Genomic DNA, 230,686 nt, shown 5'->3' with positions numbered 1-230,686 from the left:
GGATAACTAATAATAACTTGTAGTTAGGATCAATCAAAAACTCAAATAATTCCATGGTAACTGATATCCATAGTTAGCTTATAAGTAATATTTAATATTCTTTAGTTACTAAATTCAATAGTGATCTATTTATGCTATTTGTTAAGTTTGTTTTTAGTGTTATTGATGTTATCTTAGATTTATCAAGATATTCATTGTGGGTTATGGCTTTGTATAGAATAGAAACTGATAGTATGGGGGAAGTCAAAGTTGATGACAGATATTATTGGGGTGCTCAAACTCAGCGATCTATAGAGCATTTTTCTATAGGTAAGGATTTGATGCCTATTGAAGTTATTAAGGCTTTAGCCATTATCAAAAAAGCAGCGGCAATTACCAATAATGAGCTAGGTATTTTGCCTACAAATAAGCGAGATATCATTGTTACAGTTTCTGATGAGATAATTTCCGGCCAGCTTGATAATCACTTTCCACTACATGTTTGGATGACCGGCAGTGGTACGCAGTCAAATATGAATGTCAATGAGGTTATTTCAAACAGAGCGATTGAGCTACTAGGTGGCAAAAAGGGTAGTAAATCTCCTATTCATCCAAATGACGATGTCAACATGTCACAATCATCAAATGATGCCTTTCCAAGTGCGATGTATATTGCTACTGTTTTTGAGATAAATAAACAATTATTACCAGCTCTCGAATACATGTTTGAGGATCTAAAAACAAAGAGCAACGACTGGCAAGCTATCGCTAAGATTGGCAGAACTCATATGCAAGATGCTGTGCCGCTAACTCTCGGACAAGAATTTTTAGGCTATGCAGCTTTACTTGAGAAAAATATTCAAAGAATCAAAGAATCTTTAAAAGGTGTATATGAGATAGCTCTGGGAGGAACAGCTGTTGGTACTGGCTTAAATGCGCCTGATAGTTTTGCTGAAATTGTAGCGAAACATATTGCTTCTATTACTGGGTTACCATTTGTTACAGCTACAAATAAATTCGAGGTGCAAGGTTCGCATGATGCATTAGTTGCGATTATGGGGCAACTCAAAACTTTAGCAAATTCATTATTTAAAATTGCTAATGATATTCGCCTATTAAGCTGTGGTCCTAGAGCAGGGTTTCATGAGTTGTTAATCCCTGAGAATGAGCCTGGATCATCAATTATGCCAGGAAAGGTTAATCCTACACAATGTGAAGCTATGGCAATGGTTGCTGCTCAAGTAATGGGTTATGATGTTTCTGTTGGTATCGGTGGTTCTGCAGGATACCTTGAAATGAATGTCTATAAGCCCTTGATTATTTTTAATATTATTCAATCGATTAAGATTATTTCAGACAGTTGTGTAAACTTTACAAAATATCTTTTGGAAGGAATGACGCCAAATCATGACAAAATAGATTTTTATCTCAAAAATTCATTGATGCTTGTTACAGCTCTTAGTCCGGTGATAGGCTATGATAAAGCTTCTAAAATGGCGCATTATGCAGATAGTAACAACTTATCGTTAGCTGAGGCAAATAATGCTCTTGGTTTTTTATCTGAAGAAGAGTTTAATAAAGTAGTTGATCCATACAAAATGACAAAAGGTGGTATCTTGTAGTGAGTAATTCTTTTCAAGAAATAGCATCTTGATTAGATATGCTAACACTTATTAATCGTTTGCTTTAACCCTTGCAAGAAGCCCGTTTCTAGTTTAATCTTTAAGCAATTTTATATTCAAGGTATTTTGTTATGATTACAACAAGATTTGCACCAAGTCCAACAGGCTTTTTACATGTTGGTGGGGTACGTACAGCACTTTTTAGTTGGCTTTATGCTAGACACAATAACGGTAAGTTTTTATTAAGAATCGAAGACACAGATCTTGAGAGATCTACTCAAGCTGCTGTAGATGCTATTTTAGATGGTATGAGCTGGCTTGGTCTAAAAAATGATGAAGAGATCTATTATCAAACGAAAAGATTTGATAGATATCATGAAGTTATTAAGCAATTAATAGCAGAGGGTAAGGCATATTATTGTAACTGTTCTAAGGAAAGATTAGATGAGTTAAGAGAGCATCAGCAGGCAAATAATCTTAAAACTGGCTATGATGGTAAATGCCGTGATGCAAGCTATATTCCTCAAGAAGGAGATAGTTTTGTAGTACGTTTTAAAAATCCGCAAGATGGTCTTGTCAGCTGGAATGATGCTGTAAAAGGTAGGATTTCAATTTCAAATCATGAGCTTGATGACATGATTATCCAAAGAACAGATGGCTCGCCGACATATAATTTTTGTGTGGTTGTTGATGATATTGATATGGCTATCACGCATATTATTCGTGGTGATGATCATGTTAATAATACTCCTAAACAAATCAATATTTATAAAGCCTTAAATGCTCATATTCCGGTATTTGCACATGTTCCAATGATTCTTGGTCCAGATGGGGCAAAGTTGTCTAAACGACATGGTGCGGTCAATGTTATGCAGTATCGTGAAGATGGTTATTTACCTCAGGCTATACTTAACTATTTGGTTAGACTTGGGTGGTCGCATGGAGATCAAGAGATTTTCTCTATAGATGAGATGATAAAATCTTTTAATTTAGAGCATATCAATGCTTCGCCTTCACGTTTTGACTTTGATAAGCTTAAGTGGTTGAACAAACACTACATCAAAGAATCTAAATTTGAGGATATTAGGACAGAAGTTGAATATCATTTTGCAAAATCTCGTTTGGATATTGCTAATGGTCCTGATCTTCAAGACCTTGTAGCTGTGATGGCAGAAAAAGTTGATACACTAGTAGAGCTTACGGAGAAATCGAGCTACTTTTATAGTGATGATATCGTCTATGATGAAAAAGCAGTCAAAAAGCATGTTAAAACGACAACAGGCGAGATATTTATTAAGCTTTTAGGAAATTTTGAAGCTCTAGAAACTCAGCAATGGCAAGATCCAGATACTTTGCACAACGTAGTCGCATCAACAGCAGAGCAGTGTGAAGTTGGTATGGGTAAAGTAGGTATGCCCTTGCGTATAGCTATCACAGGTTCAGGGCAATCTCCTGATATTGGTATTACTTTGAAGCTTTTGGGGAAAGAAAAAGTACTATCTAGATTACAAAGAGCAATAAAAGAACTATGTAATTCATAAAAAAACAAAAATATTAACAAAAGGGCTTGACTAAGCCATAAAAGTCATTATAATACACATCATATCGCTGAAGACAGTGATTAAAAGTCTTAAGTCCCGTTCGTCTAGAGGCCTAGGACACCGCCCTTTCACGGCGGCAACAGGGGTTCGAATCCCCTACGGGATGCCAAATTAAAAAGCCACCTTAAGTGGCTTTTTTATGTCATTAAGAGATGTTTGTTCTATTTATTTCACATGGCTGAATTAATTTTTTTTGAGTTGATTGGTGAACTATCTTTGTTTGTATAGGTAATGCAGTAGTATATGCTTCCATGCTTTCTGTTATTACACTATTTGGTGATATTCTGCAGTGTTTGCCAATAGTTATATTACCTAAGATTTTAGCACCGGCTCCAATTATTACTTCATCTTCAACTGTTGGATGACGTTTTGTGTATCTCAACTTTGGATTTCCAGATGAACCAAGAGTTACACCATGGTATAGTGATACATAATTTCCAACTATTGCTGTTTCACCAATTACAATGCCCATACCATGATCAATGAAACAATATGAGCCGATAGTTGCCCCAGGATGTATTTCGATTCCTGTCAGGAATCTAGATATATGAGATAAGAGTCTACCTAAAAATTTTAATTTACAACGCCATAGTAGATTTGCGGGTCTGTGAAGTAATATTGCATGTAATCCAGGGTAAGCAAATATCGTTTCAAGAATGCTTGGAGCAGCAGGATCTTGTTGTTGATAGTATCGTAATAGTTTGATCATAAGACTCCAAAGTGTTGTTTTGATTTTAATATACTATTATAAAACCAATGTTTTAGCCATCTAAATAAGATAGAATGGCGGTAGATTATTGTATGAATATAAAAGGTTATAGCTATGAATATATGTAACAATTTTACTGAAACTATTGGTAAGACTCCTATGGTTAGGCTTTGTAAAATAGAGCAGCTGTTTGGCTTAAAAGTTAAGTTGGTTGCTAAACTAGAATTCTTTAATCCATTATCCTCTGTCAAGGATAGGGTGGCTCTAAATCTTATTAAAAGTGCAGAGAAGGCTGGTAATATCAAGCCAGGTGTTACAACGTTGATAGAACCAACATCGGGCAATACTGGGATAGGGCTTTCATTTATTGCTGCTGCAAAAGGTTATGACCTAATTATTACTATGCCAGAGAGTGTATCCGTTGAAAGACGTAAGTTGATACAGCACTTTGGTGCTAAGCTTATTTTAACACCTGCAGCTGAGGGTATGGCTGGAGCAATTGCCAAAGCTAATGATTTATTAAAAGAGCTTAATGATGGTGTTATATTGGGTCAATTTACTAATCCAGCCAATCCACAAGCACATAGAAATACAACGGCTTTAGAGGTTTGGCAAGATACTGATGGTGAAGTAGATATTCTAGTGGCGGGTGTCGGTACCGGAGGTACTATTACAGGCATTGCTGAAGTTCTCAAACAGAAAAAACCTACTATCAAAATTGTAGCTGTAGAGCCTAAGTCTAGTCCCGTTTTGTCAGGTGGTAAGCCAGGCTCTCATAAAATTCAAGGGATAGGCGCTGGCTTTATTCCAGAGATTCTAAATACATCTATAATTGATGATATTGTTACAGTTAGTGACGTAGATGCTTTAGAGTATGCACGTTTAGTAGCACATAAGGAAGGTGTGCCTGCTGGTATTTCATCAGGAGCAGCATTAAAAGCGGCGATTGAGATAGCTCAACGTACTGAGAGTGAGAATAAGATGATAGTGGTTGTTTTTGCTTCTAGTGCTGAGAGATACTTATCTACAGCTTTATTTGCGGAAGATTAAGTAGAGGATTTTTCATATACGGCAAACGTGAAGTCAAACTCGTTTTTATCATCTTTTTTGAATTGTTTATGGCCTATGCGTTTGTATTTAGATTTGTCCCACTTAGGAAAGAAAGCATCAAGATCACTCATTTCTGTATCGACTTCAGTTATGTATAGTCTATCGGCATATTGCAAAAATTCTTTATAAATCTGAGCACCACCAATTATAAAAATCTCATAATGAGGTTTTGATTGCGCGAAGTTTAGAATTTCTTGAACACTGTTAATTATTAAACACTTATCCTGCTTGTAATCTTTATCTCTAGTTAAGATAATGTTTTTGCGGTTTGGCAGAGGGCGACCGATTGACTCAAAAGTTTTTCTACCCATTACAATATAATTATTCTCGGTTATCTTTTTGAAGTTTTTCAGGTCTTCAGAAAGTTTCCATGCTAGAGTATTTTCTTTACCTATACCTAGATTTTTGTCATAAGCAACTATTAATGAAATCATTTTTGATCTCTATTTTTTTAATTTATTTTGTGACATTTTAGCATTTTAAATAAATATAAAATACCTTTTGTAATTTATAAATTAAGTATGATAAAATTTCACGGCTTGTATTATATATGAGCTAATGTTTAACTAATAAATCATGTATCTTCAAAATTAGAAGTTGTGCCAAAGGGTGTCTCATATGATATTTGGCATAACTAAGATACTAGATATAACCCAAATAAGGAAAATCAAAATGTCTTTAATGAAAGAAATGTTATCTGCGGGTGTTCACTTTGGACACAAAAAAGCTTTCTGGAATCCTCAAATGAAAGAATACATCTTTGGCATTAACCATGGTGTACACATTATCAATCTTGAGAAAACAGTTCCTCTTTTCCAAGATGCAGTTAACTTTGTTGGTAAGACTGTAGCAAATGGTGGAAAAGTTCTTTTTGTTGGTACAAAAAGACAAGCTCAAGATATCATAGAAGCAGAAGCTAAAAGATGTGGTATGCCGTTTGTTAGCCACAGATGGTTAGGTGGTATGCTTACTAACTACAAAACTGTTAGACAATCTATCAAGAGACTTGCTCAGTTAGAGAAGATGAAAGAAGACGGTACTTTTGGATCGTTAACTAAAAAAGAGATGCTTCAAAATATCAGAACTATAGAGAAGTTAGAAAAAGTTCTTGGCGGAATCAAAGAAATGGGTGGTTTACCTGATGCTATCGTTGTTATTGATAGTAACAAAGAGCACATTGCTATTCAAGAAGCTCAAAAGCTAGGTATTAAAGTTGTATCAATTGTTGATACTAACTCAAACCCTGAAGGTATCGATTATATTATTCCTGGTAATGACGATGCTGTTAAGTCAATATCTTTCTATATGAAGAAATTTGCTGATGCTGTTATTGATGCTCAAGGCTTAGATAGAGCAGTAGAAGCAAAAGCTGAAGAAACTACAGAAGCATAATAAACAAACAAGGATAGAACAATGTCAAATATTTCTGCTAAATTAGTAAAAGAACTTAGAGAAAGAACTGGTGCTGGAATGATGGAGTGTAAAAAAGCTCTAGTTGAAGCTGCTGGTGATATTGAAAAAGCTGCTGAAGAAATGAGAATTTCTGGACAAGCAAAAGCTGACAAAAAAGCTTCACGTATTGCAGCTGAAGGTGTTATCGAAGTTTATGCTGCTGATGGTAGAGCTGTTTTACTTGAAATCAACTCAGAGACAGACTTTGTCGCTAGAGATGATACTTTCAAGAAGTTTGCTCAAGAAGCTGTAAAAGCAGCTCATGCGGCAAAAGCAGAGACTATCGAAGAAGTTTTAGCTGCTAAGACTTCAACTGGTGAAACTGTTGAAGAAGCTCGTAAATCACTAATTGCTAAAATCGGTGAGAATATTCAAGTTCGTAGAGTTAAGACTGTAGCAGCTAGTACTTTAGGTGCTTACATACATGGTGGTAAGATCGGTGTTGTTGCTGCTCTAGAAGGTGGTGATGAAGAGCTTGCTAAAGATGTTGCTATGCACGTAGCAGCTGTTAATCCTATGGTTGTATCTGGTGATGAAGTTCCTGCTGATGTAGTAGCAAAAGAGAAAGAAATTTTCACAGCTCAAGCAAAAGAAAGTGGTAAGCCTGCTGAAATCATCGAGAAAATGATTGTTGGTAGAATTCGTAAGTTCTTAGATGAAGTTGCTCTTTTAGGTCAAGATTTCGTTAAAGATCCTAGCATCAAAGTTGAAAAACTTGTTAAAGACAAAGGCGCTAAAGTTGTTAGCTTTATCCGCCTAGATGTTGGTGAAGGTATCGAGAAGAAAGAAGAAGATTTCGCAGCAGAGGTGATGAGCCAAATCAAAGGTTAATATATGTCTAATGATTCGTTAGAATGTTCTCATAATACTCCAAAGCTTAAGAGGGTTCTTCTTAAGTTAAGTGGAGAGTCTTTATCGGCAGATCAAGGTTTTGGTATAAATGTTGAATCTGCTGCTCCTATCATAAATCAAATCAAAACACTTGTTAACTTAGGTGTTGAGCTTGCGATAGTCGTTGGTGGTGGTAATATCTTACGCGGAGGTAGGGCTGATTTTGGAGACAAAATTAGAAGATTTACAGCTGACTCTATGGGTATGATTGCTACTATGATTAATGCTTTAGCTCTTCGTGATATGCTTATCAGTGAAGATGTTGATGCTGAGATTTTTTCAGCAAAAGGTGTTGATGGTTTGTTAAGAGTTGCTAGTGCGCATGAGTTTAATCGAGAGCTTGCAAAAGGCACGGTTTTGATATTTGCGGCAGGTACAGGCAATCCGTTTGTAACAACTGATACTACAGCTAGCCTTAGAGCGGTTGAGATTGGTGCGGATGCTTTGTTGAAGGCTACGACTGTTGATGGTGTGTATGATAAAGACCCAAATAAATATTCAGATGCTAAGCGTTTTGCTAAGGTTACTTTTTCCGAAGTTGTTAGTAAGGAGCTAAATGTGATGGATTTGGGAGCATTTACTCAGTGCAGAGATTTTGGTATACCAATATATGTGTTTGATTTGACTCAGCCAAATGCTTTGGTTGATGCTGTAGTTGATTCAAAGCATGGTACTTGGGTCACTTTAGACTAATTAATTTTCAAAAAAAAGGATTGTTTTTATGATAAACGATATTCTAAAAGATGCTGAAAATAGAATGAGTAAAACTTTAGAAGTTTTAGCTGATGATTTAGCTAAGATTAGAACTGGGAGGGCTCATCCTGATATTTTAGCTCATGTAACTATAGATTATTACGGTTCTGCTACGCCGATTACTCAGGTGGCTAATGTTACAGTTCTTGACGCTAGGACTCTAGGTATTACTCCTTGGGAGAAAGGGCTTGCAGGTAAGATTGAGAAGGCTATTATAACTTCTGATTTGGGGCTTAATCCAACTAACTTAGGTGATAGTTTGAGAGTTCCTATGCCAGCACTTAATGAAGAGCGTAGAAAAGAGCTTGTTAAACTTGTTAAATCTGAGACTGAGAGTGGTAGAGTTTCTATCAGAAATATACGCCGTGATGCTAATGGCGATATCAAAGAACTTCTCAAAGAGAAAGAGATAACAGAAGATGAAGCTAAAAGAGCAGAGGATAATATTCAAAAAATTACTGATAAGATGATTGCACAGGCAGATGCTCTTGCTGTTAAAAAAGAACAAGATTTAATGGTGGTCTAATTATTAGATTTCTTAATAAAACTTGTATTTCTCTTTATTCTTTCTTATTATTTATCTAGTTTAAACTTTATATTTTACTCATTATGAGCTTGGCTAACGAAAATGCTCTTAAGCATGTTGCTATAATTATGGATGGTAATGGGCGCTGGGCCAAGAGTAGATTGAAGCCAAGGATATTTGGTCATAGAAATTCGATATCTAGTGTAGATGCTGCTATAGAGTATTGTGTTGAGCGTAATATTCAGATGTTAACTCTCTTTGCATTTGGTAGAGATAATTGGCTTAGACCAGCTAAAGAAGTTTCTGATCTAATGGATCTTTTTTATAAAACTCTCAAAGATAAAACTCCAAAATTACATAGTAATAATATTGTCCTTAAAGTTATTGGAGATAGGTCTAGATTATCAGATAAGCTTATACAAATGATTGATTATAGCGAGTCTGTTACTAAAGATAATACAGGACTTCAGCTTAGGCTAGCAGTTGACTATGGTGGGCGATGGGATATTATTAGTGCTATGAAATCTATCATTGACGATATTGGCAATGGTAAGATAGCGCTGGATAATATATCGGAGGATAATTTCGGAAGTTATACGGTCGCTGGTCAAATGCCGGTTGACTTACTTATTAGGACTAGTGGTGAGATTAGATTAAGTGATTTTATGTTATGGCAGTTGTCTTATGCTGAGATGTATTTTACTGATCTTATGTGGCCTGAGTTTACAAAGTCAGAATTTCAGAAAGCAGAAGAGTATTTTTACTCGCGCCAGAGAAGGTTTGGTAAGAGTGGTGAACAACTTGAAATGAGGGATGTATGAAAGAGAGGATAATAACTGGTTTATTGTTGGTAGTTTTTGTTTTTGCAGGACTTGTGTATGCAAATGACTATCTTTTTGGTGTTGGTGTTTTTTTGGTTGCGATGCTTTCAGCATATGAATGGCTTAAGTTTACAAAGATTAGTCAACAAGAAACAATAAATTATCTTGTGATATTCATGATAGTGTTGTTTGTTGTGTCAGAGTTCTTTGTTTACATTCAGTATATTTTCCCAGTATTTTGGCTGTATGCGATTTATAGACTTAGTGGATATGAGCGCCAAAAGTTTGATACATTATCTGTTAATGAAATGTTGATACTCGGCTTATTTGCAATCTCACCATTTGCAGCATCGTTGTACGTACTTCATAGTAATTCTGTTGCGTGGATATTCATGTTTATATTGGTTGTTGCAGGTGCTGATAGTGGAGCCTATTTTACAGGTAAAGCAATGGGTAAGCGTAAGATGCTTCCGCGATTGAGTCCAAATAAAACTATCGAAGGTTTGTTGGGTGGGATGGTTTGTGCTGTAATTATCGCTATAGTATTTTTGCTATTTATGAATTTAAGTATTTTTGAGTACTTATCAATGGTTATTATTTCAGCTTTAATAGCAGTTTTATCTGTTGTTGGCGATGTTTTTGAGAGTATGATGAAGCGTATCGCTGGAGTTAAAGATAGTGGCAATATCTTACCAGGTCATGGTGGAGTACTTGATAGGTTGGATGGTTATATGCCTGCATTACCTATTTTTGTGACACTTGGTTATTTGGCTGGTGTGTTTGTTGTATAAGCGGGGGATTTGTTTTGAATATAGAGTTGAAGCTGTTGAATAAAGAAATTATTAAAGAAGTACCTGAGTATGGTACAGAAGGGTCGGCAGCGGTTGATTTAAGAGCTTGCTTATCTGAAGCAGAGTTCTTGAGTCCTGGTGAGTGTAAGTTGATAGGTACTGGAATTGCTATCAATATAGCAAATCCAAATTATGCGGCAATGATTCTGCCAAGATCTGGTTTGGGTCATAAAAAAGGCTTAGTGCTAGGCAATGGTACTGGTCTTATTGATTCTGATTATCAAGGAGAATTAATGGTGTCTTGCTTTAATCGTTCTCAAGAAGTTATCGAAATTGAGCCTATGATGAGATTTGCGCAGCTTGTGGTTGTTCCAGTGGTTCAAGCAAAATTCGATATTGTAGAGGAGTTCTCTCAGCGGACTATTAGATCTGCTGGAGGATTTGGACATACTGGGGTTTAATATATGTTTTTCAATATCCCTAATATTTTAACTTTTGGTCGCTTGGCGTTAATTCCTTTTATAGTTATATGTTATTATTTTGAGTTTCCACACCATCATGGTATTACGGCTACATTATTTTTATTGGGCGCAGCTACTGACTGGTTGGATGGCTATTTGGCACGCAAATGGGAGCAGACAAGCAAGTTAGGAGCATTTTTAGATCCTGTTGCTGATAAGTTGATTGTTGCTACTGCTCTTTGTTTGTTTATTGAAATGTACCCATATTGGTGGGCTACTATTCCAGCGATTGTGATGATTTGCAGAGAAATTGTTGTTTCTGCATTGCGAGAGTGGATGGCTGAGCTTGGGCAGCGTAGTGTTGTCAAGGTTGGTGTATGGGGTAAGATCAAAACTACGGCTCAGATGGCCGCACTTTTTATATTCTTAATTAAGCCCGCAATAGATTTTAGACATTCGTTAGACTACGCTAGTTTTAATACATGGTTTATTCTTTTGGGGTTTTTGATGCTCTATGTGGCTGTAATACTTACTGTTTATTCTATGTGTAATTATCTTTATGTTGCTTTTAAATCTGTTTTTGGCAATTCTCATAAATAATACTTTTTCTTTTCTTTTTTTTGCTTTTTTGTTATTATGTCTGTCTAATGCTATTTTTGCATAGGTGCTTCCTCTGCTTGGCATTTGAAATTATTTAAATCAAAAAAACTGATAAAAAACGGAGAATAATAACTAATGGCAACTATAAATCAGTTGGTGAACAGCCCTCGCAAGAGATCGGTTGTTAAGTCTAAGGTTCCTGCGTTAAAGGCGTGTCCTCAAAGAAGAGGTGTATGTACAAGGGTATATACTACTACTCCTAAGAAGCCTAACTCAGCACTTAGAAAAGTAGCTCGTGTAAGATTAACGAGTGGATTTGAGGTTACAAGCTACATTGGTGGTGAAGGTCATAACCTACAAGAGCACAGTGTTGTGCTTATCAGAGGTGGTAGGGTTAAAGATTTGCCAGGTGTGCGTTACCACATTGTTAGGGGTGCTTTAGATACTTCAGGTGTTAATAATCGTAAGCACGGTCGTTCAAAGTATGGTACTAAGCGTCCTAAGTCTTAATTTGTGTTTAAAGTTTAACATTTGAAGAAGGTGTAAAAATGTCTAGAAGAAATAGAGCTCCTAAAAGAGATATTCTACCTGATCCTAAGTTTAAGAGTCAGGTTGTTGCTAAGTTTGTAAACCATATTATGCTAGATGGTAAGAAGTCTATTGCAGAGAAAATTGTATATGGTGCGTTTGATAAGATTAAAGCTAAAGATGCTTCTGCTAATGAAGTTGAAGTTTTTGAAAAGGCTTTAGATAGTGTTAGTCCTATGGTAGAAGTTAAGTCACGCCGTGTTGGTGGTGCTACATATCAAGTTCCTGTAGAAGTTAGACCAGAGCGTCGTCAAACTTTAGGTATGAGATGGATTATAGATGCTGCGCGTAAGAGAAAAGAGAGTACTATGGGTGATAGAGTTGCTGCGGAGATTCTAGAAGCTATAGAGGGTAGAGGCGCTGCTGTCAAGAAAAGAGAAGATACTCATAAGATGGCTGAAGCTAACAAAGCATTTGCTCACTTTAGATGGTAATAGGAGATTAGAAAATGCCTCGTAATACAGCTTTAGAAAAATATAGAAATATTGGTATCTGTGCTCACGTTGATGCTGGTAAAACAACAACTACAGAGCGTATCCTTTTCTATACAGGGTTATCTCATAAGATCGGTGAGGTACATGATGGTGCTGCTACTATGGACTGGATGGAGCAAGAGCAAGAAAGAGGTATTACAATTACTTCTGCTGCGACAACTACTTTCTGGTCTGGTATGGATCAGCAGTTTGATAAGCATCGTATAAATATTATTGATACTCCGGGTCACGTTGACTTCACTATTGAAGTAGAACGTTCTCTTCGTGTACTAGATGGCGCGGTTGTTGTGTTCTGTGGTTCATCAGGTGTTGAGCCTCAGTCAGAAACTGTATGGCGCCAAGCTAACAAGTACGGTGTTCCAAGAATTGTATTTGTAAACAAGATGGATAGATCAGGTGCTGACTTTGAAAGAGTTTGTGGCCAAATCAGAACTCGTCTTAAGGCTAATGTTGTCCCTGTTCAGTTGAATATTGGTGCAGAAGAAGACTTTAAGGGTGTTGTAGATCTTATCAGAATGAAAGCGATCATGTGGAATGAAGCAGACCAAGGTCTTACTTATGATCTTGTTGATATTCCAGCTGAGCTTCAAGATAGAGCAGAAGAGCTTCGCATGGAGATGATGGAGGCTGCAGCTGAAGCTTCTGAGGAGCTTATGGATAAGTATCTTGAAGAAGGCGAGCTTTCTAATGAAGAGATTAAGCAGGGTCTTCGTGCTAGAGTGTTGGCAAATGAGATTGTTCTAGCATTCTGTGGTTCTGCGTTTAAGAACAAGGGCGTTCAAGCGGTTCTTGATGGTGTTGTTGAATACTTACCAGCTCCAAACCAAGTTCCTGCTATTAAGTGTGAGACTGAAGATGGTGAACCAGCTTCTAGATCTTCATCTGATGATGAGCCATTTGCAGCTTTAGCATTTAAACTTGCTACAGACCCGTTTGTAGGTAACTTAACGTTTATTCGTGTTTACTCTGGCGTGCTTAAGTCTGGTGATGCTGTATATAATCCTGTTAAAGGTAAAAAAGAGCGTGTAGGTCGTATCGTACAGATGCACGCGAATAAGCGTGAAGAGATTAAAGAGGTTCGTGCTGGCGATATTGCTGCTTGTATAGGTCTTAAAGATGTAACTACTGGTGATACTCTTTGTGATCTTGATAAGCCGGTAATTCTTGAGAGAATGGATTTCCCAGAGCCAGTAATTTCTGTTGCTGTTGAGCCTAAGACAAAAGCAGACCAAGAAAAAATGTCTATAGCTCTAGGCAAGTTGGCTGCAGAGGATCCATCTTTCAGAGTTAAGACTGATGAAGAGTCAGGTCAAACAATTATTTCTGGTATGGGTGAGCTTCACTTGGATATTATTGTTGATCGTATGAGACGTGAATTTAAGGTCGAGGCTAATGTGGGTAACCCTCAGGTTGCTTATAGAGAGACTATTCGTGGAACTGTTGAGCAAAATAGTAAGTTTGTTCGTCAGTCAGGTGGTCGTGGTCAGTATGGTCACGTTGTGGTTAAGTTTGAGCCTTTAGAAGTCTCTACTAACGATGCTGGTGAAGAAAAGATATTTGAGTTCGTTGACGAAATTGTTGGTGGTGTGATTCCTAAGGAATTCATTGGTCCTGTTGCTAAAGGTATAGAAGAGCAAATGACTAATGGTGTGTTAGCTGGATATCCTATGATTGGTGTTAAGGCTACTCTATTTGATGGTTCATACCATGATGTTGACTCGTCTGAGATGGCATTTAAGATTGCTGGTTCTATGGCTCTTAAAGAAGGTGCAAAGAAAGCTAATGCTTGTATACTTGAGCCAATTATGAAAGTTGAGGTTGTAACTCCTGAAGATTATCTTGGTGATGTTATGGGTGACCTTAACAGAAGAAGAGGTATCATTGAGGGTATGGATGAGAATCCAAGTGGTAGAGTGGTTAGTGCTCTAGTTCCTCTTGCTGAAATGTTTGGTTATGCTACTAACGTTCGTTCTATGAGCCAAGGTAGAGCATCTTTCTCAATGGAATTTAAGAAGTATGCAGAAGTGCCAAACAATATTGCAGATGAAATCATAAAATCACGTAACTCATAATTAAAAGGATAAATTTAAAATGGCTATAAATAATCAGCGTATTAGAATTAGATTGAAAGCCTTTGATCATAAGCTTATCGATATTTCTACTCAAGAAATTGTTGATACAGCTAAGAAGACAGGGGCGCAAGTTAAAGGGCCAATCCCTTTACCAGTTCGTAAAGAGAAATTTACAATACTTATTTCTCCACACGTAAACAAAAAGGCAAGAGATCAATATGAAATCAGAACTCACAAGAGATTGATTGATATTGTAGAGCCTACAGATAAAACTGTAGATGCTCTAATGAAGCTAGATTTAGCATCAGGTGTTGATGTTCAGATCAGTTTAAGCTAATATATACGTTACTTTTTTGAAAATCTTTCAAAAACGGTATCAATTAGGTCTTCACGGTCAATCGTAATCGTGAAGTTAATATAATAATAATAGAGGATATAATAATGTCTTTAGGATTAGTTGGTCGCAAATGTGGTATGACTCGTATATTTACTGAAGATGGTGTTTCTATTCCTGTAACAGTTGTTCAGGTTGAGTCAAATAAAGTAACTCAAATAAAGACTACTGAAACAGATGGTTATAATGCTATTCAAGTAACTACTGGTTTTAAAAAGCGTTCTAATGTAAACAAGCCTATGGCGGGTCACTATGCAAAAGCTAGTGTTGAGCCTGGTAGAGGTTTGTGGGAGTTTGCTATTGATAATGCTTCTGATTATGAAGTAGGTGCATCTATTGATGCTACTATTTTTGAAGCGGGTCAGAAGGTTGATGTCAGAGGTGTATCTAAAGGTAAAGGTTTTCAAGGTGGTGTTAAGCGTCACAACTTTGCAACTCAAGATGCTACTCATGGTAACTCTCTTTCACATAGGGTTCATGGTTCTACGGGTCAAAACCAGACTCCAGGTAGAGTGTTTAAGAACAAGAAGATGGCTGGTCACTTAGGTAGCGAGAATGTTACTATTCAGTCACTTGAAGTTGTGAGAGTAGACGCGGAAAATGGTTTATTGCTTCTAAAAGGCGGTATTCCAGGTTCAGTTGGTGGAGATGTTATTGTTACTCCAGCTGTTAAAAGTTAGTAGATAAGTATTAATTATACCGGAGAGTTGTTGTGGACTTAAATATAAAATCTTTAGCTGGTGCAGAGGCTGGTGTAGTAGGTGTTGCAGAAGGAGTTTTTGCAGCAGACTATAATGAATCTCTAATTCATCAGGTTGTTGTTGCTTATATGGCAGGCGCTCGTCAAGGTACTAAAGCTCAAAAAACTAGATCAGAAGTGTCTGGTGGTGGAGCTAAGCCTTGGAGACAAAAAGGTACAGGTAGAGCAAGAGCGGGTACTATCCGTTCACCTATCTTCAGAAAGGGTGGTGTTACATTTGCAGCTAAGCCTAAAAGCTATAAGCAAAAAGTGAATCGTAAGATGTACTCAGGTGCAGTTAAATCTATATTATCTGAGCTTGTAAGATCAGATAGAATGACTGTGGTTGAGTCATTGAGATTAGAAACTCCAAAAACAAAAGAATTCAAAGCAATTGTGGATTCTTTAGGTGTTAAGGATGTTCTTTTTGTTGTTGGTGTGGAAGAGTTTAATGAAAATTTATACTTATCTTCTAGAAACCTTAAGAATGTAGCAGTATGTGATTCTGTGGAAATTAATCCAGTTTCTTTAGTTTGTTTTGAAAATGTGGTTTTCACTAAGCAAGCTATTAAAGAAATAGAGGAGAAGCTAGTATGAATTCTCAAGAAAAATTATTAAAGACAGTTGTGAGACCTCATGTTTCTGATAAGACTTATGGTTTATCAGATGCTAATTCAACTATAGTGTTCGAAGTAGCTAGAACTGCAACTAAGCAGGATGTAAAAAGTGCTGTAGAGAAGCTTTTTGAGGTAAAAGTTGAGTCTGTGAATATCCTTAACGTTAAGGGTAAAGCGCGTAGATTTGGTCGTGTTGAGGGTAGAACAAAAGCATGGAAGAAGGCTTATGTAAAACTTGCTGAAGGACATGACATCAATTTTGTTGGTGCAGAGTAACTTAAAGAAGGTTTATAATCATGATTGAAATAAAAAAAGCTAAACCTACTTCACCTGGCCGTCGCCACGTAGTGAGCGTAAAGAATACAGAATTACATACAGGTAAGCCATTCAAAGGTTTGGTAGAAGTTAAGAAAAGTAAAGCTGGTAGAAATAATACTGGTAGAATTACAGTTCGTCATCAAGGTGGCGGACATAAGCAGCATTATCGTATTGTTGACTTTAAGAGAAATAAAGATGATATCGTAGCTAAGGTTGAGAGAATCGAGTACGATCCTAACCGTAGTGCAAACATTGCATTAGTATTGTATGCTGATGGCGAGAGAAGATATATCATTGCTCCTAAGGGTCTAAAGAAAGATATGTCTGTTGTTTCAGGTGAAAAAGTAGATGTTGCGGTTGGTAACTGTATGCCTCTGAGAAATATTCCTCTAGGTACTGTTATTCACAACATTGAAATGAAGCCTAAAAAAGGTGCGCAAATGATTAGAAGTGCTGGAACTTTTGCTCAGTTGGTCGGTAAGGATAATGCTTACGCAATTATTCGTCTAAGATCGGGTGAGATGAGAAGGGTGCTTTTAGATTGTAGAGCGGTTATTGGTGTTGTTTCTAATTCTGAGCACAACTTGAAGTCTTTAGGTAAAGCTGGTGCGAAGCGCTGGAGAGGTATAAGACCTACTGTTAGAGGTGTGGCTATGAACCCAGTAGATCACCCACATGGTGGTGGTGAGGGTCGTACATCTGGTGGTAGACATCCAGTTACACCATGGGGTATCCCAACTAAAGGTTATAAGACGCGTAAAAATAAGCGTTCTAATAAGTTGATTGTTCAAAAACGTAAGTAATTAGGGAGAAAGTTGTGCCTCGTTCATTAAAAAAAGGACCTTTTGTAGATCATCATCTTTTAAAGAAGGTTTTTGAAGCGCAAGAAAGTAATTCTAAAAAGCCAATCAAAACATGGTCAAGAAGATCATTGATTGTGCCGGATATGATAGGTTTAACTATAGCTGTACATAACGGTCAGCAGCATGTGCCTGTTCTCATGACTGAAGAAATGGTAGGTCATAAGTTAGGTGAGTTCGCTGTTACTCGTAACTACCGTGGTCATGCAGCTGATAAAAAAGCTAAGAAGAAATAGTTGAGGTTAGGATACATGGAAGTACAAGCTAAATTAAAATTTGCAAAAATCTCAGCTCAAAAATGTAGATTGGTTGCTGATCAGATCAGAGGTCTACCTGTAGAGAAAGCTATTAATCTTTTGACTTTTAGCAATAAGAAAGCAGCAGTGTTGATTAAAGATGTTTTAAATTCAGCAATTGCTAACGCAGAACACAATGACGGTATGGATGTTGATTCTTTATTTGTTTCAACTGTATTTGTTGATGAGGGTCCTACTATGAAGCGTTTTGAAGCTAGAGCAAAAGGTCGTGGTAATCGTATTTTAAAGAGAACTTCACATATTACTGTGAAAGTTGCTGAGAAAAATTAAGAGGTGTAGTAAAAATGGGTCAAAAAGTAAATCCTAATGGAATTCGATTAGGCATAGTGAAAGAGCATAATTCAACTTGGTATGCTGACTCTTCTGACTACGCTACTAAGCTTAATGAAGATATTAAGGTTAGAGAGTTTTTACATAAGAAACTTGCTTCAGCTGCAGTTAGTAAAATCCAGATTGAGAGACCTGCTCAAAATGCTAAGATTACAATTCATACAGCAAGACCTGGAATTGTGATTGGTAAGAAAGGTGAAGATGTAGAGAAGCTTCGTGCTGATGTTAATAAGTTGATGGGTGTACCTGTACAGATTAATATCGAAGAAGTGCGTAAGCCAGAAATCGATGCTAAGTTGGTTGCTGATAGCGTAGCGCAGCAATTAGAAAAAAGAGTAATGTTCAGAAGAGCTATGAAAAAAGCTATGCAGGCTGCTATGAAATCTGGTGCTAAAGGTATCAAGATAATGGTTAGTGGTCGTTTAGGTGGTGCTGAGATTGCTCGTTCTGAGTGGGCTAGAGATGGTAGAGTTCCTCTACAAACTTTTAGAGCGGATGTGGATTATGCTACATCAAAAGCTTTGACTACTTATGGGATTATAGGTGTTAAAGTTTGGATCTATAAGGGTGAAGTTCTTCCTGGTCAAATGAATCAGAAAAATAATAAAAAAGGAGCTAAATAATGCTACAGCCTAAGCGTACAAAGTTTCGTAAACAACAAAAGATGCGTAATAGGGGCTTGGCTCACAGAGGTAACAAGGTAAGCTTTGGTGAGTTTGGTCTTCAAGCAACATCTAGAGGTAGAGTAACTGCTAGACAAATTGAGGCGGGAAGAAGAGCGATAAGTCGTCACATTAAGCGTGGTGGTAAGATCTGGATAAGAATTTTCCCTGATAAACCAATTACACAAAAGCCTCTTGAAGTTCGTATGGGTAAAGGTAAAGGTTCAGTTGAATATTGGGTAGCTCAAATTCAGCCGGGTCGTGTACTATATGAAATTACTGGTGTAAAAGAAGAATTAGCGCGTGAGGCTTTTGCTAGAGCAGCGGCTAAGATGCCAGTACAGACAACTTTTGTTGAAAAGCAGGTGATGTAATGAAAAGAAAAGATACTTTAAAAGATTTTAGAGGTAAAAGTATTGACCAATTGCAAGAAGCGAAAATAGAGTTATTGCAACAGTTATTTTCTCTTCGTATGCAGAAGGGTACAGGGCAATTAAAGAAAAATCACTTGTTCAAAAGTGCTAAAAGAGATATTGCTCGTATAAATACAATAATATCAGAAAAGAATAAATAGGTGCCTTGAAGATGAGCGATAAAATTAGATTGTTAGAAGGTAAAGTTTCTAGCGTAGCTATGGATAAAACTGTAGTTGTAAGAGCTGAAAGATATGTTAAGCACCCTTTATATGGTAAGTTTGTTAAAAAAACTACAAAATACTATGTTCATGATGAAAAAAATGAATGTAAAGAAGGTGATGTTATCAAGTTCAAAGAGACTAGACCATATTCGAAAACTAAGAAGTGGTGTCTAGTTGATATTATCAATAGAGAAAAATAATAAATTTGATTTTATTATAGTTTATTGGTATATTTATCGGACTGCAAAATACTCAGCAGTCCTGTATAATAATAATTAAGGGTTATTTGTATGATTCAAATGCAAACAGAACTTCAAGTTGCTGATAATAGTGGCGCTAAGAGAGTTGAATGTATTAAAGTTTTGGGTGGTTCGCACCGTAGATATGCATCTGTAGGAGATGTTATAAAAGTTACTGTGAAAGAAGCTGCTCCAAGAGGTAAAGCTAAAAAAGGATCTGTATATAATGCTGTTGTTGTGAGAACTGCTAAAGGTGTGCGTAGAAAAGATGGTTCTAAGGTCAGATTTGATGATAATGCAGCTGTGCTTCTAAACAATAATGGTCAGCCTATCGGAACTCGTATCTTTGGTCCTGTTACTAGAGAATTGCGTACAGAAAAGTTCATGAAGATCGTATCTTTAGCACCAGAAGTACTATAGTCATATTTATTGAGGTGTAGATAATGAATAGATTAAAAAAAGGCGATGATGTAATAGTTATTGCTGGTAAAGACAAGGGTCGTAGAGGCGTTGTTAAGTCATTCGCTAAAGGCGGTTCTTTAGTTTTAGTGGAAGGTATTAATATTGTTAAAAAACATGTTAAGCCTAATCCTAACAGAGGTGTAGAAGGTGGGGTTGTTGAAAAAGAACTTCCTGTTGATGCTTCTAACGTTGCTATCTTTAACCCTGCTACTGAGAAAGCAGATAGAGTGGGTTATAAGTTTGTTGATGAGAAAAAGGTTCGCTATTTTAAATCTAATGGCGAGCTTGTAGACTTATAGGACTAAGTTTTTATGGCAAGATTAAAAGATTATTATCAAAATGAGGTTGTAGCTAAGTTAAAGTCTGAGCTAAATCTAGATAATATAATGGAAGTGCCTGCTATTAAGAAAATAACTCTTAATATGGGTGTTGGTGATGCGGCAAAAGATAAAAAAATAATGACTTTTGCGTTAAATGATTTGACAGCTATTGCTGGTCAAAAACCAGTTGTTACTATGTCTAAGAAATCAATTGCTGGTTTCAAAATTCGTGACGGATGGCCTATAGGTGCTAAAGTTACACTGCGTGGTGAGCGTATGTATGAATTTTTAGATAGACTTATAACAATTGCTATTCCTAGAATTAGAGATTTTAGGGGTTTAAGTGCTAAATCTTTTGATGGAAGAGGTAATTATAGTCTAGGTATGAAAGAGCAGATCTCTTTTCCAGAAATTGATTATGACAAAATTGACTCTATCAGAGGTTTAGATATTTCGATAACTACTACAGCTAAAAATGATGATCAAGGAAGAGCTTTGCTTAAAGCATTTGGTTTTCCTTTTAAGTCTTAATTTAAATTGGGGTTTTAAATGGCAAAAAAATCAATGATTCAGAGAGAATTAAAGAGAGAGAAACTAGTAGCTAAATATGCTCAAAAAAGAGCTGAGCTTAAAGCTATTATTCTTGATATAAATTCTACTGAAGAACAAGTATGGGAAGCTCAAATTAAACTGCAAAAGTTACCGGTAAATTCTTCAGCTTCTAGAGTTCAAAGAAGATGTAAGGTTACAGGTAGACCACATGCTGTATACAGAAAGTTTGGCTTATGCCGTAATAAGCTTAGAGAGTATGCAATGGCAGGTGATGTTCCTGGTTTGAAAAAAGCTAGTTGGTAATAAGGAATTTAAGTTATGAGTATGCAAGATCCAATCGCGGATATGTTTACAAGAATTAGAAATGGTCTTTCTGCAGAGAAAGAAGTTGTTTCTGTACCATTCTCTAAAATGAAAATGGAAATCGCGAACTTTTTAGTTAACGAAGGTTATATTAAGGGTTGTTCTAAAGGTACAACTTTAGCTGGTCATCCTTCAATTGAGATTGAGCTTAAGTATCATGCTGGCGCTCCTGTGATTGAAATGATAAAAAGAGTTTCTAGACCAAGTTTGAGAATTTATAAATCTCATGAAGAGCTACCAAAAGTATATGGTGGTTTTGGCGTTGCTATCATTTCTACATCTAAGGGTTTAGTAAGTGATAGAAAAGCGAGAGATCTTGGTGTTGGTGGCGAAATTATCGGCTACGTAGCTTAAGTTAGCAAGGAGATTTGATATGTCAAGAATAGGTAAAAAACCTGTTGCTATCCCAAGTGGTGTTACGATAAATGTTGCTGCTGGAAATCAGGTTGAAGTTAAAAGCACTAAAGCAACTTTAAATAAGACTTTTTCTGCAGATGTAACTTTCAATATTGAAAATGGAGTTGCAACTGTATCACCTAAAAATAATAGCAAAAATGCTATTGCTCAATCTGGTACTGCAAGAGCAATACTTAACAATATGGTTGAGGGTGTAAGCAAAGGGTTTGAAAGAAAGCTTAAAATTATTGGTGTTGGTTACCGTGCTAAAGCTCAAGGTAGTGAACTAAATCTTACATTAGGTTTCTCACACCCAGTAGTTTACAAATTACCTCAGGGTATAACAGCTGAAACTCCAGCCCCTACAGAAATTATTCTAAAAGGAGCTGATAAAGAAGTTTTAGGTAAAGTAGCTTCTGAAATTAGAGAATATAGAAAACCTGAGCCATATAAGGGCAAAGGGGTTCGCTATGAAGATGAGTATGTAGCGAAAAAAGAAGCTAAGAAGAAGTAGTTAGGTAAGGGATAGTATTATTATGGATAAAAAAACTGCTCGTTTAAGTCGTAGTAAGCGTACTAGAATTAAACTAAAAGAGCTTGGTCATACTAGACTGTGTGTTTATAGAACGCCTAGACATGTATATGCTCAGGTTATATCTGGTGATGGCTCTACTGTATTAGCTGCTGCATCTACTGTAGAGAAAGATGTGAAAGCTAAATGTAAATATACAGGGAATGTTAATTCTGCTGCAATTGTTGGTGAGGTTATTGCTAACAGATGTAAGGAAAAGGGTATTTCACAGGTTGCTTTTGATAGATCTGGATATAAGTATCATGGACGTGTTAAAGCTTTAGCAGAAGCTGCTAGAGAGCATGGTCTTCAGTTTTAATAAATAAAATATGGATGATTATTCATTATGTCTAATGAAGTGAAAAAAAACGAAGAGCTGATTGAGAAGTTAGTTAGTGTTAAGAGACACTCAAAGACAGTTAAAGGTGGTAGAATTATGAGCTTTGCCGCTTTAACTGTTGTAGGTGATGGTAAAGGTAGAATTGGTGTTGGTAGAGGTAAGTCAAGAGAAGTGCCTGCTGCTATCCAAAAAGCTATGGAAAACGCTAAAAAGAACATGGTATCAGTTAACTTAAATAATGATACGTTATGGTACCCTGTAATGTCTAATCATGGTGCTTCTAAAGTATTTATGCAGCCAGCTTCTGCTGGTACTGGTATTATTGCTGGTGGTGCTATGCGTTCGGTTTTTGAAGCTGTTGGTGTACACAACGTTTTAGCAAAAACTTATGGCTCAACTAATCCAGCTAATGTTGTAAGAGCAACAATTGCAGGTTTGGCAAAAATTAAATCACCAGAAGAGATCGCTGAGAAAAGAGGTCTATCTGTTGAAGAGGTTCAGGGGTAATTAGAAATGACTCAAGCTAAAACTTTTAAAGTTACTTTAACAAAAAGCTTAATTGGTCGTAAAGAAAACCATATAGCATCAGCTAGAGGTTTAGGACTAAGAAAAATAAACCATACTGTTGAAGTATTAGATACTCCAGAGAATCGTGGTATGGCAAACAAAATATATTATATGGTTAAGATAGAGGGGTAGTATAAGATGAAATTAAATACAATTGCTCCTGCTGCTGGCTCTAAAAGTGCTCCTAAAAGACTAGGACGTGGTATTGGAAGTGGCTTAGGTAAAACTTCTGGTAAAGGTCATAAAGGTCAAAAAGCACGTTCAGGTGGCTATCATAAAGTAGGTTTTGAAGGCGGACAGATGCCTATACAAAGAAGATTACCAAAATTTGGTTTTACTTCTGCGTCAAAAAGATATGTTGCTGAAATCAGGTTGCATGAATTGAATAGTTTAGCTCTTGAAGAAGTAACAGTAGATACTTTAAAAGATTCTGGTCTTATAAGAAAAGATATCAAATCAGTAAAAATAATAGCTAGTGGAGAAATCCAAAAAGCTGTTAGCCTTAAGGGTATAGCTTGCACAAAAGGTGCTAAAGAAGCTATTGAAAAAGCTGGTGGTAAGGTAGAGTAAGATTTAAGATATGTCAAAGTATAATAGTGCTTCTGGTACAACAGGCGAATTAAAATCAAGACTAATCTTTGTAGTCATAGCTATATTGGTGTTTAGATTAGGAGTTTATATTCCTATACCAAATATTGATCCTACTAAATTAGTTGAGATTATATCAAATCAACACTCATCAACAGGTGGCTTGATGAGTATGTTTAATATGTTCTCTGGTGGCGCTCTTACTCAAATGAGTATCTTTGCATTGGGTGTGATGCCTTATATTTCGGCATCTATTATTTTTCAGATGCTTTCTGCTGTATATCCTAAGTTTATAGAGCTAAAAAAAGAAGGTGAGTCTGGTCAAAAGAAAATAACTCAATATACAAGATACTTAACACTTGCTTTGGCTATAGTACAATCATTTGGTATTGTTGCGTTTGTATTGCATCAGGATGGTTTAGTTACTACAAACAATATGGGGTTATTTTATTTGACCACAATTGTTTCTGTAACTACAGGTAGCATGTTCTTAATGTGGTTAGGTGAGCAAATTACAGAAAGAGGTGTAGGTAATGGTATATCACTACTAATCTTTTCTGGTATCGTTGCAAACTTGCCATTTGAGATCTCTAATACGCTATCACAAGCTAACCAGCATGTAATATCGTACTTATCTGTTTGGGTTCTATTGATACTTCTTTTGTTAGTAATCGCTTTTGTAGTATTTATGGAGAGTGCTCAAAGAAAAATTACAGTAAATTATGCAAAGAGACAGCAGGGTAGAAAAATGTTTGCTGCTCAAACTAGCCATTTGCCATTAAAGTTAAATATGGCGGGTGTGATCCCAGCGATCTTTGCATCATCAATACTTATGGTGCCTGGTGTATTGCTTGGTTGGTTGTCTAACTATAATTCACTTGGTTGGTTTGCTGATGTTGCAGAAATGTTGCAACCCGGTAGTATTGTATACACTGTAGTATTTGCTGCGACAATCATTTTCTTTTGTTTCTTCTATACTTCATTGGTTTTTAATCCAAAAGAAACAGCAGATAATCTTAAAAAATCTGGTGCTTACATTTCTGGTGTGAGACCTGGTGAGCAGACAGCTAAGTATATTGATGCAGTTATGACTAGACTAACTTTGGTTGGTTCGTTGTATATCACAGCTATATGTTTATTGCCAATTTTTGTGGTTAAGTTCTTTGCTCAAGGACTATCATTTACATTTGGTGGTACGTCTTTGCTAATTGTAGTGGTTGTGATGATGGACTTTATGGCTCAAGTTAGATCTCATATGATGTCAACACAATATGATTCTTTACTAAAGAAAGCAAATCTTAGTGGTAAGAGAAAATAGAGAAATATTTTTGGAGAAATATAATGAAAGTTAGAGCTTCAGTTAAAAAAATGTGTAGAAACTGTAAAGTTATCAAGCGTAACAGAGTCGTTCGTGTGATATGTACAGACCCTAGACATAAGCAAAGACAAGGTTAGTCAATCAAGCAAATTAAATAAAGCTTGATTATTTGTTTTTAAAAAGCTATCCTAGCAAGTTACAAAATGCAGCAGATAGCAACTAAATTAAGAATAATTATTAGGAGTGAAGTAGATGGCTCGTATAGCTGGTGTTAATATTCCTGTTCATAAACATACAGTGATAGGATTAACTTCAATTTATGGAATAGGTAAAACAAGAGCGCAACAAATTTGCCAATCTTGCAAAGTAGATCCAACTGTTAAGATTAAAGATTTGTCTGAAGAACAGATTGAAACTTTAAGAACAGAAGTTGCTAAGTTTACGGTAGAAGGTGATTTACGCCGTGAAGTTTCTATGGACATAAAAAGACTTATGGACTTAGGTTGCTTCAGAGGTAGAAGACATCGTCGTAGCCTTCCTGTAAGAGGACAGAGAACAAAGACTAATGCGCGTACTCGTAAAGGTCCAAGAAAGCCAATTAAGGCGTAATACAATTATAACTATAAAGATTAAAGGGTAGATTATATGGCTAAGTCTGTTAGATCATCAAAGAAAAAAGTAAAAAGAGTAGTGACTGATGCAGTTGCTCATATTTACTCATCTTTTAATAACACTATAGTAACTATTACTGATAGACAAGGTAATGCATTATCTTGGGCTACTTCTGGTGGTAGTGGCTTTAGAGGTTCAAGAAAAAGTACACCTTTTGCTGCTCAAGTAGCTGCTGAAAGAGCTGCTGATATCGCAGCTGAATATGGTGTTAAAAACGTAGATGTTTTAGTTAAAGGACCAGGTTCAGGTAGAGATTCTGCTGTTAGAGCTTTAAATGCTAAAAACTTAAAAGTAACAAGCATAACAGATGTGACTCCATTACCTCATAATGGTTGTCGTCCTCCTAAGAAACGTCGTGTTTAATATTTTAAAGGGAAATTAATAATGGCTAGATATCTAGGACCAAAATGTAAGCTTTCTAGAAGAGAAGGTACAGACTTATTTTTAAAAAGTGGCGTAAAAGCTAACGATGAAAAATGCAAAATGAATACTGCACCAGGTCAGCATGGAGCAAGAAGAGCGCGTCTATCTGACTATGGTTTACAGTTAAGAGAAAAGCAAAAAGTTCGTCGTATGTATGGTGTTTTAGAAGGTCAATTCAAAAAATACTATGTTGAAGCTAATAGAAGAAAAGGTAACACTGGTGCTACTTTACTAGAAATATTAGAATCAAGACTAGACAATGTTGTTTATAGAATGGGCTTTGCTGCTACACGTGCTGAAGCTAGACAGCTTGTTGTTCATAAAGGTATTATGCTTAATGGACATACTTGTAATGTGCCATCAGCTCAAGTTAAAGCTGGTGATGTAGTCGCAGTTAGAGAGAAATCTAAAAAACAGCTAAGAATTCAGAACGCTATTGAACTTGCTAAGCATAGAAAAGAACTTTCTTGGATTGATGTAAATACTGATTCTTTAGAAGGTACTATGAAGTCTTCACCAGACAGATCAGAATTATCTGCAGACATAAATGAACAATTAATCATCGAGCTTTACTCTAAGTAATAATTTATTATTTTTTAAAGACTCGTATATAGCCTTATTTCAAGGAGATTTTTTTAGTGAGTAATAATAATTCAAATCAGGAATTTGTACCTAATATACAGCTTAAAGAAGAGTTAGGGGCTTTTGGATATAAAATTCAAGTTTCTCCTGTAGAAAAAGGTATGGCTCATATCCTTGGTAACTCTATTAGAAGATTTTTGTTATCTTCATTATCAGGTGCTTCTATTATTAAAGTTAATATAGATGGTGTTCTTCATGAATATTCGACTTTAGAAGATGTTAAAGAGGATGTTGTTGAGATTGTTTCTAATTTAAAGAAGGTTGCAATAAAACTTGATAAAAATGTATCAAAAGTGGAATTAGAACTATCAGTAACTAAATCTGGCGTTGTGACTGCTGGTGATTTCAAAACTACTCAAGGTATTGAAATAATTAACAAGGATCAACCTATTGCTACTCTAACTAATGAGAGAAAGTTTAGTTTAACAGCTACTGTTAGCGTAGGTAGAAATGTTGGAATTCTTTCAGCATTACCAACTGAGCTTGAAAAAGTAGGAGATATAGCGGTAGATTCTGATTTTAATCCAATAAAAAGAGTTGCTTTTGAAATCTTTGATAATGGCACTAATGAAACTCTAGAAGTATTTGTGAAAACAAATGGTACTATCGAGCCACTAGTAGCTGTTACAAAAGCTCTTGAGTATTTCTGTGAACAGATATCTGTATTTGTATCTCTTAGAGTACCTAGTAATGGTAAAACAGGTGATGCATTGTTGGATTCTAATATTGATCCTATATTGCTTAAACCAATTGATGACCTAGAGTTAACGGTTAGATCATCTAATTGTTTGAGAGCTGAAAACATCAAGTATCTTGGTGACTTAGTACAGTATTCAGAATCACAACTTATGAAGATACCTAATTTAGGTAAAAAATCTTTAAATGAGATCAAGCAAATTTTAATAGACAATAACTTATCTCTAGGTGTTCAGATTGACAATTTTAGAGAACTAGTTGAAGGAAAATAACATATAGTAATCATATAATATTAACTATAAAGGAGTAATTACTATGAGACATCGTAAAAAAGGTAGTAAGTTTGGAAGAACTAGTAGTCATAGAAAAGCTATGTTTAAAAACATGTCAGCATCATTGATTAACCATGAGCTTATCAAAACTACTTTACCGAAAGCTAAAGAATTAAGAACAATAGTTGAGCCTTTAGTAACATTAGCTAAGAGAGAATTCAAACTAAGAAATGAATTAGATGTAAATTCTAATGAATTTAAAGCACAATCAGTTGCTCTTAGAAGACAAGCTTTTGATTTCTTAAGAAACAAAGCAGCTGTGACTAAGCTTTTTGAAGAGTTTGGTGCTCGTTATGCAGAAAGAGCAGGTGGTTATACTAGAATTCTTAAGTGTGGCTATAGATTCGGTGATAAAGCTCCTATGGCTTTCATTGAATTGGTTGATAGACCTCAAGTCGAAGAAGCTGTTGAAGCAGAATAATAATTTTTTCAATACTTTACATTCTCAATAAAATATTTCTATTTTAAATTTAACTAATAATTATAAAATTTTGTTAAACTCTTGATATAAGAGTTTTCGAAATGCTGTTATATGTTACAAAAAATTTACCAAAGTATAATTATTGTTTTTGTTGTTATAAATTCTTTCACTCTAATTGCTCAGATCGATTATGGAGATACTGATTATCTTAATTACATTAATATAACATTTTCGGCTATATTCTCTATTGAGTATATTATCAGATTAATTATTGCTCGTAGAAAGTTAGTTTTTATTTTTAGCTTTTATAATGTTATTGATTTCATAGCTATATTTCTACCATTAATATTATCGTTGTTTGGTATTAATTCTCATGAGTTAATAGTTTTGAGATTACTACGAGTATTCAAAATTTTCCAAAATACAGCGATAATGAATAGATTGATTAATGTTTTTAAGAAAATTTATTTAGAGCTATTGGTTTCATACTGCTTAATTTTTGTTATATTGATAATATCTTGTATCTTGATGTTCTATGCTGAGCATGAAGCTCAACCTCAGGTTTTTTCATCTATATCTAATACTTTGTGGTGGGGTGTTATTACTCTAACAACAGTAGGTTATGGAGATATGTATCCAATTACACTCTTAGGTAGGTTAATAGCAGCAATAGTTTCTATGTTGGGAATTGGAGTTTTTGCTATTCCAAGTGGTTTGATTGGAGGTGCTTTTATTGATGAAATACGTCAAGAAAGAGAATTAACTGCTAAAAATAAACAAAAAGTAGAATAATTATCTAAAAATGCATTTTTATATGCTAAAAAATCTTGAAAAAATAGTAATAACTCTCATATACATACTTGTCATAAAGTTATTTGAAAAAGTATAACAAAAGAGGGTTATATAAATGTCAGAGAAAAAATATACATTTGAAACAGAAGTTGATAAATTACTTCATCTTGTGATTCATTCATTATATTCAAATCGTGAGATATTCTTAAGAGAGCTTGTATCTAATAGTTCTGATGCTATAGAAAAGCTAAGATATGAGAGTATCTCAAATGCAGCTTTGAATGAAGATGATACTGATTATGCTATTAGAATTGATTTTGATAAAGATGCAAAAACAATTACTGTTAGTGATAATGGTATTGGTATGACTGAAGAAGAAGTTATTGAAAACCTTGGTACAATTGCAAAGTCTGGAACGAAGAAGTTTTTAGAAAGTCTAACTGGCGACAAGAGTAAAGATAACGAGTTGATAGGTCAGTTTGGTGTTGGTTTTTATTCATCATTTATTGTTGCTGATAAAGTTACAGTTAGAACTAGGAAAGCAGGGCAAGATAAATCTCAAGCTACTAAATGGGTTTCTGATGCTCAAAATGGTTTCACAGTTGAGACTATTACAAAAGAGAAGCGTGGTACAGAAATAACTCTTCATATTAAAGAAGATCAGTTAGATCTACTAGATTATCATTTATTAAAAGGTTTGGTTAATAAATACTCAGATTGTATCAATACGCAAATTCAAATGAAGAAAGTTGAGCATGATAAAGATGGTAAACAAATTATCAAAGATGAGTATGAAACAGTAAATAATACTAAGGCTATATGGCTAAGATCAAAAGATGAAGTGACTGATGAGGAATATCAAGAGTTCTATAAGTATATTTCCCATGATTTTGCCGATGCTTTAATGTGGATACATAATAAGGTTGAAGGTAATCTTGAATATAATAGCCTACTTTATATTCCACAAAATAAACCTTTTGATTTCTGGAACAGAGATAAAGACTATGGTCTATCACTGTATGTACGTAGAGTCTTTATTATGGAGAATAAGGAATTATTACCTCCATATTTAAGATTTGTTAAGGGTGTGATTGATTCTGCTGATTTACCACTTAATGTATCACGTGAGATATTACAGCATAATAAAGTTATTGATAAGATTAAAAAAGCAATAACGACTAAAATCCTAAGCGAACTTAAGAAGCTAGCTAGTAAAGATACAGAAAAATATCAAAAGTTCTGGGATAGTTTTGGTCAGGTGTTGAAAGAAGGTGTTTCTGATGATTACTCAAACAAAGAAAAGATCGCGGGCTTATTAAGATTTGCGACTACTGAAAGTGGTGATGCTAAGCAAACAGTTTCTTTAGCAGACTATATCTCTCGCATGAAAGAGGGGCAAGATACTATCTACTATATTACATCAGATAGTTATAAGGCTGCTGTAAATAATCCGCAACTTGAAGCATTCAAGAAGAAAGGTATTGAAGTTATCTTGATGACAGATAGAATCGATGAATGGATGATGTCTACTTTGACTGAGTTTGATGGTAAGCATATGAAGTCTATTATTAAAGGTGATATCGATCTTGATAAATTTGAGACTCCAGAGAACAAAGAGAAATTTGAGAAAGAAGCGAAAGACTTTGAGAAAGTTTTAAAAGAAATTAAAGAAGTTCTAAAAGATAAGGTTGAAGATGTACGCTTGTCTAAGCGTTTGACAGATTCTCCAAGCTGTGTGGTTGTAAATGACTATGGTATGAGTCTACACATGCAGAAGATGATGGAAGAAGCTGGTCAAGGATTTATGCCTGGTATGGGTATGAAGCCTATCTTAGAGCTTAATGCAGAACATAATTTAGTTCAAAAGCTTAAAAATGAAGCAGATACAGAAATATTTGCTGATTTATCTGAGCTTTTACTTCTTCAGGCGATGTTTGTTGAAGGTGCTAAGATAGAAGATCCAATGGCTTTTGTTAAGCTTGTGAATAAATATATAAAATAGTATTTCTTTTATTCTTTTTTCTAAATTGTCTTCTTTAGAAGTATATCTTTTTAATTCGTTTTAATATTTCCCAATATCATATATAAAAGTGCTTTTTGCACAAATTTTCTATTTAAACTTTGTTGGAAGATAGCAGAACATTTATCATCTGGGAGATCTTCGCTAACTTCTTTGCCTCTTTCCATAGGCATACAATGCATAAAGATAGCATTATCATTTGCATATGACATTAGCTCTTTATTTACCTGAAATCCTGCAAAAGCATCTTCTGCTGTTGGTTCAAAGCCCATGCTACACCAAACATCAGTATATACAGCATCACATCCTTTGACAGCTTCTTTAGGGTCATCAAAACATTTAACAATACTTAGATCTTGAAGTTGATCTAAAATCTTTTGATCTGGTTTATGACCTTTTGGACAAGCGTAGTGTACCTCTAAGCCGATAGTATTAGCTAATAATAACAAACTGTATAAGATATTGTTAGAATCACCTATATAAGCTATTTTTAGGGAGTCTAAACTACCAAAAACTTCTTTTAATGTTAGTAAGTCTGCTAATGTTTGACAAGGATGATATAAATCTGTCAAGGCATTTATAATTGGAACTTTAGAGTAAGAAACCATTTCCTCAACATCGCTATCAGCGAAAGTTCTAATAACAACGGCAGAACAATAGTTTTGTATAACTCTAATAAAATCTTTAGGCTGTTCATTTTTTCTAGAGGCAGAGACGCTCTCGATTAGATTACCACCCATCTCGATAATAGCAGCAGAAAAACTAAAACGAGTTCTAAGAGATGGTTTATCAAAAATCAGTGCAATTATCTTATCTTTTAAGGCATTGTTATATTTTTGAGGGTTAGTTTTCATATCTTGGGCTATTTGAATTATATTTTCAAAATCCTTAGTTGTTATTTCTGCCCCTGAAAGTAGATGATTAAAAGATAGGTTTTTCATATTCCTCCTCCAAATACACAAGTTGTTCCTAGTTCTTCTGCATTAAATAATATTTTTTTGGTTAAAATTTGCTCTTGATTACCATTTAGTATGCTGATGGTTTTCTTTGAGCAATTTAAAAAGTTTTTTATTGAGTCAAGCTTGATACTCATTCCACCAACAGCTGTTTTATTTTCAATTAGTTTTGAAATATCTTTTACAGATAGGCTTTTGATTAAATTACCATTATTATCAAGTACACCATTTTGATCAGTTATATAGATAAGCTCATCGACATCACAAATAATAGCTAGCTCTGATGCAACATTATCTGCATTGACATTTACTGACTCAAATTTATCAGTAAGACAAATCGTTGCAACTATAGGTATTAGCCCTTGAGGTAGAGCTTTTAGAATAACTGTAGGATCAACATCTTTGACTAAACCGACATAGCCATATTTATCTTTATCGATTAGGCTACAAGTAATTAAGTTACTATCCTCACCAGATATGCTAATACCATCTAAATTGATACTACTAAACATTTGCGAGAGCTTTTTGTTAACTCTGTATAGAGCCATCTGAATTATCTCCATATGTTCTTTTGGAGTAACTCTAAAACCATCTAGAAATTTTGTTTGAACATTGTGCTTTTCTAGACACTTGGTTATAAATTTACCACCACCGTGGACAATGATTATTTCTGCCCCAGCTTCTTTTAGGTTTTTTATATCAATACATAGGTTTTTCATCACTTTTTCATCTTCAAGTACTGAGCCACCTAGTTTTATTAAGATTCTTTTATTTGCTAATTCTTTCATGATAAATAATCCGCATTTATATTTACATATTGCTGAGTTAGATCACAGCCCCATGCTATTGCTTGTTGGTTTCCTTGAGAAAATGTAACATCAATGGTTACAGTATCTTCTTTCATGGCATTTTTAAGATTTGTTAAATCATCTGAAACAGGTAGACCATTTGCGAAGATTTTTTGTCCTTGCATAAATATCTGACAACTTTCTAGAGTTTGCTCATCTATATCAACTTCGCCAATTTTTGCTAAAACTCTTCCCCAATTTGGAGATTCGCCATATATGGCTGTTTTGACTAAAGAGCTAGAGATTATTTTCTTTGCTAACTCTTTGGAAAGTGTTTCATCGTTTAGACCTGTAACTTTTGCCTCGATAAGCTTGGTTGCTCCTTCGCCATCACGAGCTATGCTTTTAGCTAAAATCACAGCTATTTCATGTAATGCTTCTTTAAATATATTTATATCTTCATTAGATGAAACCTCAATACCACTTACGCCATTTGCCAGCATAAATACACAATCATTAGTAGACATATCACCATCTACTGAGATCATATTGAAACTGTTATCACTTGACTCTCTAAGGATTTCTTGAGCTAAACGAATATCTATATCAGCATCTGTGAGAAAATATCCAAGCATTGTTGCCATATTTGGGTTTATCATTCCAGAACCTTTGCAAATTCCAGTAATTGTGATTTCCCCTGTGGATAGCTGTATTTTCTTATAGACAGATTTAGGTAATAGGTCTGTTGTTAGTATTGAGATTGCAAATTTATCAGCAATATTCGATACGCTGTTTATTAGTTTTGGTATAGCAGATGTTATTTTATCAATAGATATTTGCTGACCAATAACACCTGTTGAAGCGATCAAGACTTGCTCAGATGAACAGTTTAGTTCTGTCGCTAAACTATCAACTACTTGCTGGTTGTGTTGATCGCCTATTTCTCCTGTAGCGGCATTGGCTTGACCACTATTTGTAATGATCGCTTTGATATTATCTGCTGGTAACAAATTCATGCAATATTTAACTGGTGCGGCTTTACATTTGTTTTTTGTAAAAACTCCTACAGCTTTACAGTTTTTTTCTGAAATTATAACTCCTAGATCTGGACGATAGAGCCTAACACCACAATTTACACCACCTGCTAAAAATCCTTTTGGTAATTTTGTTCTAAATAAGCTCTCCATATCTATCTCCTTTTTTATAATCCTGTGGTTATAGGAAGCCCGTAATAATTGTTTAAATTCTCAATTGCTTGAGTAACAGCGCCTTTAAATAAATTGTCTATAAAAGAAAAAACTATGATTTTATTATTTTTAATCGAAAATCCTAAATGAGTGTTGGGTGTGCCAACGATACCTTTAATTGATAAAAATGATGATACTTCTGTACTATCTGTCTCTGCTGCTATATCAATGAATTTAAATAAAGGGTACTCAGCATATTCTTTGTTATAAGCATCACTAACTAAATCACTAATATTCTCTTCTGAAGTTGTAGATTCTAAATTTAAATCAGCATAAATTGTCATCGCAATGCCAGAATGAATCGGTAACATACTTGTGTTGAAATAAAGCTCATCTTCTTTAATATCAAACTCTGTTAAAGCTTTTAGAATCTCAGGAATATGTTGATGTTTACCAATCTTATATGGAAAAAAGTTGTTAAGCATCTCTGAGAACATTAAATCTTGTCTTGGTTTTTTCCCTGCTCCAGAGACTCCTGATTTGGCATCTATAATTATATTGTTGGGTTTTATTAGATTATGCTTTAATAGGGGAAGTAGTGATAATAATGCGCATGTCGCATAGCATCCAGGGTTCGCTATTATAGTATCTTGCTGAGTAAATTTAACATATGGGGAAAGTCCATATTTTGCACCTTGTTCTATTCCTTCAATAGAGTGAGATAATCCATACCAAGATACTAATAAACCTTTATCTAGTCTAAAAGCTCCGCTTAAATCTAAGACCTTTGTTTTTATATTCTTCTCATAGAGTTTTTGTAGTATCTTTATAGAAATCTCTGCTGGTGTAGCTAATAATAAAAAATCCACATCGAAGTTTTCAGCACTTAATTCATCCAAAGAATATGTGTATTCTTTATTTTCTTGCTTAGATATTCCTAAGCTCCCAGCTAATTCAAAATTTGGGTGTTTACTTATTAATTCTTTAAGAAGCTGTCCGGTGTAACCATTTATTCCAGCTATGCATATTTTCGAAATCATTATTTATCCACAACTAATAATATTTGATGAACACTGTAACATTTTAAAAACTTGCTGTGAATAATTATTTACCAAAAAAGAATAAAAATTTACAATAAAGGTTAATTTGTGTTTATTTATTCATTTATTATGGGGGAGAAAGTTATGAAAGCAGTTATTGATATTACAAAGCAGTATGGTGCAAATATAGTAGCATCCATGCCTATAAATATAGTTAAAGGGGAAAATGCTTACGTATATGATGGTTTGGGTAAAAAATATATTGATATGGCAACAGGTATTTCATCTGTAAATTTTGGACATAATAACCCTAAAATTTTGTCAGCTCTGTTTGAGCAAGTGAATAAAATTTCAGTTGTGCCAAGACTTTTTCACAATGAGCCGTTGGCAAATTTATTAAAAAAAGCTTGTGAGCTAACAAATATGGATAAGGCTATAGTTATGAATAGCGGTGCTGAAGCCATAGAAACGGCAATAAAAGTAGCTAGAAAGTGGGGATATGTAAAAAAGCAGATTCCAGATGGTTTGGTAGAGATAATAACGTTTGATAATAGCTTTCATGGTAGAACAATAACGGCAATAGGGACATCATCGAATCATGTGTATAAAGATAAGTTTGGTCCAATGCCTCAAGGTTTTATCTCAATACCTTATAATGACTTAGATGCCCTTGAAAAAGCTATTACAAAAAATACAGCAGCAATAATTATTGAGCCTATCCAAGGTGAGGGTGGAGTGATTATTCCAGATGAGGAGTATTTGTATAAGTGCCAAGAAATTTGCAAAAAGAATAATGTGTTGTTTATTCTAGATGAGATACAAACAGGTATGGGGCGTACTGGCAAAAATTTTGCTAAAGAGCATTATGGTTTAGATCCTGATGGGATGACATTGGGGAAATCTTTGGGAGGAGGAGTTTTACCTATTTCACTATTTCTAGGCAAAGAAGATCTTATGGAAGTGTTACACCCTGGCGATCATGGTAGTACTTTTGGAGGGAATCCATTGGCTTCTGCGGTGGCGTATAAGGCTCTTAATATTTTGGATGAAGAGGCTTTAGCTGATAGAGCAGGAGTTTTAGGAAGCTTATTTGTAGATCAGTTAAAAAAAATAAATTCTAAATATATCCAAGAAATAAGAGCAAAAGGCTTATTTATTGCTTTGCAAATATATCCGCAATATTTTGAGAGCTTTTATCAAGAACTTTTAAATCTAGGAATACTTGCTGTAAAAACTAGAAATAATACTATTCGTTTATTGCCACCACTAACTATAGACAGAGAAACTCTTATTGAAACTATAAATATATTAAAAAATCTAAAACTTTGAAAATAAGAAGTTTTCTATGTTTGTTTTTAGTTTTTTAATATTTTTGATTGATGATGGAGCAACAAAAATTGTATCATCTCCAGCTACTATACCGATTATTTCAAAGCTATTTTTGTTGTAGTCTAAAGTTCTAGCAACTAATTGTGCAGCACCTGGAGCAGTATCTATTACTACAACAGCTTCATTTGCGTCAATTTTGATAACTAATGATGAAATATTATCAGTCATTATCGGAGGAGCTGGCTCATTAGGTATTCTATATACTAGAGTGCTTTTTTCATTTTTGACTTTAACGGCACCAATTTTTTTGAGCATTCTATTAACTTTTGACTGGCTAGCACTATAGCCTAAGCCCTCCAAAGTATCACAGATATCGTTCTGAGAAGAAAATTCTTTGCTAAGAATGAGCTGTCTTAAATCGTTATAAATATCAGATTTATCCATAAATTTTCCTTAAATAAACTAACTTCAGCTTTCGTTATTTTAACGATATTGAGATATCGCAATTATAAGCTTTTCAGAAGAATATATCTATTTTTTGCAAAAATACTAGAATTATTTATTTAGTTTAAGTTTGATAGCTACATAAGCATCACGGAAAGACAGACCTTGTTCTACTAATTTATATACTTCTTCGGTAGCATACAAGTCAGGGGTCATCGCTTGCTCTAGCTTATCTATATGAACATTCAAATCCTTGATTGTTGAGTTAAATAATAAAGCGGTATCTTCGATTAGAGTTATAGCTTCAAAGAATGGTAGTTTTGTTAGTTGGTAGTCACGATTATAACCACTAGGGACACTATCAATTATAGACGTGATTTGTTGGAGGTAACCTTGATACAGTTTTGCATTGCCTCTCATAATTTCAAATAAATCATAATTACGCTTTTGAGGCATAATTGATGACCCTGTCGTATATGAGTTGCTTAGACTAAAGTAATCAAATTCTGCCATTGTAAATAACATCATATCATTAGCAAATCTTGAGTAGATGCTTATAGGGTTTGAGAATGTTTGTAGTGCCAGCTTTTCAAAATATCCTCTAGAGAATGCACAATAAATAGGGTTGTCTTGTGTTCTATTAAAGCCAAGTAGTTCGGTAGTATATTCTTTATCATGTTTGAAGTTGCTGATACCAAATCCTGATGCTGATCCTAGGGGGTTTTGGTTAATAACTTTGCTAGTAGCTGATATTAATAATAGAGTGTCTGCTAGCGCATCAGCAAAAGAACCCAACCAAGTTGCAACCGTAGTTGGCATTGCTTTTTGCATGTGCGTATAGCCAGGCATGGGTATGTTTTTGAATTTACTAGCTTTAGAGCGAAGAGTGTAGATATTCTCTTGAATAGTTTTTTCTAAGAATTGAATCTTATCTATCATGAAAAGACGTAGCATCACTAATGACTGATCATTTCTACTTCTACCTGTGTGTATCTTTTTGCCAACTTCACCATAATGCGTACATAAATACTGTTCAATTGCAGTATGACCATCTTCTTGATCTTGAGTTATTCTAAATTCATTGTTAGATAGGAGCTCTTGTATTTCTTGTAATCCTTTTTTGAGAAGATTAAGTTCATCTTTAGTAATGACTTTCATCTTATAAAGCATTTTTGCATGAGCTAAACTAGCTTGTAGATCGTATTTTAATAGTTTCTGATCAAGTATATAGTCTTGACCTACAGTATATTTTTCAACTATAGGTAAGAGCTTATCTGTTTCTGTTTGCCAAAGTTTTTTGCTCATAATATTATTTCTTATTTTTCATTATTGAATATGCTGTACGTTGAGCTAAGCTATGAAGTTCTATAAATCCGGCAGAAGCATTATGATTAAATAAATCGCCACCAGCTTCAAAAGTTGCTAACTCAGGTTTTAGCATAGAAAATGGTGATTCGACGGCTACTACTTCTATATTACCTTTATATAAAGATACAGTCACTTTTCCTGTTACTTTTTTATTTTGCTCTTCGATAAATGCAAGAATATTATTCATAACAGGGTTATACCATTCAGCAGCGTAAGCAAGGTAAGCCCATTTGTTGTCCATAAATGTTTTTAGCTCATTTTCCTGACGGGTAGAAACAAGTTGCTCAAGCTTTTTGTGAGCAGCTATTATAATGCTAGCACCTGGGTTTTCATAAATACCTCTAACTTTTAGACCAATCAATCTATCTTCAATAAGGTTAAATACCCCAACACCATGTTCGCCACCTATTTTATTAGATTGCATTATTAGCTCTGCTAAAGGCATAGCTTTTCCATCTAGCTTGGTTGGTATACCTTCGACAAACTCTAGGGTAATATTTTGTGGTTTATCAAGGGCATTTTCGGGAGTCTTACACCATTGTAAGATAGCCTCTTTAGGAGCAATTAAATTTGAATGTTCTATTTCGCCACCTTCTGCGGTATTACCCCACATATTTTCATCATATGAGTATGGCTTGTCTTTTTGTTGCTTAACTGGAATACCATGTTTTTCGGCATATTCTAATTCTTGTTCTCTTCCCATTCCCCATTCTCTAACAGGGGCGATTGTTTTTATATTATCATCTAATGTTGTTAGATAGCTTTCAAAACGAATTTGATCATTGCCTTTGCCCGTACAGCCATGGGCAACCACTTGGCAATCATATTTCTTAGCTACTTCAACAGCTATTTCTGAAATAATAACTCTGCCAAGAGGAGTTGAAAGAGCATAACCACCTTGATAATCAGCATTTGCTTTAATAGCTTTGCTTATAACCTCATCTGCAAAACGATCTTTGGCATCATATACCACAGCATCTATCGCACCTAAGTTGATAGCTTTTTGTTTTATTTGTTCTAGATTATCAGCAACTTGACCAATATCTATAGTTAAAGCAACAACTTCAACACCATATTCCTCTTGAATCCATTTGAGCATGACTGATGTGTCAAGACCACCTGAGTATAATAGAAGACAACGTGTAAAATCACCTTTTTTTGCTTCATGACTTGCAACTTTTTGATATGAAATAGACATTTTAATTACCAATTATTTTGAATATTTATTCATTTTATCAAATTAATATTTGACATCAAGGATTTTATCGCGGCTATAGTGAATAAATATTTATATGGTTGTAGCTTTATTTGTACCCTATATACACAGCTATAATTATCATAATAGTACTTAAAGTCATTAGATAGAGATAGAATTTAAAGATGAATTTTAGCCATAGCCCATAAGGTATCCTAGCAACACCAAGCACAGCCATAAGTGTAGCTGATGTAGGCATTAAGCAATGTGTCCAGCCATCACCAAGTTGGAATGCTAAGACAGCAATTTGCCTACTTAGGCCCGTTAGGTCTGCTAATGGTGACATAATTGGCATGGTAAGAGCTGCTTGACCTGAGCCAGATGTGACAAAGAAATTAAATATCGATTGGAAGAAAAACATCCCTATAGCAGATACATATTCATTGGTGCCTGAGATGGCTTCTGAAGCATAGTGTAATATAGTGTTTAGCATTGTGTAATCTTGAGGATTAGAGCCTCCCATAAGATATATCAGACCATAAGCAAAACCAATGATTAAACAGACAGGCAAAAGATCTTTGGCACCATTTTTGAAAGCATCAATAGCAATGCTTAAGTTCATGCCATTTACTTTACCAACTATAGCAAACAGTCCAGTTAATAGTCCTAGTATTGTAAAAAGTGTCGCAATTTCTGGGATATAATAGCCTAGCTCTACTACGCCATACACTAGCCATATTATCGTAGCGATTAAACTCAAGAGTATTAACCATGAGTATATACACATTTTTTGTGTTTGCTCTAAACTATGTTCATCAGAATTTCTATAGAAATTATCATAAATATACATAGGTGAGGATTGAGGTTTCTTTTGTATTTTTAGTGCATAGATGATTGCAAAAATACTTATAGATAGAGTAAATATAAACCACATAATAATTCTAAAAAGGCTACCTGATAATATTGGAATTTCTGCAATTCCTTGAGCAATACTAACTGAGAAAGGGTTCATCCAAGAAGTTGCAAACCCAATTTGAGTTGCTAAGTAGATAACCACAGTGCAAGTCAGAGCGTCAAACCCAATAAGTACAAAAATTGGCACAAGCAACATTATAAAAGGAATCGTTTCCTCTCCCATACCAAATACAGCGCCACCTAAAGAAAAAATAAAACATAAAACGGGTAGTAGAATGATTTTGTTATTTTGGAATTTATTCACTACTCTGAGAATTGATTGATCAATAACTTTTGTTTTAAGAAGAACTCCGAAAGAGCCTCCTATAATTAATAAGAAAGCTATAATTGCAACAGCACCACCATCTTTTGAGCCTGAAGTTATACCATCATATATAAAATTAGTAAAACCTCGACTTTGACTATTTTCAGTTGCAAAGACTTTGACAGGAGATGTTTCTGGATTACCTTGAGAATCTAATTTATATTGAAAGCTATCAGCAACTAATACATTTCTAGAATATGTTTGACCATCTGAAGAGTATTGAATTTTTTTTACATCAAACTTGCCAACTGGTATGAAATAGCTTGTGATAGCTACGAGGATCGCGATACAGAATAGTATTACTAAAGTATCAGGCATTTGTATTTTTTTTTGACTTCTCATCTATGGAATAATTTTATTATGAGTGTTTATTTAGATTATCAGTATTTGATAAAAAGTAGGTATAAAAATTAACAAAGATTGTCATATTTTCAAATAGCAACATGCCTCTAAAAATGTTATTATTGTGTTCCATGATTTTTTATATTTTCATGTGTTCAAATGAATCCTAATACTAAAATTATTTTTGTGACTGGTGGTGTTGTATCATCATTGGGTAAAGGCGTAACCGCAGCCTCTTTGGCAACTCTTTTAGAAAGTCGTGGCTTAAATGTGACTATGATGAAGCTCGATCCGTATATAAATGTTGATCCAGGTACTATGAGTCCACTACAACATGGTGAAGTTTTTGTAACCGAAGATGGAGCAGAAACTGATCTTGACTTGGGTCACTATGAGCGTTTTATTCGTAATAAAATGACTCAAGCAAGCAACTTTACAACGGGTAAAGTTTATCAAAGTGTTCTAAGAAGAGAACGTAAGGGAGACTATCTTGGAGCTACTATACAGGTAATACCGCATATTACAGATGAGATAAAAAGACGAGTATGTGAAGGGATTGCTGAAGATGTTGATGTGGCAATTGTTGAGATTGGTGGAACTGTTGGAGATATAGAGTCTCAGCCATTTTTGGAGGCAATAAGACAACTAAGAATTGAGCTTGGTAGAAATAGAACATTATTTGTACATTTAACTTTGCTACCGTACATAAGAGTTGCTGGAGAATTAAAGACAAAGCCAACACAGCATTCTGTCAAAGAATTAAGAGGTATTGGAATTCAAGCGGATGTTTTGGTATGTCGTTGTGAGAAAAGATTTGATGATAGTGAGAAACGTAAAATTGCTCTTTTCACAAATGTTGATCAAGACTGTATATTCACAGCTGAAGATGTTGATACAATTTATGAGGTACCTCTTAGATATAATCAACAAGGTTTTGATGCAAAACTTGTAGAACTTTTGAATTTAAATACAAAAGAAGCTGATCTATCCGAATGGCAAAATGTTGTAAATACTATCAGAAGCACCAAGGGTGAAGTAACAATTGCAATGGTTGGTAAATATGTTTCTCTAACAGAGGCATATAAGTCTTTAAATGAAGCTCTTTATAATGCAGGGTATAAGAATGGTGTTAAGGTCAAAATAAAATTTGTTGACTCTGAAGAGGTTAATGACACTAATGTAGAGTCATTCTTTAATGATGCTGATGCCATTTTAGTTCCAGGTGGTTTTGGGAGTAGAGGAGTTGAGGGTAAAATAGCATCAATTAAATATGCTAGAGAAAATCAGATTCCTTTCTTAGGTATTTGTTTGGGAATGCAGTTAGCAGTTGTAGAATATGCTAGAAATGTATTAGGTATACAAGATGCGCACTCGAGTGAGCTAAATCCATCAACTACTAATCCAGTCATAGGCCTAATAACGGAGTGGCAAGCAGAGGATGGTACTATACATCAAAGAACACATGACTCAGACTTAGGTGGTACAATGCGTCTAGGTGGATATAAATGTGTATTAAAAGCAGGTTCTCGTGCTAGAGAAATTTATCAAGCAGATGAGGTAATTGAGAGACATCGTCATAGATATGAGGTTAATAATAACTATGTTGATCGTTTAGAAGATGCAGGTTTAATTTTCTCAGGAAGATCTGAAGATAATAAACTAATGGAGCTAATAGAAATTCCTGAACACAAATGGTTTATAGCTTGTCAAGCTCATCCAGAATTTACATCTACTCCTAGATATGGGCATAAATTATTTGAATCGTATATTCATGCAGCGGTCGAAAAATCTAATAAATAATCTCTAGTTTTGAAATTTTGTCAATAAAAGTGATATAATCTGAATTAACTAAGAATTGGAGAATTAATTAAAATGAATAAACAAAGAACTTTGTCTATTATCAAACCTGATGCTGTAGAAAAAAATATAATTGGTGAAATCTATAGACGTTTTGAGAAGTCTGGGTTAAAAGTTGTTGCTGCTAAAATGAAGCATTTGTCAAAAGCAGAAGCTGAAGGTTTTTATGCGGTACATAAGGATAGACCATTTTTTAGTGCTCTTGTGGAGTTTATGATCTCAGGTCCTGTGATGATACAGGTATTAGAAGGTGACAATGCTATAGCTAAAAATCGTGAGTTAATGGGTGCTACAAACCCTAAAGAAGCTGAAGCGGGAACTATTAGAGCTGATTTTGCTGACAGTATTGATGCTAATGCTGTCCATGGTTCAGATGCTCCAGAAACTGCAGCACAAGAAATTAAATATTTCTTTAGTGATATAGAGATCGTTGGCTAAGCCAGTCTATATCGAATAATATCTAGGAGGAGATTGATAATGAGTTGGTTAACTAGAGTAATTGGTAGAAGTCTTGGTTTAGAAGCACAGAAAAAAGATATGCCTACAGGAGTTTGGAGTCAATGCCCAAGCTGTGGAGTAACATTGTATTCTGAGGAGTTGCACAATAATAAGTCAGTATGTCCGAGCTGTAACTATCATTATAGAATATCTGCTAGACATAGATTGAATTTATTCTTTGATAGAGAGAGTACAAAAGAGCATTTTGCTAATATCTCTCCTGTTGATATGTTGAAATTTAAAGACACTAAATCTTATAAAGATAGGCTGTCACAAGCGCAGAAAAAAACTGAAGAGCAAGACGCACTAGTTGTGATGGAAGGGACTGTAAAAGGATTCCCAGTAGTTGCTGCAGCTTTTAACTTTATGTTCCTAGGTGGATCTATGGGTTCAGTTGTGGGTGAAAAATTTGTCAGAGGAGTCAAACTTGCTATTGAGAAGAAGGTTCCTTTTGTATGCTTCACAGCAAGTGGTGGAGCTAGAATGCAAGAGTCATTATTCTCATTGATGCAGATGGCAAAAACTAGTGCTGCTTTACAAAAATTGGCAGAAGCTAAGCTACCATACTTAGTTGTACTGACAGATCCTACTACAGGTGGTGTGTCTGCATCTCTAGCTATGCTTGGTGATGTACATCTTGCTGAGCCAAAAGCTCTGATAGGCTTTGCTGGACCTAGAGTAATTGAGCAAACAGTAAGAGAAAAACTACCTGAAGGATTCCAAAGAAGTGAGTTTTTAGTAGAAAAAGGCATGGTAGATATGATCGTTGATCGTAGAAACTTAAGAGAAGAAGTTGCGAAGTTAATAGACAAGCTTATGCCTAACCTGACTAAAATTAATTATAATCATTCTCTAGAATATAAAACTGAACAACAAGCATAGTTCTTAATAAAAAAAATGAGCATCGAAGTTAAAATAGCTAAAATAATGGCTAAGCCAGATGCTCGCAATTGCGATCTTTTAGATTTACTACTTATCCTCGATAGATTTAATTTTACCAAGAAGTTTAAAGTAATAACCATTGCTGGAACAAATGGTAAAGGTACTGCAGTAGCTATGTTAGAAGAGCTGTTAGTGTCGAATAATAAACAAGTGCTAAGTCATACATCTCCTCATGTTTTCAAATTTAATGAAAGAATTTCTTTAAACAAGCAGTCAATTGCCGATAATGTTCTTTTGGAGCTTTTGGAAAGATTAGATGAGATAACACCAGAGTATCGACTATCCTATTATCAGATAGCTTTCTTATGTGCTTGTATGTACTCACAAAGAGTTGCTATTGATTATCTGATTTTAGAAGTCGGTATAGGCGGGCGTTTAGATGCTGCAAATCTAATAGATGCTGATATAACAGCAATTACAAATATCGATTTCGATCATTGCGAGATTCTTGGTGATACTCTAGATAAAATAGGGCGTGAAAAGGTTGGTATAGCTAGAGCAGAAGTTCCTTTGTTTTTGGGTACAAGTATGCCTAGTAGTGTTTATGAGTATGCACAAGCATGTGGCGCAATAATTTGTGAAGAAACTCATGAGTATAGTTCTAAAGATTGTTTTGTTCATAGTTATAATATTGCGATGGGTATCGCTGATTATCTTTTCAATAGATTGTTAATATCATATATTCCAAATTTAGAAGGTATAAGAGCTAAAGCAAGGTTTGCGACTTTGAAAAGTGACTCTATAGATAATAGTTATATTGTCGTAGATGTTGCACATAACCCAGCTTCTGTAAGACATCTGTTTGAGCTTTTAGATTCAAAATTTGGCGATAAAAGTATCAGGTATGAAGCAGTCTTTGGAATTTTGGCAAGTAAGGATCTCCATGAAATATTAAATATTGCAAAATCTCATATATATAAGTGGGATATTGTTGATCTTGGATATCTAGATAATCGAGCAGCAGATTTGGATAAAATAAAGCAAGAGTTTAAGTTACAGCAAATTGTGAGAGTTGATTTTAACAAAGACTTAAGTAGTATATATCTGTCAAAAAAAGACACAGTAACAGTTGTGTTTGGATCATTTGTATTAGCTGGAGAGTTTATAAAGCAGTATGAAAAGCATAATAGTGAAAAGTGAAAAGCAGATGTTTGAGTTTGCTCAAGAGTATGCTAAGAAACTCCAAGCAGGTCAGATTATATATTTACATGGGGACTTAGGTGCTGGTAAAACTACTTTTGTAAAAGGCGTGCTTAAGTCTTTGGGTTATAAAGGTAATGTCAAAAGTCCAACTTATACCTTGGTTGAGAGTTATGAGTTTGATAATTTTAATATTTATCATTTTGACTTGTATAGATTAGCCGATCCAGAAGAGTTGGAGTGGATAGGTATTCGAGATTATTTAAATGATAACTCTATTTGTTTTGTGGAGTGGCCAGAAAAAGGTAGGGGATTTTTACCAAAAAATAGTATTGATATATATATAAAATACTTGTCGGAAGGCAGGCAAGTAGATTTTTGTTAAAAATCTCTACAAATATGGTACGAAAGTATATTATACTGTTAAAAATATTTGTATTTATATTACTTGTCTGTGGGAGAGAGGGATGAAAGTTAGATTTGTAATCACCTTTTTATCAGTTATGTTCTTTGGTTCATCGTATGCAACTCTAAAAGAGTGTTATAAAGATGGTGTTGATCAAGAGTATGAAAAAGTTTTGGAATCATGTAAGCCGTATCTTAAAACTGATGCTAGAGCTACAGGATTATTAGCTGAAGCTAATGTTCAGCTTGATATGAGCGATAAAGATGCGCTAGATTATGCGTTGTGGGCTTCAGATTTTTATGAAAAAAATGGTGCTCCAACTGATCCTGAAGGAATTAGATCTTATTCTTATTTGGTATATTTGATTGGTGAGTTATATTTCTTTGGTTCAGAAGATGTTGATGTTGATCAGCCAAAAGGCATTGAGTATATAACTAAATCAGCGGATCTGGGTTATGATGTTGCGCAGAATCAGCTAGGTAATTTATATGTAAGAAATGATAAAGTGCCTGGTATGAATGTGGCAAAGGCTTATAAGTGGTATAAGCTTGCTATAGCTAATGGTAGTTTAGAGGCTAGAGGAGCTTACTTGATTAATAATCAGCAAAAATTTATTCAGGAGTATCCTTACTGTATGTCTCTGGGTAGGGCTTTTATCGCTGATGCATATTTGAATGGTAAAGGAGGTCTTCCACAGAGTCCTGAGTATGCTATCAAATGGTACCAAAAAGCATATGACTTAGATCATTCGGCTGAGATAGAAGCTGGTTTGGCTGAAGGATATTATAATGAGTATAAGAATATTAATCATGGTAAGCATGCATTTAAGCATGCAGGAATGGCTCAAGCACTTATCGCGAAAAATGATAAGCAACGGGCATATAAGTATGCACGTGAAGCTATAACCCAACCATATGCCCCAGCATTTGCTATTATGGCAGAATTGACTGATAACAAAGTTGCTAAGTATGCTTATTTATCAGAGGCTATCAAGTTATATAATAATCCGTTGTTTGGCTTCTGGCGTCAGTTTAATCCTTACTGTATGCCAAATCTTTCTGATAAGCGAGGACTAAAGAAAGCAGAGCAGGAGTTAGCTAAAATAAAGCTTACATCAGAGGAAAAAGACTTGGCAATCAAAGAACAAGAGAGTCTAGAAATTTACTGGAATCCTAATGTTAAGCAAGAGCAACCAGTGCAAGAATCCTCTCAAATACAGCAACAAGCTAGTGAAAAAACACAAGTAGAGTCAAGTCAGCCTTAATGAATAAGTTTGCGATTTGAGAAAATGAAAAAGTTCTTCTCAAATAGTTTAATTGTATCTATATTTTTATTTTTATCGAAACTTTTAGGTTTTGTCAGAGATTTATTATTAGCTAGCTTTTTTGGTAGTGGATCTGCTTTACAAGCATTTTTGGTAGCTTTTAGATTTCCTGAGTTTATGCGTAAAGTGACTTCATCTGGAGTTTTGACACAAATAGTTAATCCATATCTTGACGGTAATGCTAACGATAAAAATAAAAAATTTATTATAACAGTGCTTTATTTTATAGCATTGTTGTTGTTGATTATAACTGTTGTAGCAATCGTATTTAGTAATATCTGGGTTGAGGTATATGCATATGGTTTGGTCGATGATAGTAATACTCTAAGCTTGGTTAGAAGTATGTTTGTCATCATGATCCCATACTTGCTGTTTAATGGTGTTATGGGAGTAATATCAGCAGTATTGAATAGTTATAGTAAATATCTTATATCATCAATATTACCGATAGTGTTAAATATTGTCATGATAATTGGTGTAATCATATCGCCTAGATTTAGTATTCCTATATTTGCTGTTGCTTATGCTGTGTTGTTAGCAGGAGTAATTCAAGTTGTTATTGGTGGGTATAGTCTTATAAAGCTAATAGGTAAATTTAAGCTTGATAAAGGTATAGTTCTAGTCAAAGATGTGCGAGCAAGGACTTTTCTCAAAAAGCTTCCTTCAGCATTTTTTGGAACAGCAATATTGCAAATAAATGGATTGATAGAAACTTTTTTTGCATCATTTTTGATATCTGGAAGTTTAGCTTGGTTGTATTATGCTGATAGAGTTAATCAGTTTTTATATGGTGTCTTTGGCACAGCAATTGCAACGGTTATGATTCCATACTTAATTAGTTGTAAAAAGGATAAGCAAAAATTTTTTCAAACATTGGGACTAATTATAAGATTTACTTTGATAGTTACAGTTCCTGCTGTAGTAGGTTTGCTCATATTAGCTAAGCCTGTGGTTATTTCACTATTTTTTTATGGTAGGTTTAGTCTTCAAGATGTTGATTTTACTTATTTAGCTATGCTTGGTTACCTTGTATCACTATTTTGTTTTGTGCTTGTTAGAGTGATTGTCTCAGCACTATATACACAGAATAAAACATCAATAGTTTTTTATATTGGTTTAATATGTCTGATAATTACTATAGTTGCTGATATGTTAATTGTGAATTTGTTTGCAGGCGATGATCATGCATTTTTATATTTAGCATTGGTAAGCTCGTTTGTGGCATTGTTGAATTTGTTTATTCAGCTGTGGGTTCTTTGCGACTTAAGCTTTAGACTATTTATCAAAAGCTATTTACATTTTATGACAATTTTAAGAATAACAGTTGCGAGTATATGTATGGTTTTAGTATTAAAATCATTTAATCTAAGTGATAGTTATTGGATTACTTTATCAATGTTTGATAGACTCAAAAGTATAGCTCTAATAGTTTGTGCTGGTGTGTTTGTTTATTCTGTGATTATGATGATACTAGGAGGCTTAGGGTCTTTTAAAGAATTGAAGCGATAATTTAGTTGAATAGTTTATTAAGTGATCAGAACAAATTTATTTAGGATAAAAATGTACGACTTTAAAAAAATAAATAATCTTAGAGGAATAGAAAGAGAAACTCTAAGGATTAGTCATAATGGAGCCCTTGCTAGCTCTAATCATCCGTATGCTCTCGGGCATAAACTAACTAATAGTAGTATAACAGTAGATTTCTCAGAGAATCTCCTTGAGTTAATCACAAAGCCTCACGACAGTATTGAAAGTGCTTTTTGTGAGTTATATGATCTTTCGGCTTTTACTTTAGCTAATATGGATAGTAATGAGATTATTCTCAACACTAGTATGCCATTATCAGCTAATGAAAGCGAAATACAAGAGGCTAACTTTGGCCGTTCAAACTCTGGGCAAATGAAAAGAGTTTATCGTAAGGGGTTATCTGCTAGATATGGTAAGATTATGCAGATAATATCAGGTATACACTATAATTTTTCTTTTGATAAGAAATTAATACAAAGTATTGCTGATGAAAAACAGATTTCAACCTCAGATGTTTATTTTGACGTTCTTAATAAATACTTTGAATTTATGTGGTTATTACCATATCTGTTTGGCGCGAGTCCAATATGTGCTAAAACTTCGGTTAAAAGTAAGCCTAGTTATTTATCAGATCTAGATGAAGAGTTCTATATTGGTAAATATGCTACAAGTTTAAGGATGAGTGATTTGGGATATACAAGTCCAGCACAAAAAGATTTGGCTATATCTTATAATGATGTTAAATCTTATGTTAAAGATTTAATACATGCTACAGATGACACTTTTAATGATTATAAAAAATTAGGTCTGTATGACACTAGCGGTCAAAGAATACAACTTAATGATAGTATTTTACAAATAGAAAATGAATACTACAGTGCGATTAGGCCTAAGCAAATTGCTAAAAGATGCGAAAGACCTGCGTGTGCTTTATATAATCGTGGTGTTGAATATATTGAAGTTAGAGTTCTAGATGTCGATCCTTTTGCACCTATTGGGATAAGTAAGAATACAGCTCTTTTTGTCGAAGCAATGCTGATGACATGTTTAGATGAAGGTAATATAAGATATGATAAAGAGCAAATTAAACAAGCTAAGCAGAATTTAACAGCTGTAGCAATAGCAGGGCGTAATCCGGATCTTAGGCTTAATAAACTTGGAGATTTTAGTGAAATTTCACTAAAAGATTATGCATTAGAGTTATTCAATAAAATTGAGATGGTAGCGAGTAACATGCCACTAGAGTATCTAGAAGCTGTAAAACTAGAGAAGCAGAAAGTTTTAGATGTTAGTAAAACTCCATCCGCTAAAATAGTTAGAATTGCACAAAAGCAAGGATATAAAGATTTTGCACTGGATGTATCTCAAAAAGTATCTCAAGAATTTAGAAGCTATAAACTATCTGCAGATGTTAAGTCTAAATTACAAAATCAAGTTTCTACATCAATAGTTACAGAAAAAGAATTGGTGACAAGTGATAATATATCTTTAGATGAATATATTAGTCGATATTATGAATCATCAAAAGGATGTTATTAATTATCTTAAACTACGATTGTCTTTATTATTTGTAAATCATTAGGTATAAAAAAACCAGCATAAAGCTGGTTTAGATATTTTGATATAAGTAAAGTACAATTATACTTTCTTAATACCACCGAATCTCTTCTTGAACTTATCAACACGACCAGCTGTATCAACGATTCTTTGCTTACCTGTATAGAATGGGTGACATTCTGAACAAATATCAATATTTAAATCATTTTTACCGATAGTTGATTTAGTAACAAAAGTGTTTCCACAACTACAAGTTACTGTCACTTCAGTATATTTAGGATGAATTTCTTGTCTCATTTTTATAGTTTCCTTATATTTATAATCTGACATCGCCACTTAGACTATCTCATCTAAGCACCATATCCCTTATTAGAATAGCTCAGAGATTGTAGCTTAAATTATCCACAGTATCAAGTTTAATTAGAAGAAATGTATTTCTCTCTACGTACGCTTTTAGGATTGAAACCAGCATTTGTCAGCATCTCATAAGATTGGTCGATCATATTAGGATTACCACAAACATAAACAACATCAGTCTCTGGATTTAGTCCTATAGTATCAAATTGATTTTGTACATATCCAGAGATTTCATAATCTTTAAGATCTTGTGTTTCTCTACTAAGGCAAAGTTTAAAATGAATATTGTGATGCTTCTTCGCAAACTCTACAAATTCATCTTGATAAAGAGCATCCTTACGATATTGAACACCTAGAAGAATATGAATTTCAGTGTTATCAGCTTTCTCTAGTAGTTCTGGGAACATCGATTTGTACGGGACGATACCAGTACCAGTACCAACCAGAACTAGTTTGTTTATTTGCTCATCCTTTAGGACAAGTCTACCAGCAGGCCCCATAGCTGGTGCTGTATCACCAACTTTCATATTGAAGAACGTATCAGTTGCAATACCACCTTTTACATAAGTGATACCTATTTCTAAAAGCATATTGTCAGTAGGTAGGGAGCCTAAGCTATAGCTTCTACGCTTAAGATTGCCTTCTTCATCAGTAAGTAAAAAGGTAATGAATTGTCCTGCGATAAAGTTAAGAGGTTTACCATCAGTTCTTTTAAATGCAAAGTGTCTAACATTATCAGTGATATCTTTAAAAGAAACTAATTCAAGTTCAAATTTTTCTAAAGCCATTTTATTTAAAACTATTATGATTTATAACAGCAGTAATTATATACCCAAAATACCTAGAAATATAGATATCTACAAAATCTAAGTCATTAGGATATAGCATATATACTGATTGATACAAAGTTATGCATTTAGTCAGCTTTTGTGTATATAATTACCTTATATGGGTCGTGATTTTATACTTTGAGAATGTATCGAATATTAGTGCTTTTGTTGTTTTTTCCATATTTTGGGCTGGCAGAGATGACTCAGGCTGAGATAGATAAGATATATACAAAACCTATTGTTCTAGATAGTAAACAATATACTTTTAATATCGAGTTGCCTGTGGATTCAATAGATGGATACAGATGGTTTCTTATCCCACCGGATTATGATTATGTAGATGATACTGGTTACTCTCATGAGAGTATTGATGTTGAAAATTCAAAATGGGGCGGTATGGATAATTTTAAACTTAAACTTACTAAGAAATTTAGAAAAGTGCCTCATAAGATTGTATTACATTTTGAGTGTTTTCGACCATTTGAGGAACGCCCTAAGATTTTAACAAAAGATGTGACAGTATTATCACTTTTAGACTAGGAGTATATATGAAGAAAATATTTATAATGATATCTACAATGTTGATTGCTTTGAGTGCAACTGCTATGGATTGTAGTGATAAAAGCTTTGATTCAATAAGAGCTAAAGCTAGGCAAATGGAGCAAGCTTGGGATTCTGCAGATCTTGAAAAAGTAGTTTCCTTTTATAGTGATGATTTTATGTATATGAGCGGAGGTAAACCTTATACAACTAAAGATGCTGTATTAAAGCATTACGTTGATGGATTTGCTGCAAATAAAACTGGTAAAAGAGATATGGGTAAGTTAAAACTTAACTATGAGTATTGTAGAAACCTTGATGAAAATAATCAGCTAGTCATATTAAAGTTTATTTGGACAAGTTCTGATGGCAAAGTTGCTTCAGGGCATGATTTACTTGTTTGGCAAAAAGATAGTGAGAATAACTATAATATAATAGTGGATTTTCCACAGTCATAATTTATGTAATATAGGGAGATGTTTATGTTTTTTTAATATTTTTGGTAATAATTTCTATATTTTTACTGGCTTTCTCAATAAGTATAGTTGAGACTCAGTCTGTAAATATAATAGAGAGATTTGGTAAGTTTGTGAGAATCCAACGAGCAGGACTTAACTTTAGAATACCTTTTATCGAGAGAATAGCTGGTAGAGTTAGTTTGAGAGTTCAGCAACTTGATATCGTTGCAGAGACAAAAACAAAAGATAACGTATTTGTGCATATGAAAGTATCGGTACAATTTTTAGTTGAAGAGTCGAAGGCTGTAGATGCTTTTTATAAACTAACGAATGCTAGAGCTCAAATGGAGTCATACGTTTTTGATGTGATTAGATCATCATTGCCGCGTATGAGCTTGGATGAGTCTTTTGAAAATAAAGATGCAATAGCACTAGATATTAAAAAAGAGTTATCAGAAGAGATGAGTACTTATGGATATACGATAATTAAGTCATTAGTTGTTGATATCAATCCTGAGGAAAATGTTAAACGTTCGATGAATGAGATCAATGCCGCGCAAAGACAGCTTGAGGCTACAAAAGCAAAAGCAGAAGCTGAGAAGCTTATCAAAATCAAAGAAGCAGAAGGGCAAAAAGAGTCAATGAAGCTACTTGGTGAAGGTATAGCAGAGCAGCGTAAGGCAATAGCAAGAGGTTTGCGTGTGTCTATAGAAGATGTTAAAGAAGGTACGGGTGGAAATATTTCTTCTGAATATATTTCATCTCTAGTAATGATGTATCAATATTTAGATACATTAGAGAATATGACGAAATCTGGCAAATCAAATGTGATCTTTACACCAAACTCACCAAAAGGCTTCAACAATCTAACTTCAGAAATGATAAGTGCCTTGTCTGCGGTTAAAGATATTTAATTTTTTTAAAATATAATTATTGCATATTAGTATTTCATGAATGAAAAATATATATAGAGAAGTAATATTACCATATCGGTATTGCTATTTTGCAAAGTTCAAATTGAATTTGTGATATTAGTGAATACTATTTTCTACTATAAAATTGTTTATGTAATTTAGTCCCATGTGAGTATATGGAGTTAACAAGTATTTAGTCTAGGGGAAAACTTGTGGTAGCTATGACTGGACTTGAACCAGTGACCCCAGCATTATGAATGCTGTGCTCTAACCAACTGAGCTACATAGCCACAAAAGATGAAACTTATTATATGTAATTTATAAAAATTGTCAATATTAATTCATATTGATGTTAAAAAAAATATTACTGATGTTTTATTGCTTGCTAAATATAATAGTTTTGTAGTACGATATAAACCAACTATACACAGGGTTTACCCTATATAACTATTAATAAAATAAAGAAATGTCTGAAGGTAGAAATAAATTAAACGATTTTTCATTGTTACAATCACTGTTAGGTGGGTCGTCTAAAATAGAAGAAAAGACTTCTAGAATGAGACAAGCTAGAGATAAGAATATTTCTAAAAGTAAAAATATTCCAAAAGCTCCTGCTAAAAAAGTTGAAGAAAGAGATACTTCTTTTATTCGTATTCCACAGTATGGTCATAGAATAAATAATAAAACAGTAGATGAATTGCAGAATCCTCAATTAGAAGATGCTCAAGAAATTGTGATAACTGTTGATGTTGAGAAAGAAAGACAAAAAGAAGAAGCAAAACTGTTCAAGTGGTTGTGTCTTCGTTTTCCTAAATGTTTCGATCCGATCAATAAGAAGCCACTTAAAATCGGTATAAGTGAAGAAATAGAAATAATTTATCAAAATGAGCATTTTGCTCCAGTAGATAAAATGGTTCTCAGAAATGTATTACGTCGTTATGTTGGTGATACGCGCTATCATAAGGCTGTTTTCGAACTCAAGCAAAGATTTAATCTACAGGGTCAACCAGTTGAAGATTACTCTCCTGAACACGTTGAGTATTCTAAAAAGCGTCTTGATGAAATCGCTGAGAAAGCCGAGTTTAGGGCAAAGGGCTTGACTATGAAAGACTATTACGAGTACAAAAAACAGCAGCAAGAAGAAAAAGTAGACACTGAAGAATAAGTTTTTAAAATCACTGTAAATTATTGCCTCTTTTGCCTTTTAGGTTTATTCTTTTATTCATGAATTATCAAATCTGATTATTTGACAGTATGATAAAAATATTTTTTTCTAGAAAGTTTTTGGTAGTGTTGCTTCTATCTGTATCATTTCTCTTGAGTGGCTGTTCTACTACCGGTGATGGCTATCAAGGGCAAGTACTTCCGATTATAAAGCATGGTCATTCAAAGAAAAAACAGACAGCTTATAATATATACGGTTTTAAGTTTGAAAATACTCCTAGTGGTATTTATAACATTCTTGATAAAAAGCCTACTGAGTTTTTGGTTAATGTATATATTGGTGATAATTATGGTTGTAAGTTTACTTATACTATGGATAAAGAAGGTAAAAAAGAAGAGATTACCAAAACTAGTTCTTTTGTATCATACTTATCAGGCAGTAATGAGTTACTGAAATTAGAGTGTAAAGGTGAAGACTCAAATATTGACTATAAGATTGTCGTTTATGCTAATAATGTTGAATATGATAAGGTAGGAAATCTATCTTACTTAGCTGCTTCAGGAGGTTTGTAGTAGTATTATTTTCTCCAAAAATCTGGCATGAATAGTACTAGGATTGTAAATATCTCAAGACGTCCTGCAATCATTGCGAAGTCACATATCCATAGAGCTTCCTTAGGTAAGCTTTTGAAGTTAGAACCAATTTCTCCTAATCCTGGACCGACATTCGATAGTGTTGTTGCGATAGTAGAGAATGCTGTGGTTACATCTAAGCCACAACCTAGTAGCGCTAACCAACCACCGGCAAAGATTATGATATAAACAGAAATAAATCCAGAAACTCTATTTAAAGCTTGTTCAGATATATGAATGTCTCCAAGTTTAACAGTGAAGACTCCTTGAGGGTGGATTACTCTTTTAGCCTCTAGGATAGCTTTTTCTTTAAAAAGAATGGCACGAATCATTTTCAAACCGCCGGCAGTTGAGCCACCACAACCACCAATTATTCCGATAAACATTAGCATTATTGGTAAGAAACTAGGCCATAAATAATAGTTTGTGTCAGAAACAAAGCCGGCACTTGAAGATATTGATATAACTTGAAAAACACTATTTGTAACTATACTAAAGACATTTGACAAGTCATCAGTATGAGCAATCATAGTTATACACACTATGAAAGAAGCAAAAAATACGAAGTAAAAGTATGCTTTAAATTCAATATTTTTGAAATAGTGGCTTATTTTGAATTTCGATAAAGCTATATAGTGAGCTTTGAAACTAGTAGCTCCCAAGAAAAGAAAGATTCCACAAACTAAAATCATTCCAAAAGGCTTGTCAGCCATGCTTGAATCAGAAGGTGCAAAACCACCTGTAGATACGGTAGAGAATGTATAGCATATGGCATTAAAAGGATCTACACCAACTAATAAATAAGAAATAAAGCATAAGAATGTTAGCAATAGATATACTAGCCATAGAGCTTTGGCAGTACTTGAAATTTTTGGAGCGATTTTGTCATCTTTCCATTGTCCAGATATTTCAGCTTTATAGAGCTGCATACCACCTACACCTAAAAGTGGTAAGATGGCAACTGATAAAACGATAATCCCCATACCGCCAAAAAATTCAGTTTGTTGACGATAAAATAGTATACTGTGTGGCAGTTTGTCTAGTCCTTCAATTACGGTACCGCCTGTAGTTGTAAAGCCAGAGACTGATTCAAATACAGCATCAGTGAATGAGAGGTTTAAGCCCGGAAAGGACATGTAGGGAATGGCACCAAATACGGTCACAAACATCCAAACTAATGTTACTATTAAAAAACCATCTCTGTTAGAAAGTTTCTTTTGCGTATTTCTAGAGATGAACCACAAAAAGAAGCCACAAGAAAAGGTCACAGCAAAGCTTAAAATATAAGGATAAGCATTTTTTTCGGCATATATGTAGTCAACTAATAATGGACTAAGCATAGTGATGCTTAAAAACATTAAGAATATACCAATTATCTTTGGTTTTTGACTCAACATAATCTGCTAATACTTAAAAGCTTAATGTTTTATATATGACTTTGATGTTTAGTTTAGTATAATTACACACAAGCTACAAGATAATTTATATTTAGTATTTTAGGAGAAGTCGTCGTATGATGAAGCTTATATTGCGTTTGGCTCACTTGTTCGATAACAAAAAAGATAGAGCTTATGTGAGTGAAATAGATCAGTTTTTACAGGAATTCGATAAAGCTAACCCACAGAAGTCAGAATCGCAAAAAAAAGAAATATTAAAGCATAGAAATATCTACAAAAGAGAAGCTAAGCCTAAAACAGATTTTCTTGATGGTTAGTTTTTTTGCAAAAGTAACTTTACACAATTAGTCAGTTCTACATTTACAATCAGCTTTTATTAGCATCTCAAATATAATACACTTAGAGTATATTTGTGTATCTTTTTGATTATTAGTAAGTTATGAAAAAGAAGTATTTTATTATCGCTATTATATCGGTTTTTATAGTTGCATTTTTTTTGCTTTTAAATTATCTGCAACCAATGAGGGCAGATGATTTTGGTAGAGCTAATACAGATACCCTAGCAAAAGGGTTAATAATTATGGTTCACTCTATTCAGGCTGATTATTTTACGTGGACAGGCAGAGTTTCTGCTCAGGCTTTAATCTACTTCTTGATGAGTAAAACATATATAACTTTGTCGCTATTTATAGTCAATGTGGTTAATTCGATAGCGTTTTATATATTTATGTTGCTGACTTTCAAAATAATCACTTATGATAGAGGCAGAATATTATCTAAAGATTTTGTTATATATAGTTTTTTCTTTGTTTTTGTCTTTTATCAGACAGGATTTATGGCAAATATCCTATGGAAAACAGGAGCTATTCAGTACTTTTGGGGATTAATATTACTTACTGTTTTATACTATTTCTCCATAGTCAAAAATAAAAATAGTATGTTGCTTGGCTTATTTATTGGATCGATTATTGGTTTATATAATGAGATATTTGTATGTGTCAGTATTTTACTTTGTCTAGCATACTTTTTTGAAAGAGTGCTTACAAAGAAAGTTATAAATGATACGATTGTTGCTTTTTTTGTAGCGTGTGGAATCGGAGGGATTGTATTAATAACAGCACCTGGAAACTATGCAAGGCTGGATCATTTATCATCAGGAGTTCAGTCGTCACTATTGCAAAATGTTACTCGCTTGATAAGTGAGCTAATATTTACGCCACAGTATACGCTTATACTGTTGATTATGATTGTGATCTTTTTAATATTAGCTTTCACTAATAAAAATTTCAAAAAACTATCAGTAGTTGTATATTCTGCAGCACTTGTATTATCACTGTTTGTATTAGTGCCAGTGGCAAAGTCATACGATCTAAATCAAAGAGTATTACTTATTTATTATGCGATATTTTTTATGGCTGCTTATATGCAAATTTATAGTCATAGTGGTTTATTTGTTATTAAACTATATGCAGCTCTCAAAAAGCTAAGTCCGATATTTGTGTTATTGTTGGTAGCACAATTATATTTAATATTTAGTATGAGTTTGTTTTTTTATAACTTCGAGCAAAAGCGTAATGTCTTAGTGGCTCAATACCAACACTCCGGAGTTACTGATCCAACATTACCGTGTATAGTTGATTATATATCACCAACTGTTTTTATTGATGATATTACACCTAATAAAGATCTTTATAATAATCAAGCGTATGCTGATTTTTATGGTTTTAAAAGTGTTGCTTGTAAGATTGTTGGTTAACTAAAAGCTAGGATATGAAATAATGTTAAATAAGAATTTTTTTATAAAAATATTGCTACTAATTGTTTTTGTTATAACTTTTTTTATTGTTATTGCAATTTATAGTTATGTGTTCGCTAGAGTGCAAAATTCGACAATATTTTTTAAATTTTTAGATGTTATCAGGGTGCATAGTTTAGCTCAGATACTATCTTTTGTGTGGATTACTTCCTTACCAGTATTATTAGCTATTTACTACTATCTTTTTTTCGGAGTGATATTTAAGAAGTATATAAAATAAAACTATCAATCTTTAGTTTCATCAATTACATCAGTATCTTTAGGAATGTCAAAATCAAATTTAGTATTATCTATGTCAATATCGGTTTTTAGATCTGAGAAAGAGATTTTAGTAAATTGATTTAAAGAAGTAGATATAGCTAGGTATTCAAGGTTTTCATTATCAGAGAATTTAATTTGTATACTATCAATCATTTGATCATTTTTTGGTTTTAGTAGGTATGTGTTCTTATCTAGTTCTCTAACAGTAAATAGTTTATTTATATTGTCAGTGTTTTTAGAAAGCAAAATAAGATAAGGGAACTGTGCGATATTGTTAGATACTTTTTTTATGATGACTTGTTCTAAGTCGCCATCATAGATCCAAAGCTTTGATCCATTTGAGATGATTTCTTGATTATTAGGAGAAGTAGTTATCCATCTAAAGAACTTAGGCTTTTTTAAACTCATATAGCCTTTTGAGCTAATATTATCACTAGCTCTTCCACCATTAATGAGTTTTTGATCAAAGCTTGCGCTCATTGAGTGAATGTTTTTGATTTTATTTATAAGATCATCACTAGCATTAGCAAAACTATAGTTGATGCTAAATACAAGAGTAACGAGTAAAACTATTTTTTTCATTTAAGAGTCTCTTTTAATTAAAACTTCACGCATGCCGTTTTGGTTCATTTCAGAAACAATACCGTTTTCTTCCATTTCTTCCATCAATCTTGCAGAGCGGTTATAGCCTATCTTTAATTTGCGCTGGACTGCCGATATAGATGCCTTTTGTGTTTTGATAACAATTTCAACAGCTTCGTTGTATAAAGGGTCTTCACTATCTCCACTACTACCAGAGCCCCCACTGCCATTATCAGCATCCTCAGAGGCTTCTAAAATATCTTGTACATAGTCAGGCTCGCCATACTCCTTCCATGACTCTACTACTCTATGTACTTCATTATCATCAACAAAGGCACCATGAATACGCATAGGAGCTCCAAAGCCGGGCTTTAAATAGAGCATATCGCCTTGTCCAAGAAGTTGCTCAGCACCTTGCTGGTCAAGGATTGTTCTAGAGTCAATTCTTGAAGATACCTGGAATGACATTCTTGTTGGAATATTTGCTTTGATTAGTCCTGTCACAACATCAACAGAAGGTCTTTGAGTTGCTAGAATGATATGAATCCCCGCAGCACGAGCTTTTTGAGCAAGTCTTGCAATTAGTTCCTCAACTTTTTTACCGACAACCATAATCATATCGGCAAACTCATCTGCAACAACTACAATGTATGGCATTTTTGTAAGAGTTGGAGCCTCGTGAGCTCTTTCTGGATTCATTTTGATAAACATTGTGTCTTTGAGAGGTCTGCCAGCTTTTTCTGCCTGCTCAATTTTGTCATTGAGTAATGCGATATTTCTAACTCCAGCAGCAGACATTAGCGCATAGCGACGCTCCATCTCTTTAACACACCAACGCAAAGAGTTAGCAGCTTCTGTCATATCTGTAACAACTGGTGTTAGTAGGTGAGGTATGCCATCATAGATAGAAAGCTCAAGCATCTTAGGATCAATCATAATAAACTTAAGCTCATCAGGACTACACTTGTATAGCATGCTAAGAATCATCGCATTTACACCAACAGATTTACCTGATCCGGTTGTACCAGCTACTAGTAAATGAGGCATTTTAGCAAGCTCAGCAAATGTTGGCTTACCGGATATATCAACACCTATCCCCATTAGGGTAGGGGCTTTTGATTTTATAAATTCAGGTGAGGCAAGTACTTCCTTGATGCGTACCATTTGTCTAGTTGGATTTGGTAATTCTAAACCTACATAAGGCTTACCAGGGATTACTTCTACAACTCTAACAGCTGTAGTTGATAAGGCTCTAGCTAAGTCTTGAGCAATATTGGTAAGTTTGCTAACTTTTGTACCTCTTGCTAAATCTATCTCGTATCTGGTAATTACAGGACCAGGATAAGCAGCAACAACCTTAGCATTTATATTAAAGTCATTTAGTGTTTGTTCAAGTAAAGATGATGTTTCATTAAGTTGTGTTTGAGAAATAACAGTTTGCTTAGGTTCAGGTTCAGTTAATAGATCTAATGATGGTAAATTTGCTTTTTTTAAAGGTTTAATAATAGGTTGAGTTTGGGTGATTGCTCTTAAATCTTCCTTGGTCATTTGTGGTGAAGTCGACTCTGAATCAAACAGATTGCTATCCTCGTTGTCATCAAAATCAATATCAAGTTCCGAGATAGTTTCTTCATGTATATCTGTGCTGGATTCTTTTTTAGGATCTTTAAATGATAGTTCATTATCAACTTTAGTACTTTCTAAAACATCACGGAAGATATCATCCTTTTTAGAGTTTTCATCTTTTCTTAAGCTAATAGAGGCTTCTTGAGAGTTGTTTTTTTCAAGATTCTTTGTTGTAGTCGTTTGTCCCTCAAAAGCATCAAAACCATTTATGTCTGGAATATCTTTATCATCTTTAGGTCTAGCTTTTGTTAAGTAGTTTAGAGCTCGACCTAAAAACATTATTATATTTTTGAAAATATATATCCATGTAGTGCCTGAATATAGTATTAAGCCGATAGACAATGTTATCAGTAGTGTGAAAGAGCCACCTACTGTGCCTAAGTATTTTATAATAAATTTTGCGGTTTCATATCCTAATATTCCTCCAGAGCGCTGAGGTACCCAGTAATTAAAAAAGTTTAGGTAAAGCTCAGATAATCCACAGCAAGAAAGTATAAAAGTAATAATACCAATTGTTTTGATTGTAAACATCAAGTAGCTTAGGCTTTCTTGTTTTCTTTTTAGAAGTAGGATTCTGACAAAATCGATAAGTAGAAAAGGCAGAATGAAGCCAATAATTCCAAAAATTGCGAGTATAAAACTGGATATGTATGCTCCAACTGGACCAGCGTAGTTTTTGATTGTAGTCTCAGAAGATATACTGCTCCAGCCTGGATCATTTATATTAAAGCTAAATAGTGCTATGAAAAGATAAATTATTATGGCAGTCAATATAACTATAAGAGTTATCTTTAGTCTACCTATCGCATGATTTGTTTTATTTATATTGTTGTCAGCCATAGTTTTATAAAATGTTTAAAATTTAATGATAAAAACCAATTCATAATTCTAACAAAAAAAACTCTAAAAATGTTAGACTATACTACTAATTTATTGAGCTTAAGGTTTAAAGGGGCAAGATTTGGCTAGATTTCATATTATTTTAGGATTTATAGTTTGTTTTTTTGCGTGGATATTTTTTCTAATATTTCCACATCTTGATATACAAATAGCGAGTCATTTCTATAACTTATCTGTGCACCAATTTATTGGTGGATATGATGGTTTTTTAGGCTTTTTGCATTGGTTTGCAAGGTTTTTTCCGATATTTTTCTCTATAGCTGTTATTTTGTTCCTATTAGGTTCACTTTTTATTGATAAATTCAAGATTAAGTATAGGAAAGCGATATTTTTTGTAGCTGTGTGTCTCTGGGTCGGTCCTGGTTTGGTTGTTAATTATGTATTCAAAGATCATTGGGGTAGGCCTAGACCTGTTATGGTACAAGAGTTTAATGGCGATAAAGTATTTCAGCCACCATTTGTAATATCATCACAATGTGATAAAAACTGCTCTTTTGTATGTGGAGATGCTTCAATGGGCTTTTGGATATTTGCCTTTATGCCATTAGTAGCTACACGTAGAAAAAAAGCTATAGTGTTTGCCGCTGCAATATTTGCTGGAGGTGGCTTAGGGTTGATGAGAATAGCTCAAGGAGGGCATTTCTTTAGTGATGTGGTGTTCTGTGGCATATTTGTCTATATATGCACATGGATCGTTTATGCGGTTATGTATCGGCAAAAATAACATTGATTTATAGGTCATAAACATACATAATTGAAAATTGAAGATATTGGTTGGAGTAGCATTATGGATTTAGGTTTTATTTTTATGGCTAAGATTTGGAATATTTAGAACGTAGACAAATACGTCTCTAATATTCTATTGATTTCATCGCTTTTAAAAAATCTTAAAACTCCTTAGATACCAACCGTAATAGTGAAGAGCAAGTTTTTACTTTTGATTCTTCGAATTTTTAACAATGCCTTTGGGGAGAGAAATAGTAGATGTCACAAAAGCTCAAACGTGGATTACATACTCGACATATGTCAATGATAGCCTTAGGTGGCTGTATAGGTACAGGCTTATTTGTAGCACTTGGTGGAGCCATAGCAGATGCAGGACCTGGTGGTACGGTTTTAGCATATATTATAATTGCTGTAATGGTTTATTTTTTGATGGCTAGTCTTGGTGAGATGGCTGCTCATAGTCCTGTTAGTGGAACATTTTGTGAATATGCAACTCGTTATGTTGATCCTGCTTTGGGTTTCAGTACAGGTTGGAGTTATTGGTTTAACTGGGCGATAACTGTAGCAACAGAAGTAATTGCGGCTGCGATAATTATGCAGTACTGGTTTCCAGGAAGCTCTATATTATTATGGAGTGCATTTTTCTTTGTACTGGTATTTGCTTTGAATATATTCTCAGTGAAAGTGTACGGTGAGGTTGAATATTGGTTATCATTTATCAAAGTTTCAACAGTTATTATATTTATTATTGTCGGTTTCTTATCGATTCTTGGTATGGTTGGAAATCATGGCAGTGTAGGTTTTGAAAATTGGCGTATAGGCGATGCACCATTTCATAATGGCTGGTGGGGATTTATCTCTGTATTTATGATTGCGGGATTTTCATTTCAAGGGAGTGAACTTATAGGTGTGACAGCTGGTGAAGCTAAAGATCCTGATACATCTATTCCTAAGGCTATTAAACAAACTTTTTGGCGTTTGTTTATATTTTATATATTAGCAGTAGTGATAATTAGTTTCTTGATTCCATATAATAATCCTTCTTTGATACAGTCTAGTGCTGGAGATGATATTTCGGTTAGTCCGTTTACGATTGTTTTTGAGAGCGTTGGCTTAAGCTCAGCAGCTACTATTATGAATGTGATTATTCTTACTGCGATAATATCGGCATGTAATGCTAGTATGTACAGTGCAACTAGAGTTTTATGGCATTTAGGTAGAATTAAGCAAGCACCACAATTTTTTGCTACTACTAATTCAAAAGGCACGCCAATGATTGCTCTTTTAATTACAGCTTTAATTGGTAGTTCATTTTTCTTTGTGTCATTTGTTGGTAGCGGACAGATCTTTACATGGTTAGTTAATGTATCAAGTTTGGCTGGATTTATAGCATGGTTTACAATTGCTCTGAGTCATTATCGTTTTAGAAGAGCATATATCAAGCAAGGAAAGAGTCTAAGTGATTTGCCTTTTGTCGCTAAGTTTTTTCCTTGGGCACCTATTATCGCATTAATTTTGGTTTCTGTTGTTATAGTTGGGCAAGGTGTAACTATGCTGACAATGGAAGGTAGAAGTTGGTCGAGTGTTATAATTGAGTTTCTATCAACTTATGTAGGTTTCTTTGCATTTGTGATACTATATTTTGCATATAAGTTTATTAAAAAAACGAAACTGATAAAATTAGAGGATTGTGATCTTTCAAGAGAGTCATAGTTTTAGTTATTATGAACACTTTTTTTATTCAAGGTAAGGCTGGCCGGATTGAAGCAGCCTATGATAAAGTCAAAGATGCTAGTCAAGAAGTCGTGGCTGTAGTATGCCACCCTCATCCACTATATCAAGGTAGTATGCACAATAAGGTTGTAACTACTATCTCTAGAGCTATGAAAACACTTAATATTGAGTCGTATAGATTTAACTATAGAGGAGTTGGGGATAGTCAAGGAGAGTACGGAGATGGGGCTGGTGAGTTAGAGGATCTGATTTCTGTCTGTGATTGGATTAGGGAAAATACTCACTTTAAAAAAATCATATTGTGTGGATTTTCATTTGGTGGAGCCATAGCATATATGAGTTTAAATAAGATGGATAATGTTGTGGGTTTAATAACTATAGCACCAGCAGTTGATAGATTTGATTTGACTAAATTTGATGAGCCTAAGAATCTTCCATGGTTAGTCATCCAAGGTATAGATGATGATACTGTAAACCCTAATTCTGTTTTTGATTTTACTCTTAAAACAGTTAAATCTGAGTTGACATTGGTTAAAATGAACGAGGTTGGGCATTTTTTTCATGGTAAGCTTATACAGTTAAAAGATGAAATAGAAAAATTTCTTATACCAATTGTAGATAAACTATAAAACAAAAAGGATCAAAGCAAATGAATAGAAATGTGGCACTAGAGGCAGTAAGAGTTACTGAGCTAGCAGCTCTAGCATCATGGAGTCAGATGGGTAGAGGTGATAAAATTGCTGCAGACCAAGCAGCAGTTGATGCAATGAGAAAAGCACTAAATGAAGTGGCAATCGATGGTACTGTTGTTATTGGTGAAGGTGAGTTAGATGAAGCGCCGATGTTATATATCGGTGAAAAGGTCGGCTCTGGTGGGTGTGAGGTTGATATAGCTTTAGATCCGTTAGAAGGTACGACTATAACATCTAAGGGTGGTCCAAATGCTCTTACAGTTTTAGCAGTAGCTGATAAAGGTGGATTCTTAAATGCACCTGATGTATATATGCAAAAAATTGCAGTTGGAGGTATTGGTGCTCCTAAAGGTATTGTCGATTTGGATGATTCTGTTACAGAAAATTTAAGAAGAATAGCTGAGTTTAAGGGTGTACACATGTCTGCACTAGTTGTTTGTACTATGGATAGACCTCGTCATGCACACATCATTAAAGAAGCACGTGAATGTGGTGCTAGAGTTGTTCTTATTGATGATGGTGATGTATCTGGAGTTATCTCTACAGCTACAGAAGGCTCCGGTATAGATGTTTTTATAGGTACCGGAGGAGCTCCTGAAGGAGTTCTTTCTGCAGCTGCTCTTAAGTGCCTTGGCGGTCAAATGCAGGCTAGATTAGAGTTTCATAGTGATGAAGAAGTCCAAAGAGCTCATAGGTTAGGTATAACAGATCTTAATAAAAAATATGATATTGATGATTTAGCATCTGGAGATATTGTTTTTGCAGCTACAGGTGTTACAGATGGTAATATGCTTAGAGGTGTTAAGAGAGTTAACAGTACTCGTAGAGGCTCATATGCTGTTACTCATAGTGTAGTTATGCGTTCAACAACCAAGACTGTTAGACATATTACCGCAGAGCATAGCTTTGATTTTAAAGATGGTGTCGAAAAATTCATGTCTTAATAATCATCTGAATATTTTAATTTTCTTTTATTTAACTTGCTAGTAAATATTATTAAATTAGTATTTTAAAATACTTTGTCAAGAGAATCTCTAATTTAAACTTCTGTTGTAAAACTTTCAAATAGCATTTGAAAATGTTAAGTTTATAGAATGTGTTTTTAAAATAGTCATTAGGTAATGAGTCAAAATAGCATACTTTGGGTTACATTTGTAATATATATTCTAATTGTATTTAGCATCGGAATATATTCGTATTTTCAAACGAAAAAAGTTTCGGATTATATGTTAGGAGGTCGATCCTTAAGTGCGCCAATAGCAGCATTAGGTGCCGGCGCTTCAGATATGGGATCATGGTTACTGTTAGCTCTACCAGGGGCTTTTATGGTTTCTGGTTTTAACCAAATATGGTTGCCATTAGGTTTATCCTTAGGAGCTTTTGTTAACTGGGGTGTTATCGCTAGAAGGTTACGTATTTATACGGAAATTGCTAAGGACTCCATAACAATCCCAGCATATTTTGAAAATAGATTTCATGATAATAAAGGTACAATAAGATCATTGACAGCAGTAGTAGTTGTTATTTTCTTCACTATTTATACAGGAGCGGGATTTGTTTCTGGAGGAGTGTTGTTTAGCTCAATGTTTGGTATCTCCTATCATGAGGCTTTATTACTAACAGCGACGATTATATTTGTCTATACATGTGTGGGTGGTTTTTTAGCAATATCATGGATAGATTTCTTTCAAGGAACTTTGATGCTTTTAGCTTTGTTGATTGTACCAGCAGTTGTTTATTTCAATTTAGGCAGTACAGATATTTCAGCTGCGTTATCAAATATAAAAGTGGATGGTTTCTTTGATGTAACCTCTGGAGTTCCTTTGATCACTATAGTGTCATTACTTGCGTGGGGATTAGGATACTTTGGTCAGCCTCATATTATTGTGCGATTTATGGCAATAAAAGATCCGAACAAGACTTCGCAAGCTATGTGGATTTGTATGACATGGATGATATTGGCATTAATAGGAGCCGCTTGTGTAGGTATACTTGGTGCTGCATACTATAGTGATAGTTTAGCTAATCCAGAATCTGTATTTTTGAAATTATCATCAGTGTTTTTTAACCCTTGGATGGAGGGTGTACTATTAGCAGCTGTACTATCAGCGGTGATGAGTACATCATCTGCACAATTGCTATCATTATCTAGTGCTTTTTCGGTAGATGTATATGCTAAGTTTATCAGAAAGAATGCCTCTCATAGAGAGCTTTTGAATGTAAGTCGTTTGATAGTATTATTAGTGGCAATATTTGCAATTATCTTGTCATATAATCCTGAGACGAGTATTTTGAATTTGGTAGGTTTTGCTTGGGCGGGTCTTGGTAGTTCATTTGGTTCAGTAGTGATATTTTCATTATTTTGGTCTAGGATGAATAAAAATGGTGCTATTGCCGGAATCCTTGTGGGTTCATTGACAGTTTTAGTTTGGCCACTATTTGGTCATTTAGGTGGCTGGTTTAAGGTTTATGCTATGGTTCCAGGATTCGCTTTGAGTAGTATATGTATAGTGGTATTTAGTTTATTAACCTCGAAGCCAGAAGAATCTGTGCAGTTAGAATATCAAAAATATAAACAATCATTATAATTACTTATTGTTAGTGGTACTTTTTTGGAGTAAAATTCTCATCATTTGGATTCTATGATTTTTTATGAAAAAACTGTTATCTCTTATAGCAGCTTTACTAGTTCTTTATGGTCTTTCACAAGTTGGTGAGACTCTTGCAAGTATAGCGCTACTATCTTTTTTGTGTTGTTTTGTTGTCTATCTATTCGTGACATCTAAGTCTCGCAAGTTAAATCTTATAACGATAATATATGTATTGTTAAGTTTTGTGTTTGTTGTATTTACTACATGCGCGATATTGAGTGTTGATTATAACTCTCATCCATTTGTATCAATGTTGATATTGTGTATATTGTTACCTACTTTCTTTTTACTTGGTTATAGAATTATTTTGAGCATTCATTGTTTCATTGATAGTCTTTTCGGTAAAAATAAAAAGTTTGAGGAAACTGATGAAGAACTAGGGTGCTCTGTCGTTATAACCACACGTAATGAACCTTTTGATGTTTGTAAATTAACTTTTGATTCGGCATATCAACTTGATTATCCTGCTGATAAAATCGAGATAATAATAGTTGATAACAGTGATTTAGATCATTCAGACTTCTTGAATTGGCAAGGTTATGTTAACAAGCATAATATGCAAGATGGTATAAGTTGTAAGTTTATCCATAGAAATGGTACAGAGGGTTTTAAACCACGCAATCTTGATATTGCAATGCAACATATTAATTTTGATTATGTATTGTTTTTGGATGCTGATTCGACTTTACCTCAAAGTGCATTAAAAGTAGGGTTACCAGAGTTTAAAAAAGATAATAGACTTGGTTTTGTTAGTTTCTTGATAGAAAGTACTAACTATAGTACTAATTTAGTTACTAAGGTCGCTAGTATTTTCCAAAATACAATTCGCTATTTTAATGAGTTTGTAGGTAAATATGGCTATTGTAATTATCAAGGGCACAATGGTATTTGGAGTAAACAAGCGTTACAAGCAACATCTAAATGGGAAGAATATTATAAATCTCAAGTTATGGTTACAGAAGATATTGCGGCTGGATTTAGGTGTTATGAAGCAGGATTTAATAGTAAGCCTATTTTTCTTAAAACAGGAGAGTGGGTTCCTACATCTCTCAAAGAGTTTGAGAAAATGTGGTTAAGATGGTCTTTTGGTGGTATGCAAGTAATGCATAAATATATGTCAAATATTATAAGCTCATCTAATCTAAATTTTAGAGTGAAGCTTGATATGTTATATTTACTATTTAAGGTTGTAGCTTCAGGTTTTCCAATATTTGCACTATTATTGGTTATTTTCCCAAGAAATAATATAGCTTTTGTGTCGATAGTAAATGTGACACTTATTCCATTGCTTATACTAAGTGTTTGGTATTATTTATACGGTGATATAAAAGGTAGTTTTATAAGTAAAGTTTCTCAAATTTATATTGCGATGTTTATGTTGTCTTCATTTGTATTTTGGTGTGGTATAAAAGCAGAAATAAATTATTATCTAAATAAGCCTCAGGGCTGGAAACCAACAAGTAAGGTCTTTGATAAAGTCGAAGGTTGGGCGCAAGTTATATATGATAATATTGGTAAGTTAAGCTTTTCTTTGGTTGGTTTGACTATAGCTATTTATTCTATTTTTACACTTTATTCTCAAACTGACTTTTATTTGTATATGTTATGTATGCTGCCGAGCATATTACTTTTTTTGAATACTATTTTATGTGTGCTAGTATTAGGTAGAGCGAAATACTAGAGAAATATTAATGATTGAATACGATAATGTTGTCTATCTAATTGTTGCTTTTGGCTTTGTTTTACTTAATGCTTTTTTTGTTATCGCTGAATTTTCACTAGTTAAAATAAGAAGCTCTCAGGTTGAGATTTTAAGTAAGAAAAAAGGGTTAAAAGGTAAGATACTCTATAAAGTTCATACTAATATTGATATTTATCTTTCAGCTTGTCAATTTGGTATCACACTAGCTTCATTAGGTTTGGGTTGGATTGGTGAGCCTGCTTTTTCTGAGCTTTTGGAACCTGTTTTTATGTTTTTTGGAGTGACAGGAAGTCTCTCAAAAATTATTGCTTTTGCAACTGGGTTCGCGATTATATCATTTTTGCATATAGTGATTGGTGAGCTTATGCCTAAATCGATGGCTATTAGACAAACAGAAAAACTATCCTTATTGACGTGTATACCATTGTATGCATTTTACTGGTTAATGTTTCCTTTTATATGGGTACTAAATATTACAGCGAATAAGCTTCTAAAGTTGTTTAAGTTAGATACGGTAGCAGAGGCTGAATATGGTTATACTACAGATGAAGTCAAAATTATCCTAAAGAGTAGTCATCTTAAGAAGCCACTTACAGAAGAGCATAGGGATATATTACTTAGGATGGTTGAGTTTTCGCATTTACAAGCAATTGACGCTATGAGACCTATCGAAGAGATGGTTGTGATTAATTATAGTCTATCAAATAGAGAAAAGCTTGAAGTAGTTAAAGAAAACTTGTACACAAGATATCCTGTTTATCAAGGCAATAAAAATAATATTATTGGAGTTATTCATACAAAAGATATTCTTTGTGCTTTAGATAATGACTTACAACAAGAGAATCTTAGACCAATATTGAAAGTATCTCATCATGATCAGTTGATTGATGTTTTACGTAAATTTCAACAAGGTAAACCACACTTTGCATTAGTTTACAAAAAGAACAAGCTTATAGGCTTTATTACATTAGATAATTTGTTAACAATAATGATTGGTAGAATTTCAGATGAGTTCCATCTTGTTAAAGAGCCATGGATAACCTTGGCAAATAATAAGTTTTTGATAAAAGCTAACGCACCTGTGTACGCAATAGAAAGATTAGCAGATGTTGACCTATCTGAATATCTGGTAGATACAGTTATTGACTTATTAACTAATTTATTCGGGCACTATCCATCTGTAGATGATATTTGGGAGCAACAAATGTTCATCGTTCGACCATATCGTTTTGAAAACGGTTCTTTAGAAGAAGTTATTTTAGAACTTAAATAGGATATTTAAAATTAAATCTCTGAAAAAGTGACTTAAAAAAATAGCTATGTTAGTATATGGCAGAAATTTTCTTAACAAAATGATTGAATGTTTAAGTATAAGCTTTATAAGGCGAATAAACAAAAAGGAGTATCTCTGGTCGAGAGTATAATCTCATCAGGATTGATTTTGTTTGTTTTATCATCATCATTCTTGATAATAAACTCATCAATAACGACTTCAGTAATAGCAGAAAAGAAAACACAGCTAATACAGCAGTTAGATAAAAAAATAGCTGTTTATATTTTAACAGGTAAATTTAATACAAAAGCTATTGGCGATGATTATTTCTCTCAGAAAAGAGTTAGTGATTCTAAAATGACTAAGTTTGTCGCTAAAAATAAAGATTTTAATATATGTGTTGCTAAGGAAATTATCAAATATGGCTCAAACTTATAGAAACCGAATTACTTGGGGTTTTACATTAGTTGAGCTTATGGTTGGTATTACTATTTCGATTATTGTAATTACAATGGCTGTTAATATATATATTTCTATCAAAAAAAGTTACAACAAAGCCAAGCTTAATACCGAGCAAAATATAAAAATCATTTCCGCTCAGAAAGTATTATCAGATGCTATCATCAATGCTGGACTATCATGTAAATATGGAGATAATCATCAGACCTACGTAAATCGAACTGGAGAAAATCCTCAAGAGTTTAAATTTTTGTATGATACTTCATCAGTTAGAGTGGGAAAGATATCGTCGATTGAAGGATTTCTTCAACAGTCTCTGTATACTAAACAAAGATTTTTGTATCAACCAAATACAAATTACTTAATGATTAAAACAGACAGCTCATCTAGCGAGCTTACTCAAAAACCATTAAATTTAAGCTTATATTTACAAGATTTTCAGCAGTGGCAAAAAGGGGATTATTTGGCACTATGTAATAATGATTATATTGATATTGTAAAAGTACTAAAAACTGATAATACTACAAAAACGATTAAGCTGGTTTCAGCACCAACTAACGAATTTAATAAAGGTGATTATGTAGGTAAGATAAATATCCAAATCTTTTATACAGCTGCGGTAGCTAATCTAAAGAATCCGGGTAAATATACTTACTCTTTATATATGTTTGTTAAAAGTGGTGATAACAATGCAGTTACATATCCCCTTGTGGAGGGTGTTTCTAATCTTAAGTTGGCTTATGCAATACTAGATAAAGATAAACTTAGTTGGAAAGAAATATTACAAGATACTAATATTGATCAAATAGATGCAAAAGCTCTAAAAATATCGTTTCAATCCAACAATCAATATTATGATAAAGTAGTGCTAATATGAGTTATTTTGGCTTAGTAAGTTTTACAAAAAAAACAGGATCATCATTGATGCCTGCGATGATATTTGCTTTTGTGGTATTAGTTACTGTATCAAGTCTTACCTATCTTGTTAGATATAATTTATTAAGTATAAAAAGTTTGCAATCACAAGAGATAGCATCGACAGTAGAGCAACAATATATCCAAGAAATATCTCAAAAAGGTGTTATTGCTATAGGGGATACTAGCTTTGGGAGCTACCATATAGAAAATACATTACAAGATAGTCAACCTATATTTTCTAATAGAAATGTCACGATAAACCTCTATGATTCACAACCTGCGGCTATAAGTGTGGATATAAAACATAAACTTTTCTATAGAGATGAATTAATGTTAAACAAGGAGATTTTGTATAAAAAATTACCGTATCACTCAATGATTAATTATGATTCATCATTAGTGCCGATCAATGTTCCGTATATTGACGTTGCCAGAATGAATAGTTTACAGAAGTTCTATAGGCTTAATTCAAGTGAGCAAATTAGTGATACAGAGCGAGGTTATATAGGTTTTATTAAGAAAGAATATGACTGGCTATTAATATCAGTGAACAAAAATGTTCAAATAATAAGTCTAAAAAACTTAGATCTTTCTGAAAACTATAGCTTAAAGATTGGTTGGCAACTTAGTAAGGGTAGTTGGCAAATGTTATTAGCAATATATGATAAACAACATTTGTATATATTCAAAACTAAGCTTAGTAATCTAATAAATAATTTACCTAAAGCAATCTTAGATTTATCAACACCAATCAAAATGACCGATACACCAAAAGATATAGTAACATTAGATTGGTATTATCAGTCAAATGAGTCAATGCCAAGTCTAGTAATTTTGTCTACGCGCAAAGATAATGCAGGCAATATAAATGTAATTGTCCAAGATGTTGAGTATGATCAATCTAACAGCAGGTATATCATTTCAATAAAAGATATCATAGATACTAGAGTGGAGATTAGTGATAATAATATTTATGTGCAAGTATTAGATCCAACAAGAACTCTCGCAAAAAGCTTTTTATATCTTTTTATCGGAAATAAACTTGTAGTATATGGTTTAGGCAACTCTTTTGATACTAGTAAAAAACAAGTGAACTTAGATAGAGTTGTAGAAAATGCTCCAATAATTGTTAGAAAGAATCAGTATAGCAACTATATTTTAGTCTATGAAGGAGATCATTATTATCAGTACTTATATACTACTAATACAAAGCTCATAAGCATATCAAATCCAGTAGTATATCCTAAACAAAAGATCCAGAATATAATAGTTAAATACGGTTTAAAATTCATAGTTACTGATAGCAAAATATATATAGAAAATTTTAATAATCAACGAATTGAAACGGTTCAAATATAGATAAATAATATGTTAAAACTAAAATCTGTCTTATTGATATCTATTTTTATTTTGGTTTCTAATTTAGTGTATGCTATTAATTGTCAACTTATTGATAGTCAGAGTGGTTATAAAGGATTTATAGACTTTAGTTGTGATACAGATATATCATTAGATGATAATAAAGCGATTTTTTATTTAATTGGTGATAATGTTGATATCAAGTCTATAGATGTTTCTGATGCAGATGTTAAATATAGTATTGATACTATTGCTGAGAATATCAAGAGAGTTAGTTTGAATCTTTCTAAGAAAACATTATTTGTTGATTTAGACTATACTGCATATAAAGATAAACCAATAAAGATAACAATAACTGCCAAAAAAGATACTAATCTAGAATATAAGATTCTTTGGGGAGGGGTTGTAAAAAACTCATACAAAATTCAAAAAAGTAGTGGTAATAATCTTCAATTTTATAGAACTACATCAAGAGAGCTTTTTGCTGTTAAAGACGGTTTGGGATGTACTATAAAAGCGGATTGTGATGATAAAATAAGTCTTTTAAATCAAGATGGTTTGCAAATGGATAAGCTGGCTAAAGATATTTCAGGTTATTTAAGTTTTGGAATTATTCATCAAGAATTAATTTAAGATTAGGATTAAGATGGTTTGGAGCTAAATAAATATTTTTATGTTAAAATACTATTTACTAATAACTGCTTATTTGATGTGATTATATATTTTGAGACGATGTAAAAAGAACATAAGTGTTAAAAATCCTAAAGGATTTACTTTTATTGAGGTATTAATAGCTTCAATATTAGGTATATTTGTTCTTATGGCGGCTTTCTATGCTATTGGAAATATATTATCAAATGCAGTTTTGACTGAGAAAAAAGTTGAGTTAGCAAATGAGCTAGAGTCTAGAGTAGATAACTATATGCTAACTGGAAGTTTTGATGATAGTTCATTAGGAGATTTGACTTTTAGTAGAGTTGATAGTGGTAGTGGTATACGTGAGTTTGTGGGAACGAACTCTAGCTTTTCATTACAAATTATCAAGAGAGCTTATGTACCTACAACAGTTGCTGAGATTATTGATCGTGAGCTTGGCCCCTATATGCGTCGTGCAAATGAGATATATATTGAGAAAAATGCAAGTGTAATTGATGATCCAGCAGTATTAGCGGATATAGAGATAGCGAGGAATCAATACTTGTCCGATAGTACGAGTAAGTGGTCATCAAGTACAGCAGTGCTATTGAATCTAGGTACCACTCAGATTGTGACAACAGTTCCATTAGCCGATGCGCCACTTGGTTCTGGAGCTTATATAACTGTAGCACCATTTACTAATGCTGATATTACCCCTGCTATTTTATGGCACTGTACTGCTTTTGGTTTTGATTCTGATTTGCTTCCTTCTTGGTGTGTTTTATAGTAGAGGATAGAGATGCTAGCATTTTTGAACAAAAGAAATAAAAAAGGCTTTACTTTAACAGAACTATTAGTTGCTACGGTGATTGCAGTAATTGTACTTTCTGCATTGATTAACACATATATGGGAGTTAAGCATAGCTACACAGAGTATAAGGATAAAACAACTACAGAAGCAAAGGAATTACTTGTTAAGAACTTTTTATATGATTTTATCAAAGATGTTGGTTTTGCTTGTAACTTCGGTAGTTTAAATCAAACATATTATGATAGTACTTCCGACTCTCTTGATAACTTTTTTTATAGTTCAGCAATGATTCAAGTAGGCCAGTTGCCACTACCAACTTCTGATCATCTATCAGGGGCTTTAGAAAATGGATGCTCAGGAGAGTGCTTTAAAAGTGGTACAGACTACATAATGATCAAGAAAGAAGAAAGTCGTGCTTATCTTACACAAATAAATTCTTCTAGTTCAGAATTACATACTACTTCAGTAGAAGATATATCTGCTGGAGATTATTTGTTTCTGTGTAATAAAAAGCATATTAATCTTGTGAAAGCGACTAGTATTAATAGTGGAAGTAGTATTGTTGATCTCTCAAGAGCCCCTCAGGGCGGTGATTATTATCCTGGAGACTATGTTGGTAAATATTCTTTACAAGTTTTGTATGTTAGAGATAGTGGTGTGATAGATGATAATGGCCAAAGCATCTATTCGTTATATGCTTTTATCAAAGATAGTAATTCTAATGGTGTATCTCATGAACTTGTAAGAGGCGTTGATAATCTAATAGTTGAATTAGCAACAGTTAGTAGTGGTAATGTAACATGGAATAGTGTTTCTACTGATATAGATGTCAGTGCCTCTAATTATCTATCACTTAAGGTATCTTTTGATTTAGATGGGCAAACATTTCGTAAGATTATTAACTTATAGGTTATTAAAATGACAAAAAAAATTAAAGGCTCTGCACTATTAGCATCTTTAATATTTGCCTTCGTAATACTAGTAGTAGTATCAGCACTTGCGTATAACTACAGGATGGATTCTTTAGCGGTTAGTACTATGCTTGATCAAAAGCAAAATATAGGTGTAGATGAAGGATATTTTGGTAGTATTATAGGTAATTTAGATACTTCACAAGATAAAGAAGAAACAATAGATAGTTATAAATTTCAGACAACTATTGACTCTTCAGGTATGAAATTTTTGTATGAAGATAGTAATGCTGGTTTATACGAATCAGAGCCGTATCTACTTAGTTATAAATATACTCATCGATTTTTTGAGGGAGAAATTAATAGGTATGTAAGAGAGTTTATCTATAATATATTGCCAGGTTCTTCTGTTATGACTCAGTATGACAGATCAGTTATTCCTCTAAATCTACCATATGTTAATGCTGAAGCTATGAGTCAAGCAGAATATAATTATAAAATTGGAAGTCAAAATGCAGCTCCCGTTGAAGGTGGTTATATTGGGTATTTACGAAAGCCAATAATAGATGGATATGATGGTACTGGCTCAGAGTCTGATTATATTGTTGAGCAAGGCAATGGTAATATAAAGTATATTTTATGTCATAAGCCAGAGGACGGTGGAAATAGAATAGTTGTATCAGAGAACTCTTGGGATGCTCACCATGATCATGGTGATTATAGGGGACCTTGTTTGGATAATGGTTCACGCAGTTTTACTATCAACATATATGGCAATACTCTTACTATGACTTTCCCTGATGTTTTGGCTTTGAGTTATTATCATTTTAGTATAGGTTGGGGTCTTGAGGGTGGTCAATGGACTCTGTATTTAGCTGTGTATGATTTGGATAGGGTTTATACTTCTTCAGCTACTCTCAATGATATCAAGAATAATCCATCAACAGCGGAAGTATCTTTATCAAACTGGAAAGAGGTCTCTGGATTAGAAGAGTTTGATGGTGGTGATATTGTTAATGTGACATGGTACTTTGATAATGTAGAAGATGTACCGAAGTTAATGATTTTGGAGAAATTTCTTAGAAGTGGTAGTTACAATATAGATGTCTATCGGACAATATATGTCTCAATTACTAAAACTTATGTGGCTACACTAACAGATAGCTTTGTCACCGGCTCAACCAATTTTAATGATAAAGAGGTTTTTACAGTCGTTCCGGATAGTTTATTTACACTATTTGGTGCAGTACCATTAATTTTTCAAGGTACTAATATTATAGATTTTAATTATGATGCTCCTTATACACTGGGTGATGGAGTAGGTTCAACTAAATCAATTTTAACAGCTAATGTTACCAATAAGCCAGTTATTATCAAGAAAAATGCAACACAATTCTATATATTTTATTACAGTGGTAATACTAGATATAAATATCTCTATAATTATGGAGTGGGAGCACCATCACTAGTGTTACCAAATAATAGTTTCTCTGGACAAACTATTCAAAAAATTATAGCTAAATATGGAGCATTATTTATTATCACTAATAGTAATATATATGTTGAAAATATCTCAAATTCAGCACTGATAAGCAGAGTGGCTATATATGGAGCAAATTATCAAATTGCTAGAGATAGTAGTGGTAGGATTTATGCAATGCCAGATGGTTTTACTTGTACTATCAATGGCAATTGTAATACTTCTTCTAGGGTTTATCTTGATAGTGGATGTGGAGCATATAGTGGTGGTTGTGATACAATGGCTGAGCTTAATAATGTTTCACCATATTTGAATATAGTTTATAAGAACTTCAGTTATTAAGATTTTTTCCAAAAATATTAAAATTTAGTTATACTGATAACTTATATTATAAGATTCTAGAGATGGACTTTTAGTTTATGATTTTTTATAACTCTTTATCTGGTAAAAAAGAAGAATTTAAGCCAATTGAACCTAACAAAATCAAGATGTATGTTTGTGGTATTACGGTTTATGATGATTGTCACATTGGACATGCTCGTACAAATATAGCCTTTGATGTTATCAATAGATATTTTAAATATCGTGGTTTTGATGTTACTTTTGTACGTAATATTACAGATATTGATGACAAGATTATCAAAAGAGCTAATGAAAATGGTGAAACAACAGATCAGCTAGTTGAGAGAACTATCAAATCAATGCACGATGCTTTTGATAAGTTAAATATCCTACGACCGACAAAAGAGCCAAGAGCAACACAAACTATCCCTGAAATGATAGCTATGATTGAAACTCTTGTTGAGAAAGGATTCGCCTATCAAGGTACTAATGGAGATGTGTTTTATCGAGTTGCTAAGTTTGCTGATTATGGTAAATTAAGTAAACAAAACCTTGAAGCACTTGAGCAGGGTTCGAGAGTTGATGTTGTTGAAGAAAAAGAAAATCCTATGGATTTTGTACTTTGGAAAATGGCAAAAGAGGGTGAGCCTGCTTGGGATTCACCGTGGGGAGCTGGTCGTCCAGGTTGGCATATTGAGTGTTCTGCAATGTCTAAGAAACTATTAGGGGATACTTTTGATATCCATGCGGGTGGTTCTGATTTAAGATTCCCTCATCATGAGAATGAAATAGCACAATCAGAAGCTTGTAATGAATGTACTTTTGCTAATTACTGGTTACATTCAGGTATGGTCAAAGTTAATGCTGAAAAAATGTCAAAATCTTTAAATAACTTCTTTACAATCAATGAAGTGATAGAAGAATATCATCCTGAGGTTATAAGATATTTCTTGGCATCTACTGTATATAGAAGTGAGATTAATTATTCAAAAGAAAATCTAGATAACGCTAGAGCATCGGTAGAGAGATTATTTAATGCTCTTCGAGATATAGAGCCAGTTGAGGTAAATCTACCAGATGATGCTAATGAGTATGAAGAGAAGTTTATCAAAGCTATGGATAATGATTTTAATACTCCAGAAGCTTTAGCTGTTTTGTTTAGCCTAGCTAAAGAAATAAATACTCTTAAGACAGTAAATAAATATAAAGCTAGTGGTTATGCGTTTTTGTTACGTAAGCTTTGTGATGTTTTAGGTATTCTATTTACGGATATAGAAGAGTATTTCAAACAGGGTGACGGTATTGATGTTAGTGAAATTGAGAAGCTCATAGCAGAACGTGCTCAAGCTAAAAAAGACAAAAATTATGCTAGAGCTGATGAGATTAGAAATGAGCTTCAAAATCAAGGCATAATATTAGAAGATAGTGCAACTGGTACTACGTGGAAGAAAGGTTAATAAATGTATTCAAATGAAAAACAACAAGATATTATAGATAATCTACATACAATTAGAGATTATATCCGTTGGACAATCTCCGAGATGACCGCAAATAATGTTTATTTTGGTCATGGTTCTGAGTCTATTTGGGATGAGGCAGTACACCTTGTACTTAGTGCAATAAATATATCTCATGATATTGATAGTAATATGGTTGCTGCAAGACTTTTAAAAGAAGAAAAGCAAAAAATCATAGAGTATGTATACCAAAGGACATGTCAGCGTAAACCATTGCCATATATCTTAAAGAAAGCATGGTTCGCAGGTATGGAGTTTGATATTGATGAGCGAGTTATTATTCCTCGTTCTCCAATAGCTGAGCTTATACGTAATGAGTTTTCACCATGGATTAATGATATTGATGATGTCACTAATGTATTAGATTTGTGTACTGGTAGTGGCTGTATTGGTATTGCTTGTAGTAATGTCTTCGAAGATGCGAATATAACTTTGGTGGATATATCCGATGATGCTTTAGCTGTAGCAAATCATAATATCAAGAAACATCAGTTAAGTGATAGGGTAAAAGCTGTTAAGTCTGATCTATTTGATAATCTTCAAGGTCAAAAATATGATTTGATTGTCTCGAATCCTCCGTATGTTGATAGAGAAGATTTAAATAGTATGCCACAAGAGTATCATTATGAACCTAAACTTGCTCTAGAAGCTGGAAATGATGGTTTAGACTTAGCAAAAAGAATAATTCTTGAAGCTGACCAGTATATGACAGAGAAAGGAGTATTAATAGTTGAGGTTGGCAATAGTCAGTATGCACTTATGGACTTATGTCCAGATATTCCATTTACATGGTTAAGCTTCGCAGATGGTGGGGATGGTGTGTTTTTACTTACTTATGAGGAGTTAGTTAAGTACAAAGATTCATTTAAAAAATATTTCCAAAACTAATACTTAGTCTATAATCTCTTAAAAATTTAATGTTTAAAAAAAACTTAGGATTAGCATATGTCTAATGATCCTTTTAAAAAAATATCATCTGATAAAACAGTTATTCTTATAATTTGCTTTTTTGGTTTGATGTCACAATTTGCTACTGACAGTTTTACACCATCGCTACCACATATCGCAGACTATTTTCACGCAGCTGCTAAAGATATTAAACTGACTGTTGGGATATACTTCTTTGGTATGACATGTTCAATGCTTGGTTTTGGTTATTTATCAGATAAGTATGGACGTAAGCAAGCATTACTAGCAGGATATTTGGTGTTTTGTGTTGCAAGTATTTTGTGCATGCTAGCTCAAAGTGAAAAGCAGTTATTATTTTTTCGCTTTTTACAGGGTATTGGAATGGGTAGTTCTTTTGTGTCTTTTCGTGCAATTATGAAAGATGTTTTTAAAGATAGTCAATCTCTTGCAAAAGCTAGCCTTGTAATCACTAGTATAGTCTCATTAACTCCACCTTTAGCACCAATAACTGGGGGTATTATTCAAGAGACTATAGGCTGGCGTGGTAACTTCGCTTTACATTCGATAATGGCACTTGCTATTACAGTTTTGATTGTGAAGTATTTACATCTAGAAGCTATACCAAAAAGTAGCTATAAACTTCTAGAATCATATAAGAAAATATTATCTCATAAAGTCTTTGTCCTTAATGCAATGTGTAGCGGTTTGGCGTTGTCGTTGGTTTTTGTATTTGCAACACTTTCACCATTTTTCTTTCAAGTAAAGTTAGGGTTTTCACCAGTAGAGTTTTCATTTTTATCAGCAGCAGTAATTATACCTTCAGCAATATTTTTAATAATCTTTAAAAATAAGATTAGTAAACTAGATATGGATAAGGTAATACTTTATTGTGGGTCTTTTTCTGCGCTAAGTGGTATATTACTTGCCTTATCCTATTTTATTTTTGGATTAGATGCTAAGGTAATTGTTGTATTATGTGCTTTAGCCTTTTGCGGAAATGTCTTTCAGTATACAGCTACTTACATTTGTGCTTATAAGGATATACACACAGAGATTGGCGTAGCATCGGCAATATTTGGATTTATACAAATAGCTGTGACAACTATTTCATCGTCACTTGTTTCTAGTATTAGCCTTAATAATCAATTTTTATTTGGATTATTGATGATGGTACCACCATTATTGATAGTGATTTTAAAAATAATTGATCTTAAAAAACTCTTGTAAATTAAATGTTATGAAGCTATAGGATTTGAGAAAACTATAGAAGAATATATTGATATTCCTAGTTTAAAAGAAAAATGGAAGATAATCTCAATGGAGATTGAGATTTAAGAAAAGATTATCCTTCTATAACAATATTTGGGAAGTGAGCTTTAACACATTTAGTATAGTCACCTTCCGTAAATGCTGAGTATGGTGTTTGATAACCAACCAATTTACAAGCAAATGCTTCGCCATTAGGATTGCTTGCTATCCAACTAGAATCCTTCTCCCAGTATATTTGTGTAGCACCTGCACCATTGGCATCAAATTGTTTCATACCTTTACAACCAAGAACTTCAGTACTTGGAATATTTAAGCCAAGATAGTTCATAAAGTTACCATAATAGTCTATACGATTCATAGATTGAGCAACTTCTACACTACCACCACACTCTACACCACCATTGATGATTTGTGTAGTTACCCCAAACCCTGGTGTTAGGTTATTTGCTTTATCAGCAGCATTTGGTTGCCAAGTACCATCGATAACATGAAGCATAGATGGCTTTGGTGGCTGTGGGTATACAAAAAAGAATACTGCAGATGCTAAATTTAACCATGTATCAGCAACCATATCAGGATTATCCAGTAACACTCTTACATCACCAAACATAGCTTGTGAGAATGGCCCATAGTTATAATTATAACTTAGCTGTTTTGCACCACGTCCGAAGTAAGATTTGAAATCACCATTTTCAAACTTGCCACATGGCCAAGTTTGACCTTGCCATACATCTGGATTACACTCACCATTATAACCACCACGCATATTTTCATCCCATCCCATTTCACGTACATGGACTAAGCCTTGACGCCATTCTGGTACATCCCACCAACTAGTATGTCCGCCTGTTTCTTGAGTAAAGTGAGCAAACATAGTAGCTAGAGACTTGCGACAAATGGCATCTGAATCTCTACCATCTGTGTAAGTACCACAGAATGCTGGGAATTTAGCCACTGCCTTTAGGAAGTTTTCATATGTATATTCTGGCGAACGTTCTGGGAACATATAATTCCATACACCTTCAGCAGATTTTGTTTCAATGGCATTATCTTTTATAGCTACTTCAGTGAATATTTTTTCAACTCTTTTAACATTATCAGGATTATTTGGGTTACCTGCAGTTACAGCTTCAACCACACTATTATCTCTTGTCTTAATAGACTCTTTCACTTGGCTTAAAACTGTTCCACTTGTTAATTCAGCTTCTTTTGCATCAAGTTTAGCTTGAGTCGTAACATATTCATCAGAAGTTGGCTCATCAGGATCTGTAGGATCTGTAGGATCAACTGGCTCATCAGGATTGCTAGGATCGTATAAATCCCAAGCAGTCTCCCAAGCAGTACCAGAGCCTGGAGCATAAGCCCACCCAGCAGCGCTCGAACACCAAGCAGCGACACCAGCTTTACATTTGTATAATTTACCATCAGCAGAGACTATAGTACCACTTTCATATTTTGTACCAGCAACATAGTTCTGATAATCTCCACTTGGAGGATCAATCGGATCTACTGGGTCAATAGGGTCGACTGGATCCTCTGGATCTGTAGGATCAACAGGGTCGTCACTACCACCATTACCAACTGAAAAGCTTTCAACATTAAATACAGGAGCGCTTGGAGAGAAACTGAAGCTTGCAGTACTACCCGCTGTAACAATAGTTGGCTGACCACTCCATTGCTTAGAAGTAATCGATATAACTCCTCCATTTGACTGAGTCATACTAGCATTGCCGATACCCCAAATACTACCAACTTCTACACCATTGCTCAATTTAAATGAGATAGGATTTTCCTCTAGATTCGTATTTTTATCGCAGCTAAAAGTTATTTTACCTGTCCAACCTTTTTGTACATCTTCTAGTTTGCAATTAGCAAAAGCTAAAGATCCCATTAAAGTTAAGGTAAATGCTGATAAGATTTTTATCTTATTATTCATTTTTAGTTTCCTTATAATTTTTAAGATTATTTAATAATTATTAAGTAATTGTTATTACTTATTTAGCTCAAATATTTTTTATTTGAGTTGTGATTAATTATATATTAAGCATCGTGTGTGCGGGTATATTAGAATTTGATAAGGCTTGTTAAAAATTGATAAATGAATTCTAATGATTTAATGATTCAAATCAAAAATCTACTGCTGTTTTCTGGTGTGAATTATCTATATTGCGCGAAATATTAAGCTTATTATTTGATGTTTCTTAAATATATAAAGCTTTGACTTTATATTTTCTTATTGTACTATTTTTCTTACTCTCAGAGCGTTAAGCTTAGTAAGTGCTTCATCTTTAGTTATATTGTACATATTGGCATGTTGTTCTAAGCTCAAGCTATTAGGTCCAAATAGTTCAATCATATCAAGCATTTTTAGTTGATGTTTAATCGCTGATATATCTACGTATAAATAATCCATATTTATTGATAGGATAGGGCACTTAGTAGCATTAATAAGTAGATATGAGTCATGATGAATTTCACAACCTAAACCATCGGCATAGCCAATATTTAAAATAGCTACAGTTGTATCTTTATTACAGAAATATTCATTACCATAACTTATATATTCTCCTTTGGGGATATCTCTGATAGAGATAATACAAGCCTTAAGAGATAAGCTAAACTTGATTTCTTTAGGCTCTTGGTCATAGCCTAATACTGCCGAGCTAGAACGGATATACTCTTGTAGAAAATCGGTATCAAAAAGAGAAACTGGTGAGTTAGAAAAAGTATATTTAAGTTTGGTTTCTTCAGCTAACAAAAGAATTTTATCAATATATTTTTTAGATCTATCATAGCCATTATAGCCAGTTGGAATATGTGAGAATAATATTATGTTTGAAAATCCGGAAATTTTTAGCATATCAAGATGTTTTATAAAGTCATCTCTATAAAAACCGAACCTTCCCATACCGCAATCAAAATCAAGCATAACTTGTTTCGACTTATCATCTTCATACTTTATATAGTCTTTGATTAGTAATACATTACTAAGTATAGGAATAACATTTTTAGGTATCTTAAAGTCAAAGCATTCTGCATATATACCACTTAGGAAAACTATATCTTTTGTACAGCCCAAATTCTTTAGAACATAATACTCATCTATACGAGCTATGCCATAAGCATCAACTAAATCATTAGTTACCTTATAGATGTTTTCTATACCTATGCCATAAGCATTAGCTTTGACGATAAACATTATTTTTGAGTGAGGATTTTTATTACGTAGATACTCAATATTTGACTTTACTAATTTGCTATTTATTTCTACTATAGGACTTAAATTCATAAAAAATCAATGTTGATGAAAAATAATCTATCTTTATTAATGTTAACAGGTTTGATAATTATATCAGTAGATTCTGTGAGAAATTTGCCTTCTTTAGCTGTATTTGGCGAATATTTACCATTATTTTTTATAATTGGTGTTGTATTTTTTCTTATACCTGTAGCATTTATTTCGGCTGAACTTAGTGCAAACTTTGCCGATCAGCATCAAAATGGAATCTTTCAGTGGTGTTCAAGAGGCATCAGTGATAATGCCGGTATGTTTGCAATTTGGGCGCAATGGAGTAGTAATGTAATCTGGTTTCCTGCTAGTTTGCTATTTATGTCATCAACTATATGCTCGGTGTTTGGTTTTGCCAGTCCTCTAGCTATCGCTAGTATTATGGTAACTTTGTATTTGTTGATAATGGTTGTTAATCATTTTGGTGTCAAAGAATCTGCAGTAGTATCGTTTATATGTATGATTCTTGGAGTAGTAATTCCTGTTTTGGTACTTTTTATATTTCTTGGTTTTTGGTTGCTTAAGGGATATCCTCTAGAGCTCAAAATATCTCAGATATCATTTAATCTATCAGCACTGAAAGACATATCCGCATTAACGGTAGTTATTATTTCTTTTTTGGGGATAGAGTTATGTTCAGTATATGTTCCAATGCTAAAAGATCCTCAGAAGACATTTACTAGAGCAATTTTTTTAGCTGTAATATTTATAGTATTAATGATGTTTTTGGGAGCTTTGACTATAGCTTTTCTAATTCCAGCTGGTTCTATAAGTTTATATAATGGTCTTTTTGAGACTTTTAAAATTGGTTTTGAAAGACTAGGCTTACCAGCAGCAATGCCTTTGATTAGTATCGGTTTAGTTTTAGGAGCATTTGGTTCAGCTATAAGTTGGGCTTTAAGTCCCGCTGTGAGTTTGCGCCAAGCTGCTGAAAGAGGCTACTTACCAAAGAGATTTTCTACAAATAATAATTATGGTGTTCCTAGTAATATTTTGTACATACAAGGGTTAATTGTTATTGGATTATCATTGACGATAACTATGGTGGATAATATGAACTCTTTTTATTGGGTGCTAATATCACTTAATACAGAAGTATATTTGACTATGTATATCTTGATGTTTTTAGCAGCTTTACGACTTAGAAGAACATCAAAAAAGACTATCATACACAATGAGCTAGTTTTTTATAGTTTATGTATTATGGGTATTTTAGGTATCTTAGTTGCCATGATAGCAGGATTTGTTATGCCGAAAAATTTGGTAAGTATAGATTCATTAACTTATGCAGGATTATATTTATGCGGATTTTTATTCGTTTGCTCATTATTTATGCTTTTTGTTTATTGGCGTAACAAGCATTTGAGAGATCTGTTATAGATTATTTACGAGTGTTTTTTGCAATTTCTTTGAGACTATCGTTAATTTTAAAAAGCACCATAAGTATTTCACAAAAAATTTTAACAAAAATTGCACCAAAAATAATCTCTAAAATACCTGATAAAATATAACCCGAAAATATAGCTGCTAAAGCGCTTAGGCACACTCCAATAATACTAAGCCAAAAAATAAAAACAATAATCGTTGGTGTAATAAAATTCTCAAAGCTTATAAATTTTTTTAGAAAATTAATAACAGGATTATTATTTGACTGTGCAGATTGATTCATTTTTATCTCCTAGTTTTTTTGTTTAAAGTTAAAATCTTATAATTTTTGAAATTTCCTTATTTAGCTCTGGTAGAAACATGTATTTTAATAATGAGCGTAAAAAGTTTAGTTTTCTATAGTCTTTAGAATATATATTAAGATTGTCATACATCTTTGAAATACAGGCTTTTATCGAGCTTGGTGTATAATTCATCAGTTTTGCTATTTGGTTATATTCTAGGTTGTGCTCAATTAGATATTTAAGAATCCGGTATTCTTTAGCTGTAAATTTAAGTGTTTCAAAATAATATTTAAACTCAACTATTGGTGCATCATTGAGCGTGTAAATTCTACATTTGGTTAAATCATTATTTTCTAGAATCTTAATTCTGACCAAAATATAGTTTTTATCATCCTCATCATAAAATGGTATTTTCTCTGTTAGAATTGTTATTGGTTCAATACTTGTTTGATTTGCTAATGACTCAGTTGAGAGATAGTACGATTTCGAATCAATTGATATTTTTTCTCCGATAGCATAATCATAGACATCATCTTTCCATAGTTCTATATCTTGATCTGATAGACCTTGCAATTCTTTTAAACTAGCTACTCCTGTCGACTCTAAGAACATCTGATTACAAGTTATTACTTGTCCTTTAGCATTCTTTATAGCGTAACCAAAAGAGCTATTTTTATTATCATTAACTATATTTGTAGCCGTTTTAAGGTTAATGAGTTTATCTACTAACATTTTTTAGCTATTCAAAATATCAATTTGATCTAGAGTTTAGCTAAAATATTTGCTTATAACAAGCTAGGGGAGAAAGAGATTTTGATTAAATTATCGAGATACTTTAATCTTCAACAATATTATCTTTATTAGCAGTTTCTTTACAATATGCCACATAGCGCTTATCAGTAACTACAATATAGAATATAGCTCCAGCAATGGCATTAATTATATAGTTCTCTACAGGAGCCGTAGCACATATAAATATTATAAAAGGAAGTACTAGTATCATTAGAGTTTTGATACCAACACGTTTATATTCAAAAAAGCAGAATATAATAACCAGTACAGCGAGAATCACACCGAGATAAATATTAGATAAGATATCAACTGTATTTAATAGGAGTGTTAAAAGTACAAATACAACTAGACCAAATATTCTTAATTTAGGAGCAATAGCACCCATACTAACAGGAGCCGCCATATAACCTATGATATTGAAACCTGTGACAAATAGCATCAAAGCAGCCCAGTTATCAGCAAACATCAAGAATATTGCACATAAAATAAAGTTAGCAATAAGTGATCTTCTCGAAATATTAACTTTTTGATTTATTTTGGCAAAAAATCTTGGCATTTGACCTTCAGCAGACATTGCGTATAACATTCTAGAAGAAGCACCAAGATAACTATAGCCAGTTGCAGAGGGGCTAACAATACTATCGATGATTAATAGTACTGCAATATATCCTAGTCCTATCATTGTCGCAACTTGTAATAAAGGAGACTCGAAATCTAGTCCTGCCCAACCACCTTTTTCTATAAGGTAGCTATGAGGTACAGCCTCCATAAAAGCATATTGTAAAGCAATATAGAGTATTAAAACTATTGTTAGTGATAATATTATTGCAATAGGAACATTTCTAGAAGGATTTTTGATTTCACTACTGTAAGCAACTACTATTTGGAAACCATTGAACGTATACACGAGTCCACCAGCTACAATTGCGGTAAGAGCATTATAAGCAGTAAAATTATTATTAGGTATCTCTGGAGATAATAAGCTATGATGTTCGCCACTATGAGTAAATGCGTAAATGATAAATATAACGACTATAAGCGCAGGCACAGTCATTTTGAATATAGTTATACCATTATTAACACTAGATAGGAGTTTTACACCATAAAAGTTAATAATAAGGTAAAGAAAAAGGATAAACAGAGATAGTATCATCCCATAAGTTGAGATAACACCACCATCCATTAACCAGCTAAAACTTTTTAATCCTGCTAAATATTGAGTAGTTGCTTGAGCCTCTGTGGAAATCATGACCACAACACCAAACCAGTTGGCAAATGCAAAAGGCATTGCGAATAAGCTGTTATGAGAAAGGGCACTAGATCTTGTAGTAGCTCCTCTTACCGGAAATACCGAAACAACTTTTGCTAGACATAGTCCAACCATCATAATCACAATTGATGCTAGTACCCATGCCAAAAATGCCCAGTTCCCAGCTGCTTTTGCTGTAAGCTGGGCACTAAATAGCCATCCTGAGCCAACCATGGATGTCACCCCAATAAGTACAGCACTCAGCAGAGATATTTTCTTCGAATTAATCGTCCCCATTATAAGTTTTCCTATTTTTAAAAAATACACAGGTAATTTAGAATATACACTTTAATCGAGCTATTTAGCAATAGAGTTATTTGTTAAACTGAAAAATTAGAAGGTAAAGTTTTTGCTAATACCAGTATAAAATCCTGCGGGACTATTTTGACCTTGAAGGTTGACTTGATAAGGAGAAAAGTTTGTTTTAATAGGTTGATATTGTTGATTATAGAGTGGACCATAGTTACTAACATAGGGGCTTAGATTTTTATCATACTTGAAGTCCGGTTGTTCTATGGATCCTGTGTAAGGGTAGGGTGATGGCACTGCAGTCGCTAGATTTATGCTAAGTAAGTATGAAAAGAATACAAGTAGTTTATATCCATGTATCATCTGCGACTATCCTTAAATCGAGTAAAATAGTAAATTTAATGGAGAGAAATGTAATGTTTCTCTGAAAGGGCTATCAACTTTCTTAATATATTTTTTTACCATTTTATAATGGATATTATTGATTTTCTCTAATGGTTTAAGCTTTTTGCTCAGGCTTATCTTTTTGTAATGTTGTAACCATTGATTAGCTATATTTCTAAAATCTTCATTAGAAATAGTAGGTGTGATCTTGTTATTAAATGAGATCTGATTATAAAAATGTTTAGGCATACAAAAAATATGTCTTATTATCTCATTATTAATATTAACTTGTTTAATCAAAGATTCATCAATTGTTGCAAAATCATTTAGATACATAGCCTTCAAAGTTTCTATACCCAAAAAATTATTAGATATATGGCACTCAAAATTTCTTTCTGTAGCACTACTATTATCTATAGATGTACTTATATCATCTGCTAAATGCTTGTATAGGGTTGTAGCATCAAAAACTTCAGCTAATTTTTTTAGTTGAGGAGATGAAATACTTTTATCATTATTTAAGCTATTTACTTCTTTTAGCCACCAATTCATTTTTTCATTGGCGATCTCAATATTATTGTATAGCTCGGTACATGAAATTATTTGAGATTTTATTTGGTCAAGAAGATAAAGAATCTCTTGTTTTTCTGTACTAAGTTTACGATATGCAAAGTAAACTACCGATCCATATGGAGGGAGCTTCTCATTGGGATAATTAAAATAGTTATACTGCATAATTTATACCTTCTTGAACGCCACAATATAGCTAACATCGGTATTCTTACCAAGCTTAAAGCTATCAGTGATTGGATTATAGTGTACGCCAGTTATTTCGATTGCACTAAAGCCATATTTTTCAGCTGTTTTTATAAGCTCATAAGGTTTAATAAATTTAGTGTATTGGTGCGTTCCCTGAGGTACCATTTTAAAGATGTGTTCAGCAGCAACTATAGATAATAAATATGACTTAAGATTTCTATTTAATGTTGATGCGAAAAATAGTCCATCTTTCTTAATAAGTTTTGAGATAGAAGCAATAATGCTTTCAGGATCTGGAACATGCTCTAACATTTCCATGCAAGTTACAATATTAAATTTGTTATCATTTTCTGTGACAAAATCTTCGATAGTAGAGCTTATATATTCTATCTTAAGATTGTTTAGTTTTGCATGCTCTTTAGCCACACTAATAGCTTGTGAAGAAGCATCTAATCCATAAGTATCATTAGTTTGTTTTTTTAATGATTCTGTTAGAATTCCACCACCACAACCTATATCAATAATTTTCTTATTATCTAAGTCTATATGTTTTTTGATAAATTCTAATCTTAAAGGGTTTACTTGGTGTAGGGTTTTTAATTTTCCATTTGGATTCCACCAGTCACTGGCTAAACGAGAAAACTTATCAACTTCATTATTGTCTATGTTGCTCATGCTTATTATTTTTTATTAGATATATATTTTTTAAATAATATCAAAGATATAGTATCTAAGAAAATTTTTATTAGAGTTTTTGATACTAATTTACTATAATGGGGTCTGTATATTTTTACCAACCTGAAATAAGAGACTAATTTTAATGAAATCAAGCTTTAAGAATATTTTAATGCTGTCAATTGTTGGGATGACTTTGGGTAGTTGTTCTGGCATGAAAGCAACTAAAGATAATCGAGATCCTTTTGAGAGTTATAACAGATCAATGTATGCTTTTAATGATAAAGCCTATGAAACATTGACTCCAGCAGCAAATGCTTATGATACGGCTGTTCCAGACTCGTTCAAAAGTGGTATATTTAATATATTCCAAAACTTAGCAGAACCTGCGAGAATTGTGAATGATTTATTCCAGGGTGAATTAGATTATGCTGGTGATGATAGCGTAAGGTTCTTGACAAATACGACTTTAGGTCTTGCAGGTTATTTTGATGTCGCGGATAGTTGGTTCAATAAGCCAATGAGATATCACCAAAGCTTTGCTGTTACTTTACATAAGTGGGGCGTGTATGATGATAATGAGGCATCTCCTTATGTTGTATGGCCTTTGATTGGACCAGGTACTTTAGAGGATGTTACAACAGGTGTAGATGCGTTATTTAATCCATTGACGTATATATTCTTCTTCGCGCCTGTAGCGCCAGCTATTTCTTGGGGTGTGAGTGTTGGTACTACCGGTACATATTATGTGAATCAGGGTGTATCATACTTGCCTTCTTACTCGAATTTGAAAGAGGTATCAGTAGATCCATATATAGCAATGAGAAATGCTTATCTACAAAGTTATGACTATGGTATAGCTAAAGTGCTTAAGCAAGATCTACGTAAAGATGATGCAGCACTTCAAACAGATATGGCGGTACTTGGTGTATTAGGAATGGATAATGATAACATAGAAGGTAAAATTGCTACGACTGGTTCAGCAGCTGCTAAGTCTTCAGAGCCACCAGTGATATTTAAGAGTAATATTGGTACTGTTAATAAAGCTACTCAAGTTCAAGAAGCATTTGATCAAAGTTATTCAAAAGACAGTAGTGTTCTTGACTTGGCTCACACTGATAAAGATGACACTATCGAAACAGAATCAGAAAAACTTCAAACTCAAATTAATGATGCTAAAGCTGACTTACCAGGAGATGCAGATTCTCCAGCAGCCACTTTACAGACTCTTGCTGAGCAAGGTTAATACCATCATTTATTTCCTTTTTGCATGCATGAGTTAATGTTTAGGCTTGTTGCTTAAAATTATATTAAGCAGCTAATTTATAGATATTCTCTGCTTGTTATAATTTCATATAACAAGAGAAATAATAGTAGAGCAACTAGTCCTATTTAATTTATATGAGTAGTCTTTATTTTTAGCTAAAAGAGTTTATATCATGAAATATATCCAGATAAGTATAAAAGTCATAAACATCTAAAGAGATACTATGATTTTTTTGTCTTATTATCTCATTTTGTATTTCCATTTGTTATGGTATCTAGTAAATACATTGCAGATGATTTATTATTAAGTTGTTAGGTTTATACACTTATTTTATATATAAGAAAGTAGCAGTACTAAAATATTTTTATTATTTGACCTAGATGCTTAGTATAAAAATATTAACCGCTCTAGTTGAGTATTTATTGAATAGTTATGGTTTACAATTAAGTTTTATATTTTATTTAAGGGATCTTATGAGTCGAAAAATCACACTCAAGCAGCTTAATGTTTTTGTTGAAACTGCGATAAATAAGTCTATAAGTATAGCTGCGCAAAAATGTTATATAACTCAGCCATCTGCTAGTAAGGCTATATCACAATTAGAAGAAGCTTTAGAAAAAGTTTTATTTGAGAGAGGGTCAGGTAAAGAGATTAGACTAACATATGAAGGAGAGCTTTTATTTGCTGAAGTTAAAAGTATACTTGATCAGGTCTCTGACTTGGTAAAAGATAAAGAGAATATCTCTGGAAAAATAGTTATTGGAGCTAGTGTAACAATATGTGATTATGTATTGCCGAAGATATTACCTGAATTTCAGAAATTATATCCAAAAATTAATGTAGATGTTAAGAGAGCTTTATCAGACAAGATTAGATATTATGTTGAAAATGCGGTATGTGATATGGGTTTAGTTGAAGGTAGGATAATATCTAGAGAGTTGGAACAAACATTATGGAAAGAAGATCGTATTGAAATAATTTGTGCTAAAAATCATGAGTTAGCAAAGAATGATAGTATTTCTCTAGAGACAGTTCTGACAGATCAAAATTGGGCATTATGGCATCATGATATGGGTAATAGAGATATTTATATAGAGACTAAAAGAAGGGATGAGTTAGAAAAGGCTTTTGGATTAGGCTCTCAGAATATTGGTAATGATCTTTTAAAATTTGAAAATGTTACATGGGATAATCAGTTAAGTCTAATTAGATATTGTAATAGACGTATTTCTAAGAGTATTGTTTTTGATAGTGCTGAAGCGATTAAGAATTATGTTGCTAATAGTGATTTTATTGCCAACTTATCTAGAATAATGTTAGATAATGCGGTTTGTGATGATATTAAGATCTTAAATGTAGAGGGTGGATATCAGACAAGAGATTTTTATATATTAAGACATAAGCAAAGATTTACCTCTCAGGCTTCAGAAGTGTTTTTAAATTGGATTTTAAACTATGAATTTTCTTGCTAAAGGATACATAATTTTATGCAAATCATTATTTTTATTGTCTACCCGATAACCTTTCGATATAACTGTACAAAATAAACTTATTGATCATTCAATCGATTAAGTTAAAGGTTTTTTTAGAAAACAATCAAGATCATTTAATATGGATTAGCATAGTTTTTATTACTAATTCTTTTTGTTCCAAAATAGATTTATTTAGGTTCTGTGCACAAAATAAATATTCATCGTAGCCAAATAAAAGTACAAGCTAATTTAATCATTCCTATATATTCTGAAATGGTTTTATCAAACCTAGAGAATACTCTTCTAAAATGCTTAATTTTAGAGAAAAAGTTCTCTATCAAATGTCTTTCTTTATATACATGACTATCAAAAGCTATATGGTTTAGAGTATTTGATTTACAAGGGATACAGCTTCAGAGGATATATTTTGAATATGCTCCCTGATTTCATTAGAATGATATGCTCTATCAGCGACAACTTTTGTATTATATACATTTTGTAGTAAATCTATAGCTACTTTACTATCATGAGTTTTACCTTCTGACAACAATACTTCTATTGGATTACCTAAAGCATCAGTCATAGCATGAATCTTGGTGCTTACTCCTCCAACTGATCTACCAATTGCTTGGTTATCATCTTTATCATATCCTGTAGCACAAGCATGTGCTCTTGCTATTGTTGAATCAAGCATGACTTCTTGTAAATCAGGGTTTTGTACTGATTTAAATAATCTAGAAAATATATCTTTATCACACCAATCTTTAAAACGCTTATGTATTGATCTATATTTACCATAATAAAATGGTAACATTCTCCATTGACAGCCTGTACGTAACACATAAAATACAGCTTCAATAAATAATCTTAATTTGGCTTCATTATTGGTATGTATACCTTTTTGTGATTTTAAGAATGATAAAATACTTGACCAGAATACTTCTTTTATATGATAATGCATTTGCTAAACCTCTGGTATTTATTGTCTTTCAACTTTTAAATAACAACGGTTTAGCTATTTTCAATATAATTTATATTTTTTTGTGCACAGAACCTAATTTAATTTTCCATTAGGTACTATGAGTTTATGATTGGATAATAGAATGATTTTACGAATTTTATTAGAATTTCGATATAGCTTTGCTAACTTTACTTTTATTTGTAGTTGTTAAATCTAAGTAAAAATACTTTAAAAATCTCCTACTTTAGCATCTGAAATATACAAAAAATTTTTGTATTTTTAAAATGTAGATAAAATATAAAACCATCAATCATTCTTGAAAATCAAAATGTATCTAGCCACTTGTTTTTAATTAATCATATGTGTGAGCTTTAAATTTATATTTTGCCTATCTAGTTAATATTGGTAATAAAGTTTTATACATTCGAAAAAAGAATATCACTATTCAAAAAAAGAATTTCCCAAACAGTAAGCTTATATTTATCATTAGTCAAAAGTTAAGTATAAATTTTTAAAATTAATCAAATATTCGTTGTTGTTGCTAATTTTATATAAGGGGTAAAATGAAAGTCAAAAAGCTAGTAAAAAATATATTTATTGCGAGTTGTGGCCTGGTGTTATTTTCAGCACCATTAACTATAGGATATGCTAAGGCCTCAAATGCCTCAGAGGTGAATAATGAATTAATCAATCAAAATAGCACCATAATAACAGGCAAAATTTTACCGAATGATACTTATATTATCAAAGATATTAAAGGAAATATTGTGCTTGAGGGTATTTCTGATAGTAATGGGATATTCCATAAGAAAGTTAGAGGTTTAGATGAAAACGATACTTTAGTTTTAAATTATCGAGGTCAATCTATAAAGACTGATAATCAAGGTTTTATGGCTATTTTTAAGTATAAGCCTTATGTTTTATTTGCATCTGGTCCTTTTGATCCTCCTGAATATGATGATCCTAGTTATTGGTGGGGGCAAGCTAAAAATTTTCAAGCATTATTTTTTCAGTCTACATTAGGCTTATACAATAGTAGACAAGCATATAAACAGGCTTTAATCAGCGGTAAAGGTATGAGTTGGTATCAAGCAATTAACTTTGAAAATATTTCTCTAGCTTTATTATCAATTGGGCAAGGATTTTATGATTCATATAAAAGTCAGCAAGCCACCAAAGAAACCTTAGAAAAATTGTCTAAGGATTTTAATGACAGCTATAGCAAAATCATGAAAAAACTTGATTGGTTTGTAGATAATATGGATGTTGAATTTTCATTTAATACACAAGTTGATATTGATGATAATAATGAAGCACAAGCAAAGTCAACTCGTAAGTTTGTAAAACTTTTGGATATGCTAAATACAATTCTTGAAGGAGATGAGTATGACTCATTTAAATCTGGATATGATGGTTATAAAATGTTGAATCCTAGTGAATTGAGTAATAAGACACCTGATGAAAAAAATGAAGAGATCTTTAGGTTGATGTCTAAGCTTGCTAAATATGAGAAATATGAAGGTATAGATGATGGTATTGATGCTGCTTTAGATAGTTTTTATGAACAACAAATAAAAAATCAAGGTGGATATATTGAGCTACAGTCATCACAATTAGCGGTAATGATAGAAGCTATCAATAATCTTAATAGCTTAGAAGATATAACTAAACAGAAGTTTGCATATAAGATATCTCAAATAGATAGTGAATTTGATGTGAATAATTACGATGGTGAAGCAAAGTATAGTCCAGCTGGAAAAGTCTGTGATGGCTCTATATCTACCTTATATATGCAAGCAATAGAAAGAGATGATAAATTCCTAGATTATATGGCGAGTGTCTACTATCTAATTATAGCTGATAATATTGTTACACAATATCCTAGTTCAAATATAAATCCTTCAGCAGTCGATACTAATTTACCTCCAGAGGATCAGCGTATCAGAATGTCAGCTTATAAGATGATATCTGCATATTACGATCAAAAGCAAAAGATAATTAATATCGCCGATAGTACTTTAAATAACTGTCAATATTTTGGTGATTTTAATGCTCCAAGAATACCTGGTATAAGTTACCAGACTCAAAATACTTGGGGTCTTCCTTTAGTTTTATATTTAGTTATAGATTTGCAGGATGATGGTGGTAGCTCAGATATACCACCAGCAGATGTGATTTTTAGCAATAAAGATCTAAGAAAGCAATATTTTAGTGAGTTACAAAATAAGTTTTTAGATGCGGTTTTTGAAGGCATATGGGATATACCGTCTGTTAAATATTTAGATGGTAATGTTAAACAAATCGGTGTCAAGTTAAACTTAAAAAGTGATGCTTTAGTTAACGCTAAAGAATTAGTTAGTTCAGTGTCTAAGCAGAATGCATATATTTCTTATGTCTTCCAAGATGTATCATCGTTGTTTGTACACTATCCTAATTTCACAGATATTGCATTTGATAATGCTATTACAGAAAAAATGCAGCAACAGCTTAGTGATCCAAATAATTACTATATAGGAATAGCTGAAACAACTCTTAAAGAACCTGCAAATATTGATGTTGAGAACCATATGTTGGTATACGATGCTAGCGGTATTAGCTATAAGGATTATATTGCGTCAATAGTAGGAGATCAAGCTGAAAATTTATGTGATCAGCAAGGTAAATGTTATTACCCAATAACAGCAGAATTACATTATATTGATCCTGATACCAAATTAGACCAAGTTATTGACAAAAAAGAGCTTGCTATTACTAGATATTCTAATAATGTTTAGCTTAAAAGGATTTTATTATGAGATTTTTAAATCAAAAAGGTAAGAAAATAATAGTTACCGCGACATTAGCATCATTGATGTTTTCACCATTGTATAGTTTTGCTTATACAAACCAGGCTACTTCTGATACTCAGTCACAAGTACAACAACAAGTAGTATCAACATTAGTAGGTGGCAAGATTCAGCCGTATACGCAGTACTCTATTCGTAATCAAAATGGCTATTTAGTGGCACAAGGTGAAACTAATGCAAAGGGATATTTTATAGAGGATGTGGCAGATGTAAGTATTGGTGATAGTATAACTCTAGAATATGGTTCAAGACGTATTTCTCAGGCTATTAGTTCTAGAGTAGTTTTATTCACAGAAACAAACAATAATACAATGTTACTTCAATCACCAATGCTTGGTAGTATGGATGCTGGTGATGCAGCATTTAGTATTGGTAGCATAGCTATTATGGCTGCTACGGGTGACTATCTTTTTGCAGCAATTGGATTTGTATCTTTCTTGATAGGTTTTTTTGGACCGAGCCAGGCAGATATTATTACGAAGTTTACAGAGCAATCTTTACAAGAACTTACCGAAGATGTCACAGCGCAAATAGATACAGATAATCAAAGGATGATAGCAAATTTTACTAATGCACAAAAGTATAGAGTTGACAAAGATTTTACTGATTTAACAGGTGTTTCTAAAAAGCTATCAAATTATACTAATCTGCTGGATAATGCTGTATTTATGATGGATGATTTTAAAAATAGTTCTGAGGGTAGTAAATATAAAAGCGCTTACCAACAATTACAGCAAGGTGGTAGACCAAATATTGATTATTGGGATTTATATGCCGATATTAGTAATTATGAAGATGCTAATGGAATCACTGCTGCAGATAAAAACTCTGTTAGAAAAGTAATGGTTAAATATCTAGCAAATAGCTTTGCCTATGAGGATGACTTTAATTTTGAAGATCTACTAGCACGATTTAGGAGTCTAAATAAGAAGCTAAGTGTGTTACAAAGTGATCTAAATCCATATAAACCTGATCTCTCTTCAATATTAACTGATATGGGGGTTACAGGCACGTATAATTATGATGTATGTGATGGTAGTGTTATGTCTTTGACAGAAGGAGCAGTCAAGCTAACTAAACTAAACTTAGATCAGCTATATATGCTAAAGAGAATTAGCTTAGCATATAATCATGCTTCTGCAAAACAAATAGCTAATTTAGATACAGAATATGCTAATGCACTAGTAGAACTTAGAAGTCTAGTTGCAGTGTCATCATCATGTAGATACTTCTTTAATCAAGATGCTACAGCTTGGGGTGGTGTATCATATATGACATTCTTAGGCAGTAGACCTGGAGTTGCATATAAGATTAAGATAGATAACCTTAATAGAGCTGAAGACTTTAATGGAAATGTTGATGATTTGGTTTTTGATCCTGAGGTAAGAAAAAAGTATCTAACACCCTCACAAAATGCTTTCTTTAAGAGGTTCTTGGAAGATACGGATACTGGACCAGCCATATATGCTCTTGATCAAGATGATAAAAATGTGCACTTAATAAACGAAGATACTGGTGGTGGTAATGCTGTTTATTTAGAGGGTTATTTTTATGTAAATCATGGTACTGACTTAGGTAGAGAAGACATAGTCCTAAAAGATGATAGAAAAGACACATCAATCAAATATATATCATATGATGGATTCTTTAAAGGAACTATCGATGTTGCTGTTAGTCTACCTAAAGGTGCACATGCTAGTAATTATTATATTAAAAACTCTCAAGATGGTCGCGCGTATCAGCTATCAGAAGCCCCGGATAGTATTGCTCATGTAACTATTGATGTTGATGCTTCAGCTAAGTCTTTTAATAAGTTTAATGATGTAGTATCTATTTCACTGAGAGATATGGATAATAATCAAATAGATTCAAAAGAGATTTTTATAAGTGTGCCTACTACAGCCAAAGATGAGACTGCATCAAATTTTGGAATTGGTGAGGTAGATAAAGATGAACTGGATTTTAAATGGGATCAAAATATAAGCGGTATTAATTTTACAGATAACTATCTATTTATGGCTTATAATGAAAATATCTTACAAACAAGAGAATTTCATTATTTTGACAATTATTCATATTTTTATAATGAAATTTCAGCTTATTCAATTGGTGGGCTAACAGCATATAATAGAGCTGGCGTTATTTTTAATTCGCCCTATATGCTTCAGAAAATAATATATGATTGCAGAGACTATCATACTTGTTATCATGTTGGTAGTTGGGAAATTCCTTCCATGAAATATAGCTTAGCGATGCCAGACTATAAGGTATTTGATTTAAAGGTTACCAGTAGCGGAGCAGATGTAGCTCAAGTTATCTTTAATCCAGGTCCTCAAATAGATCCTGAACAGGTAAATATAACAGTTAATGACGAGGCAAACCGTAACTGTTCTATAAAAGGATATGACAATGGTAAATTTATAGAATTAGGCAAGGGTAATACTACAGTTAGTTACATGCCAAATAGTATGGTGTGGAATGGTACGCATATGTTAATTGGCTATTATTGTAATAACTCTTTTGATGGTATTGAAGGTAATGTAACTTTCACGGTAGATGTCCCAAGTGTTGGTCAGAAGTCGATCACCGAAATGGTTAGGGATCAGAAAGCATTTTATGGTTTGAAAGTGACTAGTAGTGGAGGAGATGTGGCGCAGGTTGTTTTTAATCCAGGTCCTCAGGTATCTCCAGAAGAGGTAAGTATAACAGTTAATGATGAGGCAAACCGTAACTGTTCTATAAAAGCATATAACAGTAATCAATTCGTAGAGTTAGGTGAAGGTAACACTACAGTTAGTTATATACCAGATAGTATGGTGTGGAATGGTAAACACATGTTAGTTGGTTATTATTGTGATCAGTCTTTTGATGGTATTGATGGTATTGATGGTAATGTAACTTTCACAGTGGATGTCCCAGGTGTTGGTCAGAAGTCAATCACCGAAATGGTTATCGATCAAGAAGCATTTGGTTTAGATGTTAAAACTATTCCTTCTAAAGGAGGAATGTTTAGTGCGCAGGATATAGCTGAGGTTGTGTTTCATCCTAGTCCTAAAATGTCTGTCCAAGATGTAAATATAACAGTTAATGATGAGGCAAACCGTAACTGTTCTATAAGAGCATATAAAAATAATCAGTATATAGAGCTAGGTAGGGGTAATGCTACATTCAGTTATATGCCAGACACTATGATATGGAATGGACAAAGTGTATTAGTAGGATATTATTGTGATGATATATTAGATGCAACACAAGGAAATGTGACTTTTTCAGTAGGATTACCTAACAGTAATGTTGATCCAGTTACAATCTCAGCAATTGTAAAAACTGACGGATAAACACAACTATAATGTATATATTCCAAAAACGAATATAGTTATTCCAAAAAAGAATTTCAAATCAGTTTTTTATTTTAATATTATTAATAATTTCTTAGAAAAATATATAATTACTTTTTATGTTGCTTGAATTTTATATAAGGCATCTAAATGGTTTTTTATCAGAAGGTATGGCAAGCTGCTGCTGTTTTTAAGATTTATTTACGTTAATTAATATCTAAACTTATGGAGTAAAAATATGAAAAAAATAAAATTAATTTCAATCTTAACAATGTCATGCATGGGGGTTGTTAGTTATGCAAATGAATGTACTTTAGATAGTTTCAAGAGTGGTAAAAAAGGCAATCTAACTTTCCATTGTGATCAAGATATGGATTTAAATACTAATCCTATATATTTTGATTTGACTAATAATGTTTATGTAGTAGGAGTCAATGGTTCAGATGGACGAGCATTATTTAAGCTAGATGGTGATTTGGTTAAAGTCCAAGTTAATAAAAATACTTTTTCTAGTCAGGGTTATGTGTTACCAAAGGATACTAGCTATACATTATATTTTGATACATTATTCAGTTCAAAATATGAGCTTAAGAATTTCAGAGTTGGAGAGCAGTCAAAAGCTAAAGGTGTGATATCTATTAAATTACCTCCAAAACCTAGTTTTATTCATTCATCTGAATTGCCAACAATTGATATATATAAAAATAATGCTAAAGTTACGCAAATTACAGATACAGATTGGAATGGTATAAAGACTATAGATTTAGATATTGGCAGTAGTGCGGATATCGAGGTTAGAATTAAGACAATTGATGGTTCAGATGGTGTCGCTGAACCAGCTAAATTCACTCTAACACCAGGATACACTCAAAAAGTCAAAGTTAACTATGAGGCTCCTGCAGTTGTAACAGGATCTATTGATTTAGTAGCAGAAACTCCTGACACCACTAATATAGCTCCTAAGTTTGTTATAAAAAATAGTGATGGCAAAATTGTATCTGAAGGTAATCTAAACTTTACAAATCCAGTACATATCGCTAATTTACCAGCATCTGAAGATGGAGTTAAGTATACTTTAGAAGTAGATGGTTATATTGAGAATGGCTTTAAATATACTCCTAGCTTTACAAGTACAATATTGATTACAAATGCTGAACCTACGAATGTAACTATAGCTTTTGATAAAGAGTCTTTACCAGTACAGGTTGATAAGGTTACATTTGATATATCTGGTTTACCAGATGGCAAGACTACTACTTTGAAGTTAGCATCATCAGATGGAGATTATAAAGAGATACAGTTAGATGGAAATAAAACATACACTATTGAAATTCCTCAAGATAAAAGTGCATATACTATTACAGCTTCTGAGTTAGATGGCTATGAAGTACTTATAGCACCTAGTAATGTATTTGTTGCTGATAAAGAAAGTGAATCATTTAGCATTAATTACACTCAAAAATTTAAGCCACTTTTTGAATTAGGGCTTGTAAGTTATGACACAAGACCAAAATATGGCAAGATAATGTTTGTTAGTGAGCCTAATATTGAGAGAAAAGAAATAACAGTAAATGTAGATGATCCTGATAATAATAACTGTAAAGTTTATAGATTTAATGGATATGATACTACAGGTAAAGATACTTGGGAGGTGATGGGAGAAGGCAGTGGTGAATATAAATTCACACCAGATGAAGTTATTTGGAGAGGCGGATCCACACTTGTGAGCTATGACTGCTACCGTATTCCAGCATTTAAGAAGGATGTGACCGTTAGATTTGATGTCACTGTCAATGGCGTGACAAAGTCGATATCTGAAGATGTACTTGCCAACTAGCTTCACACTATTTATTTAATCTTATTTATATAAAATAAAATGGCTAAATTTTAGTCAAAGCCATATAGCTTGGGTAAATAAAAGCGTATTTCAATAGGCTCAGAATTCTAATTTGATTTATTAGTCAGGGCTCTAAATAACTAGAGTATATAGTACTACGGTTTACAGTAATATCAGGAAATTCATGTTTTCGAAATATTTTAGTTACCTTAGACTAGATTTAAGTTAATTGCTGATATAGTTAATGATTTGTGAATCTAGATTTACTTAGCTTCATTAGTGGCAATAGTTTTCATTGCTATAGCATGAAGTTCACCAGAAAGGATATACTCATTTATTTTAGAATAAACCAACTGCTGTCTTTTAACTTTGCTTTTCATATCGTTAAAATCATCAGCAATTATAGTAGCTGAAAAGTGTACATTATCATCGCTTTGAATATCTGCGTTACAGTTGGTTAGTGAATTTTCTAAAATATCTTTAAGTTGTTCTTTTGTCATATTTTCTCCCAATATTACTAAATCATGTATTCTTCTAGTATAGTGTTTGCACCGTGAACTTTCGCTAGAGAAAGTGTTTTTTGATCAATATTTTCTAGCTTTAGTTGTATATTATATTTTTTAGCGCATTTTATATATTCAATTATTAGTGATAAGCCTGAGCTATCGATTTTTTTACATTTTGAAAAATCAATAATCCATATATTGCCTAGCTTAGATAGTTCTTTTTTGTATGTCTTATAGAGTTGTGAAACTGTTTTTAGAGTCAATTCTGATTCTATAACCCATTTATTATTATTTATTGTTATCATTCTATACTTTGAAGATTATAGTTTTTGTCTAAAAGTTTTGGATATGTTTTTTCTTTGATTTTTTGAGTAACTTTTTGAGCAGCTTCTGTCATTTCTGGAACAGTTTTATAGGCTGCAAATTGTTGTTGATATGTTCTTAGAATACTTACACCTGCAACATCAAAGTCATATATATGCCATTGATTATCTTTCTGGAACATTTTCACTGCAAAGTCAGAGCTTTGATTGTTATCAATGTTAGTAATTTTACCATTTACTACAACTATAGGCTTTTTCTCCCAGCTATTGTCATCCTTGTTGAATGGGAATAGCGTCAATCTATATTTTCCTGCGTAGGCAACATTTTTAGCATACATAAACGCTAACATCTCAGTTGCTGAACGTATAAATTGTTTTTGTTCCTCTGGTGTTGCTTGTTTCCATTTTGGAGTGCCAACTACAAGTTGAGCAATCACTTTAGGTGCAACAATTGGAATAATTTCTGCATCAACAAGGCGAAGTAATTTATATGGGTCTTGTTTGTACTCATCAGCATTTTTGATTAGCTTATCTTGAGTTTTTACTATAGTTCTATTGAGCATATCAACAGGATTTTCTATAGCCCAAGCACTTGATATGGTTACCACCATAATTACAAACAAAATTGAAATTTTACGTAGCATAGTCAGTTTCCCTAGATTTAATTTACGAGCATAAATTTTAATACAAAAACAATATATTTAAAAGTAGCAAATTACATCACTTACCTTTGTCTTCATCCTTTCCTGCAACAAAAGTATTTATCAGTGACCCAAGATCTAGAGCAGATTGCGTGTTCTCTAGCTCTATTACACTACCTTGGTGTAAATACTTATCTTGCTCAGAGTTATTTTCAGTATCACCAATACCAGCTATAGACATTATATCTTCACTAGGAGGAGTTAAGGCAACATAGTTATCTCCTAATATACCTGACATTGCTATTGCAGCAGAGTAGTTAGCAGGAATTTTCTTGTCGCTATTTATTGCTATAGTGACTACAGCCATAAAGCCATTATAGGTTTTTTCTAACGAAATTTTTGTCACTCTACCTATTTCTACACCAGCAATTTTCACAGAAGCATTTGTGCGTAGAGATCCCACATTCTTAAAATCTGCTTCAATTGTGTATTCATTTGATCCAAAGGACTTAAAAGAGGTTCCACTTACTTTGAATGTTAAAAATATAAGACATAAAACGCCTATGATAATAAAAATTCCTACAGAGGTTTCAAAATGCTTGTTCCTCATTAAATTCCTCCAAACATAATTGATGTTAAAATTAGATCTGCACCTAACACACTCATGCAGCAATATACTACTGTTTTTGTTGTGGCTTTAGCTATGCCGTTTGAATCGGCAATACAATAATAACCTTGGTATAACGCTATCCATGCAGTTATGAATGCAAAAACCAAACTTTTAATAATACCATTTGTAATATCTGAGATTGTGACAGACGATTGAATATTGCTCCAGAACTCTCCATAACTTATCCCTAATCCAGCTTCTGCGAGTACAAATCCAGCAAGTATTGCAACTGTTGCAAAGATAAGTGCTAAGATTGGTCCACTAATTACACATGCCCAGAATCTTGTGGATAATATAAAGCTAATTGGATTAACATTCATAACCTTTAGGCTATTGATTTGATCAGTAGCCTTCATTAGTCCAATTTCAGATGTGATTGAGCTACAAGCCCGTCCAGCAAAAAGCATAGCAGTAACTACAGGACCAAGCTCTCTTAGAACACTTAAAGCAACCATTACGCCTAGTAGCGAGTGAGCCCCAAATTTTGACAATGTATAGTAACCTTGTAAGCTTAATACTAATCCTATAAAAATCCCAGATGTCACTATAATAATAATAGAGTTAACACCAACTGCTTTTATTTGAGTTATGCAGTCTCTTATGCTTAATTTACTAAAAACTATTCTTAATACAAGATCAATAGATTTTAAAAAACTATATATAAGTGAAATTGTAAGTTTATATATATTATTAAAAACTGACATAATTACCTCAAAATTTCTTTATAAAAGAAGTTTTTATCTACAGAATTTTTACTGTTATTCTCTAGAGGCCTACCAGCCAAAAAATCTTGTATTTGTTTATCTTTACTATTTTTTATATTTTCAGGAGTATCACTAGCTATGACTTTCTTGTTGCCAACTATGATAATATGATCAGAAATGTTCAATGACTCTTGTATGTCATGAGAGACAATTAAAGAAGTCATTCCCAATGATTCATTTAGTGTTGAAATAAGTTCTAATAATTTGTTAAAAGAAGCTGGATCTTGACCTGTGAATGGCTCATCATACATCATGATGTCAGGATCCATAGCTATTGATCTTGCAAGCGCGACTCTACGAGCCATTCCTCCAGATAGTTCACTAGGCATCATGTCAATAGTATGTGCTAATCTAACTGCCTGAAGCTTTAGTAAAACAATATTTCTAATTAAATTCTCATTTAAATTAGTATTTTTACGTAGGGGAAAGGCGATGTTGTCATATACACTCAGATGAGTAAATAAAGCTCCTGACTGGAATAGAAAACCCATTTTTTTACGCAGTTGTGCTAGATACTTTTCTTTGGTATTTTTTTTGATACTATAATCGTCAATATATATTTCACCACAATCAGGTTTAATCAGTCCGGCGATAAGTTGTAGAATTGTAGTTTTACCAGCGCCTGATGGACCTAAGACTGTTGTTATTTTATTTGTTGGGATCGAAAAAGTGACATCATCATAGATACAACGTTCACCCCTATAGAAAGATACATTTTTGAATTCAGTATTGCTCATTATTTAAATGAATAATTAATTGAAGGGAATATTAACTTCAATTATTGAATTTTTGCTACTATCTTCAACTTTTATATCAATATCACGAATATTATCTTCAGATAAAGCAACATATTTTTTGACAACTTCAATAATCTCATCTTTAAGTTCAGCAAGTAAATGACTACTTATTTTTGAAGATCTTGGATGTAGTTCATTTCTTTGATGAGCAACAATAATCTGAAGTCTCTCTTTTGCTAAAGATGCGCTTTGCTGTTTTTTACCCAATCCAAAAAGTTTAGCTAACATGGTTACTATTTACCTATTAATTTTTTGAAGAAACTTGTCTTCTGTTCTGTATATCTCATTGGTATATCTTTACCAAGAATTCTATCCACAGCATCAAAGTATGCTTTGGCAGCTATAGTATCATCAAGATGTGTTATAGGGTGCCCACTGTTTGAAGCCTCAAGAATATCTTTGGACTCAGGAATTATACCTACGATAGGTGTATATAATATTTCACTAACATCTTCAGCCTTTAGCATAGCGCCAGCCTTTGCTCTAGCTGAATCATATCTGTTTAGAAGAAGATGAATTTCTTTGAATTCGCCTTCTTTTTGAGCCTTTAGAGTCTTGCTCGATAACATGCCTAATATTCTGTCAGAGTCTCTAACTGATGAAACTTCAGGATTAGTTACTATGATTGCCGCATCGGCACATCTCATAGCCATTAGAGAACCCTTTTCAATACCAGCAGGTGAGTCACATATAACGATATCAAAGGCTTGCTTTAATTCTTCAATTACTCTATCTACTCCTTCCTCAGTTAGAGCGTCTTTGTCTCTAGTCTGAGATGCAGGAATAAGATATAAATTATCGATTCTTTTATCTTTAATAATAGCTTGATTTATAGTGGCTTCTTCTCTTACAACATTTATCAAATCATAAACGACTCTTCTTTCACAGCCCATAATAAGGTCGAGGTTTCTTAAACCAACGTCGAAATCAATAACAACTGTTTTAAGGTTTCTTTTTGCAAAAGCATATGCAATAGCTGCACTTGAAGTTGTTTTACCAACACCGCCTTTACCTGAAGTAACTACGAAAACCTTACCTTGCTTTTTTTCACTCATTTTAGCTTAAGCCTCTTATTAAAAATTTTAAAAACCTTCTATATGGATTTTGTCATCTTGTAAGTACACTATATATCCATCAGTTTTAGAACTGTCGACAGGTATACTTTCATTGTTAAGTGTAACATATTTACCTGCAATGGATACTAATTCCGCTTTTAAGTCCTTACATACTATTTTAGCATCTTTATTTCCTGAGCTACCAGCAATTACTCTACCACCAACTCTACCATATACAATTATGCTACCATCAGCAATGATTTCTGCGCCATTATTGACATTGGCAGTAATAATTACGTCAGCATCACGAGCATTGATTGATTGGCCAGTACGAACAGGAGAGGTGATTATTTTTGTTGAATAAGACTGTTTTTCATCCTCGGCGCTAGCATCTTTAGCTTTTCCGCCTTTGAGTATGTTGTGTCCAGCTTTAGCTAGTTGAGTTTTTATTTCCTTATTATCAACTACAAAACCTATAGGAACCATACCATTGGATTTGAATGATTCAATAACTTTCTCTAAGAAGTTGATAGTGCACTTTTCACTTTTGTCTATATCACGAATATCAATCGCAAAAGGAGTATTTTGGAAAAAGGATGGTGACTGCGAAAGCTTAGAGTTTAGTAAACTCTCAATCTGTGTAATTTCAGTTACATTAATATTAATGGCACTGATAGTATAGTTACCACCTTTAAAATGAAAAGCTTGCTTCATGTGTAAGGCCTTAAAAGTTTAAGAATGTATCTTATTTGATTTTAGCTTCTTTATACATTACATGCTTACGAACAACAGGATCAAACTTTTTGATTTCCATTTTATTTGGCATTTCTCTTTTGTTTTTAGTAGTAGTATAGAAGTGTCCAGTTTTAGCAGAAGAAACTAATCTAATTTTTTCTCTCATTTTTTTATTCCTTTTTATAAAAAACTTTGATTAAATTTTGTGACCTTGAGCTCTAAGATCACTAAGAACAGTATCGATACCTTTCTTATCGATGATTCTCATACCTTTTGAGCTAACTTTTAGCTTGATATATTTATTTTCACTTTCAACCCAAAATCTATGAGTATGAAGATTAGGTAAAAATCTTCTTCTTGTTTTGTTTTGTGCGTGAGAAACATTATTACCAGTAGCAGGTCTTTTACCTGTAACTATACAAACTTTAGACATCTAGAAACCCTCCCTGGGCAAATTTATTTATTATTTTTATACAATATCTCGAAGATTTTATTATTTTTTGTATAAAAAGTAAACCTGTAATATAAATAAGTTTTATTGTTTTGTCTGTGAATAATAACTTTTGAGTTTATATTATGGGAGTTCCGCCTGCTTGCTCTGAATCCAAAATATTGCTATTGTAATTAAAGTTGCCTTCTCCTTCATAGGCTTGAGCAGTAGTTGGGTTAACGTATCTTGATGGAGTGCTCGGATCGTAATCTATTTTCTCATTGGCATTGTTTGTTGATGAGTTTTGTTGTTTGGATTTATTCATCATGCTAGAGCCTGAGGTAGCAATAGTAGAACCGGAGCTTACACTTTTTTCATCTGGTAAGTATAAAGCTCCAGTCTGACCACATGCAGTTAATCCTAAAATTGATGCAATCGAAATCGCAATAAAAACTATTTGTTTCATAATATTTATGCTTTTTAGTTATAAATAGATTATTCAAATTTAACAATAAATGATTGTATTAGCAATTGAATTGTTAATTTGACTTTTGAGATGTTAAAATTCAACTCAGTCGACTTTCTGATTTAAAAGTTTATGAAATTTAATGAAGTCAAAGGTGTTGGTGAGGCAACTATTAAAGCGCTAGCTAAATATAATCTGTATAATCCGGATGACCTTTTGACAATCTTCCCTAAAGAGTACAAAGATACTCGTTTTGTCAGCACCATAAGTTCTTTGGTGACAGATAAGAAGTATCTCATTGAGGGTAGAATAACCAATTTAACATACAAGAAGTTTGGTAAGAAATTCTTACGCTTTATAGTAAATGATGAGACTGGAATTTGTACTATTGTAATGTTTAAATTTTACCCTAATCAAATATTCGCACTTGAAAATGCTGAATATGTGCGCTGTTATGGTAAAGTCGATTTATCGTTGAATCCACAAATGGTTCATCCAGAATGGGCAGTTATAAAAGATGGTGTGTGTGCTATCAAAAAAGAGTTTTCACCAGTTTATCGGTTAAAAAAGGTCTCTGATAAAGTGGTGTCTAGAATAATTTTATCTTGCCTTAAAAGTAAAAGTGTTGCAGATATTTTACCAAGACAGCTATTGCGTGGATTTGGTTTGATGAGTTTTAGTGATGCCTTGTATTATGTCCATGCTCTTACAGATTCTATAGATGACAAATTTATAAATATTGCTAGATCTTCTATAAAGTTTGAAGAAATGCTTGCCTACAAACTTGCTGAGGAGAGTATTCGTAAAAGCATAACAAATAGTAGTGCTCCAAGATTGTCTTTAGAAGAGTCTCAGCAAAATGAATTTTATAAAAAGCTACCTTATCAATTAACCCAAGCTCAGCAACGTACAATCACAGAGATTTTAGCGGATATAAGTCAATCAAGTGCAATGATAAGGCTTCTGCAAGGTGATGTTGGCGCGGGTAAAACAATTGTGGCAGCTATGGCTGTATATACTGCAGTTAAGTCAGGATATCAAGCAGTTGTGATGGCGCCTACAGAGATTTTGGCTGAGCAACATTATAGTTTTTTTGCATCATATATGCCAGATTTGGATATTGATGTTGTACCACTATTAGGTAAGTTAACTGCAAAGCAAACTAGAGAAAGTTTAGCAGTTATTAAGTCTAAAAAAGATTGTGTTATTGTCGGAACTCATGCTGTGTTTCAAGAGCGTGTTGAATATTGTAATTTGGGTCTGGTAGTTGTTGATGAGCAACATAGGTTTGGTGTTGAGCAGCGTTTAGCTTTAATTAATAAATCATCTCTAAACGATAGGCATCTGGTGCCTCATCAGCTCATAATTTCAGCTACACCTATTCCTAGAACTCTAGCGATGACTCTGTATGGAAATTTGCAATTATCAATACTTGATGAGTTACCGCCTAATCGTAAGCCTATAGTAACAACAGTCTTAAATAGAGCTAAAAAACAAAGTTTGATAGGTAAGGTTAAAGAAGCAGTATCTCGTGGCGAACAAGTATATTGGGTTTGTCCTTTGGTTGAAGAGTCTGAAAATATGGACTTTTTACAGGATGTCAAAACCTTACATAAAGAACTAGCAGAAGCTTTGGGCAAGGAAAATGTGGGTCTTGTATACGGTAGTATGAAATCAAAAGATAAAATACAAGAGATGAGTGATTTTAAAGCCAAAAAGTACAAGGTATTGGTTGCCACTACAGTGATTGAGGTTGGAGTAGATGTGCCAAATGCGAGTATTATGATTATTGATAATGCCGAAAGATTGGGCATATCTCAGCTTCATCAGCTAAGAGGAAGAGTTGGTAGAGGGGCAAAGGAGAGTTATTGTATACTGCTTTATAGTGATAGGATAAGTGAAGTTGGCAAGAAGAGACTATCGCTTGTAAGAGAGTCGCAAGATGGTTTTTATTTAGCTGAGAAAGATCTCGAGATACGCGGAGCGGGAGATATCTTAGGTAAAGAGCAGTCAGGAGTGTCAACATTTAAGACTTTTGATATAAATGAGTATTATGATAATTATGATAAAATATCTAGTGCTACAGCTATAGTAGAAAGTGAATATCCACATCTAAAAAAGAAATTGGTGGATAAGTGGTTTAAGCAAAGAGTAAATTACGTGGATGTGTGATTATTATGTTATTGGCTAGTGTGGTTGCAATTTTAATTGGTTTGATAGCTACGGTGGTAGTTGTTAGGACTTTGTATAAGCAAAGTGTTAGGAAAGGAACACTTAAATCTAAAAAAGATAAAGTCATTAATGGAGTTATCGTTGGCTTAGTGTTTTTTTGTGTAAGTAGTTTCTCATATGTGCTAATCATAAATATTTGAGGCTTACTTGGTTGCTTTAAGAACTATAGCAAATGGATATAATAAGATTATAAACTTAAAAAACATTCGCTAATATTGCTATAATAAAGGTGAATATTGTATTTAAAAACAAGAGGATTAGCTAATGGCTGTTATCAAGACAGAAGATCTAATAAATAGTGTTGCAGAAGCATTGCAATATATTTCATATTATCACCCGAAAGATTTTATTGATGCAATGTATGAAGCGTACCAACGTGAGGAATCAAAGCCAGCAAAAGACGCGATGGCACAGATTCTTATCAATTCAAGAATGTCTGCTATGGGTAAGCGTCCAATCTGTCAAGATACAGGTATGGTGTGTGCGTTTGTAAAAGTTGGTATGGATGCTAAGCTTGATAAAACTGATAGAACAATTACAGAGCTTGTTAATGAGGGAGTGCGTCGTGGCTATAATGATCCACATAACCCTTTGAGAGCATCTATGGTTTTCCCTCCTCATGGAGCTAGAAAAAACACAAAAGATAATACACCAGCAATTGTACATATTGATTTGGTTCATGGTGATAAAATCGAGATTGATATCGCCGCAAAAGGTGGCGGATCTGAGTTTAAGTCAAAATTTAAAGTTTTAAATCCTAGTGATAGCATTATCGACTGGGTAGAAGAGATGCTTCCACAGATGGGAGCAGGTTGGTGTCCACCAGGAATTATTGGTATCGGAATTGGTGGTACAGCTGAGAAAGCTATGCTTCTTGCAAAAGAATCTCTAGGTGAAGAGATTAATATGCAAGATATCATCAAAAATGGTCCTCAAAATGAGACTGAGCAACTAAGATTAGATATTTATAATCGTGTCAATGCTCTTGGTATAGGTGCTCAAGGTCTTGGTGGTTTGACAACTGTGCTTGATGTTAAGGTTAATGAATACCCAACTCATGCGGCATGTAAGCCTGTAGCTCTTATTCCTAACTGTGCGGCTACTCGTCATGTGCATTTCACATTAGATGGTTCTGGAGCTGTTGATTTGCCAGCACCTAAGATCGAAGGTTGGCCAGTAATCGAGCAAGCACAAAATGATGATGTTAAGAAAATCAATCTTGATACAGTTACTAAAGAAGAAATCGAAGCTCTTAGATCTGGTGATAATGTTTTATTGACAGGTAAGATCTTGACTGGTCGTGATGCAGCGCATAAGCGTTTACAGGATATGTATAATGCTGGCGAAGAATTCCCTGTAGATCTTAAAGGTAGATTTATCTATTATGTAGGTCCAGTTGATCCAGTTGGTGATGAAGTTGTTGGCCCTGCAGGTCCTACTACAGCTACGCGTATGGATAAATTTACACCATTTATGTTAGAGAAAGCTGGTATTGCTGGTATGATTGGTAAATCAGAAAGAGGTCAGGCTACTATTGACTCTATTGCAAAAAATAAGGCTGTTTATTTTATGGGAGTAGGTGGTGCTGCTTACCTAATCTCTAAATCAATCAAGAAAGCGGAAGTTGTCGCTTTTGAAGATCTTGGTATGGAAGCTATTTATGAGTTTGAAGTAGAAGATATGCCAGTAACTGTTGCTGTAGACTCTCTTGGTGTTTCAGCGCATCAGCAAGGTCCTAAGCTTTGGAAAGCTAAGATTGCTGAAATCAAAAAAGGTTAATTCTATTTGTATCATTCTGTATATTGTGTAAATTTTTATTATATATTTACATATTCAGTAGTTTAGTCATTTTTTATTTTTCTAAGGTATAGTAAGTAATCGATTTATGATCTCTTAATGTTCAATGAATTAGAATTTAGTGACAAGTATTATAGTGATAATACCAGTATATGTGTGGTATATTAAATCTATAATTCTTTTCATTTTTGATAGTTTAGGGAGCAAGATATGAAAAAAATGTTATTAATGTTGCTATTGGCTTCTCCAGTACTTATTTTTGCTGCAGATAGTGCAACAGATTCGAATACAAATGTAGATAATCAACAAGTAAAGCAACAAAAATTTGAGGCTAAAAAGCAACGAATTCTTAAAATGTTGCAAGAAAAACAAGCCTGTGTAGAAAAAGCTAACTCAAAAGATGATCTAAAGAAATGTAAAGTCCATGGTGGTAAAAAACATAAAAACAAAAAAGATTAATTTATAGTAGGTTTTGATTTTTTTGTATAACGATTTTTTGTTAGATTGTGATTTCTATTAAATTTTGTTCTGGGTCAAGTACACAGCTTTCATAATATCCATCGCCTGTGATTCTAGGTTCCCCTATAATTTTAAAACCATCATTTCTTAGTTGTTCTGTTAGTTGATCTACTTTTTCTTTAGATCTTACTGATATGGCAAGATGGATTAAACCAAATCTTTCTGTATTATCGAGATTTAAATTGTTCATGTTTTTTGAGTGCATAATTTCTAATCTTGCTCCAGATTCAAAAGATAAGAAATAAGAAGAAAAGCCTTTTATGGGGTTTATATATTTATCATTTGGTTTTGCATTAAAATATTTACAATAAAAATCTTTCATTAGTTCAATATCTTTAACCCAAATTGCAATATGTTCTATTCTCATATATTGTGACTGCTTTAATGCGTTGTAAATGATATTATAGCTAAGTTTAGCCATTAATCTTAAGTTGCATATGTGATATATTTTATTTTATTTGTTTTGAAAAAATAAATTGATGCATAAAGATAAAATATTTGAGTTTATAAAGAAAGTCCAAGCAATATCTCATACGGGTGTTGTTTATTCTAAATGTCCATATGCCTTGGATAATTACCATGAGCTATTAGAGCTGAGCTCAAAGATGTTACATGAGTATATCAAGTCTGATGTGCAACCTTATGATATATACAGGGATATGTATTATCCAACACCGCAGCCAGGTGTGCGAGTGGTTATTTTTCAAAATAATAAACTTCTAATGGCTGAAGATGCCGATACTCCAAATGAATGGACTATTCCAGGTGGTTGGTGTGATATTGATCTTTCGCCAGTTGAAACATGTATTAAAGAAGTTAAAGAAGAAACGGGTTATGATATTAAAGTGACTAAATTTTTAGCGCTTATGGATAGAAATAATTATACTCAAAGTGAAATTTATAATGTTTATAGTTTGGTATTTGTAGCAGAAATTGTGGGTGGTGAGAATAGCCCAAATTTTGAGGTTAATAAGGTAGATTTTTTTGATATTAATGAGTTGCCAAAATTATCTCATAAGCTTACAAAAGAAGAGCTGGATATTATATTGAAGACATATAAGGATAATACTGTTTATTTTGAATAAAAATTGTATATTGCGGGTTTACATTTAGTTTCTAGGTAAATAGTATTTGTGTAACGTTTTATAAATTGAATTTTTATATTGTGATTTTAGGAGTCAAAATAGCAATTATCTTAAAGTTTATTATTAGCTTATTTGCAATAATTAATCCATTTTCATTAGCTGGAATATATCTTGATACTGTAAAACAATCAGATCAAAAAGAGAAGAACACAATTGTCTTCACAATGATATTAGCATTTTTAGCTATACTTAGTCTAATGGTATGGTTTGGTAATGATATCTTATCTATTTTTGGTATTAACCAAGATGCTTTTCGTGCTGGTGGCGGGGTGATTGTTTTATTCTTTGGCTTGAGAATTTTGGGAGTATTAGCACAGCCAGTATCAGATACTACAGTAAAAAGTGTTTCTGCTAGAGATTTAGCAGTTGTACCCTTAGCTATACCTCTATTAGCTGGTCCAGGGACAATAGCTACTGTGATTACAGATTCACATGAATATTTTGCAACTATTGAGTCAAAGGTTATTGCAAATTTATGTTTATTATTCGTGGCAATTGTGTTGTGGTTGTTTTTTAGGTACTTGCCTAAGATATCAGCATTTCTTGGAGAGCATACTATAGATGTTATTTCAAAAATTATGGGGTTGATGCTAGTTGCTATTTCTGTAGAAATGATTTTTGATGGAATTAAAGGTTTCTTTTATTAGTTTAGGAAGGAGAATAATATGATAAAGGTATTTGGGATAAATAATTGTACAAGTGTAAGATCTGCTCTTAAGTTTTTTGAGGAAAAAGGCAAGAAAGTTGAATATATAAATCTCAGACAAAATAAACCTACTTGGCAAGAAATAAAAGAGATAAAACAAATTGGTAATTTTCAGGTAATAGATTTATTTAACTCTAAAGGTAAGCTTTTTACGGAAATGGGTCTTAAAGAAAAAATTGATGCTTTGTCAGAGCAAGAAGCATTTGAGCTTTTAGTCTCAGATGCCCTATTATTTAAAAGACCTTTAGTTGTAGATGGCAACTATGCTAGAACTGGCTGGAATAAAAAAGAATACGAAGAAAAATGGGGTTAGAATAGTTTAAAATTTGAGATGTTTTATTCTGTTGCGTCAGATTTTGCTTTCTCAATTTGTGCATCTAGACTAGCTGCTTTTGAGAGATTTTGTTGAGCTTCCGCATTTAGAACATTTGCCTGATCTTTGTCGTACTGAGACTTAGAAGTATCAGCTTTAGCTTCTTTATCAAGATTTCCAGCATCAGTTGTTAATGTATTAGCTTCTAATTGATCTTGTTTAGCTTGTTCATTTAATTGGCTTTGTTGTTGTTCTAGATCTTGCAAAGTACGTTCTTTTTTATTCGGACCACATGAAGCAAGTAAGCCTACACATATTACAGAAGTAAGTATTATTCCTGATAATTTTTTTATAGTCATTGGTTATTCTCCTAACAGTTATTAAAATTAAATTGACACAAATTAATTGCTATCATTTTAATTATGCTAAATGAATAATTATTAGTAAATACTAAATGGTTAATTTTTTATTAAAAATTGGCGGTTATTTCTTAGGTGAGTAATGAATAATTTCTGATGATGGTTCCTTTAGAATAAATTAACGGCATGAAGAAACATGATTGCACAGAAAATTGTAATAATGCCGGCAGTAATATTTAGCTCTTTTCTATTGCAAAAAACAGATATTAAAAACCAGACTAAGATACCTGTAGCAATACCTGTTGATATCGATGATGCGAGAGTCATCATTATTATGGTGAAAAATGCCGGTGTAGCTTGAACGAAGTCGCTCCAATTAACATTTGCTACTTGTTGCATCATCATTATACCTATTAGAACTAATGCTGGAGAAATCACTTCTATAGGGATAGAGCTAATTAATGGTGATAGGAATAAAAATGGTAAAAACATTAAACCCGCAAAGATAGCTGTAAGACCAGAGCGAGCTCCTTGAGCAATGCCTACACCAGATTCTACAACTACTGTAGATGGACTAGATCCTAGTATGCCAGATACTGTAGCGCTTGTAGCATCAGCAAGGAAGGTTTTCTTTAGTTCTTTATCTCTATGATTGTGCTCTTTTTGCATACTTCCATATAAGCTTGATATGGTTCCAGTACCATCAAAAAGACTTAAAAAGCAGAACGTGAATATTGTTGGCAAAATAGCGAATTTTAAGCCACTTATAAAATCTATTTGACCTATCAAAGAGAAATCAGGAGCACTTACTATAGTAGTTGGTAGAGCTATTATTTTTTCATGAGAAAAATGCTCTAAAGGTATAGAGAATATATAGCCTATTATGATTACTATAATAATTGGTGCAGGAATTTTTTTTATGAAAAGTATTACTAATAATATTAAACAGACCATAAATAATATGGTATGTGGATTGATGCTATTTAAAGTTAATAAGCCTTCATTAGAAGTAATAAAGCCACTATTTATAAAGCCGATATATGCAATAAAGAGTCCAATACCAGCTCCTAGGGATTGCTTGATTGACTTAGGGAGGCTTAGCATGATTTTTGTACGAATATTTAAAATTACTAATAAGCTAAATATTATTCCTGACCAAAATGTTGCGCCTAATACGGTTTGCCATGGTAAGTGATACACTGATACAGCAGTATATGAGAAGAAAATATTCATTCCCATACCAGGAGCTACTACAAAAGGATTGCGTGTAAATAATCCCATAATTATGCTACCAAAAGCAGATACTAAGATTGTGCTTGTTACCAAAGCATTGCTAGGCATACCAGCAGCAGCTAGTATTTTTGGATTTACTACGATGATATAAGAAATCGCTAGAAAGGAAGCTAATGCTGCTAGGAATTCTTTTTTTATTGAGGTGTTATTTGCTTTTAGATCAAAGAATGATTCTATTGTTTTCAACATATTTTACAGCTAAATCACTAAAAGCTATATTGTAGTAATTAGTATGATAAAAGTCTATTTGGTTTTGATGTTTAGCAAGATTTTTTATATTCAGAATATAGGTTGTCTAATTGTTGTCTAATATTGATTCCTATATTTCTATAATCACACTCGCGTAAGTTTGCTAAAGAAACTCTAGCAGAAGGATGTAGATCATCAAAGCCATTACCAGGTAGAAGTACAATCCCCGTTTCAGATGCTAAAGTTTTTAGCATATCATTAACACTATGATTTTGTATTAACCATTTAGAAAAAAGCTTATCATAAATTACAGTCGAGAGATGTTCTAAATCTAGAAGTGTATAATATCCAACATTATTTGAATTATAATGGTGCTGTATCTTAGGTGATATTGAATTAAATAACATATTATAGCGTCTTCTGATAAGCTTTTTTGCTTCTTTACGATAAATATCTTGATTATCTAATAAGCTAGAAAGTGCAAAAAGGCTCATTTGTAATTGTTGAGGTAGTGAGATACCAGCAGTATGATTTAGTGCAACAGAGCGACTATCAGCTACTAATCTATCAATAAACTTTAATGTTCTTGAATTTGTTGTAAGAGAGCTGTAATGCTTATCAAGCTCTTGCAGTTTTTTATCATCAAGTTCGCTAATTAGTTTATCAAAAATATTGTCTTTGTGTAGGGCAATCGTACCGATACGCCAACCAGTTGCTCCAAAGTACTTGGAGAATGAGTAAACGCAAAGGGTGTTGGAGGCGCATTTTGAGAATAATGATTCAAAGTCATCTGAAAAAGTTGCATAAACATCATCGGTAATAATCATTAGGTCAGATCGGTGATTTTCGATGATATTCGCTATTTTTTCTAAAACAGAGTCACTAATTTTGACAGATGGTGGATTACTTGGATTTACTAAGCAAAGAATCTTGATAGTAGGATCAAGTAGCTTTTCAAGTTCTTTGTCAGTAACTTGCCAATCTGCTTGTTCATCAGCATAGATGTGAACTATAGTATTGTTATATTCTGGAAGCTCTGGAATTTCAAGATATGGTGAAAAAATAGGGCTAATCATCGCTATTTTATCATTGGCATTAAGCAGACCATTTATTTTCGCAGATTGGAAAATATATGTCATAGCAGCAGTACCACCTTCTGTCGCAAAAATATCAAATTCTAGTGGAATATCCGTATTCTTATAGAGTTCTTCACGCAGATAGTACATTACTATTTTTTCGGTGATAGAAAGTATCCTTGGTGGCGAAGGATAGTTACATCCAAGATATGCATTAGTCATTTCATATAAGAAGTCTTCTTTATTGATGCCTAAATGATCATCAACGAAAGAGATTGCAGCTTTAAGAAAACTAATTCCATCTAGCTTATCATTAGCCATGCAGTAGAAATCAAATCTTTCTAATATGCCTTTTTTCTCAGGTAAGCCACCAAAGATGTTATCAAGATAGGAGTAAGATCTTTCAGATTCTTTAAGTGCAAAGTCTCCAAGGCGTAAGAAAGCATGTCTTGGAACTGTTGCCAAAAAATTAGGATTGCCACGACCAGCATTCAACATTAATCTATCGGCTTTACTTGTTGCTAATTTTATTAATTCATCTTTAAATTCAAATGGACTTAAATCTTGTTGACTCATGAAAATATCCTTTTATTTGGGTATGATTGTGACTAATGCAACTATAATAGGACCCCATAGTGTCAGCCATATATTTGCTAAAGCATAAGATGATGTGAATGGAATTACAGGGGTAGCGTTGCCAGCGCGTTCTAATAGAGCTGCAAAACCAGGATTTGCGCTTCTACCACCAGCAATAGTTGCTAATAATACAATAGGGTTTTTGATTTTAAGTAGATAATACGATATATAAAAAGAAATTACTTGAGGTATGATAGTTACACCAATACCCAAGAAAAATAGTGTAAGCCCGTGCTCTTTGATGGCGATAATGGCTTGAGGTCCAGCAGTAATTCCAACACTAGCTACAAATATTGCTAAACCGAAGTCTCTGATAAAATTAGAAGCCCCTAATGGTAGATTGCTAAATTGAGGTTTCACTGATCTGATCCAACCAAAAATCAAGCCTGATAGCAAGCAACCAACACCAGCGCCTAAAGTTATTGAAATACCAAAGATATTGAAACTTATTAAGCCCAAAATATAGCCTAAAACCATTCCTAAACCAAAGAAGATGAAATCAGTGATCGGAGCTTCAGAAATATAAGTCCCTATCTTGTTGCTAATTTTATCAAGATCTTCTGGTTTGCCTACTAATACAATTTCATCACCTCTTCTTAGCTTTAGTTCGTCAGAAATAGGAAGCTTTTGCCCGGAACGAATAATTTTTTGTAAAAATACTCCATAGTAGTTTTTGTCTTGAATTATGGTTTTGATTTCTTGGATAGTTTTGTTGAAAAGATTTTTGTTTGTTAATATCAAAGATCTTTTTTCTTCAATAAAGTTGAATTGCTCAGGTTTGGTAACTTCATCATCATTTGAAATGATAGATTGTATGTCTAAATCTTTGTAGAATGTTATGGCTACTATATCATCAGTATGGATGGTGGTTTTAGGGGTTATGGTTAGTAGCTTATCATTGCGAATGATATTTTCTATTACTACTTTATACTCATATGCTTTATATATTTCTATAACTGATTTGTTTAGTAGTTCTGAGTTGTGACTAATTCTATATGCTCGAGTAGTGTATTCGCTAAAAGCAGAGAATTGACCAGCTTCTAAATCCAAGCTACCATCTGATTGTTCAGTCGCTAGCTTAATAGCTTCTTTTCTGATATCCCATTTCATTATAAGGGGGAAGATTGTAGCTAATAGGATAATTGGCCCAAAAGATCCAAAGATATAACATACTGCATATCCAACGGCGACGTTAGCTTGCATTGTATGAATAATTGACTCTGGCAGTGAGCTTATAGCAGCTATTGCATTATTTGCTGAACCTATCATGGCTGATTGAGTTAATCCTCCAGCACCTAATCCAGCTGCAGTACCTTTATCTAATCCGAATATCCAAGCAAAAGTTAATACACATATTAACCCTAAGAGACATGTTATAGTCGAAGAAGCTAACAATAAAAGAGTACTTTTATTTAAGGATCTAAAAAATTGTGCTCCTCCTTGATAGCCAACGGCATATATAAATAAAGCAAAAAACAAAGAGCCTATCTCTGGCGGAATCATAATATTAAGTTGTCCTATGATCACTCCAATTATCAGAGATCCTGAAATACCACCTAATACAAAAGTCTTATATTTTATCTTTCCGAGTAGATAACCAATACTCACTGTTAAAAATAGTGCTATGAAGGGATTTTTGAGTATGTTAAGCACTAACTGTAGAACCATCTTGAGTCTCAGTATGACTGCATATATGAAGTATAGCAGACCTTAGTAGTTATGGTAATTGCTGAGTTGCGATTTATTGCGTATTTATATATCCACCTGGTACTGATTCGATCAGCGATTTGAGTTCGAGTTCAAATAGGATTGGAGTTATTTCCATATAAGGAAGTTTTGATTCAGTAACTATTTTGTCAATCGTTGTGAGTCCCTGACCTATAATATCTAGAATTACTTTTTCGGAGTTGCTTAGCTTTATATTATCGTCAGCTATTTTTGTAGAAGTTTCTTGTAAAGAGTTATTTGGGTCAATATTTATCTCTTCTAAAATATCATTAATATCACAAACAAGTTTCGCTCCTTGTTTGATTAACTCATTACAGCCTTGACTTGAGGTACTAAAAATACTTCCTGGTACTGCAAATACTTCTTTGTTTTGTTCAAGAGCATGTTGAGCAGTTATTAATGAGCCACTTTTACTAGCTGCTTCAATTACAACTACTCCTTTAGATAGTCCACTAATTATACGATTTCTCTGAGGGAAAGTATAACGTGAAGCTGTTGTTCCTAGAGGTAGTTCAGATATTATTAATCCATTATTGGAAATAATATTGCTATATAGTTCTCTATTTGAACTTGGGTATATAATATCAACTCCAGTACCTACTACCGCAATAGTACTTAAACTGTTTTCAAGAGCATATTTATGAGCTAACGTATCTATTCCATATGCTAGCCCACTCGTTATTGTGATATTTGAGTCTTTAAGTTCTTTGCAAAGTTTGTAGGTGGCATTCTTTCCATAAGTAGAGTTTTTTCTTGCACCAACAATTGCTAATTGAGCAGTCTCTAAAAGCTTTGTATTACCAGTACAATATAATACAAAAGGAGGATTGCTAATATGTTTGAGACTTTCTGGATAAGCTTGATCTGTGTATGTTATCAATTTATTATGACTATTTTCTAGCCAGTTATACAGCTTGTCAAGATAGCCTAGATACTTTCTGTCGTTGAGATATTCTATGCTTTCAGAACGTAGCGATAAGCTTTTAGTATATTTGTTTGGATTATCAATAATATCATTAAAGTTAATGTTAAGCTCTAATGCTTTTAGAAGACGACTGTTGCCAAAGTGTGGAGTGCATGAAAGAACTATGATAGACCGTATGGTATTATTCATTATAGTCGAGTCGTTGCCATTGAGTTGCTGGTAATTTCTTGTAGTGAATTTACGATTATTGCTATAGAGTAGTTGTTTGATTCTCTATATATAAAACCGTAACCTATATATTTAGGCGGTATAGGAAATCCATCAGTTCTACTCTCTGGTTCGTATAGTATAACTTCTGTTCCTAGTTTTAGACCATCAGAAGCCCCTTTGTTAAGCAAAATGCTATTGTAAGAAGAGGAGAATGTGTTTGTATTCATTACATCTTCGAGTACATTGGCTGTTACTTTACTATTCATTTTAAAGGTTTGACTTGGAAGTTTCTGATCTGCAATAGCGTCAGGTATAACATAGTTACCAACACTAGCCTCTCTAGTTAGATTGGTAATTGTCAGAGCTGTTATACCTTTGTAAGTATGATCATATTTTGCTGTTCCTAGCCTATAGTATTTTGTATCATCATTAAACGATGAGAGTGGCTTAGGTTCTGAAATAATAATAAAGTTTTTGTTATCGACATTTTGAGGATACTCTTTGTTTGCAAAAATCTTAAAGCCTATGCTAAGCACAGGTCTTTTTTCTCTGGAATCATATATTCTCGATACATTATCAACTTCATTACCATTTAGTAAGTAAACATTTGAAAAGAACTTAGTGTAATCCGCAGGCTTCACATGTTTTAGATTCTGTTCTATATTATCTATTTGTTCGATTAGCCTGCTTTTTAGAGTGATTTCAACTCTTTGGTTTATTGCTCTATTTGAACTTGTATCATTTGGAGCAATAGGGTCTTGATAACCTAGAGCCTTGATTATAATACCATTGTTTTTATCTAATCCTCTTCTTACAAGATACTCTTCCACACTTTCTGCACGATTTTTAGATAGTCTGATATTATATTCGGTTAGTATGTTTTTGTCAGTTAGAAGTTTTGACTCTACTTTCCCAGCATATCCTCTTATTGTAAATGTTGTAGTGTCTGTAAGCTTCAGGTATGCGTATAATTTATTCAGAATTTGTTTGGCTTGATCATTAAGGTTATAACTATCTGCATCAAATTTTATATTTGTTTGAATTAGATCTGGGCCTTGCTGTTCTTTTAGGCATATAAAAGACTGGTTAGATTCTATTAACTTTTTTGTACATGGTTCTAATGTTGGGAAGGAGAGGTTTTCATCACTAGGGTTTTCACTCCCTGTAAAAGTTTCACAACCTGCTATAGCAAGTACTAGTGGCAATACTATGGCAAAGTTAAATAGTTTTTTCATAAGTAGTAATAAAGCTTGTAATTTATTAATACGATTCTACTATAAAGTTTTTGTTGAGAATAGTATTTGTAGCTAAGGTTCTTAACATATATCCATAAAATCAAGTTGTTATGTAAACAAAAGATGAATAAAATCTCTAAATATGGTATCTTGAAGTTCAAAAAATATAATTAGAATTTGTATGAAAATAACTTCAGACAGCTTTGTGAAAATGCATTTTAAATTTAGATTAAAAGATGGTTCTATAGCTGAAGATACAGAAAACTATAACAGGCCTTTTATATTTCAAATGGGTCAAGGATGCTTTACTGATAAAGTTGAAAATGAGTTAGAGGGTGCATCCATTGGCGATAGTAAAAGAGTTGTTTTAATGCCAGAGGAGGCTTTTGGAGAAAAGCATCCTGCAAGTATATACTCTGTGCCTAAATATAGATTTCCAAAGGATATGGAGTTAGAAGAGGGCTTAATTGTATCATTTAGCCAAAAAGATGGCTCTAAGCTACCGGGTTTGATTACGGAAATCAATGAAAATGATGTTACGGTAGATTTTAATCATCCATTATCAGGTCAGATAATTGTATTCGAAGCTAAGATTTTAGATGTAGCTGAAAAAGAGGAAGATTTAGGTGAAGATATTATTAGCTAATCCAAGAGGCTTTTGTGCAGGTGTTAGTAGAGCTGTTGAGACTGTTGAAAAGGTTTTAGAAGTTGAAAAATCTCCTGTTTATGTACGTCATGAAGTTGTTCATAATAAGGTTGTTGTAGATTCTTTGAAGAAAAAAGGTGTAGTCTTTGTTAGAGAGGTTGATGAAGTTCCAGATGATGCTGTGTGTATATTTAGTGCTCATGGTGTCTCACTACAGGTTGAAGAAGCCGCAGCTAAAAAAAATCTTGTTCTATACGATGCTACATGTCCATTAGTTACTAAAGTCCATAGAGGTGTTCGCCTAGCAAGTAATAATGATGCTGAATGTGTTTTGATTGGTCATAAAGGACACCCTGAAGTTCAGGGTACTATGGGTCAGTATCGCAGTGAAAAAGGAGCTATATATTTAGTCGAAAGTGAACAAGATGTTGCTAAGCTAGATATAAAAAATCCTGATAATCTGTATTATGCGACACAAACCACTTTATCTGTAGACGAAACTCAGGGAATTATAGAGTCCTTAAAAAATAGGTTTCCAAATATCAAAGGGCCAAAAAAAGAAGATATTTGTTATGCAACACAGAATCGTCAAACAGCAATAAAGTCAATGCTTAAAGAAATAGATGTCTTAGTTGTTGTAGGCTCACAAAATAGTTCGAATTCTAATAGGCTTAAAGAGCTAGCGACACTAGAAGGGATTGATGCTTATTTGGTAGATAATCCTGCGGATATTAAAAGCACCTGGTTTGAGAATAAGAAAGTTTGTGGAGTCAGTGCTGGAGCGTCTGCACCTGAGTATCTTGTTCAGCAGGTGATTACAGAGATATCGAAAGTTTGTGAAGGTGATGTTGCTGTTGAGGAGTTTGATGGTATCAAAGAGGAGGTCTATTTTCCTCTTCCAAGACTTCTGAAGCAAAAAATTATTGGTACTAATTAAGGAAAGGTCTTATGCAGAGATCAGTTAGAGGTGCAACAACAATAGAAAAAGATACTAAAGAGAATGTTTTAAGTGCGACAAAAGAGCTTTTGCAGCAGATGATAAGCCGTAATAACATTAAGTCTGAAGATATCGTTAATATTATATTTACTGCAACTAGAGATATTGAATCCGAATTTCCTGCTGTTGCAGCTCGTGAGGTGGGTTTAGTTAATGTTCCTTTAATTGATTGCCAACAAATGGTACGTGAAGGAGCATTAGAGTTTTGTATTAGGATTATGTTGACATATAATACAACTAAGTCGCAGCTTGATATAAATCATGTATATTTGCATCGGGCACAGGTGTTGCGACCAGATTTGTTAATAAAGTAGTAGGATTATAGTTATGTGGTTATTAGAAAATATTGATATGAAAAAGTCAAAATATATACTTCCTAGTTTGTTTACTAGTGCAAGTTTGTTATTTGCCTTTTTAGCTATTATTGCTGCCTTTCAAGGCAACTTTATATCATCTGCAGTTTATATGTTATTGGCAGGTTTTGCTGATGCATTTGATGGTAGAGTTGCAAGATATACTCACACTCAAACAGAATTTGGCGCTGCATTAGATAGTCTTGCTGATGTGGTTTCTTTTGGAGCGACTCCTGCTTTAGTGATGTATTTTTGGAGCTTACATAATTTGGGAGCTTTAGGAGCAGCTATTGCATTTTTATATTTACTTGCTGTTGCTCTGAGATTAGCAAAATTTGATACTATGCCTGCTAGTGATAACTCAGAAGAAAGTATGCTTGAGCGTCGTTTATACTTTTATGGTATGCCTTGTCCAGCTGGAGCTGTAACTATCTCAGGATTGATTTGGATGGGGCAAAGATTTTTAGTTGGTGACTCTACATTCTTAAGTATTGTGGTTGTTGTTCTTACAGCATTTACTGCGCTATATTTAGCATTTATGATGGTTAGTGATATTAAATTTAGAAGTTTTAAAGATAGTGATGGTAAAGGTAACATTAGTAAGCTATATGTTATTTGTTTTATACTAATAATTTTGATGTTATTTACAATGCCTGATAAATTACTGTATTTTATAATGATTGGTTATGCGTTATCTGGTCCGGTATCTCATTACAGATATAAGCAGAAAATCAAAAATAGTGACTTTAATGAAGATTCTGTAGTAGATGGTAAAAAAATTATAGATGCTGATTAGTGTATAGAGTTATTCTTTAATTGTAACAAAAGCATCGTGGCTAGCATGGCCTTGTTCGCTTATGATGCCCGCAGATACTCCTCCAGGTTGTTGCATGTATCCTGGTTCATTAGAATCTAAGTTTTGGTCAGTTGGTGGAGGAGCTACATAGCCAAAAGAGTCTCCATTTGAGTTTGAACATGATATCAAAGCTGTAGCAACTAAAGCTAATACTAATAAAGTCGTTTTTTTCATTACATATCAATCTGAAATTTTATTATTTATAAATAATAACAGATTTATATTTAATTTAGATGCATTAAATGGTTTATAATTTACATTAGTTTACGTATAATTAGCGACAACACGCGCGAAAATATATGAAAATATAAATCTGTCAGGAATATTTATGGATAATTCTATTTCTCTAATTCAATTAATTTTACATGCTAACTTTATAGTTCAGCTTATTATGTTAGGCTTAGTGGCCATGTCTGTTTACTCTTGGGCTATTATGTTTGAAGTTAACAATCGTGTAAAAAAATATCGTAATGAACAGGTCCAGTTTGATAAGTTGTTCTGGGCAGGGCATCACATACAGAAACTATATGACTATTATCTTCAGCATAAAGAGAATATCTTTGGTAAATCAATAATATTTTGCTCAGGTTTGAGAGAGTTTAATAATCTTAAAGATACCGGGATACTAAGAGGTGATACCATTCTAGAAGGTATGGAAAGAACAGTAAGTATAGCTATAGCTCAAGAAGCTAAAGAGCTAGACAGAAAATTACCAGCCTTAGCTACTATAGGCGCTGTGTCTCCATATATTGGACTGGTTGGTACTGTTTGGGGTATTATGTCGTCATTTAATACTTTAGGCGGTGTAGAACAAGCTACTATTTCTGTGGTTGCTCCTCATATCGCAGAAGCATTGATTGCCACAGCATTAGGTCTTTTTGTGGCAATTCCGGCAGTTATTGGCCATAGTAGGTTGTCTAATCAGGTTGATGATGTTTTATCTGGTTACGAGTCGTTCCAAGATGATCTATGTATATTACTTTTGAAGGAAGCGCATAGAGATGAACTGCAACAGCAACATCAAGAAAGCTTTTAAATAAAGGCTTTTTAATATGAAAAAGAGAAACAAAAGATTTTTTAGAAAAAAAAGACCAATGGTACAAATCAATGTAGTACCTTACATTGATGTAATGTTGGTGCTTTTGGTTATTTTTATGATTACAACACCTATATTAACACAAGGTGTAAAGGTCGATTTACCTAAAGCTCAATCTGAGAAAATACCTTCTAACGATAGTAAGCCAATTGTTGTTACTGTCAACAGGGATGGAGAGTATTTTGTTAATCAAGGAGTTAGTGATCCAAAAGCACCACTAAGTGCTAGAGATCTTACGAATGCAGTTGTTAGTTTGTCTCAGCAATCTCCTGGTAAGCCCGTATATGTACGAGGTGATAGTAGTGCAAGTTATGGCGAGGTTGTAAAAGCTATGGCTCTGATACAAAGAGCGGGTGTAGATAAAGTGGGGTTAGTCACTGAAGATGGCAAATCTTAATTATCAAAAAATTATTCGTTTCTGTAAAAAAACAGTCGATGAAAATCCATTCTTGGTAAAGGCAATACTTGTACATATTGGTATTGTAATTTTGCTATATACGCTAGCCTTTATAAGTGATCTTAAGTTTGAAACTAGTCAAGCAGCTTTGAGTGCGCAGGTTGAGAATACACCTAAGAAACTTCAGATTATTCAAGCAACATCGATAAGTAGTAGTGAGTTAGATAAACAAATTTCTGCTTACGAAAATCACCAGCAAGAATTAAAACAGGCTAGAGAAGATATTAAGCAAGCAAAAAAACAAGCTATTATAAAGCATCAACAAAAATTAAAAGAACAAGCTGAGGCTGAGAAAAGAGCAAAGTTAGAAGCAAAGCGAAAGGCTATTTTAGAGGCTAAGAAAAAAGCTCAAGAAGAAGCAAAACGTCAAGCTGAGCAAGAGAAACAGGCTCAAGAGGAAGCTCAACGTAAGAAAGATCTAGAAGAGAAAAAGAAAGCCGAAGAAGAGGCAAAACGTAAAAAACAACAAGAGTTAAAAGCTAAACAAGAAGCCGAAGAAAAAGCTCGTCAAGAAAGGTTAGCTAAAGCAAAAGCCGAAGCTATCGCATCAGCTAAGCGCGAGGCGGCTAAAAATCAGGCAGATTTAGCAGTTAGTAAGTATGTTACGGAATATACTGATAGAGTTGGTTCAAACTGGATTAAAGATGATTGTAGAGGTATATATGATTTACCAAGAGCAATAATCAGAAATGGAGAGTTTATTAAGCTCACTGGAACTTCAGGTGATTATAGTTGTGATCAGTCACTTATAGATGCTATCAAAAACACAACGCCACCTGAGATTACAAATCCTATAGCTAGAAGAACTATACAAACAGAAAATATAAGCTTTATATTTAAACAAAGTTAATGAGGAATAATATGAGAAAAATCATTACCGGCTTCTCGATATTTGTTTTTTTGATTTCTAGTCTGTACGCAGACTTAGTTGCTGAGGTAACTACTGGAGTAATTCAAAAACCATTGGTAACTGTGATAAGTAATAATGTTGTAGATCAATTTCCTCAACAAGTAAATTCTATAATAGTTTCAGATCTTAATCATAATGGTAAGCTACAAGGTGATGACTCTATTAAGTATGAAATTAATCAAAGTCAGAATATACCTTGGAAGAGTTTGAAGTCTGATTATGTTGTTTTAACAAAATATACAAAAGATTCAAATAATAGCTACACTATTGAAGTACAGATATATAAAAGAAATGATACAAGCTATATCAGATCTATAACATATAAAAATATAAGTACAACTTTGGTAAGACCTTTAGCTCATAAGGTTGCTAATTATGTATACCAAAAACTTACTGGAGAGCAAGGCTTCTTCTTGACAAAGTTGGCATATGTGCAAGTAAGTAATCCTTATGCTAGATATGGCAGAATTTATGAGCTTGTGATATCTGATTATGATGGGTATAACAAACATACTGTTCTTAGACAGAGTGATAATCCAATAGCTACACCATCATGGTCGAATGATGGAAGATATATAGTTTATTCAAGCTATAGTGGCGGTAGCATGGGTGTGTACACTTTAGAGATAGCTACAGGAAAAGTTACAAGGATATCTAACTTCAAAGGAATCAATAGTTCGCCATCATTCTCTCCTAATGGCAAAGAAATTGCTTTAGCTTTATCTAAAGGTTATTCTGATCAAACTAATATCTATATATTAAATTTAGCTACTAAAGCTTTAAAGAGAATAACTATAAATGGTATAAATACAGCTCCAAAATTCTCACCAAATGGTCAAAGCATAGTATTTACATCTGATAGAGATGGTCGTCCAAATATCTATGTTGCACCGGTTAACTCAAGATACCCTCAATCATCTAAGCTAAGTAGTAGGATATATCAAGGCTATGAGCCAAATTATACTCCTGATGGTAAAGATATTGTATTTATGAATCAATCTAGATCAAGTGGTACTCAGATAGCAGATTTTAATTTAGCTAATGGAAGTGTAACAAATATTACAAATGGTAAATCAGATAGTTCACCTACAGTATCTCCATTTGGTAATATGATTGCGTATATATCTACAAACTCTAGAGGTTATAGTTCATTAGATATGGTATCATTAGATGGAGACAATCATTTTAATGTTGACACAGCTAATAATGGTAATATTTTAATTCAGTCCCCAAGCTGGTCACCCAAAAACTTTTAAGGAGCTTGTATGAGAGTTTTGGTTAAAAATTATTTTGTTTTAGCTTTAGCTTTATTAATTACAAGTTGTACGTGGTATAAAGGACCTCCTTTACAAGCTAATGCAAATGGTAGCTTAGATGGTTCATCTTTGAATGAAACAAGTGGTCCTGGTTTTATTAGTACGCTTAAAAGTGGTGAAAATTATGGATCAAGTTATACTGGCTATGCAGATGATGGTGGTAATTATGAGGTTTCAAGTTTTGAAAATAGCTAAAAATAGGAGTTAAATATGATGAAAAAAAGTATTGTGAGTATAGCGGTTGTAAGTTCTATGCTTATGTTGGCGAGTTGCTCAAGCACTAGACCAGATAATAGTGATTTAATCAAGGATAAGTATGCTGGTGTTGATAGTTCACAAGCTTTAGAGATGTCTTCGCAAATATATGGTTCTGATAATATGAGCTCAGATCAAGTTGAGCAAATGAAAAAAGAGCTAATGGATATTAACTGTAGATCAGTATACTTTGGTTTTGATAGTTATAATATTACTGATGATGCTAAAGAATGCTTAGATAAGACAGCAGACTATCTAATAGCGCATCCAGATCAACCAATCAAATTATCAGGTAATACTGACCCTAGAGGTAGCGAGAAATATAACTTTAACCTAGGACAAAAGCGTGCTGAAGCAGTATACAACTACTTATTAGGTAAAAATGTAAATAAAGATCAAATCTGTGTTGTAAGTTATGGTAAATTAAAACCAGCGGCAGAACCAACTCAGTTCTATGATGAGTTCTGTACAGATGGTGTTAATGATATGTGTTCATATAAAGCATCTGAAAAAGCTTTCTACTTAGATAGAAGAACGGAAATTGATTTCGGTGTGAAATGTGATGAGAGTAATTCTTCAAACTAATTAATAACCTTTCATCTCGATTTGTAATTTTATCTTTAACTATTTTTTTATCTCAAATTGTTCTACAATAGTCGCATAATTTTTTGTTTGAATTAAATATTATGATTAAAATTCCTAAAATTGGTTTTGTGAGTCTTGGTTGTCCAAAAAACCTTGTTGATTCTGAGCGTATAATAACTAAGTTAAAAGCTGAAGGTTATGATTTAGTTGATAGCTATGATAATGCTGATATGGTGATAGTTAATACTTGTGGTTTTCTAAACTCTGCTATTGATGAGTCTTTGGAAGTCATTGGTGAAGCAATAGCTGAGAATGGCAAGGTTTTAGTAACAGGATGTCTGGGAAATAAGGCAGATCTTATCAAAGAAAAACATCCAGAAGTTCTAAGTATTACAGGGCCTCAAGATTATGAGAACTTGATAGAAGCGGTGCATACTCATGCTCCGATATTTGCAAATGATTTTGTATCTTTAGTACCACCACAAGGTATTAAGCTTACACCAAGACATTATTCGTACTTGAAAATATCAGAAGGGTGTAACAATACTTGTACTTTTTGTATTATTCCAGATATTCGTGGTAAGCTAAAAAGTCGCTCAATTGACAATATCATGAAAGAAGCTGAAAAGCTTAAAAATGCTGGTGTTAAAGAGCTACTTGTAATATCACAAGATACTTCTGCGTATGGTGTCGATATTAAGTACAAATCAGGTATTTGGAATGATAAAGAATATCAAAGTAATATTTTAGATCTTGCTACTGCACTTGGCGATTTAGATATGTGGACAAGATTGCATTATGTGTATCCATATCCTCATGTTGATAAAATTGTGCCGCTTATGGCACAGGGTAAGATACTCCCTTATCTTGATGTACCTTTACAACATTCATCTCCTGAGGTTCTAAAAAGGATGAAGCGCCCAGCTCATACGCAAAAAACTCTTGATAGAATCAATAAGTGGCGTGATATATGTCCAGATATAACTATTCGTAGTACATTTATAGTAGGATTCCCAGGTGAGACAGAAGCTGACTTTGAGCACTTATTAGATTTTGCTGAAAAAGCTCAGCTTGATAGAGTCGGTTGCTTTAAGTATTCTGAAGTAGAGGGCGCAAAGGCTAACCAGTTTGATAATCTGATTTCTGAAGAGATCAAACAACAGCGTTTAGATGAATTTATGGGGTTACAAGCACAAATAAGCGCTGATAAATTACAACGATTTGTTGGAATAGAACAGCAAGTAATCATAGATGTCATAAATAAAGATGAAAACTATGCTATAGGACGGACTAAATATGATGCTCCAGAGGTGGATGGACAAGTAATTATCGGCGATGCGCTAGAAAGAAATCTAAAAGTAGGTGAATTTGCAACCGTCGAGATTACAGAGTCGACTGAGTATGATCTGATAGCTGATTAGTTTCTGTATATTAAACTTTCTTAATATTCATTTATCTGTATAAAAAATCCATAATCTTATTTGTATACTTGTAGTACTAGAGCATAATTTTGGGAGAGTGCTATGAGTGGTAATTTAGTTGTTATAGGTGGCTCTGGTGCTATAGGTCATGCTGTAATTAAAAGACTAAGGCAGTTATATCCTAATGCAAATATATATGCATTTTCACGTGCTAAAGTAGTTGATTGTGTAGAAGGTGTAGTTTATGAACATATTGATTATACTGATGAATCAACAATCGAAAAAGCAGCAAAATATGTTTATGATAAGTCAGGAGCCATTAATCTGGTTTTTGTAGCTACTGGTATACTACATACTTCCGAGATAAAACCAGAAAAATGCTTAAAAGAATTATCTGCGGACAAATTTATTGAGCTCTTTAAAGCAAATACAATATTTCCAGCTTTGGTCGCAAAGCATTTTATACCCAAGTTAGCTAAAGATACTAAGTCTGTATTTGCAGCTATTTCTGCAAGAGTTGGTAGTATCTCTGATAATCAGCTTGGTGGTTGGTATGCTTATAGAGCTTCAAAGGCGGCTTTAAATATGTTTATCAAAACAGCAAGTATCGAAACTAAGCGTGTAAATCCAAGTGCTATAATAGTTGGGTTGCATCCAGGGACTGTGGATAGTCATCTTTCTAAGCCTTTCCAAGCTAGAGTAGCTGAGGGTAAGCTTTTCACATCTGAGTATTCAGCTAGTAAACTAATTGAAGTTCTAGATGGCTTAAAAGCCGATGATAGTGGTAAATGTTACGCATGGGACGGTAAAGAGATTATTCCATAGTTAACATCTTGAGAGGTATTTTATGAGTGATAAGAGTATAACAACCAGTGAAATTATAGAAATGGCTTGGTGTGATAAAACATCATTTGATTCAATCAAAAATATAACTGGATTGTCAGAGCAACAAGTTATAAAAATCATGCGAAATAATCTTAGGCCGAGTAGCTTTAGACTTTGGCGTAAAAGAGTATCAGGAAGAGTTGCAAAACATCAAAAAAAGCTGAATTATATAAATGCAAGTAGTCTGGTTTAAGCGTGATTTACGCATAAATGATAACTTAGCTTTATCTTTAGCATCTGAAAAAGAAGATGTTTTACCATTATACATAATTGAGCCTAAGCTTTGGCAACAGCCTGATATGAGTCATAGGCAATATTTGTTCCTGTCAGAATGTTTAGAAGAGTTAAATACTGAGCTTACGAGATTAGGACAACCTTTAATCTTAATGATTGGTGATGCTGTAGAGGTTTTTGAGCAGCTAATACAGCAATACCCTATCAATAGTGTTTGGTCGCATCAAGAAACTTGGAATAATTGGACATATCAGCGTGATATTAAGCTTGAGAAGTTTTTTAAACAGAATAATATTGTATGGCATCAGCCATATCAAAACGGTGTAGTTCGTTGTTTAGCTGATAGAGATAAATGGGCTTTAGTATGGCATAAACGCATGAGCGAGAAGATCGTTGAAGCACCTAATAAACTTAAATTTATTTGTGAAAATCAAACTAAAATACCTACGGCTGAGAGTATTGGTCTAGAGTATGATAATTGCTATAAACGGCAAAAAGGTGGTCGAGTTCGTGCACTTAGAATCCTTGATAGTTTCTTGTATCAAAGAGGTTGTGGTTATACTAAAGAGATGTCTTCACCAGTTACTGCCTTTAAAAGTTGTTCGAGATTGTCGCCATATATGGCTTTTGGAGTTATCTCGATAAAAGAGGTATATCAGTTAGCTAATCAGCGTAAAAATGAAATCAAAGCTAGTAGTATAAAAAATAAAACAAAATGGTTAAGCGCAATGCGTTCATTTTTATCGCGTCTGCGCTGGCATTGTCATTTTATGCAGAAGTTAGAGGATCAACCAAATATTGAATATGAAAATTTGCATTCAGCCTATGATCAACTACGCACAGAGCCGCTAAATCAGCAATATTTTGAGGCATGGAAAACTGGTAACACTGGTTATCCAATGATAGATGCGTGTATGCGAGCCTTGATTGCAACAGGATGGTTAAATTTTCGTATGCGTGCAATGCTTATGAGTTTTGCAAGTTATCATTTGTGGTTAGATTGGCGTGTTACATCGCTATATTTAGCAAGATTATTTACTGATTATGAGCCAGGTATTCATTACTCACAAGTACAAATGCAATCTGGGACTACAGGTATTAATAGTATCCGTATTTATAACCCTATTAAGCAAAGTATTGACCAAGATCCTAATGGCGAGTTTATCCGAAGATGGCTACCTGAACTAGAAAATGTAAGTAATGAAAATATCCATACACCATGGTTAGAAAAACATAATGCTGTAGATTATCCAGATCCAATCATTGATGAGAAGCAAGCACGGAAATTTGCAGCAGATAATATTTATAAAATTAGAAAAAATTCAAAGAATAGTCAAGAAACTAAAAATATTGTCAAAAAACACGCTAGTAGGAAAATGCCCAGAAAAATCAAATCTAAACAACAAAAGGTAGAGAGCATACAAGGAGAATTATTCTAATGAGGACTTTACGATTAATTCTAGGAGATCAACTATCACAGAGTATCTCTAGCTTGAAAGATTGTGATAAAGCAGATGATGTTGTGATGATGTGTGAGGTCATGCAAGAGGCCAGCTATGTTAAGCATCATAAAAAGAAGCTAGTGTATATTTTCTCAGCGATGCGCCATTTTGCACTACAGTTGCATAAATTAGGCTATAAAGTTTGTTATACAAAATTAGATGATCCAAAGAATACTGGTTCATTTTATAGTGAAGTTCAGAAAGTTATTGAAAAGCTTGGAGTGCAAAAGCTTATTGTCACAGAACCAGGTGAATATCGTGTATTAAAAGATATTCAAAGCTGGCAAAAAGATTTTTCAATAAATGTTGAAATACGCACAGATGATAGATTCTTAGCTACAATAGATGAGTTTGCGAAGTGGTCAAAAAATTATAGGCAACTACGCATGGAATATTTCTATCGTTATATGCGTACTAAGCACGATATTTTGCTTGATAATGATGGTAAGCCAGAAGGCGGACAGTGGAATTATGATAGTCAAAACCGTAAAACACCAAGTTCTTGTATGCAAATCCCAAAATCATATAAAAGTAAAGCAGATGATATAACTAAGCGAGTAATTAAGCTTGTTGAGAAAACTTTTGGCAATAATTTTGGTGATATTGAGCCATTTAATTATGCTGTTACTAGGGAGCAAGCACTCGAAGCTTTAGATTTATTTATTAATGAGAGGCTTAGCAGTTTTGGAGATTATCAAGATGCTATGCTTGAAGGGCAGGCATGGATGTATCACTCTCATATTTCTATGTATATCAATAGTGGCTTACTGTTACCTATGGAGTGTATCAAGGCTGCTGAAAAAGCATATTATAAAGGTAATGCTCCTTTAAATGCTATTGAGGGTTTTATCCGTCAGGTTCTTGGTTGGCGAGAGTTCGTACGCGGTGTTTATTGGTTAAAAATGCCAGATTATCGCGATATGAACTATCTTGAAGCTACGCGTAAATTACCAAGCTTCTATTGGGACACTGAGACTAAGATGAATTGTTTACATCAGTGTGTCAAAGAAACTAAAGAGAATGCTTATGCGCACCATATACAAAGACTCATGGTGCTTGGTAATTTTGCATTATTAGCTGGGATTGATCCCAAGTATGTCAATGAGTGGTATTTGTTAGTATATGCAGATGCTTATGAGTGGGTTGAGTTACCAAATGTATCAGGAATGGTACTTTTTGCAGATGGTGGATATTTGGCAAGTAAACCCTATGCTGCTAGTGGGAGCTATATCAAAAAAATGTCAAACTATTGTGATAATTGTAGTTATAAAGTCAGTGAGAAAAATGGAGGTGGTGCTTGTCCATTTAATTACTTATATTGGGATTTCTTAGCTAGAAATAAATCAAAGCTCGCTAATAACCCACGCTTGGTAATGATTTATAAATCTTATGAAAAGATGACTAATGAGAAGAAAGAAGTAATTAGACAAGATAGTCAAAAATTTCTTGAGGAATTAGGTATATGAAAAAACAGCATTTGCCTACGAAGGTTTGTGTAGTATGTGGCTTACCATTTACTTGGCGTAAGAAATGGGCAAAAGTATGGGATGAAGTAAAATACTGCTCTGAAAGATGTCGGAGAGCAAAAAATAAAAAATAAATCTTATCTGAAAATATTCAATTAACGTTCTCCAAGCCTATTTCTTATTTTAATTGCTATAAAAGATAACAATCTATTCTTATATTTAATTTAGTATGTAAAATAATTTTAAATAATATAGTTAATAACCATGAAAATGAATTTTATCCAGAAATATTTTGCAATTATAGTAATACTAGGAGTTCTTTTAGCTATATCGGTATCTTACATATTTATACCATTAAAGCCATATATTACTTATTTGTTAGCTACTATTATGTTGGTGATTGGACTTCATCTACAACCAAAAGATTTTGTAAAAGTCGCTAACCTCAAGGGAAAGCTACTAGTTATATTGTTTTTGAAATTAACTGTTACATCAATAGCTGCTTTTATAATTGGTAAGATTTTTGGGTTGAGTTTAACCGCATTGATAGGTCTAGTTATTGTTGGCGCTTGTCCAGGAGGCACGGCTTCAGGAGTTATGGCTTTATTAGCTAGAGCAAATATTTCACTTACTGTTAGTTTAACTTTCTTAACAACATTGTTAGCACCAATAGTTATGCCACTGATCATCTATTTCTTCTTTGCAAAGAGTATTGAGTTAGACTGGTTTGGTATGTTTGAAACAATGGCAATAATAGTTATCTTACCGATAGTTTTAGGAATTTTAATTAGTAAATTTACTAAACTAAATGATTCAACTTTAAAGAAAATCTCCAGTATTCCAATACTCTTGATTATGCTAATAGTAATAGTTGTAACAGCTTTAAATAAAGACGCTATTATACTTGTACCTTTAGATATTATTTTGAGCGTTATAATCCTTAGTATATTTGCTAATGTGTTTGGATATTTAATAGGTAAAGTTTTGGGCCTGGATTTTGATAGTAGATTAGCTTTGCTATTTGAGTTTAGTATATTAGATGTTGGTTTAGGGATTGTAATAGCTTTGACCTTCTTTGGTAATCAAGCAGCTATTGCTGCAACTTTTTATGCAATTTGGCAGAATATTATTGGACCTATAATTGTTAACTTTATAAATATATGTCGCAGTACTAAGTTTAAATCTTATTAAAATATTTTGTTGACAAAAAAGTCTAAAATAGACTAATATATCTAAAAAATGGTTTTAGATATCAAAATGAATCCTGAGTTAGAAAAATTTATAAATGTCGCGGAAGCTATAAGTAGGCTTTTGCATCCTTTTGCAGAAGTTGTAATTCATGATTTATCTAAGAACAAGATAGTGGCGATTTTTAATCCTATCTCTAAAAGAGAAATTGGAGATATATCATATTTAGACCATATAGATTTAGATGCGTATGACGATTTTGTAATAGGGCCGTACGACAAAGTAAATTATGATGGGCGCAAAATGAAATGCATTATCACTGTAATTAAAAGCTCAACAAATGATGTTATTGGAACATTATGTATAAATTTAGATGTTTCTGTATTTGATAGATATCAAAGCTTAATAAACGTATTTCTAAATAATAACAATATGCAAATGTCGCAGCAGCAACAGAGCCTTTTTAAAGATACTTTTTATGAAAAAATTAACAATTTTGTGCAGAGATATTGTATAGATAATAATCTACCAATCGATAATTTAACAAGGGATCAAAAGAAAAATTTGATTTTAGAACTTAAACAACAAGGCGCACTAGATGGTAAGAATGCTAGTAAATACATTGCAAATGCACTAAATGTTAGTCGAGCTACTGTCTATAACTATCTTAAATAATCATAGGGAAAAAAATAATGTTAATCATATTAGGAGCAATTGTCGGTTTTGTAGCTAGTTTTATTTCTACGCTACTTGGTGGAGGAGCCGGTTTGATAGCGGTTCCAGCTTTTTATTTTATAATTGTACATACTTATGGAGCGGACTTTGCTATGCAAATAGCTATAACGACTTGTTGTGGGATGTCTATATTTTTAAGTTCTATAGCAACATACAAACACTATCGTAAGGGTAATATACACTTAGGAGAATTAAAGTATTATTTAGTATATTTATCTATAGGGGCGTTAGTAGGCTCAATAGTTGCAAAACATATAAATACAGATCTTTTGAAAATAGTCTTTGCAATATTATTATTTGGAAGTGGTATCTGGATGATATTGCACAATGATAATAAGGTTGTTAAATTACCTAGAAGTGCTAGATATAGTATTTTTAGTTTTTGTGGTGTGTTGAGTGTTTTAGCAAGCTCAACAACATTTGCAACAATGTTTTTTATAAAGATTGGTACAGATATCAAAAAAGCCATAGCTATAACTAGTATCTGTGTACTTATAAACTCATCAATTGCAGCATTTGTACTTACTTATGGAATTAGTGTTAATGTACCATCAACACTTGGTTATCTAAATATTCCATTGTTAGTATCATCTGGTATATTTGCATTGGCAGGCAGTCTTTTGGCAGTTAATTATTTAGGGATAATTTCTCCAAAGCTTCTAAAGAATTTATTCATAATTTTGATGTTTGTTTCTGGCGGTGTAATGATTATCTAAAAGTTGAAAATATAAGCTTTTGCTGTATACTTAATATCTCTTTGGAGAGGTGTCCGAGTGGTTGAAGGAGCACGCCTGGAAAGCGTGTATAGTTTAACGACTATCGAGAGTTCGAATCTCTTCCTCTCCGCCATAGTCTAATTTCAACTAGATTTAACCAATATCAAAAATCAAATAAAATCAATAAAACAAAGCCTTTCATAGTATCAACCGTTATCAACTAACATCAACTAAGCACTTGCTAAAACGTATCCTATAACGTATCCTAAGTAAAAAGATACACTAAATTTTTGAATTGAGGATACAATAATATGGCTAAAACTCTTACAGTTAGTAAGATTCAGAGCTTAAAAGCAACTGGCAAAGATTATAGATTAGCAGATAGCGGAGGCTTGCACCTCAAAGTTACGGCTAAGGGTACTAAGTCATGGCAATTTAGATATAAAAATACTTGGATAGGTATTGGAGGCTATCCGAGCATATCACTAAAACAAGCTAGAGAAGAGGCGACAAAGTACAAACAGCTAATAGCTAGCGGTAAAGACCCTAAAATAGAAAAAGAAAAAGCAATATATCAAGATGATAAGCTTTTTAGCGTGGTAGCAGATAAAGCTTTTGATATGAAAAGACCAAATAAACCTAATGGCTGGAAAAGTGAAAAAAACTACAAGGCTAATTATTCTGTATATACTAGACTTATACTACCAAAATTTAAAAATATTAATATAAATGATATTGAACCGTTCCAAATAGCCAAGATATTAGAAAAAAACACCCCTAGCAATCAAAGAAAGCTTAAGCTTATTCTAAATATGATATTTAATTACGCAGTTGGTAAAGGTATTTGTAAATACAATGCTACTTTTGGCTTACAACTAGATAAAGAGAATAGCAAAGGCTATGATTTTATTAATCCGATAGAAGATAAATACAATTTTAGTCAGCTACTTAATGATATTGAGAACTACAAAGGACAATACACTACTAGAATGGCTTTGAAATTTGCTACTTTGGTGGGGTTTAGACCTAGTAATATTGTAGAATTGAGGTGGGAGGATATCCAAGAGACTATTATAGATGGCAAAGTAATACCTTTTGCTTTTATATCTAGTGAAAATATGAAAATGAGTAGAGATTTTAGACAACCATTATCAAAACAAGCTTATGAGATACTGGAGGAGGTTAGACAGTATAATGGTAATTATAAATATGTTTTTCACTCTACTAATACAAAAAATAAACATATCACTATAGATTGCTTATCAAAAGCTTTAAAGGATACGCTTGGATATGATGGAATAGATAAGCCTAAACAAGTTACTCATGGCTTTAGAAAATCAGTAAGAACTTATCTAAGCAGTATATCAAGTAAATATAGATGGAGTAATGACAGTATTAGAATGATACTAAGCCATACTAAAGAAAATAAAATAGACCAAATATACGATAAAAACGACTATCTACTAGAGCGTAGCCAAATGCTACAGCTATGGGCAGATTATGTTGATGAAGTCAAAGAAAGCTCAAATATTATAAAGCTTGGTTAGTTGCTGCAGTTCCAATATAAAATAATCATCTACAGCCCATTTTTTCAATAATTGGGCAGTCAATAAAATTATCATTACAGTATATTTTTATCATCTTAGAGTATTGCTAGTAACACATGAAATAACACAAGGTAATAAATATATCTCAAATAGTAGTATTTACAAGGTATATAGCTATATTTTATTAATTTAATCAGAAAGTATCTAAGATGTTAAAAGCGTTTGTATTATTGGTTTAGAGGTTAATTTTTATCAAGTCCTTAGCTTTTTTGTATATCTAGTATAAAAATAACTCTATATAGCTACAAAATGTCATAACCTACAAAGCCCACTAGAAAAAAATAATTTAATCAAAATAGAGATATGGACAAATAATTATAACTTTCTAAATGATATCTCTACATTACAAGCTTTTATCTAATGCAATTGGAGTTGATGAGGCGGATAGACTTTGTGAAAAGATGGAACAAAAAGGCAACACTAGATATAGAATAATGATACCAATATCTAGATATGCTGTTAAAGCTGATAAGTTTTATGCTTTTGTAGGTAATGAGTGGACAGCTAACAAGCTTATTGATTGCTTTGGAGGCGAACGCATTAAGTTTAAAAAATATAAGTGTGATAATCAGATAGTTAAAATGCTAAACCAATGTATAGAAGTTCTAAAGAGTGGTAGAGTTCAGCCTAATGAAATAGAAAAAGTATACAAAGTTCTTAGCCATAGGGCGGAGATAAAGCAGTAAAAAGCAATCATGATGCAGTTATCTTTATTAAGAAAATATTAAGATAAATATTAAGTAAAAATACTTAAATAATTAATAAAATATTATGCTGGAGCGATTTATATTAAGAAATAACAAAAAGGTACTTCCAAAATCTCGAGGTGCGCGCAGGTTCGAAACGCGCGGGATTCACGTTCTGCGAGGGGATTTAAAAAGGGGTTTCGCTTCGCAAATAAGGCTCATAGAGCTAAAAATAGCTTAAATGATGTAAAAGTACAAGCGAAATGCAAAAACGGGGCTTAAAATCGATTTGTTAAAATTCTTAATATAGATTAAGGTTTTTTGATAGAGTTCGAGGCTGTCAAAAATAAGCTTATAAAAATTAATATACATTAAGAGCATAAATTTAAATAATATTAATATAGATTAAGATAAAAGGGGAGGTTATGGAGGGTTCAGAGAGAATAGTATCTAGTGGGGTATTATCGGAATATCTGAGCATTGGAGAGCGTAGAATACAACAGCTAACAAGCCAAGATATTTTAAAAAAAACAGGTAAAAACCAATATCCACTAAAAGAGAATGTAAACCGCTATATAGGATATTTACAAGACAGAGCAGGCGGAAAAAGTGAGCAAGAGCTAAACATCGAGTTTAAAAAACAAAAGCTTAGACTTACTAAGTTTCAGGCAGATGAACAGCAAGTTAAAGCAGAGCTAGCACAAAAGAAAGTGGTAGCTGTAAATGATGTAATAAGCTCATTAGCTGATTTATTCGCACTTATGCGGGAGAAACTCTTGAATATTCCAGAGCGTGCAGAGTATGAAATATTCGGAGAAACTGACAAAGATATATTTAATCAAAAGCTATCAACAGAAATCAAAGAGGCACTATTTGAGATATGCGATAACTACACCAAAACAGTTAATAAAGTAATCCAAGCGGAGAATATAACAGATGATGAAATCTAACAAAGATGCGAGATTTGAAAAGCTTGAAGAAGATTTAAAAAATGCTACAACCCGTAATGAGTTTTTTAAAATATTATTATCATCTATCAAAGATGAGCTATTAGATATTAGCAATGATGATATTTTGGAGATGTTGGGGGAAACTAACGGCGAAAAATTAAATCAAAAAGTAGCTAAATTATTAGATGATAAACTAAATAATACTCAAAAAAACATACAAAAAGTAGCTATCAAAGCTTGTAGTTAGTGCTATTTTCTTTAGCTGTAATAGATGTATCATCTATGTTTTTGGTGGTAGCTGTATCATTACTAGAGCTAGAAAAGAAAATCAAAAATATTACAAAAGATATTATCAAAAACCAAAAAACATCTCTAATTAGCTTGGAGATATTAAACCCTCCGATAGTAACATCTACCAATAGTAAAAACACTATGACTAAAAATACAATCATTAAAGCCTAATAATAGTTGTAAATTCTACAATTTCAAAACGATACTAAATATAGTATTATATGCAATGTAATACATTGTCAAATATATGTAATACAAATAGTTATATTTTTGAGAGGTAATAAGTATGACAAGTTTTAAAGTAGACTATGAGAAAGCAGAAAAAAAGGCTAATAGTTTGTTAAACTCGGCTACTACATTCCCTGTTGACTTAAAAAAAATATGTGATGATTTGCAAATAACTATTAAGGATGTAAGTAGTATAGAAAACCCTAGATATAAAAAAGATGATATATCTGGATTATGCGATAAATCTAATAACATAATATATATAAATACAAAAGATGCTCCCGTAAGACAATTATTTACATTAGCACATGAGTTGGGGCATTATATGCTACATGAAAATAGCGAACCTTTACCAAGGCATACAGCTTATAACTATGACCCTTTAGAATTAGAGGCTAATCATTTTGCTGCTAATCTACTAATGCCTACTAAGGTTTTTAAAAAAGTTTTTGAAGCATTTAATGGAAATATCAATAAAATATCGACTTTTTTTGGAGTGAGTAGACCAGCAGTAGCATTTAGGGCAGATGTTATTGGAGATGTAAATAATGAGTTCTCATAATTCGCAAAAAGCATTACAAGAATTAACTTTTATTGAATATAAGGGTAAGACATTTAGGGCTTTATCATGGTTTTTATATGTTATATTATTCCTTAGTGCTTTGTTTTGCCTAATTATAGATACAATTATAATTTGTCATTTGTGTGTATATGGTTTTCAGCAAGAATATATAAAATATACTATTCCAATAATTACTATCAGTTTCATATATGTTTTTTTAGCACCAATTTTAATAATGAGAGCCATAATAAATAATTTTAATAGCATTGATAAAACAACGGTTGATGATGATGTTAATGATGTGATTAAACAAGCAACTAAAAATTTATTATCTCAAAATAATTAAATTCTATTGCAGCAACGACACTACAAAAATAACCTTTTGATAAACAAATAAACCCTAGCTTGGTATACTAAAAATATACTAAATAATTGGGGTTTATCATCATGGGGAATAAGTCAAAATATCAATCACAAGAACCGCCAAAAGGCTTTGATTTAGATTATTATCAGGAACTATACAAGACACTTAAAACGCCAATGGAGTGGGCAGTCGCAATATATGTCAGACAACTAATATATCTCGAATGGTTTAAATTTTTTGACCGTAGTAAAAAAATAACCCAAGCTAATTTTTTTAGCAAAATAAATAATCTTCATATAAATATGATTAATAAGTTTATCAATAATCATGAAAATTTTGTATATCATCTAGCTTCGTGTAATGATGACTTATTAAAACCAATTTCTTATTTAAATAAGTTAGAAGTTTTGCATGAAAGCTTTGACATAATAAACGAGTATAAGCAAAAAAAAGCAACGTCAATAGAGTTTACAGATGATTTACTAGAAAATATTGAGGATTGTTTAGGAGTTGATTATCTCATAGATACTAAGTACGACTTAAATAATCATTTGAAAACTATTGAATTAGATAAGGCATACTTTATAGCTATTAAAGCTAACTTGTCAGCCCCTAAAAATCTACTAATGAAAGAGTTTGAAAAGCTTATAGATGAAGTACACAAAAGCGACTTATACAAAGATAGAGCAACTATTAAAAAACCTTTTTCGGCTACTTATGAGCAAGAACTAAGGAGGCTGTTACCACTTATTGATTTGATGTTATTTAATCAGCATTTCAATTACACAATGACAGCAACACAATATAGCAGGTTTGTATACCCAAACCTAAAACATCCCTATAGTGATAATTATATCCGTGATTTTATCAAAAGAATAAAAACAACCATTTTAACAAGTGAATATCTACTTTGGTTATATCAAAACAACGTAGATTTATAGCCTAAAATCTACATACGTAAATTTTTATCAATTTATTCTGTGTCTTAATTTTTAATTCTATCTCATATCATAAAGCCCATTACAAAAAAAATAAATCTCTATGATTTTAGTTAAGGCTAGTTACGGCTTTAACCATATACACAAAAAAAAGGAGCTATGAATATGGAGAATAATTTAAATAATGAATTACCAAGACTATTAAGAGCTGAGGAAGTAGCTAGATGTATTGGTATGTCTAAGAATTCTATTTTTAGAATGGCAAGAGCTGGCAAGTTCCCAAAACAAATAAGAGTATCAGGACAGACAACCGCATGGCTAGAAAGTGAGGTTAGAGAGTGGATAGCTAAGAGAGTGAAAGAAAGAAACGAGGCTAGCAGGTAATGACTACTAAGAAAGACAAAAAAGGAACTATCTATATTAATGGTACTAGTATTGAGATAAGAGCAGATAGAAAACAACTAGATAAGTTATGCAAGAATGCACTAGCTAAAAATAAATGCTCTCATGATGTTTTAAAGACCTATTTGATTAATGCTATAGACCAAAGTAGCAAAATCCATATTGATTTAAGTTAGATATTCTTTGGGGGAGTTATGAATATTACAAAAATTAATCATAGTGGTAAATCTACACATGATGAAAAAGTTAAGCTAGATACTAACTTGTATTTAGTAATCAAGCCAACTAATACAAAATCGTTTATGTATCGCTACTATTTTAAGGGTAAGGCTCAAAGCATGGGGCTTGGTGGCTACCCTACGATAACACTAAAAAAAGCACGTGAAGAGGCTCTAAAGCTCAACATTGCAAAAGAGCAAGGCATAAATCCAAAAGATTTTAGAAAAAATAGGACAATTGACCAAGACAAGCTATTTGAGAATATCGCTAATGATTGGTTTAGTAGGAAAAAATTAGAGCTTAGAAAGGTTACATTATCAGGGTATGAGAAAGCATTGCAAAGCGACATAATCCCATATTTTAAAGATAAAAGCATAGATGTTATCAAACTAAGGGAAATAGCTATATTTTTGCAAAGACATTGCAACAATTCCAACTCTAAGCAAATGAAGTATAAAACTATTCTATCAGGAATATACAACTATGCTACTTTGCTAAATCTTTGTGAGCATAATTTAATGCTGAATGATTTCAAGCACATTCTAGCACCTAAAACTAATGGACATTTTAAGTTTATAAATCCAATTTTAGACAGTGATAATCTAAGCCTTTTACTAAATAAAATACATGGTTTAGATAATGTTACTACAGCAATCAAAACAGCACTACAAATAGCACCATTACTAGCATTTAGACCAAAATTATTAACTATTCTTAGATGGAGCTACTACAAGTCCAAAGAGGCTATTTTAGTCATACCAGCTAAGAAAATGAAAGCTAATCAAGATTTTATACAACCGCTATCAAGACAGGCGATACAGCTAATTGAGAGTATGAAACCTTATAAAAAAAGTGATTATATTTTCACTAATAAAAAAGGTAAACCAATTGACCCGAACAGGTTAAGAAATCTTATACAAAAAGATTTAGGTTTTGATGGTAAGACCTTACCACGCCAAACAATGCACGGATTTAGACATATAGTATCTACTTTGCTTTATTCGTTACAACGTGAATACAAATGGCAAACAGAAGCACTAGAACTAATACTAGACCACCGCAAGAGAAACCAAATACAAGCTATCTACAACACTTATCAATACATAGAGGAAAGGAGGGAAATTTTACAGACATTAGCAGACTATTTTGACAATTTAAAACTTAACAATTAACCAAAAAAAGGGAAATAAAAAATGAAAAGTAAAACACAAAAAATACTAGAACATCTACAAAGAGGCGACACTCTAAGCACATGGCAGGCAATCCAAGAATATAGAGCGACTAGACTATCAGCAGTTATATATAGTCTAAGAAATCGAGGTTATCAGATTGCAAATATTAGCACCGCCAAAAGCGGACACGCAGTATATAAATTATTGAATAATGGGAGTAAATAGAAAATGAATACTACTTTACAAAATCAACCTAATAACCTAAAATGCTCAATATCGGGCGTGACAACCCAAGTACAGAGTAGCATTAATACAGCTCATAAAATAAGTATTAAAAGTAATGGAAATATAAGTAATGGTTGTAATTGTATATCTAATCAATATACACTATCACAGCTTATTTATTGGTATGTAAATCTATATATCATCAATTCATTATTAGCATTGGCTAAACTCTTTTGTTTAGTCGGGAGGAATGGGGAATACAAGAGCCAATTTATTGGTAAATACCCATTGCTAGGCTCTGTACTAGTTGTCAACCTACCCGATTATTTGACAAATAAAACAGAGGAGCAAAAACCATGCTAATTAAAACAATACATTTAGATAAAAATTTTGAAGCAACTAATCCAAATGAAAAGGATTATGAACTTTCTATTGATACAGTCCTAACCGAGTTAGACAGAGAGGGTGTTATAGGATTATTTGTTGAGCTAGATAGTATATATCAATATGCTTTTGGTAAAAAACTAGCTAAAGGAACACTACAATTTGAAAGAGATTTTATTAACCTTAGCACTGTACATTATCGAGATATTAATATAAATGGTTTTGATAAGTATTTTATTGATTTTGAGTTTTTAAAATCACATTTAAGGTTTCTTCTTGAGGTTTATGCAGAAAGGGTAGAATATCCTCAAATATTAGCGGAGGCTCATAGCTCATTACCTTTCACTATCATTACAGAATGGAATAACCAAGCCTACAAGCTCAAGAAAGCCATAGCTGAACTAGATATAACAATCGCTAATACTTTTGATAATTCAAAGGATATTTTCAACTTATTAAGCTATTTCTCAAATAGAGTATCATAAGGGGAAATGTTCGGCATGAATATTACTAAATTTAATCAATTTATTAGTCAATTGGGGTATCAACTACCGAACGACTTTAATTATAGCATAGGTATTAATCAGATTGTAAGATTTAAAGATGTAAATAAACTCAAAGACAATAAAAACCTTTGGTTACATAGAGTTAGTTTAAATTCTTATGTATTCGGAGATTGGAGCTTAAACGAAAAACATATCTACAATGATAATCGAGAGTATACCAAGCAAGAATACAAACATTATTACAAGGCAAAGCAAAAGCAAGAATACTTAGAATATAAAGAGCATAGAGCTATTGCTAATGCGTGTATTAATGAATATAACAAGTTGGCAGATGTAGACCCACAACACCCATATTTAGTCAAAAAACAAGTCCTACCTTGCTTTGGTATGAAACAAAAAGGAAATGCTATAGTAGTACCTATCTTTGGAACTATCGCACCGTTTGAGGGAGATTTACAATCATTACAATACATTTTACCCGATGGATTCAAACAGTTTAGAAAAGGTGCTAAATATAAAGGTGGGTGCTTTAATGTAAATGATAATGGGACTGATTATTTTATCTATGCAGAGGGCTTGGCTACTAGTCTTAGTATATTACGCTATGTACAAAAAAGACTAATTAGAGCTACTATTATTTGTTGCTTTACGTGTGGAAACTTAGAGCCTGTTATCTCATATATGAGGCGTATATATCCAAAGGCATATTTTGAGATATGGGCAGATAAGGATAAAAGCAGAGTTGGACAAGAAACCGCTATCAAAATTGCTGAGAGATTCGACAATATCAAAGTAAGACTTCCAGACCTTACACCCGAGCAAGTAGAGCAAGGTTATAGCGATTTTAACGACTGGTTTAATCTACATGGAGTATTTAACAATGAAAAATAGCATGATACAGGGTAAACCCCTACCAATAGAAGACAATAGAAAGCCTATCCCTCAACTTGATATTAATATCCTACCTACAGTTATTAAGGATTATGTAGAAGATTTAAGCAAAGTACTAAGACAGCCCAAAGAGGCGTTGGCAGTGAGTGTATTAGTATCATTGGCTGGACTTTTAGGCAATAAGGTTGCATTAAATGTTGATGATTCGGATAGATTCCCAATACTATGGGGTTTGATATATGGAGAAAGCGGAGCGGGTAAGACACAGTGTATATATGAGCCAACCGAACCCGTAAGAAGTTTAGATATAAAAAATCGCCTAAAATATGAAGAAATCAAAAAAGATTGGGAAACTGTTTTACAAGTTCGAGAGGCTGAAAAATCAAATATATTAAACAAAATCAAAAAGACTGATGATAGATTAGAAAAAGAGAGCCTAGAAAATCAGATTATAGAAATCAATAAGAGAATACCACCTAAGCCATTTTCTAGAGAAATAGTAGTGGAAAAAATAACACCCGAGAAAGTAGCAGAAAAAATAGCCAACTACAGCCCTAACGGACTATTTCAGATAGAAGATGAGGGCATACAGTGGCTAAACAATATAGCAAAATCACAAAATCAAGTAGCTGAGGGTTTCTATAAGACCGCCTACAATGCTAAATCATATAAGGTTGATACTTTGGGCAGAGGTACACAATTAATTAGTATTCTGAATGTATCACTAATTGCAGGAGTACAGCCCGAAGACTATAGAAAGTATCTGAACAGCTACACAGGTGGGGGAATTGTCGCAAGGTTTCAAATGATAGCTATAGTTAAAGATGTGATAAAAGAGCGTGTTAAATCCAAAAAAGACCCTTTAATAGAGCAAAAATACAAAAGTTTAGTTGATAAGTTACACAATATATCAGAGCGTATCACTTATGTAGGCAGTGAAAAGAAAATCGCAGAGCCTAAAAGGTTTTATTATTCTGAAAATGCAGATTATGTATTTAGTGATTGGTTTAAGAGCTACCAACTCAAAAGAATTAATGAAAAAACGCCATTAATTAAAGAGTGTTTAAACAAGTTAGATAATACTTTTCATACTTTGGCTTTGATATTTCATTTAGCTGAAAATGGCGATAATGAACAAATAACAGAAGATGTAGCAAATAGGATTATAACTTTTATATATTATCTTATGGCTTGCTTTAAGTATCTTTATGAAGATGACTACAATAAGTTAGAAAATATCGCTACAGATATATTAGATGGTAAATCAACTATTGTTAAAAAATGGGGGAGTAAGTTTACAGTGGCTAGAGCTAAAAACTCTACTAGAAGATTTGACAAGTACAACAAAGAAGAGTTTAAATTAGCTATAGATATTTTAGAGAGTAATAACTATATAAAAAAGGTTGGAAATTCTTATCAAGAAACTGGCGAATATTCATGGCTATAGAATTTGCATATCTTAAAACCCGCATATTTTGCATACAACACCCAAAAAACATTGTCAAAGTATTGATATATATAGCTTTGTTGATATGCAAAAGTTTGCATATAGTAAGCATATTGTATGCAGATGTTACCATAAGTTATATTGAAGATTGCATATATATGCACAGTGTATGCGGTTGTTTGCGTATAGTTAAACCTTTATAAACAAAGGCTTTAAGCCATATTATATGCAGATATGCAGGATTTGAGAAAATAATATTTTAAATTTAATTATAAAAGGATAAAAGACAATGAAAAAAAGTAAAAAACCTAATCAAAAAATTGAACCAAAAGAGCTAATACAATTAGTAGAAATTGAGCCAAGAAGTACAGCAAGCGAAGACCCCGACACAGTAGAGCAAAACCACCATAAAGAGATGATAAAGATTATCAAAAGAAAACCTTATCATTATATGGATATGCTACAAGATTTACCTATACCCGATGGATATCAAATAGTTATCAAACACCGACTTAAACACCTAGAGGAACACCAAAGAACAAGAATACTAAACAAATATATCAAAAAATGGTGGCTATTTTGGGAGATAGACCCCTACACCCCGCACCAAAAATGCGACCATTGGCTAGAAAGCTATTTAAAAGAACTCAAAGAAAAGAACTAAACGCAGATTTGCGTTGGGGGTACTGACTTTTCAGGATACTATAAACTATATCAAATAATTAATAACGAGTGCATATTTGCGTTGGTTGCTGCAATTCCTAAATGTATCCAAAATTGGATATATCTATTAATAATATTTAATGTAATTTGTTAGATTCAAAACTTATAGGCTCAAATGTGAGCGTATCTTATTACAAGTACACTAAATAGAGTATCATATATAAAAACATCTAATACTATATGATATGGAAACCAAAGAGCAAAGCAGATTAAATCTATCTGATATTGTCAAAACTACTAGAATATCTAAAAATATCACTCAAACAGAGCTAGCAACCAAATTGGGAGTATCTAAGCAATATATTTGCGATATAGAAAATAATAGAAAACCTATCACTATAGAACTAGCCAAAGAATTTGCAAAAGTATTGGAACAGTCAGAGCGGGATTTTGTAGAAATGACACTACAAGAGCTACTAATAAAAAATAATCTAAATTATTGTGTGATAGTGATTTAGTTTTGTAGTAGTAAAAAAAATATAAAATTTTGGCAAAAACAGGGGGGTACTTTACAAAAAACGTATCCTGAAACGTATCCTTTTTTTATATCAAAATTTTGAAACTATTAAAAATAAAGGCTTTAGTGCTTATAGTTCGGATTCCTTCCTCTCCGCCAGTTTTAAATAAAAGAATAATCTGTCTTTGTGTACGTTACCAAAACACTTTCTTGATGATATGTTTTCTCGTAGACATTAACTAGATTGTTTACTTTTTGCTCAAGTTGTTTTGATTTATCATCTGCAAGTATTGTGACAACTTTAGTTTTTTCACTATACGTAGTTCCTGTTGGGCTACGCCAATAGCCTCTAGCATCATTTTCAGTATAACCATCAGGGAAAGCGGGTGTTATGTATTTGTTCTCAAAATTTTTGAACATCTTATCTGAAACGTAAGAGATATTATCTTTATCATCTTTCATAGTTCTGCCAAAGTAAAGTTTGACTATATATCCTTGATTATCTTTGGTATCTGCAAAGCCAGTATCCGATAAGACAAATATACATAATACTAGTGTAATTATATATCTCTTCATAAGCTTCTCTTTAGGTTCTTCTTCAAAAAAACAGCAGCTAAAATTAGCATTAGCCAGCCTATCATCAGTGTGGTGCCACCTAATGGTGCTAGCTTCAAAATAATAGGTATATTATAAACCACAGAAATATAAATACTAAAACTAAATAATATTGTGCCAACTATAAAAAATAAGTTGCTTAGTTTAAGAGTTAAACATCGTGATAAGCTCTTACTACTTAAAAGAGCTATTCCAATACCGCTAATTACGATAGCATAGGTTTGATTATAACGTATAGCTGTCATTATAAATTCAAAATGTTCAGCTGAAATTTGAGATTTTAAACCATGTTCTGCGTAAGCACCAAAAGCTACTGATATAAAACCTAAGATCGCACCAATTATTAAGTTCATTTACTCTCCAGTTTAGGTTACTTTATTTTACAATGGGTTAAACGATTAAAACGCCATTTCGCAAACAGACTATATATAATTTTAGCAAAACCATATATTAGTGGTAGTTTAATAATAGTTGCTAACTTTTTCCATTTGTTTAATTGGCTCCATATTATGATAAAGGCATCAACTCCAGTATGAAATTTACCTTCGTTATCTTTGACATGAAATAGCTTCAGACAAGATAGAGTATCTAAATCTTCTTTGTTAAGACTTTCTTCAGATATTTCGGTAATATCAATCCATTCAAAAATATTTTCTGGTGCTATATTTTTATAGTGATTTATCTCTTTTGAGCATAATCCACATTTACCATCATAGAAAACTTTAATCACAAAAAAATCCTTTACTAAAGATATTGTATAACTACTACGATAAATATTATCAAGCCAATCCAATGATTATCAGAAAAAGCTTTTATACAGTTAGCTATACCTAGTTTTTTGTATAAGAAATAATTTCTGATAAATAAAAAAGCACTAATAACAACACCTATGTAAAAAATAATATTAAAGCTTAGATATATACCTAGAGTTATCAAAAGTATTAATGATATGAAATTGAATAAAAAGATGTACTTAAATACTTTATCTCCAAATAAAACAGCTGATGACTTAATACCAATTTCTAAATCAAAATCTCGATCAGCTAATGCATAGATAGTATCGTAAGCTATAGTCCAACATATTGTTGATAGATAAAATATCCAAGCTTCGAGTGGTATCTGATTTTCTATAGCAGAAAATGCCATAAAAATACCAAAGTTGAATGCTAAACCAAGGATTAGCTGAGGTATTGCAAAGAACCTTTTACAAAATGGATATAAAACAGCTAAAAATAGAGCTACAAATGATAGTAAAATTGTGTATAAGTTTAGAAATAATACACAGATAAAAGCAACTATTGTAAGAGCTAGACACAAATATAAAGCATTCTTGACACTAAGTTTTCCACTAGTTAAAGGGCGAGTATTAGTACGCTCTACATGTTTGTCAAAATCTATGTCTGCGATATCATTAACAATACAACCCACCGTACGCATTACAACTACACCAATAGTGAAGATAATTAAATATTTAATATCTGGAATACCATGACTTGCCAAAACCAATGCAGTAAGAGTTGGCCAAAGAATTAGTAGTATTGGAATAGGGCGATGCAATCTCATTAGCATAATATATGCTTTGAATTTTGTATTATTCTGCATTACAAAACTCCGGTAAAACTAGAAAATATTCTGTAATTAAAAATTTAAGCTTTTGATTCTCTTTGTATGTAAATATCGAACTACGAGAAAAGATTTCTTGCTTAATATGCCTATTTGCTTCTTGATAAAAATCATCACTAGATAACTTCCGGATTATAAATTCATCACGAGTAAATTTAGATTTTTCAAAAAGTAGATTATCACCAATTGGTTTTGTACCAAGGTTATCAACTTCTTGAGAAAAAAAATCATAAGTATCACAGGGAATAATTGTCCTAGCAAAAATTAATGTTTGATTGATGCTTGAAAGAGTTATTTGTCGTACTAATGCAGACTTAATATCTAATAGTGATGCTTCTAACTGATTAACATTTGTAAAACTCTGAGAGATCTTATCTAATATAATTTCACCATAGCCTTTTGATAGGCTTGTAACTAAGTTTTTTGCATCATTAAGCCAGTATCTTTCTACTTTTGATAAGTTTTGTTTATTAATAATATTCATATATCAGAAATACCTTAAACTTAAGGTTTCTTATTTTAATATCGATTTGTATAATTATACACTTAATACTTATGAATTTAATTAAAAGGGTTCCAAAATGCGTCCAAGTGGAAGAAATAACGATCAATTACGTACTTTAAAAGTTACACATAATTTTACAAAACATGCTGAAGGTTCAGTTTTAATAGAATTTGGTGATACTAAAGTTTTATGTACAGCTTCTGTAGTTGCTGGCGTACCAAGATTCAAAAAAGATTCTGGTGAGGGGTGGTTAACTGCTGAATATGGTATGTTACCGCGTTCAACTCATACTCGTATGGATAGAGAAGCTGCTAGAGGTAAGCAATCTGGTAGAACACAAGAAATCCAAAGACTAATTGGTAGAGCATTACGTGCAAGTGTTGATTTAACGAAAATAGGTGAGAATACTATCAAAGTCGACTGTGATGTAATCCAAGCGGATGGTGGCACACGTACAGCGTCTATTACTGGAGCATCATTAGCTATCAGGGATGCTATAGATTATATGAAGCAAAATGGTATGCTTGATGAACAAACTAATCCATTAATGTCTCAAGTTGCTGCAATATCTGTAGGTATTTACAACAATGAGCCTGTACTTGATTTAGATTATGATGAAGACTCGAATGCTGAAACAGATATGAATGTAGTTATGAACTCAAATGGTGGTATGATTGAGATTCAAGGTACAGCAGAAGGCAAAGACTTCTCAGAAGAAGAGTTTGCTAAAATGCTAGGTCTTGCTAAAAAAGGTATTAAAGAAATATTTGAAAGTATATTCTAGTTCTTAATAAACATAATTCTTATAAAATAAAATCTTAAAGAGTATTTATATAAGAGTTTATCTTAGCTAGTAGATCAAAATCTTGTGATTTTAATTCAAATAAAAACTCTTGCAATGGCTCACTTTTTGCAAAAAGAAGCCTTTGTTCAATTTGTTTGATCTGATCCTCTAATGTTTGTCTTTGTTGATATAGCTCACGAAGCTCTTTATTAGCGTTATTAAAAAAGTTTTGGATATTATCTTCTTTCTTGGCTTGTAGTCTAGTTTTAAGGTTTGTGCTTAGACTAGAAGTTCTGTTTACTGATAGCTTTTTTCTACTACCTAAAGAAAGTTTTTTACGAGGTTCTTGTTCTGACATTTATATCTCTTTGTTATTTAAATTTTAGATCTAATGTGTTGAAATTGTTTAAGAATAACAATTTAATGTAATGATTATAATATATTTGTTACTAAATTTATAGTTCCAAGCTTTAGAACTTTAAGTGATTTTATTAGGAGTCACTCTAATTGATTCTAAATCTATTAGTGCACCGTAACTATCATCTTTCCCGGACTCTCTTAGTGTTAGCGTTTTACCTGAAGCACTAGTATTTTGTAAATCAATATTAATAGTTTGCCAGCCTTTGGCAAAACTATCATGTGTGTAGACAAGCTCATCCCCTAGGTAAATTTCAAAATTACTTGAGCTATCACCTGTTCTAGAGTAGTAGTCGAATGACATTTGCATACTATCAAAGCCTTTTGATGCTAGGTCATAAGAGAAGTCTACAATTTCATTTTTATCGCCATCAAGTTCAGCGACATTTGGTCGGATATCATCAATATTATCAAAGTTATTCCATATTTCTATTTGTTTATCTCCACCGGTTATATACCATTTACCGAAAAAGTCACTATCAGTATCAACTTTGCCCCAATTATCATCATTAACAGGCATTTCATCATATTGGAAACTATCCTCACTAAAGATCATATTATTTTCTTTTAATATTCTAAAGAAAGTAGCATCACCAAGTATACAATGGCTGGGTATGTTGGACTCTGTCAATATATTACCAGCAACTACGCACCGCCATCTTACAGAGTCGGCGCCTACTAATTCTGGTCGCACCATAATCTCTGCGTATCCATTAACTACTCCTATTCCACCAGCTGTACCAATATTTTTAGTCAGAGCTGCATATTCATTAATTTCAGAGTAGTCACCATCTAATTGAGAAAAATCTTTACCATTTCTTTTGAGATCATAAATTTCCTTAGCTCTAGTGGTTAATACAGAAACCTCTGTGGCTATCTTTGTTCTAATTACATAGTTGGAATATGTTGCCGTAGCAAGTGATGCTAAGATAGTAATTATTGTTATAGTTGTAATTAACTCAATTATAGTGAAACCATAAGGTTGAGTTTTGACTTTCATAACAATAAGCTATTAACTTCAACATATTGTCATTATAACTTATTTTTGTGAGGTAAAGTAGTTACTCTTATTAAGAGCAAAGAGTCAATTCATTTTGTTTTCACACCAATTGAAGCTAGTCTTTTTTCGATAGATGGATGAGTAGAGAACATATCAGACATATCTCCACTACCTATTCCAGCACTTAGCGGATCAAAGATGTATGATGCACGGCGTAGATTTTCATTTTTATTATGCTTATAGCTATATTGAGCTTCTGCTGTTTTACTATCGCTAGCAATCTTTAGTAGTGCATTTGCCATTGGTACATTTGTACGCATTAGCTCAACTGCTCCAGCATCTGCCATATATTCTCTTGTACGACTTAAGAACAGCATCATAAATATCGTAAAAATTTGTAACACATATCTTAAAATCATAATAATGATAAAAAATACGGCAGCATTATTGTTACGATTATTGCTGCTGCTATTATTATTGTTTCCTGAGAAAAGTGCGGAGTAAAATAAGAAATCCATAATAATAAGTATCATATTAGATAAAACCATAGTAAACAAGTTAAGCTTAATGTCTTGGTTTCTAATATGAGTTAGCTCATGTGCCATAACTGCTTGCAACTCATCACGATTAAGAGCGTTTGCAAGTTTTGTTGTAATAGCAACCATTGCAGATTTTTCTGAGTAACCTGATGCAAAAGCATTCATATAGTTTGCATCAATTAAAAAAACCTTTGGCATATATCGCATACCAGCTGCTACTTTCATTTCTTCAACAACATTATATACACGACGAGCTAGGGGATCTTGATTATCTGCTGAGATCTCATGATATTCAGTTCCAGATAGCATGATTTTGTCATACATACTAAAAGTGATAAATATCCAAATTACTGCTATAGCAGATATGATCATGGTAGCATAAGGTGGTATTTGAAATGTTGCTAATGCATAAAATACTTTTGATATAGGTAGCTCAATACCATATCTATTGTAGTAAGCACTTGCAAATTCACCATATCGCCAAAATGTGTCAACAAAAATTCCTAGCAGAAAAAAAACAATTAGGAATGTTGCTATGACAAAATATGTGCGATAAGTATTTTTGCGAACAACTTCACGCCAGTCAACAGAGCCATATTGTAGATTATCAGTATTTGACATCTTATAATTCCACTCTAGAGTCTTCTAGTTGTTGTTTTTTCTCTTCTGAGATATTCCAATATACAAATTCTTCATTTAGTTTCTTGAAGATATTAACTACCATGCTAGCAAAGAAGGATTTTTTATGGGCATTGTATCTTTCTATTGAGTCATTAAGAGCTTGTTTAGCAAAAGCTAATTTATTTTCAGTAGATGTAATTTCCTCTTGTAACTGAATTACGTTTTGATTAGCTTTTAACTCTGGATAATTCTCAAATTGAACATTTATACCTTTCGCTAGATCAGAAATTTGATTTTCAGCATTTATTCTCTCTTGAATATCGCCATTTGCTTTAGCTAGATTAGCTTGGTTTCTTAGTGCTACAACTTGCTTTAATGTTGTTTGCTCGTAGTCCATATACTTTTTGACAACATTTACTAATGAGTCAAATACTTTAGCTCTACGATCAAGCTGTACATCGATTTGTTTTTCAGAATTTTTGACAGTTTCGATCTCTGCTATTAGTTTGTTGTAAGTCATAACTATATATACAGCAGCTATAGCTATAATTATCAGTAGAATTATTCCTATAGACATTTTATTATCTCCGTTTATTTGAATTTGTGTTACTTATGTAAAGATGACTCCAAAGTCTAAGATTTTCAAGTTTTATCTTAGCTATTTGATATCATCTTCTACAAATTTACAAAAAGCTTGTGTTAATGTGGTGTGGTATTTTTTCTCGTGAAGTAGTTTGTAGAAGTTTCTAGATAAATCGAGCTCTTTAGTTTCAAGTATGCAATATTTAGCAGTATCTAAAGCTTGAGTTGTAATTACTTCAGATATACAAGCTAAGCAGTCGCTATATGCAATATACTGCTTTATTGCTTCTGAGCTGCGTAGAGTTATAGCTTTTTTTATGCTTGATACTTTATCTTCAAGAGCATTAAAAAATATTTCAAATGTTCCAGAGCCCTGTTCTCTCATTGCCCACTCATAATCTAAAAGATCTTTTATCTTGATATTTTTTTTCTTAGTTAAAGGGTGGTCAATACGACAAATTACTTTTAGACTATCTTTTGTCCAAAGGTAAGTCTCTAATGTTTTACTATTACATTCGCCTTCTACAAAGCCTACATCACAGTTTAGTGACTCAACGCTATTTATAATTTCTTTTGTATTACCAGAAATAATTTCAAAATCTGTGTCTGGATGTAACTTTCTAAACATTGCTACATACTTTGGTAATACATAGTTAGCTATTGTGGTACTGGCACCAATAACTATTTTCCCAGATAATTGAGTGCTATTTAAGCTAAATGATTCAAACTCTTCAATTTCATCTAAAATTTTGATAGCCTTTGCTAGTAGGTTTTTACCATTATCATTTAGTTTCATTCTTTTGCCAACACGATCAAATAACGTCGTATCAAGCATATTTTCAAGTTGTGATAGTGACATACTTGCAGCAGCTTGTGAGATGAAACACTTTTCAGCACCAGCGCTAATTGATTCAGATTTTGCTGTATTTACAAATACCTGTAATTGTTTTAATGTGATTCGCATATTTATATTTTAGTAATACTTATATTACAAAATTTTATTATAAGATTTTCTGATATTCAATATAGATAAGATTTATTGAGACAGTATATTGATGATTGAGTATAATATGTCTTAGGCAAATAAATTAGGTTAATTATGGAAAGCTTTATAAGATATAAGTGGGCAGTGGTAGGTGCTGGTCCTGCTGGTATGGCAACTATCGGACAATTATTAGACAGTGGTATAAATGCAAAAAATATACTTTGGATTGATCCGAATTTCGGTGTTGGTGATTTCGGTAAAAAATGGGGAGAAGTTAGTAGTAATACAACAGTAGAGTTATTTTTGAGATTTCTGAATGATATCAAATCTTTTGAGTTTGAAAAAAGATTACAAAAATTTGCTCTAGAAAATTATGATAAACAAGGATTTTCACAGTTAAAAGATGTTGCAGAACCTTTGCAATACATTACGGACAATTTACTCCAAAAAGTTGACTATAGTTTAGATACTATTGCAGAAATGAAAGTGGCTCAAGGCGTATGGAATCTCTATGGCGCAAGAGAAAACTATATGGCTGAGAAAGTTGTTCTAGCTACAGGCTCTATACCTAAAACTTTGAATATTCATAATCCTGAAACTACAAAAGAAATTGATCTTGCTACGGCATTATCGCCATCTAAGTTAAAAAAAGATCTTCTTGATGGTGATAGAGTGGCTGTATTTGGATCATCTCATTCGGCAATGATAATTATTAGAAATTTAATTGAGCTCGGTATTGAAGAGGTTGCTAATTTCTATCGTCAACCATTGAGATATGCTATCAACATGGGGGATTGGATTCTTTACGATAACTCAGGTTTAAAAGGTGAGACAGCTAAATGGGTTAGAAAAAATATCTCCCAAAATTTAGATAGTCGAGTCAAAAGGTATCTATCAACTAGTGAAGAGATAAATAAGCATTTACATGAATATAATAAAGTTATTTATGCAGTAGGTTTTGATCAAAGAATACCTTGTGTAGAGAGTATCGATGCTAGAGTTTATGATCCTACAACTGGAATTATAGCATCAGGGCTTTTTGGTGCGGGTATAGCATTCCCACGTAAAGTAACAGATCCTAATGGTAATATTGAGTTAAATGTAGGTTTATTTAAGTTTATGAATGATATTAAGCGCTTTCTACCATTGTGGTTAAGATATGATATTTAGCTTATTTTAGTAATCTGAGTGAATTTATAATTACAATCAGAGTAGCTCCCATATCAGCAGCTATTGCCATCCATAAAGTAGCTAAATCAGTTATCGCAAGAGATATAAAAATCGCTTTTATAGCAATAGCAAAAGTTATATTCTGTTTTATTATTTTTAATGTTTTCTTTGAATGCTTGATAAGCCAAGGTAGCTTTGCAATATCATCAGACATAAGCGCAATATCTGCAGTTTCTATTGCGATGTCATTACCTATAGTACCCATCGCAATTCCTAAATTAGATCTTGCTAGCGCAGGGGCATCATTGATACCATCTCCAACCATCGCAATATTCTCATATTTATTAGCAAGTTCCTCAACTTTAGTAACCTTATCTTGAGGTAGTAGCTCTGCATAAAATTTATCAATTCCAGCTTGTGTAGCGATAGACTGAGCTGTTGCAGTATTATCACCTGTAAGCATGATGGTTTGATTAATCCCAAGTTTTTTTAGTTGTTTGAGAGCATTGTTAACATTATTTTTTATCATATCTTGTATAGCAATGATACCAATAATATTTTCATCACTACCAATGAAAATCAATGTTTGACCATTATTTGCAAGTTTTATCGCTTGTGCATGCAGATCTTCATTATTACATAGCTGTTTCTCATGAGCAAAAGCATGGTTTCCAAGCCAAAAGCTACTTTCATTGACTTTTCCTATTACTCCTTTACCACCTAAAACCTCAGTATTTGTCGCCTGTGTAAACGTTATATTGTTATTTTTGGCATAGTCTAAAATAGCCTTAGCGATTGGGTGATCAACAGAACTCTCAAGACTTGCAGCTATGGTGATTAATTGTTGTTGCGAATAATTTTGTGTGATGATTATTTCTGTAATAGAAGGATTGCCTTGAGTTAATGTACCTGTCTTATCAAAGGCAATAGCTTTTAACTTAGCTGGTATTTCTATAAACTCACCACCTTTGATCAAGATCCCATTTCTAGCAGCTTTTGCCAAACTTGAAACTATTGAAATTGGTGTAGATATCACTAATGCACAAGGGCAAGCGATAACAAGTATTACTAAAGCTTCATAGCCCCATTTAAGCCAAGATTGATTTAGCAAGAGTGGAGGGATAGTAGCTATTATAATAGCTAAAAATATCATTGTAGGGGTGTAAATCTTAGCAAACTTATCAACCCATTTCTCTGCTTTTGAGCGTTTTGATTGAGCATGTTCAATAGCTTGGATTATTTTTGCAATCGATGAGTTTTCAGCTGTACTTGTCGTTTTTATCTCAATCGCGGAGTTTCCATTTATACTTCCTGCAAAAACTTGATCACCAATGGTTTTTTCCACAGGAATAGATTCACCTGTTATAGGTGCTTGATTTATATAGCTATCACCTTTAAGTATAATTCCATCTAGAGCAATTCTTTGTCCTGGTTTTATTAGAAGAGTTTTGCCTATATTTATTTCTGCTAGAGGCTTTTCTTCAAATTGTTTATCATGACAACAATAAACTAGAGCTGTATCTGGAGTTAGTTTCATAAGCTTTGTTATAGCTGATCGAGCATTTGCGACACTCCATGATTCAAGCAAAAGTGAAAAAGCAAACAAAAAGCTTACTACGGCTGCTTCAAATAATTGACCAATAATAATTGCGCCAGTTATGGCAATCAACATTAAGAGGTTCATATCAGCATCAAGCCTTTTGATAGAAGAGATTGCTTTTGGTAAAACAAACCAGCTGCCAAATAAAATAGCTATTAAGTAAGAGGCTTGAGATATAAGAGGAACTGTTTGAGAGATGCTTTCATCACCTATAAATGCATGTACAAAGCCATGATTTATACTATGATACAAGTATGCAAAAATGATGAATACTCCACTAAGTAGTGTTGTAATTAGTCGAGAGTGTTTAGTTAAAAAACTGATGTTTTGACTTTCTGTAATATGCTCATCCCAAGTAATTGCTTTTAATCCTGCTTTTTTTACTAGAGTTATAATTTCTTTTTCAGAAACATTTTGATTATCAATAGATAATTTACCGTTGAGTAGGTCAAATTGCATACTATCAGCGGCGATTTTTTTACTTAATGCTTTTTTGATAATATTGATCTCTTCAATACAGTCTAATCCATATACTTTAAAGCTTTGATATTGTTTACTCATACAATACTCTCCTTTGCATGTATCTCTGGTAAATGTTCTAGATTTTGTTGTATTAAGTTCTTGACTAGTTTTTGATCGGCTTGAATAATTTCGTCATCATTAAGAGTGTCTAGTAGCCAGTTTAACTGCTCTTTGAATGCAGAATTAAAATAAAAGTAGTGGAATCTGCCTTGTTTACGCTTATGTATAAAACCATTACGTCTAAGTATATCTAAATGTTTAGATAATGTTGAGTTTGCAAGTTTGAAAATATGAGCTAGATGACAAAGGCATAATTCATGCTGATATATAACCATTAGAATTCTAATCCTAGTTTCATCACCTAATGCTTTTTGAAAATCTACAATGTTTGCTAATTTCATTTTTATAAACCTATGTTTCGCGAATTAACGAAATATTATCTATAAAGTTTATTATATTCAAGTGATCTGGCAGATTTTAATTTCTTTTTTCATAGTTAATGCTAAAATCTCTCAAATTTCTAAATTAGTGGGTTAAATGATATGTCTAAAAGAGTGATTTTTATTTTATTAACTTTAATTTTTACTATGAGTCTAAGTTATAGTTTTGGAGAATACGCTAATAAGACTTATATAGAAAATGTTGTCAAGACATTTGATTTATCAACAGATAAGAATATAAAAATACTAGACATAAAAGATCATCAACAAACTACCGATTATACTTGCGGGCCATCTGCTGTTATGAGCTTGCTTAATTATTATGGAGTTCTTAAGGATTCTCAAATGGATCATCAAATGGAGTTACAAATAGCTAAAGAGATGGGTACAAATGATGATTACGGTACTACAGCACAACAGATAGCTAACTGGTTAGAAAAGCATGGTTTTGAGGTGAAATATGCTACTGATGGTGATATCAAACTGATTTATCAGAGTATAGATAAAGGTGTACCTGTACTTGTAGATTGGATTGATTGGGGAGGGCACTGGACATTAGTATCGGGATATCAGAAGTTGGGCACAACAATAGATGACGATAAAGATACATTATTTATGATTGATCCAGCAGCACATTTTAATAATGTGAAAACAGTTTATGGATTGAGTGCTATTAATCCAGATAGATTTCAATATATGTGGCAAGATTCAAAAGGTATAAAAGGAATCTATGTTATAGCACAACCTAAATAATAGCTTTTACTCTGCCAAAATTATTACAGGTGCAGGAAATGATTTAGATGAAAAACTATTTATTTGATGTAAGTTACTAGCATTAGAAACCGAAATAATACTAAAAATCGCTACTATTACCGACATAATTTTTTTCATTTTTATTACCTAAAATACTTTCCTATATTTGATGTATGTATTATCTCAGCATACGCCTATAAAGTTAAATATATTAAATGTATAAGTTTGATAACAAAAACTTATGATGTGTAAGTGTTTACAGTTTAACAACTATAGAATATAGTAGATATAAAAAGAAAACAGGTTTAGTTTATGCACAAGAAAATACTTGTTTTAGGTGCGGGTGCTTGGGGTACTGCACTGGCATTGCAGTTAGCTTATAAAGGCCATGAAGTAAGAATTAACTCTTGGAAAGCAGAGCATAACGATCAAATGCTCGCAGAAGGTAATAACCAAAAATATTTACCAAGTATAGAAAAATTCCCGGATACACTAAAAGCTATACAAAATTGGCAAGCTAGTATTGATTATTTTGATGATATATTAGTTGCAACTCCTAGTTCGGGTTTTAAGAAGACTATTTTTGAGCTAAAAGACTGTATGCTGCCTAATCAAAATATTATTAGTGCTACGAAAGGGTTTTGTCATGATACCTATGCGCTATTGAGTGAAATAGCAGAAGATATTATACCAAATACAAAATTTGCCTTATTAACAGGTCCAAGTTTTGCCAAAGAGGTAGCTAATAAACTTCCGACAGCTGTTGTAGTAGCATCTAAAGATATTGAGTACGCTAAATATACACAAAAGCTTTTCAGTAATGAGAATTTTAGGTGTTATACAACTACAGATATTATAGGTGCTCAGGTTGGAGGAGCTGTTAAGAATGTCTTAGCAATTGCTGCAGGTATTGCTGCGGGTATGGATTTTGGTGTTAATGCTCATGCAGCACTAATTACAAGAGGTCTAGCAGAAATTAAAAAGTTAGGACTTAAGCTTGGAGCTGATGTTGAAACATTTATGGGCTTGAGCTGTCTTGGTGATTTGTTGCTTACTTGTTCAGACAATCAATCGCGTAACCGTAGATTTGGATATTACCTAGGTCAAGGTATGTCTATAGAGGAGTCTTTGCATAAGGTAAATAATGTCGTAGAAGGATATTCTACTGCTATAGCAGTGTATAAGCTTGCTCAAAAGCATGGAGTAGATATGCCTTTGGTCTTTGCTACTTATAGAGTTCTATATGAGAATGTAGATCCAAAAGATATGGTTAGACAACTTATGACTAGACAATTAAAAAATGAAAATTAATCTCCTCCAGCAACTTGTTTTGGTACATAATCTTTAAAATTAGTTTCTTGCATTTTTATTTTAGTATTAAAAGCGTAGTCACCAAACTTAGTTAGAGGCTTAACTATAACCGAATTTTCCCATAAAGAAGAGTTTTTTACATAATCAATAGAGTTGAGGGTTGAGCATATGATTGCGGCTATAAAGCTAAAACGAATTAATGCTATTATGAAAGCAAATAAAGTATTTGAAAGACCTTCTTTTTCCTTATTATTGCGTAAAAATACTTTCATTACACCAAATATTATCAAATAGGCACAAATTAGTACTAAAATAAAAGAAATAATATAAGCTGTATTTGTATCTGTGATTATAGAGCTTAAATACACTTTTTGTATTTTTTCGGCAAGAATGCCAGCCATTACTACCGCGAATATCATTAGAATAAATAAAACAATATTCTTAAATAGACCTTTTACAGCTGCAAAAAGGCTTAATATGAAAACAATAATTATTATAAGAATATCTAAAAAGTTAAGACCTTCAAAAAAGCTCATTTTCTATCCTGCTATTATATCTTTAATTTGATTCAAGTTTGTTATCCCAATAATCTCAATACCATTAGCCTTTAGAGATTTTGAAACATTGGCTTGAGGTATAATAATTTTCTTAAATCCATGCTTCTTTGCTTCATTTATTCGTTCTATACCATAAGGTATGGGTCTAATTTCACCTGATAAACCAACTTCTCCCATTATTAGCATATCATGAGGAATCTCTATTTCCTTTATACTAGAATATATAATCAATATTAGTGCCAAATCAATACTTGTTTCACTAATTTTGATTCCACCTACAACATTTAAAAATACATCTTTGTCATATAAGTCAATATGCATATAACGTTGAATAATAGCTAGTATCATTGCTAGTCGGTTGCTGTCAATACCTACACACAATCTTCGTGGAGGTTGGTTGATGTTTTTGTCCACAACTAATGATTGTAGCTCAACTAGTAGGGGGCGTGTACCCTCCCATACTGATACTATTACACTACCAATTAAGTTAGTACGACCATTATTTAAGAAAATCGCAGAAGGATTTTTGACTTCTTTCATGCCTTTATCAGTCATTGCAAAGACACCAATTTCATTTACAGCACCAAATCTGTTTTTTAGGGCACGCATCATACGATATCTGCCATTGTCTTGGGATTCTATAAATATTACCGCATCAACAATATGTTCTAATACCCGTGGACCAGCAACCTCCCCAGACTTAGTGACATGTCCTACCAAAAAAATAGATATCTCGTGTTGCTTGGCTATTTGAGTGATATAAGCTGTAGATTCTCTTACTTGCGAGACGCCTCCGACCATAGATGAGATATCAGGGTTATACATAGTTTGGATTGAGTCTATTACAACTACTTCTGGTTTGTGTTCTATTATATAGCTAGAGATTTGTTCTATATTTGTCTCGCACATTACTAGAAGATTATCTTTTGGGAGACTTAATCTTTCTGCTCGTAGAGCTATTTGCTCAAGAGACTCCTCACCGCTAACGTATAGAACTTTTTTTTGTAGTGATAAAAAGGACATGATTTGTAGTAGTATTGAAGACTTACCGATACCAGGATCTCCACCAACTAGTGTTACGGATCCTTTTACAATTCCACCACCAAGTACTCGGTCAAATTCAGATATGTTAGTAGACATTCTGGAGTGTTCTTTACCTTTGATATCAGCTAGTGCTGTAGCTTTTGAGATACTGCCAGCAAACCCAGCTCTAGCTATAGGTGTTTTTTTTGGATCAGATTTTATCTCTTCAACAAATGTATTCCATTGATTACAATTATGACATTGTCCTTGCCATCTAGGTGAAGAAGCTCCACATTTTTGGCAAATAAAAATAGTTTTTTGTTTAGCCATAGCTCAATTTACTTTGCCTTATAACCTAATAGATATTTAGAAAGCACTCTCTCTGTTTCAGAAGCATTAGGGCCTATGAACTGTACTATATAGCGATATCTTTCTGTATTTTCATTATTAAGTGAAATACTTGGCGGGAAAACAGAAATAATACGACCTTCGCAGCCAACTTGTTCTTTTAGTTCAGATAAGGTTACAGATATTCTTACTATATCATTTAAATGTAATAGTTTTGAGCTACTAATCTCCAGACCACCATTTTTAATTAATTTAACAAAGTGATTGTATAGTTGTTCACGATGATCAAAAGAGTATTCTTTTTCAAATTTAATGTCATCTTCACTATAGTTAACACCTATCTGACCTTCGACTATTTCGGTAGAACTATTATCATCTTCTTCGATAATTGACTCACCGCTATTTATATCATCATCAACAGTTTCATTGTTCTCATTTTCTTCATTTATAAGTGAAGAATCTATATCAAGTCCTTTAGTTTCTCCTAGATCAATTTCAATAATATTCACATTTTCATCATCGATATCGATATCATCATCTGTGTCATACGTATCAGCGGGAGTCTCAATCAAGTCATTTTCAAAATCATCTTCTAATAATAAATCATCATCTAAATCATCTGAGTTTTGATGTGACTTTTGTCCTAACATTCCACCTCGAGGACTACTTTTAGTACTAGTCTTTTTTTGACTAGTAGAGGAAGTTTTTTTTAGGAGATCTAATCTACTCATTTTGTATGCCTCTTAGCCCTTTTTGAGCGAAATTTTCTATATCCATAGTATATGATGCTTGAGATAAATATGAGAATAAATAACGATGAAAGTTTATGCTCATATATCCACAATTTAATATTTGCTTTATTTACTATTTGTAATAAAGCATTGCCAAATATATATCCTAAAGATATATATATAGTTGACCAAATAAAACTGCTTATAGCATCTAAAGTCATAAATTTAGCCCTTTTTACTTTACTAATACCTACGATTAAGATAGTAACTGTTCTTAAGCCATATAGAAATCTTATACTTAGTATTGCTAATGTTTCATGTTTATCTAAAATAGCTAGAGATTTTTGAGCTTTGTAGTGCCAAGAAGCTTTTTTTGTAAGAATCCTTTCACCCATAAGTTTAGAGATAGTAAATATTGTGTTGTCATGGAGTATAGCTCCAAATGTCGCTGCTAGAATAACTAGTGGATAATTAAACAATGCCGCCGCTGTTGCTATACCAACCATAATCAGAAATATTTCGCCTTCTATTAGGACCGCTAATATAACTGCTAAATATCCCCAATCCATTAACAGATTCCAAAATTCAGCTTGAGTCATGTTTACTTTCCGTAAGCATTCGTGATCAGCAATTCATCAACCAAAACTAATGCTAGCATTGCTTCAGCTATAGGAACACCTCTAATACCAACACAAGGATCATGCCTGCCTTTTGTGATAACTGTAGTATCATCGCCATTTATATCTATACTTTTACCAGGTTGTAAGATACTTGATGTTGGTTTAAAAGCAAGTTTAGTAATAATATCTTGCCCTGTTGATATACCACCTAATATTCCCCCAGCATGGTTTGTTAAGAAACCTTGTTTTTGAGTTATTTCATCGCGATGTTCGCTGCCTTTTTGAGCAACACAGTCGAAGCCATCGCCAATGCTGACTGCTTTTACAGCATTAATACTCATCATAGCGTAAGCAATAGTAGCATCAAGCCTATCAAAAACTGGTCTACCAAGACCTGCTTCTAAGCCAGTAGCGATGACAGAGACTTCTGCACCAATTGAATCTCCCTGTTTACGAATGTTATGAATTAAGCTTTCACAGCTTGTAATAGCATCTCTATCAGCTATGAAAAAGGGATTTTGATTAATAAAATCTTTTTCTATAAAATCGATCTTGAGATCACCAATTTGGGAACAGAAGCCAAAAATTTCGATGCCGTGATGTTTAAGTATTTTTTTTGCTATTGCACCAGCAGCAACACGCATTGCTGTCTCTCTAGCAGAAGATCTTCCACCACCACGATAATCACGAATTCCATATTTTTTGAAATATGTATAATCAGCATGACCTGGGCGAAATTTATCTTTTATTTCACCATAATCTTTTGATTTTTGATCTTGATTTTTTATTATTAGGCCTATTGGAGTTCCTGTAGTTTTACCTTCAAAAACACCCGAGATGATTTTAACCTCATCAGGCTCTTTGCGTTGAGTTGTAAATTTTGATTGACCTGGTTTACGTCTATCTAGCTCAAGTTGTATATCTGCCTCACAAAGAGGGATATTACTTGGGCAACCATCGATAATCGCTGCAAGTGAATCACCATGGCTCTCGCCACATGTTGTTACTGTAAAAATTTTACCAAAAGTATTTCCTGACATAGTCAACAATAATAAATAGTGTATTTTTTTATAATAGCATAAATGATAACTAAATTTGTCTAATCTAATATTCATTTTAGACAAAAAGCTTCTTTGTTTCTAATATTGCCCTAGTATGTAAGATTAAACTTATTAGCTTTTTATATATTAGGATTTTTAGATTTTTTAGTTTAAAGATGTTTCGGTTAGGTTTTTGAGTTTTTATAGAACAGTTTTTGAACAATTAATAAAGGTATTGTTACAGTTACTGCAATCAGTCCTATTCTTATACTTGGTGGCGCGCAAAGCAAGAAGCTATTAATTACGAGGCACAAAAGTCCTAACCAAGCTAAGATAATAAATGGTGAGCAATATCCCGTAAAAAGTTTTTGCTTGTGGTTTTTGTATGTCTGAGGTAACCAGTATATAAAGCATATCAATACTGCAAGAATAGTTGTGATTGTATACATAATATTAGGTTTATAGCGAATAGCTAATATTGCAATTGTAATTAGCATTACAAAAACCAAATTGATTACTTCAGGCATTCTTTTGTTATTAAAAGATATTTGTAATTGTTGTATTGTGATTCCAATTAGACAACCCATCGCGATAATTAGAAATCTCCAATCAAGGTTTAGACTAACTATTTGTACAATACAACAAAGTGTAAAAATAAGTAGACTAAATTGAGTAAACATACTTATATTATTTAGAGCTTCTTTATTTTTTGAGTTGTGCACAACCTGAGGAACAAATTGTATCAAAAAGATTACGAGCGATATATTTAGGATTAGTTCACTAAGTTCTTGAGTGTTGGTTGATAGTTCCATGTGTAATAAATCTATTAAACTCAATATTTATTGTATACTAATAAATTATATGGTCGTAGTTAACTAAAATCTAGCTATTATAGATAATCATTGTAACATAAAAGTTATTTTTTATAATAAAACTTCTGTACTAAAAGTATTATCAATGCAGGAAGAATTATTAATGCATTTGGTGTAAATGTTGGTCCCCATGAGAGTATAAAACTACTTGCGATATAAAGGCTAGTTCCTATTAATGCTATCAATATAAAACATAAGCAAAAACCGTCAGCTCTTTTTTGTTTATGGTTTTTGTAAATTTGTGGTAACCAATACAATGTATTTATAATAAAGCCGATGTATTCTATTAAACTATATATTTTTTCATTATCAGAACCCATCGCAAGCAATGCAAGCATAAACAGAATAATAAAGCTGAAGTTAACTATTTCAGGTAATTTCTTGTGAAAAATAGAAATTTGTAGCTGTTGTATGGATACTCCTATTAAATATATTATGGCAACTGTTGCATACTGCCATTCATATCCAAAACTAATGGTTTGTATTATGTCACATAATACGGTTATGAAAATTCCAAGTTGGGTTAGTACACTAATATTAGATAGAGAACTTTTATTTTTATAATTGTGTATTATTTGTGGAATAAACTGGACACAGTATAATATGATAGAGATATTAAAAATAATTTGGCCAAAAAATATACTGTCCATTACCTCTATCCTTATTTAAACATAATGTACTCAAATGATAGCACTTATTAAAGTTTTAACAAATAATTACATCAAAGGTTTATTTGAATAGGTATAAATATTTACCATAACCTTCTTTTTGCATATCTTCTTTAGGTATAAATCGCAAAGCTGCGGAATTCATGCAATATCTTTTGCCGGTAGGTTGCGGACCATCATCAAAGACATGACCTAGATGAGAGTTTGCATATTTAGACAGAACCTCCGTTCTACTCATAAACCAGCTATTATCATTTTTGGTTTTGATAAATGAATTATCTATAGGTTTTGTGAAGCTTGGCCACCCAGTTCCAGAATCATACTTATCTGTAGAGCTAAACAAAGGTTCACCAGATACCACATCAACATAAATACCTTGTTTATGGTTATTCCAATATTCGTTATTAAAAGCTCTTTCAGTATCACCTTGTTGAGTTACATAGTATTGTTGTTTACTTAGATTAGCTAAGGCTTTTTGTTTATCAAAATTTTGCCAACTAGGTGTATCTGCAAAGCTAATTAATGGAATAATCATAAAAATGATCGATAGTATTTTATTCATAAAAATTCTCCTCTTAGCAACATACTTTAGATTATATATTTTTTTATAGTTGATAACATTAATTGCAATTTAAACTATGGATTAAAAAAATAAATATTTGTATGATTGTAAATGTATAAGCTACAATTTTTAGAGGTGTATATATGAATAATGTTTATAAATTATTAGGTGTTGGGATGATTACGTTTTTGTTGGCGAATTGTTCACTTATGCCTGAGAAGAAAGAGTATGACCTTAATCATGATTTTGAATTAATTGTCCATATGAAAGATGTTAAAACTCAAAAAGAAGTGGGCACTGTTACAATATCTCCTTATATTCATGACGGTAAGCAAGAGGGTATGCTTATTACTCCTTATTTATATAATTTACCAGCGTCAAGTGTACACGGTATGCATATCCATATTAATCCTAGTTGTGATGATGGTGGTATGGCTGCAGGTGGGCATTGGGATCCTGATAATACTGGTAAACATCTTGGTCCTTATAATGACAATGGACATAAAGGGGATTTACCAGAGCTGGTTGTAAATGCTGATGGTACAGCGACTGAACCTGTAGTAGCACCAAGACTTGATTCTTTAGAAGAGCTTGAGGGACATAGTTTGATGATTCATGAAGGAGGCGATAATTACTCAGATACTCCAAAACCTCTAGGAGGTGGAGGCACTAGAATGTGGTGTGGGGTTATTACGGATTAGATTATGAGTTATGAGGTTATAGCTAGGTTAGGTTTTTTTCTATTTATTCTTCTTGGGATTTCTATTTGGGAGATTGTCGCTCCTATGCGCAAATTAAAGATTTCTAAAGTCTCTCGTTGGTTTAATAACCTATTGCTAGTGTTTTTAGATACTTTGATATTAAGAATCTTATTTCCTACAGCTGCTGTTGGAGTGGCTATATTTTGTCAGCAATATAATTTAGGATTATTGAATCTTTTTGATATACCTGCCTGGTTTAAGATTGTAGTAGCTTTTTTAGCTCTAGATTTTACAATATATCTTCAGCATGTATTATTTCACTATTTACCATTGTTATGGAGATTTCATAAGGTTCATCATATTGATTTGGATTATGATGTTACCACAGGACTACGTTTTCATCCTGTAGAGATAGTTTTGTCAATGTTAATAAAATTTATGGCAATATTTCTTATTGGAGCACCTGTATTAGCAGTTATCATTTTTGAAATTGTTTTAAACGGTACTTCGTTGTTTAATCATGGCAATATTCGCTTACCAAAATCGTTTGATAAATTTTTGAGATTGTTTATGGTGACACCAGATACGCATAGGGTACATCACTCTACAATACTTGCTGAAACAAACTCTAATTTCGGTTTTAATCTAATTTGGTGGGATAAGATAATGGGCACTTATATTGTTCAGCCTAAGAAAGGACATATTCAAATGGATATTGGACTAAGTAAATATAGAGATTCTAAAGTTACTCAACCTCTTTTAAGTATGCTTAAAATACCTTTTTCAAAAAAATAGGCTCTTTGATTATTTTTGTACTTTTTCTTTTTGAGATAAAAAAATATACACAACAGGGGATAATCATCGCTGGAGCACCAAAATAAAAAGCTCCTCTTATATCTTCGTTAAATAGTGTTAGTAATAAACATAACACTTGTATCCAAATTCCAAAAAGAGGTATGTATGGAAATAATGGCGTTTTGAATACCATTTTTTCAACAGCATTTTTTTGTACCATTTGCTTTCTAAAGTTATATTGTGACCAACATATACAGATCCAGCAGATTGTAGCTGTGAAGCCTGACATAGCAAGTAGGTTTGTAAACGCAGCTGAAGCAGTTAACTTAAATGAAAGTATCAAAAATATCCATACTCCAGCTATACTGACATACACAGCATAATGCGGTATTGAAGAGCTATTTAACTTTCTAAAAATACTAGGAGCCATTCGCATTTTAGATAATCCATATAGAGAACGAACAGCTGCATAGAAGCCACTGTTTGCACATGAAAATGCAGCTACAAGTACTACAAATGCAAATGCTCCAGCAAATTTATCAAGGTGATAGTGTTGTAGTGCTGTAGCAAATACAGAGTCGCTTAAATTCATTTGTTGCCAAGGAAAAATTGTTGCTAATAAGAATACTGGGATTACATATAGTCCTACAATTCTTACTGCTACATGTTTGGCAATTTTAGGCATTTGCTTTCCTGCATCGTTAGATTCACTTGCAGCTAATCCAATGATTTCTGAGCCTTGGAAATTTACTAGTAATATGACCATTGTTGTGATTAGGATTAATTTTCCTTTAGGAAAAAAACCCTCTTCACCAACAATATAAGTGCTACCTAGTACACCACCAGTATCATTATTGATAATATTGAAAAATATAAGTATAGCAACTAAGCTAAATAGTCCTAGAGCTATGATTTTTATAAGAGCTAACCAGAACTCAATCTCACCAAAGAGCTTAACTTTAGTAAGGTTTATGATTGTTATAAATAGCCCAAACAGAGTTGCCCACAGATAAGTTGGTACAGAGGGTAAAAATGTATGCATGATTATTCCGCCAGCTATACATTCCGAAGGAATATAAATTATCCAGTTAAGCCAGTATGACCATCCCATACCGCACGCTATTGAAGGAGAGACGTATTTTGCAGTATAGTGAATAAACGATCCGGAGTTTGGCGAATTTGCCGTTAACTCAGCCAAGCATAGCGTAACGCAGTACACAATGATACCAGCTAATATATATGCTATGATAGCTGCTGGACCAACTTCTGAGAGAACATACCCTGTACCTAAAAAGAAACAGGAGCCAATAATACCGCCAAGAGCTATTAGCTCAATGTGGCGAGGTTTTAGAGTTTTAGCTAATGCCATAACACTACCTCCAAAAATTGTTACACAAAGTACCTGAAAATACAGATTATTATTTTTTTTTTAGTTTATTGGTTTTTTTTAGCGCTTTGAATTTTAGTGGATAGTTAGTTGCTATCGTAATTCAAAGCAATAAACTCATACAAAAATACTTAGATATGATTTCTGTATTCTCACGTACTTCATGTATGAGGTAAGCGAATTATAGACCGAGTTTCATCTTTGTCAATAAAAAATTATGCAGTTATTCAACTTGAATTTATTTTGCTTTTACTAAATAATGTTCTTATAGCTAGAATGTATAGTTTAGATAGAGGATTTAATAATGTCTGAAATGAATCAAGTTGGTAAAGTCTACGAGCGTCCTTGGGGAACTTATCAAACAATTAATTTTACAGAAAAGAGTCAAACTAAAATAATCACTGTAAAGCCTAAAGGACAACTTTCTTTACAGAAGCATTTCAAAAGAGCGGAGCATTGGGTGGTTGTAACTGGTAAACCGACTATAACTGTTGATGAAAGTGTTAAAGAATATAATGTTGGCGAGCATATCTTTATCCCTAAAGAAGCTGTGCATAGATTAGAGAATTTCACAGATAGTGATATTCAAATTATCGAAGTTCAAGTTGGTGATTATCTTGGAGAAGATGATATTGTACGTTTAGAAGATATATATAAGCGTGATTAATTCTCTAAAACTCTTCTAGAAAAGTTACTTATTTTTTTCCTCATCATTTAAAATACTATTTAAGTACAAAATCAACAATTTCATATAGTTGGAGATAATTTTAATGTCTGTAAAATCAAAAGCAGCTGTAGCATATAAAGCGGGGGCTCCATTATCTGTAGAGATAGTAAATGTGGCATTACCAAGAGATAATGAAGTGCTAGTTGAAATTAAGGCTACTGGGATATGCCATACAGATGCATATACGCTTTCGGGTAGAGATCCGGAGGGACTTTTTCCAGCTATATTAGGTCATGAAGGAGCTGGTGAAGTTGTAGCAGTTGGCAAAAATGTAACATCTGTTAAACCTGGTGATCATGTTATTGCTTTGTATACTCCAGAATGTAGAGAGTGTGAGTACTGTTTAAATCCTAAAACAAACTTGTGTCAAGCAATTAGAGAAACTCAAGGAAAAGGTCTTATGCCAGATGGTAGTTCAAGGTTTACTACTCAAGATGGTAGAGAGATTTTTCATTATATGGGTTGTTCAACTTTTTCAAATTATACTGTTTTACCGGAGATCGCTGTAGCTAAGATTCGTAAAGATGCGCCTTTGGATAAAGTTTGCTATATTGGCTGTGGAGTTACAACAGGTGTTGGCGCTGTAGTTAAAACAGCAAATGTTGAGGCTGGTGCTAGTGTTGTTGTATTTGGTCTTGGTGGGATTGGTCTAAATGTTATTCAAGGGGCTAAGCTAGTTGGAGCAGGGCAGATTGTTGGTGTTGATACTAATAATGATAAGAAAGCATTAGCAGAAAAATATGGGATGACAGATTTTGTTAACCCTAATGAAATTGATGAAGACTTAGTGCAGCATTTAATCCGTCTAACAGGAGGCGGAGCTGATTATAGCTTTGAGTGTATTGGCAATACAAAGGTTATGCGTCAGGCTTTGGAGTGTGCTCACAAAGGCTGGGGTGAAAGTGTGATAATAGGCGTTGCTGGAGCTGGTGAAGAGATATCTACTAGACCATTCCAGCTTGTAACAGGTCGTACTTGGAAGGGTTCAGCATTTGGTGGTATGCGTGGCAGAACAGATGTGCCAATGATTGTTGATTGGTATATGGATGGTCGTATTGATATTGATAGTCTTATTACTTCAAATATTAAGATTGAAGATATTAATAAAGGCTTTGAAAATATGCATAACAATATAAGAACAGTAGTTACTTTTTAGATTCTCTATATATTTATTTCCTGCGGACATTCTCGTGAATGAGCGTATCTTTTATTAGCTTAGTTGTAGCTAAAACTATACAAAAGTAGTGTGTCATTCCGGACTTGATGATTAAATCAACAGTCTTTAGATTAATTCATTATCAATGTTTGATAGTAAATTTGTTAGATAAGAAATTATAGGACAAAAATTTAGAGAATAAATTATTTATTGTTATAAGCTTTGATAGCTTTGTCTAGAAGCTCAAGAGCTCTTTTTAGAGCTTTTTCTTCTAAGATGTATGCGATTCTTATTTCATCTTTACCAAGACCTTTAGTTGCATAGAAATCCCCAGCAGGAGAAACCATTACTGTTTCTTTATTATCTTCAAAGTCTGTTAGTAACCATAATGCGAACTTCTCAGCATCATCAATAGGAAGTTTAGCAATTACATAAAAAGCTCCAGTAGGCTTTTCACAAACTACATTATCCATTTTTGAAAGAGCTTCAAAAGTTATATCTCTTCTTTTTTGGTATTCTGTGTTTACTTCTTTTAAGTAATCTTCAGATACTTCATAAAGAGCTGCAGCACCAATCTGTTCAAGAGTAGGTACACATAGTCTAGTTTGGCATAGTTTAGTAACTTCTTTGATGAACTCTTTGTTTTTTGTACAAAGAGAACCAATTCTAGCACCACAAGCACTGTAACGCTTAGATACAGAGTCAACGATGATAACACGATCTTCAACACCTTTGATATTACCAAAAGATGTACAAGTAAGACCATCATAAGTGAATTCTCTATAAACTTCGTCACTTATTATGAATAAGTCTTTCTCTTTAGCTACTTCTGCCAAAGTTTCTAGCTCTTCTTTAGAGTATACAACACCAGTAGGGTTACCAGGGTTAGAGATCATGATAGCACGAGTTTTATCAGTTACACATGCTAGAATCTCTTCTTTTGAAGGTAAGTGGAAACCTTCTTCAGCTTTTGTAGTGATTGGTCTAATTGCTACATCAACTGCAGTTGTAAAACCATTATAGTTTGTATAAAAAGGTTCTGGTACAAGAATCTCTTCGCCAGCATTACAAACAGCAATCGCTGCAAATATTAACGCTTCTGAGCCACCATTTGTGATTAAGATCTCGTCTTCAGCAAAATCCATACCGAATCTTTTGTAGTATTTTGAGATTGCCTTGATTAGGCTAGGCTCACCGTTAGCTACTGAGTATGCGATAGTCTCTTCATCAAAAGCTCTGATAGCATCCATAAACTCACTAGGAGTTTTGATGTCAGGTTGACCTATGTTTAGGTGGTAAACCTTTTTGCCTTGCTTTTGAGCTGCTATAGAATACGGCACTAACTTACGTACAGGAGAGGCTTGCATAGCCTTAACTCTTCTTGATAATTGCATTTAGTAAATCCTTTTTGTTTGACATTGGTTAAGATATACAATTTGATTATAATATATTTTCAAAGCTTAAAAAATTATAAATTAGTAAAAATAAGCTAATTATTTGAACTTGTTGCTTATAGTTGATTTTATTACTACTGATTTGATCGAATGCTATTTTCGATTATTAATAAATTTAGAATTTCTACAAAAGTATATATAATGAAGAGGTTACAATATTTCGGGTGATATTAGTATGCTACAACATCTGGCTATTAAAAATTTTGCGATTATAAAATCTACAGAAATTGACTTTAGGGAGGGTATGACTGTTCTAACTGGGGAGACAGGAGCTGGCAAGTCAATTTTACTTGATGCCTTGAGTTTTGTACTTGGTGCGAGGTTAGAAAAAACGTTTTTACAAGATGGTAATGTAACTGAAGTTTCAGCGACATTCTGTATCAAAGATAATCAAAAAGCAAAAAGACTATTAGATGAACTTTTTGTTGATTATGAGAATGATGAATGTACATTTAGAAGAGTGGTTAATAAGTCTAAACAGAGTCGCTTATTTATAAATGGTAGTGTTGCTAAGGCTACAGATGTCAAAAAAATCTCAGATAAGCTTATAAATATTTATAGTCAGAACTCTCATCAAGATTTGCTTGATCCTAAATCGCAACTAAGTTTATTAGATAGTTTTGCAAATAATGATGAAGTTTTAAAAAAAGTCTCAGGTGTTTTTTATCAGTTACAAAAAGTCAATGCAGAAATATCAGAGCTTCAGGAGTATGTAGGTGGCCAAAATAGCCAGCGTGAACTCTTGGAGTATAAGCTTGATGAGCTTGTGGGATTAAATCTAGAAGAGAATGAGTTTGAAGAGTTATCCCAGCGTCAAAAAGATCTCTCAAGTGTTGATGATATTGGTTATAGTCTTAACTATATTTCAAACTTAATGTATGATGCTGATGTCAATGTTATAGCGATGTTAACTGACTTTGAAAAAGAAGTATCTAAACTTGATGAAGTATCTTTCAAAAACCTTCAGGAGCTGATTTCACAAACTAAGGTGTATGCTCAAGAAAGCTATGATGAGGCACAGAATAGACTAGAATCACTAGAGCAAGATCCAGAAGAACTGGCAAAAATTGAACAAAGGATGAGTGAGATATATGACTTTGCACGTAAACACAAAGTTGAACCTAGCTATATGTATCAGTATATCCAAGAGCTTCATGCTGAGTTAGAGAGTTTTAGTCAAGATGGTGAGAAATTAGCTCAACTAAATCAACAAAAGCAAAAGCTTGAGCAAGAGTATGATAAGTATGCACAAGAGCTAAGCCAGGCACGTCAATTAGCCAAAAAAGAATTCTCTAAACAAGTTGAGAAAAATATCCGCTCTTTGAATATACCTAAAGGTAGCTTTGTGGCACAGATTTTGCCATCTCAGAATAAGACACCTAAAGGCATAGATGATTGTCAATTTATGATTAACTTTAATCTAGGTGAACAATTAGCACCAGTAAGAAAAGTCGCATCAGGCGGTGAGCTAAGTAGGATAGGGTTATCAATTCAGGCTGTATCAGCTGCTAAGAGATCTTATCCAACATTAGTTTTTGATGAGGTTGATGTCGGTATATCAGGGGCTACTGCAGAGATTGTTGGTAGGTTACTCAAGAAGCTGTCAGAGAGACTACAGGTGTTGTGTATAACACACCAGCCACAGGTAGCAGCTCAAGGTCATACACATTTGCATGTTACTAAGAAATATCTTAAAGATACTACAGAATCAAAAATTATAGAGCTAAATCAGCAGCAACGTATTGAAGAAATAGCTAAGATAGTAGGAGGAATCGATATTTCTGAAAATACTCTATCACACGCTAAAGAGCTTTTGGGTTTGTGATTGCCACTGGTCTTATGTTGATCTTTTGGTTTTATTTAATCTTTGATTTGTTCAAAATATTTTGGAGTATTCTTATACCCAAAGGGTTATCTCATTTTTTATTGATGTTTGCAACACCACCTTTTTTAAATTCATATAAACAGGAATATACATGATCTGTTGAAATATTAATTATGTGAGTTATGAAAACATAGATACAGAATGTAGTAATAATTTGGGTTACTAGTTATTAAAATTTTTAATTTCTAATTTGATTATATTGCCAAGAGCTGTATTTGTCAGGAGTTTGATTAAAAGCTACTGGGTTATAATTTTCAGCTTGTTGAGTATCTAATTTTTCAACATTTACTGAACTATTAAGACTAGATTGTAGTGAATCCATGGCACTATTATATTGCTCATAAGAGCCGTTATAGTCACTATCAAATCCCTGACTTTCAATACCATTGATTGAACTAGATACGTTTCTTTGTTCATTTTGAAGCTCTATAGATCTTGCATTTGCATCTTGTCGATTAGTGTCATAGATATCTGCTTGCTCATTAAAGTAAGCGACAGCTTCTGTAGCATTGTTGTAGCTGCTACCTGCTTGGCTAGACATTGTCGCTTCTATATTATCGATTCTACCTTGGTAGTAGTTGACACTACTTTGCCAAGATGTTGTATCAACACCATCTGCAGCATTATCAATTAGTCCTTGATAGTAGTCTAAGTTAAATTGATTACTTTGTATGTCTTGATATTTTTGGTAATCATTGAAAGCATCATCTGCACTAGTTTCAGCTGTGCTCATAGCATTTATAAGGTCACCATATTCACTATCTTGTGTTAATGCCTCAGTTGTTCTACTTTGCCATGCTGAGAGAGCGTTTTGATGGCTGTTGACTAGTTCATTATCTAGAGTTTCCCTTTGAGATTTATACTCCTCAAAGTCACTATCTAAGTTTTCATTAGATGAGTTACAGCCTTTTGGCAGAACACTGTTACTTGGTGCTGCAAATGCTCCAGCAGTATCAATAAAGCTGAAATTAACCTGTCCATTATAGTTACTTTCGATACTAGACTCTTCTTCAACTATAGATATTGAGCATGACCATTGAAAAGTATTGTCTTGTATTCTTGGAGTTAAGGCTATTTGATAGGTTGTGCCTTTTATGTTGCTTACACCTACGATTCTACCATTATGTCCAACTATATCACTCATCACACTAGTATTGGCATCACCAATACTAGCATCATCTGTGACATCATAGTTTTCTAACTGTTCTTGAGTGGAAACACCATGCGAAAAAAAATAGTCTTGCACATCTTTTTTATAATTCTCTAAGGTGGTGAGACTTTCGGTCAGCCTAGTTCTGGTGACATAATTTGAATATGCTGGTATTGCTACAGCTGCTAAGATCGCGATAATTGCGATTACAACCATTAGTTCAACAAGAGAGAATCCTTTTTTGATATTATGGTTTAGCATACTATTATAAATAATAAAAAATTAATTTAATTATATATTATAAAAGTGCAAATTCAATTGCTTAGTTTATATCAATATACCAACTCTAAAACTATAAGGTGATTTAATATCAATTAGTACCAAAGAGATATATGCTTTCACAGATATGACAAAAATATATAAATTACAGTCATTCCCGCGCAGGTGAGAATCTTTAGGTGATTAGTAATATATGTAGTGACAGATCATTGATCTGTCAGTTGTTATATATGACTAAGCAAGACAGCGCACTGTGCTGTCACTACAAAACAGAAATCTGTCATTCTATGGCTTGACCATAGAATCCATAGAAAAAAGATGATTATGGTTCAAAAATAGATACTACGGTCGGAGCCGTAGTATGACGCACTACAATTAACTAAAACCTGTCATTCCGGACTCGATCTAGAATCTCCTAATTACTAATAAAAGTACTTTCGCAAGTATGCGGGACATTGCTAGATGTTAACGTAGAAGCATTTGTATTATGCGAACATGTCCACTGGAATGTGCTACCACTAACTACACCACTAAGTCTGATAATATCATGATCATTAGTGAAATACTGTGGAGAAGTTTGGCTTAGGTTTATGTCTATTGTTGCGCCTGAAGTGCTGCCTGTTACAGTGACACCTGTAGGTAGATCATAAGTCTGTTGTGAGATGTCTTTGTTATTGTTAATATCATTTTGGATACTAGCTTTGACATTACCAATTATATTCATTGACTCAATTATTGAGGCACGTTCTTTATGGTTTGAGTATATTGGTATTGCTACAGCTGCTAAGATTGCGATTATTGCGATAACAACCATTAACTCAACCAAAGAAAAGCCTTGCTGTTTTTGTGTTTGCATATTTTTATAAAACTAAAAAATCATAGTGAAGAAATTATAGCAAAAAAAAATAAAATAGAAATTAAGATAGAATTTTAGATATAAAAAAGCCACACATGGTGGCATCAAAATAGACACTTGCTTTGTAAGCTACACTTATACGCTACAGTTAGATGGTAATTGAGAGCTAGTTAATCCAGATCCAGACACTGCGCTACAAGTCCAATTTATGGTAGCGCCATCAGATGAACCTGCTAAATTAATAGACGCTGTACCACCAGATGCAAGAGCATAGCTACTATCTAAAGCTAATTGTAAAGTAGCTCCTGAAGTAGAACCGTTGGTTATACTAACGCCAGCAGGTAGATTTGTTACAGCTGTTGATGGATTGTTTCCATTTGCTAGAGCATCAGCAACTTCTGTCTTGACACCACCAACCGCAGCTAAAGCCGTACCAATTTTAGCACGAGTAGTGTAGTTAGAGTACATAGGGATAGCAACTGCAGCTAAGATAGCGATAATCGCGATTACAACCATCAACTCAACAAGTGAGAAACCTTTTTGCATTTTCTTTTTCATGATTTATTTTCCTTTTGTTTTTATAACGTTTAGATTTTAACATCCCAGTAAATTAAGTCAATTCACTGTGAACTACATTATATTCTTAAAATTAAATGATGCAAGTGTTTTCATTGCCACACATTAATTTTATATTTAATAATTTAATTTAAAATAAATTAATGATTCCCATTATTATTTAAGAATGATTATGTATTTGTTCGATGAGCAATATACCAAGATTATTATAAATATTCATCGATCAAAAACTAATGGTAGGCGGTAAAAACTAATAGCTGAAATAAATATGTGCAAATGTATCTATTGTAGATGCTTTTAGAATATTATTAATTTCACTTACAAAAGCTATCGTCATTTCCACATGCGCGGGAATATTTTAAATAGCTAAGAGATCAACATGTTTAGTACGAGAATGACAACTATTTCTATGGTATTTTCACATATTAACGCTCGAGTATGATTAAATGACAGATTATTATGTTACATTCTCCCTAATTTGTCATACTACGACTTGATCGTAGTATCCGAGTTTGAAGCTCGTAATAAGTGGATCCTATGGCAAGCCACACGAAGATAAAAATGGTTTCAAAAGTTACTCGGATTAGTTATAGAGCTATAGCTTTGATTTATAAACTCTGCCGAGTGGTTAATATTCTGCTATAATTAAAGTTCTAATAAAATACTAACTGCCGAGCAACTATGCTTAAAAATGTACTAAAAACTAATTTTAAAGACTTCAAAGAAATCTTTAAAAGACCTAAGCAAAACAACTATCATTTACCTAAATATTTACAACTTAAATATACATTTGTGCCAATATTAATTTTAGTTGTATTTGCATTTTATAATCTTGATACACTTGTTGAGAACTATATCAAGCATTCCATGCCTGAAGCTGTCGGCAATGCTTTTAGGTATATTACAGATGTTGGTAAAGCAGAATATATCTTGATAATATGTGGAGTGATAGTTTTAGTCAGACTATTTATTAATATTGATAAGCTTTCTGAGAGTACCAAAATTGCTTTTAATAAGATTTGTATATATTCAGGATTTATTCTAGCAACTGTAGCAATAAGTGGTATTGTAGGCCAAGTTCTCAAAATTATAATAGGCAGAGCTAGACCGAAATTTTTCTTAGAATATGGATCGCATTATTTTCAGCACTTTCATGCTCCAGGTTATGATTTTGCAAGTATGCCTTCAGGGCACTCAATAACAGTTGGTGCGATGTTTATAGCATTTTTTTATATTTTTCCAAAATTTAGATATTTGTGGTATGTACTAATAGTTGTATTCGCGGGTAGTAGAATTATAGTTGGTTCTCATTACCCAAGTGATGTGATTTTTGGAGTAGCTTTAGGCTGTTACTGTACCGCATATATATATTATTGGATGTTAAATAGAGGGTTACTTCCAAAAAAATAAAACTCTAAAGATATTTAATTATCTCTTAATTTATTTTTATAAAAAGATTTCTAAAAAAGCTCCACAGATTCTACTAAATTTGATATCATAGCTAATATCTTTTTTATTCATTAAATTAAGTAATCAAAAAATGACTTTAATCGATGGCAAAAGGCTTTCTATAGATCTAAAAGAGAGATTGACAGATCAACTTCGAGAATACAAAGAACAAACTGGCATAGTTCCTAAATTAGTGGCAATAATCGTCGGCGATGATCCTGCTAGTAAGACTTATGTAGGCTCAAAGGAAAAAGCCTGTGAAAAAGTTGGTATAAATTCAGAAGTTATAACACTTCCTGAAGCAACAACTGAGCAAGAGTTGTTAGAATTAATTGATAAGTTAAACGATGATTCTAGTGTACACGCTATTTTAGTACAGCTACCATTACCAACTCATATCAACAAACAAAAAGTTATCTATGCTATCAAGCCAGAAAAAGATGTGGATGGTTTTCATCCTGCAAATGTTGGTAGACTACAGCTTAGAGATAAAAAATGTCTAGAGTCGTGTACACCCAAAGGTATCCTGACTATGCTTAAAGAGTATGGTATACAGACAGAAGGCGCTCATGCAGTAGTAGTTGGGGCTAGTAATGTAGTCGGTAAACCTGTCTCTCAGTTACTATTAAATGCCAAAGCAACTGTCACAACGTGTCATAGGTTTACTAAAGATCTCAAATCTCATACAACTAAAGCAGATATTTTGGTAGTAGCGGTAGGTAAGCCAGGTTTTATCACAGCTGACATGGTCAAAGATGGTGCTGTGGTTATAGATGTTGGTATTAATCATGTCGATGGTAAAATAGTTGGCGATGTTGATTTTGAAGCTGTCAAAGATAAAGTTGCTGCGATTACTCCAGTACCAGGCGGTGTTGGGCCAATGACTATTACAGAGCTTCTTTATAATACTTTTCAGTGTGCTCAGGAGTTAAATAGGTAGTGAATTTGTTATGGCAAGTTATATCCTCTTGGGTGGATATCTCTAGGCTAATGGATAAGATTGAAAAGATTCCCGCTTGCTCGGGTATACTAATTTATGTAGAAAGGAAATAACATGGCAAGCTTAAAATATGAAGATGCTGGCGTAAATATTGAAGCAGGTAATGAAGCTGTTAATAGAATGAAAGAACATGTCAAAAAAACATTTACAAAGAATGTTTTGACAGGTTTAGGAAGTTTTGGGTCTCTTTATTCACTAAAAGATATCATCAATAACTATGATGATCCTGTTTTAGTACAATCAATAGATGGTGTTGGAACTAAAACTAAAGTTGCTGTAATGTGTGGCAAGTTTGAGAATCTTGGTTATGATCTTTTCTCAGCTGCGACAAATGATATTGTTGTGATGGGTGCTAAACCAATCACTTTTTTAGATTATGTTGCTCACGATAAGCTTGATCCAGCAATTATGGAAGAGCTTGTAAAAGGTATGTCAAAAGCTTGTGCTGAATGTGGTGTATCTCTTGTTGGTGGTGAAACTGCTGAAATGCCAGGGGTGTATCAAGCAGGTGAGATTGACATGGTGGGTGTCATTACAGGTATCGTTGATAAGAATAAAGTCATCAATGGCGAGAATATCAAAGAAGGCGATGTTGTGTTTGGTCTTAGTTCATCAGGCTTGCATACGAACGGGTATTCATTCGCGCGTAAATTATTCTTTGATGTCGCTGGTAATAAGCATACTGATACATATCCGGAGCTAGATGGCAAAACTATTGGCGATGTATTGCTAGAGCCTCATATTAACTATACTAATATTATCCATGATTTCTTAGATAATGGTGTTGATATCAAAGGTATGGCACATATTACAGGTGGCGGTTTTATAGAAAATATCCCAAGAGTATTACCTCAAGGATTAGGTGCAGATATCTCTAAAGATAGCTTTGAAACTCCTGCTATCTTTAGAGTTATGCAAAGAATTGGCGATATTAGTGAGTTTGAGATGTATCGCTCATTTAATATGGGTATAGGTATGACTATAATAGCTAGCCAAGATCAATTTGATAAGATGAAAGAGTTAGCTAAAAAGCATACAAATACCAAACTATATCAAATAGGTAAGATTACAAATACAGGCAAGGTGGAAATTATCTAATGATTGATAAACAAATCATCATCAATAATATACAAAACGTTTTAAAATCAACAGATCTTAATATCAAAGATAAATACATTGGTAAAGTTAGAGATATGTACTTTACTGATGATAAAAGTATTTTGATATCAACTGATAGACAGTCAGCTTTTGATAGATCGTTAGGGTTTATTCCATTTAAGGGTCAGATTCTTGCTCAATCATCAGTTTGGTGGTTCAAAGAAACTGCTCATATTGTCAAAAATCATTTTATAGCATCCCCAGATGCAAATGTCGTAATAGCAAGAAAAGCAAGGGTGTTGCCAATTGAGTTCGTAGTCAGAGGCTATATAACTGGCTCAACTTCGACATCATTGTGGACACACTACAAAAATGGTAGCCGTGATTATTGTGGCAATATTCTCCCAGAGGGCTTGAAAAAGAATCAAAAGCTGCCACAAAACATTCTAACACCAACAACAAAAGAACAAGACCATGATAGACCAATTTCAGCCGAAGATATCGTCAAAGAGGGTTGGTTAACTCAAGAGCAATGGGATTTTGCTTCACAAAAAGCCTTAGAGTTATTTGAATTTGGTCAGCAGAAAGCCTTAGAACATGGTTTGATATTAGCCGATACAAAGTATGAGTTTGGAGTTGATGAAAAGACTGGTGAAATTATTTTAATAGATGAGATTCATACACCTGATAGCTCAAGATTTTGGCTAAAAGATAGCTATGTTGAGAGATTTGAAAATGGTGAAGAGCCAGAAAATATTGATAAAGAATTTTTTAGATTATGGTTTGCAAAAAACTGCGATCCATATAATGATGATGTCTTGCCACAAGCGCCACAAGATTTGGTTGTAGATCTATCACAAAAATACATAACACTTTTTGAGATGATAACTGGTCAAAAGTTTGAAGTACCTGTAGATATCAAAAATATTAGTCAAAGAATTGCAAAAAATGTTGCAAATTATTTAAATACGGAGAGTCAAGTGAATATTCTTTTAGTAGGTTCAGGAAGTAGAGAACATGCAATAGCTGAGGCGGTTAAAAGAAGTGCTGTTAAGAATAACCTCTTTTGTATAAGTACAGCAGTAAATCCTGGTATTGATAGAATAGCTCAGGGATATAAGGTTGGTGATATTTGTAACTGTGAAGAAGTTCTTGAGTATGCAAAAGCAGAGAGTATTGATATAGCTATTATTGGTCCAGAGGCGCCGCTTGAAGTTGGTCTTGCTGATACTTTTAAAGCAAATGGTATAGGTGTGGTTGGTCCAACTAAGAAGCTTGCTCAACTTGAAACATCAAAAGGTTTCACAAGAGATCTAATCCGTGACTATGATATAGGAGCAAATCCTTTCTTTAGGAAGTTCTCAACTATGGATGGTGTAGAAGAAACCCTCAAGGAGTATAGAAATCAGTTCGTCATAAAAGCAGATGGTCTAATGGGTGGTAAAGGAGTTCTTGTATGGGGTGATCATTTACATACAATGAGTGATGCTCTCAAGCATTGTCAGTCATTGATAGACGCAGGTAAGGAATTTGTGATTGAAGAGAAGCTTGTTGGTCAAGAATTTTCTTTGATATCTTTCACTGATGGTGAGCATTTTATTCATATGCCAGCTGTACAAGATCACAAACGTGCACATGAAGACGATAAAGGCCCAAATACTGGTGGCATGGGTACTTATTCAGATGCTAATCATAGCTTACCATTTTTATCAGACTCTGATATAGCTAGAGCAAAAGAGATAAATGAGAAAGTTGCAAAAGCATTGGCCGATAAGTTTGGCGAACCTTATCAGGGTATTCTGTATGGTGGTTTTATGGCTACCAAAGATGACACAAAAGTTATTGAGTATAATGCTCGGTTTGGCGATCCAGAGGCTATGAATTTGCTAACTTTACTTGAAACAGATTTTGTTGAGATAGTACAAGCAATAACTAACGGTACTCTTGATAAGGTAAAAGCTGAATTTAAAAATCAAGCTAGTGTATGTAAATATCTAGTACCACTAGGATATCCAAATCAATCAGTCAAAAATTTTGAAATAGATATTTCAAAATGCCCTGATAATGTTGAAATTTTCTTAGGAGCTGTAGATTTTAGAGATGGTAAATTAATTGGTACAGGCTCTAGGGCAATAGCAGTATTAGGTCTAGGTGATACAATAGCTGAAGCTGAGCAAAAAGCAGAAAACGCAGTCAAAAACATTTATGGTAAGCTATTTCATCGTCCTGATATTGGTACTAAAGAGCTTATCAATAAGCGTATTAAGCATATGAACTTACTGCGTGGTGATAAGTATCAGGAGCTATAGAAATGTCTAGGCTAAAACTTGTTATATTGGGTTCTACGCGTGGGACTAATATGCAGGCTATAATAGATGCTATAGCTGATAGGCAAATAGATGCTGAGATAAGTTTGGTTATTTCTAATAAGCAAGATTCTTATATTTTACAAAGAGCAAAAGATCGAAATATAGCTAATAAATTTATAGCTTCAAAAGGTCTGTCAAGAGAGGTTTATGACAAGCTTCTTGTCGAAGAAATCCAGAAATACAATCCTGATTTGATTTTATTAATTGGTTTTATGCGTATTTTAAGTCCAGTCTTTATAAAGGCTTTTGAGGGTAAAATTCTAAATATTCATCCATCACTATTACCAAAGCACGCAGGATTAATGGATTTGGCTGTCCATCAGTCAGTTATTGACGCTGGAGATATTGTATCTGGGTGTACTATCCATCAAGTAAGTGAAGAGGTTGATGGTGGTGATATAGTTTTGCAGTTGAAATGTGATGTAACAAAAGATGATATTGCTGAAAGCTTAAAAGAAAAAGTACAAGCTCTCGAGAGTAAAGCTTGGATAGAGGTTATTAAGAATTGGAAGCAAATAATTCAGTAGTGTCATTCTACGACTTGATCGTAGAATCTAAGTAAGGTGTTGAGCATCATTATAAATGGATCCTATGGTCAAGCCATAGGATGACATATAAGGGAGACAAAGAGATGAGTATAGATGTTGGTGTAATCATGGGCTCTAAATCTGATTGGAGCACAATGAAAGAGTGTTGTGATATTTTAGAGAATCTAGGTATTAGCTATGAATGTGAGGTTGTTTCAGCTCATAGAACTCCTGACAAAATGTTCGATTATGCTGAGACAGCCAAGTCTAGAGGCCTAAAAGTAATAATTGCAGGTGCTGGCGGTGCAGCCCATCTACCTGGTATGGTTGCTGCAAAAACAGATCTACCAGTATTAGGTGTACCTGTGAAGTCTAGCACGTTAAGTGGCAAAGATAGCTTATTATCTATCGTACAGATGCCAGCGGGTATTCCAGTTGCTACTTTTGCGATTGGTGTGGCAGGGGCTAAAAATGCTGCTCTTTTTGCAGCAAGTATATTGCAGCTTGTAGATTCAAAAGTTGGTCAAGCATTAGCTAAGTTTAGAGCAGATCAAACTCAATCAGTACTAGATAATCCTAATCCGAGGGAACAGTAATATGAAAATAGGTATTATTGGAGCAGGTCAACTTGCAAGGATGCTAAGTATAGCTGGTACGCCTTTAGGTCTAGAGTTTCACTGTCTTGGTAAAACAGGTGATTGCGCCGAAGAGGTTGTAAAAAGTGTAACAGATATTGATTTAGATCAAATTAATGATGTAGTTACATGGGCAAAACAGTTTGATGTAATAACTTTTGAGAATGAAAATATATCTCACGAGCTTATCAAAGCAATTAATCATGATGTGAATGTATATCCATCTGCGAAAGCCATCGCTATCTCTCAAGATAGGCTTCTTGAGAAATCTTTTATGCAAGACCATGGCATAGCTACTGCTAAATTTGTAAATATTGATAGTCTAGACAAGCTTGAAAAAGCAGTGCAAGATTATGGACTACCGGCTATAGTCAAAACACGTAGATTTGGCTATGATGGCAAAGGTCAATTTGTGATGAAATCTCAAGAAGATGTATCAAAAGCTTGGGATGCTCTTAAAAATGCTCCAGATGATCTTATTTATGAGGCTTTTGTTGATTTTGATTATGAAGTTTCGCAGATATGCACAGCTGATATTAAAGGTAATATAGCTTTTTATCCATTAGCTAAAAACACTCATAAGCAAGGTATTATAGTTGAATCCGAAGCGCCTTTTGAAAATCCGGTTTTAGCTGAAAAAGCACAACAGATAGCTAAAACATTAGTCAAAGAGTTTGCTTATGTTGGTACTTTAGCCATAGAGTTCTTTGTCAAAGGTGATGAGTTAATAGTCAATGAGATAGCTCCGCGAGTGCATAATAGTGGACACTGGAGTATTGATGGCTCAATTACCTCACAATTTGAAAATCATGTTAGAGCTATCGCAGGTTTGATCTTGGGAGATACAACAAGTTGTAAAACAGTGATGTTGAATTGTATTGGTGGTATGCCAGCTACAAAAGATTTAGCAGCACTTGATAGAGTTAAGATTCACAGTTATAACAAAGAACCACGTAAGGGCAGAAAGGTTGGACATCTTAATCTCAATCTAAATGATGAAACCGATGCTTATCAGCTATTGCAAGCTAAAAAGCTTATAGAACTTTCTCAAGAGCTTTAATTTGAGATAAAAGCATTTTTTATCCAGTTAATATCTTCTTTGTTAATTGCTATTAAATCGAATCTACATTCGTAGTTTTCAAACTTAGGATTTTCTTGTAAGAAAATATTTGCTGTATTAATAAGTTTTTGCTGTTTACTGTAAGTTAGCATTTCTTCTGCTTTAGCAAATTTTGTTTTGCTACGATATTTTACTTCGATAAATACAAGAATGTTTTGGTCTAAAGCAATAATATCAATTTCACCATAAGGTAAGGCTCTGAAGTTTTGAGCTAGAATTTGTAAGTTTTTAGTTCGTAAAAATTTAGAGGCTTGTTCTTCAGCTTTATTACCTATTTCAATTGTTTTCATATTTTTAGAAGTTTTTATAACTGTGATATATATTGTACGAATAAATGTTATTGGTAGATTAAAGATCTATAGCCATATTTAGCTTTGTTACTTTAATTAATCCCACTGTGTCGAAGTAGAGCTTCTTCATTTGGTTTACGCCCCATAAATGCTACAAAGTTATCCATAGCATCACGTGAAGAGCCCTTTGAAATTATGTTTTCTAACAAGTCATTACCAACTTTATTACTAAGGATTCCTTCATTTTCAAAACGTGAAAACACATCTGAAGAAAGTATTTCAGCCCATTTGTAACTGTAGTATCCAGCAGCATAACCTCCAGCAAAAATATGCGAAAATCCATTCTGGAATCTATTGTAGCTAGGAGTTTTAAGTAAGTTGACTCTTTCTCTAATGCTATCTAATTCATTTTGAACTTCAGCTGCCCTAGTTAATTTTTTGTAGTGGATATTCATATCAAATATAGCAAATTCAAGTTGTCTAACCATCATCAATGCAGATTGAAAATGTCTGGTGCCTACTAGCTTATCAATTTGTTTATTACTAAGGGCTTTACCATCGCGTGATCCAGATATAAGTGCTAGTCCTTCTTCGCACCAGCAGAAATTCTCCATGAATTGGCTAGGTAATTCCACAGCATCCCATTCAACTCCATTAGTTCCAGAAATTGAAGCAATAGTTACACGTGATAAGATATGGTGAAGAGCATGACCAAACTCGTGAAATAATGTTACGACATCACTATGAGTTAGGTTTGCACCATCTTTTGATGGTGGCATAAAGTTACAGTTTACATAAGCCACAGGTTTTTGAGCTAAGCCATCTAACTTGATAAATGCTGTGCGTGAGCCATCCATCCATGCGCCACCACGCTTATTATCACGAGCAAAAAAATCACAAATTATACTACCAATATATTCGCCATCTTTGAAAAAATCAAAAGTTTGTTGCTCTGCAACATATTTTGTATAGTTTCTATTTTCTGTGATTTCTAAATTATAGATTTTATTAAGTATCTTGAATAGTCCTTCCAAAACTCTCTCTAATGGGAAATATTCTCTAAGCTCTTCCTCTGTAAAGTCAAATTTAGCTTTTTTGAGTTTTTCAGAGTAATATGCTGTATCCCATGGTTGAAGAGCATCTACTAGTCCTGCATCTTCAGCAAATCTACGTAATTCATTAAGTTCTTTTTTTGCTTGAGGTAATGATTTTTGAAGAAGATTATTAAGTAGCTCAAGTACTTGGGTTGGAGATTCTGCCATTTTGGTAAATAGAGAATTCTCTGCATAATTATCAAAACCCAGTATTTGCGATTTTTCAGCACGTAGTTTTAGGATTTTTTCAATATTGTCATCATTATCGAAGTTTTTGTTGTCTGCCTCTTTTGATGCCCTAGTACAGTATGCTTGATAGAATCTCTCACGTAATTTACGATTGTCAGCTTGTTGCAATACTGCTAGGTATGTTGGAATATCTATTCCTAATGCATATTTTTCAGAAATATTTTTTTGTTTTGCTTTATTTATTGCTGATTCAATAGTATTTTGAGACAGACCTTTTAGCTCTTTCTCATCATTTGTGGTGTAAAGCCAGTCCATAGTAGCATCTAACACATTATTTTCAAATTTTGTAGTTAGTTGAGCTAACTCTTGCGAGATCTCTTGCAATCTTTTTCTTTTTGATTCGTCAAGATTTACGCCTGATTGCTCAAATCCGATAATAGCTTTTTTTATGGCTTGGGCTTGTTCAGCATTAAGCTCGTGATTTTGGGTTTGTTTATATAGATTGTATAAATCTTTATTTTGTCCAAGCTTGGTATAGTAATCTGTAAGTTTTGTTACAGCGTATTCGTAGCTCTCGCGTAACTCTTTAGAATTACAAACAGCATTCATATGAGCAATTGTAGAAAATGCTTGGCTTATTTTCTCATCATCTACTTCTAGTTGTAGGAGAGTTTGCCAGCTAGTATTTTGCTCTTGCAGTGCCTTTTTTAGATTGGTTTCAGCATGCTCAAAAAGATTGTATATCGCTGGCTTGACTTCATCAGTTTTAAACTCAGCAAGTTTAGGTAAATTAGATTCTTCTAGTATTGAATTCATGGTAGCCTCAAAATAATGTTTAGATATAATATTGATAAGTTATAATTTATATATGTTAACTATATTATTATAATCAAGGTTTTTTTGCTATGATGACTTTACAAGAAGAAAAAATTCAAGCCCCAGTTTTTTTCATAGAATACATCGATGGGCGAATTATTCTTAATATTGGCGAATATAATCAGCCCTTAATTTTATCTTCTACTGAAGTGCTAGAGTACCAAGACAAAATTAGTGATATAAATAGTATTAATAAGAGTCATCTTGATCTTGTGCTATCAACTAGTCCAGAAATTATCATTATTGGTACAGGGAAAAAACAATTATTACCACCAATAGAAATAATTAATGAGCTAGCAAAAGCTGGTAGAAGTGTTGATTTTATGGCAAGTGATACTGCTTGTAAGACATATAATTTACTTGTTAATGAAAATCGTAGTGTCAGTTGTATAATCATTTGATAAACAGCTATTTATTTAACAGTAATTAGTGTTATAATCGATTTTGAGTGTATAAACTTAAAGGAGTAATATGTATGAAAAAAATAATTAAACTTAGTCTTTTATCTTTGTCAATCGCAGGTCTTGCTAGTTGTTCTACAGTATCAGGTGATAAGCCTGCTGCTCAGGATCAAGCAGCGCAAGCTTCAGATGCGACAGCTGTTCAAGCTTCTACTGCAAGCACAGCACCTACAGCTAAGATAAAGCTAAAGAAAACTAACCAAGATGATATCAAAGCTACTATCTATACTACTTACAATAATAACCCTCAAGGAAGTGTAAGATTACAATGGCAAGCTCCGGAAGGATCTAAGTGTCATGACACTAGTTTCCCTATAACTAAGTATGCTGAAAAGAACGATAAAACTTGGGCTACTGTAGAAATCAAACAGGGTAATAAGTATTGTAGCGGTAAATGGACAGCAAACGTTCTTTTTGATAAGCAAGTAATTGCTTCTGATTCAATCACTGTATAGTCATCCTGAAAATTGACTTAATTCTTTTAAATATCTACTCTTTAATTTAGAAAATCAGATTATTATTAAATAGCACTTTTTGCTATACTTTATTTCTCAGGAATAATAACGGTAATAAGTTTTATGAAAAAGGTTTTAATAACATCTGTGGTATTGTCGGCAGTATTAAGTCTTAGTTCTTGTGGATCTAGTACTGCAGAACAAATCCAACAGCTTCAGCAGACACAAAAACAATTGAGTGAACAAGCATCTCAGAATCTTGCTAATATTGATAGTTTACAAACTAAAATAGCCAAGTATAGGTTACAAGCAGATGATTTACAGAAAGAATCAGATAAATTAGGCAGTGATATTGATGATCTCAAGAAAGCGTATAGTAACTTTAGTGATCCAAATAATGATAGTGCAATAGCTGTTAATAAAGAACTAGTGCAAAAGACTCTTCAAAAAGCTAAAATTGATGAGAAAATAAATGAGTATCGAACTCTTGCAAATGGATATCAATCGCAGATAAACAATCTAAAAGCTACTTCACAAACTCAAGCTAACCAAGCATCTAAAATAGCTCAACAAATTGTAGAGCTTCAGTCTAAATCAAAATAATATATATATTTGTTATCTTGAGTTGTTAATCTTCTTTACTTAAGGTGTCTAGCTGATAAAATATATGTTTATAAGACTATACAGATAAACTTAATATATGAAAAATAATCTAACAGCTTTGTTGATTTGTGCAATTTCCTTAATAGCTTTAATGCTAACAGCTTGTGCTTCTGATACAGAAAAATTAGCGGAGCTACAAAAAAATCAACAACAAATGCAGCAACAAACTGTAGTGCTCCAAGAGGAAATAGCTAAGGTTCAGCAAAAATCCAATAAATATGAGAAATTAGCTAACAAATATAAGATCTTATTAGATAAGCAACAGCAAGAGATTGATGCGCTAGAAGCTGAACATGCTAAGCTTAGTAAAGAGAATACTGCTGAAGCATTAGCTAAAAAGCAAGAGTTAAAAGAACAGTTGATGAAATCTGCTCAAGATTCTGTACATATTCAAAAAATATTTAAACGCTACACGAAAAAAGCATCTGCTTATAGAGAAAAGTCTCAGACATTGGAAGAGCAAACAAAACAAACTCAAGATAATCTTGAGCAAACAACTCAAGAAATTCAACAACTTAAAGATAAGATAGTAGTTGAGCAAACTGTAAATTAAAAAAAAGTAATGGATAATAATACAATGAAAAAATTTTTGCTATTAGCTTTAGTAACAGCTGGTTTAGCTGGATGTAGTACATATAACTCATTTGTTGATAAGCTGTACAGTTCAGATGATTCAATACAAGTTAATCCTGATGATAATTTAGATAATCCAGATCAAGAAGATCGTCAGGATAGCTCAGAAGATAAGCCAACAGCCACATTGAATTTAAACTATCAATCAGAATCTCATGAGATTGAAGCAAAGATAATAACTAATTGGAATGGTGCTCCTCAGGGGACTATTTATTTAACATGGAGAGCTCCTAAAGATACTAATTGCTATAGTACATCTTTCCCTATTACTAAGTTTAAAGATGTCCAAGACTATACTGTAGATAATCAGAGTGTTCTTAGTGATGATAAAGTTTGTGATGGTACTTGGACTGCTACTGTTGTTAATAAATCTGATAATTCAGAATTAGCTAAATCTTCAGTTGAGATTAAATAATTTTTTCTAGCACTTCAGATACTATAATTTCTTATTAAGATAAATTCCTAACACGAGAATTAATTGTGAAAAACTTTGTCAAAAAGATTAATTTTAACGACTGTATATTTTACTTTCTTGCTATTTCACTATTTTGGGTATTTTTAATGCCTTTTATGAAATATACTCCACTAAATTTAGTGCCGATGTCATCAGGGGGTAAGATTACTCATTATTTTAATGATACTTTTAGTGCGAATATTTATCTGTTTTTAGATAGATATTATATTTTTTTTTATACGCTTTGTATTGCTAGTGTAGCTATTTTAGTCAATAAGCAAAGTCTTTCTAAGCTTTTACAAGTATTTTGGGGCTTTAGTAATCTCGTAAGATATTCAATCTTTATGTTTTTTATGTTTGGTATTGTATCTTCAGTTTTTGCAATTTCACCATCAATTGCATTTAAAGGAGTTAGTGTAACATTTTTGCAATTTTTTTGTGTGCTATTTATAGCTGGGTATGTAAGAGATAATTTTAAGTCTGTACAGTATTTTTATGTGATTATATTGCTATCTTTGATTTTTTTTGGAGGAGCGTTGTTTCTACAGTTATCATTGGCTAATTATTCGGTGTATGGAGCTGTAGTTGCTGGTAACATCCAAAAAGTTTTATTGTTCATATATAACTGCCTAAATCCAAGATTTTTGGATAATTACTTTAGTTGGTTTTTGCCTTTGTTGTTATTGCCATGGTTTATTAATTTAAGACCTATTTACAAGATAGGTTCTTTTATAGCATTAACTATAGTTTGGTTTGTATTGATAAATCATGCTTTTAGAACAATATTTGCTGAGTATATTGTAATAATACCTTTGCTTTTTATTTTTGCTCGCAAGTATTTTAAGATAGTTGTCTTGATGCTTGGCTTAACTCTGGTTTGTGGAGGTTTGCTAGACTTGTTCTATACTCATTTTATATCAGCATTTGATAATACTAATATTAAGTCATCAGCAGATCTTATTAGAGGCGGTTTTAGTGGTAGGATTCCCCTATGGAATGAGGCATTCTGGGTAGGTATAGAACATCCCTTTATTGGTGTTGGGCAGTGGAACTATCTTGCAATCACTAAGCGCCCAGATGGTTACCCTCATAATTTGCTATTAGAAATATGGTCGCAATGGGGTATTCCAGCTTTTATTGCTGCGATTATAGTTATTATTACAGCGGTTAAAAATTTACTTAAAAAACGTGTAGATATTTGTGCTAATCCTTATCATTGTATATTTGTGATGATGCTAACAGCTGGAATGATAGATGGCATGTTAAATGCTATGTTTAAAACATCGCTAGGATTATTTGGTTGTGTGTTTGTATTTGGCTTTTGCGTATCTGTTTTTGTAAAACAATCTAGACATAATATAGATGTTTCCGTTGTAAGCTATATAGTAGTTGGAATAGCTATATTTGCTAGTATATTTTGTATAACAATACTACCTTTGATATTTCAACCTATGTGGATCTAAGTCTTCAATTAATCGATATTATTGAAACATAATTTAAAAACTATCAATTATTTTATATTTAACTACACACAAAAATATCATCCTGAATTTATTTCAGCATCTCGCTATAAATATTGATTTTATTGAGGGTTAGGGGTGATCTTAGGATGACATAAGTTGCTATTTTATGCCAAAGCGGAATAGATTTTTCTTGATGGATTTATATTAGTATTAGTTATTTTCTTTCCAAGGTACAGCATAATCACATTCTGGATTTGGGCATGCTTTTTGTTCGCCATCTTTTTTAGTTGTTTTGTGTAAAAGTATTGGTGATTTACATTTTGGACAATCTTCTTTTATTGGTGGATACCAGTAAGCATTTTTACATTTAGGAAAACCTGAGCAAGCATAAAAAACCTTACCTTTGCGAGATTTTTTCTCAACGATATTATTTTTGTTACACTTCGGACATACTACACCTGTATCTTTAGGTTTTTCAAGAGGTTCCATGTGTTTACATGTTGGGTAATTAGAACAACCAATAAATTTACCATAGCGACCTTGTTTAATGTGTAGATCCGATCCACATTCGGGACACTTTCTATCTTCGACAACGGTAGGCTCTTCTTTTTCAACTTCTTTACCATCGCTATCAACGCGGCGTGTATATTTACAAGTTGGATAGTTCGTACACCCGATAAATCTACCATTTTTACCTAAGCGAGATGATAGTTTGCTGCCGCATTCAGGACAGTCTTCGTCAAGCTCTTCAGTAACTACATCTTTACGAGATACATCTTCTGAGATCTTATTTATTTTTTCAATAAATGGATGCCAAAAGCTATTTAGTACAGATAAGTAATCATTCTTATGATTAGCTATCTCATCAAGCTCTTTTTCTAGTCCTGCAGTATAAGAATACTCAACATATTTTTTGAAATACTCGGTTAAGAATTTATTTACAATACGACCCTTATCTGTAGGTATAAAACGACGTTTTTCTACTTCAACATAGTCTCTTTGTTGGAGTGTTGAAATTATGGTTGCATATGTCGAAGGTCTACCGATACCATGTTTTTCTAAAGCTTTGACTAAAGATGCTTCAGTATATCGAGGAGGAGGCTCAGTTGAGTGTGCTTTAGTTATAATATCTTTTAACGGTACTTTTTCACCTTTTTCAAACTCTGGTAGAGTTTGTTCATCATCAGAGTCTTTTTCATCTTCATCTTTTTCAACATTATAGATTTTCAAAAATCCTGCATCGATAATGACAGTTCCTGTAACTCTGAATTTGTGTTTTGAGTTTTCTGTGATCAAATCAACAGAAGTGCTATTTAACGTTGCTTGCTTCATTTGACAAGCAATAGTTCTATTGTATATTAAGCTATACAGTTTAAACTCGTCTGAGGTTAAGTGTTGCTTGATTGACTCAGGAGTTCTATTTGCTGCTGTTACACGGATAGCTTCATGAGCTTCTTGAGCATTTTGTGATTTTTTGCCAAAAACTCTAGGCTTGGAAGGAAGCATATCTTTATCAAACTTTGATTCAATAAAGTTTCTTATGTCATTTAGAGCATCATTAGATAAGTTGGTTGAGTCTGTTCTCATATAAGATATAAGACCTACAGATTCACCATTGCCAAGATCAATACCTTCATAAAGCTTTTGGGCTGTAGACATAGTTCTCTTAGCAGTGAAGCCTAATTTTTTTGAAGCCTCTTGTTGAAGAGTTGATGTTATAAAAGGAGGGTAAGGGTTTCTTCTAGTTTTCTTTTCTGTGACTTCCTCAACTATCAAAAATCCATTGGCATCTTTAACAATTGTAGATTTAGCTTTTTTAGCATCTTTTTCAGCTATAAATGTAAACTGTTCAACTTTAGTATTGTTAAACTCTATCAAATTTGCAAATATTTGCTTTTGCTTGAATGTATCTGCAGTCAAACTCCAGTAATCTTGTTTTATGAAGTTTTCACGTTCTATTTCACGCTCAACGATCATTCTTAGAGCTGGACTTTGAACTCTCCCAGCGGATAATCCACTAGTTATTTTACGCCATAGTAAAGGGGATAAATTAAAGCCAACTAGAAAATCTAATGCTTGACGAGCTTTTTGAGCGTTAACTAAATCCATGGATAGTTCTTTTGGATTCTCTATAGCATTTGTTACAGCAGATTTTGTGATCTCATTAAATGTGACACGATAAACATTTTTATCTTTCAGTAAGTGAGCATTTTTAAGTATTTCTTGCACATGCCAAGATATAGCTTCCCCTTCTCTATCTGGATCGGTAGCAAGATATATGTTTTCAGCACTTTTTGCAGCTTTTTTGATTGCATCTAAATGTTTCTTACTTCTTTCACTTGTTGTGAATTTGATTTTGAAGTTATCATTTACATCAATAGACGTATCTTTAGAAGGTATTTCTCTAACGTGTCCAAATGATGCCAAAATATCAAAATCATTACCAAGATATTTTTTTATAGTCTTCGTTTTGGCAGGAGACTCAACAATTACTAAATTTTTTGCCATTTTCAACCTTTGAAGTATTTATGTATAAAAAGAGTATTTCTGTGAATACTCGCAAGTGAATTAATAAAATATAAGAAAACAGTCAGCTTATCAATAGTTAATGTATAAAAGTTGGTTTTATAGCAGGCAAATATAGACTATAATTTCTTAAGTACTCTATATAATAAGTTAATTTATATATTTTAAGGTTTTTTTAAAATGAAGCAAAAATGTGCAAAAGTTATATCTTTGTTGCAACAAAAAGGCGGCTCAGGAAAAACAACAACAGCAATTAATATTGCCTGTGGCTTAAAAGAGCAAGGATACAAAGTTGCTATAGTTGATATGGATAAAGATAAGCCAGATGCTTACATGTGGATGACAAAAAACAATGATGCTAGTGATTTTGTTTATAACCTTGATGAGAAAAATGTAAGAGAAAAGGTTTTAGAATTAAAGCAGCATTTAGATTTTGTTGTTATTGATACACCACCTAATTTTCAAACAGCAGCCCTAAAGTCAGCATTGCTCTCTGACTTGGTGGTTATACCATGTTCTCCAAGTGGTATGGACTTGTCAGGCTTGATAGAGGCTAAAGATTTAGCTCTGACAGCAGAGAAGCCTTATAAGTTTTTTGCTAATAGAGTGCAAATGCAATCGAACATGGCTAAGAGCTTGCTGGAGTTTTTTGAAGAAGATGGAAATTATTTTGAAGCCTATGTTTCCCAAAGTGTTAAGTTCATTGAGGCTGAAGCTGAAGGGGTATATGTCGGTGACTATGCAAAACAAAGTAAGCTACATATTCAAGTTAAAAAGTTAGCTAGAGAAATAATAGAGTTCTTCGGAGAATAAAAAATGGCTAAGAAAATTTCTTTAATGAACCGTAAGACTAATCCTAAAATTCATGATGCAGTAGCTCAAGAAAAAAAAGATATTCTCAGAGCTATGCAATTACAAGAACTCAGTGATCAAGCAAGTAAAGTAGGTCAGCTTTTTGAATTACCCTTAAATCTTGTTAAACCTGATGTTAATCAGCCAAGAAAGACATTTAAAAATATTGATTCTCTTGCGGAAAGTATTCGAGAAAATGGTGTTATTCAGCCGATTATTGTTACTGCTAAAAAAGATGATGGAGTACATCATATAATTGCTGGAGAAAGACGATATTTAGCAAGTCAAAAAGCAGGTTTGACAACTATACCGTGTATTGTAAGACAAGAAGAGTCTGATGCTAATATTATCTTATTGCAGCTTTTAGAAAATGATCAAAGAGAGAATGTATCGCCATTTGAAGAGGCAGATGCATTAAGAGATTTGATTGAAAATAAGAATGTCAAAAAATCTGATATAGCTAAAGTTTTAGGTCGAGATAATAGTTGGATATCGATGCGTCTGAAGATAGCTGATGCCGAAGATAATATTCGTGAATTATCAAACAAAGGTATTATTGAAGATGTAAGAACTTTATATGAGCTTAAAAAATTTGCAGAAGAGATACCTGAAGGTGCACAAGAATTTGTGCAAAAAGCTCTAGAAAATAAAATATCAGGTTCCTATCGTAGTGCTATCACTAGATATAGAGATAACTGGAAGCGTAAGGCTGAGATATTAGATAGTGAAAAAATGGATGTAATAAATATTAAGAATATTTCTAAAGATGGTAATCTACTTACAATAAAAGGAGCTAGAGCTAGTTCAAAGAATTACAGCTATACTTTTGAGATAACAGAAGAATTTAAAAAAATATTATTTGATGCATTAATAAGTTAATAAAAATTAAGATGAAAATAGCTATACTACAAACAGATCATATTCCAGAGCATCGACGTGGGGTTGCAGGTGGTAATTATCCTGAGATGTTTGCTAATCTTTTTTTTAAGTTGTCTGTAGTTGTTGATTTTGATATTTATGATGTAACTATTCAAGAATATCCAGAAAATTATGATATTTATGATGGTTTTATTATTACAGGTAGTAAAGCTACGGCTTTTGATAATCTTGGATGGATAGTTAAGCTAAAAGCAGAAATAAAGAAACTTTATGAACAAAACAGAAAGATTATAGGTATCTGTTTTGGACATCAAATTTTAGCTCAAGCACTTGGTGGGAGAGTAGAAAGAGGTCCTAAGGGGTTTGCGGTAGGGGTGCGTAATGTTGAGGTTCTAATAAAGAAACCATGGATGAATCCGTTTCATAACTATCTGAGCTTATTATTTTATCATCAAGATATGATAGTGGAGCTCCCTAAGAATGCGGAGCTAATAAGTACAAGTGATTATTGCAAAGTTCAAATGTTTTGTATCAATAATCATATTTTAGGAATACAAGCCCATCCTGAAATGTTAAAAGTACACAATCATGCTCTTATAAAAGAATATCAAGATGATATAAAAAATGAATTTCATCACGCTTTAGAAAGTTTGAGAATTAGAGATAATAGTTTAATAATAGCCCACTGGATGGCTAATTTTTTTGAGTATAAGGATTAGGTATGAGACAAATAGGTAGAATTGTAGTCTTTGGAGATAGCCTTTTAGATAATGGTAATATTATGAAGACATTAGATATACCAGGTAAACCATACCATGACGGTAGGTTCTCAAATGGGCTTGTTTCAACAGAGGTCTTGGCCGATATTTTAGCTAAAGATCAAAAAGTGCAAGAAATTAAACATAAAAATTATGCAATAGGTGGAGCGTTGACTCATGGCGCTAATCCTTCATCTCTATTGCGATATCATTCGTTTGCAGTATCTGATCAAGTTGCTAGATTTGAGAATGAAGAAGGGCGCTTTGCAGACGATGATTTAGTTATTGTCAATGGAGGAGCGAATAACTTCATGTTTATGGTATACAATGAAATACCATATATCAATTTGATGCCAAAATTTAGAGTGGCTAGGGATTTAAGTAAAATTGTCCGTAAAGTTATAAAAATGGGTGCTAAAAATATAATCTTGTGGAATATTCCAGATGTAACTAGAGCGCCCGGATACAAAGAGTATCTTTCTAACTGGGTTGGTAAATTTTTTAAGTCATATTTGAAAACTAATGTGAATTTACAAAACGGATTATTAAGAAATCGTGTAGTAGAGCTTCAAATGCTTTTTCCAAGTGTTAATCTTAAGCTTTTTGACTTTTTTACACTATTAAATGATTGTATTGATTCTCCAAGAAAATATGGGTTTGAGAATGTTACTGATGCCTGTGTTGATAGCTATGGTGGAGCAGATTCTTTAGGCAATATTCAATATGATATCGAAGTTCTTGGTGATCCTGAAAAGTACTTATGCTGGGATTATTGCCATCCAACTGCAAAGGCTAATAGGGTTGTAGCAAATAAGATGTTAGAGCTATGGAAACATGATATGTAATTTTGTTTTATCCTTTGAAACCTGTAGCCACAACATAGAACTCTCTTGATTTGGGCCTTGATGATTTTGGTTTAAATTGTGTTACTTTATTAAAAGACTCTCTTACTAATTTAAGGTATTCATCACTTCCTTGACCTTGAAAAACCTTCGCAACAAAAGAACCATTTCTGTTTAGATTTGTAGTTGCAAAGTCTAGAGCAAGTTCAAGAAGATAGATTGATCTTGCTTGATCAGAGGTTTTGTTTCCACTTAGGTTTGGAGCCATATCAGATATTACACAGTCAATTTTCTTATCATTTATAAGTTGGTTTAACCTTTCGTAAGTTTCATCACTAGAAAAGTCTCCTTGGATAAACTCTACGCCAGCAATAGGAGCCATTTCAAGTAAATCTAGAGCAATAAGTTTACCATTGTTGCCTATAAATTTTACTACCTGTTCTGACCATCCTCCTGGAGCAGCTCCAAGATCAACTATAAACATATTCTGCTTGAATAGGTTGTATTTATCTTGTATCTCAAGAATCTTGAAACTTGCACGACTACGATAGCCAAGTTTATTAGCTTGAAGCACATAATAATCAGAAGTATGATCTTGAATCCATTTTTTAGTAGTAGAACCTTTAGACATAGTTATCTTAGAATTTTTTCTTTATATTGTATGGATATTTTATAGATAAATAAAGTATGCTAATGATATTGTTTTTATCGATATCAAAAGCTTATAAAACAGCTGTTTTAGAGTTATAATTAATTCACTAGAATTTTCATTTTTTGAGTTTAGAATGTATAGAAAAATATTCATCGTCTGTTTGATAGGCTTGTCAGCAGCATCTTGCACTATAAAGGAAGATATTCAAGATAATATTGATCATTATGATAAGCTAACAAGGTATAGTCAAGCTAAAGAGGTTAGTTATAGTAAGCATACAAATGATATTGATGGGGCTAGATTTTTAGTTGCAAACTATCCAGATCAAGTTATTCGTTTAGATGGTAAAGATTTTGATCAAAGATATAAGAAGTTAGTGGAGTATCTCAAAGATAATGGCTATACAATTATGGCAAACGAGAAACTACCTCAAACAGCTACTATTATCGCGGAACTTAATAAGCCTCTTCCTGATATGAAGTATATGGGAGTTATAATGGAGCAAGATTCAAAAATGGGTCAAACTGTATATAGTATATCTTATGGTGGCAATGAATTTAAAGCTAGGCAGTTCTATACTGACTATAAGAAAACATTATGATTTTTTGGTAAATAACGAAGCAAGTATCAGAAGTATTACACCACAGGTTATTGCTGAATCAGCTATATTAAAAGATGGCCAGTGATAATTACCAATATGAAAATCTAAAAAGTCTATTACATAACCTTGAAAAGCTCTATCATAGAAGTTACCTAGAGCTCCTCCTAATATAAGTGAGAATGAGATTAGGTTAAGTCTTGCACTAGTAGGTTGTCTGACTATTAGATATATAAGCACAATTGCAGCGATTAATGAAATAGTGGCAAACATAATCATTTGCCATGATGTTTGATCATTGCTCAGTAAGCTAAATGCGGCTCCATGATTGTATAGTAAAGTAAAATTAAAGAAGCTAGTCACTTTTACAGGTTGGGCAAATTCAAGCCAAGTATTAGCTAAATATTTCGTGTATAAATCTACAACTATAATAATAAATGCTAAGATGAAATATTTAAGCTTAGGTTTAAGCGAATTCACGTGATTCTCCAGCTTCTGTAGTAATATTTTCAACGCAGCGACTGCAGATATCTTGATATTCTTCATTTTGACCCACAGTAGCACTACGATGCCAACATCTTTCACATTTTGGTTCTTCAATCTTATTAACTTCAATATTTAGACCAGTAATATTTGACTCAATAGAGTTATTTGTTTTTTCTTCAATAGCTCTTAAACTTGCTTTTGATGATATAAGTAAGAATCTAAGCTCATTGCCAAGCTTCTCTAGAAGTTTATAGTTATCGTTATCTGCATATATGATAATTTCTGCTTCCAATGATGCCTTAATTACTTCTTCATTTCTTTTAATCTCAAGTATTCTATTAACTTCTGAGCGTATTTCTTGAATTTTTGCCCAGAATTCTAGATTTAACTCATCTTCACTATTAAATGATTTAAGATCAGTATACCACTCACAAAGCTGAATAGGTAAATCAGTTGTTTTTGGTGTAGCCTCCCATATTTCATCAGCTGTATATGAAAGTATAGGTGCCATCCATCTTACAAGTGCATGAACTATATGATATATGGCAGTCTGAGCTGATTTACGTGGATGACCATCTGTTTTTGCAGTGTATTGCCTATCTTTGATAATATCTAGGTAGAAGCTGCCCATTTCAATAGAACAAAAATGGTGGATTAATTGAGCTACAGTATGAGTTTGATATTTATCGTAAGCTTCAATTATTCTGTCTTGGAACTCTTTTGTTTTAGCTATTGCCCATTGATCTAACTTGACTAGTTTGTCAAACTCAATAATATCTGTTTTTGGATTAAAGCCTTCTAGGTTTGATAATAAGAATCTAGCAGTATTGCGTAATCTACGATAAGTGTCAGCAGTTCTTTTTAGAATCTGATCAGAAACAGCCATTTCACTCTTGTAATCAGTAGATGCTGTCCATAGACGAAGTATATCCGCACCTAAAGTATTATAAATATCTTGAGGTGAGGTTACATTGCCTAGAGATTTGGACATTTTGCGTCCATGTTCATCAACTACAAAACCATGGGTAAAGACTTCTTTATACGGTTGGCTACCTTTAGCAGACATAGCGACTAATAGAGATGTTTGGAACCAGCCTCGATGTTGATCAGATCCTTCTAAATACAAATCAGCTGGGTAGCTTAAACTTTTGTCTATATCTAAAATACACATACTTGATGAACCAGAGTCAAACCATACATCCAATGTATCTTTCACACGTTTATATGTATCTATCTCAGCTATGAACTCATTATCATCTGCATTAAACCATGCCTCAATACCGCCTTTTTCTATCTTTTGAGCTACTTTGTGAAGTATCTCAATAGTATTAGGATGTAGTTCTTCAGTTTCTTTATGAATGAATAATGGTAATGGTACGCCCCATGTTCTTTGACGAGATATACACCAATCTGGTCTATCTTTAATCATACCCTCTATACGAGCTTGTCCCCAACTAGGAGCCCAACTAGTTTCTTTAATTGCTTCTATAGCCTTTTCACGCAAGCCTTCTTTTTCCATGCTAATGAACCATTGAGGAGTAGCTCTGAATATCAATGGAGTCTTGTGGCGCCAGCAATGAGGGTAGCTGTGTTTTAGTTTATCAAAGTTCATTAGACGCTTTTTCTCGCCAAGAAGTTCAATAACTCTATCGTTCGCTTTAAATACAAACTCGCCAGCGAATAGTTTAGTATTTTCGCTATAGCAACCATTACCTTTTACAAAAATCTCCATTGATAAATCATGCTCTTTTCCAAGAGTGAAATCTTCAACACCGTGAGTAGGTGCTGTATGAACCATCCCTGTACCTGAGTCATCAGTTACATGATCACCATGTAAAATAGGCACATGGCGGCTATAGAATGGATGCTCTGCAATAATACCTATTAATTTATCTCCGCTAGTGTTAGCTATAACTTGAGCATTTTCAATAGCATATCTTTTAAGTGTTTGCTCTACTAAATTTTCAGCTAAAATAATATAGAAGTCCTCAATTTTAACTAAGCTATAGTTAAGCTGATTGTTAACAGCTATCGCTTGGTTAGCTGGTAATGTCCATGGAGTCGTTGTCCAAATTATTGCAAAGGCATCATTGTTTAGAGATTCTAAGCCAAAAGCTTTAGCAAGCTTCTCTTTATCTTTGATTTTGAACTTTACATCAATTGCTGGTGAGATTTTATCTTTGTATTCGACTTCAGCTTCAGCAAGTGCTGATCCGCAGTCAGTACACCAGTGAACAGGTTTAAATCCTTTTGTTAGATGCTTGTTCTCAATTATTTTAGCTAATGTTCTAATCATATTAGCTTCATAGCTAAAGTCCATAGTTAAATAAGGTTGATCCCATTGCCCCAATACGCCAAGTCTCTTAAAGTCTTTCTTTTGTATTTCTACTTGCTGCTTTGCATATTTGCGACATTCTTTTCTAAAAGCGTCTTCAGATATTTTCTGACCAGCTTTACCGTGTTTCTTTTCGACTTGTAATTCTATTGGTAAGCCATGACAGTCCCAAGTTGGAATATAAGGAGCATCATAGCCACTTAATGTTTTGGATTTGACGATTATATCTTTTAAGATTTTGTTTACAGCATGTCCGACATGGATACTACCGTTAGCGTAAGGAGGACCATCATGTAGCACAAACTTTTCACGACCAGCAAAATGCTCTCTAATCTTTTTGTAAATACCTTGTTTTTCCCACTTATTGAGGATCATGGGCTCTTTATTTGCTAAGTTACCTTTCATTGAGAAAGAAGTTTTTGGAAGATTTAAGGTGTCTTTATAGTCACTCATTTGGATTCCTTAGGTATTTAAAGGTTATATATTGAAAATAAAATTACTTAAGCTCAAATTATAAAGTACAAAGGGGATTATGTTAATAGATAAGTTGCATAAAAAATATAGATAGTAACTAGTTTGTCTGATGGTTCTTTTTATAGAGGACAATCATTGCTGAATAAATAAGTATAGAGCAGTATAGAGCATTACCCTGAAAAATTTTAAAAGCTAAAGCTCCAACAAAAGAACCTGTTAAGAAAGATAGTATTAATATTATATATAGTCTAAGTTTCCATGTGGCAATTTGTGTGTTTTTAATTTTATAAGCAATGAGTAGTCCTAAATCAGTGGTAGTTCCTGTCATGTGAGTAGTTCTAATTATTGCTGAGCCATAGTATGTTGTCATTGCATTTTGTAATCCCATAGTCATGGCAAGAATATATTCGCAATAGCTTAGATGTGAATTTAAAAATAAAATGGCAATAAAAACTAGAGTTAGTTGTAATAATAAGTTGGTAGGATAACTATAGTCTTGGTTGTAATGAGGACTTTTTATAATCAATCCGCTAATTACAGTACCTAATAAGAAAAATATAACTAGTATTAGCATTCTTGCAAATATTAAAAACTCTCCGTTAGATAAGAATACACCTGCGTAAGTTAAATTACCTGTTACATAACCTACTGAATTTTGTAGAAAGCTTATTAGTGTTGCAGCATTGATATAACCACCATTAAAGGGTAATAGTACAGCTGATAAATATACCCATGATATTGGTTGAGAGATAGAGTTTTTCATTTGGGATCTTAAGTTGTGATTATTTCTATTTGTTATCTAGTTAGAAAATTAAATTGGTTATATTTTAAACTAAAAGAAAAATTTGTGTAATTAATTGGAAAAATATTTTTTTGCAATCTCAACATCTTCATATATTTGTGTTTTCAGTTCATCAAAAGAGTTGAATTTTTTTTCAGGTCGGATGAAGCCAATTATTTCAGTTGTTATGTGTTTACCATATATAAATTCATTAAAATTAAAAATATGTGTTTCTAAAAGACTATTTTTACCATCTATTGTGGGTCTAGTTCCAGCATTACTAATGCCAAAAAATACTTGATCATCTATATAGATTTTTGATAGATATACTCCTTTAAGAACTGAGTTCTTTAGTAGTTTTTGGTTTACAGTAGGAAAGCCAATTTTTCTACCATTTTTTTGTCCATGCAGAACTCTTGAATTAATTTTTAGTGAGCTACCTATTAGTTTATTGGCTTGTTGGATATCATGCTCAGCAATGGCTTGACGAATCTGACTACTACTTATGCGATGATTATCAAGATTTAGAGTAGAAATTCTGTCAACTGTGAAATCATGAGTCAAAGAGTATTGTTCTAGTAAACTATAGTTGCCAGCACGATTTTTGCCAAATTTAAAATCATCGCCGACTATGATGTGTTTTGTGTTTAGTTTCCTAACAAGAAACTCTTCAATAAATTCTTTTGCTTCAATATTTGCAAACCTTTGATTAAATTTGTGACAGATTATATGTTCAACTCCTAGTTTGTTGAGGTTGATAACTTTATTTCTAAAGTCATATATTCTTGTGGGAGCTATTTCCTTCAGAAAAAATTCTTTAGGCAGAGGTTCAAAAAACATGATATAAGGTACTAGATTATTTTCTTTAGCAGTACGTATAAGTTTTTGTATGATTGCTTGATGTCCTAAGTGGACACCATCAAATGAGCCTATAGCTACAGCTTTAGCTAAAGAATTATCAGTTTTATTTAAGTTTGTAATAATTTTCATTATAAAAAAGAAGGTTTAAAGCTATTTTAATTGGGAGTATAATAGCGTATAGTATTCATTTTTTGTTGAAAAAAAGCAACTACTGATAGATACTTATCTGTTAGATGTTCGGGTTATTGTGTAACACAAATTTTATTGAGTGGTTTAGTCATGGCAGGTGAAAAAAGAATTAGAAAATTAAGAAATAAAATTGGTAAGGTTTTTGCGATCGAAACGAATCTTACGGGTAGGCAATTATTAAATAACCGTGTCTTAAACAAAGATGTTGCCTTCAGTCAAGAGGAGAGAATTGCTTTTGATCTTATTGGTTATCTTCCTGAGAAGGTTGAGAGTCTTAATGAACAGGCAGCTAGAGTAAAGAGGCAGTTGAAGCTTAAGCCAAACGCACTAGAGAAGTATGTTTTTTTGAATAGACTGCATGATCTAAATACAACACTTTTTTATCACTTTGTCCGAGAAAATCTTGAAGAAATAATGCCGATTATATATACACCTACTGTGGGTGAAGCGGTACAAAAATATAGTAGTTCTTTTAGAAAGCAGAGTGGACTTTTCTTGTCTATAAGTCACAAAAAACACATTGCTAAGATTTTAGAAAGATATGAGTACAACAGTATTGACTTAGTGCTTGTTACAGATGGTGAAGCTGTTCTTGGTATAGGCGATCAAGGTATCGGTGGTATGAATATTAGCATTGGTAAGATCATGGTATATGTTGCTGCTAGTGGTATAGATCCAGCTAGAGTATTACCAGTTCAGCTTGATATGGGGACAAATAATGATTCATTGTTGAATGCTCAAGGTTATCTAGGCATTAGATTACCTAGAGTATCAGGTGAGACTTATGACGAGTTTATTGATGAGTTTGTAACTCAAGTTAAGGCAAGATTCCCTAATGTCTTCTTGCATTGGGAAGATCTAGGACGTGATAATGCTACTCGTATTCTGGAAAAGTATAAAGATAAGCTGTGTACGTTTAATGATGATATAGAAGGTACAGGCATTGTTGCTGCTGCAAATTGTATAGCTGCTGTTAAGACGGCAAATGGCAAAAGAATAGCAGTAGGCGAGTTAACAGTTGAAGAAGCTCTAAGCAGTATATGTGATATCAAAATAGTTGTATTTGGTGCCGGAAGTGCAGGCTGTGGTATCGCAAGACAGCTCGCTGATGTGATATCAGATAGAGCGGGAGTCTCTATAGAGGAGGCTATGAAGAGTATTTATTTGGTTGATAGATATGGTTTGATTTGTGATAAATTAAGAGCTAAGAGGATTACTCCAGAGCAAAAACCTTTTGTTAAATCTAGTGAAGAGATTGATAGCTGGAAAATTGAAGACCCAAGTTATATAACCTTAGAGGAAGTCGTAAAAAATACTAAATGTGATATTTTGATCGGAACATCTGGTCAACCTGGATCATTTACTGAAGAGATTATTAAGACTATGGCTAAAAATAATAATTATCCAATTATTATGCCTTTGTCTAATCCTACATCACTATGTGAAGCATTACCTGAAGATATTATCAAATGGACAGAAGGTAGAGCATTGATAGCAGCGGGTAGCCCGTTTCCAGATGTTACTTATAATGGTTGTCAGTATCGTATATCTCAGGGTAATAATGCGTTTATATTCCCTGGTTTAGGCTTAGGTTCAGTTGCAGTACACGCTAGAGTGCTAACTAAAGGTATGATAAGAGCAGCTTGTTATCGTTTGAGTGAACTTTCACCTATGGTTATCAATGAGGATATAACTCAACCGTTACTTGCTAAAATATCTGACTTGGTAGAGGTGACGAAGGAGATAACAAAAGCAGTAGCTAAGCAAGCTATTTTAGAAAATGTTCACGGTGTTGATGTTGACCTAGAAGACCTTACAGAAAGCGAGTTTGATAGTGAGGTGGAGAGATTAATCAATTTATCTTCATGGACGCCAACATACGCGCCATACATGCCTATCTAAAATTGATAAACACTATCTGATTTTAATGCATAAAAATTGTTGAAACTAGCTATAAGATTATGCTATTCTCAAGAAGATTTTTCTGTGTCGCTGGTTAAATTTTTTTTAGAGGAAGATTCATTGTGGTAAGTAGATTGAAAAAAACTTGTATGTTGGTTGGCAGCTTACTAGCTTGCTATGGTTATGCTTATTCTGAAGACTCTCCTCAAGTAGTCTCACAAGGTGGTCCATTAGGAGCGACAAGTATCGGAGATCAAAGTCTTGGCCAAGCATCTCAAAGTAATGCAAGTCAGTCTTCATCCACAGTAGATTCTTCACAGCAGTCTAGCGGTAATATTAACGAAAGAGAGTTGCTACTAAGTTTACAAAGACAAGTTCAGCAGCTTCAAGGTCAGTTGCAACAATTAAAATCACAAGATGGCGGCGGTTTAAAGAATACTTCTAATGGTAAGTCATCATTTACGACTTACAGTTCAAAAGTAGATGGCAATAGTAATGCCGGCTCTCTTGGTGGCAATGGAGAAGGTAGGGATTTAAGTAAAGCTCTAGTATCAGATAGTAATCCATCTGATATTATGCAAAATGTAAGTGCTAGTGATTCAATAGTTAATTTAGGCGATCAACCTGCTGGAGGTATCTTTAGCTCAAATGGAGGTATTGACGTTGGTGGTGGTCCTGCAATTACAACACAGGGTCAGGTAACTTATTTAGGTTCATATTCTGGTAACAACAGTATTCCTATTGGGCAGATATCTTCTAACCTTTTTGCATCTACGCTATTAGGCCAAAGAGAAAAGTTTGATGATTATTCAGTATTCTTTGGTGGCTTTATCGAGGCAGATGCTCAAGCATGGTTTGGTAGTGGTATTTCTAAGTGGGATCCTAGTAATAATCGACTTTCTAGTAATGGGCAGAACATATATCTGACAAATGCTAAACTATTCTTCTTATCAAATTTAGGTCACTATGTGACAGCGCAGTTTGACTTTGATACAGATGAGTCTGGAAACTTTGGTTTGGGTAATGCTTTTGTTATATTTGGTAATCTTGATACGTCGCCATTCTTTGTTACAGCTGGTAGAAATAAACTGACAGTTGGTTCTTATGGTGGTGGTGGATCTTGGACTGGTGGTATCACAAGTTTCTTGGCACCGGGATCACCTACCAACGTTTCTATTAACTATAAAGATAGTGTATGGAACGCTGCAGTTGCTGTATTTGGTTCAGATGATAAGCATGCTAACTTCTCGACTGGTGTGTTTTATGCAGATAGTTGGACACCAAATTTGGCGGCAGGTTTTAACGTTGGTTATGTATATAATATTGCTGGGGCTCAAAATGGTAACATCCAAGATTCTTTGAAAGCACTTAGCCGTGCAGGAGACACAGTGGGTGCTTTAAACGTTGATGGAAACTTAGCGTATAGTATCTGGGGAGGTATTTTCCAGATTGCAGCTGGTTGGGCAAGTACAACAAACTCAGAAGAGTTTAATGGTGTTGGCACAGGTAATGTGCTGGCTGGGGCATGGTATGGAAGTCTTAACTATGGTACGGTGTTGGCTGGTAGAAATACTACCTTTAACGTTACTTATGGTCAGTCTTATAATGCTCAAGCTATTCCAATGAGTACTTCAAATGCTTCACCATCATTTGGTCAAACAGCAACTGGAATTAAAGAGCAGTTTATTATAAGTGGAAACAGGGCTTATTTTGATGATAATGTCTTGTTTGGTCCAGAATACTCTTATCAAAGATTGTATAGCGGCGAGCATATGAATACTATAACGCTGGATATGTCAGTATACGTATAAAATATTTTATGAATGTTTAAAAAAAATATATATGCTGTCGTATTAATATTTTTATTTTTTAGTATATCTTATGCTGACGATCAAAATCAGCATCTTGATCAGCAACAGCAGTTAAGTCAGCAAGAAGTTGAGCAACTTGCTAATCAAATTAAATCATTACAAGCAGAAATTAATAATTTAAATAAACAAGAGAACAGCGAAGTTGCTGTTGGGTTGGGTTCTCAACAAAAAAATACGAATATTGAATTTGGTGATTTTGATAAAAATGTAAAAATTAGAGAGCAATATCTGCAAGAGCAAATGGTTATCGGAGCTCCTGCTAGTAGCGATAGTGATCAGGTCGATGTTGGTGATCAAGTTAAGATTACTACACAAGGTGAGGTTACTTATGTTGGTTCGTTCTCAAGTAACAACACCGTACCGATTGGACAGTTACCTAGTAACCTTTTTGCATCAAGTATTCTTAAACAAAGAGCTTTTTTTGATGATTATGCAATTTTCTTTGGTGGATTTATTCAAGCAGATGCTCAGACATGGAATGGTAGTAATATAACTACAAGATCTGGCGGAACCTTTGACGGTAATGGCGAGAATATATACTTAACTAGCGCGACACTATACTTCTTGGCAAATCTTGGTCATTTTGTAACTGTTAATATGGATTTTGCTGCTGATCAGAATAATAATTATGATCTTCAGGATGGTTTTGTTATTTTTGGTAATCTTGATACAACACCGATGTTTGTATCTGTTGGTAAGTATAGGCCTTCTGTTGGCTCATATGGTGGTGGTGGACCATGGACAAATAGTATCACTGCTAATATGTTTAGACCAAATAGGGTAACCAATGCTGCTATTAACTTTCGTGGAGATACTTCTAACTCAAACATTACGCTTTTAAACTCAGAAAATCATGCTACTTTTTCATTGGCATATTTCGATGCTGTGAAAATAGAAAATCTAGCTCAGATTGGTTTTAACTTAGGCTATATGCATGATATCAGAGGTGCTAATAGTCGATTTAATTTTATAAATAACCGTGTAGGTGAGTTTAATATTGATACTGCGATAAGTTTTCAGAGTGTACCTTTTTTGCCTGGTAGTCTAAATCTTGGTGCTGGTTGGGCTACGACTACAACACAAAGTACTCAGTATAATGGTTATAGTAATGCTTATGCGGGGGCATTTACGGTACAGGCGGCTTATACTATGAAGTTGTTTGGTAAGGGGCAAAATATTAACGCCAGTTATGGGCATTCATACAATGCCGATAATATACCTATGCCTCTATCTGCAGGTGTGGGAACATTCAAGACTGCTTCTGGTATTAAAGATCAAATCTTGATATCTACACAAAGGTCTTTGTTTGATGATAATGTCTTGGTTGGTCCAGAGTATTCTTGGCAAAGTTTATATAATGGTCAAAAAATGAATACATTTACTATAGATTTATCAGTATATGTTTAATATGAGCTTTAGCTTTATAAAAATCGATAAATAGAGTAAGATTGATTATAAATTTATAATATTTAAGATTACAGAATAATTATGTCTTTTTTAGTTGCAATAGTTGGTAGAGCCAATGTTGGTAAATCTACACTTTTTAATGTTTTGACGAATTCTCGTGATGCATTGGTCTTTGATTTTGAGGGAGTAACTCGTGATCGTCAATATGGTCAAGCTAAGTATGATGATTTAGGTTATCTTGTAGTTGATACAGGTGGTATATCAGATCAAGATGCTGGCTTTGATGAGTTTATGGCAAAACAGTCACAGATGGCTATAGATGAAGCAAATTTAGTTTTCTTTGTCGTTGATGGCAGGTCAGGTTTGACATCTGGAGATGAGTATGTTTCGAATCTTTTGCGTCAAAAGGACAAAAGAGTTGTTGTGGTTGTAAACAAAGTTGATGGTGTTGAAGAAGAGTCAGCGATGGCAGAATTTTATGAGCTTGGGTTTGATAAGGTTTTTGCAGTATCAGCTGCTCATAGAAGAAATACTCAAAAATTACTTGATAAGTTTCTTAAGAAGCCTTTGAATGAGTTTTATCGGGATTATACTCAAACTCAAGAACACAAAGAACAACAGCGTCATGGTATACATTTCTCGCTTATTGGACGTCCTAATGTGGGTAAATCTACTCTTACAAATAGGATGCTTGGAGAAGATAGGGTTGTAGTTTTTGATATGCCCGGCACTACTATTGACAGTGTTAGTATTCCATTTGAGCGTCATGGACATAAATATACAATCGTTGATACAGCAGGTGTTCGTAGAAGAGGCAAAGTAAAGCAAACTCTAGAAAAATTCTCAGTAATTAAAACTCTACAGGCGATACAAGACTCAAATGTTGTAGTGGCAGTAGTAGATGCTAGGGAAGGAATTTCAGATCAAGATTTAAGTTTGATACATTTCGCTATCAAAAATGGTAGAGCATTGGTACTAGCTATAAATAAATGGGATGGCATGACTGAAGAAGATCGTAATCAAGTTAAACAGGATTTGAAGAGAAAATTATTTTTCTTAGAGGACTATGTTGATGTTCACTTTATTTCAGCATTGCACGGTACAAATGTTGGCCATGTGTTTGAATCTATAGATACTGCATATGCTTGTGCGAATAAAAAAATAACTACAGCAGATGCTACTCGTTTGATGCAACTTGCAGTAGAGGCACATTCACCACCTATGGTTGGCAAATTTAGAATCAAACTTAAGTATGCTCATGTTGGTGGACATAATCCTCCAGTTATTGTCATACATGGTAATCAAGTTAATAGATTGCCTAACTCATATAAGAGATATTTAGAAAATTTCTTCAGAGAAGCTTTAGATTTCCGTGGTACTCCTATAGTATTTGAATTTAAGCAGTCAGAAAATCCTTTTGCAGATAGAAAAAATAAGAGAACAAAAGATGAAGGCAGTAAGAGTAAAAAAACTAAATAAAATTGCTGATGAAATAACGATTAATATTAGTGGTGCAAAAAATGCTCTTCTGCATTTGATCTTTGCGGCTTTGATTCCTGATACTAAAACTAAATTTTCTAATGTACCTACAACTCTTTTAGACTATAAAGGAGCTAAAGAAATATTAGAAAATGTTGGAGCTAAGGTTGTTGAGAAAGGAGAGTGTGTAACTATTGATACTAGCCTTATCTCAAATGAGCCTTTAGAGCTTTGTGGTGAGATGACATCAAAGACTAGATGTTCACTGATGCTTTTAGGCTCTATGCTGAAGAAAAAAGGTCGTGTAAGGATTGGTTTTCCTGGTGGATGTAGCTTTAGTGAGAAGCGACCGTTTGATATCCATCTTAATGGTTTAGAGGCTTTAGGAGCTGAGGTTAAATTAGCTGATGATTATATAGATGTTATCTATAAAGAAGAAAAAGATGCTGAGTTTAAGATGCCTTTTCCTTCTGTTGGAGCAACTATGAATTTAGTCATGTATGCTGTTATAGGTAGCTCAGAAGTTGTGCTTGAGAATGTTGCATTAGAACCGGAAGTTGTTACTTTAATTGATTATCTAAATCAATGTGGAGCTAATATTTATTTTGATACCGATAGTAGAAAAATTAGAATTATAGGTGTATCGAGACTATCTGGATGTGAATTTGAGATAATCTTTGATCGCATCCAAGCAATGACTTATGCAGCTATGGCATATCTGTATAAAACAAATGTCACAATCACAAATATCAATACTCATGATACTTATAGTATCGAAAAACCTCTTGAGAAGCTTACTAGTATAGGAGCTAAGTGGGAGTATGATCAGGCTAGTCGTAGTATTAAGTTTTTTGGTAAAGAAAGCTCTATTCAAGGTGAAGATATAATTGCTGCACCTTTTCCACATTTTCCTACTGATCTACAGCCAATATATGCAGTTATGCTATTTATGGCAAATAGCTCAAGCACTATTCAGGATACTGTATATCCTGAGCGCATTAATTATGTGTATCAAATTCGTAAGATGGGTTTTAATATCTCGATAGATAATAATCTAATAAAGATCAATCCTGTTAATGATTTGAGAAATATACGTCCTGCTGTTATGAGTGTCAAAGATTTGCGTGCAGGCATGGCTTGTTTGATGGCAGGTTCATTATTGAATGAGTTTTCGATTATTAACAATGCTCATCAAATTTTTAGAGGGTATAATAATCTTGTAGAAAATATGTCTCATTTTATGCAGATTGAGATTATAGATGATAATATTTAGGTAGCAAATGTCAGAGTATATATCTTTAGAGCAATATAATACATATCGTATCAAATCTTACGCTAAACATGTTTATTTTCCAAGTAATGAACAGCAGTTGTTAGAAATCATAAATAAGCATAATCAAGTATTTTTCCTTGGTAATGGTAGTAATATTATTTTCTCAAAAGAGTATTATGATGATGTTGCATTTGTGGTTTTTTGTAAGAATTTTAACTCGTATACTATTAGAGGTAATTGTCTTGATGTGCAGGCAGGTGCTTTGTTGCAAGATCTTGCCTTAGCAACTTATCATGCAGGTTTAAGTGGTATAGAGACTTTTTATGATGTTCCAGCTAGTGTCGGTGGTGCATTGATCATGAATGCTGGAGCTTATGGGGATGAAATATATACCTATATCAAAAGTGTTACAGTCTTAGATCTTGAGACTAAACAAATAAAAAAATATTTCAAAGAAGATATAGAGTATGGTTATAGATATTCTATGTTTAAGTATCTTAAGAATATTTGTATACTATCGGCAGAGTTTGAGTTTGAGCCGAAATCTAAGCAGGATATTAAAGCAAAGCTTGATGATATTTATTCACGTAGATTATTGAATCTACCTCAAAAGCCAACTGCGGGAAGCGTGTTTAAAAGACCTCAAGCAAATGTGCCAGTAGGTGTTATGGTCGAGGAGCTAGGGCTTAAGGGTAAGCAAATTGGCGGCGCACAAATATCGCTTAAGCATGGTGGAATTATAGTTAATAACGATAATGCAACTGGACAAGATATACTACAACTTATTGAGTTTATAAAACAACAAATTTTAGAGCATTATAATATCGAATTGCATGAGGAGCAAATCGTTATTTAGTATCTTTCGTTGAAAGCTCTTTTTTATATGTTTAATATCTAATATACTTTGCTTAGGAATAATATTTTTGATTAATTATGAAAATAAAGATTTTATCTTATTTTGTTATGGTATCTTTATTTTTTGGTAGTTCTTTTGCCGATACTATTACAGCTAAATCTAATCAAGCAGTTGATGTGGATACAAATTATAATCCTTTACGAGACTATGCCAAAAAAACATCTGTAAATACTGATTCTGCAATTACAACACCAGATGTTTCTAGCAATGAAGCTTCAATGAACATGACAACACAGACTGAAGATAATGCCCCCCAAGCAAATGATTATGGAGATGCGTTGAGTAGTCTTGTAGATACTAGTGATGATGATTATGATAAATTAATTGCTGAGGCGAATGCTATTTTAGCTGATAGTGCGCCATCTGAAACTAAAAAAAAGATTGATGCTTTTAATAAAGAGTTAGAAGAAAAGTCTAAAAAAGAAAAAGACGAGTTTATTAAAAGTACAGCAAGTAATACTTTGAGTAAAGCAAGTGATATAGTTAATAGTAATCAAATTCAGAAAGTGGATGAGAAATTTGATAAATCTTATAATACATATTCAGAAAAATCTTCAGGTGACTATATAAATGAAAATGTTGAAAACTATGATAAGGATTATAAGCCAAAAAATTATGATGGACTTATTGAAAGTATCAGTACGCCTAAGGATATTGAAGAGTCTTTTAATGATATAGATGAAGATGAGAAAGATAATTTTAGGTATAAGCTAAAGGATGGTTATCCAATAGAGCAAATTACAACAGTTGGGTTATTAGATGGGGAGCAAAAGCGCTATAAAAAATGTTTAATAATGAAGACTTATGGTGGTGGTACATGGAGAACCTACTGTCAGCCACTTAAAAAACCTACAAAATGCCCTGATTATGACTGGCAACAGCTTTCATCTATGTCTATCTTGTATTGTTAAATGTTTGTAAAATTTTAGAAGTGTATTAGTTTTTCTTAAATTCAGTTATTTGCTTTTTGAGCTCATCTAGACTTATTCTATTAGGGTTTGCACGTGGAGCAGTATTATTATTTTCACTCTTTCGAACTGCATAACCATATAGAGCTTCTATTTCTAATTGTAGGTTTTGCTTAAATTTTTTAATAAAAGTATTCCACATATTTTTACCAGTCAAACAAGTATGCATATTTGTATCTGCTAGAGGCTCATTAAGATGTCTAATATCTTCAAAGACAGTATTAGTATTCTCATAAGTAAATGTAATAAGATCTGATTCGATAGCAGGAGTTTTGTATCTGCTAGTTTGTAGGGTATTACCCCATGTTAGAAGATCTATCATATCATTTGTATGCTTTGACTTACTAATAGTTGCAAAAGCCTTTTTCATGGTAGCAAAAGATTTATCGCCAAAGGTCGAAAATAACAGGATACCATCATCATTTAGTAGCTCATAGTAGTCATCTAATTCTTGAGCTAAATTATCGGTTAGATGGATAATACTATTTGATATAATTATATCGAAAGATTGGATCTTATCTTGGTTTTTATGTATTCTTGCATTAGGAAAGCGACTTTGTAAACTGTTTAAATAATCATCATCACAATACCCAGTTGTCAAGATATCTGATGGATTAAGCTTTATGAAGTCAAGTCTTTTGAGTAGTCTATGGGCTATCTCATTTTTAATAAAAGATTGTCGATATAACTTTCTGTTGGATATTCTATTTAAGAAGAGATTATAATTAAACATAAGTGATCGCAATAACATATTTGTATGAAGATTATAACAAAAATACTGCAAATACTCTCTATTCAGAATTGTTTATTATGTAGACAGTCAGCAGAAGATATAGTTTGTAATTACTGTTTACATAATCTAGAAGAAGACTTGAATACACAGCAGTACAAGTTAGATTCTGATATTGAGTATGATTACTATCATCTACTTAGTTACACTACAGAAGTTAGATATTTATTGCAAAAGTTTAAGTTTCAAAAAGATTTGTTAGTAATGCAGGTGTTCAGTAAGCTTATGCAGAAATGGTGGGATAAGATGGGCGATAAATACTTCGCTGATGTTGATGCCATTGTTGTAGTACCTATACATAGGTTTAGATATATCTATAGAGGATTTAATCAGTCTGAGCTAATTGCTAGTAAATTGGCAGAATATATAGATATTAAAACAGTGTTTTCAAATTATTCGCGTATCAAATATACAAAATCACAAGCTAAGTCATCTAAACAGAAAAGAGCTTCACAGATAAAGGGAGTATTCCAGCTTAATCAACCTATTATAGCTAAGCATTTATTGTTATTTGATGATGTTTTGACAACAGGGGCAACGATTAGAGAGTTTATTGAAACTATTTCTAAGGATAGCCAAATTGATAAGATATCTATAGTTACACTAGTGCGTCCAGAATAAGAAGTCTGCAATGTAGCTAATCCGAATAACTTTTGAAACTATTTTTGTCATCCTATGGCTTGACCATAGGATCCACTTATTATGAGTTTTAAACTTGGATTCTACGATCAAGTCGTAGAATGACATTTTTCTTTCTGATGAATTATTTACTATAAGAAAATGTTATAAATATTATAAAGTCAATATATTTAACAAACGGGTGTGGTTTTGTAATAATACTTTCAACAAATTATGAGATGATATAAAAGGATATCAAAATGAAAAAATTAGTATTAGTAGTAGTTTCAGTTATGGGCTTAATAAATGTGAGCTTTGCTAGTGGTTTGCATGAACTAAATAGTTTCTCAAGTAGCTCATTTCCACCACCAGTGATGATATTAGCTGAGTAAGGCTTATTCAGGAAGTTTTAGTTTAATTCTACCACCTAGTATATGAGCATGAATATGAAAAACCATTTGGCCGCCTTCTTTACCTGTATTAAAAACAGTTTTAAAACCTTTTAAACCAAGCAGCTTAGCAACCTTAGGTATACTTAACATAAATTTACCCATAAGCTCTTCATCTTCTTCAGTTAGTTCATTTAGGCTAGCTATATGTTTCTTTGGAATAACTAAAACATGAGTATCAGCAGCTGGATTGATATCATGAAAAGCAAAAACATTTTGATCTTCATAAACTTTCTTTGATGGAATCTCGCCAGTGATAATCTTACAAAAAATACAATCAGACATTTATTTCTCCTTTTTGAAAATATAATAAGCCAAGCAAACAACACCTGCTATCAATATGGTTGTACTATGAGTGGTAATTAAATCCTGTAATTTAATCAGGGAGCTAGTATCTTTAGTTACACTTGCAATAGCGCCTGTAGCTATTAATACAATACTTACGCCTAATGCAAATCGATGCTTTTTCTTTGGCTCTTGAGTATCACTAGTAATTTGGTTAGGAGAGGTTGCTTTTAGATTAATTTGTGTCTGCTGTAGTATATCAAATACCATACGTGGCAGCTCTGGTAGTTTATCACTAACTCTAGGCATATTTTCTAACGAACGATGATAAAAACCTCTTAATCCCATTTGCTCTTTCATCCATTTCTCTAATATTGGACGAGATGTTTCCCATATATTAAGTTCTGGGCATAGTTTTTGCCCAAGACCCTCAACATGAAATAGAGTTTTCTGCAATAATGTAAGTTGAGGTTGTATATTCATATTGAAACGACGAGCAACAGCAAAGAGTTGCATCAAGGTATAACCCAGTGAAATCTCTTTCATGGGTTTCTCAAATATAGGTTCACAAACTGTTCTGATGGCAGATTCCAATACATCTTCGCGTGTATCACTAGGAACCCAGCCTGACTCTATATGTAGCTCAGCTACCTTGCGATAATCACGTTTAAAAAATGCCAGAAAATTACCTGCTAGATAGCGCTGGTCATCACGATTAAGTGTACCAACAATACCAAAGTCGATAGATATGTATTTTGGATCTGCAGGGTTTGTGACATCGATAAACATGTTACCAGGGTGCATATCAGCATGAAAGAAACAATCATCAAACACCTGAGAGTAGAATATTTCCACACCTCGCTGTGCTAATAAACGGCGATCTACCCCTAGAGCATCGAGAGTTTCGATATCAGATACTCTGACACCACTGACACGTTCCATAACCATTACTGTAGAGCTAGTATATTCCCAATATATCTTAGGTACATAATGTATCGTTGAACCCTCGAAGTTTCTGCGTATTTGAGATGCATTAGATGCTTCGCGTACTAGATCAAGTTCATCAAAGAAGCTTTGATTAATTTCTTTGACAATTTCAACAGGCTTGAAACGCTTAATTTCTTTTAATTTGCTAAGTAGTGTTGCAAAGAAAAGCATCAGAGAAGTATCAAGTTTTAGGATTTTCTCTATACCTGGTCGCAATACTTTAACTACAACTTTTTCATCATTTTGAAGTACTGCACCATGAACTTGGGCAACTGAAGCAGAGGCTAGCGGGGTGCTTTCAAAACTTTTGAATATCTTATTTATTGGTTTTTTTGCAGCCTTTTCAATCTGTTGAGCTGCAATATCGTTATCAAACGGTGGCACATTATCTTGAAGTTTAGAGACCTCTTTTATTACTTCAGGAGGAAGCAGATCAGCACGCACAGATAACGCTTGTCCAAACTTAATAAATATAGGTCCAAGCTTCTCTAACGCCTCTCTTATGCGTACGCCGTGCTCTAGCTTGCGTACTCTTGGAGAGTAGTAAAATGGATTTATCAAAAGTATAAGTTTAAGACTTCTTATTTTAGTTGCTCGGATTGGTTCATTGAGAAGGCAGTACCTATTTATAATATAAAAAATATATATAAGTCTTAGAAATTTTCTAATCATTGTATAAGCTCTGTAATAAGTTTAGTTTAGCTTCTATTCTATCAGTAGCCTGTTTTAGCTCTTGAACTTGACGATAAAAAATATTTATCTCATTTTGTGATATTAATGTTCTCTTTTCTTCAGTTAAAAAATCTTTAATATCAACTATAGTTTCTTGGCGTGATGTTCTAAGGTATTCTTTCGCTTTAGTAAAAGGTTTCGCTATCGTTGCTGCAAATTCTGGACTAGTAATCTCAGATATTTTATAAACTAAATCAATATCAATAGCACTTATAAACTTATTAAACTCATTTAGGTCTTTAAGACTACCTTGATAATCAAGTTTATTGGCAATTATAAGTTCTTGAAGATTTTTGTTAAATATCAGTTCAAGTATATAAGCCAGTTTACCTTTTAGCACATTTTTAGAATGCTCATCAGTAGCATTGATTTTTGATTTTTCGACTTTTAATGTAACCGAAAAATCAATATCAGTAATCTCTACCCTTAATGTTTTGTTATTAAGGGGTAGCAGCAAACTATTCATTTGTGGGTCAAGTTTAGATAATAATATTAGGGCCCTATCTATTATTTGAATCATCTTAGTACTTATATCCGATATGTAAAGCTACGATTCCACCAGTCATGTTCTGATATTCAACATTATCAAAACCAGCATCATACATCATTTGCTTTAGTGTTTCTTGATCTGGATGTTTGCGGATTGATTCAGCGAGATATTTATAACTTTCAGCATCTTGAGTGATGATTTTGCCTAAAAAAGGTAAGGCTTTGAAAGAATACTCATCATAAACCTTAGACAGCATAGGTACTATGGGTTTTGAGAATTCTAGTACTAGTAATCTTCCACCTGGTTTTAGTACTCTGCACATTGATGCTAAGGCTTTAGCTTTGTCAGTTACGTTTCTTAAACCAAAAGATATTGTTATACAGTCAAAATAATTATCAGGAAATGGAAGACATTCAGCATTAGCTTGAACATATTCGATATTACCGACACATCCCTTATTAGTAAGTTTCTCTTTACCCACTTCTAACATTGATGAGTTGATATCACTTAAAACTACTTTACCCTGTGAGCCTACCATTTGACAGAATTTATATGCTAAATCACCAGTTCCACCTGCTAAGTCAAGGACTTTGTCTCCTTTGCGCACCCCAGTCTTTGAGATAGTTTGTTTTTTCCAGATACGGTGAATACCAAAAGACATTAAATCATTCATTAAGTCATATTTAGCTGCTACAGAGTGGAAAACTCCGGCAACTTTTTTTTGTTTTTCTTCCCAAGGTACTTCTGTAAAACCGAAATCTGTTGTTTTATTTTCTTTAGACATTTAAACTAAAATCATAATATTAAGATATAATTTCATTATAGCAGAATATCAAGTATTTGTATTGGCAAGATACCATTAAATAAGGGAGTGTGACTATGTATATATTATCTGGAGATATCGGTGGAACTAATACTAGGTTAGAGGTTTCTCTTCTAGAAGATGGTTTAACACAGAGCATTGCTATTAGAAAATATAAAGGAGCAAACTTTAATTGTTTGTCTGATATTATTGATAAGTTTTTACTAGAAGTTGATCTAGTGGGGCAGATTGATTCTGTATGTCTTGCTGTTGCTGGATTTGTCGCAAATGGAGAAGTTCAAGTAACAAATTTACCATGGTTAGTCTCAGAGCAGTATATCTCAGAAGGCCTTGGGATAGATAAAAGTAAAGTCAAAGTTATAAATGACTTTGAAGCTATAGGTTATGGTATAGAATCTTTAGATAGAGAAAAAGATCTCATTACTCTTCAAGACGGTAAAAAAGATGATGAAACATTATGTGCTGTAGTCGGTGCTGGTACAGGTCTAGGTATGTGTCTAGTTAGTTATGATAAAGATCATAATCCTAGAGTGTACAAAACAGAAGGCGGTCATGTTGACTTTTCACCAGTTGATGATGAGCAAATTCAACTCTTTAGATTTATGCGTAGAACTTTTCATCGAATCTCACCAGAGAGATTTTGCAGTGGCTATGGCATTTTCAATATATATAAGTATGTTGTACGTAATCCTTTATATGATCAGCCAGAGTGTCAATCGCTACGAAGAGAATTATTTAGCGTATCAGATTCTGATAAAGCAGCAGTTATTGTTAAGTATGCTATAGAGCATAGAGAACCCTCTGCGTTGAGAACTATAGATATATTTTTAAGTATATATGGATCAGTAGCAGGTAATTTAGCATTATCCAGTTTACCTTTTAGAGGGTTGTACATTGCTGGAGGTATTGCACCTAGACTTATTAAACAAATCAAAGAAAGTAAGTTTTTAGAGAAGTTTAGAGATAAAGGTAGAATGTCTAGTATGATGAAAGATTTTCCTGTTCATATAATTATGAATACGGATGTCGGTCTAATTGGTGCGCGTACCTATGCAGCAGGATTAGTTAAAGTAGAGTAAAATTATTTTTTTTCTTTGAGATATTTTGATAATCTCATTATTCCTAGATATATTAGATAGGCAGCTACACATCCAGCTATCAATATATAAAAGGCTGCGAAAGTCAAAAAAATACCAACTAATATAGCTAATTCAGTAATAAAAAATATAGCTAGTATAGCAATTAGGCAAATACATCCAAATATATTGCGATATTTACAGATCCTATTTGCTGGATTTGGTTCTTTATTTATGTTTAAGCTTTCCTGATTCATATTATTTATATATTGTTGTAATGTGTCAATTATACAGTTGATAATTATTCCAATGCAAATTAAATGTTAAAATTATCTTTTGATATGTTTTGATAAATAAATAGATTGAATTATTAAGAAAATAAAAGTTATACCAAGAAGACCAAAAAGTTTGAAGTTCATCCATATATTCGTTGAAAAAAAGTAAGCAACAAATAAATTAAGAGTTCCCAATACTGTAAAATAAGCGCCCCACATATTATTAATTTCTCTCCATTTATGTCTTTTTAACTCAACGGTTTCTTTGAGAATTTTTTGCATTGGAGTTTCTTTCATGGTGTATGTTGATATTATCAAGCCAATTCCTATTAGCCAGTTGATTATGCTAACTTTCCATTTGATAAATTCTTCATTATGGAAGTATAAAGTTGCTCCGCCAAATACTACAACAAGTACAGCTATTAAAATTTGTGCTTTAGCAATTTTTCTATGAGCAATATACTCCCAAATTACTTGAGCAACTGTAACTATAATCAATGCAGCAGTAGCATAAAAAATATCATAAACCTTATAAACTGTGAAAAATACGATTGCTGGTAGCAAATCATTAATCATTTTATTCATTTGTATTAATGTTAAGTGTTGTATAATGTCATAAAAGTATAACTCTTGTTGTTAAGATAATGAAGAAATTAATTGAACTATATAGTTATGGTAATAATGTTGCTGAATTAAAAGAGATAGCTAATATTTTGGATAGTGATGGTGTTCTTGCTGTACCAACTGATTCAGGATATGCTTTAGCTTGTAGGATGAAATCAAAAAAGGCTATAGATAAGATCATCAAAATACGTGAATTAGACGGAAAACATAATTTTACTTTATCTTGTAAGGATTTATCTGAAATATCTGAATATGCAAAAGTTGATAATAGCGCTTATCGAATTCTAAAAAGATATACACCAGGACCTTTTACTTTTATTTTAAATGCAACAAAAAAGGTATCATCACTATTGGTTACTAAATCTAAAAATACAGTTGGTATAAGGGTAAGTGAGCATTATGCTCTTCAGGCAATATCAGCAGAAATTGGTGAACCATTAGTGATTGGGAGCTTTATTTTACCTGGGCAAGATCATGTTGTTACCGATTGCTCAGTTATTGATGATGAAGTTATGAATTATATAGATGTAGTTATAGAGTCGGATTATTGTGGTTATGAGTCAACTACAGTTGTGGAAATGCTTGAGTTGCCATATCAGATTTTAAGACAAGGTGCTGGAGAAATAGATCTCTAATCCTAGATGTCATAGATATTGAACATTAATACGATAGTTAATATGAACTCTTACAAAACTATATTTGAAAATTTAGAGTTTGAAATTTCACCAATAAAAAAATCTCGCTTTATATCTTTTGTCTACAAGGTAGCTAGTCACGAAGAAGTGCTAGAGGCAATAGATAATACAAAGATTATTTATCCTGGAGCTAATCATTATTGCTGGGCATACTCTTTGGTAGATAATAATCAGCTTAGATTTAGTGATGATGGTGAGCCAAATGGTTCTGCGGGTAAGCCAATACTTTCACATATTCAAGGTCTTGATATATCAAATGTTTTGGTTGTGGTCGTAAGATATTTTGGGGGGACAAAGCTTGGTGTGGGTGGACTTGTTAGAGCGTATGGGCAGGCCGCTAGAGAAGGCTTGGCTTTAGCCAAAATTATCGATGTAGAGCCGCAGAGTGAAATTTTAATAGAATATGATTACTCAGAAACAGCAAATGTCGATAATCTACTAAATCGCTATAATATTCAGATTATAAAGGAGAACTATTCTAATTTGATATCCAAAGTTATCAAGATATGTACATCCGAAAAATCTATCTTCTTAGAAGAAATAACAAATATAACTAAAGGTAGAGTGAAGGTGATAGAGTACTAAATCGTTTAAGTTTGAACTCTACTATTACGAATAAGCATATATATAAATGAGCCAAATAAGCAAATAACCCCACTAAATATAAATACGAACATAAAATTATCATTTGTTGATTGTAGTATTATCCCAGTAATAAGCGGGGCAAGTCCAGCACCAACAAAATTAGCAAAATTCTGTAATCCACCAATTGTTCCTACTAAGCTATATGGAGAGATATCAGCAACTAATGCCCATGTTGGAGATATCCGTAGCCCCAAACAGAAAATAGTAACACTAATTACACATACTATAATAAAGATGTTGTCTATAAATGGTAGCACTAAGATTGCTATAGATGCAACTAGACATCCGATGATTATAGGTGTTAATCGTGAAAATACTGCTGTAAATCCTTTTTTTATCATAATATCGGATGCTATACCGCCTAACATTACTGAAGCAATTCCTGAAATAAAAGATATAGAGGTTGCTATACTCATTTGAGAAAGGCTTAGGTGTTTTACTTTAATAAAATAAAAAGGTAACCATGTTAGGAATAACCAGTAAGCGTAAGATGAACATAGATTTCCTATACATAAAAAAACTACATTCTTATTCTTTAGTGCATCAGAGATAGAAACCTTTTGAGTCTTTTTGTAAGTTGGTCTACATTCAATAGTTTCTTCTGTATGTAGAAGTTTCCAACCTAATGCAGCTAGCAATCCGATAATACCTAACAAAATAAACATACCGCGCCAATCTATCAGTAGCATTAAACCAACTAGGATTAATGGTGCTAGGATGTTAGCTAATCTAGGACCTAGAGCTACTATTGATGACATTAGCCCCCTTTGAGAACTTGGAAAACGATGTTGTATTATTCTAGTAGCGACTATAAAAAAGGGTGCTTCTGCGAGACCAAGCAATATCCGTGTTAGTAATATTGAATAAAATCCTATTACTAAGCCTCCTAATACACAAGCTACAGACCATGCAATCATACTTATTAGCATTACTTTATTTACACCAAGACGATCAACCATGTATCCCGCCGGTAGACTAGCGATAGCATACGGCCACATAAATGCTGATAATAATATTCCCATTTCTGTTGGTGTTATATTAAAAGCATTAGCAATTTCTGTATTTGCAATACTTAGAGTAGATCTGTCAATATAATTTAATAATGCTAAAAAGAATAATAGAAAAATTATTAAAATATTATAGTACGATTTTTTCATTACTAAATACTTAGCTTATTTAACACGCATACCAGGCTGAGCACCTTCATGCGGTTCTAGTATGTATATTCCTTTGCCATCACCAGCTGCTAGAACCATACCTTCTGACATTCCAAATTTCATTTTTCTAGGAGCTAAGTTCGCTACCATTACAGTATGTTTGCCTACCAAATCTTCTGGCTTGTATGCTGATTTTATACCTGCAAATACTTGTTTTGTAACACCGCCTAGATCTAATGTTAGCTTAAGTAGTTTGTCTGCACCTTCAACATGTGAGGCTTCAGCAATTCTAGCTACGCGTAAATCAACTTTCATGAAATCATCAAAAGTACATTCAGCAGCGATATCTAGTTTAGGTTCTTCTTTGGGTTGTTGGTTTTGTTCATTTTCTAACATTTTTTTTGTATCCTCTAAAATCTTGTCTACTTTTTCTTTTTCAATACGAGTTGCTAATGGTTTGAATTTGTTTATCTTGTGAGATTTTAGGAATACGGGAGCATCACGCCATTTTGATAGCTCTATATTTAAGAAAATTTCGGCATTTTTAACAATAGATGGTACAATCGGCTTAAGATAAGCAACAAGTACCTTAAACATATTAATTCCTTGTGAGCATACCTGATGAACTTTTTGTTCTTGTCCTTCTTCTTTTGCTAGTTGCCATGGTTTATGATGGTCTATAAATTGATTTGCTTTATCAGCTAAGGTCATTATTAGTCTTACAGCATGTGCAAATTCTCTTTTCTCAAAAGCTTCTGTGATTGCGCGATGACTTTTGGCAAACTCTTTTTCCAATTCCTTATCAAGGACTTCGTTAGCTAAAGTGGCATCAAATTTTTTGTATATAAAGCCAGCACAACGACTTGCTATATTTACTACTTTACCAACTATATCTGAATTTGATTTGGTAACAAATTCTTCAAGGTTTAAATCTATATCATCTATACGAGATGTTAGTCTAGAGGCAAAGTAGTACCTTAAGTAACTAGGCTCTAGATTGTCAAGATATGTTCTGGCTTGAATAAATGTACCGCGAGATTTTGACATTTTTTTGCCATTTACGGTTAAGAATCCGTTTGCGAAGACACTTGTAGGAGTTTTGTAGCCTGTAGATGATAGTATTGCTGGCCAAAATAATGCATGGAAATAAATAATATCTTTACCAATAAAATGATAAAGCTCGCTTTCACAAGAGTTATCTCCCCAAAATTCATTAAAATCAACATTGTTTTTGTCACAGTAATCTCTAAAACTTGCAATATATCCCATCGGAGCATCTAACCAGACATAGAAGAATTTTTGCTCATCTGTACCTGGGATTGCAAAACCAAAGTATGGAGCATCACGCGAGATATCCCAACTTTGTAAGCCTTGCTCAAACCATTCTGCTAGTTTGTTAGCTACTTCTGGTTGGAGTAGTTTGTTGGATTCTATCCAATCTTTGATATTTTTTTCCAAAGAGGGTAAATCAAAAAAGAAGTGTTCAGAATTTTTTTGTATTGGTGCTTTTCCTGATACTACTGATTTTGGGTTTATTAGTTCTGTTGGATCATAAGTTGCACCGCAAACCTCGCAACTATCTCCGTATTGATCTTCAGTCTTACATTTTGGACAAGTACCTTTTACAAATCTGTCTGGTAAAAACATCTTTGCTTCAGGATCATACGCTTGAGCTATTTCTTTTTTTGATATGAGTTTTTGAGCATTCAGCTTACCGTAGATATCTTCAACAATTTCTTTGTTTATTGGACTATGAGTTGAATGATAATTATCAAACTCAATTTCGAAGCTTAAAAAATCTTTTTGGTGATTGTTTGAGTATTTTTCAACAAGTTCTTCTGGTGTGATACCTAAGCTTTTAGCTTTAAGCATTATTGGAGTGCCGTGTGTATCGCTGCCACAGACAAATATACATTCATTACCTTGTAGTTTTTGGAATCTAACCCAAATGTCTGACTGTATATATCCAAGCATATGGCCTAAATGAAGATCGCCATTTGCATATGGCAGTGCATTAGTAACTAGAATTTTTCTCATAATAAAAATACTTATATAATTTATGTATGTTTAAAGTAATGGTTGTATTATAAAGTTTTTTCAAAATTTTGTTTAGTAATATATTAGTAAAAAATAATAGTTAGTGTAAAAAAATGATACGAGTACTCTTGACACATTGTTATATGTATATATAATATCCTCTCACATGGTTTAGGAGAGGTGGCCGAGCGGCTGAAGGCGCTCCCCTGCTAAGGGAGTATAGGCGTTAAACCCTATCGAGAGTTCGAATCTCTTCCTCTCCGCCATCAAAAAAGTTTTCGATCTTTTCAAAATCGGGTGCTTAGCTCAGCTGGGAGAGCATCGCCCTTACAAGGCGAGGGTCGGGGGTTCGAACCCCTCAGCACCCACCACTAAATAAAAAGCGACTTAGGTCGCTTTTTTTATGTCTTAAATTTTTGTGTATCACTTTTATTGGACTTTGTGAAGTTGACGGTATAGAGAGTGTTTTAATATTTGTGCTAAGTAAATACGGTGTTAGATTAGTATTCTTATATAGGGGCAATTAGCCAAAAGCTAATAATTGGGGTATGTTGTAGATATATCTTTTAGTGAGTAATTGTGATAACTGTATTTTTAGTTTTCTTTGAGGTTAAGAGTCATTTAGGTTTAGAAGTGTCTATATCTAAATCTAATCAAAACTTGACCTTGAAATTTTATATATAATATATTTCTATTACTATTTTTTAAGCTGCACCTGTGCGTTTTTTAATTGGGAGTGTTGCATTGCCTAATTTCTCATGTACAGATTTATAAAAAAGTAGAGATTATATCTAATGCTTAAGTCTCTTTATTATTTGTTTTGCGTTGTATTTTATAATATTACTAATCGCCAAAGTTAGATAAATCAAATCGTTAATGCAGCAGATATGTATATTAATATAAGTAATTAGATTAACAGAGGTGGAGGTGTTTAGACTTAGCAGATTTATTG

The 230,686-nt window shown here is 33.1% G+C and carries 253 protein-coding genes, 5 tRNA genes and 2 pseudogenes (1 of these 260 cut by a window edge); 171 read left to right on the top strand and 89 right to left on the bottom strand.

Annotated elements, in window-relative coordinates:
• Positions 1–55: the 5' end (the start) of a hypothetical protein gene (locus FTPG_RS01485; RefSeq protein ID WP_004286635.1), read on the bottom strand. It extends 638 nt beyond the left edge of the window; only the first 55 of its 693 coding nucleotides appear in the window; it begins with the start codon at positions 53–55; its stop codon lies off the left edge, out of view.
• A gap of 154 nt (positions 56–209) precedes the next feature.
• On the opposite strand from FTPG_RS01485, the gene fumC reads away from it, so the two are divergent.
• The 3 genes from fumC to FTPG_RS01470 all read left to right on the top strand — a co-directional run bounded on the left by fumC (position 210) and on the right by FTPG_RS01470 (position 3,311).
• Positions 210–1,601, top strand: a complete 1,392-nt coding sequence (fumC, locus tag FTPG_RS01480) for a class II fumarate hydratase (RefSeq protein WP_004286634.1) — start codon at positions 210–212, stop codon at positions 1,599–1,601.
• A 131-nt stretch (positions 1,602–1,732) separates the two neighbouring features.
• Positions 1,733–3,142: a glutamate--tRNA ligase gene (gene gltX, locus FTPG_RS01475; RefSeq protein ID WP_004286633.1), complete on the top strand. Its 1,410-nt coding sequence runs from the start codon at positions 1,733–1,735 to the stop codon at positions 3,140–3,142.
• Between the two features lie 93 nt (positions 3,143–3,235).
• Positions 3,236–3,311 (top strand) — tRNA-Glu (locus FTPG_RS01470).
• A 36-nt stretch (positions 3,312–3,347) separates the two neighbouring features.
• Here the strand turns inward: FTPG_RS01470 and epsC are convergent.
• Positions 3,348–3,911: a serine O-acetyltransferase EpsC gene (gene epsC / locus FTPG_RS01465; protein ID WP_004286632.1), complete on the bottom strand. Its 564-nt coding sequence runs from the start codon at positions 3,909–3,911 to the stop codon at positions 3,348–3,350.
• Between the two features lie 114 nt (positions 3,912–4,025).
• Here epsC and cysK point away from each other — a divergent pair, with 114 nt between their 5' ends.
• Positions 4,026–4,961, top strand: coding sequence for a cysteine synthase A (cysK, locus tag FTPG_RS01460; RefSeq protein ID WP_004286631.1), 936 nt, complete (start codon positions 4,026–4,028; stop codon positions 4,959–4,961).
• Here the strand turns inward: cysK and FTPG_RS01455 are convergent.
• Entirely contained in the window at positions 4,958–5,455 is a 498-nt protein-coding gene (locus tag FTPG_RS01455; RefSeq protein WP_004286630.1) for a dihydrofolate reductase, read from the bottom strand. The two genes, cysK and FTPG_RS01455, sit on opposite strands and share 4 nt — an antisense overlap.
• Positions 5,456–5,693: 238 nt before the next feature.
• Between FTPG_RS01455 and rpsB the strand changes: the two genes are divergently transcribed.
• The 41 genes from rpsB (at position 5,694) to htpG (ending at position 31,040) form a co-directional block, all read left to right on the top strand.
• Positions 5,694–6,413, top strand: coding sequence for a 30S ribosomal protein S2 (gene rpsB / locus FTPG_RS01450; protein WP_004286629.1), 720 nt, complete (start codon positions 5,694–5,696; stop codon positions 6,411–6,413).
• 21 nt (positions 6,414–6,434) lie between these two features.
• A complete protein-coding gene (tsf, locus tag FTPG_RS01445) occupies positions 6,435–7,304 on the top strand; it encodes a translation elongation factor Ts (RefSeq protein ID WP_004286628.1) in 870 nt (289 codons plus the stop codon).
• A 3-nt stretch (positions 7,305–7,307) separates the two neighbouring features.
• The gene (pyrH, locus tag FTPG_RS01440; RefSeq protein WP_004286627.1) at positions 7,308–8,057 is read left to right on the top strand and encodes a UMP kinase; all 750 of its coding nucleotides are present in this window, start codon (positions 7,308–7,310) and stop codon (positions 8,055–8,057) included.
• Positions 8,058–8,085: 28 nt separating this feature from the next.
• Complete coding sequence (gene frr / locus FTPG_RS01435; RefSeq protein ID WP_004286626.1) at positions 8,086–8,643, top strand: ribosome recycling factor; 558 nt, start codon at positions 8,086–8,088, stop codon at positions 8,641–8,643.
• An 83-nt stretch (positions 8,644–8,726) separates the two neighbouring features.
• Positions 8,727–9,464 (top strand): polyprenyl diphosphate synthase, encoded by a 738-nt coding sequence (gene uppS / locus FTPG_RS01430; protein WP_004286625.1) that lies wholly within the window; start codon positions 8,727–8,729, stop codon positions 9,462–9,464.
• Positions 9,461–10,255: a phosphatidate cytidylyltransferase gene (locus tag FTPG_RS01425; protein ID WP_004286624.1), complete on the top strand. Its 795-nt coding sequence runs from the start codon at positions 9,461–9,463 to the stop codon at positions 10,253–10,255. Before uppS ends, FTPG_RS01425 begins: the two co-directional genes overlap by 4 nt.
• A 14-nt stretch (positions 10,256–10,269) precedes the next feature.
• Entirely contained in the window at positions 10,270–10,716 is a 447-nt protein-coding gene (dut, locus tag FTPG_RS01420; protein ID WP_004286623.1) for a dUTP diphosphatase, read from the top strand.
• A 3-nt stretch (positions 10,717–10,719) separates the two neighbouring features.
• Complete coding sequence (gene pgsA / locus FTPG_RS01415) at positions 10,720–11,316, top strand: CDP-diacylglycerol--glycerol-3-phosphate 3-phosphatidyltransferase (RefSeq protein WP_004286622.1); 597 nt, start codon at positions 10,720–10,722, stop codon at positions 11,314–11,316.
• 135 nt (positions 11,317–11,451) lie between these two features.
• Positions 11,452–11,826, top strand: a complete 375-nt coding sequence (gene rpsL / locus FTPG_RS01410; RefSeq protein ID WP_004286621.1) for a 30S ribosomal protein S12 — start codon at positions 11,452–11,454, stop codon at positions 11,824–11,826.
• A 38-nt stretch (positions 11,827–11,864) separates the two neighbouring features.
• Entirely contained in the window at positions 11,865–12,338 is a 474-nt protein-coding gene (rpsG, locus tag FTPG_RS01405; RefSeq protein ID WP_004286620.1) for a 30S ribosomal protein S7, read from the top strand.
• Positions 12,339–12,352: 14 nt separating this feature from the next.
• A complete protein-coding gene (gene fusA, locus FTPG_RS01400; protein WP_004286619.1) occupies positions 12,353–14,470 on the top strand; it encodes an elongation factor G in 2,118 nt (705 codons plus the stop codon).
• A gap of 19 nt (positions 14,471–14,489) precedes the next feature.
• Entirely contained in the window at positions 14,490–14,807 is a 318-nt protein-coding gene (gene rpsJ / locus FTPG_RS01395) for a 30S ribosomal protein S10 (protein WP_004286618.1), read from the top strand.
• Between the two features lie 104 nt (positions 14,808–14,911).
• Positions 14,912–15,544: a 50S ribosomal protein L3 gene (gene rplC, locus FTPG_RS01390; protein ID WP_004286617.1), complete on the top strand. Its 633-nt coding sequence runs from the start codon at positions 14,912–14,914 to the stop codon at positions 15,542–15,544.
• Between the two features lie 32 nt (positions 15,545–15,576).
• Positions 15,577–16,200 (top strand): 50S ribosomal protein L4, encoded by a 624-nt coding sequence (gene rplD, locus FTPG_RS01385; RefSeq protein WP_004286616.1) that lies wholly within the window; start codon positions 15,577–15,579, stop codon positions 16,198–16,200.
• Positions 16,197–16,496, top strand: a complete 300-nt coding sequence (rplW, locus tag FTPG_RS01380) for a 50S ribosomal protein L23 (protein ID WP_004286615.1) — start codon at positions 16,197–16,199, stop codon at positions 16,494–16,496. Before rplD ends, rplW begins: the two co-directional genes overlap by 4 nt.
• 20 nt (positions 16,497–16,516) lie before the next feature.
• The gene (gene rplB, locus FTPG_RS01375; protein WP_004286614.1) at positions 16,517–17,341 is read left to right on the top strand and encodes a 50S ribosomal protein L2; all 825 of its coding nucleotides are present in this window, start codon (positions 16,517–16,519) and stop codon (positions 17,339–17,341) included.
• 14 nt (positions 17,342–17,355) lie between these two features.
• The gene (gene rpsS, locus FTPG_RS01370; protein WP_004286613.1) at positions 17,356–17,634 is read left to right on the top strand and encodes a 30S ribosomal protein S19; all 279 of its coding nucleotides are present in this window, start codon (positions 17,356–17,358) and stop codon (positions 17,632–17,634) included.
• A gap of 15 nt (positions 17,635–17,649) precedes the next feature.
• Positions 17,650–17,985: a 50S ribosomal protein L22 gene (rplV, locus tag FTPG_RS01365; RefSeq protein WP_012280033.1), complete on the top strand. Its 336-nt coding sequence runs from the start codon at positions 17,650–17,652 to the stop codon at positions 17,983–17,985.
• Between the two features lie 14 nt (positions 17,986–17,999).
• Complete coding sequence (gene rpsC, locus FTPG_RS01360; protein WP_004286611.1) at positions 18,000–18,668, top strand: 30S ribosomal protein S3; 669 nt, start codon at positions 18,000–18,002, stop codon at positions 18,666–18,668.
• A complete protein-coding gene (gene rplP, locus FTPG_RS01355; protein WP_004286610.1) occupies positions 18,668–19,081 on the top strand; it encodes a 50S ribosomal protein L16 in 414 nt (137 codons plus the stop codon). Before rpsC ends, rplP begins: the two co-directional genes overlap by 1 nt.
• Complete coding sequence (gene rpmC, locus FTPG_RS01350) at positions 19,081–19,281, top strand: 50S ribosomal protein L29 (RefSeq protein ID WP_004286609.1); 201 nt, start codon at positions 19,081–19,083, stop codon at positions 19,279–19,281. The genes rplP and rpmC overlap by 1 nt, the downstream gene beginning before the upstream one ends.
• Positions 19,282–19,292: 11 nt before the next feature.
• The gene (rpsQ, locus tag FTPG_RS01345) at positions 19,293–19,544 is read left to right on the top strand and encodes a 30S ribosomal protein S17 (protein ID WP_004286608.1); all 252 of its coding nucleotides are present in this window, start codon (positions 19,293–19,295) and stop codon (positions 19,542–19,544) included.
• Positions 19,545–19,634: 90 nt separating this feature from the next.
• Complete coding sequence (gene rplN / locus FTPG_RS01340) at positions 19,635–20,003, top strand: 50S ribosomal protein L14 (protein ID WP_004286607.1); 369 nt, start codon at positions 19,635–19,637, stop codon at positions 20,001–20,003.
• 23 nt (positions 20,004–20,026) lie between these two features.
• Positions 20,027–20,344, top strand: a complete 318-nt coding sequence (gene rplX / locus FTPG_RS01335) for a 50S ribosomal protein L24 (RefSeq protein ID WP_004286606.1) — start codon at positions 20,027–20,029, stop codon at positions 20,342–20,344.
• Positions 20,345–20,356: 12 nt separating this feature from the next.
• Entirely contained in the window at positions 20,357–20,896 is a 540-nt protein-coding gene (gene rplE, locus FTPG_RS01330; protein ID WP_004286605.1) for a 50S ribosomal protein L5, read from the top strand.
• 18 nt (positions 20,897–20,914) lie between these two features.
• Positions 20,915–21,220, top strand: a complete 306-nt coding sequence (gene rpsN, locus FTPG_RS01325; protein WP_004286604.1) for a 30S ribosomal protein S14 — start codon at positions 20,915–20,917, stop codon at positions 21,218–21,220.
• A 15-nt stretch (positions 21,221–21,235) separates the two neighbouring features.
• Positions 21,236–21,634 (top strand): 30S ribosomal protein S8, encoded by a 399-nt coding sequence (rpsH, locus tag FTPG_RS01320; protein WP_004286603.1) that lies wholly within the window; start codon positions 21,236–21,238, stop codon positions 21,632–21,634.
• A 19-nt stretch (positions 21,635–21,653) separates the two neighbouring features.
• A complete protein-coding gene (rplF, locus tag FTPG_RS01315) occupies positions 21,654–22,190 on the top strand; it encodes a 50S ribosomal protein L6 (protein WP_004286602.1) in 537 nt (178 codons plus the stop codon).
• A 22-nt stretch (positions 22,191–22,212) separates the two neighbouring features.
• A complete protein-coding gene (rplR, locus tag FTPG_RS01310; RefSeq protein ID WP_004286601.1) occupies positions 22,213–22,566 on the top strand; it encodes a 50S ribosomal protein L18 in 354 nt (117 codons plus the stop codon).
• A gap of 27 nt (positions 22,567–22,593) precedes the next feature.
• Entirely contained in the window at positions 22,594–23,094 is a 501-nt protein-coding gene (gene rpsE, locus FTPG_RS01305; protein ID WP_004286600.1) for a 30S ribosomal protein S5, read from the top strand.
• A 6-nt stretch (positions 23,095–23,100) separates the two neighbouring features.
• Positions 23,101–23,286 (top strand): 50S ribosomal protein L30, encoded by a 186-nt coding sequence (gene rpmD, locus FTPG_RS01300; RefSeq protein WP_004286599.1) that lies wholly within the window; start codon positions 23,101–23,103, stop codon positions 23,284–23,286.
• A gap of 6 nt (positions 23,287–23,292) precedes the next feature.
• Positions 23,293–23,724, top strand: coding sequence for a 50S ribosomal protein L15 (rplO, locus tag FTPG_RS01295; protein ID WP_004286598.1), 432 nt, complete (start codon positions 23,293–23,295; stop codon positions 23,722–23,724).
• Positions 23,725–23,734: 10 nt separating this feature from the next.
• On the top strand, positions 23,735–25,060 hold the full coding sequence (gene secY, locus FTPG_RS01290; protein ID WP_004286597.1) for a preprotein translocase subunit SecY: 1,326 nt from the start codon (positions 23,735–23,737) through the stop codon (positions 25,058–25,060).
• Between the two features lie 23 nt (positions 25,061–25,083).
• A complete protein-coding gene (rpmJ, locus tag FTPG_RS01285) occupies positions 25,084–25,197 on the top strand; it encodes a 50S ribosomal protein L36 (RefSeq protein ID WP_003017816.1) in 114 nt (37 codons plus the stop codon).
• A gap of 115 nt (positions 25,198–25,312) precedes the next feature.
• Entirely contained in the window at positions 25,313–25,669 is a 357-nt protein-coding gene (gene rpsM, locus FTPG_RS01280) for a 30S ribosomal protein S13 (protein WP_004286596.1), read from the top strand.
• 36 nt (positions 25,670–25,705) lie between these two features.
• The gene (gene rpsK / locus FTPG_RS01275; RefSeq protein ID WP_004286595.1) at positions 25,706–26,095 is read left to right on the top strand and encodes a 30S ribosomal protein S11; all 390 of its coding nucleotides are present in this window, start codon (positions 25,706–25,708) and stop codon (positions 26,093–26,095) included.
• Between the two features lie 21 nt (positions 26,096–26,116).
• Positions 26,117–26,737, top strand: a complete 621-nt coding sequence (gene rpsD, locus FTPG_RS01270; protein WP_004286594.1) for a 30S ribosomal protein S4 — start codon at positions 26,117–26,119, stop codon at positions 26,735–26,737.
• Positions 26,738–26,793: 56 nt separating this feature from the next.
• On the top strand, positions 26,794–27,765 hold the full coding sequence (locus FTPG_RS01265; protein WP_004286593.1) for a DNA-directed RNA polymerase subunit alpha: 972 nt from the start codon (positions 26,794–26,796) through the stop codon (positions 27,763–27,765).
• Positions 27,766–27,808: 43 nt separating this feature from the next.
• Positions 27,809–28,246 (top strand): 50S ribosomal protein L17, encoded by a 438-nt coding sequence (gene rplQ / locus FTPG_RS01260; RefSeq protein ID WP_004286592.1) that lies wholly within the window; start codon positions 27,809–27,811, stop codon positions 28,244–28,246.
• Positions 28,247–28,357: 111 nt separating this feature from the next.
• On the top strand, positions 28,358–29,038 hold the full coding sequence (locus FTPG_RS01255; RefSeq protein ID WP_004286591.1) for an ion transporter: 681 nt from the start codon (positions 28,358–28,360) through the stop codon (positions 29,036–29,038).
• 115 nt (positions 29,039–29,153) lie between these two features.
• A complete protein-coding gene (gene htpG / locus FTPG_RS01250; RefSeq protein WP_004286590.1) occupies positions 29,154–31,040 on the top strand; it encodes a molecular chaperone HtpG in 1,887 nt (628 codons plus the stop codon).
• 50 nt (positions 31,041–31,090) lie between these two features.
• On the opposite strand, the gene argF is transcribed toward htpG, so the two are convergent.
• From argF to argC, 4 genes are read right to left on the bottom strand one after another with little or no spacing between them, the layout of a single operon-like run.
• On the bottom strand, positions 31,091–31,999 hold the full coding sequence (argF, locus tag FTPG_RS01245; RefSeq protein ID WP_035722095.1) for an ornithine carbamoyltransferase: 909 nt from the start codon (positions 31,997–31,999) through the stop codon (positions 31,091–31,093).
• On the bottom strand, positions 31,996–32,802 hold the full coding sequence (gene argB / locus FTPG_RS01240; protein WP_035722092.1) for an acetylglutamate kinase: 807 nt from the start codon (positions 32,800–32,802) through the stop codon (positions 31,996–31,998). Before argB ends, argF begins: the two co-directional genes overlap by 4 nt.
• Entirely contained in the window at positions 32,799–33,989 is a 1,191-nt protein-coding gene (gene argJ / locus FTPG_RS01235; protein WP_004286588.1) for a bifunctional glutamate N-acetyltransferase/amino-acid acetyltransferase ArgJ, read from the bottom strand. Before argJ ends, argB begins: the two co-directional genes overlap by 4 nt.
• Before the next feature lie 14 nt (positions 33,990–34,003).
• A complete protein-coding gene (gene argC, locus FTPG_RS01230) occupies positions 34,004–35,029 on the bottom strand; it encodes an N-acetyl-gamma-glutamyl-phosphate reductase (RefSeq protein ID WP_004286587.1) in 1,026 nt (341 codons plus the stop codon).
• A gap of 144 nt (positions 35,030–35,173) precedes the next feature.
• On the opposite strand from argC, the gene rocD reads away from it, so the two are divergent.
• Positions 35,174–36,358 carry an ornithine--oxo-acid transaminase gene (gene rocD / locus FTPG_RS01225; RefSeq protein ID WP_035722089.1) on the top strand — a complete coding sequence of 395 codons (1,185 nt, stop codon included), beginning with the start codon at positions 35,174–35,176 and terminating at the stop codon, positions 36,356–36,358.
• Here the strand turns inward: rocD and FTPG_RS01220 are convergent.
• The 4 genes from FTPG_RS01220 to yfcC form a co-directional block, all read right to left on the bottom strand.
• Positions 36,347–36,802 carry an arginine repressor gene (locus FTPG_RS01220; protein ID WP_004286585.1) on the bottom strand — a complete coding sequence of 152 codons (456 nt, stop codon included), beginning with the start codon at positions 36,800–36,802 and terminating at the stop codon, positions 36,347–36,349. The genes rocD and FTPG_RS01220 overlap by 12 nt on opposite strands.
• A gap of 111 nt (positions 36,803–36,913) precedes the next feature.
• A complete protein-coding gene (argH, locus tag FTPG_RS01215) occupies positions 36,914–38,107 on the bottom strand; it encodes an argininosuccinate lyase (RefSeq protein WP_004286584.1) in 1,194 nt (397 codons plus the stop codon).
• Between the two features lie 4 nt (positions 38,108–38,111).
• A complete protein-coding gene (locus tag FTPG_RS01210; RefSeq protein WP_004286583.1) occupies positions 38,112–39,368 on the bottom strand; it encodes an argininosuccinate synthase in 1,257 nt (418 codons plus the stop codon).
• A 106-nt stretch (positions 39,369–39,474) separates the two neighbouring features.
• Positions 39,475–40,986: a putative basic amino acid antiporter YfcC gene (yfcC, locus tag FTPG_RS01205; RefSeq protein WP_004286582.1), complete on the bottom strand. Its 1,512-nt coding sequence runs from the start codon at positions 40,984–40,986 to the stop codon at positions 39,475–39,477.
• A 159-nt stretch (positions 40,987–41,145) separates the two neighbouring features.
• Between yfcC and FTPG_RS01200 the strand changes: the two genes are divergently transcribed.
• The 8 genes from FTPG_RS01200 to gshA all read left to right on the top strand — a co-directional run bounded on the left by FTPG_RS01200 (position 41,146) and on the right by gshA (position 50,219).
• Positions 41,146–42,786 (top strand): CTP synthase, encoded by a 1,641-nt coding sequence (locus FTPG_RS01200; RefSeq protein WP_004286581.1) that lies wholly within the window; start codon positions 41,146–41,148, stop codon positions 42,784–42,786.
• Positions 42,787–42,858: 72 nt separating this feature from the next.
• Positions 42,859–43,281: a nucleoside-diphosphate kinase gene (ndk, locus tag FTPG_RS01195; RefSeq protein ID WP_004286580.1), complete on the top strand. Its 423-nt coding sequence runs from the start codon at positions 42,859–42,861 to the stop codon at positions 43,279–43,281.
• A gap of 39 nt (positions 43,282–43,320) precedes the next feature.
• Positions 43,321–44,223, top strand: a complete 903-nt coding sequence (gene accD / locus FTPG_RS01190) for an acetyl-CoA carboxylase, carboxyltransferase subunit beta (protein ID WP_004286579.1) — start codon at positions 43,321–43,323, stop codon at positions 44,221–44,223.
• A 15-nt stretch (positions 44,224–44,238) separates the two neighbouring features.
• The gene (locus FTPG_RS01185) at positions 44,239–45,423 is read left to right on the top strand and encodes a bifunctional folylpolyglutamate synthase/dihydrofolate synthase (protein ID WP_004286578.1); all 1,185 of its coding nucleotides are present in this window, start codon (positions 44,239–44,241) and stop codon (positions 45,421–45,423) included.
• The gene (gene tsaE, locus FTPG_RS01180) at positions 45,398–45,808 is read left to right on the top strand and encodes a tRNA (adenosine(37)-N6)-threonylcarbamoyltransferase complex ATPase subunit type 1 TsaE (RefSeq protein WP_004286577.1); all 411 of its coding nucleotides are present in this window, start codon (positions 45,398–45,400) and stop codon (positions 45,806–45,808) included. Before FTPG_RS01185 ends, tsaE begins: the two co-directional genes overlap by 26 nt.
• An 82-nt stretch (positions 45,809–45,890) precedes the next feature.
• Positions 45,891–47,093 carry a tetratricopeptide repeat protein gene (locus FTPG_RS01175; RefSeq protein WP_004286576.1) on the top strand — a complete coding sequence of 401 codons (1,203 nt, stop codon included), beginning with the start codon at positions 45,891–45,893 and terminating at the stop codon, positions 47,091–47,093.
• Positions 47,094–47,117: 24 nt separating this feature from the next.
• Positions 47,118–48,662 carry a murein biosynthesis integral membrane protein MurJ gene (gene murJ, locus FTPG_RS01170; RefSeq protein WP_004286575.1) on the top strand — a complete coding sequence of 515 codons (1,545 nt, stop codon included), beginning with the start codon at positions 47,118–47,120 and terminating at the stop codon, positions 48,660–48,662.
• Positions 48,663–48,713: 51 nt separating this feature from the next.
• Positions 48,714–50,219 (top strand): glutamate--cysteine ligase, encoded by a 1,506-nt coding sequence (gene gshA / locus FTPG_RS01165; RefSeq protein WP_004286574.1) that lies wholly within the window; start codon positions 48,714–48,716, stop codon positions 50,217–50,219.
• Between the two features lie 99 nt (positions 50,220–50,318).
• On the opposite strand, the gene rpmE is transcribed toward gshA, so the two are convergent.
• Positions 50,319–50,534 carry a 50S ribosomal protein L31 gene (gene rpmE / locus FTPG_RS01160; RefSeq protein WP_035722084.1) on the bottom strand — a complete coding sequence of 72 codons (216 nt, stop codon included), beginning with the start codon at positions 50,532–50,534 and terminating at the stop codon, positions 50,319–50,321.
• A 119-nt stretch (positions 50,535–50,653) separates the two neighbouring features.
• Complete coding sequence (locus tag FTPG_RS01155; RefSeq protein ID WP_004286572.1) at positions 50,654–51,382, bottom strand: ferredoxin--NADP reductase; 729 nt, start codon at positions 51,380–51,382, stop codon at positions 50,654–50,656.
• 186 nt (positions 51,383–51,568) lie between these two features.
• Here FTPG_RS01155 and FTPG_RS01150 point away from each other — a divergent pair, with 186 nt between their 5' ends.
• From FTPG_RS01150 to FTPG_RS01140, 3 genes are read left to right on the top strand one after another with little or no spacing between them, the layout of a single operon-like run.
• Complete coding sequence (locus FTPG_RS01150; protein WP_004286571.1) at positions 51,569–51,964, top strand: hypothetical protein; 396 nt, start codon at positions 51,569–51,571, stop codon at positions 51,962–51,964.
• 8 nt (positions 51,965–51,972) lie between these two features.
• The gene (locus FTPG_RS01145; RefSeq protein WP_004286570.1) at positions 51,973–52,422 is read left to right on the top strand and encodes a YybH family protein; all 450 of its coding nucleotides are present in this window, start codon (positions 51,973–51,975) and stop codon (positions 52,420–52,422) included.
• 41 nt (positions 52,423–52,463) lie between these two features.
• Entirely contained in the window at positions 52,464–53,336 is an 873-nt protein-coding gene (locus FTPG_RS01140; RefSeq protein WP_004286569.1) for an SPFH domain-containing protein, read from the top strand.
• Between the two features lie 213 nt (positions 53,337–53,549).
• On the opposite strand, the gene FTPG_RS01135 is transcribed toward FTPG_RS01140, so the two are convergent.
• Positions 53,550–53,626: transfer RNA gene (locus tag FTPG_RS01135), tRNA-Met, on the bottom strand.
• A 176-nt stretch (positions 53,627–53,802) separates the two neighbouring features.
• On the opposite strand from FTPG_RS01135, the gene FTPG_RS01130 reads away from it, so the two are divergent.
• The gene (locus FTPG_RS01130) at positions 53,803–54,501 is read left to right on the top strand and encodes a ProQ/FINO family protein (protein WP_004286568.1); all 699 of its coding nucleotides are present in this window, start codon (positions 53,803–53,805) and stop codon (positions 54,499–54,501) included.
• Between the two features lie 89 nt (positions 54,502–54,590).
• Positions 54,591–55,073, top strand: a complete 483-nt coding sequence (locus tag FTPG_RS01125) for an FTL_1709 family lipoprotein (RefSeq protein WP_004286567.1) — start codon at positions 54,591–54,593, stop codon at positions 55,071–55,073.
• 5 nt (positions 55,074–55,078) lie between these two features.
• Here the strand turns inward: FTPG_RS01125 and FTPG_RS01120 are convergent, their stop codons facing one another.
• Positions 55,079–56,533 carry a potassium transporter TrkG gene (locus FTPG_RS01120; RefSeq protein ID WP_144402382.1) on the bottom strand — a complete coding sequence of 485 codons (1,455 nt, stop codon included), beginning with the start codon at positions 56,531–56,533 and terminating at the stop codon, positions 55,079–55,081.
• A gap of 113 nt (positions 56,534–56,646) precedes the next feature.
• On the opposite strand from FTPG_RS01120, the gene FTPG_RS01115 reads away from it, so the two are divergent.
• Together FTPG_RS01115 and FTPG_RS01110 are read left to right on the top strand one after the other, a co-directional pair.
• Entirely contained in the window at positions 56,647–56,847 is a 201-nt protein-coding gene (locus FTPG_RS01115; protein ID WP_004286565.1) for a CBU_0585 family protein, read from the top strand.
• Positions 56,848–56,969: 122 nt separating this feature from the next.
• Positions 56,970–58,286 carry a DUF6056 family protein gene (locus FTPG_RS01110; RefSeq protein ID WP_004286564.1) on the top strand — a complete coding sequence of 439 codons (1,317 nt, stop codon included), beginning with the start codon at positions 56,970–56,972 and terminating at the stop codon, positions 58,284–58,286.
• Positions 58,287–58,571: 285 nt separating this feature from the next.
• Here FTPG_RS01110 and lolA read toward each other — a convergent pair whose 3' ends face one another.
• Both lolA and FTPG_RS01095 read right to left on the bottom strand, forming a co-directional pair.
• Entirely contained in the window at positions 58,572–59,189 is a 618-nt protein-coding gene (gene lolA / locus FTPG_RS01100; RefSeq protein ID WP_004286563.1) for an outer membrane lipoprotein periplasmic chaperone LolA, read from the bottom strand.
• Positions 59,190–61,655: a DNA translocase FtsK gene (locus FTPG_RS01095; RefSeq protein ID WP_004286562.1), complete on the bottom strand. Its 2,466-nt coding sequence runs from the start codon at positions 61,653–61,655 to the stop codon at positions 59,190–59,192.
• Between the two features lie 121 nt (positions 61,656–61,776).
• On the opposite strand from FTPG_RS01095, the gene lpxF reads away from it, so the two are divergent.
• The 18 genes and pseudogenes from lpxF to FTPG_RS09620 form a co-directional block, all read left to right on the top strand.
• On the top strand, positions 61,777–62,439 hold the full coding sequence (gene lpxF / locus FTPG_RS01090) for a lipid A 4'-phosphatase LpxF (protein WP_004286561.1): 663 nt from the start codon (positions 61,777–61,779) through the stop codon (positions 62,437–62,439).
• A gap of 260 nt (positions 62,440–62,699) precedes the next feature.
• On the top strand, positions 62,700–64,154 hold the full coding sequence (locus FTPG_RS01085; RefSeq protein WP_004286560.1) for an amino acid permease: 1,455 nt from the start codon (positions 62,700–62,702) through the stop codon (positions 64,152–64,154).
• Positions 64,155–64,165: 11 nt separating this feature from the next.
• Positions 64,166–64,804 carry an alpha/beta hydrolase gene (locus FTPG_RS01080; RefSeq protein ID WP_004286559.1) on the top strand — a complete coding sequence of 213 codons (639 nt, stop codon included), beginning with the start codon at positions 64,166–64,168 and terminating at the stop codon, positions 64,802–64,804.
• A gap of 20 nt (positions 64,805–64,824) precedes the next feature.
• Positions 64,825–65,811 (top strand): class II fructose-bisphosphatase, encoded by a 987-nt coding sequence (gene glpX / locus FTPG_RS01075; protein WP_004286558.1) that lies wholly within the window; start codon positions 64,825–64,827, stop codon positions 65,809–65,811.
• A gap of 177 nt (positions 65,812–65,988) precedes the next feature.
• Complete coding sequence (gene putP, locus FTPG_RS01070) at positions 65,989–67,455, top strand: sodium/proline symporter PutP (protein WP_004286557.1); 1,467 nt, start codon at positions 65,989–65,991, stop codon at positions 67,453–67,455.
• 64 nt (positions 67,456–67,519) lie between these two features.
• Entirely contained in the window at positions 67,520–69,199 is a 1,680-nt protein-coding gene (locus FTPG_RS01065; RefSeq protein WP_004286556.1) for a glycosyltransferase family 2 protein, read from the top strand.
• Between the two features lie 10 nt (positions 69,200–69,209).
• Positions 69,210–70,493 carry a hemolysin family protein gene (locus FTPG_RS01060; protein WP_004286555.1) on the top strand — a complete coding sequence of 428 codons (1,284 nt, stop codon included), beginning with the start codon at positions 69,210–69,212 and terminating at the stop codon, positions 70,491–70,493.
• An 87-nt stretch (positions 70,494–70,580) separates the two neighbouring features.
• Positions 70,581–70,931: a hypothetical protein gene (locus tag FTPG_RS01055; RefSeq protein ID WP_004286554.1), complete on the top strand. Its 351-nt coding sequence runs from the start codon at positions 70,581–70,583 to the stop codon at positions 70,929–70,931.
• Positions 70,915–71,829 carry a PilW family protein gene (locus tag FTPG_RS01050; protein WP_004286553.1) on the top strand — a complete coding sequence of 305 codons (915 nt, stop codon included), beginning with the start codon at positions 70,915–70,917 and terminating at the stop codon, positions 71,827–71,829. Before FTPG_RS01055 ends, FTPG_RS01050 begins: the two co-directional genes overlap by 17 nt.
• Positions 71,826–73,229, top strand: a complete 1,404-nt coding sequence (locus tag FTPG_RS01045; RefSeq protein WP_004286552.1) for a hypothetical protein — start codon at positions 71,826–71,828, stop codon at positions 73,227–73,229. Before FTPG_RS01050 ends, FTPG_RS01045 begins: the two co-directional genes overlap by 4 nt.
• A gap of 9 nt (positions 73,230–73,238) precedes the next feature.
• Complete coding sequence (locus FTPG_RS01040; protein WP_004286551.1) at positions 73,239–73,862, top strand: hypothetical protein; 624 nt, start codon at positions 73,239–73,241, stop codon at positions 73,860–73,862.
• A 91-nt stretch (positions 73,863–73,953) separates the two neighbouring features.
• Positions 73,954–74,652: a type II secretion system protein gene (locus FTPG_RS09840; RefSeq protein WP_004286550.1), complete on the top strand. Its 699-nt coding sequence runs from the start codon at positions 73,954–73,956 to the stop codon at positions 74,650–74,652.
• Between the two features lie 12 nt (positions 74,653–74,664).
• Complete coding sequence (locus tag FTPG_RS01025; RefSeq protein ID WP_004286549.1) at positions 74,665–75,585, top strand: PilW family protein; 921 nt, start codon at positions 74,665–74,667, stop codon at positions 75,583–75,585.
• A 9-nt stretch (positions 75,586–75,594) separates the two neighbouring features.
• Complete coding sequence (locus FTPG_RS01020) at positions 75,595–77,409, top strand: hypothetical protein (RefSeq protein WP_004286548.1); 1,815 nt, start codon at positions 75,595–75,597, stop codon at positions 77,407–77,409.
• A 77-nt stretch (positions 77,410–77,486) separates the two neighbouring features.
• Positions 77,487–78,866, top strand: a complete 1,380-nt coding sequence (cysS, locus tag FTPG_RS01015) for a cysteine--tRNA ligase (RefSeq protein ID WP_004286547.1) — start codon at positions 77,487–77,489, stop codon at positions 78,864–78,866.
• 3 nt (positions 78,867–78,869) lie between these two features.
• Positions 78,870–79,814 carry a 50S ribosomal protein L3 N(5)-glutamine methyltransferase gene (prmB, locus tag FTPG_RS01010; RefSeq protein ID WP_004286546.1) on the top strand — a complete coding sequence of 315 codons (945 nt, stop codon included), beginning with the start codon at positions 78,870–78,872 and terminating at the stop codon, positions 79,812–79,814.
• A gap of 57 nt (positions 79,815–79,871) precedes the next feature.
• Positions 79,872–81,062, top strand: coding sequence for an MFS transporter (locus FTPG_RS01005; protein ID WP_004286545.1), 1,191 nt, complete (start codon positions 79,872–79,874; stop codon positions 81,060–81,062).
• Positions 81,063–81,170, top strand: a pseudogene (locus FTPG_RS09620) (GNAT family N-acetyltransferase); the annotation flags it as partial.
• 7 nt (positions 81,171–81,177) lie between these two features.
• Here FTPG_RS09620 and FTPG_RS01000 read toward each other — a convergent pair.
• Both FTPG_RS01000 and alr read right to left on the bottom strand, forming a co-directional pair.
• Positions 81,178–83,040: a chitinase gene (locus FTPG_RS01000; protein WP_035722075.1), complete on the bottom strand. Its 1,863-nt coding sequence runs from the start codon at positions 83,038–83,040 to the stop codon at positions 81,178–81,180.
• 297 nt (positions 83,041–83,337) lie between these two features.
• Positions 83,338–84,393 carry an alanine racemase gene (gene alr, locus FTPG_RS00995; RefSeq protein WP_035722072.1) on the bottom strand — a complete coding sequence of 352 codons (1,056 nt, stop codon included), beginning with the start codon at positions 84,391–84,393 and terminating at the stop codon, positions 83,338–83,340.
• A 15-nt stretch (positions 84,394–84,408) separates the two neighbouring features.
• On the opposite strand from alr, the gene FTPG_RS00990 reads away from it, so the two are divergent.
• On the top strand, positions 84,409–85,773 hold the full coding sequence (locus FTPG_RS00990; RefSeq protein WP_035722069.1) for an APC family permease: 1,365 nt from the start codon (positions 84,409–84,411) through the stop codon (positions 85,771–85,773).
• Between the two features lies 1 nt (position 85,774).
• Here FTPG_RS00990 and FTPG_RS00985 read toward each other — a convergent pair whose 3' ends face one another.
• From FTPG_RS00985 to ubiG, 6 genes are all read right to left on the bottom strand, one after another.
• Positions 85,775–86,062 carry a DUF4282 domain-containing protein gene (locus FTPG_RS00985; RefSeq protein WP_004286540.1) on the bottom strand — a complete coding sequence of 96 codons (288 nt, stop codon included), beginning with the start codon at positions 86,060–86,062 and terminating at the stop codon, positions 85,775–85,777.
• A 28-nt stretch (positions 86,063–86,090) separates the two neighbouring features.
• Complete coding sequence (locus FTPG_RS00980; RefSeq protein WP_004286539.1) at positions 86,091–86,795, bottom strand: hypothetical protein; 705 nt, start codon at positions 86,793–86,795, stop codon at positions 86,091–86,093.
• Between the two features lie 103 nt (positions 86,796–86,898).
• Entirely contained in the window at positions 86,899–88,401 is a 1,503-nt protein-coding gene (locus FTPG_RS00975) for an APC family permease (RefSeq protein WP_004286538.1), read from the bottom strand.
• Between the two features lie 96 nt (positions 88,402–88,497).
• Complete coding sequence (locus FTPG_RS00970) at positions 88,498–88,776, bottom strand: hypothetical protein (protein ID WP_004286537.1); 279 nt, start codon at positions 88,774–88,776, stop codon at positions 88,498–88,500.
• Between the two features lie 12 nt (positions 88,777–88,788).
• The gene (locus FTPG_RS00965; RefSeq protein WP_004286536.1) at positions 88,789–89,532 is read right to left on the bottom strand and encodes a hypothetical protein; all 744 of its coding nucleotides are present in this window, start codon (positions 89,530–89,532) and stop codon (positions 88,789–88,791) included.
• A gap of 3 nt (positions 89,533–89,535) precedes the next feature.
• Positions 89,536–90,231 carry a bifunctional 2-polyprenyl-6-hydroxyphenol methylase/3-demethylubiquinol 3-O-methyltransferase UbiG gene (ubiG, locus tag FTPG_RS00960; RefSeq protein ID WP_004286535.1) on the bottom strand — a complete coding sequence of 232 codons (696 nt, stop codon included), beginning with the start codon at positions 90,229–90,231 and terminating at the stop codon, positions 89,536–89,538.
• A gap of 145 nt (positions 90,232–90,376) precedes the next feature.
• Between ubiG and FTPG_RS00955 the strand changes: the two genes are divergently transcribed.
• Entirely contained in the window at positions 90,377–91,477 is a 1,101-nt protein-coding gene (locus FTPG_RS00955; protein ID WP_004286534.1) for an MlaA family lipoprotein, read from the top strand.
• Between the two features lie 494 nt (positions 91,478–91,971).
• On the top strand, positions 91,972–92,970 hold the full coding sequence (locus tag FTPG_RS00950; RefSeq protein ID WP_004286533.1) for a LysR family transcriptional regulator: 999 nt from the start codon (positions 91,972–91,974) through the stop codon (positions 92,968–92,970).
• A gap of 218 nt (positions 92,971–93,188) precedes the next feature.
• Here FTPG_RS00950 and FTPG_RS00945 read toward each other — a convergent pair.
• Positions 93,189–93,931 (bottom strand): annotated as a pseudogene (locus tag FTPG_RS00945) (IS5 family transposase).
• A 563-nt stretch (positions 93,932–94,494) separates the two neighbouring features.
• Between FTPG_RS00945 and FTPG_RS09765 the strand changes: the two are divergent.
• The 3 genes from FTPG_RS09765 to FTPG_RS09965 all read left to right on the top strand — a co-directional run bounded on the left by FTPG_RS09765 (position 94,495) and on the right by FTPG_RS09965 (position 101,952).
• Entirely contained in the window at positions 94,495–96,705 is a 2,211-nt protein-coding gene (locus FTPG_RS09765; RefSeq protein ID WP_004286531.1) for a hypothetical protein, read from the top strand.
• Between the two features lie 17 nt (positions 96,706–96,722).
• A complete protein-coding gene (locus tag FTPG_RS00930; RefSeq protein ID WP_004286530.1) occupies positions 96,723–100,115 on the top strand; it encodes a hypothetical protein in 3,393 nt (1,130 codons plus the stop codon).
• A gap of 916 nt (positions 100,116–101,031) precedes the next feature.
• Positions 101,032–101,952 (top strand): hypothetical protein, encoded by a 921-nt coding sequence (locus FTPG_RS09965; protein ID WP_325144826.1) that lies wholly within the window; start codon positions 101,032–101,034, stop codon positions 101,950–101,952.
• Positions 101,953–102,215: 263 nt separating this feature from the next.
• Here FTPG_RS09965 and FTPG_RS00920 read toward each other — a convergent pair whose 3' ends face one another.
• The 12 genes from FTPG_RS00920 to lptM all read right to left on the bottom strand — a co-directional run bounded on the left by FTPG_RS00920 (position 102,216) and on the right by lptM (position 108,339).
• The gene (locus FTPG_RS00920; RefSeq protein ID WP_004286528.1) at positions 102,216–102,452 is read right to left on the bottom strand and encodes a BolA/IbaG family iron-sulfur metabolism protein; all 237 of its coding nucleotides are present in this window, start codon (positions 102,450–102,452) and stop codon (positions 102,216–102,218) included.
• Between the two features lie 17 nt (positions 102,453–102,469).
• Complete coding sequence (locus FTPG_RS00915; protein WP_004286527.1) at positions 102,470–102,763, bottom strand: STAS domain-containing protein; 294 nt, start codon at positions 102,761–102,763, stop codon at positions 102,470–102,472.
• Positions 102,760–103,425: an MlaC/ttg2D family ABC transporter substrate-binding protein gene (locus FTPG_RS00910; protein ID WP_004286526.1), complete on the bottom strand. Its 666-nt coding sequence runs from the start codon at positions 103,423–103,425 to the stop codon at positions 102,760–102,762. The genes FTPG_RS00915 and FTPG_RS00910 overlap by 4 nt, the downstream gene beginning before the upstream one ends.
• Before the next feature lie 76 nt (positions 103,426–103,501).
• Positions 103,502–104,032 (bottom strand): outer membrane lipid asymmetry maintenance protein MlaD, encoded by a 531-nt coding sequence (gene mlaD / locus FTPG_RS00905; RefSeq protein ID WP_004286525.1) that lies wholly within the window; start codon positions 104,030–104,032, stop codon positions 103,502–103,504.
• Complete coding sequence (locus FTPG_RS00900; RefSeq protein ID WP_004286524.1) at positions 104,032–104,796, bottom strand: MlaE family lipid ABC transporter permease subunit; 765 nt, start codon at positions 104,794–104,796, stop codon at positions 104,032–104,034. Before FTPG_RS00900 ends, mlaD begins: the two co-directional genes overlap by 1 nt.
• Positions 104,797–104,798: 2 nt before the next feature.
• Positions 104,799–105,593 (bottom strand): ABC transporter ATP-binding protein, encoded by a 795-nt coding sequence (locus tag FTPG_RS00895; protein WP_004286523.1) that lies wholly within the window; start codon positions 105,591–105,593, stop codon positions 104,799–104,801.
• Between the two features lie 15 nt (positions 105,594–105,608).
• Positions 105,609–105,881 (bottom strand): cell division topological specificity factor MinE, encoded by a 273-nt coding sequence (gene minE / locus FTPG_RS00890; RefSeq protein ID WP_004286522.1) that lies wholly within the window; start codon positions 105,879–105,881, stop codon positions 105,609–105,611.
• 5 nt (positions 105,882–105,886) lie between these two features.
• Positions 105,887–106,708 carry a septum site-determining protein MinD gene (gene minD / locus FTPG_RS00885; RefSeq protein ID WP_004286521.1) on the bottom strand — a complete coding sequence of 274 codons (822 nt, stop codon included), beginning with the start codon at positions 106,706–106,708 and terminating at the stop codon, positions 105,887–105,889.
• Between the two features lie 27 nt (positions 106,709–106,735).
• On the bottom strand, positions 106,736–107,422 hold the full coding sequence (gene minC / locus FTPG_RS00880; RefSeq protein ID WP_004286520.1) for a septum site-determining protein MinC: 687 nt from the start codon (positions 107,420–107,422) through the stop codon (positions 106,736–106,738).
• Positions 107,423–107,453: 31 nt separating this feature from the next.
• Positions 107,454–107,609 (bottom strand): 50S ribosomal protein L33, encoded by a 156-nt coding sequence (rpmG, locus tag FTPG_RS00875; protein WP_004286519.1) that lies wholly within the window; start codon positions 107,607–107,609, stop codon positions 107,454–107,456.
• Positions 107,610–107,639: 30 nt separating this feature from the next.
• Positions 107,640–107,876 (bottom strand): 50S ribosomal protein L28, encoded by a 237-nt coding sequence (gene rpmB, locus FTPG_RS00870; RefSeq protein WP_004286518.1) that lies wholly within the window; start codon positions 107,874–107,876, stop codon positions 107,640–107,642.
• 136 nt (positions 107,877–108,012) lie between these two features.
• Positions 108,013–108,339: an LPS translocon maturation chaperone LptM gene (gene lptM / locus FTPG_RS00865; RefSeq protein ID WP_004286517.1), complete on the bottom strand. Its 327-nt coding sequence runs from the start codon at positions 108,337–108,339 to the stop codon at positions 108,013–108,015.
• A gap of 132 nt (positions 108,340–108,471) precedes the next feature.
• On the opposite strand from lptM, the gene FTPG_RS00860 reads away from it, so the two are divergent.
• The 4 genes from FTPG_RS00860 (at position 108,472) to FTPG_RS00845 (ending at position 112,827) form a co-directional block, all read left to right on the top strand.
• The gene (locus FTPG_RS00860) at positions 108,472–110,511 is read left to right on the top strand and encodes an ATP-dependent DNA helicase RecG (protein WP_004286516.1); all 2,040 of its coding nucleotides are present in this window, start codon (positions 108,472–108,474) and stop codon (positions 110,509–110,511) included.
• A gap of 5 nt (positions 110,512–110,516) precedes the next feature.
• Entirely contained in the window at positions 110,517–110,711 is a 195-nt protein-coding gene (locus FTPG_RS00855; protein WP_014714414.1) for a hypothetical protein, read from the top strand.
• Positions 110,712–110,835: 124 nt separating this feature from the next.
• Entirely contained in the window at positions 110,836–112,350 is a 1,515-nt protein-coding gene (locus tag FTPG_RS00850) for a fumarate hydratase (RefSeq protein ID WP_004286514.1), read from the top strand.
• 228 nt (positions 112,351–112,578) lie between these two features.
• A complete protein-coding gene (locus tag FTPG_RS00845; protein ID WP_004286513.1) occupies positions 112,579–112,827 on the top strand; it encodes a hypothetical protein in 249 nt (82 codons plus the stop codon).
• 40 nt (positions 112,828–112,867) lie between these two features.
• On the opposite strand, the gene FTPG_RS00840 is transcribed toward FTPG_RS00845, so the two are convergent.
• Positions 112,868–113,254 carry a VOC family protein gene (locus FTPG_RS00840; RefSeq protein WP_004286512.1) on the bottom strand — a complete coding sequence of 129 codons (387 nt, stop codon included), beginning with the start codon at positions 113,252–113,254 and terminating at the stop codon, positions 112,868–112,870.
• 112 nt (positions 113,255–113,366) lie between these two features.
• Here FTPG_RS00840 and FTPG_RS00835 point away from each other — a divergent pair, with 112 nt between their 5' ends.
• From FTPG_RS00835 to FTPG_RS00825, 3 genes are all read left to right on the top strand, one after another.
• Positions 113,367–113,972: an NUDIX hydrolase N-terminal domain-containing protein gene (locus FTPG_RS00835; RefSeq protein ID WP_004286511.1), complete on the top strand. Its 606-nt coding sequence runs from the start codon at positions 113,367–113,369 to the stop codon at positions 113,970–113,972.
• Positions 113,973–114,037: 65 nt separating this feature from the next.
• Complete coding sequence (locus FTPG_RS00830; RefSeq protein ID WP_004286510.1) at positions 114,038–114,679, top strand: MarC family protein; 642 nt, start codon at positions 114,038–114,040, stop codon at positions 114,677–114,679.
• An 18-nt stretch (positions 114,680–114,697) separates the two neighbouring features.
• Entirely contained in the window at positions 114,698–115,051 is a 354-nt protein-coding gene (locus tag FTPG_RS00825) for an arsenate reductase family protein (RefSeq protein WP_004286509.1), read from the top strand.
• Positions 115,052–115,074: 23 nt separating this feature from the next.
• Here the strand turns inward: FTPG_RS00825 and FTPG_RS00820 are convergent, their stop codons facing one another.
• The 6 genes from FTPG_RS00820 to FTPG_RS00795 all read right to left on the bottom strand — a co-directional run bounded on the left by FTPG_RS00820 (position 115,075) and on the right by FTPG_RS00795 (position 122,702).
• Positions 115,075–115,410 carry a hypothetical protein gene (locus FTPG_RS00820; protein ID WP_004286508.1) on the bottom strand — a complete coding sequence of 112 codons (336 nt, stop codon included), beginning with the start codon at positions 115,408–115,410 and terminating at the stop codon, positions 115,075–115,077.
• A 168-nt stretch (positions 115,411–115,578) separates the two neighbouring features.
• Positions 115,579–116,892 (bottom strand): NCS2 family permease, encoded by a 1,314-nt coding sequence (locus FTPG_RS00815; protein ID WP_004286507.1) that lies wholly within the window; start codon positions 116,890–116,892, stop codon positions 115,579–115,581.
• A gap of 71 nt (positions 116,893–116,963) precedes the next feature.
• Entirely contained in the window at positions 116,964–118,544 is a 1,581-nt protein-coding gene (locus FTPG_RS00810) for a bifunctional aspartate transaminase/aspartate 4-decarboxylase (RefSeq protein ID WP_004286506.1), read from the bottom strand.
• Between the two features lie 12 nt (positions 118,545–118,556).
• Entirely contained in the window at positions 118,557–120,272 is a 1,716-nt protein-coding gene (gene aspT / locus FTPG_RS00805) for an aspartate-alanine antiporter (RefSeq protein WP_004286505.1), read from the bottom strand.
• Positions 120,273–120,345: 73 nt separating this feature from the next.
• The gene (gene dprA, locus FTPG_RS00800) at positions 120,346–121,449 is read right to left on the bottom strand and encodes a DNA-processing protein DprA (RefSeq protein ID WP_200150469.1); all 1,104 of its coding nucleotides are present in this window, start codon (positions 121,447–121,449) and stop codon (positions 120,346–120,348) included.
• Complete coding sequence (locus FTPG_RS00795) at positions 121,446–122,702, bottom strand: OmpA family protein (protein ID WP_004286503.1); 1,257 nt, start codon at positions 122,700–122,702, stop codon at positions 121,446–121,448. Before FTPG_RS00795 ends, dprA begins: the two co-directional genes overlap by 4 nt.
• 181 nt (positions 122,703–122,883) lie before the next feature.
• Here FTPG_RS00795 and fkpB point away from each other — a divergent pair, with 181 nt between their 5' ends.
• The 4 genes from fkpB to FTPG_RS00775 are packed head-to-tail and all read left to right on the top strand — an operon-like array spanning position 122,884 to position 125,494.
• On the top strand, positions 122,884–123,348 hold the full coding sequence (gene fkpB, locus FTPG_RS00790; protein ID WP_004286502.1) for an FKBP-type peptidyl-prolyl cis-trans isomerase: 465 nt from the start codon (positions 122,884–122,886) through the stop codon (positions 123,346–123,348).
• Positions 123,329–124,285, top strand: coding sequence for a 4-hydroxy-3-methylbut-2-enyl diphosphate reductase (gene ispH, locus FTPG_RS00785; RefSeq protein ID WP_004286501.1), 957 nt, complete (start codon positions 123,329–123,331; stop codon positions 124,283–124,285). Before fkpB ends, ispH begins: the two co-directional genes overlap by 20 nt.
• Before the next feature lie 11 nt (positions 124,286–124,296).
• Positions 124,297–124,659: a chorismate mutase gene (gene aroH / locus FTPG_RS00780; RefSeq protein WP_004286500.1), complete on the top strand. Its 363-nt coding sequence runs from the start codon at positions 124,297–124,299 to the stop codon at positions 124,657–124,659.
• Positions 124,660–124,672: 13 nt separating this feature from the next.
• Entirely contained in the window at positions 124,673–125,494 is an 822-nt protein-coding gene (locus tag FTPG_RS00775; RefSeq protein ID WP_004286499.1) for a CDP-alcohol phosphatidyltransferase family protein, read from the top strand.
• A 9-nt stretch (positions 125,495–125,503) separates the two neighbouring features.
• Here the strand turns inward: FTPG_RS00775 and FTPG_RS00770 are convergent, their stop codons facing one another.
• Positions 125,504–125,728, bottom strand: a complete 225-nt coding sequence (locus FTPG_RS00770) for a hypothetical protein (RefSeq protein WP_004286498.1) — start codon at positions 125,726–125,728, stop codon at positions 125,504–125,506.
• A gap of 154 nt (positions 125,729–125,882) precedes the next feature.
• On the opposite strand from FTPG_RS00770, the gene tolQ reads away from it, so the two are divergent.
• The 34 genes from tolQ (at position 125,883) to FTPG_RS00605 (ending at position 150,373) form a co-directional block, all read left to right on the top strand.
• Positions 125,883–126,590: a protein TolQ gene (gene tolQ, locus FTPG_RS00765; protein ID WP_012279957.1), complete on the top strand. Its 708-nt coding sequence runs from the start codon at positions 125,883–125,885 to the stop codon at positions 126,588–126,590.
• A gap of 16 nt (positions 126,591–126,606) precedes the next feature.
• On the top strand, positions 126,607–127,047 hold the full coding sequence (tolR, locus tag FTPG_RS00760) for a protein TolR (RefSeq protein ID WP_004286496.1): 441 nt from the start codon (positions 126,607–126,609) through the stop codon (positions 127,045–127,047).
• Positions 127,034–127,957 (top strand): cell envelope integrity TolA family protein, encoded by a 924-nt coding sequence (locus FTPG_RS00755; RefSeq protein ID WP_004286495.1) that lies wholly within the window; start codon positions 127,034–127,036, stop codon positions 127,955–127,957. The genes tolR and FTPG_RS00755 overlap by 14 nt, the downstream gene beginning before the upstream one ends.
• Positions 127,958–127,968: 11 nt before the next feature.
• Entirely contained in the window at positions 127,969–129,273 is a 1,305-nt protein-coding gene (locus FTPG_RS00750; protein WP_035722059.1) for a PD40 domain-containing protein, read from the top strand.
• Between the two features lie 9 nt (positions 129,274–129,282).
• A complete protein-coding gene (locus FTPG_RS00745; RefSeq protein WP_004286493.1) occupies positions 129,283–129,528 on the top strand; it encodes a hypothetical protein in 246 nt (81 codons plus the stop codon).
• Between the two features lie 15 nt (positions 129,529–129,543).
• Positions 129,544–130,173 (top strand): OmpA family protein, encoded by a 630-nt coding sequence (locus FTPG_RS00740; protein WP_035722056.1) that lies wholly within the window; start codon positions 129,544–129,546, stop codon positions 130,171–130,173.
• Positions 130,174–130,274: 101 nt separating this feature from the next.
• Positions 130,275–131,594 (top strand): 30S ribosomal protein S12 methylthiotransferase RimO, encoded by a 1,320-nt coding sequence (gene rimO / locus FTPG_RS00735; protein WP_004286491.1) that lies wholly within the window; start codon positions 130,275–130,277, stop codon positions 131,592–131,594.
• Between the two features lie 102 nt (positions 131,595–131,696).
• Positions 131,697–132,419, top strand: coding sequence for an SDR family NAD(P)-dependent oxidoreductase (locus FTPG_RS00730; protein ID WP_004286490.1), 723 nt, complete (start codon positions 131,697–131,699; stop codon positions 132,417–132,419).
• Between the two features lie 22 nt (positions 132,420–132,441).
• Entirely contained in the window at positions 132,442–132,672 is a 231-nt protein-coding gene (locus tag FTPG_RS00725) for a TIGR03643 family protein (RefSeq protein ID WP_004286489.1), read from the top strand.
• Positions 132,653–134,152 carry an FAD-binding domain-containing protein gene (locus FTPG_RS00720; RefSeq protein ID WP_004286488.1) on the top strand — a complete coding sequence of 500 codons (1,500 nt, stop codon included), beginning with the start codon at positions 132,653–132,655 and terminating at the stop codon, positions 134,150–134,152. Before FTPG_RS00725 ends, FTPG_RS00720 begins: the two co-directional genes overlap by 20 nt.
• On the top strand, positions 134,152–135,681 hold the full coding sequence (locus FTPG_RS00715; RefSeq protein WP_004286487.1) for a cryptochrome/photolyase family protein: 1,530 nt from the start codon (positions 134,152–134,154) through the stop codon (positions 135,679–135,681). Before FTPG_RS00720 ends, FTPG_RS00715 begins: the two co-directional genes overlap by 1 nt.
• The gene (locus tag FTPG_RS09610; protein WP_004286486.1) at positions 135,678–135,815 is read left to right on the top strand and encodes a DUF2256 domain-containing protein; all 138 of its coding nucleotides are present in this window, start codon (positions 135,678–135,680) and stop codon (positions 135,813–135,815) included. Before FTPG_RS00715 ends, FTPG_RS09610 begins: the two co-directional genes overlap by 4 nt.
• Before the next feature lie 136 nt (positions 135,816–135,951).
• Positions 135,952–136,872 carry a bile acid:sodium symporter family protein gene (locus FTPG_RS00710; protein ID WP_035722179.1) on the top strand — a complete coding sequence of 307 codons (921 nt, stop codon included), beginning with the start codon at positions 135,952–135,954 and terminating at the stop codon, positions 136,870–136,872.
• Between the two features lie 48 nt (positions 136,873–136,920).
• Positions 136,921–137,544: a helix-turn-helix transcriptional regulator gene (locus FTPG_RS00705; protein ID WP_004286484.1), complete on the top strand. Its 624-nt coding sequence runs from the start codon at positions 136,921–136,923 to the stop codon at positions 137,542–137,544.
• 17 nt (positions 137,545–137,561) lie between these two features.
• Positions 137,562–138,320 carry a sulfite exporter TauE/SafE family protein gene (locus tag FTPG_RS00700; protein ID WP_004286483.1) on the top strand — a complete coding sequence of 253 codons (759 nt, stop codon included), beginning with the start codon at positions 137,562–137,564 and terminating at the stop codon, positions 138,318–138,320.
• A gap of 43 nt (positions 138,321–138,363) precedes the next feature.
• A tRNA-Ser gene (locus FTPG_RS00695) sits at positions 138,364–138,453 on the top strand.
• Between the two features lie 178 nt (positions 138,454–138,631).
• Positions 138,632–139,867, top strand: coding sequence for a tyrosine-type recombinase/integrase (locus FTPG_RS00690; protein ID WP_004286482.1), 1,236 nt, complete (start codon positions 138,632–138,634; stop codon positions 139,865–139,867).
• A 389-nt stretch (positions 139,868–140,256) separates the two neighbouring features.
• Positions 140,257–140,613 carry a hypothetical protein gene (locus tag FTPG_RS00685; RefSeq protein WP_004286481.1) on the top strand — a complete coding sequence of 119 codons (357 nt, stop codon included), beginning with the start codon at positions 140,257–140,259 and terminating at the stop codon, positions 140,611–140,613.
• Positions 140,614–141,038: 425 nt separating this feature from the next.
• Positions 141,039–141,563, top strand: coding sequence for a hypothetical protein (locus FTPG_RS00680; RefSeq protein WP_004286480.1), 525 nt, complete (start codon positions 141,039–141,041; stop codon positions 141,561–141,563).
• Positions 141,550–141,810: a hypothetical protein gene (locus FTPG_RS00675; RefSeq protein WP_004286479.1), complete on the top strand. Its 261-nt coding sequence runs from the start codon at positions 141,550–141,552 to the stop codon at positions 141,808–141,810. The genes FTPG_RS00680 and FTPG_RS00675 overlap by 14 nt, the downstream gene beginning before the upstream one ends.
• Complete coding sequence (locus FTPG_RS00670) at positions 141,810–142,025, top strand: hypothetical protein (protein ID WP_004286478.1); 216 nt, start codon at positions 141,810–141,812, stop codon at positions 142,023–142,025. Before FTPG_RS00675 ends, FTPG_RS00670 begins: the two co-directional genes overlap by 1 nt.
• A 115-nt stretch (positions 142,026–142,140) precedes the next feature.
• Complete coding sequence (locus FTPG_RS09525; protein ID WP_004286477.1) at positions 142,141–142,644, top strand: ImmA/IrrE family metallo-endopeptidase; 504 nt, start codon at positions 142,141–142,143, stop codon at positions 142,642–142,644.
• Positions 142,631–142,990 carry a hypothetical protein gene (locus FTPG_RS00660; RefSeq protein ID WP_004286476.1) on the top strand — a complete coding sequence of 120 codons (360 nt, stop codon included), beginning with the start codon at positions 142,631–142,633 and terminating at the stop codon, positions 142,988–142,990. Before FTPG_RS09525 ends, FTPG_RS00660 begins: the two co-directional genes overlap by 14 nt.
• A 101-nt stretch (positions 142,991–143,091) precedes the next feature.
• Positions 143,092–143,949 carry a hypothetical protein gene (locus tag FTPG_RS00655; protein WP_004286475.1) on the top strand — a complete coding sequence of 286 codons (858 nt, stop codon included), beginning with the start codon at positions 143,092–143,094 and terminating at the stop codon, positions 143,947–143,949.
• A 162-nt stretch (positions 143,950–144,111) separates the two neighbouring features.
• Positions 144,112–144,330, top strand: a complete 219-nt coding sequence (locus FTPG_RS00650; RefSeq protein WP_004286474.1) for a helix-turn-helix transcriptional regulator — start codon at positions 144,112–144,114, stop codon at positions 144,328–144,330.
• Entirely contained in the window at positions 144,330–144,524 is a 195-nt protein-coding gene (locus tag FTPG_RS00645; RefSeq protein ID WP_004286473.1) for a hypothetical protein, read from the top strand. Before FTPG_RS00650 ends, FTPG_RS00645 begins: the two co-directional genes overlap by 1 nt.
• 18 nt (positions 144,525–144,542) lie before the next feature.
• On the top strand, positions 144,543–145,739 hold the full coding sequence (locus tag FTPG_RS00640; protein WP_004286472.1) for a tyrosine-type recombinase/integrase: 1,197 nt from the start codon (positions 144,543–144,545) through the stop codon (positions 145,737–145,739).
• Positions 145,740–145,760: 21 nt separating this feature from the next.
• Positions 145,761–145,964 carry a helix-turn-helix domain-containing protein gene (locus tag FTPG_RS00635; protein WP_004286471.1) on the top strand — a complete coding sequence of 68 codons (204 nt, stop codon included), beginning with the start codon at positions 145,761–145,763 and terminating at the stop codon, positions 145,962–145,964.
• Between the two features lie 3 nt (positions 145,965–145,967).
• Entirely contained in the window at positions 145,968–146,327 is a 360-nt protein-coding gene (locus FTPG_RS00630; protein WP_004286470.1) for a hypothetical protein, read from the top strand.
• On the top strand, positions 146,321–146,833 hold the full coding sequence (locus FTPG_RS00625) for a hypothetical protein (protein WP_004286469.1): 513 nt from the start codon (positions 146,321–146,323) through the stop codon (positions 146,831–146,833). The genes FTPG_RS00630 and FTPG_RS00625 overlap by 7 nt, the downstream gene beginning before the upstream one ends.
• Positions 146,834–146,848: 15 nt before the next feature.
• On the top strand, positions 146,849–147,745 hold the full coding sequence (locus FTPG_RS00620; RefSeq protein WP_035722052.1) for a toprim domain-containing protein: 897 nt from the start codon (positions 146,849–146,851) through the stop codon (positions 147,743–147,745).
• Positions 147,735–149,192 carry a DUF3987 domain-containing protein gene (locus tag FTPG_RS00615; protein ID WP_004286467.1) on the top strand — a complete coding sequence of 486 codons (1,458 nt, stop codon included), beginning with the start codon at positions 147,735–147,737 and terminating at the stop codon, positions 149,190–149,192. The genes FTPG_RS00620 and FTPG_RS00615 overlap by 11 nt, the downstream gene beginning before the upstream one ends.
• Positions 149,193–149,481: 289 nt before the next feature.
• On the top strand, positions 149,482–149,856 hold the full coding sequence (locus FTPG_RS00610; protein ID WP_004286466.1) for a hypothetical protein: 375 nt from the start codon (positions 149,482–149,484) through the stop codon (positions 149,854–149,856).
• 244 nt (positions 149,857–150,100) lie between these two features.
• Entirely contained in the window at positions 150,101–150,373 is a 273-nt protein-coding gene (locus tag FTPG_RS00605; RefSeq protein WP_004286465.1) for a helix-turn-helix domain-containing protein, read from the top strand.
• Positions 150,374–150,534: 161 nt separating this feature from the next.
• Here the strand turns inward: FTPG_RS00605 and FTPG_RS00600 are convergent, their stop codons facing one another.
• From FTPG_RS00600 to FTPG_RS00580, 5 genes are read right to left on the bottom strand one after another with little or no spacing between them, the layout of a single operon-like run.
• Complete coding sequence (locus FTPG_RS00600; protein ID WP_004286464.1) at positions 150,535–150,948, bottom strand: DUF3574 domain-containing protein; 414 nt, start codon at positions 150,946–150,948, stop codon at positions 150,535–150,537.
• A complete protein-coding gene (locus FTPG_RS00595; protein ID WP_004286463.1) occupies positions 150,945–151,340 on the bottom strand; it encodes a DUF423 domain-containing protein in 396 nt (131 codons plus the stop codon). The genes FTPG_RS00600 and FTPG_RS00595 overlap by 4 nt, the downstream gene beginning before the upstream one ends.
• A 17-nt stretch (positions 151,341–151,357) precedes the next feature.
• On the bottom strand, positions 151,358–151,717 hold the full coding sequence (locus FTPG_RS00590; protein ID WP_035722175.1) for a thiol-disulfide oxidoreductase DCC family protein: 360 nt from the start codon (positions 151,715–151,717) through the stop codon (positions 151,358–151,360).
• A 14-nt stretch (positions 151,718–151,731) separates the two neighbouring features.
• A complete protein-coding gene (gene ubiA, locus FTPG_RS00585; RefSeq protein ID WP_004286461.1) occupies positions 151,732–152,589 on the bottom strand; it encodes a 4-hydroxybenzoate octaprenyltransferase in 858 nt (285 codons plus the stop codon).
• A complete protein-coding gene (locus FTPG_RS00580) occupies positions 152,579–153,094 on the bottom strand; it encodes a chorismate--pyruvate lyase family protein (protein WP_004286460.1) in 516 nt (171 codons plus the stop codon). The genes ubiA and FTPG_RS00580 overlap by 11 nt, the downstream gene beginning before the upstream one ends.
• 97 nt (positions 153,095–153,191) lie before the next feature.
• On the opposite strand from FTPG_RS00580, the gene rph reads away from it, so the two are divergent.
• Complete coding sequence (rph, locus tag FTPG_RS00575) at positions 153,192–153,899, top strand: ribonuclease PH (protein ID WP_004286459.1); 708 nt, start codon at positions 153,192–153,194, stop codon at positions 153,897–153,899.
• 34 nt (positions 153,900–153,933) lie between these two features.
• On the opposite strand, the gene FTPG_RS00570 is transcribed toward rph, so the two are convergent.
• The 5 genes from FTPG_RS00570 to FTPG_RS00545 all read right to left on the bottom strand — a co-directional run bounded on the left by FTPG_RS00570 (position 153,934) and on the right by FTPG_RS00545 (position 158,022).
• Positions 153,934–154,257, bottom strand: coding sequence for a hypothetical protein (locus tag FTPG_RS00570; RefSeq protein ID WP_004286458.1), 324 nt, complete (start codon positions 154,255–154,257; stop codon positions 153,934–153,936).
• A gap of 120 nt (positions 154,258–154,377) precedes the next feature.
• Positions 154,378–155,316 carry a prepilin-type N-terminal cleavage/methylation domain-containing protein gene (locus tag FTPG_RS09605; protein ID WP_004286457.1) on the bottom strand — a complete coding sequence of 313 codons (939 nt, stop codon included), beginning with the start codon at positions 155,314–155,316 and terminating at the stop codon, positions 154,378–154,380.
• An 89-nt stretch (positions 155,317–155,405) separates the two neighbouring features.
• Complete coding sequence (gene htpX, locus FTPG_RS00555) at positions 155,406–156,476, bottom strand: zinc metalloprotease HtpX (RefSeq protein ID WP_004286456.1); 1,071 nt, start codon at positions 156,474–156,476, stop codon at positions 155,406–155,408.
• 1 nt (position 156,477) lies between these two features.
• Positions 156,478–157,053 carry a LemA family protein gene (locus FTPG_RS00550; protein ID WP_004286455.1) on the bottom strand — a complete coding sequence of 192 codons (576 nt, stop codon included), beginning with the start codon at positions 157,051–157,053 and terminating at the stop codon, positions 156,478–156,480.
• An 81-nt stretch (positions 157,054–157,134) separates the two neighbouring features.
• Positions 157,135–158,022, bottom strand: a complete 888-nt coding sequence (locus FTPG_RS00545; RefSeq protein WP_004286454.1) for a LysR substrate-binding domain-containing protein — start codon at positions 158,020–158,022, stop codon at positions 157,135–157,137.
• 135 nt (positions 158,023–158,157) lie between these two features.
• Here FTPG_RS00545 and FTPG_RS00540 point away from each other — a divergent pair, with 135 nt between their 5' ends.
• A complete protein-coding gene (locus tag FTPG_RS00540; protein WP_004286453.1) occupies positions 158,158–159,213 on the top strand; it encodes an FAD-dependent oxidoreductase in 1,056 nt (351 codons plus the stop codon).
• A 1-nt stretch (position 159,214) separates the two neighbouring features.
• On the opposite strand, the gene FTPG_RS00535 is transcribed toward FTPG_RS00540, so the two are convergent.
• Positions 159,215–161,374 (bottom strand): heavy metal translocating P-type ATPase, encoded by a 2,160-nt coding sequence (locus tag FTPG_RS00535; RefSeq protein ID WP_004286452.1) that lies wholly within the window; start codon positions 161,372–161,374, stop codon positions 159,215–159,217.
• On the bottom strand, positions 161,371–161,736 hold the full coding sequence (locus FTPG_RS00530; RefSeq protein ID WP_004286451.1) for an ArsR/SmtB family transcription factor: 366 nt from the start codon (positions 161,734–161,736) through the stop codon (positions 161,371–161,373). The genes FTPG_RS00535 and FTPG_RS00530 overlap by 4 nt, the downstream gene beginning before the upstream one ends.
• Positions 161,737–161,877: 141 nt before the next feature.
• On the opposite strand from FTPG_RS00530, the gene FTPG_RS00525 reads away from it, so the two are divergent.
• Positions 161,878–162,528, top strand: coding sequence for a peptidase C39 family protein (locus FTPG_RS00525; RefSeq protein ID WP_004286450.1), 651 nt, complete (start codon positions 161,878–161,880; stop codon positions 162,526–162,528).
• A 6-nt stretch (positions 162,529–162,534) separates the two neighbouring features.
• Here FTPG_RS00525 and FTPG_RS09935 read toward each other — a convergent pair whose 3' ends face one another.
• A complete protein-coding gene (locus FTPG_RS09935; protein ID WP_267906354.1) occupies positions 162,535–162,666 on the bottom strand; it encodes a hypothetical protein in 132 nt (43 codons plus the stop codon).
• 174 nt (positions 162,667–162,840) lie between these two features.
• Between FTPG_RS09935 and FTPG_RS00520 the strand changes: the two genes are divergently transcribed.
• Positions 162,841–163,839, top strand: a complete 999-nt coding sequence (locus tag FTPG_RS00520; protein ID WP_004286449.1) for an NAD(P)H-dependent glycerol-3-phosphate dehydrogenase — start codon at positions 162,841–162,843, stop codon at positions 163,837–163,839.
• On the opposite strand, the gene FTPG_RS00515 is transcribed toward FTPG_RS00520, so the two are convergent.
• From FTPG_RS00515 to msrB, 8 genes are all read right to left on the bottom strand, one after another.
• On the bottom strand, positions 163,836–164,375 hold the full coding sequence (locus tag FTPG_RS00515) for a CvpA family protein (RefSeq protein ID WP_004286448.1): 540 nt from the start codon (positions 164,373–164,375) through the stop codon (positions 163,836–163,838). The two genes, FTPG_RS00520 and FTPG_RS00515, sit on opposite strands and share 4 nt — an antisense overlap.
• Before the next feature lie 3 nt (positions 164,376–164,378).
• Positions 164,379–165,749, bottom strand: coding sequence for a DNA repair protein RadA (gene radA / locus FTPG_RS00510; protein ID WP_004286447.1), 1,371 nt, complete (start codon positions 165,747–165,749; stop codon positions 164,379–164,381).
• Between the two features lie 8 nt (positions 165,750–165,757).
• Complete coding sequence (locus tag FTPG_RS00505) at positions 165,758–166,498, bottom strand: PilZ domain-containing protein (protein WP_004286446.1); 741 nt, start codon at positions 166,496–166,498, stop codon at positions 165,758–165,760.
• On the bottom strand, positions 166,495–167,097 hold the full coding sequence (locus FTPG_RS00500) for a DedA family protein (RefSeq protein ID WP_004286445.1): 603 nt from the start codon (positions 167,095–167,097) through the stop codon (positions 166,495–166,497). Before FTPG_RS00500 ends, FTPG_RS00505 begins: the two co-directional genes overlap by 4 nt.
• A gap of 2 nt (positions 167,098–167,099) precedes the next feature.
• Positions 167,100–168,158, bottom strand: a complete 1,059-nt coding sequence (aroC, locus tag FTPG_RS00495) for a chorismate synthase (RefSeq protein WP_004286444.1) — start codon at positions 168,156–168,158, stop codon at positions 167,100–167,102.
• 185 nt (positions 168,159–168,343) lie between these two features.
• Positions 168,344–168,970, bottom strand: a complete 627-nt coding sequence (locus FTPG_RS00490) for a PQ-loop domain-containing transporter (RefSeq protein WP_035722048.1) — start codon at positions 168,968–168,970, stop codon at positions 168,344–168,346.
• Between the two features lie 104 nt (positions 168,971–169,074).
• A complete protein-coding gene (locus tag FTPG_RS00485; protein WP_004286442.1) occupies positions 169,075–169,680 on the bottom strand; it encodes a PQ-loop repeat-containing protein in 606 nt (201 codons plus the stop codon).
• A 79-nt stretch (positions 169,681–169,759) separates the two neighbouring features.
• Positions 169,760–170,260: a peptide-methionine (R)-S-oxide reductase MsrB gene (gene msrB / locus FTPG_RS00480; RefSeq protein WP_004286441.1), complete on the bottom strand. Its 501-nt coding sequence runs from the start codon at positions 170,258–170,260 to the stop codon at positions 169,760–169,762.
• A 143-nt stretch (positions 170,261–170,403) separates the two neighbouring features.
• Here msrB and FTPG_RS09810 point away from each other — a divergent pair, with 143 nt between their 5' ends.
• Positions 170,404–170,961 (top strand): superoxide dismutase family protein, encoded by a 558-nt coding sequence (locus FTPG_RS09810; RefSeq protein ID WP_004286440.1) that lies wholly within the window; start codon positions 170,404–170,406, stop codon positions 170,959–170,961.
• A gap of 3 nt (positions 170,962–170,964) precedes the next feature.
• Positions 170,965–171,756, top strand: a complete 792-nt coding sequence (locus tag FTPG_RS09805) for a sterol desaturase family protein (RefSeq protein ID WP_004286439.1) — start codon at positions 170,965–170,967, stop codon at positions 171,754–171,756.
• Here FTPG_RS09805 and FTPG_RS00465 read toward each other — a convergent pair.
• Positions 171,731–173,125, bottom strand: coding sequence for an amino acid permease (locus FTPG_RS00465; RefSeq protein ID WP_004286438.1), 1,395 nt, complete (start codon positions 173,123–173,125; stop codon positions 171,731–171,733). The genes FTPG_RS09805 and FTPG_RS00465 overlap by 26 nt on opposite strands.
• A gap of 322 nt (positions 173,126–173,447) precedes the next feature.
• On the opposite strand from FTPG_RS00465, the gene FTPG_RS00460 reads away from it, so the two are divergent.
• On the top strand, positions 173,448–173,810 hold the full coding sequence (locus tag FTPG_RS00460) for a phosphomannose isomerase type II C-terminal cupin domain (protein WP_004286437.1): 363 nt from the start codon (positions 173,448–173,450) through the stop codon (positions 173,808–173,810).
• Positions 173,811–173,913: 103 nt separating this feature from the next.
• Positions 173,914–175,026: an S-(hydroxymethyl)glutathione dehydrogenase/class III alcohol dehydrogenase gene (locus FTPG_RS00455; protein ID WP_004286436.1), complete on the top strand. Its 1,113-nt coding sequence runs from the start codon at positions 173,914–173,916 to the stop codon at positions 175,024–175,026.
• Between the two features lie 203 nt (positions 175,027–175,229).
• Here FTPG_RS00455 and FTPG_RS00450 read toward each other — a convergent pair whose 3' ends face one another.
• Complete coding sequence (locus tag FTPG_RS00450; protein WP_004286435.1) at positions 175,230–176,420, bottom strand: pyridoxal phosphate-dependent aminotransferase; 1,191 nt, start codon at positions 176,418–176,420, stop codon at positions 175,230–175,232.
• 235 nt (positions 176,421–176,655) lie between these two features.
• On the opposite strand from FTPG_RS00450, the gene recN reads away from it, so the two are divergent.
• The gene (gene recN, locus FTPG_RS00445) at positions 176,656–178,305 is read left to right on the top strand and encodes a DNA repair protein RecN (protein ID WP_004286434.1); all 1,650 of its coding nucleotides are present in this window, start codon (positions 176,656–176,658) and stop codon (positions 178,303–178,305) included.
• Positions 178,306–178,543: 238 nt separating this feature from the next.
• Here recN and FTPG_RS09930 read toward each other — a convergent pair whose 3' ends face one another.
• The 3 genes from FTPG_RS09930 to FTPG_RS00430 form a co-directional block, all read right to left on the bottom strand.
• Positions 178,544–179,776 carry a pilin gene (locus FTPG_RS09930; RefSeq protein ID WP_004286433.1) on the bottom strand — a complete coding sequence of 411 codons (1,233 nt, stop codon included), beginning with the start codon at positions 179,774–179,776 and terminating at the stop codon, positions 178,544–178,546.
• A 433-nt stretch (positions 179,777–180,209) separates the two neighbouring features.
• On the bottom strand, positions 180,210–180,650 hold the full coding sequence (locus FTPG_RS00435; RefSeq protein ID WP_004286432.1) for a prepilin-type N-terminal cleavage/methylation domain-containing protein: 441 nt from the start codon (positions 180,648–180,650) through the stop codon (positions 180,210–180,212).
• A 135-nt stretch (positions 180,651–180,785) separates the two neighbouring features.
• A complete protein-coding gene (locus FTPG_RS00430; RefSeq protein ID WP_004286431.1) occupies positions 180,786–181,208 on the bottom strand; it encodes a pilin in 423 nt (140 codons plus the stop codon).
• A 699-nt stretch (positions 181,209–181,907) separates the two neighbouring features.
• On the opposite strand from FTPG_RS00430, the gene lpxE reads away from it, so the two are divergent.
• From lpxE to FTPG_RS00395, 7 genes are all read left to right on the top strand, one after another.
• Positions 181,908–182,636 carry a lipid A 1-phosphatase LpxE gene (gene lpxE / locus FTPG_RS00425; protein ID WP_004286430.1) on the top strand — a complete coding sequence of 243 codons (729 nt, stop codon included), beginning with the start codon at positions 181,908–181,910 and terminating at the stop codon, positions 182,634–182,636.
• 130 nt (positions 182,637–182,766) lie between these two features.
• On the top strand, positions 182,767–183,615 hold the full coding sequence (gene folD / locus FTPG_RS00420) for a bifunctional methylenetetrahydrofolate dehydrogenase/methenyltetrahydrofolate cyclohydrolase FolD (protein WP_004286429.1): 849 nt from the start codon (positions 182,767–182,769) through the stop codon (positions 183,613–183,615).
• Positions 183,616–183,729: 114 nt separating this feature from the next.
• Positions 183,730–184,773, top strand: a complete 1,044-nt coding sequence (gene purM, locus FTPG_RS00415) for a phosphoribosylformylglycinamidine cyclo-ligase (RefSeq protein WP_004286428.1) — start codon at positions 183,730–183,732, stop codon at positions 184,771–184,773.
• A complete protein-coding gene (locus FTPG_RS00410) occupies positions 184,773–187,082 on the top strand; it encodes a phosphoribosylaminoimidazolesuccinocarboxamide synthase (protein ID WP_004286427.1) in 2,310 nt (769 codons plus the stop codon). The genes purM and FTPG_RS00410 overlap by 1 nt, the downstream gene beginning before the upstream one ends.
• Positions 187,083–187,084: 2 nt before the next feature.
• Complete coding sequence (gene purN, locus FTPG_RS00405; RefSeq protein WP_004286426.1) at positions 187,085–187,669, top strand: phosphoribosylglycinamide formyltransferase; 585 nt, start codon at positions 187,085–187,087, stop codon at positions 187,667–187,669.
• A 104-nt stretch (positions 187,670–187,773) separates the two neighbouring features.
• Positions 187,774–188,265 (top strand): 5-(carboxyamino)imidazole ribonucleotide mutase, encoded by a 492-nt coding sequence (gene purE / locus FTPG_RS00400; protein ID WP_013922212.1) that lies wholly within the window; start codon positions 187,774–187,776, stop codon positions 188,263–188,265.
• Position 188,266: 1 nt separating this feature from the next.
• Complete coding sequence (locus FTPG_RS00395; RefSeq protein WP_004286424.1) at positions 188,267–189,364, top strand: 5-(carboxyamino)imidazole ribonucleotide synthase; 1,098 nt, start codon at positions 188,267–188,269, stop codon at positions 189,362–189,364.
• Here the strand turns inward: FTPG_RS00395 and FTPG_RS00390 are convergent.
• Together FTPG_RS00390 and FTPG_RS00385 are read right to left on the bottom strand one after the other, a co-directional pair.
• The gene (locus tag FTPG_RS00390) at positions 189,361–189,714 is read right to left on the bottom strand and encodes a YraN family protein (RefSeq protein WP_004286423.1); all 354 of its coding nucleotides are present in this window, start codon (positions 189,712–189,714) and stop codon (positions 189,361–189,363) included. The two genes, FTPG_RS00395 and FTPG_RS00390, sit on opposite strands and share 4 nt — an antisense overlap.
• A 92-nt stretch (positions 189,715–189,806) precedes the next feature.
• Positions 189,807–191,813, bottom strand: a complete 2,007-nt coding sequence (locus FTPG_RS00385; protein WP_004286422.1) for a M3 family metallopeptidase — start codon at positions 191,811–191,813, stop codon at positions 189,807–189,809.
• A gap of 89 nt (positions 191,814–191,902) precedes the next feature.
• Between FTPG_RS00385 and FTPG_RS00380 the strand changes: the two genes are divergently transcribed.
• The 6 genes from FTPG_RS00380 (at position 191,903) to FTPG_RS00355 (ending at position 196,002) form a co-directional block, all read left to right on the top strand.
• Positions 191,903–192,274 carry an Mth938-like domain-containing protein gene (locus FTPG_RS00380; RefSeq protein WP_004286421.1) on the top strand — a complete coding sequence of 124 codons (372 nt, stop codon included), beginning with the start codon at positions 191,903–191,905 and terminating at the stop codon, positions 192,272–192,274.
• Positions 192,275–192,348: 74 nt separating this feature from the next.
• Positions 192,349–192,789 (top strand): outer member lipoprotein TUL4/LpnA, encoded by a 441-nt coding sequence (lpnA, locus tag FTPG_RS00375; protein ID WP_012279901.1) that lies wholly within the window; start codon positions 192,349–192,351, stop codon positions 192,787–192,789.
• A gap of 123 nt (positions 192,790–192,912) precedes the next feature.
• Positions 192,913–193,392 (top strand): hypothetical protein, encoded by a 480-nt coding sequence (locus FTPG_RS00370; protein WP_004286419.1) that lies wholly within the window; start codon positions 192,913–192,915, stop codon positions 193,390–193,392.
• Positions 193,393–193,489: 97 nt separating this feature from the next.
• Positions 193,490–194,005 carry a hypothetical protein gene (locus FTPG_RS00365; protein WP_004286418.1) on the top strand — a complete coding sequence of 172 codons (516 nt, stop codon included), beginning with the start codon at positions 193,490–193,492 and terminating at the stop codon, positions 194,003–194,005.
• A gap of 24 nt (positions 194,006–194,029) precedes the next feature.
• Positions 194,030–194,500 (top strand): TUL4 family outer member lipoprotein LpnB, encoded by a 471-nt coding sequence (gene lpnB, locus FTPG_RS00360; protein WP_004286417.1) that lies wholly within the window; start codon positions 194,030–194,032, stop codon positions 194,498–194,500.
• A 146-nt stretch (positions 194,501–194,646) separates the two neighbouring features.
• Positions 194,647–196,002, top strand: a complete 1,356-nt coding sequence (locus FTPG_RS00355) for an O-antigen ligase family protein (protein ID WP_144402384.1) — start codon at positions 194,647–194,649, stop codon at positions 196,000–196,002.
• 210 nt (positions 196,003–196,212) lie between these two features.
• Here the strand turns inward: FTPG_RS00355 and topA are convergent, their stop codons facing one another.
• Positions 196,213–198,510, bottom strand: coding sequence for a type I DNA topoisomerase (gene topA, locus FTPG_RS00350; RefSeq protein ID WP_004286415.1), 2,298 nt, complete (start codon positions 198,508–198,510; stop codon positions 196,213–196,215).
• A gap of 198 nt (positions 198,511–198,708) precedes the next feature.
• Here topA and FTPG_RS00345 point away from each other — a divergent pair, with 198 nt between their 5' ends.
• The 4 genes from FTPG_RS00345 to FTPG_RS00330 are packed head-to-tail and all read left to right on the top strand — an operon-like array spanning position 198,709 to position 201,862.
• Positions 198,709–199,341, top strand: coding sequence for a ParA family protein (locus FTPG_RS00345; protein ID WP_004286414.1), 633 nt, complete (start codon positions 198,709–198,711; stop codon positions 199,339–199,341).
• A 3-nt stretch (positions 199,342–199,344) separates the two neighbouring features.
• Positions 199,345–200,259, top strand: coding sequence for a ParB/RepB/Spo0J family partition protein (locus FTPG_RS00340; RefSeq protein WP_004286413.1), 915 nt, complete (start codon positions 199,345–199,347; stop codon positions 200,257–200,259).
• An 11-nt stretch (positions 200,260–200,270) separates the two neighbouring features.
• Positions 200,271–200,978: a glutamine amidotransferase-related protein gene (locus tag FTPG_RS00335; RefSeq protein ID WP_004286412.1), complete on the top strand. Its 708-nt coding sequence runs from the start codon at positions 200,271–200,273 to the stop codon at positions 200,976–200,978.
• A 2-nt stretch (positions 200,979–200,980) separates the two neighbouring features.
• The gene (locus tag FTPG_RS00330) at positions 200,981–201,862 is read left to right on the top strand and encodes an SGNH/GDSL hydrolase family protein (RefSeq protein ID WP_004286411.1); all 882 of its coding nucleotides are present in this window, start codon (positions 200,981–200,983) and stop codon (positions 201,860–201,862) included.
• A gap of 7 nt (positions 201,863–201,869) precedes the next feature.
• Here FTPG_RS00330 and rlmE read toward each other — a convergent pair whose 3' ends face one another.
• Complete coding sequence (gene rlmE, locus FTPG_RS00325) at positions 201,870–202,490, bottom strand: 23S rRNA (uridine(2552)-2'-O)-methyltransferase RlmE (protein ID WP_004286410.1); 621 nt, start codon at positions 202,488–202,490, stop codon at positions 201,870–201,872.
• A gap of 154 nt (positions 202,491–202,644) precedes the next feature.
• Here rlmE and FTPG_RS00320 point away from each other — a divergent pair, with 154 nt between their 5' ends.
• A complete protein-coding gene (locus tag FTPG_RS00320) occupies positions 202,645–203,112 on the top strand; it encodes a hypothetical protein (RefSeq protein ID WP_004286409.1) in 468 nt (155 codons plus the stop codon).
• Here the strand turns inward: FTPG_RS00320 and lspA are convergent.
• The 4 genes from lspA to ribF all read right to left on the bottom strand — a co-directional run bounded on the left by lspA (position 203,107) and on the right by ribF (position 208,175).
• On the bottom strand, positions 203,107–203,589 hold the full coding sequence (lspA, locus tag FTPG_RS00315) for a signal peptidase II (protein WP_004286408.1): 483 nt from the start codon (positions 203,587–203,589) through the stop codon (positions 203,107–203,109). The two genes, FTPG_RS00320 and lspA, sit on opposite strands and share 6 nt — an antisense overlap.
• Entirely contained in the window at positions 203,576–206,383 is a 2,808-nt protein-coding gene (gene ileS / locus FTPG_RS00310; protein WP_004286407.1) for an isoleucine--tRNA ligase, read from the bottom strand. Before ileS ends, lspA begins: the two co-directional genes overlap by 14 nt.
• A gap of 118 nt (positions 206,384–206,501) precedes the next feature.
• Positions 206,502–207,167, bottom strand: coding sequence for a YoaK family protein (locus FTPG_RS00305; RefSeq protein WP_004286406.1), 666 nt, complete (start codon positions 207,165–207,167; stop codon positions 206,502–206,504).
• Between the two features lie 90 nt (positions 207,168–207,257).
• Positions 207,258–208,175 (bottom strand): bifunctional riboflavin kinase/FAD synthetase, encoded by a 918-nt coding sequence (ribF, locus tag FTPG_RS00300; RefSeq protein WP_004286405.1) that lies wholly within the window; start codon positions 208,173–208,175, stop codon positions 207,258–207,260.
• A 150-nt stretch (positions 208,176–208,325) separates the two neighbouring features.
• On the opposite strand from ribF, the gene FTPG_RS00295 reads away from it, so the two are divergent.
• The 7 genes from FTPG_RS00295 (at position 208,326) to FTPG_RS00265 (ending at position 217,994) form a co-directional block, all read left to right on the top strand.
• A complete protein-coding gene (locus FTPG_RS00295; RefSeq protein WP_004286404.1) occupies positions 208,326–210,137 on the top strand; it encodes an NAD-dependent malic enzyme in 1,812 nt (603 codons plus the stop codon).
• A 122-nt stretch (positions 210,138–210,259) separates the two neighbouring features.
• The gene (locus tag FTPG_RS00290) at positions 210,260–211,948 is read left to right on the top strand and encodes a DUF3573 domain-containing protein (RefSeq protein WP_035722040.1); all 1,689 of its coding nucleotides are present in this window, start codon (positions 210,260–210,262) and stop codon (positions 211,946–211,948) included.
• 12 nt (positions 211,949–211,960) lie between these two features.
• A complete protein-coding gene (locus FTPG_RS00285; protein ID WP_004286402.1) occupies positions 211,961–213,415 on the top strand; it encodes a DUF3573 domain-containing protein in 1,455 nt (484 codons plus the stop codon).
• Between the two features lie 81 nt (positions 213,416–213,496).
• A complete protein-coding gene (gene der, locus FTPG_RS00280; RefSeq protein ID WP_004286401.1) occupies positions 213,497–214,894 on the top strand; it encodes a ribosome biogenesis GTPase Der in 1,398 nt (465 codons plus the stop codon).
• Complete coding sequence (locus tag FTPG_RS00275) at positions 214,863–216,167, top strand: UDP-N-acetylglucosamine 1-carboxyvinyltransferase (protein ID WP_035722037.1); 1,305 nt, start codon at positions 214,863–214,865, stop codon at positions 216,165–216,167. The genes der and FTPG_RS00275 overlap by 32 nt, the downstream gene beginning before the upstream one ends.
• A gap of 7 nt (positions 216,168–216,174) precedes the next feature.
• Positions 216,175–217,023: a UDP-N-acetylmuramate dehydrogenase gene (gene murB, locus FTPG_RS00270; RefSeq protein ID WP_004286399.1), complete on the top strand. Its 849-nt coding sequence runs from the start codon at positions 216,175–216,177 to the stop codon at positions 217,021–217,023.
• 77 nt (positions 217,024–217,100) lie between these two features.
• Complete coding sequence (locus FTPG_RS00265) at positions 217,101–217,994, top strand: hypothetical protein (protein WP_035722034.1); 894 nt, start codon at positions 217,101–217,103, stop codon at positions 217,992–217,994.
• Between the two features lie 25 nt (positions 217,995–218,019).
• On the opposite strand, the gene FTPG_RS00260 is transcribed toward FTPG_RS00265, so the two are convergent.
• On the bottom strand, positions 218,020–218,784 hold the full coding sequence (locus FTPG_RS00260) for a methyltransferase domain-containing protein (RefSeq protein ID WP_200150464.1): 765 nt from the start codon (positions 218,782–218,784) through the stop codon (positions 218,020–218,022).
• A gap of 24 nt (positions 218,785–218,808) precedes the next feature.
• Here FTPG_RS00260 and FTPG_RS00255 point away from each other — a divergent pair, with 24 nt between their 5' ends.
• Together FTPG_RS00255 and FTPG_RS09925 are read left to right on the top strand one after the other, a co-directional pair.
• The gene (locus FTPG_RS00255) at positions 218,809–219,462 is read left to right on the top strand and encodes a ComF family protein (RefSeq protein WP_004286397.1); all 654 of its coding nucleotides are present in this window, start codon (positions 218,809–218,811) and stop codon (positions 219,460–219,462) included.
• A gap of 257 nt (positions 219,463–219,719) precedes the next feature.
• Complete coding sequence (locus tag FTPG_RS09925) at positions 219,720–219,851, top strand: hypothetical protein (protein ID WP_267906353.1); 132 nt, start codon at positions 219,720–219,722, stop codon at positions 219,849–219,851.
• A 3-nt stretch (positions 219,852–219,854) separates the two neighbouring features.
• Here FTPG_RS09925 and FTPG_RS00250 read toward each other — a convergent pair whose 3' ends face one another.
• From FTPG_RS00250 to ubiE, 4 genes are read right to left on the bottom strand one after another with little or no spacing between them, the layout of a single operon-like run.
• Entirely contained in the window at positions 219,855–220,193 is a 339-nt protein-coding gene (locus FTPG_RS00250; RefSeq protein WP_004286395.1) for a histidine triad nucleotide-binding protein, read from the bottom strand.
• Positions 220,194–221,852, bottom strand: a complete 1,659-nt coding sequence (gene ubiB, locus FTPG_RS00245; RefSeq protein WP_004286394.1) for a ubiquinone biosynthesis regulatory protein kinase UbiB — start codon at positions 221,850–221,852, stop codon at positions 220,194–220,196. It lies immediately after the preceding gene.
• Positions 221,845–222,432: a ubiquinone biosynthesis accessory factor UbiJ gene (locus tag FTPG_RS00240; RefSeq protein WP_004286393.1), complete on the bottom strand. Its 588-nt coding sequence runs from the start codon at positions 222,430–222,432 to the stop codon at positions 221,845–221,847. Before FTPG_RS00240 ends, ubiB begins: the two co-directional genes overlap by 8 nt.
• Before the next feature lies 1 nt (position 222,433).
• Positions 222,434–223,186: a bifunctional demethylmenaquinone methyltransferase/2-methoxy-6-polyprenyl-1,4-benzoquinol methylase UbiE gene (ubiE, locus tag FTPG_RS00235; RefSeq protein ID WP_004286392.1), complete on the bottom strand. Its 753-nt coding sequence runs from the start codon at positions 223,184–223,186 to the stop codon at positions 222,434–222,436.
• A gap of 95 nt (positions 223,187–223,281) precedes the next feature.
• On the opposite strand from ubiE, the gene glk reads away from it, so the two are divergent.
• The gene (gene glk, locus FTPG_RS00230; protein ID WP_004286391.1) at positions 223,282–224,304 is read left to right on the top strand and encodes a glucokinase; all 1,023 of its coding nucleotides are present in this window, start codon (positions 223,282–223,284) and stop codon (positions 224,302–224,304) included.
• Between the two features lie 2 nt (positions 224,305–224,306).
• On the opposite strand, the gene FTPG_RS00225 is transcribed toward glk, so the two are convergent.
• Together FTPG_RS00225 and FTPG_RS00220 are read right to left on the bottom strand one after the other, a co-directional pair.
• Positions 224,307–224,558, bottom strand: a complete 252-nt coding sequence (locus FTPG_RS00225; protein WP_004286390.1) for a hypothetical protein — start codon at positions 224,556–224,558, stop codon at positions 224,307–224,309.
• Between the two features lie 72 nt (positions 224,559–224,630).
• A complete protein-coding gene (locus FTPG_RS00220; protein ID WP_004286389.1) occupies positions 224,631–225,161 on the bottom strand; it encodes a septation protein A in 531 nt (176 codons plus the stop codon).
• Positions 225,162–225,220: 59 nt separating this feature from the next.
• Here FTPG_RS00220 and FTPG_RS00215 point away from each other — a divergent pair, with 59 nt between their 5' ends.
• Both FTPG_RS00215 and FTPG_RS00210 read left to right on the top strand, forming a co-directional pair.
• Positions 225,221–225,835 (top strand): L-threonylcarbamoyladenylate synthase, encoded by a 615-nt coding sequence (locus FTPG_RS00215; protein WP_004286388.1) that lies wholly within the window; start codon positions 225,221–225,223, stop codon positions 225,833–225,835.
• Positions 225,836–225,877: 42 nt separating this feature from the next.
• Complete coding sequence (locus FTPG_RS00210; protein WP_004286387.1) at positions 225,878–226,480, top strand: YigZ family protein; 603 nt, start codon at positions 225,878–225,880, stop codon at positions 226,478–226,480.
• A 5-nt stretch (positions 226,481–226,485) separates the two neighbouring features.
• On the opposite strand, the gene FTPG_RS00205 is transcribed toward FTPG_RS00210, so the two are convergent.
• On the bottom strand, positions 226,486–227,697 hold the full coding sequence (locus FTPG_RS00205) for an MFS transporter (RefSeq protein ID WP_004286386.1): 1,212 nt from the start codon (positions 227,695–227,697) through the stop codon (positions 226,486–226,488).
• Between the two features lie 15 nt (positions 227,698–227,712).
• Positions 227,713–229,734, bottom strand: a complete 2,022-nt coding sequence (gene metG / locus FTPG_RS00200; RefSeq protein ID WP_004286385.1) for a methionine--tRNA ligase — start codon at positions 229,732–229,734, stop codon at positions 227,713–227,715.
• 174 nt (positions 229,735–229,908) lie between these two features.
• Here metG and FTPG_RS00195 point away from each other — a divergent pair.
• Positions 229,909–230,000: transfer RNA gene (locus FTPG_RS00195), tRNA-Ser, on the top strand.
• A gap of 29 nt (positions 230,001–230,029) precedes the next feature.
• Positions 230,030–230,105: transfer RNA gene (locus FTPG_RS00190), tRNA-Val, on the top strand.
• Positions 230,106–230,686 lie beyond the last annotated feature (581 nt).

Origin of the sequence: Francisella philomiragia subsp. philomiragia ATCC 25015, from assembly GCF_000156715.1 — a bacterium.
Taxonomy (GTDB): Bacteria; Pseudomonadota; Gammaproteobacteria; order Francisellales; family Francisellaceae; genus Francisella; species Francisella philomiragia.
The sequence above is the reverse complement of the archived record's forward strand: the minus strand, read 5'-3'. Positions and strand labels throughout refer to the sequence as shown.

Coding starts and splice junctions, on each gene's coding strand:
- FTPG_RS09930 (WP_004286433.1), bottom strand. CDS start 179,776: ATGCTAAACCATAATATCAAAAAAGGATTCTCTCTTGTTGAACTAATG.
- rpsH (WP_004286603.1), top strand. CDS start 21,236: ATGAGTATGCAAGATCCAATCGCGGATATGTTTACAAGAATTAGAAAT.
- FTPG_RS09765 (WP_004286531.1), top strand. CDS start 94,495: ATGAAAGTCAAAAAGCTAGTAAAAAATATATTTATTGCGAGTTGTGGC.
- FTPG_RS00955 (WP_004286534.1), top strand. CDS start 90,377: ATGAAATCAAGCTTTAAGAATATTTTAATGCTGTCAATTGTTGGGATG.
- FTPG_RS00380 (WP_004286421.1), top strand. CDS start 191,903: ATGATGACTTTACAAGAAGAAAAAATTCAAGCCCCAGTTTTTTTCATA.
- FTPG_RS00240 (WP_004286393.1), bottom strand. CDS start 222,432: ATGATTCAAATAATAGATAGGGCCCTAATATTATTATCTAAACTTGAC.
- tolQ (WP_012279957.1), top strand. CDS start 125,883: ATGGATAATTCTATTTCTCTAATTCAATTAATTTTACATGCTAACTTT.
- FTPG_RS00840 (WP_004286512.1), bottom strand. CDS start 113,254: ATGAGAATAGAACATATTGCAATTTGGGTTAAAGATATTGAACTAATG.
- FTPG_RS00815 (WP_004286507.1), bottom strand. CDS start 116,892: ATGTTGAAAACAATAGAATCATTCTTTGATCTAAAAGCAAATAACACC.
- FTPG_RS00730 (WP_004286490.1), top strand. CDS start 131,697: ATGAGTGGTAATTTAGTTGTTATAGGTGGCTCTGGTGCTATAGGTCAT.
- FTPG_RS00500 (WP_004286445.1), bottom strand. CDS start 167,097: ATGACTCAAGCTGAATTTTGGAATCTGTTAATGGATTGGGGATATTTA.
- rplN (WP_004286607.1), top strand. CDS start 19,635: ATGATTCAAATGCAAACAGAACTTCAAGTTGCTGATAATAGTGGCGCT.
- FTPG_RS00550 (WP_004286455.1), bottom strand. CDS start 157,053: ATGTCTATAGGAATAATTCTACTGATAATTATAGCTATAGCTGCTGTA.
- FTPG_RS00250 (WP_004286395.1), bottom strand. CDS start 220,193: ATGTCTGATTGTATTTTTTGTAAGATTATCACTGGCGAGATTCCATCA.
- lolA (WP_004286563.1), bottom strand. CDS start 59,189: ATGAAAAAAATAGTTTTACTCGTTACTCTTGTATTTAGCATCAACTAT.
- FTPG_RS01065 (WP_004286556.1), top strand. CDS start 67,520: ATGAAAAAACTGTTATCTCTTATAGCAGCTTTACTAGTTCTTTATGGT.
- FTPG_RS01060 (WP_004286555.1), top strand. CDS start 69,210: ATGATTGAATACGATAATGTTGTCTATCTAATTGTTGCTTTTGGCTTT.
- FTPG_RS00950 (WP_004286533.1), top strand. CDS start 91,972: ATGAGTCGAAAAATCACACTCAAGCAGCTTAATGTTTTTGTTGAAACT.
- FTPG_RS00755 (WP_004286495.1), top strand. CDS start 127,034: ATGGCAAATCTTAATTATCAAAAAATTATTCGTTTCTGTAAAAAAACA.
- FTPG_RS01085 (WP_004286560.1), top strand. CDS start 62,700: ATGTCACAAAAGCTCAAACGTGGATTACATACTCGACATATGTCAATG.
- argF (WP_035722095.1), bottom strand. CDS start 31,999: ATGAAAAACCTATCTTTTAATCATCTACTTTCAGGGGCAGAAATAACA.
- FTPG_RS00635 (WP_004286471.1), top strand. CDS start 145,761: ATGAAAAGTAAAACACAAAAAATACTAGAACATCTACAAAGAGGCGAC.
- FTPG_RS00205 (WP_004286386.1), bottom strand. CDS start 227,697: ATGAAAAAATCGTACTATAATATTTTAATAATTTTTCTATTATTCTTT.
- FTPG_RS01095 (WP_004286562.1), bottom strand. CDS start 61,655: ATGGCTGACAACAATATAAATAAAACAAATCATGCGATAGGTAGACTA.
- rpsE (WP_004286600.1), top strand. CDS start 22,594: ATGTCTAATGAAGTGAAAAAAAACGAAGAGCTGATTGAGAAGTTAGTT.
- FTPG_RS00720 (WP_004286488.1), top strand. CDS start 132,653: ATGCAAGTAGTCTGGTTTAAGCGTGATTTACGCATAAATGATAACTTA.
- cysK (WP_004286631.1), top strand. CDS start 4,026: ATGAATATATGTAACAATTTTACTGAAACTATTGGTAAGACTCCTATG.
- FTPG_RS00675 (WP_004286479.1), top strand. CDS start 141,550: ATGATGAAATCTAACAAAGATGCGAGATTTGAAAAGCTTGAAGAAGAT.
- FTPG_RS00210 (WP_004286387.1), top strand. CDS start 225,878: ATGAACTCTTACAAAACTATATTTGAAAATTTAGAGTTTGAAATTTCA.
- tolR (WP_004286496.1), top strand. CDS start 126,607: ATGAAAAAGAGAAACAAAAGATTTTTTAGAAAAAAAAGACCAATGGTA.
- rph (WP_004286459.1), top strand. CDS start 153,192: ATGCGTCCAAGTGGAAGAAATAACGATCAATTACGTACTTTAAAAGTT.
- rpsC (WP_004286611.1), top strand. CDS start 18,000: ATGGGTCAAAAAGTAAATCCTAATGGAATTCGATTAGGCATAGTGAAA.
- minC (WP_004286520.1), bottom strand. CDS start 107,422: ATGAAGCAAGCTTTTCATTTTAAAGGTGGTAACTATACTATCAGTGCC.
- FTPG_RS00490 (WP_035722048.1), bottom strand. CDS start 168,970: ATGGAACTATCAACCAACACTCAAGAACTTAGTGAACTAATCCTAAAT.
- FTPG_RS00285 (WP_004286402.1), top strand. CDS start 211,961: ATGTTTAAAAAAAATATATATGCTGTCGTATTAATATTTTTATTTTTT.
- fusA (WP_004286619.1), top strand. CDS start 12,353: ATGCCTCGTAATACAGCTTTAGAAAAATATAGAAATATTGGTATCTGT.
- FTPG_RS09605 (WP_004286457.1), bottom strand. CDS start 155,316: ATGAAAGTCAAAACTCAACCTTATGGTTTCACTATAATTGAGTTAATT.
- FTPG_RS00810 (WP_004286506.1), bottom strand. CDS start 118,544: ATGAGTCAACAAGATTTAAGTCCATTTGAATTTAAAGATGAATTAATA.
- FTPG_RS01080 (WP_004286559.1), top strand. CDS start 64,166: ATGAACACTTTTTTTATTCAAGGTAAGGCTGGCCGGATTGAAGCAGCC.
- accD (WP_004286579.1), top strand. CDS start 43,321: ATGAGTTGGTTAACTAGAGTAATTGGTAGAAGTCTTGGTTTAGAAGCA.
- FTPG_RS00860 (WP_004286516.1), top strand. CDS start 108,472: ATGAAATTTAATGAAGTCAAAGGTGTTGGTGAGGCAACTATTAAAGCG.
- rplX (WP_004286606.1), top strand. CDS start 20,027: ATGAATAGATTAAAAAAAGGCGATGATGTAATAGTTATTGCTGGTAAA.
- FTPG_RS00770 (WP_004286498.1), bottom strand. CDS start 125,728: ATGAAAAAAACGACTTTATTAGTATTAGCTTTAGTTGCTACAGCTTTG.
- cysS (WP_004286547.1), top strand. CDS start 77,487: ATGATTTTTTATAACTCTTTATCTGGTAAAAAAGAAGAATTTAAGCCA.
- FTPG_RS00455 (WP_004286436.1), top strand. CDS start 173,914: ATGTCTGTAAAATCAAAAGCAGCTGTAGCATATAAAGCGGGGGCTCCA.
- FTPG_RS00970 (WP_004286537.1), bottom strand. CDS start 88,776: ATGATACATGGATATAAACTACTTGTATTCTTTTCATACTTACTTAGC.
- FTPG_RS00465 (WP_004286438.1), bottom strand. CDS start 173,125: ATGGCATTAGCTAAAACTCTAAAACCTCGCCACATTGAGCTAATAGCT.
- der (WP_004286401.1), top strand. CDS start 213,497: ATGTCTTTTTTAGTTGCAATAGTTGGTAGAGCCAATGTTGGTAAATCT.
- rplC (WP_004286617.1), top strand. CDS start 14,912: ATGTCTTTAGGATTAGTTGGTCGCAAATGTGGTATGACTCGTATATTT.
- rpsQ (WP_004286608.1), top strand. CDS start 19,293: ATGAGCGATAAAATTAGATTGTTAGAAGGTAAAGTTTCTAGCGTAGCT.
- FTPG_RS01175 (WP_004286576.1), top strand. CDS start 45,891: ATGAAAGTTAGATTTGTAATCACCTTTTTATCAGTTATGTTCTTTGGT.
- rplR (WP_004286601.1), top strand. CDS start 22,213: ATGGATAAAAAAACTGCTCGTTTAAGTCGTAGTAAGCGTACTAGAATT.
- FTPG_RS01000 (WP_035722075.1), bottom strand. CDS start 83,040: ATGAATAATAAGATAAAAATCTTATCAGCATTTACCTTAACTTTAATG.
- rpmD (WP_004286599.1), top strand. CDS start 23,101: ATGACTCAAGCTAAAACTTTTAAAGTTACTTTAACAAAAAGCTTAATT.
- FTPG_RS00580 (WP_004286460.1), bottom strand. CDS start 153,094: ATGAATATTATTAATAAACAAAACTTATCAAAAGTAGAAAGATACTGG.
- FTPG_RS01130 (WP_004286568.1), top strand. CDS start 53,803: ATGTCTGAAGGTAGAAATAAATTAAACGATTTTTCATTGTTACAATCA.
- FTPG_RS00745 (WP_004286493.1), top strand. CDS start 129,283: ATGAGAGTTTTGGTTAAAAATTATTTTGTTTTAGCTTTAGCTTTATTA.
- ndk (WP_004286580.1), top strand. CDS start 42,859: ATGAATAAACAAAGAACTTTGTCTATTATCAAACCTGATGCTGTAGAA.
- rpsD (WP_004286594.1), top strand. CDS start 26,117: ATGGCTAGATATCTAGGACCAAAATGTAAGCTTTCTAGAAGAGAAGGT.
- FTPG_RS09610 (WP_004286486.1), top strand. CDS start 135,678: ATGAAAAAACAGCATTTGCCTACGAAGGTTTGTGTAGTATGTGGCTTA.
- aspT (WP_004286505.1), bottom strand. CDS start 120,272: ATGGTTCTACAGTTAGTGCTTAACATACTCAAAAATCCCTTCATAGCA.
- argH (WP_004286584.1), bottom strand. CDS start 38,107: ATGAGCAAAAAACTTTGGCAAACAGAAACAGATAAGCTCTTACCTATA.
- ubiB (WP_004286394.1), bottom strand. CDS start 221,852: ATGATTAGAAAATTTCTAAGACTTATATATATTTTTTATATTATAAAT.
- murB (WP_004286399.1), top strand. CDS start 216,175: ATGTCAGAGTATATATCTTTAGAGCAATATAATACATATCGTATCAAA.
- FTPG_RS01020 (WP_004286548.1), top strand. CDS start 75,595: ATGACAAAAAAAATTAAAGGCTCTGCACTATTAGCATCTTTAATATTT.
- FTPG_RS00365 (WP_004286418.1), top strand. CDS start 193,490: ATGAAAAATAATCTAACAGCTTTGTTGATTTGTGCAATTTCCTTAATA.
- rpmE (WP_035722084.1), bottom strand. CDS start 50,534: ATGAGACAAGAAATTCATCCTAAATATACTGAAGTGACAGTAACTTGT.
- rpmC (WP_004286609.1), top strand. CDS start 19,081: ATGAAAAGAAAAGATACTTTAAAAGATTTTAGAGGTAAAAGTATTGAC.
- secY (WP_004286597.1), top strand. CDS start 23,735: ATGTCAAAGTATAATAGTGCTTCTGGTACAACAGGCGAATTAAAATCA.
- FTPG_RS00530 (WP_004286451.1), bottom strand. CDS start 161,736: ATGAAATTAGCAAACATTGTAGATTTTCAAAAAGCATTAGGTGATGAA.
- rpsJ (WP_004286618.1), top strand. CDS start 14,490: ATGGCTATAAATAATCAGCGTATTAGAATTAGATTGAAAGCCTTTGAT.
- FTPG_RS00910 (WP_004286526.1), bottom strand. CDS start 103,425: ATGCTACGTAAAATTTCAATTTTGTTTGTAATTATGGTGGTAACCATA.
- lpnB (WP_004286417.1), top strand. CDS start 194,030: ATGAAAAAATTTTTGCTATTAGCTTTAGTAACAGCTGGTTTAGCTGGA.
- FTPG_RS00655 (WP_004286475.1), top strand. CDS start 143,092: ATGGGGAATAAGTCAAAATATCAATCACAAGAACCGCCAAAAGGCTTT.
- FTPG_RS00545 (WP_004286454.1), bottom strand. CDS start 158,022: ATGCGAATCACATTAAAACAATTACAGGTATTTGTAAATACAGCAAAA.
- alr (WP_035722072.1), bottom strand. CDS start 84,393: ATGAATTTAAGTCCTATAGTAGAAATAAATAGCAAATTAGTAAAGTCA.
- putP (WP_004286557.1), top strand. CDS start 65,989: ATGAGTCAAAATAGCATACTTTGGGTTACATTTGTAATATATATTCTA.
- msrB (WP_004286441.1), bottom strand. CDS start 170,260: ATGAATAAAATACTATCGATCATTTTTATGATTATTCCATTAATTAGC.
- FTPG_RS00980 (WP_004286539.1), bottom strand. CDS start 86,795: ATGTTAGTAGATAAACTCATTAACCTTAAAACGGCTACAAATATAGTT.
- lpnA (WP_012279901.1), top strand. CDS start 192,349: ATGAAAAAAATAATTAAACTTAGTCTTTTATCTTTGTCAATCGCAGGT.
- FTPG_RS00340 (WP_004286413.1), top strand. CDS start 199,345: ATGGCTAAGAAAATTTCTTTAATGAACCGTAAGACTAATCCTAAAATT.
- FTPG_RS00430 (WP_004286431.1), bottom strand. CDS start 181,208: ATGAAAAAGAAAATGCAAAAAGGTTTCTCACTTGTTGAGTTGATGGTT.
- minE (WP_004286522.1), bottom strand. CDS start 105,881: ATGTTAGCTAAACTTTTTGGATTGGGTAAAAAACAGCAAAGCGCATCT.
- FTPG_RS00645 (WP_004286473.1), top strand. CDS start 144,330: ATGACTACTAAGAAAGACAAAAAAGGAACTATCTATATTAATGGTACT.
- FTPG_RS00330 (WP_004286411.1), top strand. CDS start 200,981: ATGAGACAAATAGGTAGAATTGTAGTCTTTGGAGATAGCCTTTTAGAT.
- FTPG_RS00605 (WP_004286465.1), top strand. CDS start 150,101: ATGGAAACCAAAGAGCAAAGCAGATTAAATCTATCTGATATTGTCAAA.
- FTPG_RS00795 (WP_004286503.1), bottom strand. CDS start 122,702: ATGAAAAAACTATTTAACTTTGCCATAGTATTGCCACTAGTACTTGCT.
- rplB (WP_004286614.1), top strand. CDS start 16,517: ATGATTGAAATAAAAAAAGCTAAACCTACTTCACCTGGCCGTCGCCAC.
- FTPG_RS00620 (WP_035722052.1), top strand. CDS start 146,849: ATGAATATTACTAAATTTAATCAATTTATTAGTCAATTGGGGTATCAA.
- FTPG_RS00990 (WP_035722069.1), top strand. CDS start 84,409: ATGAAAAATAATCTATCTTTATTAATGTTAACAGGTTTGATAATTATA.
- FTPG_RS00965 (WP_004286536.1), bottom strand. CDS start 89,532: ATGCAGTATAACTATTTTAATTATCCCAATGAGAAGCTCCCTCCATAT.
- FTPG_RS00535 (WP_004286452.1), bottom strand. CDS start 161,374: ATGAGTAAACAATATCAAAGCTTTAAAGTATATGGATTAGACTGTATT.
- tsaE (WP_004286577.1), top strand. CDS start 45,398: ATGAAAAGCATAATAGTGAAAAGTGAAAAGCAGATGTTTGAGTTTGCT.
- purM (WP_004286428.1), top strand. CDS start 183,730: ATGGCAAGCTTAAAATATGAAGATGCTGGCGTAAATATTGAAGCAGGT.
- FTPG_RS00260 (WP_200150464.1), bottom strand. CDS start 218,784: ATGTTTAATTATAATCTCTTCTTAAATAGAATATCCAACAGAAAGTTA.
- glpX (WP_004286558.1), top strand. CDS start 64,825: ATGAATAGAAATGTGGCACTAGAGGCAGTAAGAGTTACTGAGCTAGCA.
- FTPG_RS00320 (WP_004286409.1), top strand. CDS start 202,645: ATGTATAGAAAAATATTCATCGTCTGTTTGATAGGCTTGTCAGCAGCA.
- rpmJ (WP_003017816.1), top strand. CDS start 25,084: ATGAAAGTTAGAGCTTCAGTTAAAAAAATGTGTAGAAACTGTAAAGTT.
- FTPG_RS01125 (WP_004286567.1), top strand. CDS start 54,591: ATGATAAAAATATTTTTTTCTAGAAAGTTTTTGGTAGTGTTGCTTCTA.
- rpsB (WP_004286629.1), top strand. CDS start 5,694: ATGTCTTTAATGAAAGAAATGTTATCTGCGGGTGTTCACTTTGGACAC.
- FTPG_RS00395 (WP_004286424.1), top strand. CDS start 188,267: ATGAAAATAGGTATTATTGGAGCAGGTCAACTTGCAAGGATGCTAAGT.
- argB (WP_035722092.1), bottom strand. CDS start 32,802: ATGAAAGAATTAGCAAATAAAAGAATCTTAATAAAACTAGGTGGCTCA.
- purE (WP_013922212.1), top strand. CDS start 187,774: ATGAGTATAGATGTTGGTGTAATCATGGGCTCTAAATCTGATTGGAGC.
- FTPG_RS00640 (WP_004286472.1), top strand. CDS start 144,543: ATGAATATTACAAAAATTAATCATAGTGGTAAATCTACACATGATGAA.
- rpmB (WP_004286518.1), bottom strand. CDS start 107,876: ATGTCTAAAGTTTGTATAGTTACAGGTAAAAGACCTGCTACTGGTAAT.
- rplP (WP_004286610.1), top strand. CDS start 18,668: ATGCTACAGCCTAAGCGTACAAAGTTTCGTAAACAACAAAAGATGCGT.
- FTPG_RS00610 (WP_004286466.1), top strand. CDS start 149,482: ATGAAAAAAAGTAAAAAACCTAATCAAAAAATTGAACCAAAAGAGCTA.
- mlaD (WP_004286525.1), bottom strand. CDS start 104,032: ATGAGGAACAAGCATTTTGAAACCTCTGTAGGAATTTTTATTATCATA.
- topA (WP_004286415.1), bottom strand. CDS start 198,510: ATGGCAAAAAATTTAGTAATTGTTGAGTCTCCTGCCAAAACGAAGACT.
- lptM (WP_004286517.1), bottom strand. CDS start 108,339: ATGAAACAAATAGTTTTTATTGCGATTTCGATTGCATCAATTTTAGGA.
- FTPG_RS00820 (WP_004286508.1), bottom strand. CDS start 115,410: ATGACTATAAAAAAATTATCAGGAATAATACTTACTTCTGTAATATGT.
- FTPG_RS00660 (WP_004286476.1), top strand. CDS start 142,631: ATGAGTTCTCATAATTCGCAAAAAGCATTACAAGAATTAACTTTTATT.
- frr (WP_004286626.1), top strand. CDS start 8,086: ATGATAAACGATATTCTAAAAGATGCTGAAAATAGAATGAGTAAAACT.
- tsf (WP_004286628.1), top strand. CDS start 6,435: ATGTCAAATATTTCTGCTAAATTAGTAAAAGAACTTAGAGAAAGAACT.
- FTPG_RS00220 (WP_004286389.1), bottom strand. CDS start 225,161: ATGAATAAAATGATTAATGATTTGCTACCAGCAATCGTATTTTTCACA.
- FTPG_RS01045 (WP_004286552.1), top strand. CDS start 71,826: ATGAGTTATTTTGGCTTAGTAAGTTTTACAAAAAAAACAGGATCATCA.
- FTPG_RS00895 (WP_004286523.1), bottom strand. CDS start 105,593: ATGAGCAATACTGAATTCAAAAATGTATCTTTCTATAGGGGTGAACGT.
- rplF (WP_004286602.1), top strand. CDS start 21,654: ATGTCAAGAATAGGTAAAAAACCTGTTGCTATCCCAAGTGGTGTTACG.
- FTPG_RS01025 (WP_004286549.1), top strand. CDS start 74,665: ATGCTAGCATTTTTGAACAAAAGAAATAAAAAAGGCTTTACTTTAACA.
- FTPG_RS00690 (WP_004286482.1), top strand. CDS start 138,632: ATGGCTAAAACTCTTACAGTTAGTAAGATTCAGAGCTTAAAAGCAACT.
- rplW (WP_004286615.1), top strand. CDS start 16,197: ATGAATTCTCAAGAAAAATTATTAAAGACAGTTGTGAGACCTCATGTT.
- FTPG_RS00520 (WP_004286449.1), top strand. CDS start 162,841: ATGCACAAGAAAATACTTGTTTTAGGTGCGGGTGCTTGGGGTACTGCA.
- FTPG_RS00850 (WP_004286514.1), top strand. CDS start 110,836: ATGGCTGTTATCAAGACAGAAGATCTAATAAATAGTGTTGCAGAAGCA.
- FTPG_RS01425 (WP_004286624.1), top strand. CDS start 9,461: ATGAAAGAGAGGATAATAACTGGTTTATTGTTGGTAGTTTTTGTTTTT.
- FTPG_RS00835 (WP_004286511.1), top strand. CDS start 113,367: ATGCATAAAGATAAAATATTTGAGTTTATAAAGAAAGTCCAAGCAATA.
- FTPG_RS01155 (WP_004286572.1), bottom strand. CDS start 51,382: ATGGCTTTAGAAAAATTTGAACTTGAATTAGTTTCTTTTAAAGATATC.
- minD (WP_004286521.1), bottom strand. CDS start 106,708: ATGAGTGAAAAAAAGCAAGGTAAGGTTTTCGTAGTTACTTCAGGTAAA.
- ubiG (WP_004286535.1), bottom strand. CDS start 90,231: ATGAGCAACATAGACAATAATGAAGTTGATAAGTTTTCTCGTTTAGCC.
- FTPG_RS00540 (WP_004286453.1), top strand. CDS start 158,158: ATGGAAAGCTTTATAAGATATAAGTGGGCAGTGGTAGGTGCTGGTCCT.
- FTPG_RS00930 (WP_004286530.1), top strand. CDS start 96,723: ATGAGATTTTTAAATCAAAAAGGTAAGAAAATAATAGTTACCGCGACA.
- rpsK (WP_004286595.1), top strand. CDS start 25,706: ATGGCTAAGTCTGTTAGATCATCAAAGAAAAAAGTAAAAAGAGTAGTG.
- argC (WP_004286587.1), bottom strand. CDS start 35,029: ATGATTTCGAAAATATGCATAGCTGGAATAAATGGTTACACCGGACAG.
- FTPG_RS01255 (WP_004286591.1), top strand. CDS start 28,358: ATGTTACAAAAAATTTACCAAAGTATAATTATTGTTTTTGTTGTTATA.
- FTPG_RS01185 (WP_004286578.1), top strand. CDS start 44,239: ATGAGCATCGAAGTTAAAATAGCTAAAATAATGGCTAAGCCAGATGCT.
- FTPG_RS00390 (WP_004286423.1), bottom strand. CDS start 189,714: ATGAAAACAATTGAAATAGGTAATAAAGCTGAAGAACAAGCCTCTAAA.
- FTPG_RS01210 (WP_004286583.1), bottom strand. CDS start 39,368: ATGTCTATTTCATATCAAAAAGTTGCAAGTCATGAAGCAAAAAAAGGT.
- FTPG_RS00985 (WP_004286540.1), bottom strand. CDS start 86,062: ATGAATCAATCTGCACAGTCAAATAATAATCCTGTTATTAATTTTCTA.
- FTPG_RS00305 (WP_004286406.1), bottom strand. CDS start 207,167: ATGAAAAACTCTATCTCTCAACCAATATCATGGGTATATTTATCAGCT.
- glk (WP_004286391.1), top strand. CDS start 223,282: ATGTATATATTATCTGGAGATATCGGTGGAACTAATACTAGGTTAGAG.
- FTPG_RS09935 (WP_267906354.1), bottom strand. CDS start 162,666: ATGAAAAAAATTATGTCGGTAATAGTAGCGATTTTTAGTATTATTTCG.
- FTPG_RS00355 (WP_144402384.1), top strand. CDS start 194,647: ATGCCTTTTATGAAATATACTCCACTAAATTTAGTGCCGATGTCATCA.
- rpsM (WP_004286596.1), top strand. CDS start 25,313: ATGGCTCGTATAGCTGGTGTTAATATTCCTGTTCATAAACATACAGTG.
- FTPG_RS01040 (WP_004286551.1), top strand. CDS start 73,239: ATGTTAAAACTAAAATCTGTCTTATTGATATCTATTTTTATTTTGGTT.
- rocD (WP_035722089.1), top strand. CDS start 35,174: ATGAAAGCAGTTATTGATATTACAAAGCAGTATGGTGCAAATATAGTA.
- FTPG_RS00775 (WP_004286499.1), top strand. CDS start 124,673: ATGTGGTTATTAGAAAATATTGATATGAAAAAGTCAAAATATATACTT.
- FTPG_RS00900 (WP_004286524.1), bottom strand. CDS start 104,796: ATGTCAGTTTTTAATAATATATATAAACTTACAATTTCACTTATATAT.
- argJ (WP_004286588.1), bottom strand. CDS start 33,989: ATGGAGAGCTTATTTAGAACAAAATTACCAAAAGGATTTTTAGCAGGT.
- FTPG_RS00265 (WP_035722034.1), top strand. CDS start 217,101: ATGAAAATAAAGATTTTATCTTATTTTGTTATGGTATCTTTATTTTTT.
- FTPG_RS00600 (WP_004286464.1), bottom strand. CDS start 150,948: ATGAAGAGATATATAATTACACTAGTATTATGTATATTTGTCTTATCG.
- ubiE (WP_004286392.1), bottom strand. CDS start 223,186: ATGTCTAAAGAAAATAAAACAACAGATTTCGGTTTTACAGAAGTACCT.
- FTPG_RS00450 (WP_004286435.1), bottom strand. CDS start 176,420: ATGCAATTATCAAGAAGAGTTAAGGCTATGCAAGCCTCTCCTGTACGT.
- FTPG_RS00630 (WP_004286470.1), top strand. CDS start 145,968: ATGAATACTACTTTACAAAATCAACCTAATAACCTAAAATGCTCAATA.
- FTPG_RS01115 (WP_004286565.1), top strand. CDS start 56,647: ATGATGAAGCTTATATTGCGTTTGGCTCACTTGTTCGATAACAAAAAA.
- FTPG_RS01220 (WP_004286585.1), bottom strand. CDS start 36,802: ATGGATAAATCTGATATTTATAACGATTTAAGACAGCTCATTCTTAGC.
- FTPG_RS00485 (WP_004286442.1), bottom strand. CDS start 169,680: ATGGACAGTATATTTTTTGGCCAAATTATTTTTAATATCTCTATCATA.
- FTPG_RS09805 (WP_004286439.1), top strand. CDS start 170,965: ATGAGTTATGAGGTTATAGCTAGGTTAGGTTTTTTTCTATTTATTCTT.
- rpmG (WP_004286519.1), bottom strand. CDS start 107,609: ATGAGAGAAAAAATTAGATTAGTTTCTTCTGCTAAAACTGGACACTTC.
- FTPG_RS00410 (WP_004286427.1), top strand. CDS start 184,773: ATGATTGATAAACAAATCATCATCAATAATATACAAAACGTTTTAAAA.
- recN (WP_004286434.1), top strand. CDS start 176,656: ATGCTACAACATCTGGCTATTAAAAATTTTGCGATTATAAAATCTACA.
- rlmE (WP_004286410.1), bottom strand. CDS start 202,490: ATGTCTAAAGGTTCTACTACTAAAAAATGGATTCAAGATCATACTTCT.
- ubiA (WP_004286461.1), bottom strand. CDS start 152,589: ATGCAGAATAATACAAAATTCAAAGCATATATTATGCTAATGAGATTG.
- uppS (WP_004286625.1), top strand. CDS start 8,727: ATGAGCTTGGCTAACGAAAATGCTCTTAAGCATGTTGCTATAATTATG.
- FTPG_RS00215 (WP_004286388.1), top strand. CDS start 225,221: ATGAAGAAATTAATTGAACTATATAGTTATGGTAATAATGTTGCTGAA.
- rplO (WP_004286598.1), top strand. CDS start 23,293: ATGAAATTAAATACAATTGCTCCTGCTGCTGGCTCTAAAAGTGCTCCT.
- FTPG_RS00705 (WP_004286484.1), top strand. CDS start 136,921: ATGGTTTTAGATATCAAAATGAATCCTGAGTTAGAAAAATTTATAAAT.
- FTPG_RS00275 (WP_035722037.1), top strand. CDS start 214,863: ATGAAGGCAGTAAGAGTAAAAAAACTAAATAAAATTGCTGATGAAATA.
- FTPG_RS00845 (WP_004286513.1), top strand. CDS start 112,579: ATGAAAAAAATGTTATTAATGTTGCTATTGGCTTCTCCAGTACTTATT.
- purN (WP_004286426.1), top strand. CDS start 187,085: ATGTCTAGGCTAAAACTTGTTATATTGGGTTCTACGCGTGGGACTAAT.
- FTPG_RS00255 (WP_004286397.1), top strand. CDS start 218,809: ATGAAGATTATAACAAAAATACTGCAAATACTCTCTATTCAGAATTGT.
- FTPG_RS00700 (WP_004286483.1), top strand. CDS start 137,562: ATGTTAATCATATTAGGAGCAATTGTCGGTTTTGTAGCTAGTTTTATT.
- FTPG_RS00345 (WP_004286414.1), top strand. CDS start 198,709: ATGAAGCAAAAATGTGCAAAAGTTATATCTTTGTTGCAACAAAAAGGC.
- FTPG_RS00740 (WP_035722056.1), top strand. CDS start 129,544: ATGATGAAAAAAAGTATTGTGAGTATAGCGGTTGTAAGTTCTATGCTT.
- rplQ (WP_004286592.1), top strand. CDS start 27,809: ATGAGACATCGTAAAAAAGGTAGTAAGTTTGGAAGAACTAGTAGTCAT.
- FTPG_RS00685 (WP_004286481.1), top strand. CDS start 140,257: ATGATATCTCTACATTACAAGCTTTTATCTAATGCAATTGGAGTTGAT.
- FTPG_RS09925 (WP_267906353.1), top strand. CDS start 219,720: ATGAAAAAATTAGTATTAGTAGTAGTTTCAGTTATGGGCTTAATAAAT.
- FTPG_RS00435 (WP_004286432.1), bottom strand. CDS start 180,650: ATGCAAACACAAAAACAGCAAGGCTTTTCTTTGGTTGAGTTAATGGTT.
- FTPG_RS00335 (WP_004286412.1), top strand. CDS start 200,271: ATGAAAATAGCTATACTACAAACAGATCATATTCCAGAGCATCGACGT.
- rpsN (WP_004286604.1), top strand. CDS start 20,915: ATGGCAAAAAAATCAATGATTCAGAGAGAATTAAAGAGAGAGAAACTA.
- FTPG_RS00725 (WP_004286489.1), top strand. CDS start 132,442: ATGAGTGATAAGAGTATAACAACCAGTGAAATTATAGAAATGGCTTGG.
- rpsG (WP_004286620.1), top strand. CDS start 11,865: ATGTCTAGAAGAAATAGAGCTCCTAAAAGAGATATTCTACCTGATCCT.
- FTPG_RS00505 (WP_004286446.1), bottom strand. CDS start 166,498: ATGAGTAGATTAGATCTCCTAAAAAAAACTTCCTCTACTAGTCAAAAA.
- gltX (WP_004286633.1), top strand. CDS start 1,733: ATGATTACAACAAGATTTGCACCAAGTCCAACAGGCTTTTTACATGTT.
- FTPG_RS01145 (WP_004286570.1), top strand. CDS start 51,973: ATGAAGAAAATATTTATAATGATATCTACAATGTTGATTGCTTTGAGT.
- prmB (WP_004286546.1), top strand. CDS start 78,870: ATGTATTCAAATGAAAAACAACAAGATATTATAGATAATCTACATACA.
- FTPG_RS00825 (WP_004286509.1), top strand. CDS start 114,698: ATGATAAAGGTATTTGGGATAAATAATTGTACAAGTGTAAGATCTGCT.
- rplV (WP_012280033.1), top strand. CDS start 17,650: ATGGAAGTACAAGCTAAATTAAAATTTGCAAAAATCTCAGCTCAAAAA.
- FTPG_RS01005 (WP_004286545.1), top strand. CDS start 79,872: ATGTCTAATGATCCTTTTAAAAAAATATCATCTGATAAAACAGTTATT.
- FTPG_RS01150 (WP_004286571.1), top strand. CDS start 51,569: ATGTATCGAATATTAGTGCTTTTGTTGTTTTTTCCATATTTTGGGCTG.
- FTPG_RS00750 (WP_035722059.1), top strand. CDS start 127,969: ATGAGAAAAATCATTACCGGCTTCTCGATATTTGTTTTTTTGATTTCT.
- pgsA (WP_004286622.1), top strand. CDS start 10,720: ATGTTTTTCAATATCCCTAATATTTTAACTTTTGGTCGCTTGGCGTTA.
- metG (WP_004286385.1), bottom strand. CDS start 229,734: ATGAGAAAAATTCTAGTTACTAATGCACTGCCATATGCAAATGGCGAT.
- rplE (WP_004286605.1), top strand. CDS start 20,357: ATGGCAAGATTAAAAGATTATTATCAAAATGAGGTTGTAGCTAAGTTA.
- FTPG_RS09810 (WP_004286440.1), top strand. CDS start 170,404: ATGAATAATGTTTATAAATTATTAGGTGTTGGGATGATTACGTTTTTG.
- FTPG_RS01050 (WP_004286553.1), top strand. CDS start 70,915: ATGGCTCAAACTTATAGAAACCGAATTACTTGGGGTTTTACATTAGTT.
- aroH (WP_004286500.1), top strand. CDS start 124,297: ATGCAGAGATCAGTTAGAGGTGCAACAACAATAGAAAAAGATACTAAA.
- htpX (WP_004286456.1), bottom strand. CDS start 156,476: ATGTCAAATACTGATAATCTACAATATGGCTCTGTTGACTGGCGTGAA.
- pyrH (WP_004286627.1), top strand. CDS start 7,308: ATGTCTAATGATTCGTTAGAATGTTCTCATAATACTCCAAAGCTTAAG.
- FTPG_RS00370 (WP_004286419.1), top strand. CDS start 192,913: ATGAAAAAGGTTTTAATAACATCTGTGGTATTGTCGGCAGTATTAAGT.
- FTPG_RS00295 (WP_004286404.1), top strand. CDS start 208,326: ATGGCAGGTGAAAAAAGAATTAGAAAATTAAGAAATAAAATTGGTAAG.
- FTPG_RS01455 (WP_004286630.1), bottom strand. CDS start 5,455: ATGATTTCATTAATAGTTGCTTATGACAAAAATCTAGGTATAGGTAAA.
- epsC (WP_004286632.1), bottom strand. CDS start 3,911: ATGATCAAACTATTACGATACTATCAACAACAAGATCCTGCTGCTCCA.
- FTPG_RS00525 (WP_004286450.1), top strand. CDS start 161,878: ATGTCTAAAAGAGTGATTTTTATTTTATTAACTTTAATTTTTACTATG.
- FTPG_RS00650 (WP_004286474.1), top strand. CDS start 144,112: ATGGAGAATAATTTAAATAATGAATTACCAAGACTATTAAGAGCTGAG.
- radA (WP_004286447.1), bottom strand. CDS start 165,749: ATGGCTAAACAAAAAACTATTTTTATTTGCCAAAAATGTGGAGCTTCT.
- FTPG_RS01110 (WP_004286564.1), top strand. CDS start 56,970: ATGAAAAAGAAGTATTTTATTATCGCTATTATATCGGTTTTTATAGTT.
- FTPG_RS00595 (WP_004286463.1), bottom strand. CDS start 151,340: ATGAACTTAATAATTGGTGCGATCTTAGGTTTTATATCAGTAGCTTTT.
- ribF (WP_004286405.1), bottom strand. CDS start 208,175: ATGAAAATTATTACAAACTTAAATAAAACTGATAATTCTTTAGCTAAA.
- FTPG_RS00515 (WP_004286448.1), bottom strand. CDS start 164,375: ATGAGCTTTTTTGAAGGTCTTAACTTTTTAGATATTCTTATAATAATT.
- FTPG_RS00625 (WP_004286469.1), top strand. CDS start 146,321: ATGCTAATTAAAACAATACATTTAGATAAAAATTTTGAAGCAACTAAT.
- aroC (WP_004286444.1), bottom strand. CDS start 168,158: ATGTCAGGAAATACTTTTGGTAAAATTTTTACAGTAACAACATGTGGC.
- FTPG_RS01200 (WP_004286581.1), top strand. CDS start 41,146: ATGAATCCTAATACTAAAATTATTTTTGTGACTGGTGGTGTTGTATCA.
- FTPG_RS00680 (WP_004286480.1), top strand. CDS start 141,039: ATGGAGGGTTCAGAGAGAATAGTATCTAGTGGGGTATTATCGGAATAT.
- murJ (WP_004286575.1), top strand. CDS start 47,118: ATGAAAAAGTTCTTCTCAAATAGTTTAATTGTATCTATATTTTTATTT.
- FTPG_RS00460 (WP_004286437.1), top strand. CDS start 173,448: ATGTCTGAAATGAATCAAGTTGGTAAAGTCTACGAGCGTCCTTGGGGA.
- FTPG_RS01055 (WP_004286554.1), top strand. CDS start 70,581: ATGTTTAAGTATAAGCTTTATAAGGCGAATAAACAAAAAGGAGTATCT.
- FTPG_RS00385 (WP_004286422.1), bottom strand. CDS start 191,813: ATGAATTCAATACTAGAAGAATCTAATTTACCTAAACTTGCTGAGTTT.
- FTPG_RS00915 (WP_004286527.1), bottom strand. CDS start 102,763: ATGATAACAATAAATAATAATAAATGGGTTATAGAATCAGAATTGACT.
- rimO (WP_004286491.1), top strand. CDS start 130,275: ATGATTAAAATTCCTAAAATTGGTTTTGTGAGTCTTGGTTGTCCAAAA.
- FTPG_RS00710 (WP_035722179.1), top strand. CDS start 135,952: ATGAATTTTATCCAGAAATATTTTGCAATTATAGTAATACTAGGAGTT.
- FTPG_RS00975 (WP_004286538.1), bottom strand. CDS start 88,401: ATGGGGACGATTAATTCGAAGAAAATATCTCTGCTGAGTGCTGTACTT.
- ileS (WP_004286407.1), bottom strand. CDS start 206,383: ATGAGTGACTATAAAGACACCTTAAATCTTCCAAAAACTTCTTTCTCA.
- FTPG_RS00615 (WP_004286467.1), top strand. CDS start 147,735: ATGAAAAATAGCATGATACAGGGTAAACCCCTACCAATAGAAGACAAT.
- fkpB (WP_004286502.1), top strand. CDS start 122,884: ATGAAAATAACTTCAGACAGCTTTGTGAAAATGCATTTTAAATTTAGA.
- FTPG_RS00920 (WP_004286528.1), bottom strand. CDS start 102,452: ATGACAAAAGAACAACTTAAAGATATTTTAGAAAATTCACTAACCAAC.
- FTPG_RS00715 (WP_004286487.1), top strand. CDS start 134,152: ATGAGGACTTTACGATTAATTCTAGGAGATCAACTATCACAGAGTATC.
- lpxE (WP_004286430.1), top strand. CDS start 181,908: ATGCTTAAAAATGTACTAAAAACTAATTTTAAAGACTTCAAAGAAATC.
- folD (WP_004286429.1), top strand. CDS start 182,767: ATGACTTTAATCGATGGCAAAAGGCTTTCTATAGATCTAAAAGAGAGA.
- FTPG_RS09525 (WP_004286477.1), top strand. CDS start 142,141: ATGACAAGTTTTAAAGTAGACTATGAGAAAGCAGAAAAAAAGGCTAAT.
- gshA (WP_004286574.1), top strand. CDS start 48,714: ATGTACGACTTTAAAAAAATAAATAATCTTAGAGGAATAGAAAGAGAA.
- FTPG_RS00570 (WP_004286458.1), bottom strand. CDS start 154,257: ATGTCAGAACAAGAACCTCGTAAAAAACTTTCTTTAGGTAGTAGAAAA.
- rpsL (WP_004286621.1), top strand. CDS start 11,452: ATGGCAACTATAAATCAGTTGGTGAACAGCCCTCGCAAGAGATCGGTT.
- FTPG_RS00855 (WP_014714414.1), top strand. CDS start 110,517: ATGTTATTGGCTAGTGTGGTTGCAATTTTAATTGGTTTGATAGCTACG.
- htpG (WP_004286590.1), top strand. CDS start 29,154: ATGTCAGAGAAAAAATATACATTTGAAACAGAAGTTGATAAATTACTT.
- yfcC (WP_004286582.1), bottom strand. CDS start 40,986: ATGAGAAGTCAAAAAAAAATACAAATGCCTGATACTTTAGTAATACTA.
- FTPG_RS00225 (WP_004286390.1), bottom strand. CDS start 224,558: ATGAATCAGGAAAGCTTAAACATAAATAAAGAACCAAATCCAGCAAAT.